215 protein-coding genes, 1 tRNA gene, 1 other RNA gene and 4 pseudogenes (2 of these 221 only partly in view) are annotated in these 228967 nt (G+C 60.6%); 107 read left to right on the top strand and 114 right to left on the bottom strand.

Annotated features, from left to right (window positions below):
• Together AB4Z52_RS01610 and AB4Z52_RS01605 are read left to right on the top strand one after the other, a co-directional pair.
• On the top strand, nt 1–3330 hold the 3' portion of the coding sequence (locus AB4Z52_RS01610; RefSeq protein ID WP_442216147.1) for a hybrid sensor histidine kinase/response regulator. The gene continues 63 nt to the left of window position 1, outside the view; 3330 of the gene's 3393 nt are visible here — the last part of the coding sequence; the start codon falls outside the window, past its left edge; the stop codon is at nt 3328–3330.
• The gene (locus AB4Z52_RS01605) at nt 3323–4246 is read left to right on the top strand and encodes a response regulator (RefSeq protein WP_442216146.1); all 924 of its coding nucleotides are present in this window, start codon (nt 3323–3325) and stop codon (nt 4244–4246) included. The genes AB4Z52_RS01610 and AB4Z52_RS01605 overlap by 8 nt, the downstream gene beginning before the upstream one ends.
• Before the next feature lie 27 nt (nt 4247–4273).
• On the opposite strand, the gene AB4Z52_RS01600 is transcribed toward AB4Z52_RS01605, so the two are convergent.
• From AB4Z52_RS01600 to AB4Z52_RS01545, 12 genes are all read right to left on the bottom strand, one after another.
• Nucleotides 4274–5245, bottom strand: a complete 972-nt coding sequence (locus tag AB4Z52_RS01600; RefSeq protein ID WP_442216145.1) for a 2-hydroxyacid dehydrogenase — start codon at nt 5243–5245, stop codon at nt 4274–4276.
• A gap of 136 nt (nt 5246–5381) precedes the next feature.
• A complete protein-coding gene (locus AB4Z52_RS01595; RefSeq protein WP_442216144.1) occupies nt 5382–6509 on the bottom strand; it encodes a branched-chain amino acid ABC transporter substrate-binding protein in 1128 nt (375 codons plus the stop codon).
• A 120-nt stretch (nt 6510–6629) separates the two neighbouring features.
• A complete protein-coding gene (locus tag AB4Z52_RS01590; RefSeq protein ID WP_442216143.1) occupies nt 6630–6983 on the bottom strand; it encodes a DUF6867 family protein in 354 nt (117 codons plus the stop codon).
• A gap of 24 nt (nt 6984–7007) precedes the next feature.
• Entirely contained in the window at nt 7008–7736 is a 729-nt protein-coding gene (locus AB4Z52_RS01585; RefSeq protein WP_442216142.1) for an ABC transporter ATP-binding protein, read from the bottom strand.
• Between the two features lies 1 nt (nt 7737).
• Complete coding sequence (locus AB4Z52_RS01580; protein WP_442216141.1) at nt 7738–8622, bottom strand: ABC transporter ATP-binding protein; 885 nt, start codon at nt 8620–8622, stop codon at nt 7738–7740.
• Nucleotides 8622–10019 carry a high-affinity branched-chain amino acid ABC transporter permease LivM gene (livM, locus tag AB4Z52_RS01575; RefSeq protein ID WP_442216140.1) on the bottom strand — a complete coding sequence of 466 codons (1398 nt, stop codon included), beginning with the start codon at nt 10017–10019 and terminating at the stop codon, nt 8622–8624. Before livM ends, AB4Z52_RS01580 begins: the two co-directional genes overlap by 1 nt.
• A gap of 4 nt (nt 10020–10023) precedes the next feature.
• A complete protein-coding gene (locus tag AB4Z52_RS01570; RefSeq protein WP_442216139.1) occupies nt 10024–10926 on the bottom strand; it encodes a branched-chain amino acid ABC transporter permease in 903 nt (300 codons plus the stop codon).
• 308 nt (nt 10927–11234) lie between these two features.
• Nucleotides 11235–13661, bottom strand: coding sequence for a GcvT family protein (locus tag AB4Z52_RS01565; protein WP_442216138.1), 2427 nt, complete (start codon nt 13659–13661; stop codon nt 11235–11237).
• A 232-nt stretch (nt 13662–13893) separates the two neighbouring features.
• On the bottom strand, nt 13894–14448 hold the full coding sequence (locus tag AB4Z52_RS01560) for a sarcosine oxidase subunit gamma (RefSeq protein ID WP_442216137.1): 555 nt from the start codon (nt 14446–14448) through the stop codon (nt 13894–13896).
• A 10-nt stretch (nt 14449–14458) separates the two neighbouring features.
• Nucleotides 14459–17416, bottom strand: coding sequence for a sarcosine oxidase subunit alpha family protein (locus AB4Z52_RS01555; protein ID WP_442216136.1), 2958 nt, complete (start codon nt 17414–17416; stop codon nt 14459–14461).
• Nucleotides 17413–17691 carry a sarcosine oxidase subunit delta gene (locus AB4Z52_RS01550; RefSeq protein ID WP_442216135.1) on the bottom strand — a complete coding sequence of 93 codons (279 nt, stop codon included), beginning with the start codon at nt 17689–17691 and terminating at the stop codon, nt 17413–17415. Before AB4Z52_RS01550 ends, AB4Z52_RS01555 begins: the two co-directional genes overlap by 4 nt.
• 29 nt (nt 17692–17720) lie before the next feature.
• Nucleotides 17721–18971, bottom strand: coding sequence for a sarcosine oxidase subunit beta family protein (locus tag AB4Z52_RS01545; protein ID WP_442216134.1), 1251 nt, complete (start codon nt 18969–18971; stop codon nt 17721–17723).
• A 342-nt stretch (nt 18972–19313) separates the two neighbouring features.
• On the opposite strand from AB4Z52_RS01545, the gene cysQ reads away from it, so the two are divergent.
• From cysQ to AB4Z52_RS01530, 3 genes are all read left to right on the top strand, one after another.
• Nucleotides 19314–20108, top strand: coding sequence for a 3'(2'),5'-bisphosphate nucleotidase CysQ (cysQ, locus tag AB4Z52_RS01540; RefSeq protein ID WP_442216133.1), 795 nt, complete (start codon nt 19314–19316; stop codon nt 20106–20108).
• 143 nt (nt 20109–20251) lie between these two features.
• On the top strand, nt 20252–20614 hold the full coding sequence (locus AB4Z52_RS01535) for a DUF2793 domain-containing protein (protein ID WP_442216132.1): 363 nt from the start codon (nt 20252–20254) through the stop codon (nt 20612–20614).
• A 118-nt stretch (nt 20615–20732) separates the two neighbouring features.
• The gene (locus tag AB4Z52_RS01530; RefSeq protein WP_442216131.1) at nt 20733–21242 is read left to right on the top strand and encodes a hypothetical protein; all 510 of its coding nucleotides are present in this window, start codon (nt 20733–20735) and stop codon (nt 21240–21242) included.
• On the opposite strand, the gene AB4Z52_RS01525 is transcribed toward AB4Z52_RS01530, so the two are convergent.
• Nucleotides 21237–21968 (bottom strand): helix-turn-helix transcriptional regulator, encoded by a 732-nt coding sequence (locus AB4Z52_RS01525; RefSeq protein WP_442216130.1) that lies wholly within the window; start codon nt 21966–21968, stop codon nt 21237–21239. The genes AB4Z52_RS01530 and AB4Z52_RS01525 overlap by 6 nt on opposite strands.
• Before the next feature lie 392 nt (nt 21969–22360).
• Here AB4Z52_RS01525 and sciP point away from each other — a divergent pair, with 392 nt between their 5' ends.
• The gene (gene sciP, locus AB4Z52_RS01520) at nt 22361–22636 is read left to right on the top strand and encodes a CtrA inhibitor SciP (RefSeq protein WP_111222512.1); all 276 of its coding nucleotides are present in this window, start codon (nt 22361–22363) and stop codon (nt 22634–22636) included.
• Between the two features lie 496 nt (nt 22637–23132).
• Nucleotides 23133–23414, top strand: a complete 282-nt coding sequence (locus tag AB4Z52_RS01515; RefSeq protein ID WP_442216129.1) for a GNAT family N-acetyltransferase — start codon at nt 23133–23135, stop codon at nt 23412–23414.
• Between the two features lie 106 nt (nt 23415–23520).
• Here the strand turns inward: AB4Z52_RS01515 and AB4Z52_RS01510 are convergent, their stop codons facing one another.
• Nucleotides 23521–23871, bottom strand: a complete 351-nt coding sequence (locus AB4Z52_RS01510; protein ID WP_442216128.1) for a flagellar export protein FliJ — start codon at nt 23869–23871, stop codon at nt 23521–23523.
• Between the two features lie 442 nt (nt 23872–24313).
• Between AB4Z52_RS01510 and ctrA the strand changes: the two genes are divergently transcribed.
• Nucleotides 24314–25012 (top strand): response regulator transcription factor CtrA, encoded by a 699-nt coding sequence (ctrA, locus tag AB4Z52_RS01505; protein WP_442216127.1) that lies wholly within the window; start codon nt 24314–24316, stop codon nt 25010–25012.
• A 151-nt stretch (nt 25013–25163) separates the two neighbouring features.
• Here the strand turns inward: ctrA and AB4Z52_RS01500 are convergent, their stop codons facing one another.
• Entirely contained in the window at nt 25164–25526 is a 363-nt protein-coding gene (locus tag AB4Z52_RS01500; protein ID WP_442216126.1) for a response regulator, read from the bottom strand.
• Nucleotides 25527–25648: 122 nt separating this feature from the next.
• Complete coding sequence (chpT, locus tag AB4Z52_RS01495) at nt 25649–26296, bottom strand: histidine phosphotransferase ChpT (protein ID WP_442216125.1); 648 nt, start codon at nt 26294–26296, stop codon at nt 25649–25651.
• A gap of 202 nt (nt 26297–26498) precedes the next feature.
• On the opposite strand from chpT, the gene AB4Z52_RS01490 reads away from it, so the two are divergent.
• Nucleotides 26499–27089 (top strand): DUF1134 domain-containing protein, encoded by a 591-nt coding sequence (locus AB4Z52_RS01490; protein WP_442216124.1) that lies wholly within the window; start codon nt 26499–26501, stop codon nt 27087–27089.
• 131 nt (nt 27090–27220) lie between these two features.
• Nucleotides 27221–28423 (top strand): hypothetical protein, encoded by a 1203-nt coding sequence (locus AB4Z52_RS01485; protein ID WP_442216123.1) that lies wholly within the window; start codon nt 27221–27223, stop codon nt 28421–28423.
• A gap of 17 nt (nt 28424–28440) precedes the next feature.
• Here the strand turns inward: AB4Z52_RS01485 and AB4Z52_RS01480 are convergent, their stop codons facing one another.
• Both AB4Z52_RS01480 and AB4Z52_RS01475 read right to left on the bottom strand, forming a co-directional pair.
• Complete coding sequence (locus AB4Z52_RS01480; RefSeq protein WP_442216122.1) at nt 28441–29271, bottom strand: TrmH family RNA methyltransferase; 831 nt, start codon at nt 29269–29271, stop codon at nt 28441–28443.
• A gap of 13 nt (nt 29272–29284) precedes the next feature.
• The gene (locus AB4Z52_RS01475; protein ID WP_442216121.1) at nt 29285–29665 is read right to left on the bottom strand and encodes a hypothetical protein; all 381 of its coding nucleotides are present in this window, start codon (nt 29663–29665) and stop codon (nt 29285–29287) included.
• Between the two features lie 40 nt (nt 29666–29705).
• Between AB4Z52_RS01475 and AB4Z52_RS01470 the strand changes: the two genes are divergently transcribed.
• Entirely contained in the window at nt 29706–30731 is a 1026-nt protein-coding gene (locus tag AB4Z52_RS01470; protein ID WP_442216120.1) for an RluA family pseudouridine synthase, read from the top strand.
• A 316-nt stretch (nt 30732–31047) separates the two neighbouring features.
• Nucleotides 31048–31956: an RNA polymerase sigma factor RpoH gene (gene rpoH, locus AB4Z52_RS01465; protein WP_442216119.1), complete on the top strand. Its 909-nt coding sequence runs from the start codon at nt 31048–31050 to the stop codon at nt 31954–31956.
• 65 nt (nt 31957–32021) lie between these two features.
• Here the strand turns inward: rpoH and AB4Z52_RS01460 are convergent, their stop codons facing one another.
• The gene (locus tag AB4Z52_RS01460; protein ID WP_442216118.1) at nt 32022–32915 is read right to left on the bottom strand and encodes a LysR substrate-binding domain-containing protein; all 894 of its coding nucleotides are present in this window, start codon (nt 32913–32915) and stop codon (nt 32022–32024) included.
• A 119-nt stretch (nt 32916–33034) separates the two neighbouring features.
• On the opposite strand from AB4Z52_RS01460, the gene AB4Z52_RS01455 reads away from it, so the two are divergent.
• From AB4Z52_RS01455 to AB4Z52_RS01445, 3 genes and pseudogenes are all read left to right on the top strand, one after another.
• On the top strand, nt 33035–33430 hold the full coding sequence (locus AB4Z52_RS01455) for a (R)-mandelonitrile lyase (protein WP_442216117.1): 396 nt from the start codon (nt 33035–33037) through the stop codon (nt 33428–33430).
• Between the two features lie 16 nt (nt 33431–33446).
• A complete protein-coding gene (locus AB4Z52_RS01450; protein WP_442216116.1) occupies nt 33447–34436 on the top strand; it encodes an aldo/keto reductase in 990 nt (329 codons plus the stop codon).
• A 22-nt stretch (nt 34437–34458) separates the two neighbouring features.
• Nucleotides 34459–34692 (top strand): annotated as a pseudogene (locus AB4Z52_RS01445) (SDR family oxidoreductase); the annotation flags it as partial.
• Nucleotides 34693–34930: 238 nt separating this feature from the next.
• Here AB4Z52_RS01445 and AB4Z52_RS01440 read toward each other — a convergent pair.
• The 8 genes from AB4Z52_RS01440 to AB4Z52_RS01405 all read right to left on the bottom strand — a co-directional run bounded on the left by AB4Z52_RS01440 (nt 34931) and on the right by AB4Z52_RS01405 (nt 44969).
• On the bottom strand, nt 34931–37339 hold the full coding sequence (locus AB4Z52_RS01440; protein ID WP_442216115.1) for a hypothetical protein: 2409 nt from the start codon (nt 37337–37339) through the stop codon (nt 34931–34933).
• Between the two features lie 61 nt (nt 37340–37400).
• Nucleotides 37401–38696: an adenylosuccinate synthase gene (locus AB4Z52_RS01435; RefSeq protein WP_442216114.1), complete on the bottom strand. Its 1296-nt coding sequence runs from the start codon at nt 38694–38696 to the stop codon at nt 37401–37403.
• Between the two features lie 210 nt (nt 38697–38906).
• Nucleotides 38907–39773, bottom strand: coding sequence for a GNAT family N-acetyltransferase (locus tag AB4Z52_RS01430; RefSeq protein WP_442216113.1), 867 nt, complete (start codon nt 39771–39773; stop codon nt 38907–38909).
• Complete coding sequence (locus AB4Z52_RS01425; RefSeq protein WP_442216112.1) at nt 39770–40462, bottom strand: aspartate/glutamate racemase family protein; 693 nt, start codon at nt 40460–40462, stop codon at nt 39770–39772. Before AB4Z52_RS01425 ends, AB4Z52_RS01430 begins: the two co-directional genes overlap by 4 nt.
• 21 nt (nt 40463–40483) lie before the next feature.
• Nucleotides 40484–41326: an ABC transporter permease gene (locus AB4Z52_RS01420; protein ID WP_442216111.1), complete on the bottom strand. Its 843-nt coding sequence runs from the start codon at nt 41324–41326 to the stop codon at nt 40484–40486.
• A 1-nt stretch (nt 41327) separates the two neighbouring features.
• Entirely contained in the window at nt 41328–42245 is a 918-nt protein-coding gene (locus AB4Z52_RS01415; RefSeq protein WP_442216110.1) for an ABC transporter permease, read from the bottom strand.
• 310 nt (nt 42246–42555) lie between these two features.
• Nucleotides 42556–43854 (bottom strand): ABC transporter substrate-binding protein, encoded by a 1299-nt coding sequence (locus AB4Z52_RS01410; RefSeq protein WP_442216109.1) that lies wholly within the window; start codon nt 43852–43854, stop codon nt 42556–42558.
• Between the two features lie 29 nt (nt 43855–43883).
• Complete coding sequence (locus AB4Z52_RS01405; RefSeq protein WP_442216629.1) at nt 43884–44969, bottom strand: ABC transporter ATP-binding protein; 1086 nt, start codon at nt 44967–44969, stop codon at nt 43884–43886.
• 273 nt (nt 44970–45242) lie between these two features.
• On the opposite strand from AB4Z52_RS01405, the gene AB4Z52_RS01400 reads away from it, so the two are divergent.
• The 3 genes from AB4Z52_RS01400 to AB4Z52_RS01390 all read left to right on the top strand — a co-directional run bounded on the left by AB4Z52_RS01400 (nt 45243) and on the right by AB4Z52_RS01390 (nt 48506).
• On the top strand, nt 45243–45950 hold the full coding sequence (locus AB4Z52_RS01400; protein WP_442216108.1) for a GntR family transcriptional regulator: 708 nt from the start codon (nt 45243–45245) through the stop codon (nt 45948–45950).
• A 211-nt stretch (nt 45951–46161) separates the two neighbouring features.
• Nucleotides 46162–47499, top strand: coding sequence for a UDP-glucose dehydrogenase family protein (locus tag AB4Z52_RS01395; protein ID WP_442216107.1), 1338 nt, complete (start codon nt 46162–46164; stop codon nt 47497–47499).
• A gap of 2 nt (nt 47500–47501) precedes the next feature.
• Nucleotides 47502–48506, top strand: coding sequence for an NAD-dependent epimerase (locus tag AB4Z52_RS01390; RefSeq protein WP_442216106.1), 1005 nt, complete (start codon nt 47502–47504; stop codon nt 48504–48506).
• Between the two features lie 13 nt (nt 48507–48519).
• Here the strand turns inward: AB4Z52_RS01390 and rutF are convergent, their stop codons facing one another.
• The 6 genes from rutF to AB4Z52_RS01360 all read right to left on the bottom strand — a co-directional run bounded on the left by rutF (nt 48520) and on the right by AB4Z52_RS01360 (nt 55241).
• The gene (gene rutF, locus AB4Z52_RS01385; RefSeq protein WP_442216105.1) at nt 48520–49050 is read right to left on the bottom strand and encodes an NADH-dependent FMN reductase RutF; all 531 of its coding nucleotides are present in this window, start codon (nt 49048–49050) and stop codon (nt 48520–48522) included.
• 151 nt (nt 49051–49201) lie between these two features.
• Nucleotides 49202–50098, bottom strand: coding sequence for a DMT family transporter (locus AB4Z52_RS01380; RefSeq protein ID WP_442216104.1), 897 nt, complete (start codon nt 50096–50098; stop codon nt 49202–49204).
• A gap of 144 nt (nt 50099–50242) precedes the next feature.
• The gene (locus AB4Z52_RS01375; RefSeq protein ID WP_442216103.1) at nt 50243–50854 is read right to left on the bottom strand and encodes an alpha/beta hydrolase; all 612 of its coding nucleotides are present in this window, start codon (nt 50852–50854) and stop codon (nt 50243–50245) included.
• 14 nt (nt 50855–50868) lie between these two features.
• Nucleotides 50869–51801: a VOC family protein gene (locus AB4Z52_RS01370; RefSeq protein ID WP_442216102.1), complete on the bottom strand. Its 933-nt coding sequence runs from the start codon at nt 51799–51801 to the stop codon at nt 50869–50871.
• Nucleotides 51802–51992: 191 nt separating this feature from the next.
• Nucleotides 51993–52694 (bottom strand): uracil-DNA glycosylase, encoded by a 702-nt coding sequence (gene ung / locus AB4Z52_RS01365; protein ID WP_442216101.1) that lies wholly within the window; start codon nt 52692–52694, stop codon nt 51993–51995.
• Nucleotides 52695–52790: 96 nt separating this feature from the next.
• Nucleotides 52791–55241, bottom strand: coding sequence for a GcvT family protein (locus AB4Z52_RS01360; RefSeq protein ID WP_442216100.1), 2451 nt, complete (start codon nt 55239–55241; stop codon nt 52791–52793).
• A 411-nt stretch (nt 55242–55652) separates the two neighbouring features.
• Here AB4Z52_RS01360 and AB4Z52_RS01355 point away from each other — a divergent pair, with 411 nt between their 5' ends.
• On the top strand, nt 55653–56450 hold the full coding sequence (locus tag AB4Z52_RS01355; RefSeq protein WP_442216099.1) for a DeoR/GlpR family DNA-binding transcription regulator: 798 nt from the start codon (nt 55653–55655) through the stop codon (nt 56448–56450).
• On the opposite strand, the gene AB4Z52_RS01350 is transcribed toward AB4Z52_RS01355, so the two are convergent.
• Nucleotides 56447–57349: a LysR substrate-binding domain-containing protein gene (locus AB4Z52_RS01350; RefSeq protein ID WP_442216098.1), complete on the bottom strand. Its 903-nt coding sequence runs from the start codon at nt 57347–57349 to the stop codon at nt 56447–56449. The two genes, AB4Z52_RS01355 and AB4Z52_RS01350, sit on opposite strands and share 4 nt — an antisense overlap.
• A gap of 116 nt (nt 57350–57465) precedes the next feature.
• Between AB4Z52_RS01350 and AB4Z52_RS01345 the strand changes: the two genes are divergently transcribed.
• Nucleotides 57466–58482 (top strand): YeiH family protein, encoded by a 1017-nt coding sequence (locus AB4Z52_RS01345; protein ID WP_442216097.1) that lies wholly within the window; start codon nt 57466–57468, stop codon nt 58480–58482.
• Between the two features lie 13 nt (nt 58483–58495).
• Here AB4Z52_RS01345 and AB4Z52_RS01340 read toward each other — a convergent pair whose 3' ends face one another.
• The 7 genes from AB4Z52_RS01340 to AB4Z52_RS01310 all read right to left on the bottom strand — a co-directional run bounded on the left by AB4Z52_RS01340 (nt 58496) and on the right by AB4Z52_RS01310 (nt 69678).
• A complete protein-coding gene (locus AB4Z52_RS01340; RefSeq protein WP_442216096.1) occupies nt 58496–60211 on the bottom strand; it encodes a putative bifunctional diguanylate cyclase/phosphodiesterase in 1716 nt (571 codons plus the stop codon).
• Between the two features lie 209 nt (nt 60212–60420).
• Complete coding sequence (locus AB4Z52_RS01335; protein ID WP_442216095.1) at nt 60421–62205, bottom strand: IlvD/Edd family dehydratase; 1785 nt, start codon at nt 62203–62205, stop codon at nt 60421–60423.
• A 4-nt stretch (nt 62206–62209) separates the two neighbouring features.
• Nucleotides 62210–63103 (bottom strand): NAD(P)-dependent oxidoreductase, encoded by an 894-nt coding sequence (locus tag AB4Z52_RS01330; RefSeq protein ID WP_442216094.1) that lies wholly within the window; start codon nt 63101–63103, stop codon nt 62210–62212.
• Complete coding sequence (gene denD / locus AB4Z52_RS01325; protein WP_442216628.1) at nt 63103–64083, bottom strand: D-erythronate dehydrogenase; 981 nt, start codon at nt 64081–64083, stop codon at nt 63103–63105. Before denD ends, AB4Z52_RS01330 begins: the two co-directional genes overlap by 1 nt.
• A gap of 217 nt (nt 64084–64300) precedes the next feature.
• Entirely contained in the window at nt 64301–67486 is a 3186-nt protein-coding gene (locus AB4Z52_RS01320) for an efflux RND transporter permease subunit (protein WP_442216093.1), read from the bottom strand.
• Between the two features lie 128 nt (nt 67487–67614).
• Nucleotides 67615–68802 (bottom strand): efflux RND transporter periplasmic adaptor subunit, encoded by a 1188-nt coding sequence (locus AB4Z52_RS01315; protein ID WP_442216092.1) that lies wholly within the window; start codon nt 68800–68802, stop codon nt 67615–67617.
• A gap of 48 nt (nt 68803–68850) precedes the next feature.
• Nucleotides 68851–69678, bottom strand: coding sequence for an alpha/beta hydrolase fold domain-containing protein (locus AB4Z52_RS01310; RefSeq protein WP_442216091.1), 828 nt, complete (start codon nt 69676–69678; stop codon nt 68851–68853).
• A 166-nt stretch (nt 69679–69844) separates the two neighbouring features.
• Between AB4Z52_RS01310 and AB4Z52_RS01305 the strand changes: the two genes are divergently transcribed.
• The gene (locus tag AB4Z52_RS01305; RefSeq protein ID WP_442216090.1) at nt 69845–70756 is read left to right on the top strand and encodes a LysR substrate-binding domain-containing protein; all 912 of its coding nucleotides are present in this window, start codon (nt 69845–69847) and stop codon (nt 70754–70756) included.
• 61 nt (nt 70757–70817) lie between these two features.
• On the opposite strand, the gene AB4Z52_RS01300 is transcribed toward AB4Z52_RS01305, so the two are convergent.
• Nucleotides 70818–71585, bottom strand: coding sequence for an AraC family transcriptional regulator (locus tag AB4Z52_RS01300; RefSeq protein WP_442216089.1), 768 nt, complete (start codon nt 71583–71585; stop codon nt 70818–70820).
• Between the two features lie 112 nt (nt 71586–71697).
• Here AB4Z52_RS01300 and AB4Z52_RS01295 point away from each other — a divergent pair, with 112 nt between their 5' ends.
• The 3 genes from AB4Z52_RS01295 (at nt 71698) to AB4Z52_RS01285 (ending at nt 75151) form a co-directional block, all read left to right on the top strand.
• Nucleotides 71698–72666, top strand: a complete 969-nt coding sequence (locus AB4Z52_RS01295) for a DMT family transporter (protein ID WP_442216088.1) — start codon at nt 71698–71700, stop codon at nt 72664–72666.
• Nucleotides 72667–72740: 74 nt separating this feature from the next.
• Nucleotides 72741–73457: a GntR family transcriptional regulator gene (locus AB4Z52_RS01290; RefSeq protein ID WP_442216087.1), complete on the top strand. Its 717-nt coding sequence runs from the start codon at nt 72741–72743 to the stop codon at nt 73455–73457.
• Nucleotides 73458–73870: 413 nt separating this feature from the next.
• Nucleotides 73871–75151, top strand: coding sequence for a cysteine desulfurase-like protein (locus AB4Z52_RS01285; protein ID WP_442216086.1), 1281 nt, complete (start codon nt 73871–73873; stop codon nt 75149–75151).
• Between the two features lie 314 nt (nt 75152–75465).
• Here the strand turns inward: AB4Z52_RS01285 and AB4Z52_RS01280 are convergent, their stop codons facing one another.
• Nucleotides 75466–76557 carry an LLM class flavin-dependent oxidoreductase gene (locus AB4Z52_RS01280; RefSeq protein ID WP_442216085.1) on the bottom strand — a complete coding sequence of 364 codons (1092 nt, stop codon included), beginning with the start codon at nt 76555–76557 and terminating at the stop codon, nt 75466–75468.
• Between the two features lie 134 nt (nt 76558–76691).
• Here AB4Z52_RS01280 and AB4Z52_RS01275 point away from each other — a divergent pair, with 134 nt between their 5' ends.
• The 5 genes from AB4Z52_RS01275 (at nt 76692) to AB4Z52_RS01255 (ending at nt 81628) form a co-directional block, all read left to right on the top strand.
• Complete coding sequence (locus tag AB4Z52_RS01275) at nt 76692–77456, top strand: HpcH/HpaI aldolase family protein (protein WP_442216084.1); 765 nt, start codon at nt 76692–76694, stop codon at nt 77454–77456.
• 206 nt (nt 77457–77662) lie between these two features.
• Nucleotides 77663–78868 (top strand): pyridoxal phosphate-dependent aminotransferase, encoded by a 1206-nt coding sequence (locus tag AB4Z52_RS01270; protein ID WP_442216083.1) that lies wholly within the window; start codon nt 77663–77665, stop codon nt 78866–78868.
• A gap of 96 nt (nt 78869–78964) precedes the next feature.
• Complete coding sequence (locus AB4Z52_RS01265) at nt 78965–79762, top strand: ABC transporter substrate-binding protein (RefSeq protein WP_442216082.1); 798 nt, start codon at nt 78965–78967, stop codon at nt 79760–79762.
• A 185-nt stretch (nt 79763–79947) separates the two neighbouring features.
• Nucleotides 79948–80622, top strand: coding sequence for an amino acid ABC transporter permease (locus AB4Z52_RS01260; protein WP_442216081.1), 675 nt, complete (start codon nt 79948–79950; stop codon nt 80620–80622).
• 241 nt (nt 80623–80863) lie between these two features.
• Nucleotides 80864–81628 (top strand): adenylate/guanylate cyclase domain-containing protein, encoded by a 765-nt coding sequence (locus AB4Z52_RS01255; RefSeq protein ID WP_442216080.1) that lies wholly within the window; start codon nt 80864–80866, stop codon nt 81626–81628.
• Here the strand turns inward: AB4Z52_RS01255 and AB4Z52_RS01250 are convergent.
• Nucleotides 81607–82116, bottom strand: a complete 510-nt coding sequence (locus tag AB4Z52_RS01250) for a MarR family winged helix-turn-helix transcriptional regulator (RefSeq protein ID WP_442216079.1) — start codon at nt 82114–82116, stop codon at nt 81607–81609. The genes AB4Z52_RS01255 and AB4Z52_RS01250 overlap by 22 nt on opposite strands.
• A 108-nt stretch (nt 82117–82224) precedes the next feature.
• On the bottom strand, nt 82225–83793 hold the full coding sequence (locus AB4Z52_RS01245) for a phytoene desaturase family protein (protein WP_442216078.1): 1569 nt from the start codon (nt 83791–83793) through the stop codon (nt 82225–82227).
• 340 nt (nt 83794–84133) lie between these two features.
• Here AB4Z52_RS01245 and AB4Z52_RS01240 point away from each other — a divergent pair, with 340 nt between their 5' ends.
• From AB4Z52_RS01240 to AB4Z52_RS01230, 3 genes are all read left to right on the top strand, one after another.
• Entirely contained in the window at nt 84134–84919 is a 786-nt protein-coding gene (locus AB4Z52_RS01240) for a cyclase family protein (RefSeq protein WP_442216077.1), read from the top strand.
• Nucleotides 84920–85220: 301 nt separating this feature from the next.
• Nucleotides 85221–86810, top strand: coding sequence for a phytoene desaturase family protein (locus tag AB4Z52_RS01235; protein ID WP_442216076.1), 1590 nt, complete (start codon nt 85221–85223; stop codon nt 86808–86810).
• A 28-nt stretch (nt 86811–86838) separates the two neighbouring features.
• Nucleotides 86839–87345 carry a MarR family winged helix-turn-helix transcriptional regulator gene (locus tag AB4Z52_RS01230; RefSeq protein ID WP_442216075.1) on the top strand — a complete coding sequence of 169 codons (507 nt, stop codon included), beginning with the start codon at nt 86839–86841 and terminating at the stop codon, nt 87343–87345.
• A 132-nt stretch (nt 87346–87477) separates the two neighbouring features.
• Here the strand turns inward: AB4Z52_RS01230 and AB4Z52_RS01225 are convergent, their stop codons facing one another.
• On the bottom strand, nt 87478–89037 hold the full coding sequence (locus AB4Z52_RS01225) for an indolepyruvate oxidoreductase subunit beta family protein (RefSeq protein ID WP_442216074.1): 1560 nt from the start codon (nt 89035–89037) through the stop codon (nt 87478–87480).
• A 10-nt stretch (nt 89038–89047) separates the two neighbouring features.
• Entirely contained in the window at nt 89048–91201 is a 2154-nt protein-coding gene (locus AB4Z52_RS01220) for a thiamine pyrophosphate-dependent enzyme (RefSeq protein ID WP_442216073.1), read from the bottom strand.
• 337 nt (nt 91202–91538) lie between these two features.
• On the opposite strand from AB4Z52_RS01220, the gene AB4Z52_RS01215 reads away from it, so the two are divergent.
• The 13 genes from AB4Z52_RS01215 to AB4Z52_RS01155 all read left to right on the top strand — a co-directional run bounded on the left by AB4Z52_RS01215 (nt 91539) and on the right by AB4Z52_RS01155 (nt 106242).
• Entirely contained in the window at nt 91539–93074 is a 1536-nt protein-coding gene (locus AB4Z52_RS01215; RefSeq protein ID WP_442216072.1) for an ABC transporter substrate-binding protein, read from the top strand.
• Nucleotides 93075–93297: 223 nt separating this feature from the next.
• Nucleotides 93298–94305: an ABC transporter permease gene (locus AB4Z52_RS01210; protein ID WP_442216071.1), complete on the top strand. Its 1008-nt coding sequence runs from the start codon at nt 93298–93300 to the stop codon at nt 94303–94305.
• Nucleotides 94298–95191 carry an ABC transporter permease gene (locus tag AB4Z52_RS01205; protein WP_442216070.1) on the top strand — a complete coding sequence of 298 codons (894 nt, stop codon included), beginning with the start codon at nt 94298–94300 and terminating at the stop codon, nt 95189–95191. The genes AB4Z52_RS01210 and AB4Z52_RS01205 overlap by 8 nt, the downstream gene beginning before the upstream one ends.
• Nucleotides 95188–96075 (top strand): ABC transporter ATP-binding protein, encoded by an 888-nt coding sequence (locus tag AB4Z52_RS01200; RefSeq protein ID WP_442216069.1) that lies wholly within the window; start codon nt 95188–95190, stop codon nt 96073–96075. Before AB4Z52_RS01205 ends, AB4Z52_RS01200 begins: the two co-directional genes overlap by 4 nt.
• Nucleotides 96065–96916: an ATP-binding cassette domain-containing protein gene (locus tag AB4Z52_RS01195; protein ID WP_442216068.1), complete on the top strand. Its 852-nt coding sequence runs from the start codon at nt 96065–96067 to the stop codon at nt 96914–96916. The genes AB4Z52_RS01200 and AB4Z52_RS01195 overlap by 11 nt, the downstream gene beginning before the upstream one ends.
• A 171-nt stretch (nt 96917–97087) precedes the next feature.
• Entirely contained in the window at nt 97088–99406 is a 2319-nt protein-coding gene (locus AB4Z52_RS01190; RefSeq protein ID WP_442216067.1) for a bifunctional salicylyl-CoA 5-hydroxylase/oxidoreductase, read from the top strand.
• Nucleotides 99407–99420: 14 nt separating this feature from the next.
• Nucleotides 99421–100209 (top strand): SDR family NAD(P)-dependent oxidoreductase, encoded by a 789-nt coding sequence (locus AB4Z52_RS01185; protein WP_442216066.1) that lies wholly within the window; start codon nt 99421–99423, stop codon nt 100207–100209.
• Nucleotides 100206–101057: an enoyl-CoA hydratase family protein gene (locus AB4Z52_RS01180; protein ID WP_442216065.1), complete on the top strand. Its 852-nt coding sequence runs from the start codon at nt 100206–100208 to the stop codon at nt 101055–101057. Before AB4Z52_RS01185 ends, AB4Z52_RS01180 begins: the two co-directional genes overlap by 4 nt.
• Before the next feature lie 4 nt (nt 101058–101061).
• Nucleotides 101062–102246, top strand: a complete 1185-nt coding sequence (locus tag AB4Z52_RS01175; RefSeq protein ID WP_442216064.1) for an acyl-CoA dehydrogenase family protein — start codon at nt 101062–101064, stop codon at nt 102244–102246.
• Nucleotides 102247–102260: 14 nt separating this feature from the next.
• A complete protein-coding gene (locus AB4Z52_RS01170; protein WP_442216063.1) occupies nt 102261–103448 on the top strand; it encodes an acyl-CoA dehydrogenase in 1188 nt (395 codons plus the stop codon).
• Between the two features lie 9 nt (nt 103449–103457).
• The gene (locus tag AB4Z52_RS01165) at nt 103458–103889 is read left to right on the top strand and encodes an acyl-CoA thioesterase (RefSeq protein ID WP_442216062.1); all 432 of its coding nucleotides are present in this window, start codon (nt 103458–103460) and stop codon (nt 103887–103889) included.
• On the top strand, nt 103867–104262 hold the full coding sequence (locus AB4Z52_RS01160) for a RidA family protein (RefSeq protein ID WP_442216061.1): 396 nt from the start codon (nt 103867–103869) through the stop codon (nt 104260–104262). Before AB4Z52_RS01165 ends, AB4Z52_RS01160 begins: the two co-directional genes overlap by 23 nt.
• 15 nt (nt 104263–104277) lie before the next feature.
• The gene (locus tag AB4Z52_RS01155) at nt 104278–106242 is read left to right on the top strand and encodes a 3-hydroxyacyl-CoA dehydrogenase NAD-binding domain-containing protein (RefSeq protein WP_442216060.1); all 1965 of its coding nucleotides are present in this window, start codon (nt 104278–104280) and stop codon (nt 106240–106242) included.
• A 40-nt stretch (nt 106243–106282) separates the two neighbouring features.
• On the opposite strand, the gene AB4Z52_RS01150 is transcribed toward AB4Z52_RS01155, so the two are convergent.
• Complete coding sequence (locus AB4Z52_RS01150) at nt 106283–108085, bottom strand: adenine deaminase C-terminal domain-containing protein (protein ID WP_442216059.1); 1803 nt, start codon at nt 108083–108085, stop codon at nt 106283–106285.
• 256 nt (nt 108086–108341) lie between these two features.
• On the opposite strand from AB4Z52_RS01150, the gene AB4Z52_RS01145 reads away from it, so the two are divergent.
• Nucleotides 108342–108650, top strand: a complete 309-nt coding sequence (locus AB4Z52_RS01145; protein WP_442216058.1) for a hypothetical protein — start codon at nt 108342–108344, stop codon at nt 108648–108650.
• Between the two features lie 13 nt (nt 108651–108663).
• Here AB4Z52_RS01145 and AB4Z52_RS01140 read toward each other — a convergent pair whose 3' ends face one another.
• The 3 genes from AB4Z52_RS01140 to AB4Z52_RS01130 form a co-directional block, all read right to left on the bottom strand.
• Nucleotides 108664–109872, bottom strand: a complete 1209-nt coding sequence (locus tag AB4Z52_RS01140; protein WP_442216057.1) for an adenylate/guanylate cyclase domain-containing protein — start codon at nt 109870–109872, stop codon at nt 108664–108666.
• A 169-nt stretch (nt 109873–110041) separates the two neighbouring features.
• Nucleotides 110042–110944 (bottom strand): SDR family NAD(P)-dependent oxidoreductase, encoded by a 903-nt coding sequence (locus AB4Z52_RS01135; protein ID WP_442216056.1) that lies wholly within the window; start codon nt 110942–110944, stop codon nt 110042–110044.
• A 77-nt stretch (nt 110945–111021) separates the two neighbouring features.
• Nucleotides 111022–111762: an SDR family oxidoreductase gene (locus AB4Z52_RS01130; RefSeq protein ID WP_442216055.1), complete on the bottom strand. Its 741-nt coding sequence runs from the start codon at nt 111760–111762 to the stop codon at nt 111022–111024.
• Between the two features lie 121 nt (nt 111763–111883).
• On the opposite strand from AB4Z52_RS01130, the gene AB4Z52_RS01125 reads away from it, so the two are divergent.
• The 3 genes from AB4Z52_RS01125 to AB4Z52_RS01115 all read left to right on the top strand — a co-directional run bounded on the left by AB4Z52_RS01125 (nt 111884) and on the right by AB4Z52_RS01115 (nt 114868).
• Nucleotides 111884–112786, top strand: coding sequence for a LysR family transcriptional regulator (locus AB4Z52_RS01125; protein ID WP_442216054.1), 903 nt, complete (start codon nt 111884–111886; stop codon nt 112784–112786).
• 134 nt (nt 112787–112920) lie between these two features.
• Nucleotides 112921–114267 carry an LLM class flavin-dependent oxidoreductase gene (locus AB4Z52_RS01120; RefSeq protein ID WP_442216053.1) on the top strand — a complete coding sequence of 449 codons (1347 nt, stop codon included), beginning with the start codon at nt 112921–112923 and terminating at the stop codon, nt 114265–114267.
• A 52-nt stretch (nt 114268–114319) separates the two neighbouring features.
• Nucleotides 114320–114868: a hypothetical protein gene (locus AB4Z52_RS01115; protein WP_442216051.1), complete on the top strand. Its 549-nt coding sequence runs from the start codon at nt 114320–114322 to the stop codon at nt 114866–114868.
• A gap of 354 nt (nt 114869–115222) precedes the next feature.
• On the opposite strand, the gene AB4Z52_RS01110 is transcribed toward AB4Z52_RS01115, so the two are convergent.
• Complete coding sequence (locus AB4Z52_RS01110) at nt 115223–115651, bottom strand: OsmC family protein (protein WP_442216049.1); 429 nt, start codon at nt 115649–115651, stop codon at nt 115223–115225.
• 71 nt (nt 115652–115722) lie between these two features.
• Nucleotides 115723–116081, bottom strand: a pseudogene (locus AB4Z52_RS01105) (winged helix-turn-helix domain-containing protein).
• A gap of 374 nt (nt 116082–116455) precedes the next feature.
• On the opposite strand from AB4Z52_RS01105, the gene AB4Z52_RS01100 reads away from it, so the two are divergent.
• Nucleotides 116456–117721 (top strand): glycerate kinase type-2 family protein, encoded by a 1266-nt coding sequence (locus AB4Z52_RS01100; RefSeq protein ID WP_442216047.1) that lies wholly within the window; start codon nt 116456–116458, stop codon nt 117719–117721.
• A gap of 19 nt (nt 117722–117740) precedes the next feature.
• Here the strand turns inward: AB4Z52_RS01100 and AB4Z52_RS01095 are convergent, their stop codons facing one another.
• Complete coding sequence (locus AB4Z52_RS01095; protein ID WP_442216045.1) at nt 117741–117923, bottom strand: hypothetical protein; 183 nt, start codon at nt 117921–117923, stop codon at nt 117741–117743.
• Nucleotides 117924–118356: 433 nt separating this feature from the next.
• On the opposite strand from AB4Z52_RS01095, the gene ggt reads away from it, so the two are divergent.
• The 3 genes from ggt to AB4Z52_RS01080 all read left to right on the top strand — a co-directional run bounded on the left by ggt (nt 118357) and on the right by AB4Z52_RS01080 (nt 123572).
• A complete protein-coding gene (ggt, locus tag AB4Z52_RS01090; protein ID WP_442216627.1) occupies nt 118357–120081 on the top strand; it encodes a gamma-glutamyltransferase in 1725 nt (574 codons plus the stop codon).
• Nucleotides 120082–120437: 356 nt separating this feature from the next.
• Complete coding sequence (locus AB4Z52_RS01085; protein ID WP_442216043.1) at nt 120438–121889, top strand: MFS transporter; 1452 nt, start codon at nt 120438–120440, stop codon at nt 121887–121889.
• A gap of 123 nt (nt 121890–122012) precedes the next feature.
• Nucleotides 122013–123572, top strand: coding sequence for a VOC family protein (locus AB4Z52_RS01080; RefSeq protein ID WP_442216041.1), 1560 nt, complete (start codon nt 122013–122015; stop codon nt 123570–123572).
• Here AB4Z52_RS01080 and AB4Z52_RS01075 read toward each other — a convergent pair.
• Both AB4Z52_RS01075 and AB4Z52_RS01070 read right to left on the bottom strand, forming a co-directional pair.
• A complete protein-coding gene (locus AB4Z52_RS01075) occupies nt 123559–124590 on the bottom strand; it encodes a hydroxyacid dehydrogenase (protein ID WP_442216039.1) in 1032 nt (343 codons plus the stop codon). The genes AB4Z52_RS01080 and AB4Z52_RS01075 overlap by 14 nt on opposite strands.
• Before the next feature lie 98 nt (nt 124591–124688).
• Nucleotides 124689–125966 (bottom strand): L-fuconate dehydratase, encoded by a 1278-nt coding sequence (locus tag AB4Z52_RS01070; protein WP_442216038.1) that lies wholly within the window; start codon nt 125964–125966, stop codon nt 124689–124691.
• 220 nt (nt 125967–126186) lie between these two features.
• On the opposite strand from AB4Z52_RS01070, the gene AB4Z52_RS01065 reads away from it, so the two are divergent.
• Complete coding sequence (locus AB4Z52_RS01065) at nt 126187–126972, top strand: IclR family transcriptional regulator (RefSeq protein WP_442216036.1); 786 nt, start codon at nt 126187–126189, stop codon at nt 126970–126972.
• A gap of 81 nt (nt 126973–127053) precedes the next feature.
• On the opposite strand, the gene AB4Z52_RS01060 is transcribed toward AB4Z52_RS01065, so the two are convergent.
• Together AB4Z52_RS01060 and AB4Z52_RS01055 are read right to left on the bottom strand one after the other, a co-directional pair.
• Nucleotides 127054–127440 carry a hypothetical protein gene (locus tag AB4Z52_RS01060; RefSeq protein WP_442216034.1) on the bottom strand — a complete coding sequence of 129 codons (387 nt, stop codon included), beginning with the start codon at nt 127438–127440 and terminating at the stop codon, nt 127054–127056.
• A 247-nt stretch (nt 127441–127687) separates the two neighbouring features.
• Nucleotides 127688–129052, bottom strand: coding sequence for an LLM class flavin-dependent oxidoreductase (locus AB4Z52_RS01055; protein ID WP_442216032.1), 1365 nt, complete (start codon nt 129050–129052; stop codon nt 127688–127690).
• A gap of 268 nt (nt 129053–129320) precedes the next feature.
• On the opposite strand from AB4Z52_RS01055, the gene AB4Z52_RS01050 reads away from it, so the two are divergent.
• Together AB4Z52_RS01050 and AB4Z52_RS01045 are read left to right on the top strand one after the other, a co-directional pair.
• Nucleotides 129321–129680 carry a DUF4189 domain-containing protein gene (locus AB4Z52_RS01050; protein WP_442216031.1) on the top strand — a complete coding sequence of 120 codons (360 nt, stop codon included), beginning with the start codon at nt 129321–129323 and terminating at the stop codon, nt 129678–129680.
• 45 nt (nt 129681–129725) lie between these two features.
• Nucleotides 129726–130247, top strand: coding sequence for a hypothetical protein (locus AB4Z52_RS01045; RefSeq protein ID WP_442216029.1), 522 nt, complete (start codon nt 129726–129728; stop codon nt 130245–130247).
• A gap of 58 nt (nt 130248–130305) precedes the next feature.
• On the opposite strand, the gene AB4Z52_RS01040 is transcribed toward AB4Z52_RS01045, so the two are convergent.
• Nucleotides 130306–130617 carry a GCG_CRPN prefix-to-repeats domain-containing protein gene (locus tag AB4Z52_RS01040; RefSeq protein ID WP_442216027.1) on the bottom strand — a complete coding sequence of 104 codons (312 nt, stop codon included), beginning with the start codon at nt 130615–130617 and terminating at the stop codon, nt 130306–130308.
• Between the two features lie 300 nt (nt 130618–130917).
• On the opposite strand from AB4Z52_RS01040, the gene AB4Z52_RS01035 reads away from it, so the two are divergent.
• From AB4Z52_RS01035 to AB4Z52_RS01020, 4 genes are all read left to right on the top strand, one after another.
• On the top strand, nt 130918–132138 hold the full coding sequence (locus AB4Z52_RS01035) for a vWA domain-containing protein (RefSeq protein WP_442216025.1): 1221 nt from the start codon (nt 130918–130920) through the stop codon (nt 132136–132138).
• Nucleotides 132139–132298: 160 nt separating this feature from the next.
• The gene (locus tag AB4Z52_RS01030) at nt 132299–132613 is read left to right on the top strand and encodes a hypothetical protein (RefSeq protein WP_442216023.1); all 315 of its coding nucleotides are present in this window, start codon (nt 132299–132301) and stop codon (nt 132611–132613) included.
• A 235-nt stretch (nt 132614–132848) separates the two neighbouring features.
• Nucleotides 132849–133052 carry a hypothetical protein gene (locus tag AB4Z52_RS01025; protein WP_442216021.1) on the top strand — a complete coding sequence of 68 codons (204 nt, stop codon included), beginning with the start codon at nt 132849–132851 and terminating at the stop codon, nt 133050–133052.
• A 348-nt stretch (nt 133053–133400) separates the two neighbouring features.
• Entirely contained in the window at nt 133401–133556 is a 156-nt protein-coding gene (locus AB4Z52_RS01020) for a hypothetical protein (RefSeq protein WP_442216019.1), read from the top strand.
• Between the two features lie 38 nt (nt 133557–133594).
• Here the strand turns inward: AB4Z52_RS01020 and AB4Z52_RS01015 are convergent.
• The 7 genes from AB4Z52_RS01015 to AB4Z52_RS00985 form a co-directional block, all read right to left on the bottom strand.
• A tRNA-Met gene (locus tag AB4Z52_RS01015) sits at nt 133595–133671 on the bottom strand.
• A gap of 152 nt (nt 133672–133823) precedes the next feature.
• A complete protein-coding gene (gene mnmA / locus AB4Z52_RS01010) occupies nt 133824–135023 on the bottom strand; it encodes a tRNA 2-thiouridine(34) synthase MnmA (RefSeq protein ID WP_442216017.1) in 1200 nt (399 codons plus the stop codon).
• A 188-nt stretch (nt 135024–135211) separates the two neighbouring features.
• Nucleotides 135212–135865 (bottom strand): CDP-alcohol phosphatidyltransferase family protein, encoded by a 654-nt coding sequence (locus AB4Z52_RS01005; RefSeq protein ID WP_442216015.1) that lies wholly within the window; start codon nt 135863–135865, stop codon nt 135212–135214.
• Between the two features lie 3 nt (nt 135866–135868).
• The gene (locus tag AB4Z52_RS01000; protein WP_442216013.1) at nt 135869–136258 is read right to left on the bottom strand and encodes a hypothetical protein; all 390 of its coding nucleotides are present in this window, start codon (nt 136256–136258) and stop codon (nt 135869–135871) included.
• Nucleotides 136255–137205 carry a phosphatidate cytidylyltransferase gene (locus AB4Z52_RS00995; protein WP_442216011.1) on the bottom strand — a complete coding sequence of 317 codons (951 nt, stop codon included), beginning with the start codon at nt 137203–137205 and terminating at the stop codon, nt 136255–136257. Before AB4Z52_RS00995 ends, AB4Z52_RS01000 begins: the two co-directional genes overlap by 4 nt.
• A 6-nt stretch (nt 137206–137211) precedes the next feature.
• On the bottom strand, nt 137212–137847 hold the full coding sequence (locus AB4Z52_RS00990; protein WP_442216010.1) for a lysophospholipid acyltransferase family protein: 636 nt from the start codon (nt 137845–137847) through the stop codon (nt 137212–137214).
• A gap of 220 nt (nt 137848–138067) precedes the next feature.
• Nucleotides 138068–138412: a hypothetical protein gene (locus tag AB4Z52_RS00985; RefSeq protein WP_442216008.1), complete on the bottom strand. Its 345-nt coding sequence runs from the start codon at nt 138410–138412 to the stop codon at nt 138068–138070.
• Nucleotides 138413–138506: 94 nt separating this feature from the next.
• Here AB4Z52_RS00985 and AB4Z52_RS00980 point away from each other — a divergent pair, with 94 nt between their 5' ends.
• The gene (locus tag AB4Z52_RS00980; RefSeq protein ID WP_442216006.1) at nt 138507–139529 is read left to right on the top strand and encodes a helix-turn-helix domain-containing protein; all 1023 of its coding nucleotides are present in this window, start codon (nt 138507–138509) and stop codon (nt 139527–139529) included.
• 24 nt (nt 139530–139553) lie between these two features.
• Here the strand turns inward: AB4Z52_RS00980 and AB4Z52_RS00975 are convergent, their stop codons facing one another.
• The 15 genes from AB4Z52_RS00975 to ybgC form a co-directional block, all read right to left on the bottom strand.
• Nucleotides 139554–140021, bottom strand: a complete 468-nt coding sequence (locus AB4Z52_RS00975; protein ID WP_442216004.1) for an MEKHLA domain-containing protein — start codon at nt 140019–140021, stop codon at nt 139554–139556.
• 158 nt (nt 140022–140179) lie between these two features.
• Complete coding sequence (gene serA, locus AB4Z52_RS00970; protein ID WP_442216002.1) at nt 140180–141775, bottom strand: phosphoglycerate dehydrogenase; 1596 nt, start codon at nt 141773–141775, stop codon at nt 140180–140182.
• A 94-nt stretch (nt 141776–141869) separates the two neighbouring features.
• Nucleotides 141870–143048 carry a phosphoserine transaminase gene (locus AB4Z52_RS00965; protein ID WP_442216000.1) on the bottom strand — a complete coding sequence of 393 codons (1179 nt, stop codon included), beginning with the start codon at nt 143046–143048 and terminating at the stop codon, nt 141870–141872.
• A 153-nt stretch (nt 143049–143201) separates the two neighbouring features.
• Entirely contained in the window at nt 143202–144035 is an 834-nt protein-coding gene (locus AB4Z52_RS00960) for an outer membrane protein (RefSeq protein WP_442215998.1), read from the bottom strand.
• A gap of 223 nt (nt 144036–144258) precedes the next feature.
• A complete protein-coding gene (locus AB4Z52_RS00955) occupies nt 144259–145107 on the bottom strand; it encodes an outer membrane protein (protein WP_442215996.1) in 849 nt (282 codons plus the stop codon).
• A gap of 225 nt (nt 145108–145332) precedes the next feature.
• Nucleotides 145333–146685 (bottom strand): phosphoglucosamine mutase, encoded by a 1353-nt coding sequence (gene glmM, locus AB4Z52_RS00950; protein WP_442215994.1) that lies wholly within the window; start codon nt 146683–146685, stop codon nt 145333–145335.
• A 224-nt stretch (nt 146686–146909) separates the two neighbouring features.
• Complete coding sequence (gene ftsH / locus AB4Z52_RS00945) at nt 146910–148853, bottom strand: ATP-dependent zinc metalloprotease FtsH (protein WP_442215992.1); 1944 nt, start codon at nt 148851–148853, stop codon at nt 146910–146912.
• A gap of 67 nt (nt 148854–148920) precedes the next feature.
• Nucleotides 148921–150222, bottom strand: a complete 1302-nt coding sequence (gene tilS / locus AB4Z52_RS00940) for a tRNA lysidine(34) synthetase TilS (RefSeq protein ID WP_442216626.1) — start codon at nt 150220–150222, stop codon at nt 148921–148923.
• An 86-nt stretch (nt 150223–150308) separates the two neighbouring features.
• The gene (gene ybgF / locus AB4Z52_RS00935; RefSeq protein WP_442215990.1) at nt 150309–151340 is read right to left on the bottom strand and encodes a tol-pal system protein YbgF; all 1032 of its coding nucleotides are present in this window, start codon (nt 151338–151340) and stop codon (nt 150309–150311) included.
• 182 nt (nt 151341–151522) lie between these two features.
• The gene (gene pal, locus AB4Z52_RS00930; RefSeq protein ID WP_442215988.1) at nt 151523–152056 is read right to left on the bottom strand and encodes a peptidoglycan-associated lipoprotein Pal; all 534 of its coding nucleotides are present in this window, start codon (nt 152054–152056) and stop codon (nt 151523–151525) included.
• 152 nt (nt 152057–152208) lie between these two features.
• A complete protein-coding gene (gene tolB / locus AB4Z52_RS00925; RefSeq protein ID WP_442215986.1) occupies nt 152209–153516 on the bottom strand; it encodes a Tol-Pal system beta propeller repeat protein TolB in 1308 nt (435 codons plus the stop codon).
• A 112-nt stretch (nt 153517–153628) separates the two neighbouring features.
• Complete coding sequence (locus AB4Z52_RS00920; RefSeq protein ID WP_442215984.1) at nt 153629–154891, bottom strand: hypothetical protein; 1263 nt, start codon at nt 154889–154891, stop codon at nt 153629–153631.
• Between the two features lie 9 nt (nt 154892–154900).
• Nucleotides 154901–155362, bottom strand: a complete 462-nt coding sequence (gene tolR, locus AB4Z52_RS00915) for a protein TolR (RefSeq protein ID WP_442215982.1) — start codon at nt 155360–155362, stop codon at nt 154901–154903.
• A gap of 28 nt (nt 155363–155390) precedes the next feature.
• Nucleotides 155391–156110 carry a protein TolQ gene (tolQ, locus tag AB4Z52_RS00910; RefSeq protein WP_442215980.1) on the bottom strand — a complete coding sequence of 240 codons (720 nt, stop codon included), beginning with the start codon at nt 156108–156110 and terminating at the stop codon, nt 155391–155393.
• Between the two features lie 370 nt (nt 156111–156480).
• The gene (gene ybgC, locus AB4Z52_RS00905) at nt 156481–156942 is read right to left on the bottom strand and encodes a tol-pal system-associated acyl-CoA thioesterase (RefSeq protein WP_442215978.1); all 462 of its coding nucleotides are present in this window, start codon (nt 156940–156942) and stop codon (nt 156481–156483) included.
• Nucleotides 156943–157077: 135 nt separating this feature from the next.
• Between ybgC and AB4Z52_RS00900 the strand changes: the two genes are divergently transcribed.
• Genes AB4Z52_RS00900 through AB4Z52_RS00890 form a run of 3 tightly spaced genes read left to right on the top strand, consistent with a single transcriptional unit; the run spans nt 157078 to nt 160111 of the window.
• Entirely contained in the window at nt 157078–158298 is a 1221-nt protein-coding gene (locus AB4Z52_RS00900) for an NAD-dependent epimerase/dehydratase family protein (protein ID WP_442215977.1), read from the top strand.
• A complete protein-coding gene (locus tag AB4Z52_RS00895; protein ID WP_442215975.1) occupies nt 158295–159161 on the top strand; it encodes a glycosyltransferase in 867 nt (288 codons plus the stop codon). Before AB4Z52_RS00900 ends, AB4Z52_RS00895 begins: the two co-directional genes overlap by 4 nt.
• Nucleotides 159158–160111: an NAD-dependent epimerase/dehydratase family protein gene (locus tag AB4Z52_RS00890; RefSeq protein ID WP_442215973.1), complete on the top strand. Its 954-nt coding sequence runs from the start codon at nt 159158–159160 to the stop codon at nt 160109–160111. Before AB4Z52_RS00895 ends, AB4Z52_RS00890 begins: the two co-directional genes overlap by 4 nt.
• A gap of 573 nt (nt 160112–160684) precedes the next feature.
• Here the strand turns inward: AB4Z52_RS00890 and AB4Z52_RS00885 are convergent.
• From AB4Z52_RS00885 to ruvC, 6 genes are all read right to left on the bottom strand, one after another.
• Complete coding sequence (locus tag AB4Z52_RS00885; RefSeq protein WP_442215971.1) at nt 160685–161248, bottom strand: DinB family protein; 564 nt, start codon at nt 161246–161248, stop codon at nt 160685–160687.
• A gap of 68 nt (nt 161249–161316) precedes the next feature.
• A complete protein-coding gene (ruvB, locus tag AB4Z52_RS00880; RefSeq protein ID WP_442215969.1) occupies nt 161317–162357 on the bottom strand; it encodes a Holliday junction branch migration DNA helicase RuvB in 1041 nt (346 codons plus the stop codon).
• Between the two features lie 151 nt (nt 162358–162508).
• Nucleotides 162509–163126: a Holliday junction branch migration protein RuvA gene (gene ruvA / locus AB4Z52_RS00875; protein WP_442215967.1), complete on the bottom strand. Its 618-nt coding sequence runs from the start codon at nt 163124–163126 to the stop codon at nt 162509–162511.
• A 12-nt stretch (nt 163127–163138) separates the two neighbouring features.
• Nucleotides 163139–163552, bottom strand: coding sequence for a type II toxin-antitoxin system VapC family toxin (locus tag AB4Z52_RS00870; protein WP_442215965.1), 414 nt, complete (start codon nt 163550–163552; stop codon nt 163139–163141).
• Between the two features lie 4 nt (nt 163553–163556).
• Complete coding sequence (locus AB4Z52_RS00865) at nt 163557–163808, bottom strand: AbrB/MazE/SpoVT family DNA-binding domain-containing protein (RefSeq protein ID WP_442215963.1); 252 nt, start codon at nt 163806–163808, stop codon at nt 163557–163559.
• Nucleotides 163809–163868: 60 nt separating this feature from the next.
• Nucleotides 163869–164381: a crossover junction endodeoxyribonuclease RuvC gene (gene ruvC, locus AB4Z52_RS00860; protein WP_442215961.1), complete on the bottom strand. Its 513-nt coding sequence runs from the start codon at nt 164379–164381 to the stop codon at nt 163869–163871.
• Between the two features lie 169 nt (nt 164382–164550).
• Between ruvC and AB4Z52_RS00855 the strand changes: the two genes are divergently transcribed.
• Entirely contained in the window at nt 164551–165552 is a 1002-nt protein-coding gene (locus AB4Z52_RS00855) for an LLM class flavin-dependent oxidoreductase (protein ID WP_442215959.1), read from the top strand.
• A 23-nt stretch (nt 165553–165575) separates the two neighbouring features.
• Here the strand turns inward: AB4Z52_RS00855 and AB4Z52_RS00850 are convergent, their stop codons facing one another.
• The gene (locus tag AB4Z52_RS00850) at nt 165576–166721 is read right to left on the bottom strand and encodes an ISAs1 family transposase (RefSeq protein ID WP_442215957.1); all 1146 of its coding nucleotides are present in this window, start codon (nt 166719–166721) and stop codon (nt 165576–165578) included.
• A gap of 190 nt (nt 166722–166911) precedes the next feature.
• Here AB4Z52_RS00850 and AB4Z52_RS00845 point away from each other — a divergent pair, with 190 nt between their 5' ends.
• Both AB4Z52_RS00845 and AB4Z52_RS00840 read left to right on the top strand, forming a co-directional pair.
• Nucleotides 166912–167217 carry a hypothetical protein gene (locus AB4Z52_RS00845; RefSeq protein ID WP_442215955.1) on the top strand — a complete coding sequence of 102 codons (306 nt, stop codon included), beginning with the start codon at nt 166912–166914 and terminating at the stop codon, nt 167215–167217.
• A 670-nt stretch (nt 167218–167887) separates the two neighbouring features.
• A complete protein-coding gene (locus tag AB4Z52_RS00840) occupies nt 167888–168949 on the top strand; it encodes a porin (protein ID WP_442215953.1) in 1062 nt (353 codons plus the stop codon).
• 332 nt (nt 168950–169281) lie between these two features.
• On the opposite strand, the gene AB4Z52_RS00835 is transcribed toward AB4Z52_RS00840, so the two are convergent.
• Entirely contained in the window at nt 169282–170031 is a 750-nt protein-coding gene (locus AB4Z52_RS00835; protein ID WP_442215952.1) for a YebC/PmpR family DNA-binding transcriptional regulator, read from the bottom strand.
• 211 nt (nt 170032–170242) lie between these two features.
• Here AB4Z52_RS00835 and AB4Z52_RS00830 point away from each other — a divergent pair, with 211 nt between their 5' ends.
• On the top strand, nt 170243–170746 hold the full coding sequence (locus tag AB4Z52_RS00830) for a pyridoxamine 5'-phosphate oxidase family protein (RefSeq protein WP_442215950.1): 504 nt from the start codon (nt 170243–170245) through the stop codon (nt 170744–170746).
• 166 nt (nt 170747–170912) lie between these two features.
• On the opposite strand, the gene AB4Z52_RS00825 is transcribed toward AB4Z52_RS00830, so the two are convergent.
• The 9 genes from AB4Z52_RS00825 to AB4Z52_RS00785 all read right to left on the bottom strand — a co-directional run bounded on the left by AB4Z52_RS00825 (nt 170913) and on the right by AB4Z52_RS00785 (nt 179156).
• Nucleotides 170913–171737: a TIGR00282 family metallophosphoesterase gene (locus AB4Z52_RS00825; protein WP_442215948.1), complete on the bottom strand. Its 825-nt coding sequence runs from the start codon at nt 171735–171737 to the stop codon at nt 170913–170915.
• 2 nt (nt 171738–171739) lie between these two features.
• The gene (locus AB4Z52_RS00820) at nt 171740–172327 is read right to left on the bottom strand and encodes a 5-formyltetrahydrofolate cyclo-ligase (RefSeq protein WP_442215946.1); all 588 of its coding nucleotides are present in this window, start codon (nt 172325–172327) and stop codon (nt 171740–171742) included.
• Nucleotides 172328–172580: 253 nt separating this feature from the next.
• Nucleotides 172581–173249, bottom strand: a complete 669-nt coding sequence (locus tag AB4Z52_RS00815; protein ID WP_442215944.1) for an HAD-IA family hydrolase — start codon at nt 173247–173249, stop codon at nt 172581–172583.
• 120 nt (nt 173250–173369) lie between these two features.
• Nucleotides 173370–173750: a VOC family protein gene (locus tag AB4Z52_RS00810; protein ID WP_442215942.1), complete on the bottom strand. Its 381-nt coding sequence runs from the start codon at nt 173748–173750 to the stop codon at nt 173370–173372.
• An 84-nt stretch (nt 173751–173834) separates the two neighbouring features.
• The gene (locus tag AB4Z52_RS00805) at nt 173835–175214 is read right to left on the bottom strand and encodes a virulence factor (protein WP_442215940.1); all 1380 of its coding nucleotides are present in this window, start codon (nt 175212–175214) and stop codon (nt 173835–173837) included.
• Nucleotides 175211–177781 (bottom strand): bifunctional lysylphosphatidylglycerol flippase/synthetase MprF, encoded by a 2571-nt coding sequence (gene mprF / locus AB4Z52_RS00800; RefSeq protein WP_442216625.1) that lies wholly within the window; start codon nt 177779–177781, stop codon nt 175211–175213. The genes AB4Z52_RS00805 and mprF overlap by 4 nt, the downstream gene beginning before the upstream one ends.
• A gap of 432 nt (nt 177782–178213) precedes the next feature.
• A non-coding RNA gene (gene ssrS, locus AB4Z52_RS00795) (6S RNA) lies at nt 178214–178372 on the bottom strand.
• Nucleotides 178373–178449: 77 nt separating this feature from the next.
• Entirely contained in the window at nt 178450–178827 is a 378-nt protein-coding gene (locus AB4Z52_RS00790; protein WP_442215938.1) for a cell division protein ZapA, read from the bottom strand.
• Nucleotides 178828–178880: 53 nt separating this feature from the next.
• Nucleotides 178881–179156: a DUF4164 domain-containing protein gene (locus AB4Z52_RS00785; protein ID WP_442215937.1), complete on the bottom strand. Its 276-nt coding sequence runs from the start codon at nt 179154–179156 to the stop codon at nt 178881–178883.
• Between the two features lie 407 nt (nt 179157–179563).
• Between AB4Z52_RS00785 and tkt the strand changes: the two genes are divergently transcribed.
• The 6 genes from tkt (at nt 179564) to AB4Z52_RS00755 (ending at nt 188508) form a co-directional block, all read left to right on the top strand.
• Complete coding sequence (gene tkt, locus AB4Z52_RS00780) at nt 179564–181540, top strand: transketolase (RefSeq protein WP_442215935.1); 1977 nt, start codon at nt 179564–179566, stop codon at nt 181538–181540.
• A 99-nt stretch (nt 181541–181639) separates the two neighbouring features.
• Complete coding sequence (gap, locus tag AB4Z52_RS00775; RefSeq protein ID WP_442215933.1) at nt 181640–182650, top strand: type I glyceraldehyde-3-phosphate dehydrogenase; 1011 nt, start codon at nt 181640–181642, stop codon at nt 182648–182650.
• Between the two features lie 363 nt (nt 182651–183013).
• A complete protein-coding gene (locus AB4Z52_RS00770) occupies nt 183014–184888 on the top strand; it encodes a potassium/proton antiporter (RefSeq protein ID WP_442215931.1) in 1875 nt (624 codons plus the stop codon).
• Between the two features lie 75 nt (nt 184889–184963).
• A complete protein-coding gene (locus AB4Z52_RS00765; protein ID WP_442215929.1) occupies nt 184964–186166 on the top strand; it encodes a phosphoglycerate kinase in 1203 nt (400 codons plus the stop codon).
• 194 nt (nt 186167–186360) lie between these two features.
• A complete protein-coding gene (locus AB4Z52_RS00760) occupies nt 186361–187386 on the top strand; it encodes a class I fructose-bisphosphate aldolase (protein WP_442215927.1) in 1026 nt (341 codons plus the stop codon).
• Between the two features lie 204 nt (nt 187387–187590).
• Complete coding sequence (locus tag AB4Z52_RS00755; protein WP_442215926.1) at nt 187591–188508, top strand: PhzF family phenazine biosynthesis protein; 918 nt, start codon at nt 187591–187593, stop codon at nt 188506–188508.
• Here AB4Z52_RS00755 and AB4Z52_RS00750 read toward each other — a convergent pair.
• Entirely contained in the window at nt 188505–188666 is a 162-nt protein-coding gene (locus tag AB4Z52_RS00750) for a hypothetical protein (protein ID WP_442215924.1), read from the bottom strand. The genes AB4Z52_RS00755 and AB4Z52_RS00750 overlap by 4 nt on opposite strands.
• A gap of 161 nt (nt 188667–188827) precedes the next feature.
• On the opposite strand from AB4Z52_RS00750, the gene AB4Z52_RS00745 reads away from it, so the two are divergent.
• The 5 genes from AB4Z52_RS00745 (at nt 188828) to AB4Z52_RS00725 (ending at nt 191862) form a co-directional block, all read left to right on the top strand.
• A complete protein-coding gene (locus AB4Z52_RS00745) occupies nt 188828–190105 on the top strand; it encodes an MFS transporter (protein WP_442215922.1) in 1278 nt (425 codons plus the stop codon).
• A gap of 12 nt (nt 190106–190117) precedes the next feature.
• Nucleotides 190118–190309, top strand: coding sequence for a DUF1192 domain-containing protein (locus AB4Z52_RS00740; RefSeq protein ID WP_442215920.1), 192 nt, complete (start codon nt 190118–190120; stop codon nt 190307–190309).
• A gap of 355 nt (nt 190310–190664) precedes the next feature.
• Nucleotides 190665–191180 carry a protease adaptor protein RcdA gene (gene rcdA, locus AB4Z52_RS00735; RefSeq protein ID WP_442215918.1) on the top strand — a complete coding sequence of 172 codons (516 nt, stop codon included), beginning with the start codon at nt 190665–190667 and terminating at the stop codon, nt 191178–191180.
• A 152-nt stretch (nt 191181–191332) separates the two neighbouring features.
• Nucleotides 191333–191593, top strand: a complete 261-nt coding sequence (locus tag AB4Z52_RS00730) for a type II toxin-antitoxin system RelB/DinJ family antitoxin (protein ID WP_442215916.1) — start codon at nt 191333–191335, stop codon at nt 191591–191593.
• A 5-nt stretch (nt 191594–191598) separates the two neighbouring features.
• Nucleotides 191599–191862 carry a type II toxin-antitoxin system YafQ family toxin gene (locus tag AB4Z52_RS00725; RefSeq protein ID WP_442216624.1) on the top strand — a complete coding sequence of 88 codons (264 nt, stop codon included), beginning with the start codon at nt 191599–191601 and terminating at the stop codon, nt 191860–191862.
• Nucleotides 191863–191957: 95 nt separating this feature from the next.
• On the opposite strand, the gene rpmE is transcribed toward AB4Z52_RS00725, so the two are convergent.
• Nucleotides 191958–192179, bottom strand: a complete 222-nt coding sequence (gene rpmE, locus AB4Z52_RS00720) for a 50S ribosomal protein L31 (protein ID WP_442215914.1) — start codon at nt 192177–192179, stop codon at nt 191958–191960.
• Nucleotides 192180–192374: 195 nt separating this feature from the next.
• Here rpmE and AB4Z52_RS00715 point away from each other — a divergent pair, with 195 nt between their 5' ends.
• The 5 genes from AB4Z52_RS00715 to AB4Z52_RS00695 all read left to right on the top strand — a co-directional run bounded on the left by AB4Z52_RS00715 (nt 192375) and on the right by AB4Z52_RS00695 (nt 196732).
• Nucleotides 192375–194177 (top strand): ABC transporter transmembrane domain-containing protein, encoded by a 1803-nt coding sequence (locus AB4Z52_RS00715; RefSeq protein WP_442215912.1) that lies wholly within the window; start codon nt 192375–192377, stop codon nt 194175–194177.
• Between the two features lie 173 nt (nt 194178–194350).
• The gene (locus AB4Z52_RS00710; RefSeq protein ID WP_442215910.1) at nt 194351–194539 is read left to right on the top strand and encodes a YegP family protein; all 189 of its coding nucleotides are present in this window, start codon (nt 194351–194353) and stop codon (nt 194537–194539) included.
• 284 nt (nt 194540–194823) lie between these two features.
• Entirely contained in the window at nt 194824–195174 is a 351-nt protein-coding gene (locus AB4Z52_RS00705; RefSeq protein WP_442215908.1) for a YciI family protein, read from the top strand.
• A 9-nt stretch (nt 195175–195183) separates the two neighbouring features.
• On the top strand, nt 195184–196434 hold the full coding sequence (locus AB4Z52_RS00700; RefSeq protein WP_442215906.1) for an RNA polymerase sigma factor: 1251 nt from the start codon (nt 195184–195186) through the stop codon (nt 196432–196434).
• Nucleotides 196355–196732, top strand: a complete 378-nt coding sequence (locus AB4Z52_RS00695; protein WP_442216623.1) for a substrate-binding domain-containing protein — start codon at nt 196355–196357, stop codon at nt 196730–196732. The genes AB4Z52_RS00700 and AB4Z52_RS00695 overlap by 80 nt, the downstream gene beginning before the upstream one ends.
• A gap of 40 nt (nt 196733–196772) precedes the next feature.
• Here the strand turns inward: AB4Z52_RS00695 and AB4Z52_RS00690 are convergent, their stop codons facing one another.
• The 5 genes from AB4Z52_RS00690 to AB4Z52_RS00670 form a co-directional block, all read right to left on the bottom strand.
• The gene (locus tag AB4Z52_RS00690) at nt 196773–197804 is read right to left on the bottom strand and encodes a peptidoglycan -binding protein (RefSeq protein ID WP_442215904.1); all 1032 of its coding nucleotides are present in this window, start codon (nt 197802–197804) and stop codon (nt 196773–196775) included.
• A gap of 3 nt (nt 197805–197807) precedes the next feature.
• Entirely contained in the window at nt 197808–198848 is a 1041-nt protein-coding gene (locus tag AB4Z52_RS00685) for a MotA/TolQ/ExbB proton channel family protein (protein ID WP_442215902.1), read from the bottom strand.
• Between the two features lie 137 nt (nt 198849–198985).
• Nucleotides 198986–199786, bottom strand: a complete 801-nt coding sequence (locus tag AB4Z52_RS00680; RefSeq protein WP_442215900.1) for an inositol monophosphatase family protein — start codon at nt 199784–199786, stop codon at nt 198986–198988.
• 238 nt (nt 199787–200024) lie between these two features.
• Nucleotides 200025–201173 carry a tetratricopeptide repeat protein gene (locus AB4Z52_RS00675; RefSeq protein WP_442215898.1) on the bottom strand — a complete coding sequence of 383 codons (1149 nt, stop codon included), beginning with the start codon at nt 201171–201173 and terminating at the stop codon, nt 200025–200027.
• Nucleotides 201174–201182: 9 nt separating this feature from the next.
• A complete protein-coding gene (locus AB4Z52_RS00670) occupies nt 201183–201836 on the bottom strand; it encodes a thiamine phosphate synthase (protein WP_442215896.1) in 654 nt (217 codons plus the stop codon).
• A 236-nt stretch (nt 201837–202072) separates the two neighbouring features.
• On the opposite strand from AB4Z52_RS00670, the gene AB4Z52_RS00665 reads away from it, so the two are divergent.
• Complete coding sequence (locus AB4Z52_RS00665; RefSeq protein ID WP_442215894.1) at nt 202073–202333, top strand: ArsR/SmtB family transcription factor; 261 nt, start codon at nt 202073–202075, stop codon at nt 202331–202333.
• Between the two features lie 185 nt (nt 202334–202518).
• Here the strand turns inward: AB4Z52_RS00665 and AB4Z52_RS00660 are convergent, their stop codons facing one another.
• Nucleotides 202519–202692 carry a YdcH family protein gene (locus AB4Z52_RS00660; protein WP_442215893.1) on the bottom strand — a complete coding sequence of 58 codons (174 nt, stop codon included), beginning with the start codon at nt 202690–202692 and terminating at the stop codon, nt 202519–202521.
• A gap of 230 nt (nt 202693–202922) precedes the next feature.
• Between AB4Z52_RS00660 and AB4Z52_RS00655 the strand changes: the two genes are divergently transcribed.
• From AB4Z52_RS00655 to AB4Z52_RS00630, 6 genes are all read left to right on the top strand, one after another.
• Nucleotides 202923–203126 (top strand): YdcH family protein, encoded by a 204-nt coding sequence (locus AB4Z52_RS00655; RefSeq protein ID WP_111162635.1) that lies wholly within the window; start codon nt 202923–202925, stop codon nt 203124–203126.
• 39 nt (nt 203127–203165) lie between these two features.
• The gene (gene purE / locus AB4Z52_RS00650) at nt 203166–203660 is read left to right on the top strand and encodes a 5-(carboxyamino)imidazole ribonucleotide mutase (RefSeq protein ID WP_442215891.1); all 495 of its coding nucleotides are present in this window, start codon (nt 203166–203168) and stop codon (nt 203658–203660) included.
• The gene (locus AB4Z52_RS00645; RefSeq protein ID WP_442215889.1) at nt 203657–204751 is read left to right on the top strand and encodes a 5-(carboxyamino)imidazole ribonucleotide synthase; all 1095 of its coding nucleotides are present in this window, start codon (nt 203657–203659) and stop codon (nt 204749–204751) included. The genes purE and AB4Z52_RS00645 overlap by 4 nt, the downstream gene beginning before the upstream one ends.
• 129 nt (nt 204752–204880) lie before the next feature.
• Complete coding sequence (gene ykgO / locus AB4Z52_RS00640) at nt 204881–205006, top strand: type B 50S ribosomal protein L36 (RefSeq protein ID WP_111162638.1); 126 nt, start codon at nt 204881–204883, stop codon at nt 205004–205006.
• A 123-nt stretch (nt 205007–205129) separates the two neighbouring features.
• Nucleotides 205130–205744: a hypothetical protein gene (locus AB4Z52_RS00635; protein ID WP_442215887.1), complete on the top strand. Its 615-nt coding sequence runs from the start codon at nt 205130–205132 to the stop codon at nt 205742–205744.
• Between the two features lie 86 nt (nt 205745–205830).
• Nucleotides 205831–206838: an alpha/beta fold hydrolase gene (locus AB4Z52_RS00630; protein ID WP_442215885.1), complete on the top strand. Its 1008-nt coding sequence runs from the start codon at nt 205831–205833 to the stop codon at nt 206836–206838.
• A gap of 21 nt (nt 206839–206859) precedes the next feature.
• On the opposite strand, the gene AB4Z52_RS00625 is transcribed toward AB4Z52_RS00630, so the two are convergent.
• On the bottom strand, nt 206860–207576 hold the full coding sequence (locus AB4Z52_RS00625; protein ID WP_442215883.1) for an SDR family oxidoreductase: 717 nt from the start codon (nt 207574–207576) through the stop codon (nt 206860–206862).
• 154 nt (nt 207577–207730) lie between these two features.
• On the opposite strand from AB4Z52_RS00625, the gene AB4Z52_RS00620 reads away from it, so the two are divergent.
• Nucleotides 207731–208597: a helix-turn-helix transcriptional regulator gene (locus AB4Z52_RS00620; protein ID WP_442215881.1), complete on the top strand. Its 867-nt coding sequence runs from the start codon at nt 207731–207733 to the stop codon at nt 208595–208597.
• On the opposite strand, the gene AB4Z52_RS00615 is transcribed toward AB4Z52_RS00620, so the two are convergent.
• Nucleotides 208587–209129: an RBBP9/YdeN family alpha/beta hydrolase gene (locus AB4Z52_RS00615; protein ID WP_442215879.1), complete on the bottom strand. Its 543-nt coding sequence runs from the start codon at nt 209127–209129 to the stop codon at nt 208587–208589. The genes AB4Z52_RS00620 and AB4Z52_RS00615 overlap by 11 nt on opposite strands.
• Nucleotides 209130–209237: 108 nt before the next feature.
• On the opposite strand from AB4Z52_RS00615, the gene AB4Z52_RS00610 reads away from it, so the two are divergent.
• Nucleotides 209238–209714, top strand: a complete 477-nt coding sequence (locus AB4Z52_RS00610; protein WP_442215877.1) for an Lrp/AsnC family transcriptional regulator — start codon at nt 209238–209240, stop codon at nt 209712–209714.
• Here the strand turns inward: AB4Z52_RS00610 and AB4Z52_RS00605 are convergent.
• Complete coding sequence (locus tag AB4Z52_RS00605; protein WP_442215875.1) at nt 209711–210634, bottom strand: LysR substrate-binding domain-containing protein; 924 nt, start codon at nt 210632–210634, stop codon at nt 209711–209713. The genes AB4Z52_RS00610 and AB4Z52_RS00605 overlap by 4 nt on opposite strands.
• 104 nt (nt 210635–210738) lie before the next feature.
• On the opposite strand from AB4Z52_RS00605, the gene AB4Z52_RS00600 reads away from it, so the two are divergent.
• The 3 genes from AB4Z52_RS00600 to AB4Z52_RS00590 all read left to right on the top strand — a co-directional run bounded on the left by AB4Z52_RS00600 (nt 210739) and on the right by AB4Z52_RS00590 (nt 212838).
• Nucleotides 210739–211164: a tautomerase family protein gene (locus AB4Z52_RS00600; RefSeq protein WP_442215873.1), complete on the top strand. Its 426-nt coding sequence runs from the start codon at nt 210739–210741 to the stop codon at nt 211162–211164.
• Entirely contained in the window at nt 211161–211733 is a 573-nt protein-coding gene (locus tag AB4Z52_RS00595) for a DUF4865 family protein (RefSeq protein WP_442215871.1), read from the top strand. Before AB4Z52_RS00600 ends, AB4Z52_RS00595 begins: the two co-directional genes overlap by 4 nt.
• Before the next feature lie 112 nt (nt 211734–211845).
• Complete coding sequence (locus AB4Z52_RS00590) at nt 211846–212838, top strand: threonine ammonia-lyase (RefSeq protein WP_442215870.1); 993 nt, start codon at nt 211846–211848, stop codon at nt 212836–212838.
• A 333-nt stretch (nt 212839–213171) separates the two neighbouring features.
• Here the strand turns inward: AB4Z52_RS00590 and pyk are convergent, their stop codons facing one another.
• Nucleotides 213172–214611, bottom strand: a complete 1440-nt coding sequence (gene pyk / locus AB4Z52_RS00585) for a pyruvate kinase (protein ID WP_442215868.1) — start codon at nt 214609–214611, stop codon at nt 213172–213174.
• The gene (locus AB4Z52_RS00580) at nt 214611–215096 is read right to left on the bottom strand and encodes a DUF1036 domain-containing protein (RefSeq protein WP_442215866.1); all 486 of its coding nucleotides are present in this window, start codon (nt 215094–215096) and stop codon (nt 214611–214613) included. Before AB4Z52_RS00580 ends, pyk begins: the two co-directional genes overlap by 1 nt.
• Before the next feature lie 200 nt (nt 215097–215296).
• Here AB4Z52_RS00580 and AB4Z52_RS00575 point away from each other — a divergent pair, with 200 nt between their 5' ends.
• From AB4Z52_RS00575 to AB4Z52_RS00565, 3 genes are all read left to right on the top strand, one after another.
• Nucleotides 215297–216088: an N-formylglutamate amidohydrolase gene (locus AB4Z52_RS00575; protein ID WP_442215864.1), complete on the top strand. Its 792-nt coding sequence runs from the start codon at nt 215297–215299 to the stop codon at nt 216086–216088.
• A gap of 17 nt (nt 216089–216105) precedes the next feature.
• The gene (locus AB4Z52_RS00570) at nt 216106–216411 is read left to right on the top strand and encodes a DUF1244 domain-containing protein (protein WP_442215862.1); all 306 of its coding nucleotides are present in this window, start codon (nt 216106–216108) and stop codon (nt 216409–216411) included.
• A 96-nt stretch (nt 216412–216507) separates the two neighbouring features.
• A complete protein-coding gene (locus AB4Z52_RS00565) occupies nt 216508–216771 on the top strand; it encodes a DUF2312 domain-containing protein (protein ID WP_111162652.1) in 264 nt (87 codons plus the stop codon).
• An 89-nt stretch (nt 216772–216860) separates the two neighbouring features.
• Here the strand turns inward: AB4Z52_RS00565 and AB4Z52_RS00560 are convergent, their stop codons facing one another.
• From AB4Z52_RS00560 to AB4Z52_RS00550, 3 genes and pseudogenes are all read right to left on the bottom strand, one after another.
• Nucleotides 216861–218759, bottom strand: a complete 1899-nt coding sequence (locus tag AB4Z52_RS00560; RefSeq protein WP_442215860.1) for a DUF882 domain-containing protein — start codon at nt 218757–218759, stop codon at nt 216861–216863.
• Nucleotides 218760–218935: 176 nt separating this feature from the next.
• Nucleotides 218936–219142, bottom strand: a pseudogene (locus AB4Z52_RS00555) (helix-turn-helix domain-containing protein); the annotation flags it as partial.
• Nucleotides 219143–219279: 137 nt separating this feature from the next.
• Nucleotides 219280–220525, bottom strand: a pseudogene (locus AB4Z52_RS00550) (sigma-54-dependent transcriptional regulator); the annotation flags it as partial.
• A gap of 216 nt (nt 220526–220741) precedes the next feature.
• Between AB4Z52_RS00550 and AB4Z52_RS00545 the strand changes: the two are divergent.
• The 8 genes from AB4Z52_RS00545 to AB4Z52_RS00510 all read left to right on the top strand — a co-directional run.
• Nucleotides 220742–222595 (top strand): M3 family oligoendopeptidase, encoded by a 1854-nt coding sequence (locus AB4Z52_RS00545; protein WP_442215858.1) that lies wholly within the window; start codon nt 220742–220744, stop codon nt 222593–222595.
• Nucleotides 222596–222635: 40 nt separating this feature from the next.
• The gene (locus AB4Z52_RS00540; protein WP_442215856.1) at nt 222636–223796 is read left to right on the top strand and encodes an aminodeoxychorismate synthase component I; all 1161 of its coding nucleotides are present in this window, start codon (nt 222636–222638) and stop codon (nt 223794–223796) included.
• Nucleotides 223781–224422 carry an aminotransferase class IV family protein gene (locus tag AB4Z52_RS00535; protein ID WP_442215854.1) on the top strand — a complete coding sequence of 214 codons (642 nt, stop codon included), beginning with the start codon at nt 223781–223783 and terminating at the stop codon, nt 224420–224422. Before AB4Z52_RS00540 ends, AB4Z52_RS00535 begins: the two co-directional genes overlap by 16 nt.
• A gap of 5 nt (nt 224423–224427) precedes the next feature.
• The gene (locus AB4Z52_RS00530) at nt 224428–224712 is read left to right on the top strand and encodes a YciI family protein (RefSeq protein ID WP_442215852.1); all 285 of its coding nucleotides are present in this window, start codon (nt 224428–224430) and stop codon (nt 224710–224712) included.
• Nucleotides 224709–225083, top strand: a complete 375-nt coding sequence (locus tag AB4Z52_RS00525) for a nuclear transport factor 2 family protein (RefSeq protein ID WP_442215850.1) — start codon at nt 224709–224711, stop codon at nt 225081–225083. Before AB4Z52_RS00530 ends, AB4Z52_RS00525 begins: the two co-directional genes overlap by 4 nt.
• Nucleotides 225084–225223: 140 nt before the next feature.
• A complete protein-coding gene (locus AB4Z52_RS00520) occupies nt 225224–226675 on the top strand; it encodes a homospermidine synthase (RefSeq protein ID WP_442215848.1) in 1452 nt (483 codons plus the stop codon).
• A 170-nt stretch (nt 226676–226845) separates the two neighbouring features.
• A complete protein-coding gene (omp10, locus tag AB4Z52_RS00515; RefSeq protein WP_442215846.1) occupies nt 226846–227223 on the top strand; it encodes an outer membrane lipoprotein Omp10 in 378 nt (125 codons plus the stop codon).
• A 176-nt stretch (nt 227224–227399) separates the two neighbouring features.
• Nucleotides 227400–228967, top strand: the 5' portion of a protein-coding gene (locus tag AB4Z52_RS00510; RefSeq protein ID WP_442215844.1) for a 5'-nucleotidase C-terminal domain-containing protein. The gene runs 367 nt beyond the window's last position; 1568 of the gene's 1935 nt are visible here — the first part of the coding sequence; it begins with the start codon at nt 227400–227402; the stop codon falls past the right edge of the window.

Here is a 228967-nt window from a genome sequence, read left to right as displayed (position 1 = left end):
ACGCTGGAGGATTATGCGCTCCGCTTCACGGCCAAGAGCGCCCGGCAGTTCTCCTCGCAACGCATCTCGCAGACGGCAATCGGCGCGATCTCCTTCCTGGCGCTGGAGGCAATCGGCGGCGCGATCACGCTGTCCTACGGCACGACCAACGCCTTCTTCGCCATCATCGTCGCAAGCATCGCCATGCTCGGCATCGGCCTGCCGATCAGCCGCTATGCCATCCGCCACGGCGTCGACATCGACCTGCTGACGCGTGGGGCGAGCTTCGGCTATATCGGCTCGACGATCACCTCGCTGATCTACGCCAGCTTCACCTTCATGCTGTTTGCGATCGAGGCTTCGATCATGTCCGGCGCGCTGGAGTTGACGCTCGGCATACCACTCTGGGTCGGCTATATCCTCAGCGCCGTCATGGTCATACCGCTCGTGACCCACGGCGTTCGGCTGATCAGCCGTTTCCAGCTCTTGACCCAGCCCTTCTGGATCGTCCTCAACGTTCTCCCTTTTGTCTTCATCGCCTTTTCGGACTGGGAAAAATTCGACTTGTGGCGGGCCTTTGCCGGGCTCCATGCCGCATCCGGCGCTCCGGGCACGATCGCTCCCTTCGACCTGATCGATTTCGGCGCCGCATCCGCGGTCATCCTCGCCTTGATGTCGCAGATCGGCGAACAGGCCGACTTCCTGCGCTTCCTGCCGCCCGAGGGTGGCCATCGCAAGCTTCGCCATCGGTTGGCGATCTTCCTGGCCGGTCCCGGCTGGGTCGTCATCGGCGCGCCGAAGCTGCTTGCCGGCTCGTTCCTCGTGGTGCTGACGCTGAGTGCCGGCGTGCCTGCCGATCGCGCCGCCGACCCGGCGCAGATGTACTTGACCGCCTTCGGCTACATGATCCCCTGGCACAATGCGGCGCTGCTGTTGATGGCAGCCTTCGTCATGATCTCGCAGCTGAAGATTAACGTCATGAACGCCTATGCCGGGTCGCTCGCCTGGTCGAATTTCTTCTCACGACTGACCCATAGCCATCCTGGCCGCGTCATCTGGCTTGTCTTCAACGTCGCCATCGCACTGCTCTTGATGGAACTGGGTATCTACAAGCTGCTCGAGGAGACGCTCGGCATCTTCTCCATCATCTCGATGGCTTGGCTCTGCACCATCTCGGCCGACCTGTTCATCAACAAGCCCCTCGGCCTTGCGCCTCCCGGCATCGAATTCAAGCGCGCCCATCTTTACGATATCAATCCGGTCGGCCTCGGCGCCATGACCTTGTCGGCGACCATTGCCCTCACCGCGCATTTCGGCGTTTTTGGCGCGGTTGCCGCCTCGCTTGCGCCCTACATCACACTGATTGTCGCGCTGATGGCCTCGCCGACGATCGCTTGGGCCACCGGGGGCAAATACTATCTCGCCCGCAAGCCGCGGCGGGCCTGGGAAAACCTGACCGATATCACCTGTTCGATCTGCGAACACCCGTTCGAGCCGGAGGACATGGCCTGGTGTCCAGCCTATGCCGCGCCGATCTGCTCGCTGTGCTGCTCGCTCGACAGCCGCTGCCACGACATGTGCAAGCCGAACGCCAATCTCAACGCCCAGATCGGCACCGTCGCCAAGGCGATCCTGCCCGAAATGGTCATCGCCAAGCTGGCGACCCGGCTTGGCCGCTATGGCATTGCTGTCGTGCTGGCGCTGGGTGCCGTTGGGTTCATCCTGGCGATGATCGCCCATCAGGTCGCCTCCGCCTCGCCGACCACCGCCGAAGTCGTCAACCGCACCATTCTCATCGTCTTCTTCGTCTTTGCCGTCATCGCCGGCGTCGTCTGCTGGTTCTATGTTCTTGCCCATGACAGCCGCGTGGTTGCCGAAGAGGAATCCTCCCGCCAGAATACGCTGCTCCTAAAGGAAATCGCCGCCCACAAGAAGACGGACGCAGCGCTGCAGACCGCCAAGGAAACCGCCGAGGCCGCCAACCGTGCCAAGAGCCGCTACGTCGTCGGCCTCAGCCACGAACTGCGCACGCCACTCAATGCCGTGCTCGGCTATGCCCAGATCCTCGAGCGCGACGACACCATCCCGGCGCCGCGCCAGACGTCGATCAAGGTCATCCGCCGCAGCGCCGAACATCTATCCGGCCTGATCGACGGTTTGCTGGACATTTCCAAGATCGAGGCCGGACGCCTGCAGGTCTATTCCAACGAGATCAACATCCGCGATTTCCTCGACCAGATCGTCGACATGTTTCGCCCCCAGGCGCAGGCCAAGGGCCTGAGCTTCATCCACGAGCGCAGCCCCTCGCTGCCCGATTATGTCCGGACCGACGAGAAACGCCTGCGCCAGATCCTCGTCAACCTGTTGTCCAACGCAATCAAGTTCACCGACGCCGGCACCGTCCGCTTCGATGTCGCCTACCGCAGCCAGGTCGCGACCTTCACCCTGTCGGACACCGGGCGCGGTATCGCCGAAAAGGACCTCTCCCGGATCTATGAGCCGTTCCAGCGTGGCGAGGCGGAAAGTGTGCGGCCCATGCCCGGCCTCGGGCTGGGGCTGACGATCACCCAACTGCTGACCAATACGCTCGGCGGTGAAATCTCGGTAGCGAGCGAGAAGGATATCGGCTCCACCTTCAAGGTGCGCCTGATGCTGTCTGCCGTTCAGCACCAGATGAAGCCGCCGCCGCAGGAGCGCAAGATCGTCGGCTATGACGGCCGGCGGCGGACGATCGTCGTCGTCGACGACAACGAGGATCATCGCGAGCTGATGCGCGAGGTGCTGGCGCCGCTCGATTTCGTCGTGCTTACCGCTGTCAGCGGCCCGGATTGCCTGACGCTGATCGAAGGCATCAAGCCCGATCTCTTCCTGGTCGACATTTCCATGCCGGGCATGAATGGCTGGCAACTCGTCTCGCGCCTCAGGGAAAGCGGCCAGCTATCGCCGATCCTGATGCTGTCGGCCAATATTGGCGACGGCGCGGCAACGCAGGAGAGCAAGGACAGCCACAACGACGCTATCGCCAAGCCGGTGGACATCCGCCAACTCCGCGACAAGCTCGCCCTGCATCTGGGCCTGAAGTGGATCTACGCCGACAATGTGCAGCAACCGGCGCTGAAGGCGCCCGCTCCGATGAAAAGTCCAGGATTGGAGCATGTCGAGGAGTTGATGCGGCTTGCGGAAATCGGCTATATCAGGGGCATAGATGCAAAACTCGCCGATCTCGCAAAACTCGATGATTTCAAACCCTTCACCGAGGCGTTGCGCGTCTATATCAGGGCGTTCGATCTGACCGGCTTCCTGAATTTCCTGCGTGAGTTCGACAATGAAAAGGTAGAACCGATTGGCTGAACCCGCCCTGCCCCGCGACATCGTTTTGCTCGTGGACGACTCGCCGGAGGCCCTCGGATTTCTGACCGACGCGCTGGAACAGTCCGGTTTTTCGGTTTTGATCGCAACCTCGGGACCGGCGGCGTTGAACATCGTCGAGCGCATCACGCCTGATCTTATACTGCTGGACGCAGTCATGCCCTCTATCGACGGTTTCGAGACCTGCCGGCGGTTGAAGGCCAACCCCGCCGTCAGCCAGGTGCCGGTGATCTTCATGACCGGGCTGACTGAGACGGAGCACGTGGTCCATGCTCTGGAATCAGGCGGGGTCGATTACCTCTCCAAGCCGATCAACATCGACGAGCTGCGCGCCCGCATCCGCGTTCACCTGAGAAATGCGCGTTCCGCACAGAGCGCTCGGGTGGCACTTGATGCCGCCGGACGTCATCTGCTTGCAGTCAAGGGCGACGGGACGATCCACTGGTCGACACCCCAAGCGACACGCCTCGTCAATGCGGCGACCGGCAGCGACGACGGCCTCGATATCGTCGTTAGGCACATTGCCAGCTTCATGGGCGCGCGCGGCAAGGCGCACCCGGTGCGGGACAACCTTCTGTCGATCAGCCATGGCGGGCAGCCTGCGCTGCAACTCGCCTTCCTTGGCACGATCGGTCCCGACGAGCATCTCTTCCGGCTGACGGCGGCCAGCCAGCGCGCCGACGATGGCGTGCTCAGGCAGCATTTCGGCCTGACGCAGCGTGAATCCGAAGTGCTTTTGTGGATCGCCAAGGGCAAGGCCAACCGCGATATCGGCGAAATCCTCGGCCTCTCAGCCCGCACCGTCAACAAGCATCTGGAGCAGATCTACGTAAAGCTCGGCGTCGAAAACCGCGCCTCGGCCGCCGTCAAGGCAGCGCATGTCCTCCACGAGATATGACGTCCTGCCCTCCCAGGTGAGAAGAGTTTACGCCACGCGATCTGGCGGTTCGCGGCCGTCGAAGAATGCCGTGATATTGTCGACGACCTTCATGCCCATTGCGGTGCGGGTTTCCTCCGTGGCGCTGCCAAGATGTGGAAGAACCACGACATTCTCCATCCCTCGCAATTTCTCCGGAACATTCGGCTCGGCCTCGTAGACATCGAGGCCGGCGCCGCGGATCGTGCCGCTCTCAAGCGCTGCAATCAGCGCCTGCTCGTCGACGACGTCGCCGCGAGCCGTGTTGATCAGGAAGGCGCCGGGCTTCATGGCGGTAAGCCGCGACGCATTTATCAGATGGTGGTTCTCGGTTCCACCAGGGCAGTGCAGCGAGACGAAGTCTGAAATCGCCAGCACGTCCTCGACGGTGTGCAACTGCTCCGCACCATAGCGAGCCGCCTCGTGTGGATCGATGGCCGAGCGATTGTAGAAGACCACGTCCATGCCGAAGCCGAAGTGGCAGCGTTGCGCGAATGCACGGCCAATACGGCCGAACCCGATGATGCCGACCATCTTTCCCGTAACCTTGGTGCCGACCAGATGCGTCGGGCTCCAGCCCACCCAATTGCCGGACCGCGCCTGCCGCTCCCCCTCGCCACCGCGGCGGGCAACCGATAGGAGCAGCAACATGGCGATATCGGCCGTGCAGTCGGTAAGGACACCCGGCGTGTTGGTGACGGCAATGCCGTGCGCCTTGGCGGCAGCTATATCGATATGATTGAAGCCGACGCCGAAGTTGCCAAGGATACGCGTGCGCAACGGGGCGGCTTCGAAAAGCGCCGCAGGTAGCTTGTCCGACACCGTCGGCAGCACCGCATCGTAGTCCCGAAGCGCCTTTCCAAGCTCGGCCGCACCCAGCGCGACATCCCTCGGATTGAGGGTGACGTCGAAGCGCTCGGAAAGCATTGCTTCGACGGCATGGGGCCAGCGGCGGGTAACGAGAATACGGGGTCTTGGCATCGGAATCTGTCCTGGTTGCGCCTGCCACCAGGGTTAGACCAAGCTCCGGATAAATTGAACTGGCGTTCAAGGAAAAAGAAAGCCCGGCTCAAGGCCGGGCTTCCATTTAAGTTGCATGTCGCGCTAAGCGCAAACCTTACTTGGCTGCTTCCTGCGGGAAGTAGCTGTACTTGCCATCAGCACCCTTCTTCCATTCGTACATGATGTAGCCAGGAATCTTCGGGTCACCCTTGCTGTCGAAGGACATGTCGCCGAGAACCGTCGGGAACGGACCCTTTTCCTTCATTGCCTTGGCAACGGTTTGAGGATCCGTCGAGCCGGCAGCCTTGGCTGCTGCTGCGATCGTCTGCATGGCAGCGTAGGAATAGAGCGTGTAGGCTTCAGGGTTGAAGCCGGCAGCCTTGAACTTCGCAACGAGGTCCTTGTTGGCCGGGTTCAGTGTCGGATCAGGGCCGAAGGTGTTCAGCGTACCGGCAACTGCGTCGCCGGCGATCGATGCCAGTTCGTTCGAAACGATGCCATCGCCCGAAACCAGCGTAGCCTTCAGACCCTGGTCCGCGCTCTGGCGGATGATGAGGCCGGCTTCCGTGTGCAGGCCGCCCCAATAGATGATCGAGACGCCGGCTTCCTTCATCTTGGCGACGAGGGCAGAGAAGTCCTTGTCGCCGACATTGACGCCTTCGTAGACGACTTCCTTGATACCAGCGGCATTCATTGCCTTCTTGGTTTCGTCAGCCAGGCCCTGGCCATAAGGCGTCTTGTCGTGAACGACGGCGATCTTCGCATCCTTGAAATGGGCAGCGAGATAAGCGCCGGCGACAGCGCCCTGTTGGTCGTCACGACCGCAGGTACGGAAGGTGTTCCACAGGCCACGCTCGGTGAACTTCGGGTTGGTCGCAGCCGGGGTGATTTCAAGAATGCCGTTTTCGGCATAGACTTCGGACGCCGGGATCGAAACACCGGAGTTGAAGTGACCGACAACGAACTTCACGCCATCGGCGACGAACTTGTTGGCGACCGAGATGCCCTGCTTCGGATCGGAAACGTCATCGCCGAGTTCGATCTTGATCTTTTCGCCGTTGATACCGCCGGCGGCATTGATATCGGCGGCAGCCTGTTCGGCACCCTTTTGAAGCTGAGCGCCGAACGCAGCGTTAGCACCGGTCAAGGGACCTGCCACTGCGACGATGATGTCGGCGCGAGCAGCACCGCTGAACGCAACCATGGCGGACAGCGCCACTGCCGACAAAAGATATTTCTTCATATTGCGACTCCCAATTTTTGGGCGGGTTTGTTCCACTCGAGCCGGCGCGATACCCACCATTATCGCACCGGAAAACGGTTTCTACTCTGGAGATAATCAGTCCCTAGATTCAACGCACTGTCAATTCTTCTTCTTCCACGAAAAAGCTGAGGTCCTATCATAAAGCCAGTAGTAGTTATTGACCATCTGGTTGGTCCGGCGATAGCGATAGCCGGCGGTCGCCACGATGAGAAGAAGCACCACGTCGATAACGTAGTAGAATGCGCTCAGCATCGGTCCGTCGAACAGCGCGTGATGCAGAAAACGCATCACCAGCGCCAGAAGCAGCGTGTAGACGATGACGCGCGAATAATCGCTCCAGCCGTCAGCTGCCGCCTTGCCGGCCCGCCAGGCGGTCCAGAAGCCGATCAGCACGACCAGAAGGCGGATGAAATAGCGCACGCCCGTGTCCTGTTCGAAGAAAAGTCCCTGCATGTCAAATGCTCCCCTTCGCGCGCATCAGTGACGCCCGCCTTCGAGATAGGCGGCGCGCACCTCAGGATTGGCCAGCAGCTCCTTGCCCGATCCGCTCATCGTCACCTTGCCGTTGACCATGACATAGGCGCGGTCGGAAAGCTTGAGTGCTGCGAACGCGTTCTGCTCGACCAGGAAGACCGTCAGCCCCTGCGTCTTGTTCAGCACCTTGATCGCCTCGAAGATCTGCTTGACGATCAGCGGGGCCAGGCCGAGCGACGGCTCGTCGAGCAACAGCAGCTTCGGGCGGGCCATCAGCGCGCGGCCGATCGACAGCATCTGCTGTTCGCCGCCCGACAGCGTTCCGCCGCGCTGCGCCTGGCGCTCCTTGAGGCGCGGGAAGAGCGTGAAGATCTTCTCGACGTCTTCCTTGAAAAATTTGAGCTTGTCGAGACCGGCGCCCATCTGCAGGTTTTCGAGAACGGTCATGCGCGGAAAGATGCGACGGCCTTCCGGCGACTGAGCGATGCGCAGCCGGGCGATCTCGTGGGTCGGCAGCTTGGTAATGTCGCGGCCTTCGAAGATAACGGCGCCGTTGCGGGCCTGCGGGCTGCCGCAGATCGTCATCATCAAGGTGGATTTACCAGCGCCGTTGGCGCCGATGAGACTGACGATCTCGCCGCTGTCGACATGGACATCGACGCCGGCCAGCGCCCGGATGTTGCCGTAGAATGTCTCGACATTCTGCACTTGAAGGAGTGGTTGGATTGTCATGTTAGTTTGCGCCCCCTTCGAGGTGCCCGACTTCGGCAATGACCTCGTGCACCTCGTCGTCCTCGACGCCGAGATAGGCAGCGATCACCCGCGGATCGTTCTTGACGTGGTCCGGGGTTCCGTCGGAAATCTTCTGGCCATATTCGAGAACGATAACGTGATCGGAAATCTGCATCACCACCGACATGTCGTGTTCGATCAAAAGGATCGACGTGCCCGTGTCAGCGCGGATGCTGCGCAGCAGTGCGTTGAGTGCGGCCGATTCACGCGGATTGAGACCGGCGGCCGGCTCGTCCAGGCAGAGAAGCTCTGGCCCCGTGCACATGGCGCGGGCAATCTCCAGCCGGCGCTGGGCGCCATAGGGCAGATCGCCGGCCGGATCGTCGGCGCGATCGATGAGATCGGCCTTGTTCAGCCAATAGCGCGCAAGCTCGACGGCAGCAGCGGCTTCCTTCTTATAGGGGCCGATGTTGAGAAGGCCGAGGATGGTATAGCCGGACGCCTTCATCAGCTTGTTGTGCTGGGCGACAAGCAGATTTTCGAGCACCGTCAGCCCGGAAAACAACCGGATGTTCTGGAAGGTGCGGGCGACCTTGGCATCCTTGGTGATGAGGAAGTCGGGCAGTCGCTCGAGAAGATGTTGCTTGCCGCTCTTCTGGTGCATGGTGATCATGCCCATCGTCGGCTTGTAGAAGCCGGTGATGCAGTTGAACACCGTGGTCTTGCCGGCACCGTTCGGGCCGATCAGCGCCGTGATGTCGCCGCGCTTGGCCTCGAACGAGAAATCGTTGATGGCCATCAGGCCGCCGAAGCGCATTGATAGGTGCTCGACCCTGAGCAGGACGTCGTCCGGCATTGCTTGTGAAGTTGAGGTGACGAAGGCCATCAGCCGTGACCCTCCTTGGTGAAGCTTCCTGAAATCGTCTTGCGCTCCTTGAGGAAGGCTGTTGGTTGTCGGGTGCCGACGAAGCCGCGCGGTTTAAACAGCATGACGACGATCATGGCGAGGCCGAACAGCAGCATGCGGTAGAGTTCCGGCGTGAAGTCAGGCCCGAACACGACTTTGAGGAAATCCATCTCGCGCAGCACCTCGGTGCCGCCGATCATGACGACGGCGGCAATGGCGATACCGGTCAGCGAGCCCATGCCGCCGAGAACGACGATGGCAAGGATGACGGCCGATTCCATGAAGACGAAGGATTCCGGCGAGACGAAGCCCTGGCGCGCAGCAAAGAAGGAGCCGGCGAAACCGCCAAACATCGCGCCTGTTGCGAAAGCCGTGAGCTTGGTCGTCACCGTGTTGATGCCGAGCGAACGGCAGGCGATCTCGTCTTCACGCAGCGCCTCCCAGGCGCGGCCCAGCGGCATGCGGCGCAGGCGGATCGTCACATAGGCGGTCAGCATGCACAGCAGAAGTGCCAGGTAGAACAGGAAGATCTTGTAATAGGCAGATGAACTCGGCAGCCCGAAGGCCTTGGTGAAATTATTGGCCGCGCTGACATCGAAGGAATAGATGCCGAACATCGAGGCCTTGGCGATGCCCGAAACGCCGAACGTGCCCTTGGTGACATCAGTCCAGTTGACCAGCACCAGACGGATGATCTCGCCGAAGGCAAGCGTGACGATGGCCAGATAGTCGCCGCGCAGCCTCAGCACCGGGAAGCCCAGAATGACGCCCCAGAGACCAGCGAAGATGCCAGAAAGCGGCAGCAGGATCCAGAACGACAGGCCGAAATAGGTCGACAGCAGCGCGTAACTATATGCCCCGACCGCATAGAAGGCGACATAGCCGAGGTCGAGCAGGCCGGCGAGGCCGACGACGATGTTGAGCCCCCAGGCAAGCATCACATAGATGAGGATCTGGATGCCGAAGTTGTCGACGAACTTCAGCGAGCCCTGCGGGCCATAGAGCCAGACGACCACAGGCGGATAGAGCACCATGGCAATCAGCGCGATCTTCAGGAAATGCGTGCGGAAGAAGCCCTTCTTGTCCGAGATGTCGAGTTCGCCACGCTTGGCCTTGTTGAGCTTGCGGGCATCGAGATGTGGACGAAGAAACACGATCGTCAGGAAGCGCCCGACGGCGGCGACAACAACGAAGATCGCAAGCAGCCCCCAGCGCTGGACGATGATCAATTCGTTGTTGATGTTCTGGTCGGTCTTCAGACCGATGTAGAGAACGAACATCCCAAACGAGATCAGGGCGGCAAAAAAAGCTTCGATTAACCCCTTGCGGACAAGTCCTGTCTCGGGCTTGCCAACAGCAGTGCTTGAATTTTCCATGGCGTTATACCTTCTCGACTTCCGGCCGCCCGAGAATACCGGTCGGCTTGAAGATCAGGACGAAAGCGAGGATGGCGAAGGTCGCTACATCCTTGTACGCAATGGTGAAATAGGCCGACCATAGCGACTCGATCAGCCCGATCATCAGCCCGCCGAGGACGGCGCCGGGCAGCGAGCCGATACCGCCGAGAACGGCTGCCGTAAAGGCCTTGACGCCTGGAACGAAACCATCCGTGAACGAGGCAACGCCATAATACATCAGGTACATCGTGCCGGCCACGGCGGCCAGTGCCGCACCCATGACGAAGGTGATCGAGATCGTCTTGTCGACATCGATGCCGAGCAGCGCCGCCATCTTGCGGTCCTGCTCGGTGGCGCGCTGGGCGCGGCCAAGGGCCGTGAAGTTGACGAGATACCAGAAGATCGTCAGCAGCACCGCGGTAATGGCGATGATGATGATCTGCTTTAAGGAAACCGATATGCCGGCGACGTTATAGACGTCGCGCACCAGCGCCGGGATCGGCTTGTTGCGCGGGCCCTGGGAAACCTGGATGAAGTTCGACAGCGTGATCGACATGCCGATCGCAGTGATCAGCGGCGCCAGCCGGAACGAGCCGCGCAGCGGCCTATAGGCAACCCGTTCGATCGTCCAGTTCCACAGGCTCGTCATCAGCATGGCGACCACGAGCATGACCAGAAGGATCACGGCAACCGGCAGGCCGATGAAGATGGAAGTGAGGACGAGATAGACGATGAGGGCGGCAAATCCGCCGAGCATGAAAACGTCGCCATGGGCAAAATTGATCATGCCGACAATGCCATAAACCATCGTATAGCCAATAGCGATCAAGCCATAGATGGATCCGAGAGTCAGCCCGTTAAGGAGCTGCTGGACGAAGTACTCCATATGTCATTTCCCCTGGACACGAATTTTTTCCGCATCTCTTATTAATTAACGTCTGCCCGTAATACAGGCATCCATTTTCACGATTCCATACCGGTTTCGAAGGAAATGTGAAGACAAAAAGGCTGCCAATTGAAAAATTCTTTTCAAAACGTGGAAAATGGCGAATTTCGAGCCATAAATTACAGAAAATCGGCAGCCTCTGACACAAAACTAGCCAGAATCGTCCTAAAAAAGAGTCAGCTCCTCAAGTGGGGCTAACAGAAACGGGCCCTGCAGGGCCCGTCGTCTCAACTTTTGCGGGTGCCCGCTCAGGAGCGCATGCGCGACCCATCGGCGTCGAACAGTGCCTGCGGTTGCAATGACGCCGGCAGCATCTCGCCGAGAAGTTCGATCGACCAGCCGTCAACCTCATCGGCGATCTCTTTCGGGATATAGCCGATCGCGACCGAAACGCCTGACGCATGCGCATAGCCGCCAGAGGTGACCCAGCCTTTGACCGCGCCCTTGTGATAGATCGGCTCGTCGCCGATGACGTCGGCATCTCTTGCCGACAGGATGAAGGTCTTCAGTCGCATTGTGCCGCCTTCGACCTGTTCCTTTTTGGCCGCTTCCTTGCCGATGAAATCCGCGTCCTTCGACAGTGCGACGAATCGGCCAAGTCCGGCCTCCAGCGGCCCATAGAGCGGGCGGAACTCGCGCGACCAACTGCCATAGGATTTGTCGAGGCGAAGCGCATTGAGCGCGCGCAGGCCAAACGGCTTGATGTCGAATTCGCTGCCCGCCTCCATCAATAGATCGAACAGGTAGCTCTGGTACTCCGGCTTCATCCAGAGCTCGAAGCCGAGATCGCCGGTGTAGGACACGCGACCGACAATCGCCGGCGCCATGCCGATATCCATCCGGCGGATCTGCATGAACGGAAACGCCTGATCGGACAGATCCTGATGTGTCAGTTTTTCCAGAAGCTTACGGGCATTCGGGCCGGCAATCGACAGCCCCAACAGCGATAGCCCGAGCGCCGTCAGCACCACAGAGCCATCCTTCGGCAGCAGATCCTCGAACCAGCGCATGTGGTAGGATTCGGCAATCCCCGAACCGATCAGCAGGAAATCGCCCTGCCCGAGTTTTGCAAGCGTGAAGTCGCCGATGAGTTTGCCGTCGTGCTTCAGCATCGGCGCCAGCGTCATTCGGCCCACCGCCGGGATGCGGCAGGTGACCAGCCGGTCGAGCCAGGCTTCCGCACCTGGACCTTTGACCGTGTACTTCGCAAAGCCCGAGGTTTCCATTAGGCCAACGCTTTCACGAACCGCCTTGGCCTCAGCGCCGACGACATCGAAGTCGTTGGAACGTCGCCAGGAGAACTTGTCCTCCTCGCCCTTGGGCGCAAACCACAGGGCCTGCTCAAGACCGTAGGATGCGCCGAAGATGCCGCCTGCCGCCTTGAGCTTGTCGTAGATCGGCGTGGTCAGCAGCGGCCGGCCTGCCGGCAATTCCTCGTTGGGATAGCGGATCGAGAAGCGGCGCTGATAGTTCTCGCGCACCTTGGCATTGGTGTAGCCGAGTGTCGCAAAATCGCCGTAGCGCGAAACGTCCATGGCAAACACGTCGAAGCCCGGATCGCCGTAGATCATCCAGTTGGCAAGCGCCAGACCGACGCCGCCGCCCTGGCTGAAGCCGGCCATGACGGCGCAGGCCGACCAATAGTTCGTCATGCCGCGAACCGGGCCGACCAGCGGATTTCCGTCGGGCGAGAAGGTGAAGGGACCGTTGATGATCTTCTTAATACCGGCATTGTTGAAGGCCGGGAAGTGGCGAAAGCCGACTTCGAGTTCAGGCGTGATGCGCTCGATATCTTCGGCAAGCAGCTCATGGCCGAAGTCCCAGGGCGTGTTCAGCGGCGACCAGGGGCGGCAGGCCTTCTCATAGGTGCCCATCAACATGCCTTGGCGTTCCTGGCGCAGATAGATTTCGCCGTCGAAATCGACGCAGTGCATCAGCTCCTTGCCGCTGGACCTGTTGAAGTCCATGACCTCCTGCATGTCCTCGGTGATGAGGTACATATGCTCCATGGCGAGCACCGGCAGCTCTAGCCCGACCATGCGACCGACCTCGCGTGCCCAGAGGCCGCCGCAGTTGACCACATGCTCGGCGATGATCTCGCCCTGATTGGTGATAACGCGCCAGGACCCGTCCTCGCGCTGCACCAGATCCTCGACCTTGGTATGCAGGTAGATGTCGGCGCCGTTCTTCTTTGCGGACTTGGCATAGGCGTGCGTCGTGCCATAGGGGTCGAGATGACCTTCGACCGGGTCGTAGAGAGCGCCGACGAACTGGTCGGGGTCGAGAAATGGCATCATTTCATGCGCTTCTTTTGGCGTCAGCAACGTCGCTTCCAGACCGTTGTAGCGGCCCTTGGCGAGAATCGATTTCAGCCAGTCGAAACGCTGAGGGGTCGCTGCCAGCATCAGGCCCGAGGTCATATGCAGGCCGACGTCCTGGCCGGAATATTCCTGGATCTCCTTGTAGAGCTCGACGGTATATTTCTGCAGCTTTGCGACGTTAGGATCGCCGTTGATAGTGTGCATGCCACCGGCTGCATGCCATGTCGAGCCCGACGTCAGTTCGGAGCGCTCAAGGAGAACCACGTCGGTCCAGCCGAACTTGGTCAGGTGGTAGAGCACCGAGCATCCGACGACACCGCCGCCAATGACGACGACCTTCGTATGGCTTTTCATGTAAAATCTCCGGTTGCATGCGTCTCTGCCGAGCGCAATCGAAATAGAGTGGAATCTGTCGCTTTTCGTTGGCTACGATGGATTTGCTGTGCCTATCAGTCAGGCAGAAAATCCGGGTCGACCCGTCGAATTGAGGATGAGCCTAGTGGCATTCCCGCCCATCAAATAGCCCGAACTGCGAAGCCAATCTGCTCATTTGCGCCATCGCGATTGTCCGGATCGCGCCATCCGCTTAAGCCGTGAAACCGGCCGTCAACGCGAATTCGCGCCCCATCTCCATCATCTCCTCGAAGACGGTGCCGGCGAAGGATCGCATGACCGCAATCTCGAATGTATCGGCGCCGGTGCGGGCGACATTGGCGCTGACATGGCAGCAAAGCATGGTGCCAGATTGGCCCTCGGCAAAGACTGAGGGATGCAGGTCGACCGGAACGCATTTGGCGAGAATCCGGCGCACGCTCGGGCCGGAAATGCGCAGCAGCGTGCGCCCGTCGCTCTGTTCGAAAAATGAAACGCGCTCCGTATCCAGCATCGCGAAATCGCGGGCAAGGCTTTCGACGCCGATTGTCTCCGCGACTGCCAGCCATTCGCCCGGACCGACGCTGCGCACCGAGACTTCGTCCATCGCCGTCAGCGCGGCGTGAACCCAGGCTTCGTGCCCCGCATGGGCAAGGACGCAGAAGATGACGGGCTGGCGGACGACGGCCACATGGTTCGGGTTCGGACGAGCCTCGAAGCCGGCGATATGATCTTCGAGCACATGCCGGTTCGTGAAAGCGACACTCATGACAGGCTCCTCAAACATTCAGCTTCTTGTTTTCGGCATCGACGAAGACCGGACTGCAAACCTCGGCAAGGATTTCCTCGCCGCGCAAACCGTCCCAGACGACAATCTTCTCGCCAATCCGTTCGCGCCCCGATTTCAGGAAGGCAAGCGCGATTGAATGGCCAAGTACCGGCGAAAAACAGACCGAGGAAACATGGCCCTGATCGTTCGCGGTCGAAGGCTTTGCGCCCTCTTTCAGGAGGTGTGCCCCGGCCTTGATTTCCTTGGCCGTATCGACCGGCTTCAGCCCGACAAGCTGGATCCGGTCGGCAGCCGTGAGGCCGAAGCGGGTGGACAGCCGCTTGCCGATGAAATCCACCTTCAGCGTCGACATCATCCGGCCGAGACCGACATCGTCGGGCGTCGTGCGGCCATCGAGTTCATTGTGGGTGACGTGGCCCTTCTCGATGCGCAGCACGTTCAGCGCCTCAACGCCATAGGGCGAGATGCCATGCGCCTTGCCCGCTTCCATGACAGCGTCCGCGACCGCTTCGCCGTAGCCTGCAGGAACCGCCAGCTCGAAGGCGAGCTCGCCCGAAAACGAAATGCGGAAAAGCCGGGCCTTGGGACCGCCCTTCAACGTCACCGTCGCAGCAGCAAGGAAGGGGAACGCCTCGTTGGAGATATCGTCCTCGATCAATTGCTGCAGCACCACGCGGGCTTTCGGTCCAGCCACCGACATCTGCGCCCATTGATCCGACGATGAAACGAAACGGACGTCGAGATCGGGCCACAAGGTCTGCGAGCAGAATTCCATATGGGTCATCACTTCGCCGGCATAGGCCGTGGTCGTTGTGACAAAGAAGTGGTTTTCGGAAAGCCGAGTGGTGGTGCCGTCGTCGTAGACATAGCCGTCCTCGCGCAGCATCAGCCCGTAGCGGGCCTTGCCGACCGGCAGCTTCAGGAAAGCATTGCTGTAGAGCCGGTTCAGAAATTCCGCCGCGTCCCGGCCGAAAACCTCGATCTTTCCGAGTGTCGAGACATCGCAGATGCCGACATTGGCGCGAACGTTCAGTACCTCGCGGTCGACGCTCTCGCGCCAGCCTTTCTCGCCATCGCGCGGGAACCAGGACGAACGGTACCAGGCGCCCGCCTCGACGAAGATCGCGCCGTTCTTCTTTGCCCAGCCGTGCAGCGGCGATTGCCGAACGGGGCGCGCATGCCTGCCGCGCGCCGCGCCGGCCATGACCCCGAAGGAGACAGGAGTGTAAAAGGGGCGGAAGGTCGTGGTGCCGACGGCAGCAGGGCTGACGCCGCGCATACCGGCGATGATGCCCGCAGCGTTGACGTTGCCAAGCTTGCCCTGGTCGGTTGCCATGCCGTTGGTCGTGTAGCGCTTTGCGTGTTCGATATGGCCGAAGCCTTCGCGCAGCGCCAGGCCGAGATCCTTGGCATGGACGTCGTTCTGGAAATCGATGAAGGCCTTGTCCTTGGCACCGGGCACATGCCAGACCGCTGCAAAAGACGGATCATATTCGCCTTCAACCTCGGGAAGATCGGCTTCTGCAGCCGAAAGGCCGAGGCTCGTCAAAACGGTCGAGGCCCTGCGTGCGCCGTCCGCCAGGCAGCCGGCAATGGTCTCGACGCCGGCAACTGAACCGGCAAGCTCCAGCTCGCCACCGACGGTCGGCGCCATAAAGGCCTGCTTCTCATCCGACCATACGGGCTTGGCACCGCGCTGGCAGGCCAGATGGATGATCGGCGACCAGCCGCCCGATACGGCAAGCGCGTCGCAGGCGACCAGCTCATCCAGGCCGCCCCGATCGACAATCAGCCCCTCGATCCGGTATTTGCCCTTGGTGGATATGACGCTGCCGCCGTGAATGACGCGAACGCCCCCGGGCGCAACCTCGTTGGTGCCCGCGCGCGTATCGACGATCGCCGCGATCTCGACGCCCTGCGCCGCGAGGTCCTGTGCCGTGCGGTAGCCGGAGCCGCCATTGGTGAAAACCGCGACCTTTTGCCCGACGGCGACACCGTATCGGTTGAGATAGCTGCGCATGGCGCCGGCCATCATCACGCCGGGACGATCATTGCCGCCGAAGACGAGCGGCCGCTCTTCGGCGCCCGTTGCAAGGATCGCCCGCTTGGCAGCAATGCGCCACATCCTCTCGACCGGCAGTTCCGGCGATGGCATCGCGACGTGCTTCTGGACCTTTTCGACCGCGCCGAATACGTTGTCGTCGTACCAGCCGAAAATCGTCGTGCGCGGCATCAGTGTCACGTTTTCGAAGCTGGCAAGCTCCTCGAGGATAGACTGAGCGAAGGCGTCGGCGCTAAGCCCGCCGATCGACAATTTCTCGCTCAGCAGCGATCCGCCGAGGCGAAAGCCTTCGTCGGCCAGAATGACGCGAAGACCGCCGCGGGCCGCCGTTAGCGCAGCCATCAGGCCGGCCGGGCCAGAGCCGACCACCAACAGATCGCAATGCGCCCAAGCCTTCTCATAGCGGTCGGGATCGGCCTGCATGACGACCTTGCCGAGACCCGCCGCGTGCCGGATGAAGGGCTCATAGACCTTCTCCCAGAAGGCCGCCGGCCACATGAAGGTCTTGTAGTAGAAGCCGGCCCCGAGAAATGGCGACAACAGGCTGTTGAGCGAGCCGATGTCATATTTCAGCGACGGCCAGCGGTTCTGGCTGACCGCGGCAAGACCTTGGTAGAGCTCGGCGACTGTCGCACGCGTATTCGGCTCGGTGCGGCCTCCTGAGCCGATCGAGACAAGCGCATTCGGCTCGGCTGAACCCGCCGTGACGACGCCGCGCGGCCGGTGATACTTGAAGCTGCGTCCGACGAGCAGCTGGTCGTTGGCAAGCAGCGCCGAGGCAAGCGTATCGCCGTCAAACCCCTTCATTGCCTTGCCGTCAAAGGTGAAGTTGAGCGGCTGGCTGCGATTGACAAGGCCGCCGGAGGCGAGACGATAGGCGCTCATCGGGCAACCTCCCTTGCCTTGTCGGCGGCATCGGTGACGGAAAACACTTCGTGCGTGACGTTGCTGCGGTCGACGACCAGCCAGCGGCGGCAACCGGAGGCGTGATGCCAATATTCGAGATAGCGGCCGCGCGGATTGTCGCGAATATGGACGTAGCGATGCCAGGCTTCGTCGGAGGCCGATGGAGACGGCCGCGTCACCGAGGCATCGCCACGGATCGTGAATTCTTCCTTCGGGCGGATGCCGCAATGCGGGCAGGTAATCAAGCTTGCCATGATATCTCAACGCTCGTGAAGGTTCGGGCTCAATGGAGGTTCGGCTGCGGGCCCTTGCCGCTTTCGTCGATCTCGAAACCGCGCTCGAAACGATCGAGGCGCAGCAGGCGGCTGACATCGTGGCTCTCGTTCTTGGCGATCAGATGCGCAAAGCAGAAACCCGAGGCAGGCGTCGCCTTGAAGCCGCCGTAACACCAGCCGCAATTCAGGTAGAGATTGTCGATCGGGGTGCGATCGATAATCGGAGAACCGTCCATGCTCATGTCCATCACGCCGCCCCAGGTCCTTAGGACGCGCACGCGTGACAGCCCCGGAATGAGCGCCACACCCTCTTCGATCGTATGTTCGACAGTCGCAAGGTTGCCGCGCTGCGCATAGGAAGCGTAGGAATCGAGGTCGGCACCGAAGACGAGACCGCCCTTGTCCGACTGCGAGATGTAGAAATGGCCGGCACCATAGGTGATGACGTTGTCGAGCACGGGCTTCAGCCCCTCGGAGACGAAGGCCTGCAGCACATGGCTTTCGATCGGCAAATCGAGTTCGGCCATGCGCCCGAGCGTCGATGTATTGCCGGCGCCGGCAAGGCCGAGCTTGCTGCAGCCGATGAAGCCGCGTGACGTCTCTACGCCGGTCACACGACCGTTTTCGCGGCGGATGCCGGTGACTTCGCATTGCTGGATCAGATCGACGCCGCGCATGTCGGCACCGCGCGCATAGCCCCAGGCGACTGCGTCGTGACGCGCCGTGCCGCCGCGCCGCTGCAGCAGACCGCCGAGGATCGGGAAGCGCGCATGGTCGAAATTGAGATAGGGCATCATCTTTCGGACCTGCTCGCGGTCGAGCAGCTCGGCGTCCACGCCGTGCATGCGCATCGCGTTGCCGCGCCGGGCATAGGCATCGCGCTGTCCGTCGGAATGGATCAGATTGACGATCCCGCGCTGCGACACCATCGCATTGTAGTTGAAATCCTGCTCCAGCCCTTCCCAGAGCTTCATCGAAAGCTCGTAAAGCGGTTCATTGCCCGGCAGCATGTAGTTGGAACGGATGATGGTCGTATTGCGCCCGACATTGCCGGAGCCGATGTAGTTTTTTTCAAGCACCGCAATATTGGTGATGCCGAATTCCTTGGCGAGATAGTAGGCCGTGGCCAGCCCATGCCCGCCGCCGCCGACAATGATCACGTCGTAATGCGGCTTCGGTTCAGGCGTGCGCCAGACCGGCTGCCAGTTGCGGTTTCCCGAAAATGCGTTCTTCAGGATCGAAAATGCTGAATAGCCCATGCGATGACCCAGGTCTCAAATCGAGCTGCACCTTCGCATATGCGATGGAAACGACAAGCCCGGATAGGACACAAAAATCGCCAAATGAGACATCGTCCGCTTTTCACCGGGGGATGGTGAGATCGACGGAAAGTGTATCCGAAAGAGCACGCCGCGACGAAGCCGAATGTGCACAAACCCGCCGCTTCGAAGCAGATCGATTGCGAGATCAAGTTGCAGCAGCTACAGCCAAAAAACGTGATGCAACCCGACCCTGAACATAGCTGTTAAGACTTCTTACCTATTGTATCATCAGCATCGAAACGTACCGGACGCGGAAATCCGGCGGAAAGACGATAGTAAATGCTCGCGACGTTCGAACAAGCGGCACTGGAAGCAGGAAAAGCAATCCTCGAAATCTACCGCGGCGGCTACGCAGTCGCGCTGAAGCAGGATCTTTCACCCGTGACGATCGCCGACGAGCGCGCCGAGGAAATCATTCTCGGTCATCTTCTGCGAGACTTTCCCGACATCCCTGTCATCGCCGAAGAATCCGTCGCAGCGGGGAGAATTCCTGATATTCGCGGCAAATCATTCTTTCTTGTCGACCCGCTCGATGGCACGCGTGAATTCGTCGAGCACCGCGACGAGTTCACCGTCAACATCGCCTATATTTACGAAGGCGTACCCGTCGCAGGCATCGTCTATGCGCCCGCCATTGGTCTCGCCTTTACAGGCGAAGCCGGCAACGCGGAGAAGCTGGTCATCGACGAGAACTTCCGCATTACCGATCGCGCGGTCATCCACGTACGCCTGCAGCAGGAAAATCTGCTCGCGCTTGCGAGCCGCTGCCATGGAAGCATCAGCACCGACGACTTCATGGCTGAAAATGCGGTGACTGCCTGCACGACGATCGGGTCGTCGCTAAAATTTTGCCTGCTGGCGGAGGGAAAGGCCGACGTCTATCCCCGCTTCACCCGCACCATGGAGTGGGATACCGCGGCCGGAGACGCCGTGCTGCGCGCTGCCGGCGGCACCACTGTGATGCTGGACGGTATGCCGCTCAACTACGGCAAGACGGATCAATCCCATGACAGCGATTTCGCCAACCCCAATTTCGTCAGCTGGGGCGGACGGCAAAGGCTCGCCGTCGCATAGCGACGCCTGAAACTGCAGTAAATCCAACAAAAGCGGTTGCTGACCGTCCCCGCTTGCCAGGCCCGGCATAGAGTCTCCCACAACCACATCGAGGGAGATGAGCCTTGTGCGACCAAACCACCAATCTTGCCCTGCCCTAGATCATGCCGCCGCAGGCGCAGAAGCATGTCACCCACAACGAGATCCTGCAGCTGCTTGACGCAGTCGCTCAGCTGACGATCGCTGGACTTGCCGCCGCACCGCCACAAAGCCAAGCCGAAGGCGCCTGCTACCTGATCGACGCGGCAGCCTCCGGCGCCTGGGCCGGAAAATCCGGCCCGATTGCGCTGCGCGTCGACTGGGCGTGGGTCTTCATACAGCTGCGCGACGGCTGGCGGGCCTGGTTTCAGTCCGACACCCACCCACGTAGCTATCAAGGAGGACAATGGCAGGAGCAGGCGTCCGCCGGCACCGTACTGATCTCGGCATCAACACGACCGCCGATGCGACCAACAGACTTGCGGTGAGCGCAGCAGTCACGCTCTTCAACAATGCCGGCACGGACACCAGATCAAGGTCAACAAGCAGGCCTTAGTCTACACCGCTTCATTGCTGTTCCAGACAGATTGGTCAGGCGGGGCCGAAATGGGAATTGCCGGCAGCGATGATTTCGTCGTCAAGGCCAGCCCGGATGGAAATAGCCGGCTGACGGGCCTTCAGGTTTCGTCCAAGGGCGTCGTCACGACGCCCAGTCTCCCGCAGGTTTGTCCCTCTCTCGTCGGAACAGCTTCGACGCCGGCAAATGGTACCAAGACAGGCTTCTGCCAGTTGACGATGACCCAGGGCGGCTTCGCGCTTGGCGATACGCTCGGTGGCACACTTGGAAACCGTCTCTCGGTGCCGGTCAGCGGAGACTATCTCCTGACGCTGAACGCCAGCCTCCCGTCATCAGCAGGTCATACCGTCAGTCTTGTCGCCAACGGCACGACCGTCTCGGCAACCACCGGCGCTCCGGCGACCACGGTTGCCCTCCGCCAGAGCGCCACAGGGATGGCAAGCCTTGCAGCCGGAGATCGCCTGAGCTTGCTTCATGGCGGTACGGCACAATTCGAATTCGGCAGCGGAAAGACGGAGATCGTCGCCCTTCTGCTATAACAGCCTGTAGCGATAGGCGCGCGCCACTGCCTGCATGCGATTGACCGAATTGAGCTTGCGCATCGCGCTCTTCAGATAGCTCGCCACGGTATGGGTCGAAAGCGCGAGGATGATGGCAATCTCCTCGCTGCTCTTGCCTGCTGCCGACCATCGAAGGCATTCGACTTCGCGATTGCTCAACCGCTCGACCGGCTGCTCGACGGCTTTGCCATATCGCACGAAGGATTCGAGAATCTGCATCGAGCTATAGACCAGTTCCATGCTCTCCTGGCGCGAAAGCGCCGGCCGATTGCCGGAAAAGGCGAAAATATAATGCCGAAGTGCGACGTCATGAAGGCTGAATGCGAAGGTGCGGCGCAGGCCATGTCCGGCAAACTGCGTATCGAAATGCTTGCCTTCTCCATTCGCGGCCTCGACATCGAATCCCGCGCAATCGCAGAATACCGGCATGTTGGTCCGCTTCATTGCCTGAATCATCTGACTGCGATGAAAAAGATCGGCGTTGGAATAGTCGTCGACGAGCGCCTGCGGCCAGTTGCAGGCAATCTGGTTGTCGGCAAAACCGGCGCTGTCGCCGCGCGGAAAATGGGCCATCAGGAAATAGCCGAAACCCGCCTTTTTGGCCGCCTCGTCAAGCAGCCGACCGTGCGGCGCAGACAAGGCCGAAACCGCCAGCGGCAAGGTGTCCTGTGCGCTGCGGCGAACTATATTTGCACTTTCTCTCATCGTCGACGCTCCGGAATGTCGGGCAGCCTCCGGTCATATTTCGTCGAAAAACAAAGACTTCGCCCCACCTTGAGAAAAGGCTGGGACGTTTGGCCAAGTATTCGAGCTGAAATTCTGAGATATGGGGAAACGGCTTCGGCATTCATTCTTGAATTGCTGCCCTTATATTATAGAACACTCATATTCTATAATGGTTATTACGCATGGCTCCCATGCGCTGAGCTCAAATTCCCGCCGGGTAAGGCCGATGGTTATTCTGGCCTACCGCAGCAAATCAACTGCCCGGCAAACTCCTTAAAATTGTTATCAAAGTGTTACTACGCGCTTAGGCAATTTTTAAATGTGGCAAGCTACAGTGCCCAATGTGGTCTTGAGTATGTGTAGAGAGTCCAATGACCGAAATGATACGACCCCGAGTGAAGTATGTCATCGGCCCCGATGGCAGCCCACTGACGATTGCAGATCTGCCTCCGCCCAATACCCGGCGTTGGGTGATCCGTCGTAAGGCTGAGGTTGTCGCGGCCGTGCGCGGTGGTTTGCTGAGCTTGGAAGAAGCCTGTGACCGTTATACGCTCACAGTTGAGGAATTCCTGTCCTGGCAGTCCTCCATCAGCAGCCACGGCCTGGCTGGCCTGCGCACGACGCGCATCCAGCAATATCGCCACTGATGGGTCTCGCCCTCCTTTCCCATTGATCCCGTTTGGTTTTCCGGCCCTGCAGCTTCCTTGAGAAGATCAGCAGAGAGCCGGAGATTGATTGCTGAGCGGGTAAGAGACCGAAGGCCATACCGCGCAAATGCGGAAGCCTTCCACCGGTCCAGGCGGCCGTTCTTGTTCGATCGCGACGAGCAGCGCATCCATCACAGACCACCTGGATAGTTGCTGCACGACGTGATCGAAGATGAGTGAGCCGCTCCCCCGCCTCCCCTCCTGCAACGTCGCAATCGCCAGCCTGACGATCTCGCGCATCGACAGGAAAACTCAACTGTCGGTGACGGTCACCGCGGTTCGACCGTCGCCGTTTACGCGAAAAACACGATGATCGCGAGAAGTGACAACGTCTCGCTGAAAATATTATGTATCGAAACGATCCATCGGCGGCCCGTTGGCAGCCGCAACATTGCGTGTAAATCTAATGCCACGCAGCCGTTTCGAAGGAAGATCCATGGATATCCGCAATGAAGAGACCGGGTCGGGCGGTCGATATATTGCCACGCTCGAGGGCCACGAGGCCGAGATGACCTATTCGCGGACATCGCCGAAGCTGATCATCATTGACCATACCGGCGTTCCCGATGCACTTCGTGGCAAGGGCGTCGGCCAGGCGCTCGCTCTCCATGCGGTCGAGGAGGCAAGAAGGAACGGCTGGAAGATCTTTCCTCTATGCCCGTTCTTCCGAGCGCAGGCGCAACGCCATGGAGAATGGCGCGACGTGGTCAATCTCTAGCGATCCATTTCGGAAAACACCAAAAGCCGTGCATGGCCGGCCACCTGGCCAGTCATGCACGGCTCTTCGTGAAGGATCCCGTCGCTACCGCGACGAAACGATTGGATCAGGCGCGGGCTCGCATGCCGCCATCGCGCTCTTCGAGCGCTGCAGCCTTGGCATATTCCGCCTGCATCTCCTCCAGCGATGTTTCCAGCGCCTCTTCCTGCGTCCGTAAATCGCGTATCGAAACCTGCAGATTGTCCGCGCGCTGGCGCGCAGCCTTTGCAAAGGTCGGATAGGCGAAGTGGTTCGGGTCGGAAATTCCGGACCTCTTCTCTTCGATGACGATCTGGCTCTCCAGATCCTTCGTCATTCGATCGAATTCGCCCATCATCATCTGCAATTGATGCAGCTGACGACGCTTTTCATTCACCTGAAATTCCTTCAGGCGGACTAGGCTCTCACGTGACTTCATACGCATTACTCCCGTGATGCGAGACCCCGGCTCACTACAAAACACCCCTCCGCACCGCATTGTCGCGGCTTGGATCAAAAAAATTCCGACGGTATTAACAAAAACCTACCGCTGGTAACCTTTCGTTTACGGGCATCGTTAATGATAGTCCCGATCATTTAAGGGTCAGTAAATGCCACGGAATGATTTCGAAACAGCTGCATAGACGAGTCAGATGAATCGCTTGGCGTATTTTCTTAACGTGATGGTTAAGAATTCGGATTTCCTGATTAACGTTGGAAAACAGTGAAATGGAAAAATTATTTAATAAACTCGATACACCTTGCCAGAGGGAATCAGAATTTGTTAACCATTACATGGCAGCTTTCAAATCAGGCAGTGGTTGGGTCGGTATCGCGTAAAGGAGGCTGAAAGCCTTTCGGCAGCGGTAAAGGGGATAAATATGCGGGTTCTACTCATTGAAGACGACAGCGCGACAGCGCAGAGCATCGAACTGATGCTTAAATCGGAAAGCTTCAACGTCTACACGACCGACCTCGGTGAAGAGGGTGTGGATCTTGGCAAGCTCTATGACTACGACATCATTCTTCTCGATCTTAACCTTCCAGACATGTCCGGCTACGAAGTTCTTCGCACGCTGCGTCTGTCGAAGGTAAAGACGCCGATCCTGATCCTCTCCGGCATGGCCGGCATCGAAGACAAGGTTCGCGGTCTCGGCTTCGGTGCCGACGATTACATGACCAAGCCTTTCCACAAGGACGAACTCGTCGCTCGCATCCATGCGATCGTCCGTCGTTCCAAGGGTCACGCTCAATCGGTCATCATGACCGGCGAACTCATCGTCAATCTTGACGCAAAGACAGTCGAAGTCGGCGGCCAGCGCGTTCACCTGACGGGCAAGGAATACCAGATGCTGGAGCTCCTCTCGCTCCGCAAGGGTACGACCCTCACCAAGGAAATGTTCCTGAACCATCTCTATGGTGGCATGGACGAACCTGAACTGAAGATCATCGACGTCTTCATCTGCAAACTGCGCAAGAAGCTGGCAAATGCCGCGGGCGGTGCAAATTACATTGAAACTGTCTGGGGCCGCGGCTATGTGCTGCGCGAACCGGAAGGCAACTTCGCCGAAAGCGCCTAAACGGTCGCTAGCCGCCAAGCTGCCCCCGCCTACCCCTATCGAAATCCCGTCTCTTGCGAGGCGGGATTTTCGTTTTTTGGATTCGGGGTTGCCGCAGCGTAAGCCGTCGGCGGACAGGCGGCCGCAGAGCCCATGAATGATGATGGAAATATCAGGCGGCGATCGCCCGGTTGCCGAAAACCGCGGTCAGGATCTTGCGATCGAAGGGCTTCAAGAGAAAATCGGTGGCGCCTGCCCTTTTGCCGGCCATCAGTTTCTTGAGGTCAGCCTCGACGACGCAATAGTAGATCTTCACTGCCTTGCCGTTCTCCATCGCACGGATACCGGAAATGAGGTCGAGCGCGCCGTCCATCCCTGAATCGACAATGATATAGTCAGGCAGATCGACCTGGCAGCAGGCAAGCGCTTCATGGGCGCTGCCGGCTTCGCTGACGAGAAAATCGAGCTCAGACAGGATACGTTTGCCGACCTTGCGGACGACATCCGACGTATCCGTGATCATGAACTTCTGCATCCGCCACTCCTTCGCATCCGACCCAAAAATGGTCCGGACGCCGCCCTTAGAGTTCAAACTTTAGTGGCACGAGGCTAAAGAATCGTTACCGCCTCTTCTTCCGCCTCCCGCATAGCGCGAATTTATGCGCTGAAAAATTCTGCGGTGTAGACGATTTCCTCTGCTGTTGAGGTGTATTTCAGCTCCATTCCGCTCTCTTCGGCAAGGAGCACGGTGTAATAAGGCTGGATAGAATGAGCATCGATCGCCTCTTCTATCACGCTGGAGCAGATCTCGGCAAACTTCGGCGGCACGCGCATCAGCCGACCCTTGGCGACAATCGTGAACTTGGCGTCGAATTCCGGATTTTCGAGCGTCACCTCCAGGCTGCCTCCGCGCGGGATGGAGCCATAGGCGACGAGAAAAAGGTTCATCAGCAACTTGACGCGGTTCTTGGCGACGATGGCGCGTGGGCCGACCCAGGTCACCTCGGTCTTTTTCTCTGCCTCGGCAAAGTCTTTCACCGCCCTTTCGGCCTCGCCGGTATCGATCGACGCCCCGACGGAGCCGGATGCACCAAAGGCAAGGCGTGCGAATTTCAGGCGGACCGACGCATTGAGGGCGCTGGTGCGGATGAGGTCCATGGCGTCGGCGTCGGCGCCGCCTTCATCGAGCAATTCGAGACCATTGTTGATTGCTCCGACGGGAGAGATCACGTCATGGCACACGCGGCTGCATAACAGCGCGGCGAGATCCGGTCCGGCCAGAGTGAGATTTGGGTTCTTCGACATTCATTGTCTCCTGAGAGCCGGGACGTGGCGATCGTATTCCGGACATTGCCACACTGGGTTTGCGCGAGCATTACCACGCGCGGCCGTAATTCGTGTCATAATGACACCATATTTGGTAAACCGATTATTAAGAGGATCGCCGCAAAATGCATCTGTCGCCGAAAGCGACTCATCGCACCGACCATGATGAACGGGTGACACTATGCGCTACAGATTTCTGCAGAGATTTTCAGGCCTCAGCTGGGCGATCGCTCTCGTCGCACTCCTTGCTTTGCCGCTGGCGCCGCGTGATGCCTCTGCGACGAACAGCAGCCAATACAGCGTCGAGGAAATCGTCGACGCCGGGCACAATTTCTTCGGCTCGACCAGCGGCGGCCTTGCCAAGGTCGTGGAAACCGCTTTCGAGCGCTATGGCCTGCCGAACGGTTACATCCTTGGCCAGGAGGGTTCCGGCGCCTTCATCGCAGGTCTGACCTACGGCGAGGGACAGCTCAACACCAAGAACGCCGGCGAACATCCGCTGTACTGGCAGGGTCCCTCCCTCGGCATCGACTATGGTGGCCAGGGCACCCGCGTCATGATGCTGGTCTACGACCTGCCGAGCGTCGATAGCGTCTATGCCCGCTACGGCGGCGTGAGCGGACAGGCCTTCGTCGTGGCAGGCGTCGGCATGACGGTGCTCAAGAACGACAATGTAGTGATCGTGCCGATCCGCACCGGCCTTGGGGCACGCCTCGGCGTCAATGTCGGCTATATCAAGGTAACGCCGGCGCCGACCTGGAACCCCTTCTGATACCGCCATCGGCGGCAAGCCAGCTGTAGACGGTGACAATACGCCGAATTGCCGGCTTGCCCCTTCCCCCTACCCCATGTTTAATCCCGGGACACCGAGACCACCATCAACGCAGAGACAATGGCTACGCCGTGATTGAATTCGCCCTGCTGTTCGGATTAGGCTTTCTGACCGCGGTTTTCCTGGTCTTCCTCGTTGCTCCGGCAGTCCACCGCCGCATCGTCTGGTTCACGGAGAAACGCCTGAAAGCAACCATGCCGCTGAGCCCGCAGGAGGTGCGAGCCCAGAAGGACATGGCGCGCGCACTTTATGCCGCAGAAAACGCGAAGACGGAGCAAAGCCTTGCCCGCGAGCGTGAAAAAGGCATCTCCCTCCAGCTACGCCAGGACGAACTCACCAAGGAAGCCGGACGACTGGCATCCGAAAGCGAAGAGCTTCGCTCCCAGATCGACGACATGAACGTCGAGGCCGGCGACCTCAGATCGCGACTACGCCGCGAAGAGAGCTATATCAGCCAGCTGAAGACAAGCCTTCGCATTTCAGAGCAGGCCCATTCCGAAAAGGAAAGCGACCTCGACACCCTGCGCAAGCGTCTGCATAAATCCGCCACCGACGCCGACAATCTGAGGATCGACCTTGCCGCCCGCGAGACCGAAGTCGAGAATCTGAGGCTTCGCTTTAATTCCCTGCGCGAAGAGCGGGACACGCTTCGCCACGATCTCAAGCTGATGACGACGCGTGCCAAGGATGCCGAACAGCATCTGGCCGAAGAAGAAGGCAAGGTCGTGCGGCTGGAAAACAAGCTCGAGCGCGAGGTCGCCGGCAATGCGGACAAGGACACCACGATCGAACGCCGGCTGCAGGATGTTGCACGGCTGAAGGAAAAGCTGAAATCGGCCAATGCTGAGGCGCGGGAAGCCGGCCGGGCGCTCCGAGCCGCAGGCATCGCCAAGCCAGTGACAAAGTCCACCAATGGCGCGAAACCCCTGCCCGGACCTCAGCTGGTGCGAAATGCTGGCTTGGACGTGACGTCAGCGGCTACAGCAGCCAGACCGGAGCAGACCGTGGAAACCGAGATCGCCAAGCTGACGGAAGAGGTCAGGAACCGCAGCAACGCTCTCTCCGATCGCCTGCTGAAATCCCGATCCGCCGCCCACGACCAGGCCATGCGCGAGGAGATCGCGACGATCGCGGCCAATATGGTGGCAATCACCGCTCTCAAGGAAGGCGACCGATCGCCCATCTTCAAGCTGTTGCCGGAGAATGGCGAACATGGCCAGGGCGGCCGGGTGAGCCTTGCCGAGCGAACCAACGATCTTTTGCCCGACCGGTGACCCTGGCGCGAGGAGCTTCAGATGCGCCGCATGGCCGATGAGAGCTCGAATAGCGCAATCCCCGTGGCAGTTGCGACATTGAGGCTGTCGAGCCCCGGCGCCTGCGGAATCCGGGCGCTTCCGAAGGCCGAAAGAATATGTTCCGGCAGGCCCTCGCCTTCCGTCCCGACGACAAGCGCCAGCCGCTTCTCTGGGACGATCGCCCGGATATCCGTTTGCCCGCGCGGCGACAGGCTCCAGATCGCAAAACCCTTGCCCGCCAGCGCGCCGAGAATATCCGTGACAGCGCCCTGACGACGATAGGGCATCATCAGCACCGAACCGACCGAGACCCGCAAGGCCTTCCGATAAAGCGGGTCGCAGGACGTCTCGTCGAGAATGAGCGCATCCGACCCAAACGCGGCCGCATTGCGGAACATCGAGCCGACATTGTCGTGGTTGGAGATGCCGCAACCGACAAGCACCAGCGATTGCTCCGGCAGCGCATCGAGCAGCAGGCAAATATCAGGCTGCGCAATCCGGCGGCCAAGAGCCAATACGCCGCGATGCAGATGGAAACCGACGATGCCATCGAGAACCTGGGCGTCGGCAACATAGACCGGCACATCAGGCGGAAGCGTCGAAATGATATCTGCAAGGCCGACAACACGATTGCGAAGCAGCAGGATCTTTTCCGCGACGAAATCCCGCCCCGAGGCGTGGGCTTCCGCAAGCAGGCGAAGCACCACAGTTCCCTCGGCAATGAACCGGCCTTGCCGGCCTGTCATGTCCCGCTCGCGAATATCCCGAAATTCGGCGATCCTTGGATCATCGACATCCTCGATCGCAATCATCCGACCGGCGGTCATTGGGAACGGCCCATCAGTTGCCGGAAAGCGATATGGTCGCGACGATGCGCCCGACGCCGTAGTCGAAGACGATCGCCTGCTGCTGGCCGGTCGACGTCGTACCGTAGAACAGGATCTGACTTCCCGAAAGTGCGACCGATTGAACCGAGAAACCGGCAGGCAGCTCAGCTCTGGCGATGATGGGGCCGTCGGAAGGGACATTGACGGCGGAGCCTACTGGTTTTTGCGACGGACGCGTCGTCTTGTAGACAACGGCGCCAAACACCGCCATAAGGCTCACCACCATGACCGCCGCCGAGACGATCATCAGGCGCACCATCTTGCGGCGAACGATTTCCATTGCCGGATCGAGAGGCTTTTCTTCCTGATCGTCGTCTGGCGCGAATTTCGTCATCGATGCATCCTTCTTATGAAAAGCGCCGGAGAGACAGCGTTTGAACGATCCCTTTAAAGAACCCGCCGACAATATAAAAGTCCTAACCGCCGATGAAGCCGCCGGCGGCCGGCTCGACGCCTGGCTTGCTGGGCAGTTTGGCGAGGAAATCTCGCGAAGCCGGCTGAAGGTGCTGATCAAGGAAGGGGCCGTCACGATGAACGGTACGCCCGCCACCGACCCGCAGCGCAAAGTGAAGCCAGGCGAGACCTATCGGATCGAACTGCCCGCCCCCGAAGACCCGACCCCGCAGGGAGAAGATCTCCCGCTCGACGTTCTCTACGAGGATGAGGACCTGATCGTCATCTCAAAGCCCGCCGGCCTCGTCGTCCATCCCGGTGCCGGCAACTGGACCGGCACGCTGGTCAACGCGCTGATCCACCATTGCGGCGACACGCTTTCCGGCATCGGCGGCGTCCGACGTCCGGGGATCGTCCATCGCCTCGACAAGGATACAACCGGCGTGATGGTCGTCGCCAAGAACGATATCGCCCATCGGCATCTCTCGCTGCAGTTTGCCGACCACGGCCGGACCATGTCACTGGAGCGCGCCTATCAGGCGATCGTCTGGGGCAGGCCCCGCCCGCTGGTCGGAACGATCGACGCGCCGCTTGGCCGCTCCACCAGCGACCGGACCAAGCGTGCCGTTCAGAAACCCGACAGGGAGGATTCCGACGAGGCGATCACCCACTACAAGGTTCTGGAGCGTTTCCGGGAATTACCGGATGCGACTGCACTCGCCTGCCTGGTCGATTGCCACCTCGAGACCGGCCGCACCCACCAGATCCGCGTCCACATGGCCCATATCGGCCATCCTCTGTTGGGCGATACGACCTATGGCGGCGGCTTCAAGACCAAGGCGAACCTGCTTGCCGACGACGCCAAGGACATCGTCAACCGCTTCCCCCGCCAGGCCCTCCACGCCTATCTCCTCCAGTTCGAACACCCCCGCACCGGCGAAGTCATGCACTTCGAAGCACCGCTGCCGGAGGATATGCTGGAACTGGCGGCAGCGCTGCGAGGATGAGAGGTTTGGCTGGACGGGACTGTTCCCGGGGCTTATAATCCAGCCACAAGATGCCATTCGTCGAGCGCCCGGCGGCCAATGAAAGCTGCAGCCACTTGTCGGAAACTGGCATCGGATGCCCCCGAGAATGACGGCGCACCTGTCTTTGCGCCGAGGTCACACTCGCGTGACTCAATCCTTGAATCACAGTTTCGCCGTACTTATCTACATATCGACTTAGTGCGGGGTCTTTTTGACCTGCACGTCTCGGCCTGCTTCTGAGGCACGCGCTGTGCTGGTCGAAAGGGGTCGGATATTCGAATAGGAGGGTGCTTTCATGGCCCGAAATAATCTGCCGTCCATAACCGCCGGCGAGGCCGGTCTCAATCGCTATCTCGACGAAATCCGCAAGTTCCCGATGCTGGAACCGCAGGAAGAATACATGCTTGCCAAGCGCTATGCCGAGCATGGCGACCGTCAGGCCGCCCATAAGATGGTGACCAGCCATTTGCGCCTCGTGGCGAAGATTGCCATGGGCTATCGCGGCTACGGCCTGCCGATCGGCGAAGTCGTCTCCGAAGGCAATGTCGGGCTGATGCAGGCTGTCAAGAAGTTCGATCCGGAACGCGGTTTCCGCCTGGCAACCTATGCCATGTGGTGGATCAAGGCCTCGATCCAGGAATATATTCTGCGGTCATGGTCGCTGGTGAAGATGGGGACGACTGCAAACCAGAAGCGGCTGTTCTTCAACCTGCGCCGCCTCAAGGGCAAGATCCAGGCGATCGACGAAGGCGACCTGAAGCCGGAGCACGTCACCGAGATCGCTACCAAGCTCAACGTGTCCGAGGAGGAGGTCATCTCGATGAACCGCCGCCTTTCGGGCGACGCTTCGCTGAATGCGCCAATCAAGGCCGCCGAAGGCGAATCCGGCCAGTGGCAGGATTGGCTCGTCGACGACCATGAAAGCCAGGAAGCCGTGCTGATCGAGCAAGACGAGCTCGACACCCGCCGCCGCATGCTCGCGCGCGCCATGAGCGTATTGAACGACCGCGAACGCCGCATCTTCGAGGCTCGCCGTCTGTCGGAAGACCCAGTCACGCTCGAGGACCTGTCTTCGGAGTTCGACATCAGCCGCGAACGCGTCCGCCAGATCGAGGTCCGCGCTTTCGAAAAGGTGCAAGAAGCCGTCCGCAAGGACGCGCTCGATCGCGCCAAGGCGCTGCGCGTGGTCGAGGCCACCGCGTAACAAATGGTCGATTGCAGTAACAAAAAGGCGGACCCCAGTGGTCCGCCTTTTTGTGCCCCACCCTTTCACCCACGATAGCGCAGCGCGTTCACAAGAACAGCGAATGCTGCCGACGCCTGCCTTCGGCTCGGGTAGTAGAGGTGATAGCCCGGAAATGGCGGGCACCAGTCTTCAAGCACGCGGACCAAACGTCCGCTGCGCAGATCATCCCCGACAACGTCCTCCGGAAGATAAGCCAGCCCGAGCCCCTCTAGCGCCGCGTTCAGCCTGAGCGCGATATTGTTGAACGCGAGCTGGCCTTCAACGCGCACCCGCAGTTCGTGGCCGTCCTTCTCGAACTCCCATGCATAGATGCCGCCATGGGTCGGCAAGCGCATGTTTATGCAGGAATGTACAGTGAGATCGTGCGGTGCAACCGGCTTCGGGTGGCGTGCGAAGTAGGCTGGAGACCCGACGGCCGCCATGCGCATATCGGGCCCTATGCGCACCGCGATCATATCCTTGGCTACCTGCTCGCCAAGCCGCACGCCGGCATCGTAGCGCTCCGCAACGATGTCGGTCAGACCGTAATCGACGATGATCTCGACATATATGTCGGGATAGTCGGGCAACAGCTTTGCGAGGGCCGGCCAGATGACGCCGTTCGCCGGATGTTCCGCGGCTGTGATGCGGATCGCTCCTGCCGGCTTGTCACGGAATTCGCTGAGCGCGACAAGCTCGCTTTCGATCTCGTCCATGTGGGGGCCGACGTTCTGAAGCAGCCGCTCGCCCGCCTGCGTGGTTGAGACGCTGCGGGTGTTGCGGGTCAAGAGCCGCACGCCAAGCCGCTTTTCGAGCCCCGTGATCGTATGGCTGAGCGCAGACTGGGAAACACCGAGCTTGGCCGCCGCCTTAGTGAAGCTCTGCTGGCGCGCGACGGCGATGAAGGCAGCGAGGTCATTGATCGGCTGACGCGGCATTCATGAAACTTTCTCATAAGGCTTTGCGCTTTCTACCATCTAATCAAGGGTAATCGCACGCGCTAAATGTCCCGCACCAGCGGTTCGTCGAACGCCGCCTGTACGGAAAGGACATTCTTATGAACATCAAACGCAACGGATCGACCCCTTCAGCCAGGGGACCAGCCGACTATTTCACCGGCACCGTCCGCATAGACTACCCTTTCCAGGGCAGCGCGCCGGCGCGACACGGCGGAGCAACGGTCACCTTCGAGCCGGGAGCACGCACTGCCTGGCATACGCATCCGCTGGGCCAGACACTCCTTGTCTTCTCCGGTCTAGGCCGGGTCCAACGTGAAGACGGCCCGATCGAGGAAATCCGCGCCGGCGATATCGTCTGGATCGAGCCGGGTGAGAGGCACTGGCATGGCGCATCCCCCACGACAGCGATGACCCATGTCGCCATTGCCGAGGGGCTCGCCGGCAAGGTCGTCGACTGGATGGAACACGTCACTGACGAACAGTACCAGCGGTAAACAAGGAGAAACAACAATGCAGACACGTAAACTTGGAAGCAGCGGCCTGGAAGTCTCGGCGCTCGGCCTTGGCTGCATGGGCCTTAGCTTTGGCTACGGCCCGGCCACGGAGATCAAGGAAGCGATCACACTGATCCGAACGGCCTTCGATCGTGGCGTCACCTTCTTCGACACCGCCGAAGCCTATGGCCCCTACAAGAACGAAGAGCTTCTGGGCGAGGCCTTAGCACCGATCCGTGACAAGGTGGTGATCGCCACGAAGTTCGGCTTCGATTTCAACGCCGAGGGTGGCCAGAGCGGCATGAACAGCCGTCCAGACCATATCCGAGAGGTTGCCGAAGCCGCGCTAAAGCGTCTGAGGACCGATGTCATCGACCTCTTCTATCAGCACCGCGTCGACCCGGACGTTCCCGTCGAGGACGTGGCTGGTGCGGTGCGGGATCTGATCAACGAGGGAAAGGTCAAGCATTTCGGTCTATCCGAAGCGGGGGCAAAGACGATCCGTCGCGCTCACGCGGTTCAGCCGGTGGCAGCGCTTCAAAGCGAATATTCGCTGTGGTGGCGCGAACCCGAACCGGAGATCATCCCAACGCTCGAAGAACTCGGCATCGGCTTCGTACCCTTCAGTCCGCTCGGCAAAGGCTTCCTGACCGGCGCAATCAGCGAGACGACGACCTTCGATAGCAAGGACTTCCGCAACGTCGTGCCGCGCTTTTCGCCCGAAGCACGCAAGGCCAACCAGGCACTCGTCGACGTGCTCGGCAAGATCGCAGCGCAGAAGGAGGCAACCTCCGCCCAGATCGCGCTGGCCTGGCTCATGGCACAGAAGCCCTGGATTGTTCCGATCCCCGGAACGACGAAGCTGCATCGCCTGGAGGAAAATATTGGTGCTGCGGGTGTCACCCTCACAGAAGACGATCTCGGCGCCATCGCCGACGCGGTCTCGAAGATCACCGTGCAAGGAGATCGCTACCCGGCGCATCTGCAGGCCCGCGTCGATCGCTAGCCGTCATTTAGAAAGGAAGCGCATCACGACACAGGGCATCGAGGGAAAGATCGTCGGCATCACCGGAGCAAGCAGCGGACTTGGAGAAGCGACCGCGCGCCTCCTTGCCGGAGGCAACAAAGAAGCTGCGTTCGAGATCGACGTTACCAAATTCGACCAGGTCAAGAACCTGGTCGACCATGCGGCGAAACATCATGGTCGTATCGACGTGATCATCAACAACGCCGGTCTCATGCCGCATAGGCCTGGTCGACGAGATCAGCCCTATGCGGCTGCCGATCGCGGACGGCTTCGTCAATACGCCGACAACGTTCGACCGACTTTCCGGAAGTTCAAAGTAGCTGTCCCTGAGGACGGTCGAGCGCTTGGAACAGGAATGCTCTTCACCTGCGTACAACGTCTTGTCGTAGACGAGCGGCCGCCCCAAGATAAGAATGGCCTTCGGCGGCATTTCCTAGATAATGCCGCCTTTTCAAATGCTTGGTATCAGCGGCCTATTGGCTGCTCGAGACATTGCCCAGTGCTGCCCATTCGTTGATCGCCTGGTTGAAGGCATCGGTGCCGGTTGCCCCCTTCGCCATCGTCAGCAGCGCCCGCCGGCCATTGCGGTAGGTCACGGGAATGTCGATCCAGCCGCGATTCTTCAACAGATCCAGATTGGTCTTGCGCGCATCGGGAAAGTCGTTGAGCGCGACCATGTGGAAATCGTCGGTGATCTTCGCCGGAACGGCGATCAGGGGGTCACCACGGTCCTGCTCGGTCGCTTTCATCGCGATGCGCTGGACGCTGTCGATACTGCCGCCCTCGAAATTCGGCGGCACCGAGAAGACGATCTCGACGACATGACTTGCCGGAAGCGACGGATCGGCATTCCGCTTGAAAGTGACCATCGCCGTCAATCCGCGCTCGGGAACGGTGATACTGCCCTGAACGGAAGGCGATGGACGACCGTCTTCGCCCTTTTCCTCAATCAGCGACCAGGTGACGGCGCCTTCGATCGCAGCCGGCGATGCCTGTCCAAGACGTTCTTCATAGAGGAACATCTTCTGCGGGGCGCCTATCTGCGCTGCTGGATCGGCGGCAGGAGCGGGTGTCGCAGCCGGAGCGGCGTTGGCGGTATCAACGGGCGCTGCCGCTGCCGGTGGTGTTTGCGCCGCGGCCACAGGGGCCGGCGCAACAGGCGCTGCTGCAGCCGCTCCGGGTGTGATCGCTGCAGGCGGTGTCGCCGCTGTGCCGGTCGGCACAGGCGTTGCGGCAGCTGGCGGCGTCGTTGCGGCTGCAACGTTCTGCTGGGCCACGGACTTGCCTTCGACGGTGGCCGGCTGTCCTGGAACCGGAGCCGCACCGGCATCGATTTCGTTGCCATTGGCCAGAAGTCGCTGGGTGAACTTGCCATTGACGGTATTGTCGTTGTTGTCGAGTGCTGCGACGTCGGTGCCCTTGGCAGCGTTGGCCGCGGGCTGCGCGGAAGCGCCCGGCGTCGTCGCCTGCGTTGCGGCCGGTCCAGCAGCTGCCGGAGATGCCTTGGCTGTCTGAGCCGCGGGCGTCGTCGGGTTTCCGGCAACCGTCGCAGACTTCGTTGCGGAACTTATGAGGCCGGTGACCATGTTGTTGAGAGCGGCGCGGTTCATCCAGAACGCGTAGCCACCACCGCCGAGGATCGCAAGACCGATGAGGGTGAGCAGAATACCCTTGATGCCAAAGCGACGCTTCTTCGGCTCCATGCGGAAGCTCTTGCCCTGCAGCTTCGAGGCGACGACCTGGTCGAGATCTGGCGGCACCGGCGAACCAACCGCTTCATCAGCGGCGAATTTGTCGTAGCCGGCAAGTTCTCTCAGTTCGCGCCAGCCATCGCCTGGGTCGTCGTTCTTCGGTTGTGCTGCAGGCTTTGAAGCGCCGCCATGCACATCGGAGAAGAGATCGACATCGTCAAAATCGTCACGGGCTGCGCGACGGGCAGGATTTGCCGGCGCGGGGACCGACGGAAGCTCGTCGAATGCATTGGCTTCCCACCCAAAGTCTTCGGCAACGGCCGGCATTTTTGTCGGTGCGGCCGGCGCATTGCCGAAACTGTGCGCGAGGATCGGGTCGTCGATCGTCGAACCGGGCGCGGAAGCTGGAGGTGCTGTAGGCGTTGCAACCGGTGCTGCTGGCTCCGCCCACACATCACCGAAACGACCACCGGCGTCGGCGCGCAGCGGCTCGCTCTGAACGTCCTCGACGAAGCGCTGGTTCGGCACCGCCGTCGCGGTCTCGACCGAAACCTCGGACAGCTGCTGACGCTGTTCATCGACGGAATAGCCGATATCGGAGGAGGCCTGCCCCGGCCATTCCTCGTGAACAGGATCGACCCGCCCGTCAAGCGACGCGGCAGGGCCGTATTCCTCGGTCTTCTGATAGGCGATAACCGGAGCATCGGCCACTGTCGGCGAATGCGACGCCTGCCAGTCTTCGGTCGGCTCGTTTTCTTCGCCGGCAGGGTGCCAGCCGGTGGGTTCTTCCCGATGTACAGCATGAACCGGCTCCGCGTGATCGACACTGGCGGATGGCGCCGGCTCGGGTGCGGGCGGCTCGTACATGTGTTCGGCAACCGGTTCGTCAGGCGCCTGCTGGGAGGGCTCTTCCGCGCGGGAATAGGCCGGCTCCTCGATTGGCGCGGCCTCGGTCACTGGCTCTTCGGAAGCGACGAAAGCCTCGGAATGCTCTGCTTCGACCTCTCGAATGGCGGCATCGAGCTTTTCGAGCTGGCGGGCGAGCATCGCTTCAGGCGGGCGCGGCTTCATGTTCTCGAGCTGCCGCTGCACGGCACTTCTCGCACGCTCGTAGACCTTCACCCGCATCTCGGGCGTATTATCGGACAGGCCATCTACGGCGCGTCGGATGACTGCTACAAAATCCGCCATCAGTACTTTCTCATGATGTCCAGCACTTGGCCGAACAGGGATTTGTCAATGATCCGAGACATTAATCCTCAAACGGATCGGTCACAAGTATGGTGTCGTCGCGCTCAGGGCTAGTGGACAGAAGCGCTACCGGCGCACCGATCAACTCTTCCACCTGCCGGACATATTTGATTGCCTGCGCCGGAAGGTCCGCCCAGCGACGCGCGCCGACGGTCGATTCTTTCCAGCCTTCGAGCGTGATGTAGATCGGCTCGACGCGGGCCTGCGCCGCCTGGCTTGCCGGTAGATAATCTATCTCGACGCCGTCGAGCATGTAGCCGGTGCAGATTTTCAGCTCGTCGAGGCCATCGAGAACGTCGAGCTTGGTGAGCGCAATGCCTGTGATCCCAGACGTGACAACCGTCTGCTTGACGAGGACCGCATCGAACCAGCCGCAGCGACGCGGACGACCGGTGTTGACGCCGACCTCGCGGCCGACCGTGGACAAATGCCGGCCGATCTCGTCGTTGAGCTCGCAAGGGAAAGGCCCCTCGCCGACACGCGTCGTATAGGCCTTGGTGATACCGAGCACATAGCCAATCGCCGTCGGGCCGAGGCCAGAGCCTGCCGCCGCCTGCCCGGCCACCGTGTTCGACGATGTCACGAAAGGATAGGTGCCGTGGTCGTTGTCCAGCAGCGCGCCTTGGGCGCCTTCGAAAAGGATACGTGCGCCGGCCTTGCGCTGGTCGTCGAGCAACCTCCACACCTGATCCACATAAGGCAGGATGTGATGGGCGACCGACGTCAGTTCTTCATGCAGCGAATCGAACGAAATTTCCGGCAGGTTCATGCCGCGCCGCAGCGCATTGTGATGCGTCAGCAAGCGGTCGATCTTGACAGGCAGGGTTTCCGGCTCGGCGAGGTCGATCACGCGAATGGCGCGACGGCCGACCTTGTCTTCATAAGCCGGGCCGATCCCGCGGCGCGTCGTTCCGATCTTGGTGCCACTGTTGGAGGCCGCATCCTCGCGCAACCCATCGAGATCGCGATGGAGCGACAGTATGAGCGGCGCGTTCTCGGCAATGCGTAGCACCTCTGGCGTAACCGCAACGCCCTGGCTGCGCAGCTTTTCCACTTCAGCAACGAAATGATGGGGGTCAACGACCACACCGTTGCCGATGACGCTGAGCTTGCCGCGCACGAGGCCCGATGGGAGAAGGGCGAGCTTGTAGCTGACCCCGTCGACGACGAGCGTATGGCCGGCATTGTGACCGCCCTGGAAGCGCACGATCACGTCCGCACGTTCGGAAAGCCAGTCGACAATTTTGCCCTTGCCTTCGTCACCCCATTGCGAACCGATCACGACTACGTTCGTCATTTATTTACTTCCTGCTTCCTGCGCGATTGCAGCGCCTTGCTCAAACCCGCGCATCTATAAAGCTTTGTTTTTCGGAAAGCGACCCTGTTGTCACACCAGATTGGGCTTTTTGCATGACTTATCAGCGCTGCTATGCCCTCGATGCGGGCATTCGCGATCGGTGATCGAACAATTGTGACGAGAAGGCCGGTTCCGGGTGCCCGCCGAAGCTTACCCAAGTTCCAGCGTGGTCACCCCGAAGATCCGTTTCATCGGCAGGATCGGCGCCGGGCCTCGGTACATCCGCGTCGTTTCGAACACCGGTTCGAGACCGAAAGCTTCCGCCAGCCGAACGCCCTCGACATTGTCGGCGGGCACGTCGATGTAGATCCGCTGTGGCTTGCTGCCAGCGCGGCTTGGGGTCACCGGGATCAGGGCTGAAAGAATGGCCGTGGCCGTTTCGGGGTCATTGGCAAACAGCGGGCCGATCTTGTAGCCCTCGAAACAGCGCCGGATCGTGCCGTAGCCACGGATCTTGCCGCTACTGCGCACCACGACGGACTTTCGCTTCGCCGGCGCGCCGCACCAGAGCGAAATAAAGGTATTGCGTACCTCGGGAAACATCCCGGCGTCGTATCGCTGCAATCCGCCGAGCCGGTCGGGCGCAACCGGCGCCGCGACTATCCCGTTTGAGGGAAGACCCCTTGGAACGCCGCCGTAGCGCACCGTCTTATAGGCGACCTCGAAGCCGGCTCGCTGATAGTTCGCCTGCTGGTCGGCCACTCCGTCGAGACCAATGGTGCGCCCCTCCGCCGAGGCCATGCCGCGATCCCAGAGCTGCTTGCCAAAGCCCCTGCCCCGAAAATCTGGGTGGACCATGAAAAAGCCGAGAAAGGCGAAGGTTCCGCCATATTTTACGACGGATATGCAGCCAACAGGTACTTCACTGATCGCCCCAACAAGAAAACCCGAGGAATCGGTATCGTAGAAATCCAAAGCATCGTCGACACCGGGGTTCCATCCCTCCTGTCGGGCCCATTCGAGGGCAAGCTCTATTTCTCCTGGTCGCATCGTCCGAACGGCGAATGCTGAACTCATGCAACTTTCCTGAATACCCCCGCCTGAGACGTCTTCAAACCGAGAGCAAACAGCATCTCGGCAAGCTTGACGGCCGCAGCAACCCCATCGATGATCGGCACGCCATGTTCCAGACTGAGTTCATTGGCTAAATCCGCCATGCCGGCGCAGCCCAGAACGATTGCGTCGACGCCATCATTAGCCAATGCTGTTGTAATCTCAAGCGATATGGTGCGGCAAGCGTCCGATCCGGGACGTTCCAATTCGAGGACGGGCACTTCCGATGCGCGGACGCGGGCGCAGCGGCTCCTGAACCCGTAGGTGACGATATTGTCCTCGATGACGGGGATCGAGACCGAGAGGGTGGTGACGACGCTAAAGCGCCCGGCAATCAGCGTTGCCGCATGATACCCGGCCTCGCCGATGCCGATCACCGGACGCGATGTCCGCTGACGCGCCCGATAGAGCCCGGTGTCATCGAAGCAGGCGATGATGACGGCATCGAAATCCTCGTCGTTCGCCTTGTCGATTTCAGCAAACAGGCCAGGAAGCGCCGCCTCTCCATCCGCCCGTCCCTGGATGCTGGCCGGGCCCGTCGGCGGATTGCGGGCGACGATCTCGGTATCGGCGCCGGCAACTTTTCGGGCCGCCATGCCGATCTTTTCCGTCATCGAAGCCGTGGTGTTGGGGTTGATGACCAAAATGCGCATTCTTTTGAATTCCTTGGGCGTTCAAATTCCCTTGCCGGCGTCCGACCCCTGGGCGACGCGGCGAGCGCGCATGAACATGCCGATGGCGATGAAGACAAGAATAATACTGAAGGAGAAGCCCGTGGTGACGGTGCCGAGCGCATAGAGCACCGGCGTCGTAACATTGGTGGTCATGCCATAGATCTCGAGCGGCAGGGTGTTGAACGAGCCCGAGGTCATCAGCGTGCGGGCAAATTCGTCATAGGAAAGCGTGAAGCCGAACAGCGCCACGCCGATCAGGCTCGGCGCGATCATCGGCAGGACGACATGACGGAATGCCTGCCAGGAACTGGCTCCGAGATCGCGCGCTGCCTCTTCGTAGGATGGCGAGAAGCGGTTGAAGACGGCGAACATGATCAATACGCCGAAGGGCAGCGTCCAGGTCAGATGCGCGCCGAAGGCCGAGGAATACCAGGCGGGCGACAGGCCAAGCTGCTGGAACAGCACCCCGATGCCCAGCGAAATGATGATCGAGGGGACGACGAGGCTCGCAACCGTCGCATAGAAGATGATCGAGGCACCACGGAACTGGCGGCGGAAGGCAAGGCCGGCCAGAAGCGCTACGACGACGGTCACCACCATCACCATCAGCCCGAGAATGAAGGACCGCTGGAAAGCCGCGCCGAAATCGCCGACCGACTGGCGCTGGAACAGATTGACGAACCAGTGCAGCGACACGCCGTTGAGCGGAAAGGTCAGGCCGCCGTCCGGGCCCTGGAAAGAGAGGATGAAGATGGCCGAGAACGGGCCGTAGAGAAACAGCACGAACAGCCCGAAGAATATGGCGAGCACATAGAATTCCAGGGGCCGCTTTTCAGAGTTCATCTCAAAGCTCCTTGCGAATGTCGACGACACGAAGGATGGCCGCGACCATCAAAAGCACCAAGATCAGCAGCACGACCGCATTGGCGGCAGCGGCCGGATATTGCAGCAGCGACATCTGGTTCTTCATCATCAGCGCAACCGAAGCGCTCTGTCCGCCGGACATGACCTGCACCGTCGAGAAGTCGGCCATGACCAGCGTGACAACGAAAATCGTGCCTATTGCAATGCCCGGCTTGGCGAGCGGTATGACCACGTTCCAGAGGATCTGCCAGCCGGTGGCGCCGGCATCGCGCGCCGCCTCGAACAGCGAGCGGTCTATGCGCATCAGCGTGTTGAAGATCGGCGTCACCATGAAGAGTGTATAAAGATGCACCATGGCAAGGATGACCGCGAAATCCGAATAGAGCAGCCATTCGATCGGCTGCGGGATGACGCCCATCTTGATCAGCGATGAGTTGATCAGGCCATTTCGCCCGAGCACCGGGATCCAGGAGATCATCCGAATGATGTTCGACGTCAGGAACGGCACGGTGCAGATCAAAAACAGCATCATCTGCGTCGTCGTCTTGCGGATATGGAACGCCAGGAAATAGGCGACCCAGAAGCCGATGAACAATGTCAGGCCCCAGACGATGACGGTGAATTTGAGCGTATTGAGATAGGTCTTCCAGGTGACCCAGGAGCCGAGCGTATCGGTGTAGTTCGTGCTGAGGAAAGCGGGATAGATACCTGCGAAATCGTAATCCCAGAAGCTGACGACCGCGATCAACAGGATCGGCAGCAGGAAGAAGAAGCCGAGGATGACCAGCAGCGGCAGCGCCTGCAGATAGGACAGCAGCCCGAGCGGCAGCGTCAAATTGCGCCAGCCGGATTTCTGGGCCGCCCCCTTTTCCATTTGCGCCGTCGCGATTGTTGCCATTTCCAGTCTCCGTTGGTGCCGTGAGGCTGCCTTCACGCTGGCCCTCTCCGCGCAAGCAATTGCTTGTTACGGGCATCAGAAGCCGGGGTTGAGGCATGGCGCCCTTCCTGCGGTAAGATTCGCAGAATTGCTTCGAAGGGCGAGGGCGCTTGCGCCGATGTCTGCGGTTATCTGCAAGCCACGGACCTCGGGCCAGCCCTCGTGGTTCGAGACGACCCTTCGGGCCTCCTTACCATGAGAACTGGAGCAAGTTGCCCCCTCGCCTTCCGTTTCCTTCTCCCCGTGGGCAAGGGAGAAGGGGCTTTCGATATCAAGCAGCGATGAATTCGTTCCAGCGCTTGACCATGTAACGGTCCTCGTCCATGACCGAATTCCAGCAGGCGACGTGACCCATGCGTTCCTCGAACGAGCCGCCGTCGCGAACCGCTCCGGCCTTTTCCATGATCTTGCCTTCAGGAGACATGATGTCGCCCTGTGCAGGCTTGCCTTCGATCCAGTAGCCCCATTCATCGGCCGTCATGAAGTTCTTGGCAGTGTCCATGCAGGCCGAGTAATAGCCCTGGCGATTGAGGTAGCCGCCGACCCAGCCGGACGTGTACCAGTTGATATATTCGTAAGCCGCATCGAGCTGCGCGCCCGACAGGTGCTTGGCAAGGCCGAGACCGCCGCCCCATGAACGGTAACCTTCCTTGAGCGGCTGGAACTTGCAGGCGATGCCCTTGGAGCGGACGGCGGCAACGGCCGGCGACCACATAGACTGGATGACCACTTCGCCCGAAGCCATCAGGTTGACCGACTCGTCGAAAGACTTCCAAAAGGCACGGAACTGACCGTCGCCCTTGGTCTTGATGAGGAAGTCGATCGTCTTGTCGATCTCGGCCTTCGTCATGTTGCCCTTGTCGGCGTATTTGATGTGGCCGGAAGCTTCCATAATCATCGCAGCGTCCATGATGCCAATCGACGGGATGTTGAGGATCGCCGTCTTGCCCTTGAAGGCAGGATCGAGGATGTCAGCCCAGCTGGTAATGTCGCGGCCGACGAGGTCGGGGCGGATACCGAGCGTGTCGGCGTTGTAGATGGTCGGAACCATCGTCATCCATTCGGTCGGCTTCTTGGAGAATTTCTTGGAGGTCTGGCCTTCGACAAAGCCAACGGTGTGCGGAGCAGTACCCTGGGCGATGACGCTATCCGGCTTCAGCTTGCCGGTGATGAAAAGCGGTACGATCTTGTCGTAGTACTTCAGCTTCTTAGTGTCCATCGGCTGCAGGACGCCTGTCGGGAACACCTTCTTGGCGATCCAGTATTCGATGTCGGCGATGTCGTAACTGTCCGGTTGGGTCACGGCGCGCTGGGCCGCGGCATCGGAATCCGTTGCCGTCATTTCAAGGGTGATGCCGAGATCGGCCTTGCACTTGTCGGCAATGGCGTTGAGGTTCGACACGCCGGTGCCGAACTGGCGAAGCGTGATCGGGTTCTGCGCCCAGATCGTCGGGAAGCCGGTGATGAGGCCTGAGCCGGCCACTGCGCCGACGGCGGCAGCACCGGTCTTCAGCAGAGTACGGCGGGAAATTCCCGCTCCCGTCTTGGTTGATTTGGTTTCCTTGGTCATGCGCAGTCCCCTTTTTTGATGTTGAATATTCAGGCTGAAAGCCGGCCGAGGAGGACCGCATCCTCCAGGGCCCAACTCAATGACAGTGCATCGCCGACCGACACCGGCTTGGCAAAATATTCCGTGTCGCGAACGATGGCCGTGAAGTCCTCGCTGCCCGCGCCGATGACGGTGATCTTCACAGTGGCGCCGCGATATTCGACATTCGAAACGATGCCGTTGAACCCGAGGCTCTTTTCCGACGGTGGAGCCAGGCGGACGCGATCGGTGCGGATGCCGATATCGATCGGCGCGCCGGCATTGGAAGCATTGCCGCGGACGGAAAATGTCTGACCTTCCGGCGCTTCGAGCTTGACGACGCCGTCCTGGCTTTCCATGACGCGCCCGGAGAGCACGTTGTGATCGCCCATGAAGCGCGCAACGAAGGCTGTCGCCGGCCGTTCGAACACTTCCCGGGCTTCGGCTGCCTGCTCTATGCGACCGTTGTTCATCACGACGATCAGGTCGGAGAGCGCCATCGCCTCCTCCTGGCTGTGCGTCACATGGACGAAGGTGATGGCGAGCGTCTTCTGCAGCTTTTTCAATTCCGCCCGCATGCGGATCTTCAGGAACGGATCGAGCGCCGACAACGGCTCGTCGAGAAGCAGCGCTTCCGGGTCCGTGATCAGCGCGCGCGCAAGGGCCACACGCTGCTGCTGGCCGCCCGACAGCTGCGCCGGTCGCCGGTTGGCGTATGGCTCCATCTGCATGAGCTTCAGCATCTCAAGGGCCTTGGCCCGACGCGTCTCCTTGTCGACGCCCTTCATCTTCAGGCTGAAGGCGACGTTGTCGACGAGGTCGAGATGCGGAAAGAGCGCGTAGTTCTGAAACATCATCGCCGTACCGCGATCGGCGGGACGTGCATGGGTGATCTGGCTCTCCGAAAGCACGATGTCGCCTTCCGACACAGTCTCATGTCCGGCAGCCATGCGCAGCGTCGAAGACTTGCCGCAACCGGACGGACCGAGCAGGCAGCAATAGGTGCCGGCCGGCACCTTGAGATCAATGGCGTCGACGGCGAGCGCATTGCCGTAGCGCTTCGTCAGTCTGATAAGTTCAAGATCGCCCTTTGCCATCTGCACCTCTAGCAACATGCTTTTGCTCAAGGGAATTTGCAAAGGCCGTGCCAGTTGCGAAAAGTCAGATTAAACTATTGATAATATGCATATTTTAATTGCGAGATATTTAGGCGCCATACGCGTTGCCCATTTTATGGGAGCGGGAAAACGAGCAAATGCACACAACGTAAGCAGTGATTGTATACAAAACTTACGTGGCATTGCGCGCAATGATAGGTTATATTGAATGCAAGACAGCGATTTCTCTCAATCCCAAGCCGATAATAAACCATGCTCGAAACACCAGGAAAAAACAGGACGGCTGGGCAGCCGCCTGTGCAGCAGTCGCCCGTCTATCTCGGGATCAGGAGTGCTATTCTCGGCCACAGCGTAACGCCGGGCACGAAATTGCCCGAGGACGAACTCGGCGACATCTACTCCGTCAGCCGCACCGTCGTTCGCGCTGCCCTTCAGGCCCTTGCGCTAGACCACTTGGTGACGCTGGAGCAGAACCGCGGCGCCTTCGTTGCCAAGCCGACGCGGCTGGAGGCCCGGGAAGTCTTCGAGGCCCGCTCCCTGCTCGAGCCGAAGGTCGCCGCAATGGCAGCCGAGATCGCCAAGCCCGCCGATATCGCCCTTCTCGAGAGACATATGGAAGAAGAGCATGCCGCGGTCGCCGCCGGCAAGGACGGCGAAGCAGTCCATCTCTCCGGCCAGTTCCATGTCGCGATCGCCGAGATCGCCAACCACTCGATCTACACGGATTTCGTGCGCAGGCTCTGCTCGCGCTCCTCGCTGATAGTAGCGCTATACTGGCGCCGCCGCGACACGATCTGCGAACACCACGCCCATCACGAGCTGGTCAAAGCCATTGCGCAGCACAAGCCAAAGGACGCCGCCGAACTGATGGTCAGCCACATCGTCGACCTCTTCTCCGGCCTCGACCTCTCCGAGCGCGAACCCGTCGGCAAACGGCTGTCCGATATTTTGAAGGGCTGATCGCGGCAGGCGTCGCAATATTGCTTTGCGTCCCCAGTGAGGCAGCGCCTTGCGGATTTATCCCCTTTTTATAAAACATTCGTGCAGCGGCTGCACAAACGTCGGTCGGATATGGCCGACTGGGGGAACGCTGTGTATAAGCGCAGGCGATCGACAATGCTTGGGATCCGATCGAAGGTCCGATCCCGACGCAGCCTGAGGAATAGATTTCATGCGCATCACGATGATCGGCTCTGGTTATGTGGGTCTGGTATCCGGCGTCTGCTTTGCGGATTTCGGCCATGACGTCATATGCGTCGATAACGACGTTACCAAGATCGACGCACTGAGGGCTGGCGCAATCCCGATCTTCGAGCCGGGACTGGAGCAACTGGTGGCCGACAATGTCCGCTCCGGCCGCCTGTCGTTCTCGACAGAAGTGGAGGAGTGCGTCTCTGCAAGCGACGTCATCTTCATCGCTGTCGGCACCCCGTCGCGCCGTGGCGATGGCCATGCGGATTTGTCCTATGTCTATGCCGTCGCCCGCGAAATCGCGATGCATATCAAGGGCTTCACCGTCGTCGTCACCAAGTCGACCGTGCCGGTCGGCACCGGCGACGAGGTCGAGCGCATCATCCGCGAAACCAATCCCGATGCCGATGTTGCTGTCGTCTCCAATCCGGAGTTCCTGCGCGAAGGCGCAGCCATCGAGGACTTCAAGCGCCCGGACCGCATCGTCATCGGCCTTGACGACGATCGCGCCCGCGAGGTGATGACCGAGGTCTACCGACCGCTTTACCTTAACCAGGCGCCGCTGCTTTTCACCTCGCGACGCACGTCGGAACTGATCAAATATGCCGCCAACGCCTTCCTCGCGATGAAGATCACCTTCATCAACGAGATGGCCGATCTTTGCGAGAAAGTTGGCGCCAATGTCCAGGAGGTTTCCCGCGGGATCGGCCTCGACGGCCGCATCGGCTCGAAGTTCTTGCATGCAGGCCCTGGCTACGGCGGCTCGTGCTTCCCGAAGGACACGCTTGCGCTGGCCAAAACCGCCCAGGACTATGACAGCCCCGTGCGGCTGATCGAAACGACGATCTCGATCAACGACAACCGCAAGCGTGCCATGGGCCGCAAAGTCATCGCAGCAGTCGGCGGCGACGTGCGCGGCAAGACGATCGCAGTCCTTGGCCTCACATTCAAGCCCAATACCGACGACATGCGTGACAGCCCTGCAATCTCGATCATCCAGACACTGCAGGACGGCGGCGCCACTGTCATCGGCTATGATCCGGAAGGCATGGAGAACGCTGCGAATGTCATCGACGGCATTGCCTATGCCGAGGACGCCTATGGCGCAGCGCAAGGCGCCGACGCTGTGGTCATCGTCACCGAATGGAACCAGTTCCGCGCGCTCGATTTTCTCAGATTGAAGTCGGTCATGAAAGCACCGCTGCTGATCGACCTGCGCAACATCTATCGTCGCGATGAGGTCGTCCGCCATGGGTTCGAATATACCAGCGTCGGACGACCGACGCCGCAGACCGGCGAAACCGCAAGGAAGGCCTGAACATGCGTTATTTGATTACAGGCACCGCTGGTTTCATCGGCTTCCATCTTGCCAAGCGCCTGCTTGACGACGGCAATTTCGTTGTCGGCTTTGACGGCATGACGCCGTACTACGACGTGGCGCTGAAGGAAAAGCGCCACGCAATCCTTTCCCGCTCGAACGGCTTCAAGGCAGTCGTCGGCATGCTCGAAGACAAGATTGCCCTCGACAGGGCGGCAGAGCTTGCAGAGCCTGACGTCATCGTCCATCTCGCGGCCCAGGCAGGCGTCCGCTATAGCCTCGAGAACCCGAAATCCTACGTCGATTCCAATGTTACCGGCTCGTTCAACGTCATCGAGCTCGCCCGCGCGCTGAAGCCGAAGCATCTGCTACTGGCCTCGACCTCGTCTGTCTACGGCGCCAATGAGAAGATGCCGTTTGCCGAAAGCGACAAGGCCGACGAGCAGATGACGATCTATGCGGCGACGAAGAAGAGCATGGAGTTGATGGCGCACAGCTACGCCCATCTCTTCGGCACCCCGACGACCGCCTTCCGCTTCTTCACGGTCTACGGTCCCTGGGGCCGCCCCGACATGGCGCTCTTCAAGTTCGTCGATGCCGTGCGTCACGACAGGCCGATTGAGATCTACGGCGAAGGCAAGATGAGCCGCGACTTCACCTATATCGACGATCTCGTCGAGGGCATCGTCCGCCTCATTGCCGTCGTGCCGTCCGAGGAAAACCGGGTGGTCAGCGATGCGTGTGTCGACTCGCTATCTCGCCATGCACCGTTCCGGATCGTCAATATCGGCGGCGGAACATCGGTCGAGCTGATGCATTTCGTCGAGACCATCGAGGCGGCGCTCGGCAAGCCAGCCATCCGCAAGATGCTGCCGATGCAACCCGGCGACGTCCACCGGACCTTCGCCGACCCCAGCCTCCTGGTTGCGCTAACCGACTTCAAGCCGCAGATACCGGTCGAAGAAGGCGTGCGTCGCTTCGTGGAGTGGTATCAGGAAAACTATTGATCGAAACGGCTCGTCAGCCGGCGCGGTGGTAAGTCCGATCGAAATAGACCAGGCCCTGCCCGTCATCGCGGCGGCGAATGGCATCGACTTCGCACATCAAGATGTCATGCGTTCCACCGTCGGCACGGTGGATGATGCGGCAATCGAAGGAGACCAGCGCGTCGTCGAGCACCGGCGACCCGGTCGCAAGCTCAGACCATGAGGCCGCGGAAAAGCGCTCCTCGACCGGCGTCTTGCCGCCGAAAAGCCGCGACAGGTCCTGATGGCCGTCGGAAAGAACGTTGACGCAGAGAACGCCGTTGGCAGTGACTGCCGGATGCACGGAAGCGCCACGATTGAGGCAGACAAGCAAGGTCGGCGGGCTGTCGGTGACGCTGCAGACAGCGGTCGCGGCAAAACCGGCCAGGCCGCCGGGGCCGTTGGTCGTGACGATGTTGACAGCAGCAGCCATGCGCGACATGGCATCACGGAATTCGAACCTGTTGGCCTCGGGCTCGGCTACCGGGACCGCATCCCTGATCGCCACTGACGTCTTCATGTTCATTTCACGTCCTCGCTTGACCGCCCGCGGGTTCATCGCAAGTTACTCATCTTGTATAGCACTCTCAAGCAACGGCTTTCTCTCCTACGGGCTACGGACGAGACAATATTCCCTATTAAATCTATGGGCAAAGAGAATATTTTCGGACACAACGTCAATTGACGGCGACGCCTGCCGGCACCCGGTTTCGCCGAACCTCAAGAAGGATATGGCCGAAGAGGGCGAAGAGAACGATCGGCCCGCCGATCATCGTTGCGGCAGACGGCGTCTCCTTAAGAAAGATCCAGACCCAGAGCGGGGTGAGCGGCACTTCGAGTGCTGTCAGGAGACTGGCGTCCGCAGCCGGTATCAGACGCGAACCGAAGGTGTAGAGACTGAGGCCCATGGCATTCTGGACCAGCCCGAAGGCGATGATCAGGCCGGTATCGCCAGCCGAGACCGAGCCCGGGGAGGCGAACCAGAAGGTGACAAACGAGCAGAGCCAGGCCGAGGCTGCCATCGCCGGCAACATCGGCACGTTGCGGTGCTGGCGCATGACAACGGCAAGGCCCGCAACCATCAAGGTCATGATCGCCGCTAGCACCTTACCGAGCCAGCTCCCGCCGCCGCCAGACTCGCCGGTGAGCATGACGATGACGCCGAGGAGTGCAACGCTGCTGGCGACCATCGTGGTCACGCTTGGCCGCTCCTTGATGAAGACATAGGCAACGCCCGCGGTGACGAAAGGCACGGTCGCATAGATCACCATCGCATCGGCGACCGACGTATAATAGATCGACCCGATGCCGCTGATCATTGCCGCGGTCGAAAATAGGGTCGCTGCCAGCGACGGCCCACGCATCGAACCGATAGTCCGAAAGGCGCGACCGCGCTCGATATAGAGAAAAAGGGCAAAGACCCCGCAGCCAGAAACGATGCCGCGGCAAAATAGGATCGTCATCAGATCCGCGTGGATCAGGCGGACGAAAATGCCGGAGGAAGACCACGCCAACGCCGAAAGCGCCACATAGGCGACGCCGACGCGGTGTTGCTTCTGCTCGGCGAGCGTCAAGGCGAATCCTCCCGGTATTTTAGGGTTCGACTATTAGCGAGCGCAGCGATTGCCGGCAAGCAAAGGCAGCGCCCTTTGGCGTCGCCAATGAAATAAGGCGCGCCGGTTGCATAACCGCCACGTCTTTACTCGTTCCGGCTTCGATTACGCGTGAATTGCGAAGAAGTTGCCAACCGCCTCTATTTCGCTCTGACGGAGATCGTGGCCGCCGGCATGCCATTCCACCTTCACATCTGCCCCCTGGCGGGCGAAATAATCCGCCAGGCCCTTCGTCATCGGCATGGGCGCGATCGGGTCGCGTTCGCCGGCGGTAATCAACACCCGGCGTCCGGCAAGCTCGGCATTGTCGACCGGCTGGAACGGAATGAGCGGATGCATCAGCACCGAGGCATCGAACAGATCGCCGTGCTCGATCAACATGTTAGCAAGAATATTCGCGCCATTCGAAAAGCCGAGACCGAGAATGTCGGTGGACTTGTGCTCCTCCGCCAGACGCTTGACATAGCCGGCCATCTTGTCAGTCGCGCGGGCAAGATCCGTCATGTCGTAGACGCCCTCCCCCGTGCGTTTGAAGAAGCGCGCGGCGCCGTATTCCGAAACGTCTCCACGCGGCGAGATGATCGTTGCTTCGGGCAGCAATCGGCTGGCGAAATCGAAGAACTGGTTCTCGTCGCCGCCGGTGCCGTGGAAGACGAAGAAAATAGGCTTTCCCGGTGCACCGGCGCGCAGCCGGTCCACATAAGTTGTGTCTGTCATGTCGACCCCCTCCCCTAGGCTTCCAGCGGCTCGAGATGCTGCTCGAGCAACTCGCGCAAATGCGCATGCTGTTGTGGCAGCTTTAGCGCCTCGCCAAGATGGGCAGTGTCCTCGTCGCGATTGAAGCCAGGTTCGTTGGTCGCGACTTCGAACAGGACGCCGCCTGGCGTGCGGAAATAGATCGCCCAGAAGTAATCGCGATCGATGACCGGGGTTACCTGATGTCCCGTATCCATCAGCGCCTTGCGGACTTCCAGCTGCTTTGCACGATTTTCAACGGCGAAGGCAACATGATGCACGGAGCCGGCACCCGGCATGGACCGGGCAATGTTCGGCATCGTTTCAAGATCGACGAAATCAGCGCCGTTGCCGCCAGGGATCGCCAGCCGCTTGACGCCGTCATGCGTATCGACGACCTGATAACCCATATATTTCAACAGCTCGTCGGTGGCGCCATCATCGCGAAGCCGCATGGATACCGAATGGAATCCGCGGATCGCATGATCGGCATCGACGCCGCCATGGGTCCAGGGCTCGCGCAAGTCGTCCTTGACTTCGACGAACGCAAGTCCGTCGCCGTCTGGGCCGGCAAAATGCAGCCGCTTCTGGCCAAACGCTTCATCGGCCTTGATCCCTTCGATGCCCTTGGCGCCAAGGCGATCGGCCCAGTAGCCGATGGCACCTTCAGGGACGGAAAATACCGTCGTGCCAACCTCGCCGGTGCCGGGACGCCCCCGCGGCATCTTACCAAACGGAAAATAGGTCATGACGGAACCCGGCGTGCCGATCTCGTCTCCGTAGTAGAGATGATAGACGTCGGGACTATCGAAGTTCACGGTCTTCTTGACGCGGCGCAGGCCGAGCGTGTCGGTGAAGAACTGGTTGTTGGTCCGTGCGTTTCCAGCCATCGAAGTAACGTGGTGAAGACCCTTGATCTGGTCGAGCATTTCAAACCCCTTTCCAGGCCCACACTATCGGGGCCTTTCTCATGGGCAGAAAATGGTCTCGGCGACCCTTTTCGGATAGCCCCCGATCACCAAACGGATTGTCCTCATTTATTGAACGATGGAATCGTGTCGTTCAACGAGACTTGCCGTTGACGCCAGATGACAAATGGCTACTGCCGGATTTGACTGCGCTACTTTCCGGTCGCATCGACAGGCAGCGCCCAGTCGATCGGCTCGCGGCCGTTTGCCTTGAGATAGGCATCCGCCTTGGAGAAATGCTTGGAACCGAGGAAACCGTTATGGGCCGAAAGCGGCGATGGATGCGCGGCCTTCAGCACCAGATGCCGCGAAGCATCGACGAATGCGGCCTTCTTCTGCGCATAGCTTCCCCAAAGCATGAAGACCACGGCGTTGCATTCGTCGTTGACGGTGCGGATGACCGCGTCGGTGAAGCGTTCCCAGCCTTTTCCCTGATGCGAAGCGGCACGGGACTCCTCGACGGTCAGCACGCTGTTCAGCAGCAGGACTCCCTGCTTCGCCCAGCTTTCGAGGAAGCCGTGAGGCGCCGGCGGAATGCCGAGATCGCTTTGCAGCTCCTTGTAGATATTGACCAGAGACGGCGGAATGGGCACGCCGGGCTGCACGCTGAAGCAGAGGCCATGTGCCTGACCCTGGCCGTGATAGGGATCCTGGCCGAGGATGACGACCTTCACGTCGGAGAGCGGCGTCAGGTCGAGGGCTCGAAAATATTCAGGCCCGCGGGGAAAGATGCTTTTCCCGCGCTGTTTTTCCTCGAGAAGAAATGCCTTGAGCTGATCCATATAGCCACTGCCGAACTCATGCGACAGCGCTTCTCTCCAGCTCTCCTCCAGCTTGACACTTGCTTCCGGCATGGACCAGCTCCGCTCCGTTTCGCCAGATTGGATTGAGGACGAAAGCCAGCGCCTGTCAAGAAAGCACGGGCCATCGAAGAAAGAAGGGCACAGATTTCAATCCTTCACCCGCAGCATCTCCGGGTCGTAGAGCGGCTTCATGACGACCGAACATGGTACACGCCGCATGGCGACATCGAGTTCATAGCTGCCGGATAGGACGAACGCCTCGGTGACGCCGTCAGCATCGCCGACATAGCCATAGCCGATCGGCCTGTCGATCGTGTAGCCGAAGCCGCCGCTGGAAAGCCAGCCGACGTGCTTGCCGTCGCGATAGATCGTCTCGCGTCCGAGCAATACGACGTCTCGGTCGTCGGGAACAAAACAGGCAAGCATCTGCGTCACGCCGGAGGTCAGCTGGCGATTGACCGCATCACGGCCGCGGAAGGCAATGTTCTTTTTCATCTTCACCGCGAAGCCAAGGCCCGCCTCGATGGGCGTATGATCCGGGCCGATATCAGAGCCCCAGGCGCGATATCCTTTTTCCAGCCTGCAGCTCTCGATAGCGCGATAGCCCGCGTTGACCAGGCCGTGGGTTCCTCCTGCCGCCATCACCGCGTCATAGACCGTCACCGCATATTCGACAGGCACATGCAGTTCATAGCCAAGCTCGCCGACATAGGTGATACGCAGCGCCCGAACGGGACAGCCGGCAATGCCGATCGTTCGCACACTGGCGAAGGGGAAAGCGGCGTTGGAGACATCGCAGTTGGTGACGGCTTCGAGGATGGCGCGCGACTTCGGTCCCATCAACGAGAGGACTGAATAGGCCGATGTGATATCGATCAGCTCTGCGTGCATATCGGCCGGGATGCCCTTGGCTATCCAGTCGAAATCACGGGTGGCAAAGCCCGTGCCAGTGGTAATGTAGTATTCGTCCTCGGCAATGCGCGCGACCGTAAGATCGCATTCGATGCCGCCCCGGTTGTTCAGCATTTGGGTGTAGACGAGGGAGCCGACGGGCTTTGCGACGTCGTTGGAGGCGATCCAGCTAAGTGCAGCCTCGGCATCGGCACCCTTCAGCACGAATTTGGCAAAGGAGGTCTGGTCAAACAACACGGCGGCCTCGCGCACCGCCTTATGCTCGCGACCAACCGCCGAAAACCAGTTCTGCCTGTCATAGCTGTATATGTCCTTCGGCTCCTCGCCGGCAAAGAAATCGGCGAACCAGTTCGGTCGCTCCCAGCCGAGCTTTTCGCCGAAGCAGGCACCTTGCGCCTTCAATCGGTCGTAGAGCGGCGATTTGCGGCAGGGGCGAGCGCTGGCATGTTCTTCATGGGGCCAGGCCATCGCATAGTGCTTGCCATAGGCTTCGAGCGTGCGCGTGCGGATCCAGTCCGTGTCGAAATGCGGACGGCCGAAGCGGCGAATATCGACGGGCCAAAGATCATAGGGCGGCTCGCCCGTTGCCACCCATTCGGCAAGGGCCATGCCGGCACCCCCGGCAGAGGCGATGCCGAAGGCATTGAAGCCGGCGCCAATGAAAAAGTTCTTGAGTTCCGGCGCTTCGCCAAGAATAAAATTGCCATCCGGCGTGAAGCTCTCGGGGCCGTTCAACAACTGCTTGGCCCCCGCCGTGCGCAGTGCGGGCACTCGCGCCAGCGCGTGGCTCATGATCTGGCCAAAGTGGTCGTAGTTGGAATCGAGCAGCGAGAACTGGAAGTCATCTGGGACGCCCTTGGTCGCCCACGGAATGGGATTGGGCTCGTAGCCCCCCATGACGAGGCCGCCGAGCTCTTCCTTGTAGTAGGTCAACCGGTCCGGGTCGCGCAGCGTCGGCAGGTTGGAGGGAACGCCGAAGGAATCGGTCAGGACATATTGGTGCTCGATGGATACGAGCGGCACGTTGACGCCGAAACGCCCCGCGAGTTGCCGTGTCCATTGGCCGGCGCATACGACGACGCGCTCGCATTCGATCCTACCGCGATCCGTGACGACCGCGCAAATCCTGCCCCTGTCGATCTCGATGTCGACAACGCTGGTATCCTCGAAAATCGAGGCACCTGCCTTGCGCGCGCCCCTTGCAAGCGCCTGCGTGATGTCGGAAGGGTTCGCCTGACCGTCTGTCGGCAGGAAGACCGCACCGATCACGTCGTCGACCTGCATCAGCGGCCAGAGATCCAGCGCCTCCGCAGGCGTCAGAAGCTGCACGTCGAGACCGAACGACCGCGCGGTCGTCGCCTGCCGCTTGACTTCGGTCCATCGCTCCGCGTTACAGGCGAGCCGCAATCCGCCGTTCATCTTCCAGCCGGTGGCAAGACCCGTCTCGACCTCCAGGCGATCGTAGAGATCGACGGAATAGCTGAGCAGACGGGTGATACTGGCGCTCGAGCGAAGCTGGCCGACAAGACCGGCAGCATGGAAAGTCGTTCCCGAGGTGAGCTTGTGGCGCTCCAGCAAGACGGTATCGGTCCAGCCGATCTTGGCCAGATGGTAGGCAGTGGAACATCCGATGATGCCGCCCCCGATGACGACCGCTTTTGCTGTGGCAGGCAGTTGCTTCATCAAACGACCTCAAACTCGCAGAAGGCGCCACCACGAGCAACCGCGCGAAGGCTGCAATGAACCATCGTCGTATCGTGCGCGTGATCGGCGGGCGGCGGGCGAATTGCACGATCGACCACTTGGCAAATCCCGGCGGATCCGTGCAGAGCCCGGAGAGCCTGTGTAATATCGTCAGACGAAGCAGTCATCGCCTATCCCGGTCTTCCTGCAGATTGTGTGAAAGGTTCTTCACAAAAAATCGACAGTCAAGAATTATCCACAGAATATAACAAAATTTTGACTTTTTGTTGAATTTTTGGAAGGGAAAATGTAGCAAATGACGGATTTTTTACCTAAATCGCATCAGGATGCTTTCCGCGCCCCGAAATTTAACTTAAAAAATCTCAATTGGCCCAGCTCCACCGAGGTAGTTCAATGTCAGTCTCCGATCAGGCTCCGATACACGCGAACCACCGTGAGCGCGAGATCCTGGAGGAACTACGCCTTGCGGGCGGCGCCAGTCGCATCCAGTTTCTTGCCGAACGGCTGGCAGTCTCCGAAGAGACGATCCGGCGGAATATTCGCGCGCTCGAAGCCAATGGGCTGGTGACGAAAGTGCATGGCGGCGTCCACATCAAGGACTCGGCGGTCGAGCAGCCGCTGCACTACCGCATGAACGAAAACCCCGAAGCCAAGCGGCTGATCGCAGCCCGCGTCGCCGGCATGATCGAAAACGGCGACACCATCTTTCTCGACATCGGATCAACGACCGCCTTCATCGCTGTGGCGCTTCAGAAGCATCAGAACCTGTTCATTGTGACCAATGCTGTGTCTGTCGCCCATGCGCTTGCGACCCGCAATGGCAATCGCGTCTTCTTTGCGGGCGGCGAATTGCGCAGCCATGACGGCGGCGCCTTCGGCGTGGAATCGATCAATTTTCTGCGCCGCTTCAGCGTCCGGCATGCGGTTCTTTCTGTCGGCGCTGTCAACGCCACGTCGGGTTTCATGCTGCATGATTTCGATGAAGCCGAATACTCACGCGAAGCGGCGAGACGGGCCGAAAACCGTGTGATCGTCGCCGACAGCCATAAGTTCGGCCGCAGCGCACCCATCATCGTCGACGACCCATCGACCTATGACATGCTCGTTACCGACGAGCGTCCTCCGGCCGATATCGAGGATATGCTGATCCGCAATCAGATCGAGCTCGTAGTCGCAAGCAGAGACGGCTAGATACGGACTGCAAGTAACGCAGCGGTGCTCATCGCCTCCAAGGTCGCAGCAGCCTTGCTGGCATGCCTCTCTTTATGCCGCAATAGGCGAAAATTTCTGATCGGCAGATCGAAGGCAGCCTTTGCAAGGTGACCCTCATGGAGATAGATGCCGGCGGCCGCGCGGGAAATAGCTGCGGCGCAACGTCCTGATCGGACTGCCGACAATACCGCCTCGTTCGACGGCAGGACCAATGCCACCTTGAGTTCTCCAGGCGACCGGCCGAGCTTCGCCACCGAGTTTTCAAATTCGGAGCGCGTCCCCGAGCCTTTCTCGCGCATCACCCAGGATGTATCAGCGACAAGATCGTTGACGGAAAGCGGCCGTCCGCCGGCCCACTCATGATCGGGCGCCACGACGATCACCAACGCGTCCGTGTCGACGACACGCGATGACAAGGTCGGCGCGTCGAACTCGCCCTCGACGAAACCAAGCTCCGCCTCGCCCTTGATCACCGCCTCCGCGGCGGTTCGGGTATTACCGATTGTAAGGTCGAGATCGACGCCCGGATAATCGAGATGAAACCGCATGAGAATGGGCGGCAGCCAATAGCTGGCAATGGTTTGGCTGGCATAGATGCTGAGTTTGCCGCGCTGCAGGCCGCCGAGTTCGGACAGCATGAGTTCCGCCGAGCGCACGCGCGCAAGCGTCGCCTTCGCCTCGGTGAGGAACGTGCGGCCGATTTCGGTCAGTTCGATCCCCCTCCCCACACGGTGAAAGAGCTCGACACCGTAGAATGCCTCGAGATTCTTGATCGAAGCGCTGACTGCCGACGGCGTCAACCGGATAGCCTCGGCCGCCTGGGTCAAATGTTCGCGTTCGGCAACGGCGACAAAAATGGCAAGTTGTTCGAATGTCATGACAGATCGTTCTATTTTAACGAACGAAACGTAGCATTTTATTCGATAGAAGTCGACGATTATAGGTGAGATATTCCGGCCGTTGCTAAATCTCTGAAACCGATCGGCAGACTGTCATGCCCACCCTGCCCACTATCCATCGCGTGCTCCCGGGCCTTGCGCTCTGTGCCGGCGTGGCACTACTGGCCTGCCTCGGCGAAAGGCTGGAGATCGGCGTCCTCGGTGGGAAATGGATAGAGAGCCTTGTGCTGGCGATCGCTCTCGGGATTGCCGTTAGCAGCGTGCGGCCTTTGAATGCGCCGCTGCGTCCCGGCATCGACTTTAGCGCCAAGATCCTGCTTGAAATTGCCATCGTGCTCCTTGGCGGCTCGATCAGCCTGTCGGCCATCGCAGGTGCAGGTCTTGGCCTCGTCGCCGGGATCGCGATCCTCGTGCTTTTATCGATTGCAATAAGCTACGGCGTCGGCCGTTTGCTCGGCCTGCCGTCGAAACTCGCAGCACTGATTGCCTGCGGTAATTCGATCTGCGGCAATTCGGCCATCGTTGCCGTCGCGCCCGTCATCGAGGCCGGATCGGAAGAGATCGCGGCAGCCCTTGCCTTCACCGCGGTCCTCGGCGTCGCTGCCGTCTTCCTTCTGCCGAGCCTCTATTTCCACGCCGGCATGAGCGCGTCTCGATATGGCGTCTTTGCTGGGCTGACGGTCTATGCAGTGCCGCAGGTGCTGGCGGCGACCGCGCCGGTCGGGCTACTCAGCGTTCAGACCGGAACGCTCGTCAAGCTCATCCGCGTGCTGATGCTGGGGCCGGTCATCTTTGTATTGGGCCTTGCCATGAAAAACCAGACCGAACACCTGCCATCGGACCATCGCCACGCCTTGGTGCCATGGTTCATCGGCGGCTTCCTGGCCATGACAATGCTTCGCTCGCTTGGGTTCATTCCGGAAATGATCGTCGCCCCGATGGCTCTGATGTCGAGCGCCTTGACCGTCGTCGCCATGGCGGCACTCGGTCTGTCGGTCAACATCCGCTCGGTCGCCCATGCCGGCGGCAGGGTGATAGCGGCCGCGATCATTTCGCTGCTCGCTTTGAGCGCCCTCAGCTACGCACTGATCCTGATGCTACGGATCGGCTGAAGGATACCGCTTGCTACTGTCGCGTGAGCCGCACGGCATCGGGCGTCTGTCGATCGCGCAGAAGTGCGGATATCTCCTCGGCCGGACTTGGATAGCCAAGCGCATAGCCCTGGAGACCGTCGCAGCCGATACGGGCCAAAAGGCGCGCATGCTCCTCGGTCTCGACCCCCTCGGCGATCACCTCGACATTCAACGCCTTGGCGATCTCGACGATCGAGGCAACGAGCCGCCGCTGCTCGTCGGACACGGTGATGTCGAAGACCAACTGACGGTCGATCTTCAGCCGCTTCGGCCGAAGCTTGACCAGACCTATCAACGAGGCATGGCCCGAGCCGAAATCATCGATCTCGACGTCGATGCCCATCCGTTTTATCTGCTCGATGTTGGAAAGAACGACATCGTCACTGTCGTCGAGAAAAATGGTCTCGATCAATTCGAAGACGATGGCGTGACGCGGAATGTTCAGTTTCAGCAGGCCGCTGATCAACTGGGGATCACCGAGGCGATTGGCGGAGATATTGACCGCGATGCGTGGCGAAACGACGCCCCTTCCTTGCCACTCCGCCCTGTCCAGCAAGGCGCGATCGAGGATGGCAGCGTCGATATCCGCCGTCAGTCCGTATTCGCCGGCAACCTTGAGAAAGGCGCCGGGCGCCAACAACCCATGCACCGGATGCTGCCATCGCGCCAGCGCCTCGAGCCCGAAGATGCGCCGCGTCCGCGCATCCACCTGGATCTGGTAGAAGGGGACGATCTCGCCCCGCGCCAGCGCCACCTTCAATTCTTCGGCGAGTTGCCGTTCCCCCTGCAGGTCCGATTGAAGCTTCAAGGTGAAGAACTCGGCACGATTCCTGCCGAGCTTCTTTGCCTGATAGAGGGCCAGGTCGGATTCCGCCAGCAGATTGCCCGCGTCGCCCGACAGGTTCCATGCCACCCCCATCGACACCCCCGTCTGTAAGACATCGCCGCTAAATGGGATACCGTCGCGCAGTCGCGACAGGATGGTTTCGGCAATTGCCCTTAGAGCATCCAAATCGCCAAAGTTGACAAGCACGACGACAAATTCGTCGCCACCAATGCGCGCCACGAAATCCCGTTTTGAGATGAGTTCGCGCAGGCGCCCCGCAGCGCATTGCAACATCGCGTCGCCGGCGGCGTGCCCCGCCTTGTCGTTGATCTGCTTGAAGCGATCGAGATCGATGTGGAGCAGCGCCAGTGTTTCGGCATCCGGCTCGTCACGCAACTCGGCCATCTTCCGGTCGAAATGGCGACGGTTCGGCAGGCCGGTCAGATAATCGTGGTCGGCCGCCTGTTCGACGCGCGCCTTGCTGCGCTCCAGCGCCACGGCCCTGGCTTCGGCAACCGTCCTCTGGTCTGCGAGCTCGCGGTTGAGCCGGACGTCGGCCGTGACATCCCATTCGGCTCCGATAAACGAGGGGACGCCGCCGGGGCCCTCAAAGAAATGTGCCTTGGAATGGATATGACGAACATCGCCATTCGGGTGGACGATGCGAAACTGCGAGTCGTAAGGTCCCTTGGCGGCGATCGCCGCATCGAACTCTGCCATCGCACGCTCGCGATCGTCGGGGTGGATCGTTGCCATCCAGACCGAAGACGCCACCTTCCGCTCCTTGCGACCGGTGCCGTAGAGGCGATGCATCTGCTGGTCCCAAAGGATCTCATTGGTGTCCAGGTTGTGCTCCCAGACCCCGATTTGCGACGCATCCATCGCCAACTCCAGTCTCCTTAAAAGATCCTGGAATTCCTGCTCAGACCGACGATTTTTCCTCTTCAGCCCCGAGATTTTTGCTTCCTCACGACGTGTCCTGAGAGACGGTAGGTTTCAGACAATATCGTACCACTTCAACCATTAATGATCTTCAATAATTACCTAATTAAGGATATGGCTTTTTGCCTGCAACTTTTGATAGATCCTCTTTAATGATTGTGTCTCGGCGGCTTGATCGAAAGCCGGCGAAAATCTGAGGCTCCGTCGATCACTGCGCCGTCGGACAGTTGCGTGACCGAGGCGCGGTACATGCGCTGCCACGGCGTGGCATCGGCGGGAACCGGCGGAATACCGTCACCCTTGCGCCTTTCTATCTCAACGTCGTCGACCAGCATGTCGCACAGCCCCTGGTTGAAATCGATCCGGATGATATCGCCGGTCCGAAGCCAGGCAAGCCCGCCGCCCGCGGCGCTTTCCGGTGAGGCGTTGAGAATGGAAGGACTGTCGGCGGTGCCCGACTGCCGGCCGTCGCCGATCGTCGGCAGGCTGTTGATGCCGCGCTTCAACAGATGATCCGGCGGCTGCATGTTGACCACTTCAGCCGACCCCGGCCAGCCGATCGGACCAGCGCCGCGAATGACGAGGATGCTGTTTTCGTCGATGCCGAGCGCGGGATCGTTGATGCCTTTGTGATAATCCTCCGAGCCGTCGAAGACAAAGGCCTTGCCCTCGAATATGCCTTCCCGGCCCGGCTCCTGGAGGTAGCGATTGCGGAAATCCTCTGACACGACGCTCATCTTCATGATAGCGAAATCGAAGAGATTGCCCTTCAGCACCAGGAAGCCTGCACGCTCCTTGAGCGGCTCTGCGAACGGACGGATGACCTCGCGGTCGCTTGCCTCTCGGCCCCTCAGATTTTCCCCAATCGACTTGCCGGTAACGGTCGGACAGTTGCCGTCGAGGTGGCCCGCCTGCAAGAGTTCCCACATGACGGCCGGCACGCCGCCTGCCCTGTGGAAACGCTCGCCAAGATAGGCGCCTGCCGGCTGGACATTTGCCAAAAGCGGTATGTCGAAGCCATGCACCTGCCAATCTTCAGGATAAAGTTCGACGCCGGCATGCTTGGCCATCGCCGCCAGATGCGGCTGCGCATTGGTCGAGCCGCCGATCGCCGAATTCACCCGGATTGCGTTGAGGAAGGCCTGGCGCGTCAGGATGTCGGAGGGCTTGATGTCCTCGAGCACCAGTTCGACGGCGCGCCTGCCGGTGCGATAGGCCATCTGGCTGCGTTCGCGATAGGCGGCCGGAATGGCGGCAGAGCCCGTCAGCGACATGCCCAACGCCTCCGCCAGCGCATTCATCGTCGAGGCGGTGCCCATGGTGTTGCAATGGCCGATGGAGGGCGCCGAGCCAAGCGCCGCCTGCAGGAATTCCTCCTCGTCGATTTCGCCCGCTGCCAGCTTGCGTCGCATTCGCCAGATGACGGTTCCCGAGCCCGCGAGCTCGCCATCATGCCAGCCGTCGAGCATCGGCCCGCCGGATAGGACGATCGCGGGAATATCGACGGTCGAAGCCGCCATCAGCGCCGAGGGCGTGGTCTTGTCGCAGCCGGTGGTCAGCACCACCCCGTCGAGCGGGTAGCCGTAGAGGATCTCGACGAGCCCGAGATAGGCAAGGTTGCGGTCGAGCGCCGCAGTCGGCCGCTTGCAGTTTTCGAACATCGGATGCGTCGGAAACTCGATCGGGATGCCGCCGGCGTCGCGAATGCCGTCGCGGACGCGCTTGGCAAGATCGAGGTGATGGCGGTTGCAGGGTGTTAGGTCGCTGCCGCTTTGCGCAATGCCGATGATCGGCTTGCCCGAGCGCAGTTCCTCCGGCGTAATGCCGTAATTCATAAAGCGCTCGAGATAGAGAGCCGTCAGGTCGATATGATCGGGATTGTCGAACCAGTCCTGCGAACGGAGGCGGCGCTTTGCCCTGCCGGTATCAGTCATGTCGTCATTTCCCTTTTTCCCGGGCATTCAGTTTTTCAAGATGCAGCAACAGTCCGCTGTGATCCACCTCGCCACCGCCATCGGCAATGAACTCGGCGAATTCCTCGCGGACTGCCTCCGTCAACGGCAATGTCAGGCCGAGGTTTTCTGCGGTGGCAAGGACGGCATTGAGGTCCTTGAGCTGGTTGTTCGACGATCCGCCGGGCTTGAAGTCGCGAGAGACCATCCGCTGGCCATGTAGTTCGAGTATCCGGCTTTCGGCAAAGCCGCCGCGAATGGCGTTGCGGAATGCCTCGGGCGAACCGCCGCCCGCCTCGATCATCAGCATGGCCTCGGCGATCGCCGCGATCGTGATCGCGACGATCTGCTGGTTGCCGAGCTTTGCTAGCTGCCCGCTGCCGCTCGGCCCCACATGCGTCAATCGTCCCATCGGGGCGAAAACCGCAGCCAGTTCATCGATATCGGCCGCCTCGCCGCCTGCCATGATCGCCAGCGTTCCCGCCTGCGCGCCGACAACGCCGCCGGACACCGGCGCGTCGATATGGGCAAGCCCATGCTGGCCAAGCCTCTTAGAATGTTCCCTTGCAACCGGAGGCGGGATCGAGCTCATATCGACGACCACAGCACCCGGTTCCAGTGCCTCGGCGACACCTGATGCAAACAGCACCTGTGCGACGGCGTCGCCGTTCGTCAGCATGGTGATGACGACGGAGGCGTCCCTTGCTGCATCGCCGGCCGATTGGGCGACCTCGGCGCCGTCAGCCGCCAATGGCTGCGCCTTGGCAACGTCGCGGTTCCAGACGGTGACAGGAAAACCAGCACCGAGTAGCCGGCGAGCCATCGGCGCACCCATCAGGCCTGTTCCGAGAAAGGCGATCCGGGGTCTTGCGTCCGCCATCACAGGCTTCCTCCAAGTTCGTCCTCGATATGTGCGCGGATGATTTCTTCGAAGGAGCTCTCCGCCTTAAAGCCCAGCTTCGCCGCGCGCTTGGCGGCAAAGCCCTGCGGCCAGCCGGAAACGATCCGCATGATGAGTTCGTCCGGCTCCCGGCGGATGAGCTTGACGGCCTTGTCGCCTGCGACCTTGCGCAAGGCCTCGATCTGCTCGCCGACGCTTGCACTGACGCCGGGCATGGCGAGATTTCGTTGCGCGCCGAGTGGCGTCAGATCGATGGACGCCGCATGCAGCAGGAACCCGACCGCCGAGCGCGGCGACGCGTGCCAGTGGCGAACGTCATCCGGTACCGGCAGCACAGCTTCCATCCCGACCAGTGGTTCACGCAGGATGCCTGAAAAGAACCCTGATGCCGCCTTGTTCGGCTTGCCGGGCCGAATGCAGATGGTCGGCAAACGGATGCCGATGCCATCGAAAAAGCCGCGCCTGACGTAATCGGCGAGAAGCAGTTCGCTCATTGCCTTCTGCGTACCGTAACTGGTGAGAGGCGTCAGGTTGAAATTGTCGGGGATGAGATTGGGCAACGGCGCACCAAAAACGGCGCAGGACGAGGTAAACACCAGCCTCGGTCTATAGCCTTCCTCGGCATTGGCGGCGCGAATGGCCTCGAACAATAGCCGTGTGCCATCAAGATTGATGGAGTAGCCCTTCTCGAAATCGAGCTCCGCTTCGCCCGATACGATAGCCGCGAGATGGAAGATCAAGTCGGGACGCTGCGCGATGATCTTTTCGGCCACGCCAGGCTCCAAGAGGTCGCGGGCCCGCGCTTTGACCTTGCCGGGGAAACCTTCAGGTGCTGTCGGCTTGACCACATCGACGAGCGTCAAGCGCGTGACATCCCTGCCCGCGACCCCAGCCGCGACCAGCCGCGCCGTCAGTTTCCGGCCAATCATGCCGGCCGCTCCGATGATGGCAATATGCAAGGCTTTCTCCTCCGAAACGACCGCCGGCAGCGGCTCCTCGCGCCCGACGTACGTCAATCATTTCCTTCATTGTTTGATAGACCTAAGACAGCCTCTTGCAAACCGCTTTGACTGGTCCAGACAATTCGCCGCGAAGGTGCCGTAAATCAAAATGGGCGGGCTCTTGTGAGCCCGCCCATCAAACACCTGGAAGGAGGTCGGCGCCGTGCCTGCAGCGTTATTCGGCCGCCAGTCGGATGACCTCTGCGGTATGCTCCTCATGCTGCTTCAGCGGACGGTTGCCAGAGAGCCTGCGGATGACCACGTAGAACACTGGGGTCATGAAGATGCCGAAGAAGGTCACGCCGATCATGCCCGAGAACACTGCGATGCCCATTGCCGCGCGCATTTCCGCTCCGGCACCGGTCGAGGTAATGAGCGGCACGACGCCCATGATGAACGCCATGGAGGTCATCAGGATCGGCCGCAGGCGCAGGCGGCTCGATTCGATTGCCGCCTGGACCGGGGTCCTGCCATCGAATTCCAGCTCGCGCGCGAACTCGACGATCAGGATGGCGTTCTTTGCCGACAGCCCGACCAGCACCATCAACCCGATCTGGGTGAAGATGTTGTTGTCACCTCCCATCAGCCAGACACCGAACAAGGCAGCAAGCACTCCCATCGGCACAATCATCACGATCGCGAGCGGCAAGGCGAGGCTCTCATATTGCGCGGCGAGCACCAGATAGACCAGGAGCAGCGCGAGCGGGAAGATGATCACGCCCGAGCTACCGGCAAGGATCTGCTGGTAGGTCAAGTCCGTCCACTCGTAGGAAACGCCCTTTGGCAGCGTCTCGTTGGCGATGCGTTCGATTGCAGCCTGCGCCTGACCGGACGAATATCCCGGTGCCGGACCGCCGTTGATGTCGGCGGCAAGGAAGCCGTTATATCGGGTCGTCCGTTCCGGACCCGTACTTGCCTCGACTTTCAGCAATGCCGAAAGCGGGATCATCTGCCCGGACGCGGAGCGAACCTTGAGCTGGCCGATATCGCCAGGATGGGCCCGGAACTTCGCATCGGCCTGCACACGGACGCTGTAGGTGCGGCCGAAAGCGTTGAAGTCGTTGACGTAGAGCGAGCCGAGATAGATCTGCAGCGTGTCGAAAACGTCGGTCACCGAGACGCCGAGCTGCTCTGCCTTGGCGCGATCGAGATCGGCAAAAAGCTGCGGCACGTTGATCTGGAAGCTCGAGAACAACCCAGCCAGTTCAGGCGTCTGATATGCCTTGGCAAGGAATGCCTTGTTGGCGGCATCGAGTGCCTGATAGCCGAGCCCCGCTCGATCCTCGATCTGCAGCTTGAAGCCGCCGGTCGTGCCGAGACCCTGGACGGGCGGCGGCGGGAACATGGCGATGAAGGCGTCCTGGATGCCGGCGAACTTCTGGTTCAGCTGCATGGCGATTGCCCCGCCCGAAAGATTGGGCGTGGTGCGCTCCTCGAACGGCTTCAGCGACACGAAGACGATGCCGGCGTTCGACGAATTGGTAAAGCCGTTGATCGACAGGCCCGGGAAGGCGATCGCGTGCTCGACCCCCGGCTGTTTCAGGGCAATCTCGTTCATGCGCTGGATGACGCTTTCAGTCCGGTCGAGCGTCGCACCGTCAGGCAGCTGTGCAAAGCCGATCAGATACTGCTTGTCCTGCGCCGGTACGAAGCCGCCAGGCACCGCCTGGAACAGGAAGTAGGTGGCACCAATCAACCCGATATAGACCAGCATGACCAGGCTCTTCAGCGACAGGATACCGCCGACGCCCTTGCCGTAGCCGTTCGATCCCGCCTGGAAGACGCGGTTGAAGCCTCGGAAGAACCAGCCGAGCGTGAGGTCCATCGCCCGGGTTAGCCAATCCTTCGGAGCGTGATGGTCGCGCAGCAGAAGGGCAGCCAATGCTGGCGACAGCGTCAGCGAATTGAAGGCCGAGATGACGGTCGAAATCGCGATCGTCAGCGCGAACTGCCGGTAGAATTCGCCAGACAGGCCGGAGATGAAGGCCAGCGGCACGAACACAGCCACCAGCACCAACGCGATGGCGACGATCGGTCCGGAGACTTCCTTCATCGCCTTGTATGTCGCCTCGCGAGGATTGAGCCCGTTCTCGATATTGCGCTCGACGTTTTCCACGACCACGATGGCATCGTCGACGACGATACCGATCGCCAGCACCAGCCCGAACAGGCTGAGCGCATTGATCGAGAAGCCGAAGAGATACATCACGGCGAATGTACCGATGATCGACACCGGAACGGCGATCAGCGGAATGATCGACGCGCGCCAGGTCTGCAGGAACAGGATGACGACGAGCACGACCAGCGCGATCGCTTCGAGCAGCGTGTGGACGACCTTGTCGATCGATGCGCGCACGAACTGCGTCGTGTCATAGACGATCTCGTATTTGACGCCGTCGGGCATTGCCGTCTGCAGCTCGTTCATGGTCTTCATGACCTCGTCCGAGATAGTGATGGCGTTGGAGCCGGGCGCCTGGAAGACGGGAACCGCAACCGCCGCCTTGCCGTCGAGAAGCGACCGCAGCGAATAGTCCGCCGCACCCATTTCGACATGCGCAACATCGCGCAGGCGGGTGATCTGGCCGTTCGCGCCTGACTTGACGATGATGTTGCCGAATTGCTCAGGAGTTTCCAGGCGTCCCTGCGCATTGACTGACAGTTGCACGTCCAGTCCCGGAACGCTCGGCGACGCGCCGATGATGCCGGCGGCCGCCTGCACGTTCTGCTGGCGGATGGCGTTGGCGATGTCGCTGGCGGCAAGTCCGCGCTCGGCGGCCTTCTGTGGATCGACCCAAACGCGCATCGAATAGTCGCCGGAACCGAACACTTCGACCTGGCCGACGCCCTCAATGCGGGCAAGACGGTCCTTGATGTTCAGCGTCGCGTAGTTGCGCAGATAGGTGATGTCATAGCGATTGTCGGGCGAAATCAGGTTCACGACCATCATCAGGTCCGGCGAGCTCTTGACAGTAGTGATGCCGAGATCGCGCACGTTCTGCGGTAGGCGCGGCTCGGCCTGCGACACGCGGTTCTGCACCAGCTGCTGCGCCTTGTCGGGGTCGGTGCCGAGCTTGAAGGTGACCGTCAGCGTCAGGAGGCCGTCCGAGGTCGCCTGGCTCGACATATAGAGCATGCCGTCGACGCCGTTGATCTGCTCTTCGAGCGGTGTCGCCACTGTCTCGGCGATGACCTTCGGATTGGCACCCGGATATTGCGCCGTGACGACGATCGAAGGCGGCACGACCTCGGGATATTCGGAAATCGGCAAAAGCCGCATTCCGATCAGACCGGCGACGAGAATGAGGACCGATAGAACGCCGGCAAACACCGGCCGGTCGACGAAAAATCTGGAAATGTTCATGGCAAATCCCTCTCCAGGGGCGAACAGTGGACCCAAGCGGTCCAAGGCCACGCGGCGCCGGGCGCCACGGGCATTTTGAATTCTGTTGTTTGAGCGGCCGGGAAGCGATCTCCCCGGCTCGAGGTCGCCTACTGTGCGGCCACTTTCTGTTCCGGCTGCGGATCGACCAATGCGCCGGGGCGCACGCGCTGCAGGCCGTTGGTGACGATGCGGTCGCCGCTCGCAAGTCCGGATTCGACGATCCGCTGCCCGTCGTTGAGATCGCCAAGCTTGATCTCGCGATAGGCGACCTTGTTGTCCGCCCCGACGACGAAGACGAACTTCTTGTCCTGATCGGTACCGATCGCCCGCTCGCTGATCATCACCTTGGTTTCCGCCTTCGGCTGGCCCATGCGAACCCGCACGAACTGGCCAGGTATCAGCCGTCCGCCGGTATTGCCGAAGACCGCGCGAACGGTGATCGTGCCGCTTGCAGCATCGACCTCGTTATCGATCAGCTGCAGGCGGCCGACGATCGGTGTGCCGCTATCGTTCGCGGTGCCGATCTGGACTGGAATCTGCTCCACCGGCGGAACGACGCCATCGCCTTGGGAAAGCTGAGAAAGTGCCTGGGTCACGACTTGCTCGCTTGCGCTGAAGCTTGCATAGACCGGATCGACCGAGACCAGCGTCGTCAGCTCAGGCGAAGCGGAGCCGGCGGCGACCAGATTGCCGGCGGTCACCTCGGCCTTGCCGACGCGACCCGATATCGGAGCGCGAACCTGGGTATAATCGAGGTTCAGCTGAGCCGTCTGCAAGGCGGCCTGCGCTGCACGAAGATTGGCCTGGGCTTCGTTATAGGCCCCGGCGCGGGTATCCAGATCGCTCTGCGAGATCGTCTTGCCGTCGGAAAGGCGCCGGCCGCGATCGAGTTCGAGCTTGGTCAGATCGACGCGCGATTCCGCCGCCGCCACCTGGGCCTGCGACTGGGCAACCGCCGCCTCATAGGTGGCCGGATCGATGGTGACCAGCAGGTCGCCCTGCTTTACCAGCGCCCCTTCACGAAAATGTACCGCTTGGATGGCGCCGGCAACGCGCGGACGAACCTGGACGCGATCCACCGCTTCGAGACGGCCGGAAAACTCCTGCCAGCTGGTGACATCCTTCGGCTGAACCGTTGCAACCGTGACCGGGGTCGCCGGAGCAGCGGCGGCCTTCGCCGGCTCGCTCGCCGATGCGCCGCGCGGAAGATCGAAATAGAGTGCGGCGCCGGATACGGACGCGGCAAGGCCTATGCCGGCGCCCCACAGGGCCCAGCGCTTATCGTTGGACTTCATCGTATTTCTCCTTTTCAGCACCGGCTTGGGACCCGGAACCTCAAATGCCTACAGTCTGAATTTACAAACGGGCGGAACCCGCATTTCCTGAACGAACCCCTTGAAACTTTGACAGATTTGCTCTTGCCAAATGGGTTTATCGTTCGATTGCCCACCGTAGATGGTCGGCCAGCCGGTCCCCGCGGGGAGGACCTGCTGGTGAACCGAGACGCCCGCCTTCTTCAGCAGGCTTCCATACTCCATGCTCTCGTCGCGGAGCGGGTCGTCCTCGGCCGTCAGCAACAATGCCGGCGCGAGGCCCGAAAGCCGCGAACAGTATCGAGGCGCCGCATAGGGATGGCAGACACCACCCAGAAATCCCAGGTAGCGGTTCCAGCCTTCCGTCCAGCGCTCGCGCATGCCACTCTCCTCTGCCCGTCCAAAGGACTTGGTCCCCATGAAAGGATCGAGCAGCGGCGAGATCAGGATTTGCCCGTCGAGCGCGCCCGGCATTTGGTCACGCGCCTTTAGGGCAACACCGGCGGCAAGATTTCCGCCGGCTTCTTCACCGGCGACAAACAGCAGAGACTTTTTTCCGCCTATCTGCGCGCGCCGGCTTTGGAGACAGGAGAGCAGGCCGAACGCGCATTCCAGCACTTGCGGGAAAACGTTCTGGCTGGGGCTGCTGTAGTCGGCGGCGATCACGATCGCGCCGGCTGCAGCCAGGCTCGCCGCGACAGGGCGATTGATCGCCGCTGCCGTGTCGAGAAACGCACCGCCATGTAGATACAAAACCAGCGGCGGCGCCTTGTCATCACCCTCGCCATGGTAGATGCGGGCAGCGAGTGGTCCTTGAACCACGTCTTCCAGCATCACATCTTTCCACGGCGCACTCATCAACCAACTCCAGTTCGATGGAAACTGTCCAGCCGTCGCCTTCTGCATCCATCACTTGACCCGAATATATTGTTATTCCGTTTTCAGCATAAGTGGCCTATATTCGAGCGGACTATTCGAGATCACGAACAATCATTTGATTCTGAAGTGCCGGGGATTATTGAGGATGGACCAGCTTTCAGCCATGCGGGCCTTTGCCAGGGTCGTGGAAACGGGCAATTTCACGCGCGCCGCCACGACGCTGTCAATGCCCAAGGCGACCGTGACGACGCTGATCCAATCGCTGGAGCTGCATCTCCACACCAAGCTGTTGAACCGGACGACCCGGCGCGTGATGGTGACCACCGACGGCGCACTCTACTATGAACGTGCTGTCCAGATCCTCTCGGAGATCGAGGAACTCGACGGCAGTGTTAGCAATTCGCAAAGCCTGCCGAGCGGCAGGCTGCGCGTCGAGATGGCCGGCGCCTTTGCCGACGCGATCGTCATTCCGGCCCTTTGCGATTTCCACGAGCGCTACCCGGACATCCATATCGACCTCGGCGTCGGCGATCGGCTGGTCGACTATCTCGCTGAAAATGTCGACTGCGCCCTGCGCGCCGGAATGCCGAGCGACCAGTCGCTGATCGCAAGACGCGTCGCTGAAGTCCAGCTCGTCACCTGCGCCGCGCCGCTCTACATCGAGAAGTTCGGCATTCCGCAACGGCCGGAAGACCTGGAAAACGGCCACGTCGCCGTCAGCTATTTCAGGGCGCAGACGGGCAAGACCATTCCGTTCGAGTTCAGGCGCGGCAACGAGTCCTTCGACATCAGCCCTCGCTACATCCTGTCCGTCAACGACAGCCGGAGCTACGTCTCCGCCGCGATAACAGGGCTTGGCATTGTCCAGGCCCCGTCATTCATGATCCGCGACGCACTCGCCGAGGGCAGGCTGGTGCACATCCTGCCGGACTGGCAGCGCGGCCCCCTTCCCCTCCACATCGTCTACCCCCCGAACCGCCACCTCAGCAACAAGGTCCGCGTCTTCGTCGACTGGCTCGCCAAATTGCTGGTGATGTCGAAGGTTGGAGCCATGTGAGGCGGAGCCCGGGGTCACCCACCAAGCTAACGGACGACCCGACGCAAACATCCTAAACCGACTACCCACCCCGCATCTGTGTTGGACTGGTGCCCGTCAGCCGCCGAAACATCGCGATAAATGCCGAAGCGCTACCGTAGCCGAGCTGCTGGCTGACGTCCTTGACCGGCACCCCGGCTTCGAGCAGCGCAAGCGCCGCAACGAGCTTCAGCCTTTGCCGCCATTCGTTGAAGGACATGCAGAGGTGGTCCTGGCAGCGCCGCGAAAGCGTCCGCTCGGTCGTTTTCATTCCCCTCGCCCATTCCGCGAGGGATCGCCGGTCGCCCGGCGCCGCCCGCAAGGCGTTCAGGACGGGTTCGAGCAATGGATCACCTGATAAAGGCAGATAGCTCTCGCAACGCCGCGCCAGCCGGATCTGGTCGACCAGCACATCGGCAAGTCGCAGATCCTCGGCACTTGCTGGCAGATGGATGTCCCGCGCCGCGAAATCGGCCAGAATCGCCTTCAGCAACGGACTGATGCTCAGCGTCTGCGGACTTCCTGGCAGGTCCGCGCAGAGGGCGCGCTCGACATAGACGGTGACGTAGCGGACATCGTGTTGGTTCCAAGCCTCGTGCAGCGTATCCGGCGGCATCCAGATCGCATAATGCGGTGGCGAAAGGTAGCAAACGCCCTCGATGTCGAATTCGACGACGCCGGATAGCGAATAGTTGAGCTCGCCCCAGCTTTGGCGTGTCGGCGGAAAAAACGTGCCACCCTTATAGCTTTCCGTTCTGAACGAAACGGGCCGCGGCGGCTCTCCCTCAAGGCGCGGGCGTTGAAGCGACATGGCAGCATTCCACGATTGGCCTTCCGAAGTTCGCTATATACCATAATTCGGACAAGGATTAAAAGCTGAACCGATAGACGCCTTCACGCGTGCCATTCCGGAGACGCCAATAGTGAGCACCGCGAAAACCGTTCCCATCGCAGCAGCGCCAGCGACACCGGGCGCTGCATTCACGCCGCTTTGGACCGTGCTGATCTGGTCCGGCAATGTCATCGTTACCGAAGCTGCCTTCGGCGTCATCTCGCCAAGCTCGATTTCCTTATACCGATGGCTGATCGCCTTCGTCTTGCTGATCCCCTTCGTCGGCAAGGGCGCATGGCAAAACCGCGCCATCTTCAGCAGTCATTGGCTGAAGCTGGCAGCCCTTGGCGCGCTCGGCATGGTGATTTACCAAAGCCTTGCCTATGAGGCGGCAAAGACCACCACGGCGGTGAACATGGGCGTGATGCTGGCGCTGATGCCGCTAATGTCGGCGTTTCTGGCGAGCCTCCTTGTCGGAGAACGACTATCCGTCGCGCGGCTTTGCGGTGGAGCGGTGTCGCTCGTCGGCCTCGTCTATCTGACCTCCCACGGGCAGCCGGCGACTTTGCTTAGCGGCGGATTTCACGTCGGCGATGGCCTGATGCTGGTGGCGATCGCGGCGAATTCCCTTTATGGCGTGCTTCTCAAGCGCTGGGCCATTCCGCTTTCCATGTGGCAGCAGCTTTTCTGGCAAATCGGCTTTGCGACGCTGCTGCTCCTGCCTATCTGGTTGATGGGGCCGATCTCGCCGATCACTGCAGCCAACCTGCCGCTTGTCCTCTATGCCGCAATTCCGACATCGCTGATCGCGCCGCTTTACTGGATGATGGGCATCCACCGCCTAGGTGCTGCGCGAACTGCACTGTTCATCAATCTGGTGCCGATGATTGTCGCGGTTCTGGCGTGGGCGATCCTTGGCGAGCAATTGCACGCCTATCACGCGATCGGCGGTGGGCTGGCCCTTCTAGGCGTAGGCATCGGTTTGCGCCGGCCGAAGAACGCGACCGACGTCCAACTTCGATCCGCAGATCAAAGGGCGTGGGAAATCGAGGAACCGTGAGCAAGACAGTTCCCCCGGCGGCGGCTTCGCTTTAGGATAGTCACTAATTTCAAATCGACGAGAAGGAACCGCGCGTGCGCATTGCCCTGGAACCCGTGTCTAGCAGAACGACGATCCAGGAGGGTGTCTACCAGCAGCTGCGCAACGCGCTGATGGCTGGAAGCTTCGATCCCGGGCAGACGCTGACCATCGCCTCGCTTGCCGAGACCTTCGGCACCAGCAACATGCCGGTGCGCGAAGCCCTGCGGCGACTGGCAGCGGAAAACGCGCTCGAAGTCGCCTCGAACGGTTCGGCCCGCATTCCAACGGTGACGGTCGCGCGGCTGGACGATCTCTGCCGCGCCCGGATCGCGGTCGAGGGACTGGCTGCCGAACTCGGCGCCCCACGCCTGACCGCAACGGATATTGCCACGCTCGAAACCATTGCCGCTGAGCAGCACGCGATCGGCCGCAACAGCAATATCTACGGGCTGATGGCCAGGAACCAGCAGTTCCATTTCACCATATACAAAGCTTCCGGCTCGGAAGTGCTGCTGCAGTTAATCGAGACCCTTTGGCTGCGCTTCGGCCCCTATATGCGCATGCTGTCTGCCTCCGTCGAGCCTTTGATGCGAAGCGGCGAGATCGACCCGGCCGATCCGCATCTCGCAATCATCGACGCGCTGAAGGCAGGTGACTTCAAGCGAGCCCGGGACGGCGTGATCGACGACATCCGCCACACCCACGCGATATTGCGCGACTATTGTCCGACGGAGGAGGAACCGCGTTCAAGGGGTGGCGTGAAGTCTTAGCGTGGTCTTCTTCTTGCCTCAGGACAGGGCAATTGCGCACGGGAAGCGGATTGGCGGTAGCTTGTGCTCCAGCCCTCATGGTGAGGAGGCCAGAGGGCCGTCTCGAGCCACGAGGACTGGCCCCGAGGCCGCTTGCCTGTGCAAAACCGCGCACATCGGCGCAAGCGTCCTCGCCTTCGAGGCAATTCTTCGAATTGCACCTCAGAGTGAGGGCTGAACGTCTCAGCCCGGTTCCAGTCGCTCTTTTGCGAAGACCCTGCTTGTGGGGAGAAGGGGACGATGCCGACACCCTTGCCCGTCTAACACCATCGGAAAAACGCCTATACAGTGACCACTCGATAAATTTAGTTGAACTTTCAAATATCTTGTGATCAAATGATCACGAGCCTCTATTCAGTCAAGCGAGATCCTTCATGACCGTTTCCGTTTCCACACAGAAATTTACCGGCGAAAACGGTTTTCCGGTCGATGAGATCCGCAGCATGTTTCCAGCCATTCAGAAGGCGGGCGACTTCGTCTTCCTCGACAATGCCGGCGGCGCGCAGGTCCCCCAGGCGGTTGTCGATGCGGTCGCAACACATCTGATCGACTACAATGTCCAGCGCATGGCCAAATATCAGCATAGCCAGGGCGTCGACCGCAATCTTGACGAAGCCCGCGAAACCGTCGGGCTGCTGGTCAATGCCTATCGTCCTGAAGAGATCTCCTTCGGGTTGAACGCCACCTCGTTCATCCGCCTCGTCAGCCTCGGCATCGCCAAGATGCTGGGCGAGCGCAACGAGATCATCGTCACCGACATGGATCACGACGCCAATATCGCCACATGGATGGCGCTGGAGGCCGATGGCGCCAAGATCGTCTGGTGGCGCATGCGTGAGGACGGCACGCTTAACACCGAAGACCTGAAGCCCTTGCTCAACCAACGCACCCGCCTCGTCGCCTGCACCGTGACTGCCCACTCGATCGGCACCATTGTCGACGTCAAGACAGTCGGCGAACTGGCCCATGCCGCCGGCGGCGAAGTGTTCCTCGACTGCGTGCACTACGGGCCGCACGGCTTGATCGATGTTCGGGACTGGAACTGCGACTATCTCGTCTGCTCCGGCTACAAGAACTTTTCGCCGCATATGGGCTTCCTATGGGGCCGCTACGACGCGCTGGTCAAGCTGCCGACCTTCAAGGAAGACTTCATTCCCGACGTCCCACCCTACAAGATCGAGGTCGGCACCTTCACCTATGAAAACGTCGCGGGCATGAACGCCGCCGTCAAATATCTCGAAGCCCTCGGCCGCCGCTTCTTAGCCGCTGGCGAACATTCCCGCCGCGAGGCGCTGGTTGCCGCCATGGGTGCCATCCGCGAATATGAGACAACGCTCTCCCGCGAACTGCTGTCGATCCTCAAGCGCCACGGCGCCGTCATCTACGGCATTTCCGACGAGGCAAAGGTCGCCGGCCGCGTCCCCACCATCTGCTTCAACATTCCCGGCATTACGCCGCAGCAGATCGCGGAGGAAATGGGCAAGGCCCGTATCGGCCTGCGCGACGGCCACATGTTCGCCCCCCGCCTGATGAAGCGCCTTGGCCTGACGATGGAACAAGGCGCATTGCGCATCTCGATGGTCCATTACAACAAGATCGAGGAAGCTGCGCGTTTTGATAAGGTTTTGGGCGAGATTATTGCGCGGCACAGGTAGGCCCGGCATAGATAGGATTGAGTGGGGCGGCGGCACCTCACGACGTTCACGTCAAGCCGCCTCCCTCTGTCAACCTTCGGTGACATCTCCCCCACAGGTGGGGAGATTTGGAGGATGCCGCACTCGCAGCGTCAAACAGAGCCCATCGAATCTTAGCAAGGGCAAGGATAGAGCGGCATCTTATTCTCCCCACCTGCGGGGGAGATGTCGGCCCCGCCGACAGAGAGGGCCGGCTGGCACCGTACGTCCCGAAGTCCTCAAACGCTATTCACCGCAAATTCTGCGGAAAATAACCCCTTAATCTGCGCATCCCTTCACGCCCGATAACCCGCTCGCTTCAAGATCGGCAGCACGCGGTCGCAAAAGAACGGTAGCTCCTGCGTATAATTGACGAAGGACAGCGCAATACCCGCACAGCCCTGCCCCGAGATGGCGATCATTTCCTCGGCGATGCTCTCGGGCGTCCCGATCAGCGGATAGCTGCCCGCCCCACCGGCGAAACGTTGACGGTAGCGGTCATAGGCATCGCCATCATGGGACTGCGAGAACTCCTTCTTGCCGGCCATGTGGGCGTCGACCGCCTCGTGATCAGCCATGTCGACTGCGTATCGCCGGTAATAATCCTCGGCTTCGGTGCGGCTTTCCCGGCAAACGACGTGACAGACGGTGTAGACGCCGACATCGCGGCCGTTCTTTTCGGCACGTTCGCGGATATCCGCGACATGCTTTCCAGCATCGGCGATTTGCGAGAATGTCGTGAAAAGATAATCACAGCTCGCCGCCGCGAAATCCCGTCCTGGTCCGCCAAAGGCCGCGTTCATCGTAACGGGTCGTGGCGATTGCAGGCTGGCCGGCCGGCTGACCGCGTCTTTCAGCGTGTAGTAGCTGCCGTTGAAATCGAATGGCTGTTCCGGTCCATAGGCCCGTTCGACAATCTCCAGCCACTCGGCGGCCTGGTCGTATCCCTTTTCGACCAGCGGCGTGCCGAACATGCCGAATTCCTTGGGATTCCAGCCGCAGACAATGTTGAGACCGGCTCGCCCGCCGCTGACGTGATCGACGGTCGCCAGCGATTTCGCCGCATAAAGCGGATGGACGAGCGGCACATGCACCGTCATGAACAGGCCGATCTGCTCGGTCGATGCGGCAAGCGCCGCCGCCCAGGTGAACGTCTCGAACGACCACTCGCGCACCCGGTTTCGCCCGCCAAAGCCACGCCAGCGTGCGATCGGCAGGAGGAATTCGAGCCCGGCATGGTCGGCGATCTGAGCCGCGGTGAGGTTATCCTCCCAGCTCGCCGTCCAGCGCTCTGGCACGTCGGTGATTGCCAGTCCGCCATCGGCATTGGTCGAAAAAACACCGAGCTTCAGCCTGTTCGGACCCTTGAGCGGATGCGCCTTGATCATGTCGTTCTCCTCACCTGTCGCAATCACGCTAAGGCGACGGCATAATATTTCAAGTCTAAAATAGATTGCACCTTCGCAGCAATTGCGTTTCGATCTATCAATCACCAACGAAACGCTGCGATCCGAGGATTTCAATGGCCACCTTCCGCAAAAGCTGCATCGAACGCCAGCCGCTGATCGGCACATTTGCGGCCATCCCCCATCCGGTGGCGATAGAGGTCGTGGCCCAGGCTGGCCCCGATTTTCTATGCATCGACTGGGAACATTCGCAGATCGGCCGCGAACGGATCGAAGACCTTATCCGCGCTGCAGACATCCATCGCGTACCGGCCATCGTCCGGGTTCCCGGCCATGCGCCGGAGCAGATCGCCGCCGTGCTGGATGCCGGTGCCTCAGGGGTGCTGGTGCCGCGCGTTTCAACGGCAGAACAGGCGAAAGCCGTCGTCATGGCGACGCGATACCCGCCCATCGGCGAGCGCGGCGTCGGCCCGGGCCGGGCTGCCGGCTACGGTTATCGCATCCCGGACTATCTTTCGAAGGCCAACGACGAACTGGTTCTCGCCATCCAGGTCGAGACCGCGGAAGGTCTTGCCAACATCGCCGAGATCGCAGCCGTCGATGGCGTCGACGTCATTTTCGTCGGCCCCGGCGACCTCTCCGTCTCGATCGGCGCGCTTGGACCGCAGGGCAAAAGCAGGCTCGACGACGCCATCCGCACCATCACGACAACAGCCCTCGTCGCGGGACGCAGCGTCGGAATTTTCCGGCCATCGACGGATGACATCGCCCAGTGGTCGGCAACGGGCATCAGCTTCTTCCTGCTTGCCAGCGACACTATGTTTTTAGGGGCTGCGGTTGCGGAAAAAACAGCCGATGCACGCGCAAAGGCGACAAAATAAACAATCGTATATTATATAACACTTTCAATATTTTACGGCGAAAATAAAGACGTGGGAAACATGCAAAAAACAGAGACTATTTAAGCTTCAAATTTTTTCCTTGAAATGCCCGCCGTTTTGGATAACGATCCCAGCATAAGGAGCGATCCCGACGCTGCGACCGCAACGGATCGGCGCTTTCGGATAAAGCCTTCAAGGAAAGTTCATTGTCTTTTAGACCACAGCAAACCCCGCCTGTAGCATCAGATCGCCATGCCTTCGATGGCATCCGCGCGCAGATACGCGACCTTTACACGGAGAATATTGCCGAGCTGGCGATGCGGGCGAAAGAACTCGGCGACGTCATTCCGCTCTGGTATGGCGAAGGCGATATGGTGACGCCCCCCTTCATCCGCGATGCCGCCAAGCGGGCGCTCGACGAAGGCTCGACATTCTATATCCCCAATATGCGCGGGCTCGGTGCGCTGAACGAAGCGCTGTCGGATTATCAGTCCAGGCTCCACGAGCGCCACATACCGATCGCGCGTACGACCGTGGCGCCCGGCGGCATGCAGGCGCTTTATATCGCGCTCGAGCTGCTGGTCGATCTCGGTAGCAACATCGTCTATGTCGCGCCGCAATGGCCCAACATTCACAACGCTATCCACCTGATCGGCGGCGAGCCGCGACCGGTTTCGCTCGATTTCGACACCGACTGGCGGCTCGACCTCGACAAGATTTTCGCCCGCTGCGACGCCCGCACCCGCGCCATCTTCCTGTCGACGCCATCGAATCCGACCGGTTGGACGGCTTCGCGTGAGGAAATGCAGGCGCTGCTCGATTTCAGCCGCCGCACGGGCATCTGGATCATTTCCGACGAGGTCTATGGCAGGCTCTATTTCGACGGGCGCGTCGCGCCGTCGATCCTGCAGATCGCCGAGGATGGCGACCGGGTGATTTCAATCAACAGTTTCTCCAAGGCCTGGGCGATGACCGGCTGGCGCATCGGCTGGCTGACGCATCCGTCAGGCGTTGCCGATCAGCTGGCGGCGATGACCCAATATATCAACAGCGGAACGGCAGGCATCATCCAGGCCGGCGCCCTGGCGGCGATCCGCGATGGCGAACCGCTGGTCGAGGAGATCCGCGGCAAGATCAAGGTAGGTCTCGATCTTGCCTATGAAAGGCTGCCCGAGATCCCCGGCATCATCCTACCGGACAAGCCTCGCGGCGGCATGTATGCGTTCTTTGCGCTCGAAGGCGAGCCAGATGCCCGCGCCGCCTGCGCCCGCATTCTCGAGAGCGCCCGCGTTGGCCTGGCACCCGGCTATCTCTTCGGCGACAGTTCGCGCGCTTTTCTGCGCATGTGTATCTTCCGCGATATCGAACAGATACGCACGGCGCTCGACCGCATGGTCGACGCAATGAAATGACGGCCGGCCTTGACGGGCAGACCGACGATACTCCGTGGGCCAAGGGCGCCCCGGGTCATAGCCAAAATGAATCATAACCAGAGGGAGATAAAGAAAATGAGCCTAACGCGTCGTAACCTGTTGGTCCTTGCGGCCGCTGTCGGCATTGCCGGCGGAACTTCCTTCGCATATGCCGCCGACACGCTGAATGTCGGCTCCTACCCCAACAACCCGCCGTTCGAATACAAGACCGACAGCGGTTCTTTCGAAGGCTTCGAAGTTGACGTCGTCAATGAAGCTGCCAAGCGCGCCGGCATGACCACGGCAATCGCCGATTACGGCTTCCAGGCGCTCTTCGCCGGCACCAGCTCCAAGCGCATCGACGTGGCGATCTCCTCGATCACCATCACACCTGAACGCCTGAAGTCGCAATCCTTCACCCAGCCCTATTACGACAGCGACATGGGCGTCGCCACCAAGGACGGCAGCACCGTCAAGGGCGTGGCCGACCTCAAGGGCAAGATCATCGGCGTGCTCTCCGGCTCGACCGGCGAAAAGTGGGTCAAGGACAACAAGGCCGCCGACGGCTTTGCCGACATCAAGGGCTACAACTCGCAGCAGGATATGTTCCTCGACCTGGGTGCCGGCCGCGTCGACGCCGTCGTCAGCGACGTACCCGGAATGCAGTATCTCTTCATCAAGATGAAGGGTTTTGCCATCGCGGACCGCATCAAGACCGGCGAACAATACGGCCTGATGATGACCAAGGATTCGCCGCTGCTTGGAAAGATCAACGATGCGATCACGGCCATGAAGAAGGACGGCACCATGCAGACGATCCACAAGAAGTGGTTCGGCAGCGACGCACCCGCCGCATCCTCCACCGCCACCGAGATGCCTATCCCCAAAGCGTGATCAAAAGATCACTTTCCCAAAGCCAGCATGCCGACCGATAGTCGGCATGCTGGACCGCCGCTCATAGCACCCGCCAGGCCATTCATCGTTTCCTGGAAACGCTTCATGGCTCTAACTGTTTGCTTTGACGCAATTCCCCAGGAACCCCGCTTCGCGCTTTTCCTGGAAACGCTTTAGGAATGCCCATGTCGCTCGTCGAAACCTTCTTCAACTACGACGTTTTGATGTCGTCCATTCCAGCGCTTCTGCGCGGCCTATGGAACACGCTGCTGCTTGGCCTGATGAGCATCGCCATCGGCGTTCCCCTTGGCCTCGTCATCAGCCTCGTCAGGCTCTACGCGCCACGGCCCTTCCAGCTGATTTCCATCGCCTATATCGACATCCTGCGCGCAACGCCGGTGCTGGTGGTCCTCATCTTGATCTATTACGCCCTGCCTTTCGTCGGCATCAGGCTGACCTCCTGGACATCGGCCGTCATGGCCTTCTCGATCGTCATGGCCGCCTATTCCGCCGAGGTCTTCCGCTCGGGCATCGAGAGCGTCGCCAAGGGCCAGTTCGAGGCGGCTGCCGCCCTCGGCCTGCCCTTCCTGATCACGCTTTACAAGGTCGTCCTGCCGCAAGCCGTCCGCATCGTCATTCCACCGATGACCAGCAACTGCGTCTCGATGTTCAAGGACACCTCGCTCGCCTCGACCGTAGCGCTTCCCGAACTGCTAAAAGAAGCTCAGGACGCCCAGGCCCTCTACGCCAACCCCTCCCCGCTGATTGGCGCGGCCCTGGTATATATCATCCTGCTCTGGCCGATGGTCCGGCTGGTCAGCATGCTGGAGAAGCGGTTCAAGAACGAGAAGGCCCATTGAGCGTGAGTGGTGAGCAGAGTTTCCAGGAGCGGTCCTTCGCCTCAGTGCAGTTAATCAGCCGGCTGGCGCTAACACTGCCACCAAACACCGCGCAGCTGAACTCGTAGGCTGCCGGATGGTGTGCCGGCTGGACACATTCCGGTTTCCGGAATGTCCGTCGGATGCGCCTTTTGGCAAACTTGCCTGAGCCAGCGTCGAACGCGCGAGGCACATAAACGGAGCGACGGCTCTTACCGCGATCTTGGCCGCCGACGTAGTCGGCTACAGCAGCCTCATGAGGAAGGAGGAGGTCGGCACGCCGGAGCGGCTAAAGATCTGTCGTCACGAGCTGTTCGACCCCGCGGTGGCGGAGTTTCGGGGCCGCCTCATCAAACTCATGGGAGACGGCGCTCTGGTCGAGTTTGCCAGCGTGGTCGATGCAGTCCAGTGCGCCGCAGCGATCCAACGGAGGATGGCAGAGCACGATCCTGCCGCCCCGGAAGCGCGGAAAATTCGCTTCCGCATTGGTTTAAATCTAGGCGACGTTCTCGTCGAGGACGACGATCTTTACGGTGACGGCGTCAACGTCGCCGCGCGGCTGGAGGGTTTGGCTGAGCCTGGCGGCATTTGCATATCGGGATCCGCCTTCGATCACGTCGTTCACAAGGCTGATGTGGGGTTCATAAGCCTTGGCAAGAAGCGGCTTAAGAACATTGCCGATTCCGTTCGCGTTTACCGCATTCTGCTCGATTCCAGCATAGCGGGAGAGGTGACTGGATCGTCGCATCGGCCGAGCGCCTGCACCGTGATCCTGCCGGCGATCGGAATTGCAGCGCTGCTGATTGCCCTGCTCGCAACCGTTGCATTGCAGTTCGATTGGCGCAAGCCCTTAGCGCCGCTGCGGACGTCGGTCGCGATCCTGCCATTCACCAACCTGAGCGGCGATCCGAAGGAGGACTACGTCTCCGACGGCACCACTGAAGATCTGATCATTCAGCCAGCCTCTCAATCAACCCCGGACAAATGATTGCTGACCGAGGCCTTGACCTCGCCGATGTCGTTCCAGAGTTCGGCGATGATGGCCGGCTTGACGTCCGCCATCATGTCGCGCAGCCAGCCTTCGTGGGCGGCGGCCATGGCGCCGAAGAGTTTTTCGCCCTTGGGCGTCAGCTTGGCGACCGTGACGCGGCGGTCGCCATCCGGAGTTTCCCGGCGCACCATGCCGTCGACTTCAAGCCGCTCGACCAGGCCGGTAATATTGCCGTTGGTCACCATCGTGCGCTTGGAGAGTTCGCCGAGCCTCAGGCCATCGCGCTCGCGATAGAGCTGCGCCATCAGGTCGAATTGCGGCAGCGTGGCGCCAAACTCGGCGCGCAGCCGCCGGCGGACTTCCTGCGATACCAGCTTCGTGGTCGAAAGCATCCGCAGCCAGAGCCTGAGCTCCTGCTTCTTGCCTTCCTGCGCGCCCTGGACGATGATTTCCAGATCGACAGTTTCGCTATCCGCCTCGGCCATGTTCCCTGCTCAAATCCTGCATCGCTAACCCATCTCCATGGTCTACGAAGCAATATTTGAAATGTCAAAGGTTTCGCGCTGGCGGGCTCGCGACGGTAGTGGATTGGCTCAGCTAGCAAGCATCTTGGCGAGCATAAATCCGGACCCGGCGCCGGTTCCGGCTCCCGGCCAGGTCGAGGCGCCGCAGATGTAGAGCGACCCCACGGGCGTTTTGTAGCGCGAATATCCGGCGACGGGGCGAAACAGGAAATTCTGGTCCAGGTGATGGCTGCCGGAAAGATTGTCGCCGCCGATGAGGTTCGGGTTTTCCTTCTCCAGATCGACCGGCGAGAACACGGAGCGGCCAAGTATCCTGCCGCGCAAACCAGGCGCATATCGCTCGATGATGTCGAGGACGCGATCGGCATAGGCCTCCTTGGCGTCGTTCCAGTTGCCGGCCGTAATCTCGCCTGCGGCGTCGCCGCGAAATTCGGCAGGAAGCACCCGCACCTGCACCCAGAGCACATGCTTTCCCTCAGGCGCGCGCGACGGATCGATCGCGGTCGGCTGGCCGATCACCAATGCCGGCTCCACCGGCAGGAGGCCGCCCGCCGCCTCGGCATAGACCTTTGACATCATTTCGAAATCGGGCGCGATATGGACATAGGCGAACGTCTTCAGCGCCTCGCCCGCCGTCCAATCCGGCAAACCACTCAGCGCCAGATGGATCATCATCGTGCCCGGACCCGCGCGGAAGCCACTGATCTTGCGGTCGAAATCCCGGCGCCCCGGATCGGGCGCAAGCATCTTGCCGAACAGGTTCTTCGGATTGACGTTGGCGATCACCGCGCGCGACGCCTCGATATAGCGGCCATCGGCAAGGACAATGCCGGTCGCCTTGCCGCCCGATGTCACGATCTTGTCGACCGCTGTCCCGAGCAGAAGCTCGCCGCCCTTGTCCTTCAGCACGCCGGTCATTGCCTTGACGATCGTATCGGCGCCCCCTTGGCCGATGACCATGCCGAAGGCCTGGTTAGCCATGGATTCGAGATAGGGAAACAGCGCGCCGCCGGCAATATCGGGCGCGAAATCGAGATGGAGCCCCCAGGCGCCCATCATCGCCTTGAGCTTGGCATTGCCAAACCGCGCGTCGAGAAAGTCGCGCGGCGAGGCAAACAGCAGCCGGGCGGTATCATAAAGCCAGGAGGTCCCTTTCTGCCGCCAGGCCTTCCAAAGCACTTTCGCTGCAGCAAAGGACGGCATCGGCGCGCCGAGCAGGCCGAAGATATGCGGCGCATCGGAGCCGAATTGGGTAAGCATTGCCCGCCAAGCGGCGGCGTCCTCAGGCGAAAGAGCTTCGATCCCTGCCACGGTCTTTTCAAGGTCGGTGCTGACGCCAAGGTAGGTGCCGTCGCGAAACACGCTGGCAAAGCAATCGCTCGCAGGCGCAAAGCCAAGTCCGTTGGCAATCAGCTCCTGTCGGTAGGCTGCGAAGAAGGCGGAGCCTGCAAACATCGAGAGGTTCATGGCGCAAAGGTCGTGGCGGAAGCCGGGCAGCGTGACCTCGCGGGTCCTGACCGCCCCGCCGGGCTCGGAATTGCCCTCGATCACGGCGATTTTCCAGCCCTTGGCAGCCAGATGAACCGCCGCGGCAAGGCCATTATGACCCGCACCCACCACCACAGCATCGTAGCTCATCGTCCGACCCCTTCTCTTTCATTATTTTTATTCGCACATGCATACATCTTGAACGGAAGCCTTCAAGGGTGCAGACACAAAAATCCCTGCGACAATGCTCGACGGGCTTCACGTTTCGAAGGCAGTGCACCGCGAAAAGCCTTCTTCTGCGGGAAAATTTGCGCGCTGGAATGTGTGGAGCCGAGGGCCGGAGAAGGCAGCGCACAGCGCGTCGCAAATGCTTGCAATATCATATGTTGTGACATAGGCTTTGCGTCATCCAGCCGCGGCGCACGGATCAATAACAGGCAGCAGATGCCTCATCCGGGGGCGCTGGCTTTTCGTCAAGGGGAACATCGTCATGACTTCCAACACTCTCGCCAGCCTTGCCACGGCCCTCATTTCGGGCTCGATCAAAGTCGTCGATCTGACGGCGCCGCTCGGCCCCGATACGCCGGTGCTGTATCTGCCGCCGCAGTTCGGCAAGAACACGCCGAAGGTCAAGGTTCACCCCATTTCGCATTATAACGAAGACGGTCCGTTCTGGGCCTGGAACTGGCTGGAACTTGGCGAGCATACAGGCACGCATTTCGACGCGCCTTGCCACTGGATCACCGGCAAGGACAACCCCAACAATACGACCGACAAGATCCCGCCGCAGAACTTCGTGGCCCCGGTCAACGTCATCGACCGCTCGAAGGAGGCCGCCGCCAATCCGGACTATCTCCTGACCGTCGACAGCATCAAGGAATGGGAAGCCGAATACGGCGAGATCGAAGCTGGAAGCTGGGTCGTCCTGCGCACCGACTGGTACAAGCGCAACGGCTCGACCGAAGCCTTCCTCAATGCCGACGAGAACGGCCCGCACTCCCCGGGGCCAACAGCCGAGGCGATCGAATATCTGCTGACCAAGAACATCATCGGCTGGGGCTCGGAGACCATCGGCACCGACGCAGGCTCCGCCGGCGGCATGAACCCGCCCTTCCCGGCACACAACCTGATGCACAAGAACAACCGCTACGGTCTCGCCAGCCTCTGCCAGCTCGACCAGCTTCCTGCCAAGGGTGCAGTCCTGATCGCCGCCCCGCTGAAATTCGTCGACGGCACCGGCTCGCCGGTCCGCGCATTGGCACTGGTTGCGAAGTAAGATGGGTTTCCGCTTCTCCCGGCGGGAGCAGTGTAGTTGCATTTCGTAGGCGGATCGGCAGTGGCACGCTCCAGCCCTCATGGTGAGGAGGCCGGAAGGACCGTCTCGAACCACGAGGGCTGGCTTCGAGGCCGGTTGCCTTCGCAAGACCGCAGACATCGGCGCAAGCGCCCTCGCCCTTCGAGGCAATTCTTCGAATTGCACCTCAGGATGATGGCTCAAGCGTCCCGGCCACAGTTTCAGGCGAAGCTCGGTGGCTTTGCCACAATAGCTACCTCATCGATCGATTTCGGAGCCCCGCATGAGCGACCACGACTACATCATCGTCGGCAGCGGCATCAACGCGCTGGTCGCAGCCGCAATGCTCGGCAAGAAGGGTCGGAAGGTGCTTATTCTCGAGCGCAACGACCGCATCGGCGGCTGCCTGCGCACCGAGGAGATCACAGAGCCGGGTTTTCTCCATGACGTCATGGCGACGACGATGGTCCTGTTCCTGACCTCGCCGGCCTATGCCGCGCTCGGCAAGGATCTCGAAGCCCGCGGCCTCGAATTTGCCCATGCCGACCTGCCGACAGGCGTGCTTCGCCCCGACGGCTCTAACGTCATCTTCTCCAAGGATCGTCAGCGCAATATTGCGACGTTCGACGCGCTATCATCTGGCGACGGCCAGGCATTTTCGCGCGAAATGGACAAGCTCGGCGCCGACGCGCCATTTCTATTTTCGCTGCTCGGCGGCGCGCTCTGGTCCGGCAGCACGCTAAAGACGGTCGCGCGGCAAGGCTGGGGCCGCGGCCTGCGCGGGCTTGCAGGCTGGTTCGGCGAGGCGCTGGTTCCTGCGCGCGGCTACCTCGAGACCACCTACAGGTCCGAGGATCTGCACGCCCTCTGGGCACCCTGGGTGCTGCATTGCGGGCTTGGCCCGGAGGCCGCCTATTCCGCTGAAATGCTGAAGGTCATCGGCTTTGCCATCGAGCTTGCCGGCTGCCCGGTCGCCAAGGGCGGCGCATCGTCATTGCTCGCCGCCTTCGAACGGCTGATCAACCACCAGGGCGGCGAAATCCGCACCGGCGCCGATGTCGAAAAGGTTGTCAGCGGGTCCGGCAATCGCGCAAGCGGCGTTAGGCTCGCCGACGGCGAGACGCTGAACGCCACCGCTGGTGTCATCTGCTCGACGACGCCCAACCAGCTTTACGAACGGCTGCTGAGCCATTGGCAACAGCCGTTGCCCGCCCCGATCAAGGAGAGCGTCGCCCAATATCGCTACGGCAAGGGCAACATGCAGATCCACTATGCTCTCTCGGAACCGCCGCGATGGAAGGCCAATCCCGAGCTTTCAAAGGTGGCTTTGCTGCACCTGAGCCCGGGCCTCGACGGCGTCTCCCGCGCCAGCAACGAATGCGAGCGCGGCCTCCTGCCGGCCGAGCCTACCGTCTGCGTCGGCCAGCCGGTCTCCTTCGATCCGAGCCGCGCGCCGGAGGGGAAATCGATCCTCTGGCTGCAACTCCCCGAAGCCCCTCGCCACCTCAAGAGCGATGCGGCCGGCGAGATCGAAACCCCAGCCGACGGGCACTGGAGCGAAGCCGTGCGCGAGCGCTATGCCGATCGTGTCGAAGCGATGCTCGCCCGCCACATCGAGAATTTTGGCGGGATAAAGCTTGCCCGCAAAGCCTATTCGCCCGCCGATCTCGAGGCAATGAACATGAACCTCGTCGGCGGCGATCCCTATGGCGGACACTGTGGATTGGACCAGTTTTTCCTCTGGCGGCCCTTCAAGTCTTCTGTTAACCACCGCACCCACATCGAGGGCCTCTATCACATTGGCGCATCCACGCATCCCGGCCCCGGACTTGGCGGCGGCTCGGGCTTTCTTCTCGCATCCTCGCTGAAATAACAGATAAACCCTAGGAGACGCATCTTTCATGGAGGAACGGTTTTCAGGCAGAGTGCTGAGGCGAAAGGACGACGGCTACGACGCGCGCCCGACCATGGGCGAAATCGGCCTCAACCATTTCGCCCCCTACCTCATGAACCGGCTGATGGCGCGCTGGAATGCCAATATGGCAGAAGAGCTCCGGGAGCTCGACATCTCGACCGCCAAGATGCGGGCGCTGGCCGTGCTCAGCGTCTCATCGTCGGTCACCATCAACGAGCTGTCGATCTTCGCCGTCACCGAACAGTCGACAATGAGCCGCACGCTGGATGGGCTGGAATCTCAGGGTTATATCCGCCGCCAGCCGCGGCCCGAAGACATGCGCATCCGCGACGTCTCGATTACCGAGGAAGGCCGCACCGCATTCGAAAAAGTGTGGCCAACCATGTACGACCTGCTGCTCCAGATGTTCGACGGCGTCGAAGAAGCCGAATATCGCGCCTTCATCTCGACCCTGCACAAGGTGCTGAATAACATCAGGAAGCATGAGATTTGAGGGGACCACCTCCCCCTTAATGAGGGGGGGTCGCAGCGTAGCTGCAGGTGGGGGTAACTATAGCATTTCACAAGAAATCACCCGCCCCGGCACTGCGAGCCGACCCGCCCCCCTCAAAGGGTGGGTGACAAATCAAAGTGTCGCCACCGTCTTAAGTGCGCCATCCAGCGCAATGCCGTCTTCATCCAGCAATCCCGCCTGGCGCAGGCGTTTCATCCAGGCGGCGCCGTCGTCGCGAGCTTTGAGAGCCGGCAGGGCCGACATCACGCGGTCGAATTTGGACAGGCCGCGGGCATGGGTGTCGGAATAGCCCTTGACCAGGCGGCGATTGTTAAGCACCTCGACGGCAAGATCGTAGTTTGAGGCTAGCAGGCCTGATGCGGCCGAAAGCCAGGCCTCGCGATGGTCCGCCTCGCGTGAATGACGCAACGTTTCACGGCGTGTGCGGCGAAGGGCCGATACGGCGTAGAGGCTGAGGAACCAGAGGAGCGTGCCGGTCTTGACGCGCCGCCCCTTGTTGACCATGCGGTCGAGGCGGGCAAACAGCGACGGACGACTTTCAATCCACAGGCCGAGACGCTTTGGCAGCGTTCCGCAGACCTCCTCCATGCGTGGATGCATATATTCCGTCATGTAGACGATCTGATCGGCCTTGGCGCCGACTTCCTTGCGGACACGTTCGAAGCGCGAGGCGCGCACTTTCAGGTCGGCAACCCGGATGACATCGTCATAGGCCATCGCGACGGCCACATATTTGGCCGCTTGGACCGTGAATGCGAAGCCCTTCTCCGCCCCGCCATTCCTCCGGTCGAGCGCATGGAGGGCGGCAATTCGTGTCAGATATTCATCGCCATAGGCCGGGTCCTGAAAATCGGTGAGCTTCTTCGCGCCGGCATAGAGCAGCGGCTGCGCTTCCGCGGGAAATTCAGCCCGGATGCGGTGGACTATCCTGTCGAGCGCAGGATGGCCGGCGGTTTCGGGCAGAGTGTCGTAGTGCTTGTGCGGCGTCGCCGAAACTTTGTCGTTGAGCTTGCCGGTCGCCCGCTCAAAGGCGGCGTTGAATGCGCGCAGACTGGGCTCGATGCCCTTGCCGCCGGCGTGGATCATCGCCTCGAAGGCCTGCTTTGAAAACGGCAGGGCGCCGGAGGCGGCAAGCGCGCCGAACATCGACGCCGAGATGACGCTGCCGTTCTTCAGCGCCAGCGTTTCCATATCGAAGGCAATGGTGCGCTTGGCCGCGAAATCGGTGGCATCGACGACGACGGTTGGGTTGCCGATACCATCGCCCGGCTTCTCCTTCTCGCCGACCGCGAAGGAGCGGTGCGTCGAGGCGATCAGCGTCGTGCGATCGGGCGTGACGAGCCCGCGCAGCACCGAGCGGCCTGCCTCCATGAGTTCGGCGGCAAGGACGATATCGACATCGCCCGGCGTCGGCATCAGCGCGAAGATCGGCTTCAAGCCGTCGCGGGCCGGCAGGAGCTCGAGATAATAAATGGTCGCGCCGGTGCGCTGGGCGACGCCGGGAACAGAGGTCGTCTGCGCCATCCAGCCCTCGGCTTCGGCGAGCCCCACGATCCAGTCCGCTAGAACGCCGCCGCCTTGCCCACCCATGGCAAGAATGGCGATGCCGATCGGCTTGTCGGTTGAAAGGCGGATGGGGCCGGTGTTTGCCACGGGTACGTTCTCGTTCATGGCGTTCTCCTCAATCGGCAAAGACGACGCGGCTGGCCTGGCGGCGTGCCTGCAACCAGCCGATGACAGCGCTGCGCATGCGGGCCACGAAGCGATCCCAGCCGGTCGGATTATGGATGATGTCGGCGCGGTAGAACGACGGACAGAGCACGGCGGCCTCCGATACTTCGCCGCAATTGCCGCAGCCGACGCAGCTATTGTCGATCGAGGCGACCGGGTCGTCCCGCAGCGGGTCGTCGGTGTGCTTGACCGACAAGGATGGACAGCCGGAGAGACGAATGCAGGCATGGTCGCCGGTGCAGACATCCTCGTCGACGCCGAAGCGCTCCTTGACCATGCGCTTGCCATCCTTGACCGCCTGGTTGAACAGCGGCTTCACCCGGCGCTGCTTGTTGAGCATGCACTCGGAGGACGCAACGATGATCTTTGGGCCTGGCTCCTTGGTGGTCAATGCCTCGCGCAGCGTGTCGCGCATCTTGGCGACATCGTAGGTTCGGTCGATCTGGCGAACCCAGCCGGCGCCGATGCCCTTGACAGCATTGACGATGGAATTGTTGGTCTTGCGTCGCGGATTTTCGGCGCGCGACGACAAGATGTCCTGCCCGCCTGTGGCTGCCGAATAGAAATTGTCGACGACGAGGATAACGCCATCCTGCTTGTTGAACACGGCATTTCCGACGGAGGTTGCAAGGCCGTTATGCCAGAAGCCGCCGTCGCCCATGACCGAGATCGAGCGCTTGTCGGCCTCGACATTGAAGGCCGAGGCGGAGGCCGGCCCCAACCCGTAGCCCATCGTGGTGCCGCCGATATTGAAGGGAGGGAGGATCGAGAACAGGTGGCAGCCGATATCGGCCGAGACGTGATGCTCGCCAAGCTCCTTCTCCACCAGCTTCATCGCCGCAAAGATCGGCCGCTCCGGACAGCCGATGCAAAAACCGGCCGGACGAGGCGGCACGACTTCCGCCAGTGCCTTGACCCTAGGATCGTTAAGCACGGGCGAAGGATCGGGAAGTGGTGGCTGGTTGCCGAGTAGGACGCGAGCGTGGGTTTCGAGGAAGGTTTTGATCCCGCGCATCAGTACCTGCGTGGTATATTCGCCGCCCATCGGCAGCGTATCCTTGCCGGCGACTTTCGTCTGGATATCGCGGCGGCGCAGGATGGTGTTCAGCGACTGCTCGATATATTCCGGCGCGCCCTCCTCGACCATCAGCACGGCCTTCTTGTCGGCGCAGAATGCCGCCATCTGGTCGTCGATCAGCGGATAGGCGACATTCAGGACATAAAGCGGGATCGAACAGTTGCCGTAGACATCCGCAAGCCCAAGCTGCTGCAGCGAGCGCATGACGCTGTTGTACATGCCGCCAAGCAAGATGATCCCAACATCGCCTTGCGACGGACCAAAATATTCATTGAGCTGACGCTTCTTGATGAATTCGACGGCGGCAGGCCAGCGCTGCTCAAGTTTCTGCTTCTCGTGAACGAAGGTCGCAGGCGGCAACACGATACGGTTGACATCACGCTTCGGATTTTCCAGCGCCTGGCGAAGGGTGTATTCCGGCCGCTTGTTGTTCTTCGCCTCGAACTGACCGTGGACGTGGCAGCTCCTGATGCCGACCTGCAGCATGACAGGTGTGTTGGAGGCTTCCGAAAGCTCGAAACCGGCCTCGACCGCCTCGACGATCGACGGGAGGTTGGGACGCGGATTGAGCAGCCACAGCTGCGACTTCATCGCATAGGCATGGCTGCGCTCCTGCATGATCGAGGAACCTTCGCCATAGTCCTCGCCGATGATGATCAGCGCGCCGCCGGTCACGCCGCCCGAGGAAAGATTGGAAAGCGCGTCCGAGGCAACATTGGTGCCGGCCGTCGACTTCCAGGTGACGGCACCGCGCACCGGATACATCACCGAGGCCGACAGCATGGCTGCCGCTGCCGCCTCCGAGGCGGACGTCTCGAAATGAACGCCGAGATCCTCCATCACGTCCTTGGCGTCGGCAAGCACGTCCATCAGATGGGAAATCGGCGAGCCCTGATAACCGCCGACATAGGCGACGCCGGATTGCAGCAGCGCCTTGGTAATGGCCAGGATTCCCTCGCCGCGGAAGATATCGCCTTCCCCGAGCTTGAGGTCCTCGACTTCCCGCGCAAATGAACGTTCGGCCATCGCAATTCCCCTTCGCCTTTTTCAGGCGCTTTGTTCAATCATTTGCAAAAGCATATTTCGGCCGTCATCCCACTGTCAATTGACAAATGAGGCTCCATTAAAGCTGTGACGCCTCTGCCGATAGAGTGCATGGCGACATTATATGCCTAAGCATACATTATCGCAACAACGGTGACCTGGTCGCCGCCTTCGCGCCGTCTCTAAATTTGCAAAGCGTCAGAGAAACTGCTTGCCGGTTCGAGATGCTTATTTTAAGATTAAAACATTCCGAAAATAAATCGCCAGCAGCGGGTCGGCTTGGTGTCTTCTCGTCGCTGAATAGGGGAACGGAGTGCACATGACGACGCTTACTCGGCGCCAGGCCTTGAGCCTTGGTGCGGCCACTTTCATTACGGGAATTCTCGCCGGTCGGACCATCGTCGAAGCTGCCGACAGCAACACGCTGACGATCGCGTTCAACGTCAATCTGCCGGCCTTTGATCCAACAACCGGGCCATCGGCGGTCAATCCGACGATCCAGGCGATCTATCGCTCGATCTTCGACCAGTTCATCGCCCAGGGGCCGGACCTGAAATTCCAGCCGGGGCTTTTGACCAAATGGGGCTGGAACGACGACAAGACCAAGGTCTGGATGGACGTGCGCGAGGGCGTCACCTGGCACGACGGCTCGAAGTTCACGCCCGAGGACGTCGTCTGGTCGCTCAACCGCGCCGCCGACCAGAAGGGTGGCAATCCGATCTCCTTCATCTGGTCGACTGCCAACAACTACAAGGTCGAAGGCAACCGCATCACCGCAGACGTCGTCCGCTTCGAGCCGACCTATTTCAAGTGGATGGCCTTCCTCACCGGCTATGTCCTGCCGAAGGACTATTACACCAAGGTCGGCGCTGAAGGCTTCGAGAAGAAACCAGTCGGCACCGGCCCCTACATGGTCGATGCCTATGAGGGCAATTCCTTCCTGCGCCTCAAGGCCAACCCCGACTATTTCGGCGGCAAGCCGGCCTTCGAGACGGTGATCTTCAAGTTCGTGCCCGATACGACCAGCCGCGTCGCCGAGATCGAATCCGGCTCTTCCGACGTGACGCTGGAAATCCCCTACGAGGATTTCGACCGTCTCAAGAAGAAGAAGGGCTACGATGGGGTGGCAACGCCAATCTCCGACATCGGGATGATCTTTATCAGCAACGTCGATCCAATGCTCGACAAGAACGTCCGCCTTGCCGCCAACATGTCGATCGACAGGGAGGCGATCATCAAACGTCTGCTGCACGGCTACGGCAAGCCGTTGTCGACACTGGAAGCGCCGGAATACGACGCCTACGATCCGTCGATCAAGATTGCCTACGATCCCGAGCAGGCAAAGAAGCTGCTGGCCGCCAGCGGCTATTCGCCGGCAAAGCCGGTCAAGTTCACCATCAAGACCACCCGCGGCTTCAAGCCGAAGGATTACGAGATGATCCAGGCGATCGTCGGCATGTGGCGCAAGGTCGGCATCGAGGCGGAGATCGAGGTCTACGAGATCGCCAAGCACTACGAACTGCGCGCCGCCCACCAGCTCGGACCGGCGGCCTTCTACAACTGGGGCAACGCCATCGGCGATCCGACGACCTCGACCGGCTTTGCCATGTTCGGTCCGTCGCCGCATTCGGCCTGGAAGACCAAGGATGTCGACGACATGTTAGGCCCGCTCTGGGGCGAAAAGGACGAGGCCAAGCGCATCGCCGGCTGGAAGGCTGCCGACAAATACATTGCCGAACAGGCCTACGTCATCCCGCTGCTGCAATACGCCCAGCCGATCGTCTACAAGACCAGCGTCAAGGTGACCCCGAACGTTTCGGGCGCGCTGCAGGCGACGCTGGTGTCGAAGGCTTGATTGTTGGCTTGCTGAGACGTTCGCTGGTCGTGACAGGCCAAACCTCCCCGTTGAGGGGGTGGTCGCGGCGAAGCCGCGGGTGGGGGTGACCGCCGCATCGGTAAACGCAGTAAACGCCCACCCCGTCGCTTCGCGCCGACCCTCCCCCGCAAGGGGAGGGTATCAGCGGCCCCATTCACTTCGATAGGCTCGTCGCCGTCCATGCGGCTGGAATTGAACTTCGATGATAGCCCTCTCCATCCTCAACCGCCTGATCATGGCAGCAGCAACCCTATTCGGCGTCGCACTGATCGTGTTCGTGCTGTTGCGCGTCGTGCCGGGCGACCCGATCGCCATGATGATCTCGCCGGGAGCCACCCCCGCCGACATCGCAGCGCTTCGTGCCCATTACGGCCTCGACGCCAGCCTGCCAGTGCAGTTCGGCATCTGGCTGAAGGCGGTCGTGGCGGGAGACTTCGGCACCTCGATCTCGCTGAAGCGCGAGGTGCTCGGCCTGCTCGGCGACCGCTTGCCGGCGACGCTCGAACTGGCCGTTGCCGCCCTCGTCCTTGCCGTCCTGCTTGGCGGCGCCGTGGCGGTCGCCGGCACGCTTGCCCGCCGCACACCGCTCGAACCCATCCTCGACGGCCTCAACGGGTTGTTCCTCGCCGTGCCCGATTTTGTCTGGGCGCTGGCCCTGGTTCTCGTCTTCGGCGTCTTCTTCCCGATCTTTCCGCTTTCCGGCCGGATCGACCCGGGCACCGAAACGCATTTCGCCACGCCGTTCTATCTCATCGAAAGCCTCGTCACCGTCCGCCTCGCGATCTTTGCGGATATCGCCGCCCATATGGTCATGCCGGTATTGGCGCTAGGCCTGCCGCTTGCCGCGATCATTGCCCGCGTGCTGAAGGCGACACTGTCGGAGGCGATGGTGCAGGACTACATCCTGCTTGCCCGGCTGAAGGGCATGTCGAACCTGCGCCTTGTGCTGCAGGAGGCGCTGCGCAACGCCGTCGGCCCGACGATTGCGCTCACCGGCGTGCAGTTCACCTTCCTGATCGGCGGCACCGTCATCGTCGAGCGCATCTTTGCCTATCCCGGCATCGGCAACATGGCGATTGACGCGGTCATCAATCGCGACCTGCCGCTGATCCAGGGGCTGGTGCTGGTCTTCGGCGCCCTGTTCATCGTCATCAACCTGCTGGTCGATCTCTTGGTCGCCGCCTTCAATCCGAGGCTTGCCCATGGTTGAGGTCATAGTGGCGAGCGCCCCCAAGCAGCCGTCTCGACATTCGAAGGGGCTTCGCGCCTTGCTATGCGAACCGAAGGTCGTCCTTGGCGGCGGCTTCATTCTGTTTTTGATCGTCCTTGCAATCTTGGCCCCCTTCATCGCCCCGAAGGACCCACTCGAACAGGACCTCCTCTCCGGTACCCTGCCGCCTTTCTGGGAAAACGGCGCCGATCCGAACTTTCTCCTCGGCACCGACGATCTCGGCCGCGATGTGCTGTCGCGGCTGATCTTCGGCAGCCGCATCGCCCTCATCGTCGCCTTCGTTGCCGCAAGTCTCGCCGCCGTCATCGGCACGCTGCTTGGGCTCGTTGCCGGTTGGTATGGCGGCTGGGCGGACAGGATCATCTCCCGCCTCGTCGATATCTGGATGGCGTTTCCGCCGGTGCTGTTGTCGATCCTGCTGGTCGCCGTCTTCGGCTCGGGCGTCCATTCGGTGATCGCCGCCATCGTCATCATCGACTGGACGCGCTTTTGCCGGGTGATTCGCTCAGAAACCCAGGCCCAGGCCCAGATGGACTACGTAACCGCCGCCCGCACCATCGGCTTTTCCCGCATCCGCATCCTCTTCAGCGAGATCCTGCCGAATGTCGCGCCGGTGCTGATTGCACTCGTCAGCCTCGAAATGGGCATCGCCGTCATCGTCGAGGCGATCTTATCCTTCGTCGGTCTCTCCGTCTCGTCCGACACCCCGACCTGGGGCGGCATGATCGCCGAAGGCCGGCAGATTATCTACGACGGCTGGTGGGTGCTGGCAGCGCCGCTGGCGGCCCTCTTTGCCACTGTGCTAGCCTTTAATCAGCTCGGCGATGGCCTTCGCCGCGCCCTCGACCCGGTAATGCGCCGATGAGCCAGTCTCTGCTTTCCATATCAGGCCTTAGCGCCGTCTCTGACCGCGATGCCGGCGCACCGATCCTGCGCGACGTGTCGCTGACGCTCGAGCGCGGCGAGGTTCGCGGCCTTGTCGGCGAAAGCGGCGCCGGCAAGTCGACCATCGCCAAGGCGCTGCTCGGTATTCTCCCGCACACCGTGCGTGTCACCGCCGGCACTATCCTGTTCGAAGGCCGAGACCTGCGCAAGATGCCGCCAAGGCAATTGCGCGACGTCATCGGCAGCGAAATCTCGCTGATCCCGCAGGACCCCCAGACCGCCCTCAATCCCGGCCGCCGCATCGAAGGCCAGTTGACCGACGGGCTTCGCTTGAAGCGTGGCCTGTCGTCCAGGGATGCCAGGCAGCGGGCGCTGCAGCTGCTGGAGGAAGTCCACATCCGCGACCCGGAGCGGGTCCTACGCTGCTATCCGCACGAACTGTCGGGCGGCATGCGGCAGCGTATCCTGATCGCCGCCGCCTTCGCGCTGGAACCGAAGCTGGTGGTTGCCGACGAGCCGACGACGGCGCTCGACGTGACGGTGCAAAAGCAGATCCTGCGGCTGATCCGCGGGCTGCAGGAGGCCCACGGCACCGCCGTCATCTTCGTCACCCACGACCTCGGCGTCGTCGCCCAGATATGCGACAGCGTCACTTTGCTCTACGCCGGTAAGGTCATCGAGGAAGGCCGCACCGCCAATGTGCTGTCGAACCCGCAGCACATCTATACGCGGTCGCTGATTGCTGCCGGACCGCGCTACGACCGGCCGAATGCCGGGCTGACGCCGGTGCCAGAGGCGGTGTTCGCCGCGCTGCGCTACGAGATCGGCATCGACGACGAAAGGCGCACCCCGCATGGCCGATGACCTCCTGACCGCCACCGGCATCGACGTCACCTATGGCGGGCAGCGCACGCTGTCCGGCCACCTCGTCAATGGCATCAAGGTGTTGCACGGCGTCGACATAACGATCCGTCGCGGTGAGACCGTAGGCATTGTCGGCGAGAGTGGCTCCGGCAAGACCACGCTCGGCCGCGCGCTGCTGCGCCTCGTCAATGTCTCGGCCGGCACCATCCGCTTCGATGGCAGCGATATCACCCATATGCCCGACGCCCGGATGCGGCCGCTGCGCCGGCGTATGCAGATGATCTTCCAGGACCCGATGGCCTCGCTCAACCCCAGGCACACGATCCGCCGCATCCTCGTCGAGCCGCTGCTATTGCATGGCGTCGCTTCGGATGCGAAGGCGGCCGGGCGAAAGGTCTCGGCAATCCTCGAGCGGGTGACGCTGCCGCAATCCTGCCTCGAGCGAAACCCGCACGAGCTTTCCGGCGGCCAGCGCCAGCGCATCGGCATCGCCCGCGCCGCATTGCTCGAACCGGACTTCGTGCTCGCCGACGAGATTGTCTCCGGCCTCGACGTTTCAACTCAGGCGCAGGTGCTAAACCTTCTGAAGGACCTCTCCACCGATCTCGGCCTGTCGATGGCCTTCATCAGCCACGACCTTTCGGTCATCCGCGCCATCTGCGACCGGGTCTACGTCATGCGCAACGGGCAGGTCGTGGAGGAAGGTCCATGCGACCAGGTCTTCGCCGCGCCATCGTCCCCCTACACCCGCATGCTTCTGGACGCCATTCCTCTGCCTGAGGTCGATCCGCAATGGCTGGGTCGAGGGATGCAGAGCGAGGAGAGGAAGACCCCTCAATAGTTGTTTTGCGCCGAAGGATGCCACGGATAGCCCCTCCCCTTTCGGGAAGGGTTGGGGAGGGGCTTTTCTTCCACTTAATGCTTGACGCGGGACATCTGGTCATTATATTTTAAACTTAAAATAAATGGACTGAAGCGGCCCTTGCCGCGGAGCGACTGGGAAGGAATTGCGATGAAAATCGTCTGCATCGGTGGCGGCCCGGCCGGTCTCTATTTCGGCCTCCTGATGAAGAAGCTCCACCTTGAACACTCCGTACAGGTCGTCGAGCGCAACAAGCCCTATGACACGTTCGGCTGGGGCGTCGTCTTTTCCGACGCCACCATGGATTCGATGAAGGTCTGGGATCCGGAAAGTGCTGCCGAAATCCAGGACGCTTTCAACCATTGGGACGACATCGAAGTCTGGTTCAAGGGTACCAGACAGCGCACCTCCGGCCACGGCTTCGTCGGCATCGGCCGCAAGAAGCTCTTGAACATCCTGCAGAAGCGCTGCGAGGCCCTCGGCGTCGAACTCGTCTTCGAAACGGACGCGAATTCCGATCTCGACTACCCCGACGCCGACCTCGTCATCGGCTCGGACGGTCTGAACTCAAGGATCCGCAACCATTATCCGGAGATCTTCCAGCCTGACATGATCACTCGGCCGAACCGCTACATCTGGCTCGGCACCAACAAGCTCTATGACGCCTTCACCTTCGATTTCCGCAAGACGGATCACGGCTGGTTCCAGGCGCACATCTACAAGTTCGACGACAAGACCTCGACCTTCATCATCGAGACGACGGAAGAAGCCTATCTGGCGCACGGTCTCGATAGGATCGATCAGGACGGCTCGATCGCCTTCTGCGAGGACCTGTTCTGCGAAGTGCTCGACGGCGCCTCGCTGATGACCAATGCGCGCCACATCCGCGGCTCGGCCTGGCTTAATTTCAATCGGCTGATCTGCGGCAAGTGGAGCCATTTCAACGGCAATTCACACGTCGTCCTGATGGGCGATGCCGCACACACCGCGCATTTCGCCATCGGTTCCGGCACCAAGCTTGCAATCGACGATGCGATCGAGCTGACGCGCCAGTTCCAGATCCACGGCCATACCCGCGACAAGATCCCCGCCGTGCTTGAGACCTACGAAGAGATCCGCCGCGTCGACGTTGCCCGCATCCAGAATGCGGCGCGCAACGCCATGGAATGGTTCGAGGTTGTCGGTCGCCGCTATGCCGACACGCTGGAACCGGAACAGTTCATGTATTCGATGCTGACCCGCTCGCAGCGCATCAGCCACGAAAACCTCAGGCTCCGCGACAAGGATTGGCTCGAAGGCTATGAGCGCTGGTTTGCCAGGAAATCCGGCCTTGCCGTCGCCAACGACCGCTGCCTGCCGCCGATGTTCACCCCCTATTCCCTGCGCGGCGTGACGCTGCAAAACCGCATCGTCATGTCGCCTATGGCGATGTATTCGGCCAAGGACGGCCTGATCAACGATTTCCATATGGTGCATCTCGGCTCACGGGCGCTGGGTGGTGCCGCGCTGATCTTTGGCGAAATGACTTGCGTCTCGCCTGATGCGCGCATCACGCCCGGCTGCCTCGGCCTCTGGAACGAGGAACAGGCTCAGGGTTGGCGCCGGGTCGTCGATTTCGTCCATGGCAACAGCGGCGCCAAGGTCGGCATCCAGCTTGGCCATGCCGGTCGCAAGGGTGCCACCAAGATCGCCTGGGAAGGCATCGACCAGCCCGTGACCGAGGGCGAATGGCCGCTGATCTCGGCCTCCGCGATCCCCTATTTGAAGCACAGCCAGGTTCCGAGGGCGATGGACCGCGCCGACATGGATCGGGTCAAGGCCGATCATGTCCGCGCTGCTGAGCTGGCAGCTGCCACGGGGGCGGATTGGCTGGAGCTCCACTGCGCCCACGGCTATCTGCTGTCCAGCTTCCTGTCGCCGCTCACCAACATCCGCCACGACGAATATGGCGGCAGCCACGAGAACCGCGCTCGCTACCCGCTTGAGGTCTTCCGCGCCATTCGCGCCGTTTGGCCCTCGGACAAGCCGATTTCGGTTCGCCTGTCCTGCAACGACTGGACCGAGGGCGGCAACACGCCGGAGGATGCTGCGATCTTCGCGCAGATGTTCAAGGAGGTCGGCGCCGACCTGATCGACTGCTCGTCCGGCCAGGTGTCGAAGGAAGAGCAGCCGGTCTATGGACGCCTGTTCCAGACGCCCTTCTCCGACAAGATCCGCAATGAGATCGGCATTCCCACCATCGCTGTCGGGGCGATCTCGGAGGCCGACCATGCCAATTCGATCATCGCCGCCGGCCGCGCCGACCTTTGTGCAGTCGCTCGCCCGCATCTGGCAGACCCGGCATGGGCGCTGCACGAAGCCGCAAAGATCGGCATCAGCACGATCCCCTGGCCAAAGCAGTATCACGCAGGCAAGTATCAGTATGAAGCCAACCTTGCCCGCGCGGCCACAACGGCACCGGGAAAATGAATGGGTAATCGTTGATGACGACCTCAGGCAAACTCGACGGCCGACACGCTCTCGTCACCGGAGCCGGTAGCGGCATCGGAGCTGCGATCGCGCGTGCGCTGGTTAGCGAAGGTGCGCGGGTGACGCTCGCCGGTCGCCGTCGCGAGCCGCTGGAAACACTCGCTTGCGAGCTTGGCGAGGCAACTTTCGTCGCCGATGGCTTCGATGTCACTGATATCGATGCAATCGCCGTCGGTCTTGCCGCTGCAAGGGCACGGTTCGGCCCTGTCGACATCCTCGTCAACAATGCCGGCCAGGCCCCGACCGCGCCCTTCGAAAAGACCAGCCTCGACATGTGGTCCCGCGTAATCTCGGTGGATCTCACCGGCGTGTTCCTTGTCACGCAGGCAGCCCTTACCGACCTCAGGTCCCACGGCCCGGGCGCCCGTATCATCAACATCGCCTCTACGGCCGGTCTTCAAGGCTACGGCTATGTCTGCGCCTATGTGGCGGCCAAGCACGGCGTCGTCGGCCTCACCCGGTCGCTCGCCGTCGAGCTTGCCAGGACCGGCATCACCGTCAATGCCGTCTGCCCGGGTTTCACCGACACGCCGATCATCGAACGCTCGATCGCCATGATTGTCGAAAAGACCGGTCGCACTGGCGAGCAGGCACTCGCCGAATTCACCAAATCCAATCCGCAGGGACGGCTCGTCAAACCGGAGGAGGTTGCCGATACCGTTCTATGGCTTGCATCGCCAGGCGCAGCATCGATCAACGGACAGGCAATCGCGGTTGCCGGTGGGGAGGTTCAAGCGGGATGAGCGATCGTGACATGACGATGCAGGGCCATCTGAAGCCCTTCAAGGATTATCAGGCAGGGCATTTCCTCTTTGAGGTCAGCGACGACGGCCGCGTGGCGACGCTCCGGCTTAATCGCCCAGAGCGTAAGAATCCACTTACCTTCGAAAGCTATGCCGAACTGCGCGATCTCTTCCGCGATCTCGTCTACGCCTCCGACGTCAGGGCCATCGTCCTGACTGGCGCCGGCGGCAACTTCTCATCCGGAGGCGATGTTTTCGAGATCATCGAACCGCTGACCCGCATGGCGATGCCGGAGCTTCTCACCTTCACGCGCATGACCGGCGACCTGGTCAAGGCCATGCGCAAATGCCCGCAACCGATCGTTGCCGCGGTCGACGGCATCTGCGCGGGAGCCGGGGCTATCCTTGCGATGGCCTCGGATCTGAGGCTCGCAACGCCTGAGGCAAAGACCGCCTTCCTCTTCACCCGCGTCGGCCTTGCCGGCGCCGATATGGGCGCCTGTGGCATCCTTCCCCGCATCATCGGCCAGGGCCGCGCCGCCGAACTCCTTTACACCGGCCGCTCCATGTCAGCCGCCGAGGGCAGTGCGTGGGGCTTCTACAATGGGCTGCACGCTCAGGCCGATCTGGAGGCAGAAGCGGTGAAGCTCGCCCGGTCGCTTGCCGACGGACCGTGGTTTGCCCATGGCATGACCAAGACGATGCTGAACCAGGAATGGGCCATGGGCATCGACGAAATGATCGAGTCCGAGGCGCAGGCCCAGGCGCTTTGCATGGCAACACAGGATTTCCGCCGCGCCTTCGAAGCCTTTGCAGCCAAGCGCAAGCCAGAATTCCAAGGGAACTGAGGCGATGTCGGCGCAAACCACCCTCCCCGGCCCGACGCGCGATCATCTCGAATGGCCGTTCTTCGACATAGAGCATCGGGAGTTTGCTCGGAACGTCGACGATTTCGCAAAATCCGCGGCGCTCCGCGACATCGACCACGCCGATGTCGATGGCGCCTGCCGAAAGCTTGTGCGGACGCTCGGCGATGCCGGACTCCTGCGGGCTGCCGTCGCCACCGGCACACCCGACGCCATGCCGGTCGATTCCCGGCTCGTCTGCATTGCCCGCGAAACGCTGGCCTGGCATGACGGGCTTGCCGATTTCGCCTTCGCCATGCAAGGGCTCGGCTCCGGCGCGATCGGACTTGCCGGCGACGCTTCCATTAAAGCGATGGTGTTGCCAAAGATCCGGGCCGGCAAATGGCTGGCGGCTTTCGCGCTGTCTGAAAAGGACGCAGGCTCCGACGTCGCCGCGATGGCCTGTGCTGCCCGCATCGACGGCGACCACTACCTCCTCGATGGCGAGAAGACCTGGATTTCCAACGGTGGCATCGCCGACGTATACACCGTATTTGCCCGAACCGGCGAAGCGCCGGGAACGCGCGGCATCTCGGCTTTCGTCGTCTTTGCCGACGATCCCGGCTTTTCGGTCGCCGAGCGCATCGAGGTGATCGCGCCGCATCCGCTGGCGACCATTCGCTTCGAAAGCTGCCGCATCCCGGCGTCGCGCCGGCTGGGCAGCCCTGGCGAAGGCTTCAAGATCGCCATGCGCACGCTCGATGTCTTTCGCGCCTCGGTGGCGGCGGCCGCCGTCGGCTTTGCCCGCCGCGCGCTTGACGAATCCGTTGTCCATGCAAAGGCTCGTCCGATGTTCGGGGGAGCCCTTGCCGACCTGCAGTTGACGCAGGCAACACTCGGGGATATGGCCACCGGCATCGATGCGGCGGCGCTGCTCACCTACCGCGCGGCCTGGCGCCGCGATGTGCAGAAACTGCCGACCACCCGCGAAGCGGCGATGGCCAAGATGACGGCCACCGAAACCGCCCAACAGGTGATCGACCGCGCAGTTCAGCTTTTCGGCGGCCGCGGCGTCAGACGTGGCGAGATAACGGAGAAGCTCTATCGCGAGATTCGTGCGCTTCGCATCTATGAGGGTGCGACCGAAGTTCAAAAGCTGATCGTCGCGCGCGAACTCTTGAAAGCCAATTGATGGGAGACAACACCATGCAGCACAGCCGCGAAGTCTTTGATTGGGCAGATCCCTTCCGCCTGCAGGAGCAGTTGACTGACGAAGAGCGCATGGTGCTCGACACCGCGCATTCCTACGCGCAGGAGAAACTGGCGCCCCGCGTTCTTGATGCCTTCCGTCATGAAAAGACCGACCCCGCGATCTTTCGCGAGATGGGCGAACTCGGCCTGCTCGGCCCGACGATTGCCCCGGAATACGGCGGCTCGGGGCTCGGCTACGTCGCCTACGGCCTGATTGCGCGCGAGGTCGAGCGCGTCGACAGCGGCTACCGCTCGATGATGAGCGTGCAGTCGTCGCTGGTCATGGTCCCAATCGATGCTTTCGGCTCGGACGCCCAGAAGCAGAAATATCTGCCAAGGCTTGCGACCGGCGAATGGATCGGCTGCTTTGGCCTGACCGAGCCGAACCACGGCTCCGATCCCGGCTCGATGGCCACGCGCGCCAAGAAGGTCGATGGCGGATATAGCCTCACCGGTTCCAAGACCTGGATTTCCAATGCGCCGATTGCCGATGTCTTCGTTGTCTGGGGCAAGACCGAAGACGGCGTCATCCGCGGCTTCATCCTCGAAAAGGGATGGAAGGGGCTTTCAGCACCGGCCATCCACGGCAAGGTCGGCCTGCGCGCCTCGATAACGGGCGAAGTGGTGATGGATAATGTCTTCGTGCCCGAAGAAAATATGCTGCCCAACGTCACCGGCCTCAAGGGCCCCTTCACCTGCCTGAACTCCGCCCGCTTCGGCATCGCCTGGGGCGCGCTCGGTGCTGCCGAGGATTGCTATGCCAAGGCGCGGCAATATGTGCTCGACCGCCAGCAATTCGGCCGCCCGCTTGCCGCCAACCAGCTTATCCAGAAGAAGCTGGCCGACATGGTGACGGAAATTACGCTGGGCCTTCAGGGCTGCTTGAGGCTCGGACGGATGAAGGAAGAAGGCCACCCGCCGGTGGAACTGACCTCCATCCTCAAGCGCAACTCCTGCGGCAAGTCGCTCGATATCGCCCGGGCTGCCCGCGACATGCTTGGCGGCAACGGCATTTCCGACGAATTCGGCATCGCCCGCCACCTCGTCAACCTCGAGGTCGTCAACACCTACGAAGGCACCCACGACATCCATGCCTTGATCGTCGGCCGTGCCGTCACCGGCATCGCGGCATTTGCGAACTGAGGCACTTACTTGGCGTTCAAGACAACCAGGCCCCTGCGTTTCGGCGATTGCGATCCCTCCGGGATCGCATATTTCCCGTCCTACCTGAACATCCTCGTCGGGGTGCTGGAAGACTATTTCGCCTCGCTTGGATTTCCCTGGAAGACATTGATCGAGGAGCGCCGCATCGGCATGCCGACGGTGCGCCTCGACGTGACCTTCACACGTCCCGGCTTTCAGGGTGACGAACTGGAATTTTCAATCGCAGTGCGTGGCATCGGCCGCTCCTCTCTCGATCTGGAGCATGAAGTTTCCGCCGCAGGAAAGGTCCTGTGGACCGCACGCCAACGCGTCGTCGCCACCGATCTCGACATCCATCAATCGCTTGCCTGGCCGGACGACATCCGTGCCGCGCTGAACCATCATCTGGAGAAGACCGATGCACACGATCCTGCAGCCTGAAGGCTGGGCCAAGCCGATCGGATATGCCAACGGCATGTCAGCCACGGGCCGGATGGTGTTCGTCGGCGGCCAGATCGGCTGGAACGAGAACTGCGAATTCGAAAGCGACGACTTCGTCGCGCAGGTCCGCCAGACGCTGAAGAATGTCGTCGCCATCCTTGCATCGGGCGGCGCCGAACCGCAGCATATCACCGCGATGACCTGGTATTTCACCGACAAGGCGGAATATCGCGACAACCTCAAGGGCATCGGCCAGGCCTACCGCGAGATCATCGGCCGGCATTTCCCCGCCATGGCCGCCATGCAGGTCGTCGCCCTTGTCGAGGACCGCGCCAAGATCGAAATCCAGGCCACCGCCGTCATCCCGGAATAACTGGAGGGGTCGGCCATGTCGGCATCGGGCTTTTCGCAAAGCGTATCGGCAACCCTTGTCGACGGCGTCCTTGTCGTCACGATCGACAATCCGCCGGTCAACGCGACATCCACCCATGTGCGCGTCGGCCTAATGGCTGCACTCGATCATGCCGAGGCAGATGCGACCATCGTCGGCATCGCGCTTATAGGCGCCGGCCGCACTTTCGTTGGCGGTGCTGATATCAAGGAACTCGGCAAGCCGCCGGTCGAGCCGCTTTTGCCCGATGTCATCAATCGCATCGAAGGGTTCAAGAAGCCGGTGGTCGCCGCTGTCAATGGTGCAGCACTCGGCGGCGGCTGCGAGATCATCCTTGCCTGCCACGGACGCATCGCGAGCGTAGAGGCCAGCTTCGGCCTGCCGGAGGTAAAGCTCGGCATTGTGCCTGGAGCCGGCGGTACGCAGCGCCTGCCGCGCCTGATCGGCACCTTCGCCGCCATCGATCTGATCGGCACCGGCCGGGTCGTCAAGGCAAAAGAGGCTCTGTCGCTTGGCCTCGTCGACGGCACCGATTCCGACCCATTGGCAGGCGCGAAAACGCTTGTTGTGGAACTTGCTGGAAAGCCACCTCGCCGCACCGGCGAACTGCCTGTCCCACCCGAGGACAGTGTCGCAATCGATGCGGCAGCCCGCATGGTGCTTGGCAAGTCCCGCGGCCAGACGGCTCCAGGAGAGGCCGTCCGGTTAGTCGTCGACGCGGCTAGGACATCGCTCGTTGACGGCCTTGCGGACGAACGCGCGACCTATCTTCGTCTGCGCGACAGCGAGGAAGCGGCAGCACTGCGGCATGTCTTCTTCGCCGAACGTTCGGCCGGCAAGGTCGATGGGCTGGAAAAGGTCACGCCGCGCCGGATAGAGACTGTCGGCGTCGTCGGAACCGGCCTGATGGGATCAGGCATCGCCGTTGCAGCGCTCAACGCCGGCTACAACGTCCTCGGCCTCGAACAGACCGAGGAAGCCGCGCAAAAAGGTCGCGAGCGCATCGAGGGCCTGCTTGGCAAAGCCGTGCAGATCGGCCGCCTCGATACAAGCGGCCTGAAAGACAGGCTGGACCGCTTGTCGGTCACCGCCAAGGCCGAGGCGCTCGCCGTTGCCGACCTCGTTATCGAGGCGGTGTTTGACGACCTCGCCGTCAAGACCGAGCTTTTCCAGCGCCTCGACGCTGTCGTCCGCGACGACGCCATTCTTGCGACCAACACCAGCTATCTCAATCCCGATGATATCGCCGCAACAACGCGCCATCCCGAGCGGATCGTCGGCCTGCACTTCTTTTCGCCGGCCAATATCATGCGCCTGGTGGAGGTCGTGAACTGCGCGAAGACGGCGCCGGATGTGCTGGCAAGCGCGCTCGCCTTTGCCAAGAGCTTGGGCAAACTGCCGGTCGTCAGCGGCGTCACCGAAGGCTTCATCGGCAATAGCATCTTCTCGGCCTATCGGCGCGAGGCGGAATTCATGGTTGAGGACGGCGCCCTGCCGCACGAGATAGACGCAGCACTCGAAGCCTACGGATTTCCGATGGGCCTGTTTGCCGTCTACGATATGGCCGGGCTTGAGATCGCCTGGGCCCGCCGCAAGCGCCAGGCAGCAAGCCGCGACCCGAAGGCGCGCTACGTGGAAATCGCCGACTGGCTCTGCGAGGCCGGGCGCTTTGGCCAGAAGGCGGGACGCGGCTGGTATGCCTATCCCGACGGCAAACGTGCCGTCGACCCTGAAGTCACGGCGCTCATTGAACAGGTACGCTCGAAAAAGGGCATCGCCCCCCGCTCCTTCACCGCTGACGAGGTCGTCACGCGACTGCTGAAAGCCATGGCCGACGAGGGCAACCGGCTCCTGCGCGAAGGCATAGCCGCACGACCTAATGACATCGATCTGGTGATGATCAATGGCTACGGCTTCCCGGCCCACAAGGGCGGCCCGATGTTTGCAGCCGGCCAGCGCTGACTGTCTGCGGGCCTGAGGCAGCTCCCCCGAGGCATCCGGCTCAGGCTGGCTCGAACAGCGGTTTTATGGTCATTTCGGGCACCAGTACCAGTCCCTTGTCGGTGATGCGGATTTCCGGGATCACTGAAAGCGGGATGAGATTGAAGCCCATATAGGCGATCGTGCATTCCGCCTTTTCCCATTCCACCTTCAAAAGCTTCACCTCTTCGGCAACTTCGTGCACGCGCTTGTCCGACAAAAGACCGGCAATCGGCAGCGGCACCATGGCCGTGACCTTGCCGTCCATCACCACACAGACACCGCCCTGCCTGGCCTCGATCGCATCGAGCGCCACCTGCATATCGGCCTCATTGGTGCCGGCGACGATGATGTTGTGGCTGTCATGGCCGACCGACGAGGCGACGGCACCTTTCCTGAGGCCAAAGCTGTTCAGCAGCCCATGGGCAACATTGCCCGGCGATTTTCCATGGCGTTCGACGACGGTCACGAAGCAGAGCCCGTGGCGCTCGAAATGCGTCTCCCAATCGCTTGCAGGCTCGAGCCTGAGCGTCACGTGGCCAAGCGTAATCCCCGGCAGCTCGGTCTTGATCGTATGGGCGATGACCGGCTCGGTCGGCAGGTCGGGTGAAAGCTTCAGGTTCTTTGGAAGCTTGACCGTGTGATAGGCGGCCTCGGGATAACGATAGGCATTGGAGAGTGCCGCATCGAGGATCGGCGTGATCTTGCGGTCCTCGACCACGAGCTCGCCGCCATACCAAGTGCTGACCGGCTTCAATTCGTCGGTCAAAAGCACCAGGTCGGCGCGGCGCCCGCCGCCGAGCCCGCCGATTTCACCGTCCATGCCGAAGCGTGTCGCACCGTGCAGGGAGCCCATGGCCCAAGCCTGCTCCCGCGACATCCCCGCCTTCATCGCTTCGCGCGTCACCCAGTCGAGACCGAACAGCAAGAGGTCGTCCGCATCCCGGTCGTCGGTGCATACCGCGATCCGCTTGTGCGACGCGCCAAGCTCGGTGATCGTCTTGATAGCATGGGGCAGGCTGTGCCACGGCGTCGTCGGCGGCCCGCCGCGCAGAAACAGCCAGATGCCGGCCTCGAGCATGTCGTCGGCGATCTCGCGGTCGATTGCCTCATGCGTGTCGGTAACGCCCGACGCGGCGTAGGCGGAAACGAATTCGCGGCCGTAGACATGGCCGGATACGGGGCGACCGCGTTGCAGGGCCGCTGCAAGGATCGCGTGGCTGCGCTCATCGCCCATCGCCACCTGCACGAAATCCATCTTCTCGCCGAGCGCCACCGCTTCCGGCCACTTATCGAACAGCCCAGCAATTTTTTCAGGCGTCAGGTCACCGCCGGCCGTCTCCAATGCCGAAGAGGTCGCAGGAACCGTGCTTGGCACCGTCAGGAAGATCGACAGCGGCGCATGCCGCGCATCTTCGAGCATCGCCTCGACACCGGCCACGTCCATCACATTGCCGATCTCGTGGCTGTCGCAGAAGATCGTCGTCGTGCCATTGAGCAGCGCCGCCTCGGCATAGGCGCAGGCCGTCACCATGCTGGATTCGATGTGGATGTGCGGATCGACCAGTCCCGGCGCAATGATGCCGCCCTTGGCGTCGAAGCGCCGGGCAGCGCTTCCCCTGTAGCTGCCGGCAGGCTTGACGGCAGCAATACGGCCACCGGAAATCCAGATCTCCCTGTCGGCGAGAATGCGCTCGGAATAGGTCGAAAGCACCCGGGCGCCCTGGATCACCAGGTCGGGTTCGCGCCGGCCAAAAGCAACGTCGGCAAGCGTCCGTGTCATGATCGATAGCGGCTTGACGGAGAAACGGGTGAGCGTGGTCATGGAGATCCAGTCCTCAAATCGGTGATACCTGGGAATGCCGGCTACGGCAGGAAGGACGCCTGCAATCGTATTGCATAGAATTTGAACATGCTTTTCATTTGAGCATGTTAGGCTGCTTTGAAGAGGGACTTCAAGTGAGGAAAGGCCTGGGCGGAGCACTTCCTGAACATTCGCGTTTCTAGCAAGAAACGGGCTTCTTTCGGCCGCCGTCTGTGAGACTGTCGGTGCTTGAGAACGTGGAAATGGAGAAATCGACATGAGAACGACCATACTTGGCCTCGGCCTCGGACTTTTCGCCGTCTCATCCCCAGCCTTGGCGATATCGACACAGATCTCGACGCGGATTTCGTGCTCGGCAATTCACGCGCTCGTGCAGAAGGAAAGGGCTGTTATCCTGCGTTATGCGTCGAAGACGACGCCCGGCCTGGCGATCTACGATCGAGCGGTCGCCGATCCCGACGTCTGCTTTGGCAGCGGTACCGGGCTCAAGACCAGCTTCCCCGCCTCCGACACCGCCACTTGCGTCGTCTGGACCTGCCAGCCCGGCAGCGACCTACGCCCTTGATCGCAAGCGGCCGTCAATCCGCGGAAATCAACGTGAACAGCTCCTGCGCGCGCTTGACGCCCCTGAGCGCATAGCGGCCGACGGAAACCAGGTCGTTTCGCTGAGAAACCCGCGCCGCGTCAACAAAGCTGGCCGACATCAGGATATCCCGATCAACCGAATGGCACATCGAAGCAATACGGCTGACCTCGTTGACCGCAGGGCCGATGACCGTGAAGTCCAGCCGGTCCTGGCTGCCGATATTGCCGTAGAACACATCGCCGATATGGAGGCCGAGATAGACGTCCGTCACCGGCCGGCCCTCGATCTGGCGCTGGGAGTTCAGATCCCGCAGCCGCTGGCGCAGCAGGGATTCCGCCTTCAGCGCCGCCGCGCAGGCATCGCCCATCTCCTCCGCCTTGAATATCGCCAGCGTCCCGTCGCCCATCAGCTTCAGCACATTGCCGCCAGCCTCGTGGATCGACGAAATCACCGCATCGGCGTAGTCGTTCAGCATCGGAATGATCTCGTCCGGCTCAGCGGTGTCGGAGATGCGGGTATAGTTCGCAAGGTCGGAAAACCAGAGTGCTGCCGAAATGCGCTCCGTCTTCCCCCGCATGATCTTGCCTTCGAGAACATGCCGGGCGGCATCCTCGCCGAGATAGACCTCGGCGATCGTCCGGGCGATCCGGCCAAGTGCCGTGCATTTGACCGCCAGCCCCAGCGCAGGGATAAGCCGACGCAGGGCCGAGAGGTCGTCATCGCTGAAGCCGGCGGCGGTCATCGTCGAGAAATGCGAGAAAAAGCAATCCATCTCGCCGATCGTGCCGGTATCTTCAAAGCGATGCACGAAGGCGATGAAGTCGGTATATCCGGCGTCCTTCAGCTTATCGAGCAGGTAGAAATCGGCGGGGTCACCGAGGTTGAAACGGCGGCGGACCTCGTCCAGCTTATTTTCCAAAAGATGGTAGAAAGCGGAGTTCTGCCAGGTCTCAGCAGCCGTCCCCTCGCCCGTAGGGCCGTATTCGAGGACCGGTTCTATGATTTCGGTGCTGTCCCAACGGAAAACCCGTCCTTCGAAGACCGGATGAAGCGTGTCCATCAACGCCATACCGCGGTCGATGTCGAGGCCACGCGCGCGGCAGGCATCGCAGAACCCGGCAAGCAGGTCGGCCTCCGACGTACCTTTCAGACCTTGCTGCATGAGCCATGCAGCAATCTCGCCGATGTCTTTGTCTTGCATGGATGTCGTCCCATCTGCTGTGAAGCCGATTTAATACCAAACACGCCGACAAGAAAGCGTCAGTTGGATAAATTAGCGGCAAGGACAGCCAAAGGCCGCCTCGAGGGGTCCCGAAGCGGCGATTTGACGTGATGCTGGCCTGACGAGCTGGCCTGGCGAGCCACAGGCTCTACGCGTTGATCCGCGGCGTCAGCAGGTCTTCCAGGCCAATGCGGCGAAACATCTCGGCGCGCACGCGATCGGCAACGCCATTGACGATTTCCGCGCCGTCTTCGGACGGATCGATGTGGACGCGCAACGGCCTCGCGCCAAACGGCATGCCGATCACATCGACGATGGCGACCGCCACGCTTCCAGCGTCCGCGTCCGCAGGTTCCAGCGCGGCAAGGCCCTTCAGCGCCTGATCCGGAACGCCGGCGTAAGGTCCCTGGTCATATTCGGCGGCACGGTCCTTGTCGGCGGGCGAGCCGGAATGGACGAAATGGTTCGTGCCCTTGGTAAAGGCACCGGGGACGATGATCGACGTCTCGATGCCCCAGCGGCTGAGCTCGGAGGCGTAGGAGACGGCAAGCGAAACCATCGCCGCCTTTGCCGCAAAATAGGGTGACAGATAGGGCGGCGTGCCGCCGCGTGTGCTTGATGACGACACCCAGACGACAAGGCCCTTGCCCTGCTTGGGCAAATGGGGAAGTACGGCCCGGTTGACGCGCTGGGTGCTGAGCACGTTGATATCGAAGAGTTCGGCGAACTGCTCCGGCGTGAAGGCTTCCGCCGGGCCGAAGGATATGTGACCGGCATTGTGGATGATCACGTCGAGATGTCCGACATCGGCGATGATACTGGCGATGCCAGCTTCGACGGACGCGTCATCGGCGACATCGAACTCGACGGAGCGCAGGTCGACGCTGTTTTCCTTAGCGAAGACGGCCGCATCGGCGACGGCCTTGGCATTGCGGGTCTGCGTGGCGCGGATGCCGGCATAGACGGTGTGGCCGGCCTTGGCGAGAGCACGGGCGGCAAGCGCGCCGAAACCGCCCGATGCACCGGTGTTGACGATGACTTGCTTGCTCATGATGCAGTTCCTTCTTTTGAGATTGAGGAAGTTCAGTCCAGCGGCGACCTTCCTGACCGCTGCCGGAGAGCTCGGGCTCAGACGATGCCGCCGTTTGCGCGCAGCACCTGGCCGTTGATCCAGCCGCCGTCGGGGCCGACCAGGAAGGCGACGGAAGCGGCGATGTCTTCCGGCGTGCCGAGGCGCTCCAGCGGGTTCATCGTCGCCATGCGTTCGATCAGTTCGTCGCTCTTGCCGTTGAGGAAGAGGTCGGTGGCGGTCGGGCCGGGAGCAACCGCGTTGACGGTGATCCCTCGTCCACGCATTTCCTTCGACATGATCGCCGTCAGCGTCTCGACGGCAGCCTTGGTCGCGGCGTAGACGCCGTAGCTTTCAAGCTTCAGCCCGACGACGCTTGTCGAAAAATTGACGATGCGGCCGCCGTCGCGCAGGCGCTTGCCGGCTTCGCGAAGGGTATTGAACGAGCCCTTCAGGTTGACGCTGATCTGGCGATCGAAATTGGCGTCGTCGGCGTCGGCAAGCCTTGCCAATGTCATGATGCCGGCATTGTTGACGAGGACATCAACGCCGCCGAATGCAGCCTCCGTGGCCTCGAACATGCGCCGAACGGCTTCCGCATCGCTGACGTCGGCCTTGGACGTCAGTGACTTGCCGCCTCTTGCCTCGATCTTTTTGGCAAGCTCGTCGGCGGGCCCTGCGTTGCCGGAATAGTTGATGACGACAGTGAAGCCTTCGGATGCGAGACGCTCGGCGATGGCAGCGCCAATGCCGCGGGATGCGCCTGTGACGATCGCGACTTTGCCTGTGTTCTTCGACATTTCTCGTCTCCTTCATGGATGTGCGCCGCAGCGCGTTTCGATGAGGAGAAGATGCAACCTTTCATTTCGCGCATAATCAGGCATTGTTCGGCATCACTATCCGGAGGTTACGAACAAAAAGATGGACAGGTTCGATGCCATGCGGGTCTTCACCCGCGTCGTGGAAAGGCGCAGCTTCACCCTGGCGGCGCAAGACACCGGCCTGCCGCGCTCGACGGTGACCGACGCGGTCAAGAAGGTGGAGGCGCGGCTCGGCGTCCGCCTGCTGCAGAGAACCACCCGACAAGTCGCACCGACACTTGACGGCGAGGCCTATTATCAGCGCTGCCTTCGTATCCTCTCGGAGATCGAGGACGCCGAAAGCGCCTTTGCCGGGGCGAAACCGAAGGGGCAGCTACGGGTCGATGTCCACGGCACGCTTGCCCGCCATTTCGTCCTGCCGAGCCTGCCGGGCTTTCTGGAAGCCTACCCTGATATCGATATCTACATCAGCGAAGGCGACCGGCTGGTCGACCTTGTCCGCGAGGGCATCGATTGCGTCCTGCGCGTCGGCGACCTGCAGGACAGCGACATGATCGCCCGCCGCGTCGCCATGCTTGAGGAGATCACCCTGGCGTCGCCTGCCTATATCGCGCGCCACGGCATGCCGATCCATCCCGATGCGCTCGAGGGCCACCGCATCGTCGGCTTTCGATCGAGCGCGACCGGCGGTCTGCTGCCACTGGAACTGACCGTCGACGGAGCGGTGCGCAATTACCCCTTGCCCGCAGTCGTGTCGGTCAATGCCGCGGAAAGCTATGTCGCCGCGGCAAAGCTCGGCCTCGGGATCATCCAGGTGCCGCGCTATCACGTCGAACAGGCCTTGCAATCCGGCGAGCTGATTGCGGTCCTCGCGGACTTTCCGCTGACCCGGACGCCGGTCTCCATGCTCTACCCTCGCAATCGCCAGCTTTCGCCGCGCGTGCGCGTCTTCATCGACTGGGTCGCCAAGGTCTTCAATCGGCAGGCCGAAGCCGAAACCTGAATTGCGCCGTCCAAATAAATCGGACGGGCCCTTTGAACGGAGCAACGGCGTCCCTACCTCCAATAGGAAATTCCAGAACGGCTCGGCTCTGTCTGCCGGCATCATCTAACGACTTTCCAAGAGGGATTGCGCGCATGACCGAACAGAAGCAGTTGAAGCTTGGCGCCTTCATGCGCCCCGTCAGCCTTCACACCGGCGCCTGGCGCTACCCCGGCGCCTATCCGGACGCGAACTTCAATTTCAAGCACATCAAAAGCTTTGCGCAGAAGCTCGAAGCGGCAAAATTCGACGCCTTCTTCATGGCCGATCACCTGGCCGTACTCAATATGCCGGTCGAGGCGCTGAAGCGCAGCCACACGGTCACCTCGTTCGAGCCGTTCACGCTGCTTTCGGCGTTGGCAGCGGTAACCGAACGGATCGGCCTCGTCGCCACGGCCTCCACCACCTTCGACCAGCCCTACCACATTGCCCGCCGCTTCGCCTCGCTCGACCATATCAGCGAAGGGCGCGCCGGCTGGAATATCGTCACCACGTCCAACCCGGACGCGGCTCTCAATTTCGGCCTCGATGAACATGTCGAACACGACGAGCGCTACCTCCGCGCACGCGAATTCTACGATGTCGTCACCGGGCTTTGGGACAGCTTTGCCGACGACGCCTTCATCCGCGATGTCGACAGTGGCATCTTCTTCGATCCGGAAAAGATGCATGTCCTTGCCCACAAGGGTGAGAACCTCTCCGTTCGCGGCCCGCTGAACATCGCGCGTGCGCCGCAGGGCTGGCCGGTCATCGTCCAGGCCGGACAGTCCGAACCCGGCCGGCAGCTCGCTGCCGAGACCGCGGAGGTGGTCTTTGCAGCGCCGCGCGATCTTGAAGGCGCAAAGTCGCTCTATGCCGACATCAAGGGCCGGATGCAGCGGATCGGACGCAATCGCAACCATCTGAAGATCCTGCCCGCCGCCTTCGTCGTCATCGGCGACAGCGTCGAGGATGCCCGCGCCAAGCGCGCCAGGCTCGATAGTCTCGTCCACTACGACAGCGCGCTTGCGTCGCTGTCGATCGCGCTCGGCCACGATGCATCCGGCTTCGACCCGGACGGCCCGCTGCCCGAAATACCCGAAACCAATGCGAGCAAGAGCAGCCGCGAGCAGGTGATCCGGCTGGCGCAAATGGAAAATCTCACCGTGCGCCAGCTCGCGCAGCGGCTCGGCGGTTATGGCGGGCTCGCCTTTGTCGGAACGCCACAGACGATCGCCGACGAGATGGAGCAATGGCTGTTCGAAGAGGGCTCCGACGGCTTCAACGTCGTCTTCCCCCATCTCCCCCAGGGCCTCGACGACGTGGCCGACCGGCTCATTCCGGAGCTGCAGCGGCGTCGACTGTTCCGCCTGAACTATGAGGGCACGACGTTGCGCGACCATCTCGGCCTGCCGCGACCGGAGAACCGGTTTTTCACCCATGCGGCCGAGGCGGCTCAGTGACATCAGCCGACAAATCGGTCAGAAGATGTCGACCCTTTGAAAGCAGCGATCGATGAGCCACCTGTCCCATTTCGACTACGATGCAGCGTCTGACGCTGCGCGCGCCGAACACGACCGCGAAGTGGCGCTCCGCGGTCGCATGACCAACATGAAGCGAACCCTGCTGCACTCCCCAGCAGCGCACCGCATCTATGCGGAATGGTTCACGCTGCGAGAAGAACTGCGCCCGGCGCTTGACGACCGCGCCGTCTGGCTCTTCTGCCAGGCGATCTCGATCGAAAGCCGGGCAATCATTCCGGTCGGCTTTTTCCGACGGGCACTGATCAATGCCGGATTTTCGCCCGAAACCATCGAGCCGACCAGCGATGAAGCCCTGCTGATCGAATTCGGCAAGGCGATCGTCATCGATTCCAGCGCCGTTCCGGATATTCTCTGGGATCGCCTGAAAGCACGCTATGACGAGCCGAGCCTGGTCAACCTCGTCGCCTTCGCCGGCATCATGATCGCCACCGCCATCTTCAACAACGTCGTCGACGTCGATCTCGACCCCGAGCTCCTGCCCTATCTCGAAGGCTTCGAATTTTCGCAGCGCCAGACGTGATCCTGCGTTTGCGGCGACAGCCCCCTGACCCTCTCTGCGCAGGCGACAGGGCAATTGCAATGGAGACGGATTGGCGGTTGCTTGTTCCAGCCCTCATGGTGGGGAGGCCTGCAGGGCCGTCTCGAACCACGAGGGCTGGCCAAGAGGCCTCTTGCCTGCTTAGACCGCCCACATCGGCGCAAGCGCCCTCGCCCATCGAAGCAATTCTTCGAATTGCACCTCAGGATGAGGCCTGAACCTCTCAGCGCCGGTTCCAGTCGCTCTCATAGGCAATTGCCCTGCAGCAAGCCGGGCGAAGGTGCCCGCCCTTCGACATGCGCAGGAGGGCGGATGAGGGGCCCGCGAGCTCGCCTATTACCCCGAAATCACCGTCGAAAACGCCGGATTGCCGCGGATCGTGTTGCTGACCGTGCAGATCTCGTTTTCGGCGGCATGGGCGATCGCATTGCGTGTCGCGTCGTCGAAATCGCCCTTGATCGTGAAGGCGATGTTGAATTTCTCGATACGGGAAAGCCCTTCCCCGGCCTTTTCTCCGGTAATGGCGGCGCTGACTTCGGTCAACTTGTCGAGCACGCCCATCTGGCTTGCCGCCATTCGGGCGCTCAAAACGAGGCAGGCCGAGAGCGACGCATAGAGAAGATCGAGCGGACCAAAGCCGACCTGCGAAGGCGCGGTGACGACGTTGATCTCGCCGCCCGTGACTGACGTTACATGAGGAAATCCGGTGCGGCCGAGCACTGCGGTCGCGCCCGTATGCCTTGCCTTTGCCTTCAGCTCAACCATGTCGAAACATCCCTTGAATGTTGAAATATCGTTGAGACAAATAAGGATTGTCACTGAGCGAAACAATCGTCTCAGTCGATGGAATGATGGGCGCGGTCTCCCAGCTCGGCGAACCGCGCGGCGCTCTTGCTGAGATGATTCCGGAGGTTGCGCCTTGCGCCGGCCTCGTCGCCGTCGCGGATTGCCACGAAGATCGAGTAATGCTCGCGGCGCATGCGAGCCGAATGTCGAGTACGCTCGGCAGGCGGACGAAGGCGCCGTGTCCCTGCTGCGACCAGATCCGCCCTTCCGAGCGTAGCCGGGCGATCGCCTCGCGCACCACGTTGCGGCTGACCCCGAAGGTCTGGGCCAGCGCCTGCTCTGTCGGCAGCTGGTCGCCGACTTTCAGTCGTCCCTGGGCGATCTCGCGCGAGATGGAGCTTGCAACCAGGGTCGATAGATGCGGCCCGCGATTGACCTTGTTTCAGCGTCATCGATCCCCCTTGCCGGCGGCAGGGCGATGCCCGCCGATATCCATTCGTCAAGTCCGCGCAGCGATCGAAACGGCTGGCCTCGAACATCAAGCACGGCGAATATTCGGACGGTTGCCCTGTTCCGAAAACCGAATTGAAAACCGCGACTTGCCTAGGCTGATGAGAGATGCGCAGAAGAGGCATGGATATAGCGAAGGCTTGCCGCCGCGGTCTTTGTTGCCGCTCGACCTTGCGCATTGGCAATCGAGTGGTCATGTCCTAAGTTTGCGATCCCAATGCCGCACTTTGTCCCAACCTTAAGCATTTCTACCGCTGCGAGACAGACGATATCATGACCGTTTCCGATCCCCGCGCCTTCCTCACATCCCTTTTCGACGCCGCGGTGAAGGCGGCCGACCCCTTGACCGGCATCCAGGCCCATCTGCCGCCGCGACCAAAGGGCCGGACGATCGTGGTTGGCGCCGGCAAGGGATCGGCGCAGATGGCCGCAGCCTTGGAGAGGTGCTGGGACGGTCCGATCGAGGGGCTGGTGGTGACCCGCTATGGCTTTTCAGCACCCTGCAAGCGGATCGAGATCATTGAAGCCGCCCATCCGGTTCCCGATGAGGCCGGCCTCATCGCGTCAAAGCGGCTGCTGAAGCTTATCGAGGGGCTAACGGCAGACGATCTGGTGATCGCGCTGATCTCCGGCGGTGGGTCGGCGCTGCTGCCCTTGCCCGCGGGCGCCCTCGGCCTTGCAGACGAGATCGCGGTCAACAAGGCGCTTCTCGCCTCCGGCGCGCCGATCTCCGCGATGAATGTCATCCGCAAGCATCTGTCGAATATCAAGGGCGGACGCCTTGCCGCCGCTGCCTATCCCGCTAAGGTGGTGTCGCTCGTTGTTTCCGACATTCCCGGCGACGATCCCGCGCTCGTCGCGTCAGGCCCGACCGTGCCGGGCGCTGGCACCCGCGCCGAGGCGCTGGACCTGATCCGCCTTTACAAGCTCGATCTGCCACCGGAAGTCATGACGCATATCGCCACGGCCGACGTCGATGCGCCTTTTCCCGATGACGCAAGGTTTGCCCGCAATGAAGTGCATGTCATCGCCTCGGCAGGTGTTTCGCTGGAGGCCGCCGCCGCCTCTGCGTGCATGGCCGGCATCGAAGCCGCCATCTTATCGGATGCCATCGAAGGCGAGGCGCGCGAGGCAGCCCACGTCCACGCGGCCATCGCCCGCGAAATCCTCAACCGCAATCGGCCGTTCCCAAAACCGATCGTTCTGCTTTCCGGCGGCGAGACGACGGTGACGCTGACCGGCAAGGGCAAGGGCGGGCGCAATTCGGAATTCCTGCTGTCTTTGGCGATCGACATCGACGGCGCGAACGGCATCCATGCCATGGCAGCCGACACTGATGGCATCGACGGCAGCGAGGACAATGCCGGCGCTTTTGCCGATGGCGGCACGGTCGCCCGGTTGCGCAAGGCCGGACTGGTCCCCGCCGAAATGCTCCGCAACAACGACGCCTGGTCGGCATTCAATGCCATCGGCGATCTCTTCGTGCCCGGTCCGACCGGGACGAATGTCAACGATCTGCGGGCCATACTCATCCAGTGACGGCGCTCATATATTAGGGCTAATGATCCGTCGAGCACCTTTCGCATCGGCCATAGGCTGAGGCGGTCGCCGTCCAGCGGAAGAAGTGGCCGTGACAATGCACGCACTCGATTTCCACCACATGCTGCTGTTTGGTGGTCGAGGGAGCGGCCGGGCGGATGGTCCGCTCGCTTCTCCACTGTTCAAGTTTGGTCACGATCATCAGAGCTCTCCCGACGGTCTCTGCGCCTTTCAGCAGGGACACTGGCCTCAGCTTGCGCGTCATGCGGTGCAATGACGATTGCCAGGAGGAGTTATCCCCGTTATTCTTTGATTATACATTAGGTGTTCGCAATATTTAGGCGATTTTTATAGTATTAATTGCTGATATAGTTATAATCCGAAGTCTGAATGATGTAATCCGAAAGAGTTACTTCATACTCGCCCAAACCCGGCGGCGCCGCGCGATACTTGCCTCAAAGATGACTTCGAGCGACGCGGAAGTGATTCGCGCTGCAAGTCGTGAGATCCCCAATCGCAATCAATCTCACACAAGATAAATCCGCGATCGGGGGTGGACATCCGCTTTCCGAAGGGCTCCTTTTGCAGCGGCTATGATGTCTGGAGGAAACCATATGCACCTGCGCCGCAACCGCATGACGACTTCGGTCCTCGTCTTCGCCATAGGTCTATTTGCCACAACGTCCATCTTTGCCGCCTCGCCGCCACCGGTGGAGGCCGAACATGGCATGGTCGTCACCGCCCAGCATCTGGCAACCGATGTCGGTGTCGATGTCCTCAAGAAGGGCGGCAATGCGGTCGATGCGGCGGTCGCCGTCGGCTACGCGCTTGCCGTCGTTTATCCCACGGCCGGAAATATCGGCGGCGGCGGCTTCATGACCATACGCCTCAAGGACGGCAAGACTACCTTCCTTGATTTCCGCGAGCGCGCACCATTGGCCGCGACCAAGACAATGTATCTCGACGACAAGGGCAATGTCGTCAAAGGTGCAAGCACCGAGGGCTATCTGGCGGTCGGCGTTCCCGGCTCGGTGATGGGCTTCGAAACCGCGCGTCAAAAATACGGCACGAAATCCCGCGACGAGCTGATGGGGCCGGCGATCCGCTACGCCCAGGAAGGCTTCACGCTCGACCAGGGCGACGCGAGGGAGTTGAACGGCGGCCAGAACCGCCTGTCGCAGGATCCGGCCGCCGCCGCTGTCTACACGAAGCCGAATGGGGCGGCTTTCGCGGCTGGCGACAGGCTGATCCAGCCCGACCTGGCCGCAACGCTATCGCGGATCGCCGAAGGCGGCCCGGATGCCTTCTACAAAGGCCCAACAGCCGATGCGATTGTCAAGGCAAGCCATGACAAAGGCGGCATCCTCGCAAACGAGGATTTCGGGCAATACAAGGTCCGCGAACTCGCGCCGGTGACCTGCAACTACCGCGGCTACGAGATCATCTCCTCGCCGCCGCCCTCCTCCGGCGGCGTCATCATCTGCGAAATCCTCAACGTGCTCGAGGGCTATCCACTCTCCTATCTCGGCTACGGCTCGGCGGAGACGGTCCACCTCATGGTCGAGGCGATGCGCCATGCCTATGTCGACCGCAACGCAGCACTCGGCGACCCGGATTTCGTCGACAACCCCGTGAGCAAGCTTCTCGACAAGAACTACGCCCGACAGATCCGCGACAGCATCGACCCTTACCGGGCCGGCGTTTCCAAGGAGCTGATGCCGAAGGGCTTTGGCGAGAGCCACGAGACCACGCATTATTCCATCATCGACAACGACGGCAATGCCGTCGCGGTGACCTATACGCTCAACGGCTCCTTCGGCGCCGGCGTCGTTGCCCCGGGCACCGGCATCCTGCTCAACAACGAGATGGACGACTTCACCTCGAAACCAGGCGTGCCCAACCTCTATGGCCTGGTACAGGGCGAAGCCAACGCCATCCAGCCGAAGAAGACGCCGCTCTCCTCGATGAGCCCGACAATCATCGCCAAGGACGGCAAGCCCTTCATGGTGATCGGCAGCCCCGGCGGCGCCCGGATCATCACCATCACGCTGGAGGCGATAATCAACGCGATCGACTTCGGCATGGATATACGCCAGGCGATCGACGCACCGCGCATCCACCATCAATGGCTGCCTGACAGGGTCTATACCGAACCCTACGCGCTTTCTCCCGATACGATGCGGCTGCTCGAAGGCATGGGCTACAATGTTGGCATCGACAAGAATTGGACGATCTGGGGCCAGGCAGCAGGCATCATGGTCGGCGGCAAGAGCCTTGCCGAAATCGCTACCGGCGGCGGCACCCGCTACAACGGCGCAATGGACAGCCGCGCCGGCTCCGGAACCGCGGCGGGCTATTGACCGGCTGGCGAAAGCGATGGGGCCTCCGAGCGGCTTGAACGCCGTTCGGGCTGCCTGAGGCGCTTCACATTGAAAAAAGGCTGTGTGACGCGCTTTAGCTCTTTGTTTTTAAGCACATCGCCATCCAAGAGCCGCTCAGCACATCGGGACGACACGCACTGAACACGCATTGCTTCAGGCTGTAGGGAAACGTGCTTGATTGAACGTTTCAGCAGAGAAGAATTGCATCATTGTATATGGTCATACCAGCAAACGAGGCGTATACCGGCTCCGTTCAATCGCGGCTCTTGCGCCGTTACCAGATTTGCGGGTCTGCCTTGAGGCTCCCACCGCACCACCGAGAGCGATAACCGACGATGTCGGATCAGACTTACCCGCCAGCTGCGGTCAGGCAGGCCGTGCCGAACTTCCGGACAATAGCGCTTATAGTCGCCAGTTCCATGTTCATGGAGCAGCTCGACGCAACCGTGCTCGCGACAGCGCTTCCGACCATGGCGCGCGACTTCGCCGTGACGCCGCCGGCGATGAGCATCGCGCTGACGTCCTACCTTTTGAGCCTTGCGATCTTCATCCCCGCCAGTGGCAAGATCGCCGACCGCTTCGGCTCGCGCACCGTCTTTCGGAGCGCCATCGCTGTCTTTGTCCTCGGCTCGATCCTCTGCGCGCAGGCGCCAACCCTCTCCTTCCTCGTTTTTGCCCGGCTGCTTCAGGGCGTCGGCGGCGCGATGATGATGCCCGTCGGACGCCTGGTGCTGATGCGCAGTGTCGCTCGCAAGGATCTGGTATCGGCGATGTCGTGGCTGCTGGTGCCGGCGCTGGTCGGACCCATTCTCGGCCCGCCGATCGGCGGCATGTTCGTGACCTACCTCGACTGGCGCTGGATCTTCTATATCAACGTCCCGATTGGCATCCTCGGCTTCGTCCTTGTCAGCATCTTCATCGAGGAAGTAAAAGGGCCGTCGGATGGGCCATTTGATACGGTAGGCTTCATCCTGTCCGGCATTTCGCTCGGCTCGCTGTTGTTCGGCTTTGAAATGTCGAGCAGGACGGGAGAAGGCTCGCTCGCCATCTTCCTGATCGCTGTGGGCCTGCTCTTCGGCATCGGCTACCTTCGCCACGCCAGAAACCATCCCTCGCCGATCATGGACTTTTCGCTGATGCGGGTGCCGACCTTCCGGGCATCTGTCATCGCAGGCTCGCTGACGCGGATTACCCAGGGCGCACAGCCCTTCCTTATTCCGCTGATGCTGCAGCTCGGCTTCGGCATGTCCGCGGCATCCGCCGGACGCATCGTCATCGCCACCGCCATCGGCTCGATGACCATGAAGGCCGTCCAGTCGAAGGTGCTGCGTCGCTTCGGCTTTCGCACCAGCCTGATCGTCTTCGGCCTAGTCGGGACGCTCGGCTACGGCTTATGCGCCGCCTTCCGGCCGGATTGGCCGATGCCCGTGATCTTCGTGATCCTGCTCTTCTGCGGATTCTTCATGTCGTTCCAGTTCACGGCCTACAACACCATTGCCTATGACGAGATCGACCGCGACCGCATGAGCTCGGCAACCAGCTTCTACACCACCTTCCAGCAACTGATGCTGTCGCTCGGCATTTGCGTTGCAGCCCTGGCGCTTCACAGCTCGATGCTCGTCCGTGTGCATACCCATGCCGAACTGAACGACTTCTCTGCCGCCTTCATCGTCGTCACGATGATCTCCCTGACCGCAACGATCTGGAATGCCCGCTTCTCGCGCACGGCCGGCGCGGAGATGAGCGGATATAAGGGTAAAAAGGGCGCCATCCCCGCGGATCAATAAGGCCGCAGCGACGATGCCTGCCATTCGGTGAACACACCGGTCGCAGCGCACGCGTTGAATTTGCGGTCGCTTCTGTTTAGATGCCGAGACGCTGTAAAGGCGCGCATCGAACGGAGCAGGATCATGGTCGCCGGTATCCATCACATCACCCTGATCACGCGCAAGGTTCAGGCCAATGTCGATTTCTACGTCGGCTTCCTGGGCCTACGGCTCGTCAAGCGAACGGGCGGTTTCGAGGATGCGACCCAGCTCCACTTGCTCTACGGCGACGCCATCGGCTCTCCAGGTTCACTGGTAACTTTTCTCGTCTGGGAAGACGGCTCGCCGGGCCGAGCCGGCTATGGCCAGGTCGGCGAGATATCACTTGCCATCGACCCGATGAGCATCGGCTTCTGGCTAACACGCGCCCTCACCTTCGGCCTGAGGCCCGAAGGGCCGAGTGATGAATTCGGCGAGCCCGTGCTGCGCCTAAAGGACCCAGACGGTGTTATCGTCAAGCTCGTCGGTACGCCCGACCTCTCATCCGCAGCACCCTGGGCCGCCGAAAAGATCCCGATGGAGCACGCGATCCGGCGCATCCGCGGCGCGACGTTGTTTGCAGAGACACCTGATGTCACGCAGTCTTTCCTTGCCGAGTTGTTCGGCTACCGCCACCAGGCGACGCGTGGCTCCATCGGGCGGATGATCTCCGAGGTGGGCGACATCATCGATGTCAGGGACGCTGCCGGCTTCTGGTCGAGCGCGCCGGGCACCGGCACTGTCGACCATGTGGCCTTTCGCGCCAGCGACGACGCGCAGCTGCAGGCAGTTCGCAGCGCATTGCAGGCAAAAGCTTTATGGCCGACGACCACGCATGATCGGAAGTATTTCCGCTCGCTCTATGTCCGCGAACCGGGGCAGATTCTGTTCGAATTGGCGACCGATGCGCCAGGCATGCTGGTCGACGAGGACGAGGCGACGCTCGGTACCCGGCTGTTCGTGCCGGACAGGGATTTGCCTCGCATCGACGAATTGACAGTGCAACTACCGCAATTCTCTATGCCAGGGGAGCCGCGCGTTATCTATCGCGACCTACCCTTCGTCCACCGCTTCCATACGCCAGATGATGCGGACGGCAGCGTATTCGTGCTGCTGCACGGGTCCGGCGCCAACGAGACGTCGCTCATGCCGCTTGCTCACAAGATCGATCCGCGGGCGACGCTGCTCGGGGTGCGCGGGCGCGCCGTCGAGGAGGGAATGCCGCGATGGTTCCGCCGCATCACGCCCTTCTCTTTCGACCAGGCTGACATCATCGCCGAAGCGGAAGCCTTTGCTGCCTTCATCGAGGGTGCCACCAGAGCCTACGACCTCGACCCGGCGCGGATCGACTATATCGGTTATTCCAACGGCGCCAATCTCATCAACGCCATGCTCTCGCTGCATCCGCATTTGATGCGGCGGGCCGTGCTTTTGCGCTCCATGCCGGTCCTGACCGACCGGCCGGTGGCCGACATGTCGGATGCGGAGGTGCTGATCATTTCCGGCGAGACGGATGATTATGGCCGCTACGCCGAGGAGCTGCGACATCAGCTTGTCGAAGCCGGCGCCGATGTCGAGGCAAGGGTCGTGCCGCACGGCCACGAACTCACCGATGACGACGTACCGATCATCCGTAACTGGCTTTCCCGGATCAGTTCTTCGTAACCGGCTTCGAGCGCATCCGCGACACCGTCTCGCGCTCGGCGCGCTTGCAGCGCATCGGCGGCAGGCCACGATCCATCAGGTCCATGTCCTCGAGAACCATATCACCCATTTTCTTGAAGGCGCTGTCGAGCGCACCGGCGCGGTGGGCAGAGCGCAGGAACCCCTTGAGGCTGCGAACCGGATGGTCCTGCGCAAGCGGCTCCTCGGGGTAGACGTCGCTCGCCGCAACGATATGACCGGAGGCGACAGCCGCCATCAACGCGTCGAAGTCGACGACGTCGGCACGGCTGAGCAGAATGAATGCTGCCCCTTTCCTCATCGCGGCGAAGGCTTCCGCCCCGAGGAAACCCCTGTTTTCGCTGGTGACCGCGGCAACGACGAACACGAAATCGCTTGTCGTCAAGACCTCTTCCAGCGTGGCGGGCGTCACGCCGTTGTCTTCGAGAATGGACCGCGGCATCCAGGGATCGAATACCTTGATCTTGGCTCGAAAGCCGGAAAGGATCCGGTTCAGCGCCTTGCCGAGATCGCCGAAGCCGACAATGCCGATGTCCGAACCGGAAATCTGCCGTGCGCCGACATTGCCGTCGCCGCCCCAGAGTTCCCTGCCCTCGCGAAAGTCCACATCCGCATCGACAATGCCGCGCGCGATTGCGAGCGCGAAGCCAAGCCCGATCTCGGCCACCGGCTCGGCAAACACCTGGCCGGTCGTGACGACATGGATGCCACGCTGAAACACCACGTCATAGGGCATGTTGTTCATCAGGTTGCTCTCGACATTTAGGATGCAGCGCAGCTGCGCCATCCGATCGAGCGTTTCCCGCGACAGCGGCGGCTGGCCGATGATGTAGCGCGCCCGGCCGAGGACGGCGTCGCCGAGCCCGGCGATATTCTCCGGATCCGCCTCGACGATCTCATATTTCGATCTCAGGCGCTCAAGCGCATCCCTGGTGAAGATGAGGTCAAGCGTGCGGGGATCGGGCGCGCTGATCGCCAGCGGCCGCTCTGTCTCGGACATCCTGTTTTCTCCCATGGAATTGTCGCTCGGTCGTCGGACTATGCCTGGCGATACCGAAATCGGCAATGCTCGTTTACCGCGTCGTCAAGGCTGAATGCTTAGCCGTGGAAGGTGTAGGCCTTGATCGATTCAGGCTTCATTTCGATCGAAAAGCCCGGCAGGCTCGGAGCCATGTAGGCCGCGTTGCGGATGACACAAGGGTCGAGGAAATGCTCGTGCAGGTGATCGACATATTCGATGACCCGGCCGTCCTTGGTGCCGGAAACGGCGATGTAATCGATCATCGACAGGTGCTGCACATATTCGCAAAGCCCGACGCCGCCGGCATGCGGCCAGACGGGCAGCTCGTACTTGGCAGCAACCAGCAGCACGGCGAGCACCTCGTTCAGCCCACCCATGCGGCACGAATCGATTTGCACGATATCGATCGCGCCCTCGGCGACGAACTGCTTGAACATGATGCGGTTCTGGCACATTTCGCCGGTCGCTACCTTCACCGGGCTCACCGACTGGCGGATTTTTCGATGCCCGGCAATATCGTCCGGGCTGGTCGGCTCCTCGATGAAGAAGGGCTTGGCGAAGGAAAGCTGCTTCACCCAATCGATCGCTTGGCCAACTTCCCACACCTGGTTGGCATCGATCATCAGATAACGGTCGGGACCGATGACTTCGCGCGCGATCGTCAGGCGGCGGATGTCGTCCTCGAGATCGCGCCCGACCTTCATCTTGATGTGGTTGAACCCAGCGTCGACCGCTTCCTGGCAGAGGCGCCGAAGCTTTTCATCACCATAGCCGAGCCACCCGGCAGACGTCGTGTAGCAGGCATAACCCTCGTTTTCGAGCGTGGCGATGCGCGCGGCCTTGCCGGCCTCGGCTTTCTTCAGGATCGCCACCGCCTCATCGCGGGTAAGGACGTCAGTCAGATATCGGTAGTCGACGATATCGGCGATCTGCTCTGCTTCCATCTCGCTGACCAGGCGCCAGACCGGCTTGCCGGCCTCCTTGGCAAGCAGATCCCAGACGGCATTGACGACGGCGCCGGTCGCCAGATGCATTGCACCCTTTTCCGGGCCGATCCAGCGCAACTGGCTGTCGCTCGTCAGATGGCGCCAGTATTTGCCGGGATTTTCGAGAACGGTCGATAGCTCGGTTCCAACGACGAGATGCTGCATCGCCTTAATCGCCATGCAGCAGATCTCGTTGCCGCGGCCGATGGTGAATGTGAGCCCGTGGCCCGAAAGGCCAGGCTTGTCGGTATCGAGGATCACGTAGGCCGCGGAATAGTCCGGATCCGGATTCATCGCATCGGAACCGTCAAGGCTCTTCGAGGTCGGAAAGCGCAGGTCGAAAACCCGGAGATTGGTGATGCGCGTCATGAGAAACTCCCTGGTCACTTTGTAGCGGGCACGTCCTCGAGGACGCGCCGATCATGGTCTGTAAAAATATGCCCGGCAACGCAGAACTGCGCCGCGGGAATTCTTAAGTATGAGTAAAACATTCATATGCAAATCACAACGACTTTTGCACGGAAGGGTCTTTTCATGCAGGCCGAATCCTATGCATATATGTAAGCAACTATTCAAATAGGAGACAATAATGGAAGCTGACGACAGCGATCGCTATCGCGCGCCGGCGCTGGACAAGGGTCTCGACATCCTGGAATTGCTCGCTGGCGTCGACGGTGGTCTGTCTCAAGCGGAGATTTCCAAGAAGCTCGACCGCAGCCCGAACGAATTCTACCGCATGCTGGACCGGTTGGTAAGACGTGGCTATGTGATCCGCACCGATGGCGACCGGTATTCGTTGACGTTGAAGCTTTTCGGCCTGGCACAATTGCACGCCCCGGTGCGCCGCCTTGCCTCCTTCGCCACGCCGCTGATGCGCGAGCTTGCCGAAAAATCCAAGCAGGCTAACCACCTGGCCGTGTTCGACCGCGGCGCGGCCGTCGTCATCGCCCAGCAGGAGGCGCCCGATTATTGGGGCATCTCCATTCGCATCGGCTCGCATATCGGCCTGTTCGACACCGGCTCCGGCCATGTCCTTCTCGCCTTCCGTTCGCCGGAGGAGAGACAGATGATGATTTCGGAATATGCAAGGCTGCGAAACGATATCGATCCTGGCCCGGAATTTTACGCAAGGCTCGATCACGTTCGCGAACGCGGCTACGAAATGATGGCAAGCGTGCAGACGGCCGGTGTCTATAATCTCTCCGCACCGATCCTCGGGCCGGATGGTCGTGGCATCGCCGCGCTGACATGTCCCTATATTGCGCTGGTCAACTCGCCGCTCGCGCCTGACATCGACGAAACGGTCTCGATGCTTCAGGAGACCGCAGCACAGCTCTCCCTGCTCGCAGGCTCGGACGTTCAGCACAACCGTTGACGTCATTTCAGCCTGACGCCCAAACCACGACGACGCCGGCTCTTATGGGAACCGACGTCGTATTTTGCATTGCTAGAAAGCCTATCTGTCCGAGCGCTCTTCGGATTGGCGTGTTGCGGCAGCGGCAATGACCGTCGTGCTGTCATTGGCAAAAAGCCGCTTGCGTACCAGCACGCCCATGACCCGGGCGGCCGTCGAGAAGGTCATGGTGTCGAGCGGACCCTCGCCTTCCCAAGGCTTGGTCAACCGCTCGGTGACGGCGCCGAGCAAATTTGCCGGCATGATATCGGTGCAGCCGCGCAGAGCCTCGAATACGGCACTGATGGGCACTATCCGGCCGTCGAACATGACGATCGGCTCGGTGACTTCGGCATCCCATTCCTCGAAAGCGTCGATTGCCTCGCGAAATGCCTGTTGCAGCGTAATAGGAGCGTGTCCCTCGTGAAGGGGGGGCAGTACATTGGTCATGGCTGTCTCCTCTCGGTGGAAGTCTAAGTATCTCCCAGTGTCGGCCGGCATCAAACGCGGGTGAACAGAGACGGTTCCCGCCGGCCCGACTAACACGAGCGATTCTATAGATTAATCGCCATTTGGAAACCCCATAAAATCATTTCTTGAAAAATTGTATGTATTTCAACTAATTAGCTAGAGATATCACAACGTTAACAGCTGTAATCAACCGTGTATTCGTTAAGAATCCCACCACCGCGCATGGCTAGCGATGCCGGAAGGCGGCGGCCGGATGACTGCCCGGCAACCGGCCGTCCTCGCGTTGAAATATCTTCTGGCGAAGTGGGCCTTGCGCATATTCTGTCTTGAACAAACCGCGCTGTTGAAGCACGGGGATGACCAGGTCGACGAAATCCCTGAGGCTCTCCGGGGCGACGGTGCGCGCCAGACAGAAGCCGTCGATCCCGCCCGTCTCGATCCACATCTGCAGATGATCGGCGATCTGTTCCGCCGAGCCAACGATCGGCTTCTGTCGGCTGCCGAGCACCATCTGGTCGATGATCTGGCGCGGCGTCAGAGGCGCGCCGCCGCCCTTGCCGCTCACCACAGCAAGCGCCGATTGGTTGGCGTTGGTCGTGCGCTGTTCGATCGGCTCGTCCATGCCGAATTTCGACAGATCGACCCCGATCGAGCTGGAATAGTGGGCAAGCGAAGCCTCGACGCTGGCATGGCGTCGATAGTCCTCAAGCTTGTCTTCCGCCTCCCGCTCGGTCCGGCCAACGACGACCGTGATCAGGTTGAGCACCCTCAGATCATCAGCCCCTCGCCCGAAGTCGACGGCGCGACGATGCAGCGCCGAAACGATCGATCTTGCGCCTTGCGGCGTCGGGCTTGCGATGAAGACGCATTCGGCATGGCGGGCGGCGAAGTCCTGTCCCCTTGCAGAAGCGCCGGCCTGGAACAGCAGCGGGGTGCGCTGCAGCGACGGTTCGCTGAGGTGAATGCCCTCCATCCTGTAATATTTTCCGGTATGACGGACAGCGCGCACCTTTGACCGATCGGCGAAGACGCAGCCCGGCTTGTCGCGCAAAACTGCGTCATCGTCCCAGCTTCCCTCCCACAGCTTGTAGAGCACCTCCAGATATTCCTCTGCCGCGTCATAGCGTGCGTCGTGGTCCGGCTGGCGCTCAAGGCCCATGCTGCGGGCAGCACTGTCCAGATAACCGGTGACGATGTTCCAACCGATGCGGCCCTTGGTCAGATGATCGAGCGTCGACATCCGTCGCGCCAACAGGAAAGGCGGCTCATAGGTCGTATTGACGGTCACACTGAGGCCGAGATGCCGCGTCGCATAGGCCATGGCCGACAACGGAATGATCGGATCGTTGACCGGGATCTGTGCAGCGGTGCGGATCGAAGCGTCGGGGCTTGCCTGATAGACGTCGTAGACCCCGACGATATCGGCAAGGAAAATGCCGTCGAGCATGCCGCGCTCGGCCGTCCGCGCGAAATCCACCCAGTAATCCAGATCGGTATAGGACGAAGACGTATCGCGCCGATGGGTCCACATGCCGTGATTGATATGGCCGGCACAATTCATGTCGAAGGCATGGATCTGCATTGTCTTCACTTGGAAATCTCCGTCTGATAATATGCACGTCTGCGAGGTCGCGCCCTTGTCGGGTGCATCCAACGCGCTCATTGCAGTCGCTTCAAGCAAAGAATAGTCCGAGCCGATCGATCCCAAGGGAAACGGCAGAACTGCTCGCCTCAAGGTTGCCCCAAGAATGGGCGCACGAGACCTGCAAATCAGCCTTCTTGCGCATTTGCTTAAATGATATCACCTGCGCGCAACGCGGCCCGTTCGAGGTCGAATTCTTCAAAAACAGGAACAGCAAATGCATCGAAAGATAACGCTCGGAATAGCCACAGCAGTCCTTATGTCGCTGCAGATCAGCTCCGCCTTCGCCTTCGGCGCGATTGCCGTGCATGACTCACAAGGCACATCCGCCAGCGAAGCCGGCTACGGGGTCGGCTATGGATCTTCGCGGCACGAAGCCGAGCGCAACGCGATGCACAGCTGCGAACGCGCCGGCAATGACGGCTGTGAAATTGCCGTCTGGTATGAGAGCTGCGGCGCCTATGTCGGCGACCGTGTCAATTTCGGCATCGGCTACGGCCGGACGAAGCGCGAAGCCGAAGAGATGGCGCTCGACAACTGCCCGCACTGCAGGCTCGTCGTCTCCGACTGCCAGTAACAATTTCACCGACCGATCGACCAGAGGTCGCCGAGGAGAAAAATGATGCGATTTGTGCTTTGCCTAGCGGCCGCTCTCAGCCTGTCCCATGCAGCCTATGCCGGCCCTGCAGAAGACCTGAAGAAAGCCGAACAGAAGACCTATGACGCCTGGCAGAGCCTGCCGCTGACCGAGCGCACGATCACCTTCATCACCGAACCCTCGACCGGTTACGGCCTGTACAAGGTGAAGGGTTCGAACGTCTTCAAGCCCGGTGAGAAAATCATCACCTATGTCGAGCCCATCGGCTATGGATGGAAGGACATTGCCGGCGACCTTTATGAGCTGAACTTCGTAACTGACCTCACCTTGACCGCCGAAAACGGCGACGTGGTGACGGATCAAAAGGGATTTTCAAAGACCGTGTTCCAGAGCCACAACCAGAACATGGAATTCTCGATGGACTTCACCTTGACGCTCGACGGCGCTCCTGCCGGAAAATACACCCTGGAATACACGATCCACGATATGAGCGGCAAACAGGTCTCGACTTTCGATCAGGAAGTCGAGATCGCCAAGGGGGCATAACGTTCAAGGCCCGCACTGCCCTTGAACGGGCAGGCGGGCCTAAAACTATTGCCGGGAATTAGTTGTCGTAATAGTCCCGATGATGATCGCGGCGCCAATCGCGCTCGTCGCCGTGGCGCCAGCCGTGTCTTTCACGGCCCCAATCGCCACCGCCCCAGCTGCGGTGAAAATATGCCCGCTCCGGCGGAGGGCCCCAGCGATTTGGCCGGCAACCGCCCCAGGGCGTCTCATGGAAGCCTCTGCCGCAGGCCCAATCGACCTTGATCACATCTGACGCCGGCTTTTCGAATGACACCGCGGGCATCGCGCTCGCGGCCGTTGCAACCAATCCGCCGAACAGGATCACTGAGGCGAAAATCATCTTCTTCATGTGCAGTCCTCCGTATTTGATGACCCGATTTAGCGCCACACGGAGTGAACGGGCGATGAACCAATCTTGACCTTTTGTAGGCAGAATCAAGGCGTTATGCCTGAGGTCGGTGACGCGGAAAAGATATCTTGCTATGTAAATTGCCGTGGAAGCTGAGAGACCAGCGCGCGCGCCAAAACCCACGTATATCAACAAAGACACACATTCAGACGAGTTTACTTATTTTAGCAAATTACAATTAACGAGCCCCGTGTCATCTAGAAGTTGCCGAAGCGATGTTGGCTTCAATCAAGGGTGAAAATGTCAAATTCCCGCGCCTTTCGTGCCATCATTGGGCGCATCGTCTCAAATCAGGACGGGAATTTCGGTATCATGACGGCGCTGCTGCTTCCCGTCCTGCTGGGTGCGAGCGGACTTGCCATCGACGTCGCAAATCAGGTTCTTGCCAAGCGCCAGCTTGAAGAAACGACCGACGCTGCCGCTCTTGCGGCCGCAACCGCATTGGCAAACGGCACGATTACGATTGCCGACGCCCAGGCGCTGGCCGTGAATTTTGTCGCGGGCCAAATGTCGAATTATGCATCTGCCAGCGAACTCGCCGCCATTGAGGCCGGGACGACGGCCAAGGCTGTCCAGACATCAACTGGAAGCGGCAGCAAGACCTACACCGTCAGCGTGGTGTCCTCCTATAGCATTTCCGTCAATCCACTGACACAGCTCTTCGCATCAAAGACGGTCACAATTGGCGCCTCTAGTTCTGCCGCCAGCCAGTCCGCCAGCAAGAACGCGATGTCGATGTATGTCGTGCTCGACCGCTCCGGGTCCATGTCCTGGATCACCGACGTCGTTCAATCCACCACCACAAAATGTCAGAACTACACCTCGTCCAACTGGAGCAATTACCCGAACCTAAAGGCGACCGCCCCCTGCGACGTCAACAAGAGCGCGGCGCTGAAACAGGCGGCCGCCACTCTCTTTGATCAACTGGACGCCGCCGAAACGGCGGATACGACGGATACCCTGGTGCGCACCGGCGCGGTCTCCTTCACCGACACGATGCAGGCAACCCAGGACCTTGCCTGGGGAACGACGGGCGTACGGTCCTACGTCAGCAATATTCCGGCCTACCCGACCGGCGGCACTGACATGACAACGCCGATGAGCACGGCCTACAAGGCGTTGACCGATATGAAAGAGACCACCAGTCAGGCGAGCAAAGGCAACACGTCATTTTCGAAATACATCGTGCTGATGACGGACGGTGAAAACACCGGCAATAGCGGCTCCTGGAACCAAGCGCTCGACACTGCAACCCTTGCGACATGCACGTCGGCGCGCGCCGCAGGCATCACAATCTACACCGTTGCCTTCATGGCGCCGGTAAACGGGAAAGCGATGCTGCAATCATGCGCCGGCTCGACCACAAACTATTATGCCGCAGACGACATGGCGTCTCTCGTCGCCGCATTTAAGGACATCGGCAAGAAGGTCGCGGATCAGACTACCCGCCTCACGAATTGATGATCGAGGAACCGGGCGCATTCGATGACGGCGCGCCGAAACCAAGCCCGAACGCCGGTGAGAAATAGTAAGTAAGCCTTCCTGTCACAAAAGCGATAGGATAAGTGGCCTAAGGGGTTCCCGCCGATAGGAATGTCGGTGCATGATTATAGGAATCCCCATGAAAAAGATCATTCTGCTTGCCGCAATTGGAATGCTTGCCTCGAACGCGATGGCGATGTCCCGGCACGACTCCCAGTCCCTTACCTGTTCGTCTGTCCATGAAAAGGTCGCTCAGGATGGGTCCCTCGTGCTGCGTTACCCATCGCATCACGTCAACAACATGATGATGTACAGCCGCGTCGTCTCGAATTCGATGACGTGCATCGGCCAGGGCGCCATGGTCAGCGCTTCCGTGCCGACCAGCGACGATCCGAGCTGCAAGATCAAGACCTGCAGCCCCAATACGGGAAAAGGACCGAACAAGAACCATTAGCAAGGCACGTTGATGCTGCTCTCGCGTTTGGCGTCTCCCAAGCCAGCGCGACGGCTGCAGAAACTCCGCCCTCACAACGGTAGGGGCTCTGCCCCTGCCGTTCACCGCACGACAGATCCAGCACCGTGATGCCACGCTTTGGCCCCGAATTTATCATCGTACCGTCAACTGGACGAAGCAACATTGTTATACAGATGCGCTAATACTTCTCTATGAACCCAAGGAGGATATGCTCATGCAAGATGCTGAAATGACGATGTCCGAAGTTCTCAGGGACCCGATGATCCGCCTGATACTCCGCGCCGACCGAGTGCCGCTCGGCGAGTTTGCGAAACTATTGCAAAATGCCGCCCGCAGAAGGGACGCCGGTTACGCCGCCACAAGCAAAACCCAGCCGCGTATATCCCGCTACCTCGATTGCAGTGACATAATGCTTTGATCGGATGGACCGGTGCATGGCGGGCTGGTTGGCCGTGGTGACCGGGCAGTCCCAATTTCGATGAAAAAACCCTTCCGGAAAATGCACGGAAGGGTTTAACTATTCTCAAGACAATTCGCCTTACCAACTCCGATGACATTTGAATTGGAGCGCGGAGGAAATACCTTCACACCCTGGCCATTGTTCTTGCCTTCGCATCGCTTGCGGCCTGCACCCCGGAAACAGAGAGCTTAAGAAGCTGAAGCCGTTAAGACCGCTTTCAAGGGCAGCCCCGCGCTCAGGGAGGGCCTCTACGCAGACCGTCACTCTGCAACCACTTTTGCCAAACAGAAGGATGCAATCGCGGCGATGGCGAATGTCCAGAGCGGCGACACGCTAGACGTCATATGTCGCAGGGTCGTCAACGGATTGACGACTGGTCGTGTCACGATCGAAGAAGTGAAGTCTTTCGAAAGAACCCGCATTCCGACGCCGAACCTCTTCAAGGTCCTGCAAGGCCATTGAGCGGTTACCTATGTCTTCAGTATGGACAACAGGAAAATTGGTAGCGGGAGAGGGACTCGAACCCCCGACACGCGGATTATGATTCCGCTGCTCTAACCACCTGAGCTACCCCGCCACGAAAACCTTGCGAATGCTTGAGAAATCTGAAGCGGAAGGTCCGTTTGGATGAGCGGCTTATAAAACTGCGCTCCCTTCAGTGTCAAGCGCATGATCGACAAAAATCACCGCTTTCCCCGAGGCTTGTCGCAAGCCTATGGCAACCGCGGTTCAGGCAGCGACAGGCTGCTGCAACAGCGCCTTCAGCGAGGCTTCGGCATTGGGCTCCCGCTCGGAACGCTTGATGAAGCCGCCGCCATAGACGCGGGCGTCGTCGCCGGGTGCCGAATAGAGCGCGCATGCCTGGCCGGGCGCCACGCCCGCTTCGCCAATTGTCAGATCGACAAAGGTGCCGGTCGCGTCGATATGCAGGACGGCCGGTGCCGGCTGGCGCGTCGAGCGGACCTTGGCGTAGCAGGCAAAGCCCTCGCCCGACGCCGAGACTGCCAGCGGCTCGTCGCCGAGCCAGTTGACGTCGCGCAGATAGACGCGGTGCGTTTCCAAGGCTTCCTTCGGGCCGACGATGACCCGGCGCGAACGTGCGTCGAGGAAGACGACGTAGAGGGGCTCGCCGGTCGCAACGCCGATGCCGCGGCGCTGGCCGATCGTATAGTGCAGGATGCCTTCATGGCTGCCGAGCACGCGGCCGTCGAGATGGACGATATCGCCTGCGAGCGCAGCGTTCGGCTTCAGCTTGTTGATGATATCGGAATATTTTCCCTGCGGCACGAAACAGATATCCTGGCTGTCGGCCTTCTTGGCAACGACGAGGCCCATGTCTTCGGCCAGCGCCCGCGTTTCCGACTTCGGCAGGCCGCCGAGCGGAAAGCGCAGATAGTCGATCTGTTCCTGCGTCGTGGCGAACAGGAAATAACTCTGGTCGCGATCGGCGTCAGCCGGGCGGTATAGTGCGCGACGTCCGTGATTGACGGCAGTCGGGTTCGGCCGCGAGCGGATATAGTGGCCGGTCGCCAGCGCGTCGGCACCGAGTTCCTTGGCGGTCGCCAGAAGATCGGCGAACTTGACGGTCTGGTTGCAGGAAACGCAGGGGATCGGCGTCTCGCCGGCGACATAGCTGTCCATGAACGGATTGATCACGGTGTCGCGGAAGCGCTTTTCATAGTCCAGCACGTAATGCGGAATGCCGAGCGTCTCGCAGACCCTTCGTGCGTCGTCGATATCCTGCCCGGCGCAGCAGGAGCCGGCGCGATGGACGGCCGCGCCATGGTCATAGAGCTGCAGCGTGATGCCGAGCACGTCATAGCCTTGACGCTTCAGGATGCCGGCCACGACCGAACTGTCGACGCCGCCGGACATGGCAACGACGACGCGCGTATCTTCAGGCCTCTTGTCAAAATCCAGTGTGTTCACGGTCTGCCTGCCGCCAATCTTTCGGAGCGTTCTTTGATAAGTCTGCCGCCGGTTGCCACGCAACCAAGGCGCATATCCATGCATTCCGGCCTTTTGGCGGCATCCAAGGCGCGCAGCCGTTATTCCCGATCGATATAGAAAGGATTGCCGCGACGCGCAAGGGCTTGGCGTTTCGCGCTTTGAGGCAGCTATCGAGCCCGCAAACTAAGAACGACGTTCCGTCCCCGGCGTAGAGCCGTCAGCGCAGCACCGACGGCGACGATAAAAAGCGCAATCGTCAAGACCTGGTCACGACCGCTCCAGAGGCCTTCAAGGCACGAGAGCAGCGCTCCGAGCGTGATCGTCGCCATACGGTGCTGCTTTGCCATGGGGCCTGAGAAATCGCTCGGCAGGCCGGTAACGCGCCCAAGCTCGCGGACATAGGCGGTGAGGATCGCGAAGGAGCCGGCAGCCCAGCCGAGCGCCGGTAAACCGACCCCGTAGCCCGCGCCGACGAAGATCAGCAGATCGGCGATGCGATCGGGGAACTCGTTCCAGAACGGCCCGTCCTTCTCGCCCTTGCCGCCTTCGACAGCCACCATGCCGTCGAAGAGGTTGCACATCAGCCGAAGCTGGCAAAAGGCTGCGGCGCATAGGAGCAGCAGGATGCGAACCGCGCCGTCACTGTGGCCGGCCAGCACGAAGGCGCCACCGGCAAGTGCTGCGGCACCCATGCTCGCCTGTGAAATCTGGTTCGGCGTCACCGATAGCGCAGCCATGCGCTTTGCCAGCGCCTGCGCCCATCGCGTGTTGCGGCTGGCCAGCGGCCGGCGATCACCCGCATTTTCCCCCTTGTTTTCCATGCCTCAAGCTCCCTTCTTGGCCGCAATCGAATAATTGTAGATCGCCGCGTAGCTGGTGGACACGACAAGCGGCAGTGCGATCGTCTTCAGGATTTCCGGCGTACCGCTTGCCGCGTGAATGACGATGAGCACGCCCGTCGACGCAACGCAGGCAATCACCGGCGGCGCCCAATAGGTTGCAAGGCCGGAGAACCGCCGCGAGAGGAACTCGATACCCGACTTCAGGAACAATGTCAGGCAGGCCGAAATGCTGCCCTGGACGACCGCCGATATCAACGGTCGGGGCATGGGATAATCGCGATTGGCAAAAAACGCCCACCCGCCCATCGCCAGGAACGCGAACAGCACATGGGCGATGCCGCTGGACGCGAGCGCGCGGAATGGTGCCCTCATGCGAGTGACCACCAGTAGCGGACAAGATGAAAGAAGATCGGCGCCGAAAAGACCACGGAATCCAGCCTGTCGATCAGTCCGCCATGCCCCTCGATCAGGTTGCCCCAGTCCTTGGCGCCACGATCCCTCTTGATCGCGGACATGACCAGCCCGCCGAAGAAACCCATCAAGGCGATGACGAAGGCAAGAAGGCCTGCCTGGGCAGGCGTAAAGGGCGTGATCCACCAGAGCGCTGCCCCGATCAACGTGGCGCTGGCGATCCCTCCAACAAAACCTTCGACCGTTTTCGACGGCGACAGCCTGGGAGCGATCTTCGTTCGGCCAAACAGCTTGCCCCAGACATATTGCAGGACGTCACTCAGCTGGACGACAATGACAAGGAAGGCGATCAGAAGCACGTTGCGGCCCTGATAACCAGGGATGTCGAGGCTCAAAAGCGCTGGCACATGCGAGGCACAAAATATGCAGATCATCATTGCCCATTGCACTTCGGCAATCCTGACGAGAAAGCGCTCGGTATCACCACGCAGGACGGCAATGATCGGCATCAACAGAAAGGCATAGACCGGAATGAAGATCGAATAGATGCCGTATCGCTCGATTGCGATCAGATAGTACTGGATCGGCAGGACCACGAAGAATGCCGCCGCCAGCGCCCAGTGATCGGCGCGGCGCGTGTTGGTCAGCGTTATGAATTCGCGAAGTGCGGCAAACGAGCAGAATGCGAAGAGGATGACGACGCCGCTTCGGCCTGCAAGAAAGGCGATGCCGATGAGGATGACCATCACCCACCAAGCCTTGATCCGGGCATTGAGGTTCTCGACGACGGCGTTCGCGCCATCCGGCGACAGCCGCTGCTGCAGCACATAGCCGATGACAGACGCAAGGGTCAGCACGCCGCCGATGCCGAGGACGAGGGAGATCAGATCGGATTGCGCCGGGTTCATTCGCGCTCAGCCCTCGTGTTTTGGCGCCAAGGCCAGAAGAGCTAATTCCGACCGCGCGATGAACATGTCCTTGCTCTCTTCCGGTGCGATGTGGATGGCGCTGCCGAACGTCACCGTGCAGATCAAAGGGATGGGAATGAACTCGCCCTTCGGCATGACGCGGTTGAGATTGTCGATCCAGACAGGGATCATCGGTACGTCTGGCCTTGCCTTGGCCAGATGATAAAGACCGCTCTTGAAGGGTTGCAGCGGCTTGTCTGTCTGGTTTCGCGTGCCCTCGGGAAAGAGGATCAGCGACGATCCGGCATCGATCGCACCCGCCATCTGCGTAACCGGATCGCTCGTGCGCTGATCGCGATCTCGTTCGATGAGGACGGCATCGAACACATCACGGCCGATGAACCTGTTCAGCCGCGATTTGAGCCAGTATTCAGCGCCCGCGACCGGTCGGGTCCGATGTCTCAGCCACGGCGGCAGCACCGCCCAGACGAGGATGAAATCGCCATGGCTGGAGTGATTGGCAAAATAGATGCACTGAGCCTGTGGCGGCCCGCCATCATGCCAAATCGCCCGCACGGCGGTGACCGCGCGTGCGAACAGCACAATCAGCACAGAGGCCGGTCTCGCGAAATAGGACGTCATTGTCTTTGTCCGATGAGAAGCGAGATAAACGAAATTTTATGGAACATCGCCTAACTATCCCCCATGAAAGACAGTCTAGATAGCGATGCTCGAACATATATGAGCTTTATCAACAACCAATCTTGACTGATGTTTTTACTTTAAACTCCTTCCACAACTTCTCGCTTTTCGATCACCATTTTTCGGCCGGATCTTATTTCTCCTCGGCCCTCGTCATTTTTTAAGTACGCGGATTGAAATCAATAAAGATTGCCGTTGGCATCGCCTCTCCCGGCAGGAGAGGCATCCTTTCCGAAACACTGCTCCATCTGGAAGGCAGATCCGCGCTCCGGATAGCATCTGCGTGTGCCCCGCCCTTGACGAGGATGTTGATCCGGGCCTCTGCGCCAGCCTCAAGGTCCCCGAGAAGATCGTCCGTGGTGCGAAAGGTCTGTGCGTCCAGAGAAACGCTATCTTCGATGCCGCCGCCGACTGCGGCCTCATTTCCTTCTTCGATGACGACTTCCTGGCTCAGCGTTGCTTCATCGCCCATGCAGAACGACTTTTGGTGCCGAAGGGCTGACATCAAGACCTCGATCGCGATCCGGGTCGACCGCCATTGCGATTCAGGGCATTGTGCCCGCAGCGCCCACAGGTTCTTGTACCCAATTCATTTCACCATGATCTTTGTTCCCCTCCCCTTCGTCGAAACGCTGTTTTTTCTGACGCTCTTGGTCCAGATGTCGCGACGTAGCGAAAACGGATTGAGCGAAAACAGGGCCTTCGCACTCCTTGTTGCCGCCTATGCGCTGCAATCGGTTGTGATCGGATTGCGCTGGGGCTATGACCTGAAGGCGGTGATGCCGTGCCAGGTTGTACTTGCCGCGCTGCTCGCATCCTTAACCTGGATCAGTTTTGCCGGCCTGACGAGCGAACGGCCGCAAGGAAATTCGAGCTGGCTGCATCTTTTGCCGGCGATGATTATTTGCCTGCTTCTGTTTGTCGGGCGCGGTGCCGTGACTGCAGCGATCACTGCCATATTTCTCGGTTATGGCGCAGCCCTTCTTTGGCTCACACGTCTCGGCCCCGACGGCCTGGTCGCTTCGCGCCTTGACGGGGCGCTTCGCTCCTATCGCTCGCTTCAGATTACCGGCTTTGCCCTCATCGGATCGGCGGTGACCGATATCATCATCAGCCTCGATTTCGCCTGGGGCAGCGGCGCGCATGCGGGAGAGGTCGTGGCTGCCGCAAATGTGCTGGCGTTGTTTGTTCTTGGAGCGGCAGCCTCCGTGGCAGGCTCCGGCTCGACCCCTGACGATGAGGCCGATGCATTGCCCGACTGTCCGCAGACCGTCGCGGCAACTGAACTGGATTCCGAGGTCGCCGCATCCTTGGGCGTGCTGATGCAGGCAAAGAAGCTCTACAAGGACACCGAGCTCAATCTTGGCCGCATCGCGAGACGGCTCAATTGCCCGGCGCGTACCGTCTCCAAAGCCGTCAATCGCATCCATGGCATGAGCGTTTCGCAGTATGTCAACAACTACCGGATCGACGAGGCGCGCCGTCTTCTCTCAACAACAGACGAGCCGGTCACCCAGATCATCTTCGAATCGGGCTTCCTCACCAAATCCAACTTCAACCGTGAATTCCTGCGCGTGACCGGAATGAGCCCGACGGCCTGGCGGCAACGCGAAAGGTGCTGAGGCGTACCCGCAGCCATCCGCCTGTCAGACGTCCCGCCACAACGAGAACGTCGCCGCCTGTCCGTATCGGTTTCCGTCGCGGCCGATGAGCTGCCACACGACGCCATCCTCCATCCAGAAGCGCCGCCCTGATCTTGCGACACGAATGCCGCGATAGCCAGTTATGAAGCCATGGCGCGTCACCTCGTCGAGCAACTGCTGACGTTCGGCCCGGTTTGGCAGCTCCGCCGACAGCCGCGAGGGCAACGTCGTGAAATCCTGCCAGGGATACTCGAAACAGCCCTGGGCCGCCCTGTTGGCATAGACAAAGCGTGGATCGGCGTCGGTATTGTGCGCGACGACGACGAAAGGCGCGTCATTGTATAGCCAGCTCGCGTCTCGCCCATTCTCGACCAATTGTCTTCCAACGATGCGGGAGAAGCTCCCCGTCAGCAGATCGAAGAAATGATCATCAAACCTTAGATCGGCGTCAGGAGCGGGAGCGGTCGTCATGTCTTATCCTTGAAGGGACTATTGGAAGCGCCTCAAGAGCTGAAGCACGGACGCTTTATTTCAACCGGGATCATGAGCATATCAAGATAAGCGTTGCCTAAAACAATTAGCCCGGCGCAGTTTCCCACGCCGGGCCTTGTCATTCCTTGGGAGGCGACTTAATCGACGTTGAATGCGAGCGGCTTTGCCTGGCGGATCGCCGCGTGGGCGGTCAGCTTGGCAAGAACATCATCGCTGATCGGGCCATCGACATAGAGCAGAGCGATCGCGTCCCCACCCTGCTTGTCGCGGCCGAGCTGGAAGTTGGCGATGTTGACGTTGGCAGCCCCGAGCGTCGTGCCGATGAAGCCGATCATGCCGGGAACGTCGGTATTGGTGACGTAGATCATGTGGCTGCCGACATCGGCGTCGAGGTTGATCCCCTTGATCTGGATGAAGCGCGGCTTGCCATCGGAAAACACGGTGCCAGCAACCGAACGGGTCATGTTGTCGGTCGTCACCGTCAGCTTGATGTAGCCGTCAAAGACACCCGACTTGTCGCGCTTGACCTCGGCAAGGATAATGCCCTTTTCCTTGATCATGATCGGCGCCGAAACCATGTTGACGTCGGACACCTGGCTGCGGATCAAGCCAGCGAGCAGTGCCGATGTCAGGGCCTTGGTGTTCATGCTGGCGGTGATGCCGTCATAAAGGATTTCGATTTCCTTGATCGGCTCGTCCGTCACCTGGCCAACAAAGGCGCCGAGGACGTCGGCAAGCCGGATGAACGGCTTCAAGATCGGCGCTTCTTCGGCCGTGATCGACGGCATGTTGATGGCGTTCGACACGGCTCCCTTGACGAGATAGTCGGCCATCTGTTCGGCCACCTGCAGGGCGACATTCTCCTGCGCCTCCGTTGTCGAAGCGCCGAGATGCGGGGTGCAGACGACATTCGGCAGGCCGAACAACGGGCTTTCCTTGGCAGGCTCGACCTCGAACACGTCGAAGGCGGCGCCGGCGACGTGGCCAGATTTTATGGCAGCTGCAAGAGCTGCCTCATCGACAAGACCGCCGCGGGCGCAATTGATGATCCGCACACCCGGCTTTGCTTTTGCCAAGGCTTCGGCGTTGAGGATGCCGCGGGTCTTGTCGGTCATCGGCACATGTAGGGTGATGAAATCGGCACGGGCGAGCAACTCGTCCAGTTCGACCTTGGTGACGCCCATTTCCTCGGCGCGCTCCTTGGACAGGAACGGATCGTAGGCAACGACATGCATCTTGAGCCCGATGGCGCGCGAGCAGACGATGGAGCCGATGTTGCCGGCGCCGATGACGCCGAGCGTCTTGCCGGTGATCTCGACGCCCATGAACTTCGACTTCTCCCATTTGCCGGCCTGCGTCGAGGCATCGGCGGCAGGAAGCTGGCGGGCGACGGCAAACATCAGCGCGATGGCGTGTTCAGCCGTCGTGATCGAATTGCCGAACGGCGTATTCATGACGATGATGCCGCGGCGCGAGGCGGCCGGGATATCGACATTGTCGACGCCGATGCCGGCGCGTCCGACGACCTTAAGATTGGTTGCCGCCTCGATGATCTTTTCCGTCACCTTGGTGGCGGAGCGAATGGCAAGGCCGTCATAGTTGCCGATGATTTCGAGCAATCTGTCCTTGTCCTTGCCAAGCTGCGGCTGGAAATCGACTTCGACGCCGCGATCACGGAAGATCTGGACGGCGGTTTCCGACAATTCGTCGGATACGAGAACGCGAGGTGCCATTGAGGCCTCCTGAAAAAAGGTTCAGCGATGAATAGGATGCAATGCGTACGGAGCTTCGCCTTTTCGGCGAAGCCAAAGCTGCAAAATCAGATCGTCAGGCCGCGGCCTGTGACAGCGTTGCCTTCTGCGTCGCGAATGCCCAGTTGAGCCACGGCATCAGCTTTTGCATGTCGGCGGTTTCGATCGTGGCACCTGCCCAGATTCTAAGGCCGGACGGCGCATCCCGGTAGTGGCCGACGTCATAGGCGACGCCTTCCTTTTCGAGAAGCGCAACAAGACCCTTGGCGAAATTCGCCTGGTCGTCCTCGCTGAGAGCTGCGATCTGGCTGTCGACAATCTTCAGGCAGACCGACGTATTGGAGCGCGTTTCCGCCACGGAGGCGAGATTGGCGATCCAGGCATTGGCAGCGACGAAATCGTGGATGACCTTAGCATTGGCGTCGGCGCGGCCGATCAGCGCATCAAGCCCGCCGAGGCTCTTTGCCCAAAGCAGCGCATCGATATAGTCCTCGACGCAGAGCATCGATGGCGTGTTGATCGTCTCGCCCTGGAAGATCCCTTCCGAGAGCTTGCCGCCCGACGTCAGGCGGAAGATCTTCGGCAGCGGCCAGGCCGGCGTATAGGTGAGCAGCCGCTCGACGGCGCGCGGCGAAAGAATGATGACCCCATGCGCACCCTCGCCGCCCAGAACCTTCTGCCAGGAGAAGGTAACGACATCGAGTTTGGCGAAATCGAGGTCCTGCGCGAAAGCGGCCGAGGTGGCGTCGCAGATCGTCAGGCCCTTGCGATCGGCCGGGATGAAATCGGCATTGGCGACGCGCACGCCCGATGTCGTGCCGTTCCAGGTGAAGACCACGTCATGGTCGAAATCGACCTTGGAAAGATCGGGAAGCTCGCCATAGGGCGCTTCGAGCTTGCGGACGTCCTTCAGCTTCAGCTGCTTGACGACATCGGTGACCCAGCCGGCGCCAAAACTCTCCCACGAGAGCATGTCGACGCCGCGTTCGCCAAGCAGCGACCAGAGCGCCATCTCGACGGCGCCGGTGTCGGACGCAGGCACGATGCCGATGCGGTAATCAGCAGGCACTTTCAGAATGTCTCGGGTGAGATCGATGGCCTGCTTGAGCTTGGCTTTGCCGACCTTCGCGCGATGCGAACGGCCAAGGGCCGCGTCGGAGAGAGCGTCAAGCGACCAACCGGGGCGCTTCGAGCAGGGGCCAGAAGAAAAATGGGTATTTTGTGGACGGAGGTCCGGCTTGGCGAGTGTCGTCATAGTGCTATCCTCTCAGATAGAAAGCCCTTCGTTGGGGAAGGGTGTCCCGGCGCCGTGGGTATAGAGCGTCACGGGCGAAGTCAAGATGGGAATGTCGCACTCAGAGAAATTACTGACGTATCTGCGACCGCGGGCCGCAGGTCTCTTTGGCCACTACCAGGTGGTGACGCGCAGCCCCAGGCGGATTTCATGGCGGGCAATCCCACCATCGCGCCCCATCGTGCCATTGGCACCCGCAGCCGCGTCGGCAGAGGAATAGCCGAACATATCGCCACCGGCGACATGGCTGTAGCGATAGCCGAGGTCGACTTTCATATTTGCCGAGATGTCGTATGAGACGCCTGCCATCAGAGCATAGGTCATCCGCCAGTCGCTTTGGCCGGGATAGCGAACGCCGGAGCTTCCCGCACCGCTGCAGCCGATAGTGCCATCGGCGCAGGCGGACGTCGCATCGACGCTGTTCCAGTTGACCCGCGTCGCGCCGACGCCGGCGCCGAGATAGGGCGTGAAACTGGCAACAGTGCCAAGATCGACATAGCCGTTCAGCATCAGGCTACCTGCCCTGAAGGACGACGAGCCTTTCGTGGAGCAACCCGTGCCCGCCGCACCGCCGACGCACGGTAGGGCACTGGCAAACCTGCCGTCAAAATCCCCACCGAAGAGGTCGCCGGTAATATCTGCGCGAATGAGGTCGTTGAACTGGTAGCCGACGCCGAGATCGCCGGAGAAATCATTGCTGTCGAAGCGACTGCTGTCGAAGTCCGATGAGCTATAGTGGCCGCTTGTCGGATCGTAGGCGCGGATATCGGGCGTGTGATGGTTTGATTTGACCGCATATCCGACGTCGCCGCGCACATACCAACCCCGTGCCTCCTTGACGCTAACCTCAGGTGTCTTGATCTCCGGTGCTGCATCGGCGGCATATGCTGCGCCGGAAATCATGGTTGCCATGACAATGGCTACCGCCGGCGCATTCAAACGGATCATCGCAAGCACCCTTCCCCACGCCGGGCTTACCCCGCACTGCATCCGGCAGGCGGCATTCGCGCGAATCCGAAGGCAATTTTCATTTCATTAACCATAAGGAATTCATGGTTAATGAAGGTTTAAGGAAACGGGAAACCGCTCGCGGGCGAGCCACAATGCGCAACGAAAAAGCCGCCCGGCGGGACCGGACGGCTTCTTGAAGATATGGCTAGAAGTCGCAGCGTTACTTGTAAACCGCCGGCGGAATGTCGGCAGGCGGCATATAGGTTGCCGTCTGGCAGCCGCCGAAGTTGTAGCGGGCACCGACGCGGACCTCGTTGAGGTTGACGCCGTTGTCCGAACCCGGACCGCCGTTGTCGGCATAGCCGAACATGTCGCCGCCTTCGATATGGCGGAAGCGGTAGCCGACGTCGGCCTTGAGGTTGCAGGTCAGGTCGACCGCGGTACCGGCCATCAGCGCGTAGGTGAAGCGCCAGCTGCCGCGGCCATTGTGATAATCGGCGCCGTCGCATGACGTCGAGTCGGAGTCGGCGCAATTGACGTCCTTCAGCTGCTTCCACTTGACGTAGGTGCCACCGATACCGGCGCCGACGTAAGGGGTAAAGGCGCCGTAGGTGCCAAGATCGACATAGGCGTTGGCAAGCAGGCTGAGCGCTGACATCGACGTCGAGTCGCTTGAGGTTGCATCGACGGCCGTGAAGCCGGGTCCGCAAGCGCCGCATTGGCCGTGCGTGGATCCCTTGAAATCGGTGTTGAAGAGGTAGTCCAGCGTCACGTCCGTGCGCAGGTAGTTATTGATCTGGTAACCGACACCGCCGCCGAGGGTGACATTGTTGTCGAGCGATGCGCTGCTGAAATCGACGTCGCTGGCATTGGAGCCCTGGAAGTAATGTGCTCCGCGCAAATCGGTGAAGGCGTAGCCGACATCGCCGCGCAGATACCAGCCGCTTGCCTGGCTGACGGCAACTTCGGGTGCGGGTTGCGCGGGCTCCGGCTGATAGAGATCGGCCGAAAAGGCGGAGGAGCTTATAAGCGCGACTGCAGCGGCAGCGCCGACCAAGCGTTTCAACATGACTTCACTCCAGATCAATTGGCCCAGATTGCGAGCCACAAGACGACATGTCATGGATAATGAATTGGAAAAGTTAAAAGCCGCTTAACTACAAAAATTTACCTTCAGTGAATGCAAGGACGACTTGTTCCGAACGCGATCGAAACAGGAGATGCAACGCGCAATAAGAAAAGGCCGGCAAATGTGTTGCCGGCCCTTCGGTAATACTGAAACTCACTTGATCGATCAGGCGGCGGTTCGGACGTTCGAGATCAGGCCGATCAGATCGTTGACGATACGCTCGATCTGGCTGCGATCGTCGCCTTCAGCCATGACCCGGATCAAAGGCTCGGTCCCGGACGGGCGGATCACCAGGCGGCCGTTTTTGGCAAGCTCGCTCTCTGCCTCGGCGATCGCCTTCTTGACGATCCCATCTTCGAGCGGCCGTCCGCCCGTGATGCGCACATTGCGCAAAAGCTGCGGCACCGGCTGGAAGCGGTTGCAGACCTCACTCACCGGCTTACCGGTTCGCTTGACGGCGGCAAGCACCTGTAGTGCTGCGACAAGGCCGTCGCCCGTCGTGCCGTAGTCTGAAAGCACGATATGGCCGGACTGCTCTCCCCCGACGTTGAAATTGTGCTGGCGCATATGCTCGACGACATACCGGTCGCCGACCTTGGTGCGAGCAAGCGTCAAGCCCTTGTCGCCGAGGAAACGCTCCAGCCCGAGATTGGACATCACGGTCGCCACGATGCCGTTGCCGCGCAGAAGCTGATTGTCGGCCCAGCTCTCGGCGATGACCGCCATCAACTGGTCGCCGTCGATGATGTTGCCGGTCTCATCGACGATCACGACCCGATCGGCGTCGCCGTCAAGGGCAATGCCGATATCGGCCCTGACCTCGTCGACCTTCTTCTGCAACGCGACCGGGCTGGTCGATCCGCAGTTCAGGTTGATGTTCATGCCGTTCGGATCGTTGCCGATGGTCACCACTTCGGCGCCGAGTTCCCAGAGCACGGCGGGCGCGACCTTGTAGGCGGCACCGTTGGCACAGTCGATGGCGATCCTTAGCCCCTGCAGCGTGACGTCTCGCGGCAGCGTCCGTTTCGCGTGTTCGATATAGCGGTCATGGACGCCATCGACGCGCTTGGCGCGGCCGATATCATCGGACTTTGCCAGCTGCAGGTTAAGGTCCTTTTCGAGAAGTTCCTCGATCTCGCCTTCGAGTTCGTCTGAAAGCTTGTAGCCATCCGGGCCGAAGAGCTTGATACCATTGTCTTCATAAGGATTGTGAGACGCCGATATCATCACGCCGATATCGGCACGCAACGACCGCGTCAGCATGGCGACAGCGGGTGTCGGAATAGGACCGAGAACGAACGCATCGAGGCCCGCCGCGGTAAAGCCTGCCACCATGGCGTTTTCCAGCATATAGCCTGAAAGCCGGGTATCCTTGCCGATGACCACCCGGTGGCGATGGTTGCCGCGCCGAAAGATCGTGCCGACGGCGATACCGACGCGCATGGCAAGATCCGGTGTCATCGGGAAAACATTGGATTGGCCGCGGATGCCATCGGTTCCGAAATAGCTTCGCTTCATATGCACTCCTGCGATTGCAGCGCGCCATCAATGGCTGCGCGCCCGGCTCGGGCCAATCCGACTCAATAGAGACGGACACAACCTGAAAACATCAGGCTCATGACACAAATTGCGGTGCCCATCACGTCAATTACCGCAAATGAATATCATATCCCGTTACTGTAAAAAAAGGCCGGTACCCGAAAAGCGGGAACCGGCCTTGTTTTATCAACTGCTTATATTGCTCAGCGTGGTTGTGGCTCGAAGCCACCCTCCGGCTCCTCGCCCTTGGCACCGAGTGAACCATCTTTCTTGGCGCCCGTCTTCGGGACTGCCGAGCCGCGGCTTGGAGGCGTGTCGTCGCCGAGGTCACGTGCCGGCTTCTCGCCACGCAGCAGCGCCTTGATTTCTTCGCCGCTCAACGTTTCGTATTCGAGCAATCCTTCGGCAAGGATGACGAACTCGTCATGCTTGTCGGTCAGGATGGTACGAGCCTGCGTATAGGCTTCGTCGATCAGGCGGCGAACTTCGTTATCGATCTTCTGCGCCGTCGCCTCGGAGACGTTCTTCGACTGCGACACGGAATGACCGAGGAAGACCTCCTGCTGGTTTTCGCCATAGGCAACCTGTCCGAGCTGGTCGGAGAAGCCCCACTGGGTCACCATGGCGCGCGCAAGCTTGGTCGCCTGCTCGATATCGGAGGACGCGCCGGAGGTGATGTTCTCCTTACCGAAGGTCAGCTCCTCGGCGACGCGGCCGCCCATCATGATGCAGAGGCGCGAAACCATCCACTTGTAGCTCATCGAGTAGCGGTCGCCTTCGGGCAGCTGCATGACCATGCCAAGCGCACGACCGCGCGGGATGATCGTCGCCTTGTGCAACGGGTCGGCAACGGCAACATTTAGCGCCGTCATCGCGTGACCGGCTTCATGATAGGCCGTAAGCTTCTTTTCCGCCTCGGTCATTGCCGAAGAGCGGCGCTCGGCGCCCATCATGATCTTGTCCTTGGCGTCTTCGAATTCCGCCATGGTCACCATGCGCTTGTTGCGGCGCGCGGCCATCAAGGCTGCTTCGTTGACAAGGTTCATAAGGTCGGCACCGGAGAAACCGGGCGTTCCACGGGCAAGGACCTTCAGATCGACATTCGGCGCCAAAGGCACGTTGCGTGCATGCACCTTGAGGATGCGCTCGCGGCCGACGATATCGGGGTTGGGCACCACGACCTGGCGGTCAAAACGGCCCGGACGCAGCAGTGCCGGATCGAGAACGTCGGGCCGGTTGGTCGCAGCGATCAGGATGACGCCTTCATTGGCCTCGAACCCGTCCATCTCGACCAGCAGCTGGTTCAACGTCTGCTCGCGCTCGTCGTTGCCGCCGCCAAGACCGGCGCCACGGTGACGACCGACCGCATCGATTTCGTCGATGAAGATAATACAAGGCGCATTCTTCTTTGCCTGCTCGAACATGTCGCGCACGCGGCTAGCGCCGACGCCGACGAACATTTCGACGAAGTCGGAGCCCGAGATCGTGAAGAACGGCACATTGGCTTCGCCGGCAACCGAGCGCGCAAGCAGCGTCTTACCGGTGCCCGGAGGGCCGACAAGCAGCACACCGCGCGGAATCTTGCCGCCGAGACGCTGGAACTTCTGCGGGTCGCGCAGGAATTCGACGATTTCCTCGAGATCCTGCTTGGCTTCGTCGACACCGGCGACGTCGTCAAACGTGACGCGGCCGTGCGCCTCGGTCAAAAGCTTGGCCTTCGACTTGCCAAAGCCCATCGCCCCGCGCGAACCACCCTGCATCTGCCGCATGAAGAACAGCCAGACGCCAAGGATCAGAAGCATCGGCAGCAGTGTGCCGAGGTAGCTCAGGAAACTCGACGAGCCATCGGATTCCGGACGGGCCGAAACCGTGACGTTCTTGGCCTGAAGGCGATCGAGCAGACCGCTGTCGACAACTGGCAAATAGGTCTGGAAGGCCGTTCCGTTTTCAACATAGCTTCCGATGAGGCGGTTGCCCGTCACCGTCACGTCGCGCACGCGACCGGAGTCAACCTCTCGCAAGAACTGCGAATAGGGGATTTCCCGGGAGCTGGTCTGCGCCGGCGATGTCTGGAACATGCTGAAGAGAGCTATCAACAACAAGGCGATGATGGCCCACAGAGCGAAATTACGAAAATTAGGGTTCATTGAACTCCCCAGGAACTGAAACAGACCGCCTTTTTGGCGACCGGCATACTTGGCCCTTAACATAGGGTTACGCAGGGCCCTTGCCAAGGCAATCCGCGCCGACGGATGCACTTTCCGTCAATAACCCTTGAAGCGGCAGCTTCAAATACGGCTTTCTCTTGAAAGAGATTGCCAGCTGATTTGCGAAACGCAGGTCGAATCGCGTCAAAAAGCGGTCGAACGGTGCAAAATACGGAATGACGTCGACCACGGCACGCTCTTTTGAAGTCGATTGCCCATCGGCATCGGTCATCTTTGGCAACGCCGCACCGGCTCGCTGGACCGCAGCCTTCGGCAGCCCGGCGGCAAATACCGTCGCCCCATTGCCGCCGTATGCCTCCACTCTAACGGAGGTCGCGCCGCTGTTGACGATTTCGACGCGCCCATCCCAGATACCACGCGCGCCCGGCGCGATGGTCAAGGTCTCGATACCACGACTTTCCCGCATCAAATAGAGGCCGCTGCTGCGCAAATCGAAAACCACGCCACCCGCCGTTCGCCGTCCAGGCCGGCGCTCGGCCACGAAATCGAGGATGCGCTGAAGTCGTTCCCGACCCGGGCCAAACGGCTGGCCGCCCATCACGCCGGTGAGGTTGGAGATGGCATAGGCCAAGACAGTCCGATTAACCTCGAGGCCCTCACCGCGAATTTCCGCGAGCGAATTTTCATGGATTGTGACATGGGCGCCCAGCCAATCAGCAACCGCATTCGCGATCGTGGCTCGTCGGGCTCCTGCCTCGGCAAGTCCTGACATCCGCGTGCCGCCGGCGAGACGCTTGCGGGTGCGAACCCTCTCATAGTGCAGATCCTCATTGCTCGGATCGTCGATCCAGCCAATGCCTGCCTTTGTCAGGTAGGCGCGAATATCGGACCGTCGGCAGCAAAGAAAGGGGCGAAGGACCCATATCCTGCGCTCGAACAACACGGCATCGGCAATGCCAGTCCCGACACCAGGCTCATCTTCCGCAAGCCGTGCGCTTCGCATGGCAAGCGTCTCCTGCTGGTCGTTGAAGGTGTGGGCGGTGACGATCACATCGGCGCCAAGATCGGCCGCCGCATCCGCCAAAAGCGCGTAGCGCGCCTCGCGGGCCGCGGCCATGATGCCGCTCTTCGGCTTGTCGCCTCCCCAGATGCGAGTGACATGCGCAACACCGAGCCGGGCGCAAAGAGCCGCAACATCGAGCGCTTCCCCTGCCGCCTCGGCGCGCAGGCCGTGATTGATTGTCGCAGCAGATAGGGTGATGTCGGGAAGGGGATCAACTTTCAATTGGTCGGCAAGGGCAACCAATAGTCCGACAGAGTCGCTGCCGCCTGATACGGCGACCAGAATATGCGCCGGCTTGCAGATGGCGCTGAGGAACTTGGCGACGGCGGCTTCCGGGCTTTCTGCCGCATCCGCATTCCCTGTTTCAGGGGTCAGCAGGCGAGCCGCTTTTCTTCGCTGGCGACCTTGGTCACGACAGGCTTCGAGGCCTTCGGATAGCGCTTGGTCACTTCATGAAGCGTCGCGCAGGCGGTATCTTTGTTGTCGAGTGCCGCCAGCGACATCCCGAGTTTCAATAGCATCTCCGGCGCCTTTTCGGATGAGCCGTACTTCTTGTAGGCGTTGACGAAAGTCGTCGCGGCGTCGTTGTACTTGCCTTGCGAATAGAGCGCCTCGCCAAGCCAGAAATTGGCATCCGGCGAGCGCGCGGTCTCGGGATAGGCCCCGATATACTGCCTGAACTCTTTTTCGGCGATGCTATAGTCGCCCGACAGCACATGGCCGTAGGCGGCCTTGTACATGTCGCCTTCATTGCCGAGCGACGCCGTCTGGTCTCCGGCACCACTGGTCGCCGGAGCCGGGCCGGCGCTGTTGTTGACCTGGTTCGCCTTGCCGCCTACGGGGTTGCCCTTCTGGTCGAACTGGATCGAGCCGAGCTGGGCAGGCGGCTGGCCGAGACCGTTGTTCTTGGGTGCAACGTCCGGCATGTCGCTGCCGCCAGGCGTTTCGATGACCCGGGCAATGTCATCCGATTTGCCGCCGGCTGGCGCTGGCGGTGCATCCGCCTCGCTCTTCTTGATGGTGCCGCCGGTCGCGGTTGCGCCAGTTGCGCCGCCCTTCTTTTCCAGCTGCTGAAAGCGGAATTCGTTGTCTTCCTGCGTCTTGCGCATCTGTTCCTGCATCTGCAGCAACTGATAGCTCATTTCCTCGACGCGGCCGTTGAGCTGGCGCATCTGGTCTTCCAGCTGCTGCAGCCGCACTTCCGCGTCACTGCTCTGGACAAGCACCGGAGACTGGTTGCGGCTGACCGGTTCCTTCAGCGGCGCTGGCGGCGGCGTTGCCGGCTCCTGCTCAGCGCTGCGAGACCCCAGGTGAAGCCCGAAAAGCGACATGGAGAATGCTTCCCGTTCGGAGCCTGCGACCGCTGCGAGACAAAGCATGCCTGCCACGACAAGTTTTCTCATCTGTATCGTCCTGTCTTTCATGATTCTTCGCACCGACGGCGCGTGCAGGAGATTTTTACAATTGCTCTCAAAAAGCAACGGAGTTCGGCCAAAGTGTGGTCGAAAACGCAAACGCCACCCCGATAAAAGATAAAGGCGGCCGTCGGGGCCGCCTCTACCAATTCAAGAGCGTTGCGTCGCTATCAAGAACCGGCGCCGTTCAGCACCGTGACGGCGCGGCGGTTCTGCGACCAGCACGAGATGTCGTCGCAAACCGCGACCGGACGTTCCTTGCCGTAGGAGATCGTCTTCATGCGGTTGGCAGGCACACCCTTCGAAGCAAGGAAGTCCTTGGCGGCAGCGGCACGACGGGCACCGAGCGCAAGATTGTATTCGCGGGTGCCGCGTTCGTCGGCATGGCCTTCGACCGTGATGGCATATTTCGGATAGCGGGCAAGCCACTGTGCCTGGCGAGCCAGCGTCTGGGAAGCGTCTGCACGGATCGAGGAAGAGTCTGTATCGAAGAAGATGCGGTCGCCGACATTGACCGTGAAGTCCTGAGCCGAGCCCGGGGTCGCAGCACCTGCCCCATTCAGGCCGAGGCCATTGGCGTCGTTCGGCAGGTTCTTCTTGGAAGCGCAGCCGGCAAGAGCCAGACCAACGACCAGCGCGATCATGATCGGGTTGCGGGCGAAATTCTGCATGCGGCTCGCGGCCGGGATGTCAATACGGCTCATAGCCGGTCTCTCCTTGCGACTGTATTAAGGTTGCCAGACTGTAACCGCACGCGGTTAATCCGTTTTCAACAAACGTGGTTAATGAAGTCTAAATTGTCCCGGAAAAGCAACTCACAGGACTTTGCGGCGACAAAGTGACGAGTTGTGGACAACTACTCCAGCAGAGGCGACCAGGCAGGGTCAGATGCAAAGCCCGGCGTCTTGATCTGTTGTTCGTTATAGCCTGTCAGGTCGATCGAATAGAGTGCCGGACCGCTCGCACCAGCAGCCTCGCGGAAGAACATGATCACGCGACCGTTCGGCGCCCAGGTTGGGCCTTCATTGTGAAAGCCCGTCGTCAGCAGGCGCTCGCCCGATCCATCCGTCTTCATGACGCCGATCGAGAACGTGCCGCCGGACTGCTTGGTGAACGCGATCAGATCACCGCGCGGCGACCATACCGGCGTCGAGTAGGAGCCGTCACCAAAGGAAATGCGGTGCTGGTTCGAGCCGTCGGCGTTCATCACGTAAATCTGCTGCTTGCCGCCGCGGTCGCTTTCAAAGGTGATCTGCGTCCCGTCAGGCGAATAGGACGGCGACGTGTCGATCGCGGCCGTCGAGGTGAGGCGCGTCGTCGTGCGCGAGCGCAGGTCCATCGTATAAATGTTGGCATTGCCCTCCTGCTGGAGGCTCATGATCACCCGCTGACCATCAGGCGAAAAGCGCGGCGAGAACGTCATACCGGGGAAATTGCCGACGACCTCACGCTGGCCGTTGTCGAGCTGCAGCAGATAGACCCGCGGCTGCTGGTTTGCAAAGGACATGTAGGTGACTTCCTGCCGGCTCGGCGAGAACCGCGGCGTCAAGACAAGATCATTGCCGTCGGTCAGCATCCGGACGTTGAAGCCGTCCTGATCCATGATGGCGAGCTGGTTCTTGCGGGCAGTCTTCGGGCCGCTTTCGGCGACGAAGACCACGCGGCTGTCGAAGTAGCCCTTTTCGCCGGTGACCTGCTGATAGATCGCGTCGGCGATGATATGGGCAAGCCGGCGCCAGTTTTCAGGCTGCGTATAGAATTGCTGGCCCGTCATCTGCTTGGCAGCGAAAGTGTCCCAAAGCCGGAATTCCGCACGAAGCCTGCCGTCGGCCTCCTTGGTGACCCGGCCGGTGACGAGCGCCTGAGCGTTGATCGACGTCCAGTCCGGGAAGCGAGGTGCCGCATCCGAATTGGTGATCTTCTCGATGAAGGCAGACTTGTTGATCGGCGCAAACAGGCCGGAACGCTGCAGGTCTGCTGCGACCACGGCCGAGATTTGAGCGCCGACATCACCATTCGAAAGGAAATCGGTAATCGCAATCGGCAATGGAGCGACATTGGCTTTGCTGATGTTGAGCTGCACCACCGCGTAGGCCGGAGAGGCGAAAGCTGCCATCAAGCCCGCAAGGACCAGCAGGAGACGGACGAAGGAATTCTTGATCATATGTGACAAGCCTTTCAGCATTGATAGCGCAAGGGCGCCGGCATCGGAGCGAAGTTCAATCCGCTTCGGTCATGGTATTTATGGCGCGACAAGTTCTTGAAGACGCTCCGCATCAAAGCCCCAGGTCGCTTGCGTCAAAGGTAATGTCCACCGTGTTCCAACCCACAGCGCCATCGTATTTTTCAACGGGCAGCTTGTCGAAGGGCGCCGACATCAGCACGGCGCGACGAGCGCTTTCCGCGATGGTACGTCGCGTACCCTCCGGACCACCCGTTGCAGTGACATCAGGATCGCCCTGGATGTTGCCCGATTTATCGAGCTGCATGACGACCCTGACGCGCACCTCCGACGCGCCTTCCTGACCGGCACTCTGGATATTCCAGTGGCTGTGGATTAGGTCCTTGAGGCCATCCAGCTCGCTCGCACTGAGCTTGCCGCCACCAGCCGACTTCTTGCCGCCGAGAGCGGGATTCTGTGCATCCGCACCGGCCGAAGCGACCTGGGTGGAGCGCTTGGCACCGCCGGCAGACGAGGCCTTGTTCAGCATCTTCGAAATCGCATCAGGGTCGAAATCGCTGTTTTGCGCGTTCGAGCCCTTCGCCGTCTCACGCTTCTTGTCGTCCTTCTTCTTGCCGTCGTCGGGAGACTTGTTGGTGCTCTGCGTCACGGTCTTGTCCGTCGCCTTGGTGTCGGGCTTGACGGGCTCGGGTTTGACGTCAGGCTTGACGGGCTCGGGCTTGACGTCGGGCGTCTTGTCCGCGGTCTTCTGCGGCTGAAGCTCGGGCTTGACCACAGGCACGGGGATATTGGCCGGCACCGTCAGTTCGGCCGGCTGCGGCTGCGGCGGCGGTGTCGGCTGCGAGTCCGCTTGCGGCGTTGGCGGAGGCGTCGGTGCGGGGTCCGGCTTGGGTGGCGGGGTCGGGGTTGGCGTCGGTGGAGTTACTTCGGGCTTCGGCAGAGGTATCGCTGCGACTTCCTTGGGTGCCGCCTCGGTATCCTGCTGCTCGATCGTCTTGACTTCGTTCGGCTGCGGATCGTTCTTCTGAACCGGCGTCTCAACCTTCTTTTGCCCGGAAGCGGCATTGTCGTCAGTCGGGCGCGCCGTTGGTGTTGCCGGGTTCTTCAGGTCGATGGAATTGTTGCCGTTATTCTGGGCGTTGGCGACCTCGGTCTGCTTGGTCGTCTGCTTCTTCGACGCATGGTCCTTCACAGGTGCTGTCTTTTCACCCTGCTGGAGCTGATCCGCCGAGACGAGATCGACCGGCATGGCTTCGCTCTCCGGGGTCTCCAAAGCCTGCGGCGCGCCAATCGTCAGCAAGGCGCAGATGAGCACCAGGGTGTGAAGAATCGCAGATGTGACGACGCTGCCCCTCATGTCGGTCCGCTAATGATCCTGTTTCTGCTGGGTAACCAGGCCGATATTCTTGTAGCCGGCCTCCTGGATGCGCGACATGACGTCGGCGATCACGCCGTAGGGTGCCGTCGCGTCGCCGCGCACGAAAATGCGCTCGTTATAGCCTGTGGTGGCGATTGCCTGCAGTTTGGCCGCGATCTCGGTAGCAGGGATTTGCGTCTCCTGGATGAAGACATCGCCCGAACCCTTGACCGAAATCGTGATCGGCTGGGTCTGCGCATTGAGCGCCCCTGCCTGCGTCTGCGGCAGGTCGATCGGCACGCCCGACGTCATCATCGGCGCAGCCACCATGAAGATGATGAGCAGCACTAGCATGACGTCGACCATCGGCGTCACGTTGATTTCGGAAATAGGGCCGCCTCTGCCGTGCCCCCTGCGACGTCCGCCGCGACGACCGCCGCCCCCGCCACTGCCTCCAACAGACATTGCCATCTGATGTTACTCCGATTCTGTCCGTCGTTTACTGTGCTGCCGCACGCGGCTGCAGCTTCTCATCGATCTGGCGCGAAAGAATGGCGGAGAATTCATCCGCAAAACCTTCCATGCGCGCCGAAAGCTTGCCCGCATCCGCGGAGAACTTGTTGTAGGCAATAACGGCCGGGATAGCGGCAACGAGGCCGATGGCTGTCGCCAGCAGCGCTTCGGCGATACCGGGCGCGACGACTGCAAGATTGGTGGTCTTCGAACCGGCAATCGCCTGGAACGAGGTCATGATGCCGACGACAGTGCCGAAGAGGCCGATGAATGGCGCTGCCGACCCGATGGTCGCAAGAGAGCCGAGGCGCGCGCCGAGATATTCGGACTCGCGCGCCAATGTGACGTCCATGGCGCGGTCGATGCGCATTTGCAGACCGATCGGCGACCGGGCGCCGCGCTCGAAGGACTTTTTCCACTCGCGCATCGCCGCGACGAAGATGGCGCTAAGGCCTGTGTTGGTGCGCTCCGACAGCGTCCGGAACAGCTCCTCGAGCGACTGGCCCGACCAGAAAACCTGCTCGAACTGATCGAACTGGCGCCGTGCACGGCCGTAGCTCAGATATTTGTCGATGACGATTGCCCAGGTCCACACGGACGCGGCAAGCAACCCGAGCATCACCAGCTTGACGACGATGCCCGCCTGCATGAATAGCGACAGGAGGCTCACATCCGTCGTCGCAGCAGCCAATCCAACTTGTTCCATTGATCCAAAATCCCCGAATCCAAACGCCCGGCGCGTGACCGGGCGGCACAAAGTGATCTCGCAAGAAGTAACTGGCAGCCGCCAACTGAAGGCTTTGGCCTAGCCTCCAAGCTTTCACTTGCCTTCTTGCCGTCAAATTTGGTCAAAGGAAGGCGTGCACCGCACAATCTCCGACTTCTGTATTAAGACACTATTATGGTTAAAAGATTGTTAGCGCCTCGAAAGAGGGAAATGGCATCGAACAGATCCATTTTATCTTGTTGTGCCAAGACTTTGCCGGCCGCCCAAAGGAGCTGCCTACCTGAGTGGGGCAATTTCGTCACAGAAGTTGAAGCATTTGCGAGCTGTATTCTTTGAAATCCAGGCCGCCTTAGCCAACCTGCTCTGACGCCACCAGCATCTGCCGGGCAAGCGCTTCTGGCAGCCGTCGCGGCCTGCCCTTGGCGTTGATGACAGCGATGATCACCTTGGCTGCGATGAGAAGCAAATCGCCGCGGCGGATTTCCTGGGCAAGGACCATCTTTGCGCCACCGGCCTTTTCGGTCAGCGTGCGGATCGTCAGCACGTCGTCCATCCGCGCAGGGCCCTTGAAATCGATTTCCATGCGATGGACGACGAAAACAAGACCCTCCTCATCGGCACTCAGGAGCTCACGCTGCTCCACGCCGAGACAGCGCAGGTAGTCGGTGCGCCCGCGCTCGAGGAAATGCAGGTAGCGCGCATGATAGACCAGGCCTGAGAAGTCCGTATCCTCGTAGTAGACCCGCTGTGCCAGCAGATGTCCGTCCGAGGTCAGCTCCCCGGCAATCAGAAACGGGCCGCCATTGTTCATCACCAACTCCAAAAAAACCTGGGGACCCTCTTTGTCTGAAGACTGGTCAACGCGCAAGCATTGAACAATTGTCACATTTCCTAACTATCCGGAAAGATACCGGATGGCGACCAACGCGCAGAAGGAGACGATGGTATGAAAATTGCGGTTATGGGCGGTGACGGTTTCATCGGGTGGCCAACGTCCCTGCATCTCTGCGAAGCCGGACACGACGTCCATATCCTCGACAATCTATCGCGACGCTGGATCGACACCGAGCTCGGTGTGCAGTCGCTGACCCCGATGGACTCCATACAGGAGCGCACGCGCATCTGGCACGCCGAGACCGGCCGGCGCATCCATTTCAATCTCATCGATCTGGCCAAGGACTATGAGCTATTGAAGAAGTGGCTTGCCGAGAACAGGCCCGACGCGATCATTCATTTTGCCGAACAGCGCGCTGCGCCCTATTCGATGAAGAGCGACCGTCACAAGAACTACACCGTCAACAACAACGTCAACGCCTCGCACAATCTCTTGAACGCGCTGGTCGAGCTCAATCTCGATTCTCATCTCATTCATCTCGGCACCATGGGCGTCTACGGCTATTCGACGGTCGGCGCGGCGATCCCTGAGGGTTATCTTCCAGTCGGCATTGAGACGGCGGATGGCCGCACGGTCAGCCAGGAAATTCTCTATCCGGCCAATCCCGGCTCGATCTATCACATGACCAAGTGCCTCGATCAGCTGCTCTTCCAGTTCTACGCGAGGAATGACGGACTGCGGATCACCGACCTGCACCAGGGCATCGTCTGGGGAACACATACCGAGCAGACCCGCCGCCACCCGCAACTGATCAACCGCTTCGACTATGACGGCGATTATGGCACGGTGCTCAACCGTTTCCTCATTCAGGCCGCGATCGGCTATCCCCTGACCGTCCACGGCACCGGCGGTCAAACGCGCGCCTTCATCCACATTCAAGATTCCGTGCGCTGCATCGAACTGGCGCTGAAGAACCCGCCGGCGCGCAATTCGCGTGTCGAGATTTTCAACCAGATGACGGAAACCCATCGCATCCGCGATCTAGCGGAGATGGTCGCGAAGATCAGCGGCTCACAGATCCTGTGGCTGCCCAATCCACGCAAAGAAGCGGCGGAGAACGACCTCATCGTCGAGAACGAGAAATTCAGGAACCTCGGCCTCGAGCCGATCACCCTGAAGGCCGGACTTCTGAGCGAGATCGTCGACGTCGCCAAGAAATTTGCCTATCGCGTCGACCGCGCCCGCGTGCCTGCCGTGTCCGCCTGGACGAAAGACATTGCCACGACCGTCAACCACGATCCGGAAGGCAAGCGATTGAAGTCCGTGTCATGATGTTTGGAAGCGAAATGCTAAAGGGCCTGAGGCCGAGCAGAGGCCCACGCTCTCGCCAGGCCTATGTAACGCTGGTCACCAACGCCGACTATGCGATGGGCGCGCTCGCTCTTGCCCACTCCCTGTCCTACACCGCAACATCGGCCGATATCGTCGTTCTCCATACGGCCAGCGTCGACGAGCGCGACCTCACGCCACTCGAGCGCCTGGGCTGCCGGCTGATTGAAACAGCCCATCTGCCGCTTTCACAGGGTTTCAACGAACGGCATGCGCGTGGCAATCTGCACGCTGCAGCACCCTTCACCAAGGGCCGCAAGCCTTGCTTCCATTCGCCACTCGACAATTTCTGCAAGCTCCGGCTCTGGCAGCTTATCGACTACGACACCTGTGTCTTCATTGATGCCGATGCCGTTGTCCTGAAGAATGTCGACAAATTGTTCGAATACCCTGAATTTTCGGCGGCTCCCAATGTCTACGACAGTCTCGCCGATTTCCAGCGACTGAATTCAGGGGTCTTCGTCGCTCGGCCCTCGCTTGCGACCTTCGACGACATGCAGGCCGCGCTCGACCGACCGGGGGCATTCTGGCGTCGAACGGATCAGACCTTCCTCGAGACATTTTTCCCGGATTGGCACGGGCTGCCTATCTTTATGAATATGTTGCAATATGTATGGTTTACCATGCCCGCTCTTTGGGACTGGAACAGCATTTCGATCCTGCATTACCAATATGAAAAGCCATGGGAGCAGAATCACCCAAAGGCTGATAGATTGAAACCGCTGATTGATTTGTGGCATCACTTTCACACAGGGCACGGCGCCCCGGATGTTGCTGCTCTCGTCAATCCGAAAGAGGCAGCATGAAGGTTCTGGTATCTGGTGGAACGGGTCTTGTCGGTCGCTATGTCGTCGAAGATCTGTTGTCTGCCGGATACGCCGTTGCCGTCGGTGGCCGCAACGCGCCTGCACCCGGCCTGTTTTCAAAGCCGGTCGATTTCATTCCCCTGACGCTCGACCCCAACGTCGATCAGACAAGCGCTTTCGACGAAGCCTATTTCTTCGTCCACGCAGCTTTCAGCCACCTGCCCGGCAAATACCGTGGCGGGGAAGGCAACGACCCGGATGGCTTTCGCCATCTCAATCTCGGCGGCAGCGTGAAGCTCTTCGAGATGGCACAGCAGGCGGGCATCCGCCGCTGCGTATTCCTGTCCTCCCGCGCGGTCTACGGCGACAGGCTCGCGGGCGAAATCCTCTATGAAAACATGGCTGCGGAGCCCAACACGCTTTACGGCGAGGTGAAACTCGATGTCGAACGGGCATTGCTGTCAATGACCATTCCGGGCTTCGTCGGTGTGAGCCTGCGGTCAACTGGCGTCTACGGCGACCTCCACCCGAACAAATGGGAGACATTGTTCAGCGACTACCTTCGCGGTCGACCGGTGCAATCGCGCGCCGCGACCGAGGTTCATGGCCGCGATCTGGCACGCGCCGTCCGGCTGATGCTTGAAACCGAGAGCGCGCGCATCGATGGAGAAGTCTTCAATGTCTCGGATATCCTGACCGATACGCATGAAATCCTGGGGCTTGTCCAGGAAGCGACAGGCTGCGCGCATCCCCTTCCCCCATCGCCACCGAATTCCATCGTCAGCGAGATGGATACGACAAAGATCCAGGCGCTCGGCTGGACGGGCGGCGGCAAGGCCTTGTTGAGAGAGACGATCCGAAATATGGCCAGAGCTTTTGCCTCGCTGAATTCTCCCGAAGTGTCACCGCCGTCTTGCTCCAGGCAAGAACCTCAAGCTCGCTCCCTCTGAAGCGGCCGATCATCGGCGACGAAAGCGGCAGCTGGGTGAGTACGTTCCCATTGTTTGGAGGCAGCCTTGAGGTCGGATGCATATCCAGTGAATCGCAAATTAGCCATAAGCTAGACAACCTGTAAGTTGCATTCGAATATGAACGCATCTTATTAGAGAATTTACTCGTTATCGTGGTATCTTTGAGTGGAGAACGCCATGATCGATCAGCTTCTTGCAACTTACGAACAATCGAGCGTATGGCGATTTCGCCGGACGCCGACCTTATCGACAAAGGTCTGAACGGCAACCGCGCCCTGAAGATCATCAAAGCCTTCTCAATCACACCGCCATCGAGCTCGACGTCAATAAGCGGAATGAATTTCCAACACCGGCAATCACATGAGCATGGTCATGGGATGCCATGCCCGCGCGATTGCGGCCTTCATTGACGAGCGGTTGGGCATGCCGCCTGCAATGGCAGTCAACCCGAAACCGAGTATTCGGCCGTCCCCATTGTCGACCAGCGACAATCCGAACCACCGACCGAGCTGTAAGTGAGCGATCGGCGACCGCCGCCGTCGCTCGGTCTCATTAAGACATCAGCACGGTCTCGCTCCAGCCGAGTGCCGCAAGTTCGCTACCTCTGAAGCGGCAATCGTCCGCGACGATGAATTCATCAAGCTGCGGCGGCTTGACGCTGCTGCCGGCGAGCATCGCATGCACCTGGCCTCGGTGATGGGTTTGATGCTGAAACAGATGGCTCAGCAAATCCTCCATAAGTTCCGACTGAATGCGCTCGTCGCGATGGAGATTGACGACACTTGCGAGGGTCTCAGGGGTCGACCTCTCGCAGACGGCCACCAGCCGGCTGTCCACCCTGGCCTGCTCGGCGGCAAGCGCGCCGATCGTCTGGCAGGGCTCCTCGACTTTCCAGGCTTCGCTGCCAAGGCTTCCGCCTTCCAAACCGTCGACATAGAACCAGTCGACAACCAGAATGTGATTGAGCGTTGCCTTGATGGACGGAAAGAAGCTGGTTCGCAGCGCTTCGAACTCCCCCAAAGCAAGTTGCGCGCAGGCCTGATGCAGCCTGTAATTGGCGAGCGCATTATTATAGGCGAGCTTGCGAAATACGCGGCAAGGATTGAAATCAGCCATTCAACTTCCTCTGGAGCTTATGAGGACCTTGGCGTCTATAGCTCGCCCTCCGGCGCGCAAGCAGAAACCTAGTCATCTTCCTGGAACAGGCGAAACTGAGCCGCTTCGAGATCCTGAGGCGGCTGCATGCCGAGATGCTTCCAGGCAATCGCCGTCAGTACGCGCCCGCGCGGGGTTCGCTGGATAAAGCCCTGCTGGATCATGTAAGGCTCGATGATATCCTCGATCGCGTCGCGCGGCTCGGAAAGCCCGGCAGCGATGGTTTCGATGCCGACCGGCCCGCCACCGAAATTGACGGCGATCATGTTCAGATAGCGCTTGTCCAATTGGTCGAGGCCGAGATTGTCGACAAGCAGCCGCGTCAGTGCCTCGTCGGCGATCTGCTTCGTCACCGCCTCGGCCTTGGCGACCTCGGCAAAATCCCGGACCCGCCGCAGCAGGCGGCCGGCGATACGCGGTGTGCCCCGCGCGCGGCGGGCGATTTCTCTCGCTCCCTCCTCGGTAACGCCAAGTCCCATCAGCCGGGCGCCGCGCCGCACGATTAGCTCCAGCTCCTCGACCGTATAGAAGTTGAGCCGCACCGGAATGCCGAAGCGATCGCGCAGGGGGGTCGTCAGCAGGCCCAGACGGGTGGTCGCTGCCACCAGTGTGAATTTGGCCAGATCGATCTTCACCGAACGCGCCGCCGGTCCCTCGCCGATGATGAGATCAAGCTGAAAATCCTCCATCGCCGGATAGAGGATTTCCTCGACTGCCGGGCTGAGGCGATGGATTTCGTCGATGAAGAGCACGTCGCGGTCTTCGAGATTGGTCAGCAGGGCTGCCAGATCACCGGCCTTGGCAATGACAGGCCCCGAAGTCGAGCGGAAATTGACGCCGAGTTCCTTCGCCATGATCTGCGCCAATGTCGTCTTGCCAAGGCCAGGCGGACCAACGAAGAGGACGTGATCCAAAGCCTCGCCGCGACCCTTGGCAGCTTCGATGAACACCTTCAGATTGGCGCGGGCCTCTGCCTGCCCGGTAAATTCGTCCAGCGACTGCGGCCGCAGCGTCACGTCGAAGTCTTCCCCGCGCTTGTCGGGCGATATCAGACGGGCGGGTTCGCTCATATCAGACGTTCCATTTGGCAACTGGCCATTGCGCAACTGGCCATCCGGGAGATGGCCTTCGCTGCAAGTCGATCAACAGTTCTGATTGTCGCACATCCGCTTGCCGGGGACTTCAGCGTTTTACCCAACGCCAGAGTTTTCACAAGCTTTCTCACCGCGACAGTTCCTTCAGCCCCAGCCGGATGAGCTTGGCACTATCAGGGCTTTCGCCGGCCGATTTCATCGCTGCGGCAATGGCATTGGCAGCCTGATCGCGCGAATAGCCAAGGTTGGTCAGCGCCGAAACGGCATCCGCCACAGGCGCTGCGGCAACACCTTCCCCAAGCGCCTGTTTCAGCCCGATGTTGGTCGCCCCCTCGCCGGCGAAGGCCGGCGCCTTGTTCTTCAACTCGGTGACCAGCCGCATCGCGACCTTCGGCCCGACGCCGGGCGCCCGCGAGACTGCCGTCTTGTCCTGCAGCGCGATCGCGTTGGCAAGCTCGGATGGCGTCAGCGTCGACAATATGGCAAGGGCGACCTTGGCGCCGACCCCCTGCACGCTCTGCAAGAGGTTGAACCATTCCCGCTCGAGCACGGTCATGAAACCGAACAGTTTCAACTGGTCCTCGCGCACATAGGTCTCGATGAACAGCACGCAGGCCTCACCGACCGATCCCAGCCGCGACAGGGTACGTGCCGAGCAGAAGGCGGCATAGCAAACGCCATGCACGTCGACCAGCGCATAGTCCTCGCCGATCTCTTCGATAGTGCCTTTCAGCTTGCCGATCATGGGAAATATCCGTCAGGGGTGGGTTTCGGGGGTGATGAGACTGATGGACGGGAAGTAGGAACGATAGCCTTTCGAATCGCGCGTCAGCAATTCGTAGCCTCTAATTGCAGCATGCGCGCCTATCAGGAAATCCGGAAGAATGCATTCTCGTGCTCCCCCCGCTCGCCGATAAGATCTGAAAGCCACCGCCGCAGCAAATGCCGCGGGCCAAGGCAGATTTTCGCGACGAAACTCACTCTGCGGCAGCAATCGATCCACTTCGTCCATCGACCGGTACCGCACGCAGAATTCCGCATAGATAATGGAATTGATGACGACCGGGCCGCGTTTGAAGGCAGAGAAAACCTGTCCGCTGGACCAATCGTGCCATGCCGAGCCGGGGATCGCCAAGTCTACAAGGACATTGGTGTCGATGATCGTGACCATCTCCCTAGCGATCACGCGTCAACGACATCAGCGCCTCGGCGTCCAGATCCTGATCTCCACTCCCCTCGAGTTGCTTGAGAGTGGCGACGAAGCGATCGAGACGTTCCCGATCTTCGATTTCCTGCTTGCCGTTCTTCGGAGCGAGTAAAAGTTTCCCGCCTTCAACGGAAAAAATAACTTCGCTGTTTAATTCGATGCCGGCCAGCTCTCGCAGATCGCGCGGAATGGTGACTTGACCCTTCGACGTAACTCGCATCGGCTCGCTCCTGTTTGGCGGTAAGAATTATCATTACCACAAGAACAAGTCAAGAACAGATCACCCGGCAAGCGCCGCCATTCGCATGCGCGCGCCGCCGCGATTGTGAGCGTGGCAGATCGCGATGGCCAGTGCATCGGCCGCGTCGTTCCCCTTGAACTCCGCCTTCGGCATCAGGATTTTAAGCATCATGTGGATTTGCTGCTTTTCTCCATGCCCGACGCCGATCACAGCCTTCTTGACGGCGTTCGGCGCATATTCCGCCACCTTCAGCCCGGCGCGGGCGGGCACGAGCATGGCAATGCCACGCGCCTGGCCAAGCTTCAAAGTTGCCACGGCATCCTTGTTGACGAAGGTCTGCTCGACCGCAGCTTCGTCAGGTGTGTAGCTGTGAACGACCTCCGCAAGTCCGTCATGCAGCTGGCAGAGCCGCGAAGCCAGATCCATGTCTCCGTCCGAAAGGATCGTGCCGGAACCGACAAAACGCAACGAGTTCCCAAGCGTATCGATTATACCCCAGCCGGTGCGCCTGAGGCCCGGGTCGATGCCTATGATGCGAATCGTATTCTGCATGCCTCACCCTAGCTTCCGCAAAAACCATGTGCCAGCAAAATGTGAACAAAACAAAAACACCGCTATAGATGATCTCTTCTGCTTACAGAAATAGCGCGCTCACGGTTTGGCAAAGGCCGTGCCCGCACCTACATGAAGCCGGACCTCCTTCCTTCACCACAGGTTTGCTATGGCCCTCTTTTCTATCCTCGATCTTTCGCCCGTTGCCGAAGGCACTGATATTCGCCAATCCCTTGAAAGTTCGAAGCGAATGGCTGGGAAGGCTGAGGAATATGGCTACAATCGCTTCTGGCTCGCCGAACACCACGGCATGCCAGGTATAGCCAGCGCCGCGACAGCCATCGTGATCGGCCATGTCGGTGCGGCGACCTCGCGAATTCGCATCGGCTCGGGAGGCATCATGCTGCCCAACCACTCACCCCTCGTGATTGCCGAACAGTTCGGAACGCTGGAGGCCCTGTTTCCGGGCCGCGTCGACCTTGGCCTTGGCCGCGCGCCGGGGACCGATATGCGAACCGCCCAGGCTCTGCGCCGCAATCTGGATGCGGGCGCCCAAAGCTTTCCAAATGACATTATCGAACTGCAGCGGCTGCTCGGGCCCGTCGGGGAGGACCAACCGATCATTGCCGTACCCGGCATGAACTCGAACGTTCCGATCTGGCTGTTGGGCTCCAGCCTTTATAGCGCGCATCTTGCCGCAGCTTTGGGCCTGCCCTATGCCTTCGCTTCGCACTTTGCGCCGGATCAGCTGCTCGAAGCCATCGATATATATAGAGAGCGCTTTCAGCCTTCGGCGACGCTCGACAAGCCCTATGTCATGGTTGGCGTCATGGGAGCGCTGGCAGCAACCGACGTCGAAGCGCAGTATCATTTCACCTCGGCCCAACAGCAATTCGTCAATCTGCGCCGTAACATCAGGGTACCGTTCCCAAAGCCGCTCGAGACCATGGAAGGCTTCTGGTCGCCGATGGAACAAATGAATGTCGAGCATACCCTACGCTACGCCGTGGTCGGGTCGCAGAAGACGGCCGAGGCTAAGCTCGGTGCCTTCCTCAAGGAAACCGCCGCCGACGAAGTCATCATCTCGATGCCCATCCACGATATCGAAGCACGGCTGAAATCCGTCGAGCTTTTCGCTGGCCTCCAGCCGCTGATGAAGGCAGCGGCCTAGGTCAGGGGAATCGGGTGAGTTAATTATCGAGAGATTGTACTTGCCAGGAAGTCGTCGTCCCATGCTGCGACCTTTCGTTTCAAACGCAGGGAATCCTTGCCCGGCGCTCTTCGGATGAGATTGAGAGCCATGTGCTTTATGGTGGTGAAGTTTGCGGGAGCGTGATTGGTCCGTAGGCGGCACTCGTCATCGCGGAAGATCATATCGAGCACCCAATGAAGGCTGTTCTCGACGGCCCAGTGGTCGCGGATGAGAGGCCCGATCGCGCTGGCGATGAGAACCAGCGAAGTGATGTAGAAACGTGTCTCCCGCTCGACCTTGCCGCCGACTTCACGGGTGCTCTGGACCATGACCACGCTCTTGAGGCCCGGCCATTGATGGCTGTCCTGCAGCCAGTCGATGTCATGGATAACGGTGATGTCCCGGGTTTCGATACGTCCGTGATCACCATCGACCGTGCTGGAACGGCTGACGGTAGTCTCTTTGAAATCATTTTCTTTTTGCTCGGCAGCAAAGAGTTCGACATCGCTGCGGAGCGTACCCTGATTGCCTTTGAGGGCAAAGATGTAGTCGGCCTTCTTGTCCAGAACCTTCCGGGCTATGGCACGCTGGCAGCCCATGGCATCGATGGTCACGATGGCGCCCTCAATGGCCAGCATGTCCAGCAGCTTGGGAATGGCGAGGATCTCATTGGCCTTGTCCGCCACCTTGACCTGCCCCAGCACCAGGCGCTGGCGGGCGGCGAAGGCGGAAACCATGTGGATCGGCTCCTCGCTGGCTCGGGACCCCTTGGAGCGGCGGACCGTCTTGCCGTCTATGGCAACGACGCCTTCCGGCACCCCCGCCAGCGATGCCACCCAGGCCGCAAAGCAGCGCTGGAACTGTTCGGCATCGAGGCTGGCAAGGATATCGCCCAGATGATCATGCGCCGGCACGCCTTCACGAAAGGGCCGAAACCGGCGCAACAGATCGAGCTTCTTCTCGCCGAAGCGGGCAATGTCGGTGACGGCCTCCGCCCCGGCAATCACCGCCATAAGACACAGCAGCAGCACCTCATCCAGCGGATATCTTACCTTCGCACTCTGCCGACCGTCTGGCAGAGCCTTGAAATGACTCAGAAATACAACCGTCTCGGCCAAAGCCCCGGCATCGCACCCTAAATCGTTCATCAAAATCGCCCTCTAAAGAATCAGACGATCTCGACAGATTCAGCTCGCAAGCCTCTTGTCACGCGTTAACTCACCCGATTGCCCTGCGGCCTAGGTACCTTGCCGTTGACGAATGCGCCGGCGATGGAACACAATGTCGCTCAACGCGATTTCCTGCGCGGGGCGATCTGAACGGTCATTGGGGGGCAAAATGAGAATTCTGCTTACAGTTGGAATGACATTGGCTCTGTCTGGCTGCGTTGCCGCCGGTGACCCCTCGATATATCAGGCCTATTCCGGCGTCCCGGTCACCTCCAGTCCTGAGCTCCAAAGGCGTTTCGAACACGCTCGACGCTATTGCGAAAGCGAGGCGTTTCGCAAGGGAGCGATCGATTCGAAGAGCGTTGCCTATCTGATTACGATGAGAAAATGCCTCGCGCGCTATAATTTCATCGATCGCGGCGCCGATGCCTATCCGCTAACGGGCATCGGATTTCGGTTCTACGACGAGCCGTGACCGCTACGCGCCACGATGGGCTATACTCTGCGGTTTACTGGGAAAGACCCGTACGCCTAAGAAACATGGCCGAGTAACTTCCAACTAGACCGATGTCGCCTCGAATATGCCGCCGCATTTTCCGAGACTGGGCGCTTTATCGCCATTCTAAGCCATAAATCGACATGAATGGCACGTGACGCACGCTCAGTGGCAGCATGAATGCGTCACGCAACACCCCCATTGCTTGCAATTGAACACAACATAAAGTTGCCGCCATCACTCCTATGCTTTTGCGTAACGCAGATGTTATTAGCCATTTTTTTGCAGTATCTTGAATAATTACGTATAAAATAAATCGCTACATAGTATTTATGAGTCTTCCATCGTTTTTTCTTTGTACTTTACCGCATAAACCGTCGAATACTGTTTGATAAGGCTACCTTAGTATCATATATTTTGAAAGTAGACCTTACTATTTCTCATTTCGTAAGCATGCCTTACTGTGCGTTATTTCAGCAACATTGATCACAGATATGTGACGATGGCATTTCAGGCGCTTGCAAATTAACAACGTGAAATGCAGTTTGACCTCATGAAGCTTGAGGCTTCGGTTTTGGGAAACGGACTGGATGTGGAACGGGCCTTATCGGCGCGATCGTCGCAGGAGTTCAAATCAGATGGAGATACAATGAATATCAAGAGCCTACTTCTCGGCTCCGCTGCTGCCCTGGCAACAGTATCTGGCGCTCATGCCGCTGACGCAATCGTCGCTGCTGAACCCGAACCGCTTGAATACGTCCGTATCTGCGATGCGTACGGCAAGGGCTACTTCTACATCCCGGGCTCGGAAACCTGCCTGAAGATCGGTGGCAAGGTTCGTACCGAAGGCGAATGGTATGACGCCTACAACCCGAACAACGTTCGTGGCACCCTGTGGCACACCCGTGCTGAACTCCAGCTTCAGACCGCGACCGACACTGAATACGGCGCCCTGAAGACCAACACTGAAATCCGTTGGGATTGGCAGGAAGGTGGTTCCACCGGCACCAACTTCCTTCATGGCAGCATCAGCCTCGGCGGTTTCACCGTTGGTAAGGAAGACTCTGAATTCAACGTCTTCACCGGTTATGCCGGCGACGTCATCAACGACGACGTGGTCTATGACGGCCCGTACGAACTCAACCAGCTGACCTACAACTATGACGCCGGCAACGGCTTCACGGCTGTGATCTCGCTCGAAGACACCAATTCGGGCAAGGGCGCAACTGGCTCGAACGGCGAGAACAGCTCCGACCATTACGCACCTGACGTCGTTGCCGGTCTCGGCTTCAAGTCTGGCGCATGGGGCTTCAAGGTCGTCGGCGGTTACGACTCGATCGTTGAAGAAGGCGCTATCAAGGCTCGCGTCGATGCCGACTTCGGTGGCTTCAGCGCGTTCTTGATGGGCGGCTGGAACACGGACAGCGACAAGCTGAACAAGTATGCCGGCGCAAACGGTGCTGGCGATGCGGCCAACATCGGCTGGGGTGAGTGGGCAGTTTGGGGCGGCCTGAGCGTTCCGATCAACGAAAAGTGGAAGGCTTCCGGTCAGGTTGCTTACACCGACTCGAAGATCTTCGCAGCGACTGCAAACGTTCAGTTCCATCCGGTCAAGGACCTGCTCATCGAGCCGGAAGTTTCCTACACCAACTGGGATTCGATCAACGAAGATCAGTGGGCTGGTATCCTTCGCTTCCAGCGCAGCTTCTAAGACTATCTGATTTGGCTTGACCTCCGATCAGAGAGTGGAGGGCCCGGTATTCCCACCGGGTCCTCTTCTGTTTTGTGTGGTCGGTGACAGCCAGATCAGACTATTTCCGTGCCAAATAAATTCAGCCGGCAGCTGCCTGCACTGCCAGCATCACTCCAGCATCACCTTGATAAGATTGATGAGGACAGCGAGAGAACGCTCAGGCTCGATCGCACAGATGCGCTAGCGACTTTTCGTCGAAGGCGATTGGCAGTCGGCGCTCAGGCACAGGCCGCGCTCCCACCGCCCAGCCTTAAGATCGGGCGCGGGATGCCGAACGGAGCCGTCCCCCGTTAGGCCGACAGCTTTGCCATGATTTCGTCTGAGACTTCGAAGTTTGAATAGACGTTCTGAACGTCGTCATCATCTTCGAGAGTGTCAATCAGCTTCATCAGCGATTGCGCCTTTTCCTCGTCGACGGGAATGGAGTTCTGGGCCCTCCAGATGATCTTCACCGTCTCGGCTGGCCCGAGCGCTGCTTCAAGGGTCTTTGCCACTTCGCCGAGAACCTCGAAACCACAAATGATGATGTGACCTTCTTCTTCGTCGCTCTCGACATCATCGGCGCCTGCCTCGATTGCGGCTTCCATGACCTTGTCGGCATCGCCGACGCTGGCCTTGTAGGTGATCTCGCCGACGTGATCGAATGAGAATGACACCGAGCCGGTTTCGCCGAGCGCGCCGCCGGCCTTGGTGAAGGTAGAGCGGACATTCGAGGCGGTGCGGTTACGATTGTCGGTCAAGGCCTCAACGATGATAGCAGTTCCGCCCGGGCCGTAGCCCTCATAGCGGACTTCGTCATAATTCTCGCCATCGGTGCCGGCCGCCTTCTTGATGGCGCGGTCGATATTGTCCTTCGGCATGGACTGGGCCTTGGCATTCTGGATCGCAAGTCGCAGGCGCGCATTCATATCCGGGTCGGGAAGTCCGGCCTTGGCGGCGACGGTGATTTCACGCGCCAGCTTGGAGAACATTTTCGACCGCACGGAATCCTGGCGACCCTTGCGATGCATGATGTTTTTAAACTGCGAATGGCCTGCCATGGCACCCCTGCTCACGTCTTTTGTTGGGAATGCGGCCTTATATGTGCGAAGCGAACCGCATTCAAGAGTAAAGCCGGGGATTTTCGGGGCGAGCCTCGACTGAGATGCAGGCGGCATATGCCGGAGGGTGGACGAGGCATCAAGCCGGGGGGGAACAAAGCCCCTGATGCTCACGTTAAGGCCGCATCACTCGAAATGGAAAGGACAGGCCATGGCAAGCTTCACCGAAGCCCGCGAGCATCCCGCTCAGCAACTATGGGACCAGATCAACGCCGTTCACGCGGGAATGCTGGGCGTCGATGGTGCCGACATGCATATGCAGCCCATGGCGCCGCACGCGGACCCGACCACCAATAGCATCTGGTTCTTTACCAAGACCGACGCCGATATCGTCCGCGCGATCAAGCCGGGTACGCGCGCCCACTTTTGCGTCATCGGCAAGGACCACGATTATCATGCCTGCCTTGCCGGACGCATCGAGATACGCCCCGACCCTTCCCGCATCGACCAATTCTGGAACTCGGTCGTGACAGCCTGGTATGAGAACGGCAAGAAGGACCCACACCTGACCATGCTCGCCATGCATGTCGACGACGCGGAAATCTGGGTCTCAACCGGCAGCAAGCTGAAGTTCGGATGGGAAATCGCCAAGGCAAATCTCGAAGACGAGAAGATGCCGGACGTCGGGATCAAAAGGCACCTGCAATTTGCCTGAGGCGATTCGAGCTTAATTCTCGTGCCTGGACTGAGGAGACCCGCCCAGGCATATCGCGTTTAAAGGCCCTTCAGCAGGTAGAGCGTCACAGGGCGATACGCGTCCAGACACAACTTCGCGGCGATGCTTATAATCTCGTCATTGCGGGCTCGTCAGCGCGGAGCGCCTAGATCCAGAACTCCGGAATGGTCTCGGCCAGTCGCGGACCGATCCTGAGCGGCGCGATCTTTTCGGCAAGACCGGTCGCGTCGGAAATCTCGACGCCGACGCCGCAGATCGTCGCCGGCCCGGAAGCTGCCTCGAAGCGGCTCTTTGGCATCTTCGAGATGAAGCGGTTGAGCGGCTCCTCCTTGTCCATACCGAGCGAACTGTCGTAGTCGCCGCACATGCCGGCATCGGACATATAGGCCGTGCCGCCGTTAAGGATCTGCGCGTCGGCCGTCGGCACATGCGTGTGGGTGCCGATCACGAAGCTGGCGCGGCCGTCGACGAAGTGGCCGAAGCACTGCTTCTCGCTGGTGGCCTCGGCGTGGAAATCGAAGATGATGGCGTCCGCCTGTTCCTTCAGCGGCGCCGCCGCAAGGATCGCCTCGGCAGACTTGAACGGATCATCAAGTTCGGGATGCATGAAGACACGGCCCATGATGTTGGCGACAAGAACGCGCGCGCCGTTGCGGGCATAATAAAGGCCTGACCCGCGGCCCGGCGTTCCCGCCGGATAGTTTGCCGGGCGCAGAAACTGGTCATGCCGTTCGCAGAACGACACCGCTTCCTTCTGATCCCAGACGTGGTTTCCGGTCGTGACGACATCGGCCCCGGCATTGATGGTTTCGAGAAAGATGTCCTCGGTGATCCCGAAGCCGCCGGCGGCATTTTCGCCGTTGACGATGACGAAATCGAGCTTCAGGTCGGAAACCAGTCCCGGCAGGTGATCCCAGACCGCCACACGTCCGGTCTTGCCAACCATGTCACCCAGAAAAAGCAGTCTCATTCCTATTCAATCTCCGGCGAAAATATGCTGTAGCCGCTTTCCGTCAGGATTGCGTCCAGGCGGACGTCATGCGGTTCGGCCGGTACTGATGGCACTTCTTGGCAATCGAATGCAATGCCGATCAGTTGCGGGTCCAGCCCTTTCTGCCACAAACGCTCGATTGCGCGGTCATAATATCCCGCTCCATAGCCGATCCGGTGGCCCGTGCGGTCGAAGGCCGAGAGCGGCACCAGCATGATATCGGGATCCAGCACCGCCGCTTCCGGCCCCGGGCCAACGGTTCCGAACCCGCTCGAAACCAGCGGCGTCTCTGCCGAAAATTCGCGAAACGCGATGGTCTCCTTGTCGAGGATGACAGGCACGCAGAGCCGCGCGCCACGCCGCCGCAACCGATCCATCAACGGCCGGATATCGGCCTCCGAACGTATCGGCAGAAAGCCGGAAATGACGCTGCCCGGCGCAAAGGTGATCCGCTCACCGCCGGTCTCGGCCATCGCGAGCCCTTTAGTAATCCGGTCTTCCAACGCAATATCATCGCGAAGCGCCAGACGCTCATTGCGAAGTTCCGCTTTCAACTCTCTTGATGTCATGAGGACTTTCGCGCGTTCGGGTCGTGGTGTGGAACCATAAGGGTACGCTTCCGGTTTGCAATATGGTTGGGAGTGCGCTGTGATCCTTCGAGGCAATTCTCCGCTACGCTGCGAATTGCACCTCAGGATGAGGTCCGAGACTGCAGCTCTATAAAATCAGCTTATTGTAGGGCGCGCGTCGCAGCCCACCGGCCCTCACCCTGAGGTGCGCAGGCCATAGGCGGGGGCGGGTGATCGAGAACACCCGTAAACCTCAGCGCACTATCGAAAGCTTCCCGTCAACGGCAATATGCACTCGCAGCCCATCATAATTAGCAATTGTCGAATGCGCGGTCTCGACCGGATGCGCGTGTGTGGCCGTGATCACCACGACGTCGGCACCGGCGGCCTCGCCCGCCTTGATGCCCGCCGCCACATCCTCGAAGACCAAGCAATCGGAAGGGCGCAGGCCCAGACGCTCTGCGCCGAGGATGTAGCACTGCGGATTGGGCTTGCCGACCTTGACATCCTCGGCGGTAACGATGAAGCGGGGAAACGGGATGCCGGCGGCGGCCAACCGAGCTTTCGCAAGCGCTATCGGCGACGATGTGACGATTGCCCAGCGCTCCGGCGGCAGGGACGCCAGAAAGTCGATGGCGCCCGGGATCGCGACGACGCCGTCGACATCGGCAATCTCTGCCTTCTCGATCAGTGCGGATTCCGTCGCAGGATCGACGCCCGGCAGATTGAGATTGCGGATGGTATCGATGCCACGCGCGCCATGCATGGTCGGCATGAATTTCTCGACGTCCAGACCCTGGCGCCGCGCCCAGTCGCCCCAGATGCGCTCTGCCGACGCGATCGAATTGATGATCGTTCCATCCATGTCGAACAGGAAGGCGGAATAGCTTTTATCGAAGGCTGAGGCTGATGCGGCTGACAAGATCTTCCCTCTTAGTTTCGCCACGATCGATCCCGGTGGAGCGACTCGCAGCAATCCTACCCCGAGTAACGTCAGGCAAGCCAAGAAGCAAATGATTGCTGCCGTCGAAAGAACCCGATCTCACGGTCCCGCCGCGACCTTGCCTTCCCGAAACACCAGCTCCAGGAGGATGCCGGTCGGCGTTCGGATGAACAGCCGCCGTTCGCCAAGCTCCGGAAGCTCCATTGTCGAATAATTTATGTTGAGCTCATCGAACCTGCTGCATTGCCCGTCGTAGTCGTCAAGGCGAAAGCCGACATGGTCGATCATTTCGCCATGCCGGTCGACCGGACCCGCGCGGCCTGGAAGCAGATGGACGATCGGCTCGGCGCCGGCATAAAGCCAGTATCCTGGAAAGGAAAATGCCGGCCGGTAGCCGACCTTGAGATCGAGAGCCGCCTCCATGAAGGCGCGCGTACCCTCGAGATCGGCCGTCCGCAAAGTCACGTGATCGAGTATCATCGCTTCATCCTCCGTTCATTCTCGCCGGATTTGCGACAATAGGCCCAATCGTCCGGGGTCGGGAGAGGCTCTTTCTGTTCTCGACTACTCGTTGAGGCGGCTCTTCACCCCGGCGATGATCTTCTTTGCCAGCGTCTCGTAGTCGTCGTCGAAGTGATGGCCGCCTTCCATGGCGATCACTTCCGCGCCGGTGCCGTTGAGCAGCGGACAAGCAACGTCCTCGTCGTCATCCTTGCCGTACACGCATTGCACGATCTTCGGATTAATCGACTTGAGGTCCTTGATGGGATCGCCGCCCTTACCGGCGCTGGAGGCGCCGAGCCAACCCATGACCGAGATGACATAATCAACCTTGCGGGATAGCGACAGCAGCGACATCTGCACGACCTTGTCCCGCTCGTTCGGCTTCAGCATGTTATAGCTTGCCGGCAGAACGTCAGCGCCGAAGGAATATCCGACCAGCACCACATGCTGCACCTTGAAGCGCTTGGTATAGAAGTCGATGATGCGGCCGAGATCGTCGGCGGTTTCCTGCGGCTTGCGCTCCGACCAGAAGTAATGGAGCGTGTCGACCCCGACCACCGGAATGCCTTCGTCCTGCAGGTAGCTACCGACCTCCTTGTCGATATCGCGCCAGCCTCCATCGCCGGAATAGACGATTGCCAGCGTGTCTTCCGTCGGTTTCGCGCTCATGATGTCGAGCGGCAGCCCGAGCGGTGATTTCTCGCTGTCGAGGGTTTTGAGCAGGTCCGTCATGCCGTCGCTCAGCGCCGTGTAAGGCTCGTCGGAGGAATCGTTGATCTCGACGTCCGAATGATCCTTCTGGATCGCCTCGACATGGGCGCGTCCGTCCGCCGGTGCATTGGCGGTGAAGACCGTAACGATCGGGTTGGGCAAGCTACCGTCCTGGAGGCCGAGGACGACGCGGTCGCCGACCTTCTGCTTCTCGGCCGGCGTGCATAATTCCTGGTTCAACGCCAGACCGGCGAGCGGATCGACTGCCAACGTGCCGGCAACAGTCGCATCCGGCGTCTGCGCCGCAATCGCCAGCGCCATCGCACCGCCCTCTCCGACGCCTGCGATAATCGGCAGCTCGTAGGTGCTGTCGGCCAGCGAACGCTGGATCTGCTGGCTGAGCGACTCGATATCCGAGATCATGTAGATGCAGCCGTCGTTCTGGCTGACGTCATATTTGTTCAACGACGCCAGGAAGGACGGAAAATCGATGCCGATGACCAGCGAACCGCCCGCCACGAGCTTCTGCGCGACAGTATTTTCCTTGTCGCCCCAGCCTGCGCCGTCGGAAAAAAGCACAACCTCGCTGGTGATCTTGCCCTGGGGCCGCATGATGTGCGGCGCGGGGATTATGCCGAGCTCATACTTGCTGTTGTCTTCATCCGCCCTGGCGATACCAGTTGCCGTGACAACCGCGAGGATAAGAGACATTGCGTATTTCAAGATCATTTCCTGACGACTCCTCTAAGTCCGCCGCCGATCAGGAATGTTGCATCCATCAGCGCTATCATCGGACTGATCCCGCCCGACACCGCGAGATAACGCGGCTGCCATTCGGGATGAAATTTTGCTTTGAAGGCCCTTAGCCCCTTGAAGTTGTAAAACCGTTCACCGTGCTCGAAAACCGTACCGCCCACCCGGTCCCAGACAGGGGCCGATTCGCGCTTCGACATGCCCGAAAGCGGTGCCATGCCGAGGTTAAAGCGGTGAAATCCGGCATTCCTAAGGTATTCGAGAATCTGCACGAACAGGAAGTCCATCGATCCCTTGGGCGCGTCTGGCGAAAAGCGCATCAAATCGACCGAGCCCTCCTCCTGCGTCTCGGTGACGAGAATATTGGCAAACGCGACGATCCTGCCGTCTTTCTTCAAGACGCCGACCGGCTGGGAGGAGACGTAGTCGGGGTCGAAGGCGCCGAGGGAAAATCCCTTTTCCTTTGCGTTGTGATCGTCGAGCCAGCTTTCTGACACAGCCGAAAGCTCGTCGACGACAGAGGGGACGTCGTTCGGCTCGATGACCTCGAATTCCAACCCGTCGCGCACGGCTCGGCTGGCCGTCTGCCGCAGATTGGCCCATTTGCCGCCCTTGAGCTCGAAGTTCGACAGATTGACCACCGCAAGCTCGCCGAGTTTGAAGGCGCGAAGCCCGGCATCGGCGCAGGCCGGCAGCATCGCCGGCGATATCTGGTAGAACACCGCGCGGCAACCGGCAGCGCGTGCCGTTTCAACGAAACGCCAGACGAGATCCGGCAAGGCCTGGCGCGGCCCGATCGGATCGAACAGCGCGATCCACGAGCGACCCTGCTTGCCATACATGATGAAAGCGTCGCCCTTGTCTGAGAACATGATGCTCTTGTCGCCCATCCTGACCAGATTGGCGTCGGCAACCCCATATTTCTGGACAATCTCGACGGCGCGTTCGATCGCATCGTCCGAGGCCGGCGCCGGACGGCCGGTTGCGGGCCTGAGAAGGCTGAAAGTCGCAATCGCCGCCGACAGAATGGAAATGCCAAGAACGGCGCGCAGCCCGCGCGGCGCCTCGTCGGCAAACTCGAATTGCCACCACAGCTGGTTGCTGTAATCGACATCCCTATAGACGAAGAAAAGAATGACAACGGCGCAAATGCAGATCACCGCGATCGCCGTCAGCCAGCCCGTGGTCAGCGCCTGATTGAAAAGCGAAGCCGGACGGTTGAACAGCCGGCGGCTGACGACAAGGCCGAAAATGAGGAACAACAGGAAGGCCGCCTCTACCAGCGCGATTGCCTTCAGCAACGACAGCGTCAGCGCCAGCAGCGCCGAGCAGACCAGCACCCACCATGCGCCGTCGAGACGCTGGCCAAGACCGCGGGCGGCAACGACCATGACAAGGCCGAGAAGGCTGGACATGAAATGCGCGCTTTCGATGATCGACAGCGGCACGTAGTCGGAGAGGAATTCGAGATTGGAATCGGGCGTCGGCGTAACGCTCGAAAAAATCAGCATGACGCCGAGCAGAAGCGCGAATGTCGACAACAGCTGCGGCATCAGCCGGCCGCCGATGCGCCGGACGCTGGAGGCGGCGGGATGATCGACGAAGCGGCGCAATTCGGCAGCGGCCACGGCAAGGATGGCGATTGCCAGCGGTATGACGTGATAGATGACGCGGTAGAGCACCAGCGAGCCAAGCACGGCATCGACATTCACGGCGTTGCCAAGCCAGGCGATGATCACCGTTTCAAAGACGCCAAGGCCAGCTGGAACGTGGCTGAGAACGCCGAGCCCGACCGCAATGGCATAGACGGCCAGGAAGGCCGGCCAAGCGATGGAACTGTCCGGCAAAAGGACAAAGAGAACCGAGGCCGAAGCGGCAATGTCGAAAGCCGTCACCAGGAACTGCCGCGACCACGTCCGAGAATCCGGCAAGCGCAACGAGAACGAACCGATAGAGACTTCCCGTCCGCCGCGGCCCATGAACATCAGGAGCGCCAAGAGCGCCAGGACCACCCCGGCAATCAGCCGCAGCCACAGCCCGTTGATGCCGATCAGTGGTCCCATTTCGTCGGCAATGACCAGCAGCGCGATCGACCCGACGGCAGCAAGGCCAAGGCCGAAGGAGAGCGTCACGAAGGCAATGACGCGGGCGATATCTTCAGGGGTGAGCCCCAGGCGGGAATAGGCGCGATAGCGGATCGCGCCTGCGCTAAGCGCACCGAAGCCTGCAGTATTGCCAACCGCATATGCGCTGAACGCGGTCAGGGCCACATGCGGAAACGGCACCTTCTTATTGATGAACTCCAGCGCGTTGACGTCGTAAAACACCAGCGCGAAAAAGCTCAAACCCGTGAACAGAAGTGCCAACAGGATAGAGCTGTACTTCGTCTCGCTAAGCGCAAGGACGACGTCGTCGTAGCGCACCTCGGTGGTCAGGTGAAAGATCGCCAGCGCAACGAGCCCGAAGACGATGACGCTGCCGAGCGCCATGAGCTGCGTCTTGTAGCTGCGCAAAATTCCGCCCAGCCAGCCGTGCTCGACCATCTCCTCATCGGTGTTTTCCAGATCGATTTGGCTCGACATAAACTACCTGTGTTGAATTGGCTTTCGGCCAGCTCCGTTCATCGGATGTGCAGTACAGCCAAGGTCTATGTTTTTTGTGACTGCCGACATGTCTTTTGCGAGGCTCTAGTGTTGAGCGCTCCAATCCTTCTCAATTCAGGCAATTTTGGCGCAGATCCCGCCCCGGCAGCAATGAATCCGTTATTTGCAAAAGGAAATTGTGATTTATGGTCGATCCAAGCTTATCCACATACAAATTTGGCCCCGAATGCCAACATCTAATGGCTCCGAACGCCCCTTAGCAGCAATTTCGTTACAGTCCAAGGATGTATGATTCCCGCAGCGCGCCGACGGGCGGGCGATCGAGAGGCTTTGCTCCAGAAAAACCTACTCTGTCCGGAATAAGTGGGGAAGGTGCGATCCACGGCGACCGATGGAGTTTTACGATCCTGGGTGCCTACAAACGTAGGTGGGCGCCGTGTGACCAAGCCCACGAGCCTAGTCAGGGACAGCTCCCTTTGGATCGAGTATGGCCCCAGGGATTGTGGTTCCTGTCGGGAAGCGTAGACCGCGTTCGATATATAAGGCGGTTTGACGCAATGCACCAGAGGTGTACGCCGCATCCTGCAAAGAAATAACGGCCGCCGCGATCAATGCGTTTCCACGCCTTGCCGGGCCACCAGCTTTTCGGCGATGCCTCTGATATTGGCCGTCACCTCGTTGAGCACGGAGGCCAGGCTCTCTTCCGTGCGGGCATTGGCCGCAAGGACCGTGTCGCGGTTGCTGCGCAGGTTTTCAAGCTCGGATTCCAGCCCGCTGACGCGCCGCGTGAGCTCCGTTACCTCGTCGGTGATCATGATGCCGGCCATGACCGTGACCCTGAGATCGCCGATCTCGCCGAACTGGTCCTTGAGATGGCTGACATATTGGTCGAAGCGAGTTGCAAGATCGGTCAGGTGATCCTCCTGCCCCTCCTCGCAGGCCATGCGATAGGCCTTGCCGTCGATCGTTACCGTTACCTGTGCCATCCGACTTTCCGCTTCCTACCCTGCAGTATCCCTTCCCGCCCGAAAGCAGGGTGTCAGCGATCCAGCACGGCTCTGATCGTTTCCATCGCAGTCACCAGCCGGCGCGATACCTCGCGATTGACTTCCTCGAGCCGGTTCGCCCGAAACTCGGCCTGATCCAGCTCCTGGGCAAGACGCGAGCGGTCCGTATGGATCCTGCGAACCTCCCCGTCCATCTCGCCATGTTCACGCTCGCGCTCGAAACGCATGTCGACCGCGTTGTCCAGTGCGGCTATCGCCTGGCGAAGTCCGTCGAGTGCCGCATCCACCGTCTTGCCTGTAGGCATCATCTCTTCCGGTTCCCTGCGCCAAATGACCGAATCACCACAATCGGCCACTTGTCTTATTTGTAACAATATTGAACTCGGGAAGTGTGCGTCAATAAAGGCAGCTGCGTCGCTCGACCGCTATTCTGTGGATGAACCCCCAGCTTTCTGTCGATCGGCCGAAGATTTTCCTCAAAGTCGTCTTTTGTACAACGTCGCGGTCAAATGTCGAAAAATCGTCGCACCCTGTCGGAACTGCCCTCGGATTTATTGACTTGCTCGTATCAAATGCTATGTCTCAGCCACCTGGGGCCAACCTGGAGCTGGCGGCTTATTTTAGCCCGCCAATTCAGGGGCAGCCTTCAAACCGATGGTCCTTTTCTCCCACGCTTGCGACCATCCCCTGAACCCGGAACCCTGCGGAAAACCCCATGACCTCTCGCGAACAAAACGACCGGATGGCGAATGCGATCCGTTTTCTTGCCATGGATGCAGTCGAAAAGGCTAACTCCGGTCATCCGGGCATGCCGATGGGCATGGCCGATGTAGCGACGGTTCTGTTCACCCAATATCTGAGGTTCGATCCGAAGAAGCCACATTGGCCAAACCGCGACCGCTTCGTGTTGTCGGCCGGCCACGGCTCCATGCTGCTCTATTCGCTGCTCTATCTAACCGGCTATCCGGATATGACGATCGAGGACCTGAAGCAGTTCCGCCAGCTCGGCTCGAAGACCGCCGGCCACCCGGAATACGGTCACGCGACGGGCATTGAAACGACGACCGGCCCGCTCGGCCAGGGTATTGCCAACTCCGTCGGCATGGCGATTGCCGAGCGCAAGCTGCGCGAGGAGTTCGGCGCCGATCTGCAGGACCATTATACCTACGCCGTCTGCGGCGACGGCTGCCTGATGGAAGGCATCAGCCATGAGGCGATCGCCCTTGCCGGGCACCTGAAGCTCAACAAGCTGATCCTCTTCTGGGACAACAACTCGATCACCATCGACGGCGCCGTCTCGCTGTCGGACTCGACTGACCAGGTTGCCCGCTTCAAGGCAGTTCACTGGAATACGATCGAGGTCGACGGCCACGACCAGGCTGCCATCGCCGACGCCATTGAAGCCGCCCACAAGTCTGACCGCCCGACCTTCATCGCCTGCAAGACGATCATCGGCTTTGGTGCGCCGCACAAGCAGGGCACGCACAAGGTCCACGGCTCGCCGCTCGGCGCCGAGGAGATCGCCGAGACGCGCAAGGCGCTGAACTGGGAATACGAACCCTTTGTCATCCCCTCCGACGTACTCGACGCCTGGCGTGCGGCCGGCACGCGTTCGGTTGCCACCGTCAACGCTTGGGAAGACCGCCTCGCCACGGCTCCTGCAAAGGCCGAGTTCACCCGTCGCTTTGCCGGTGAGCTTCCGGTAGGTTTCGACGCAGCTATCAGCGACTACAAAAAGAAGCTCGCCGAGACCAAGCCGACGGTCGCAACCCGCAAGGCTTCCGAAGATGCGCTTGAGGTCATCAACGGCTTCCTACCCGAGACGCTCGGCGGGTCCGCCGACCTGACGCCGTCAAACAACACCAAGACCAGCCAGATGCACTCGATCACGCCGACGGATTTCGCCGGCCGCTACATGCATTGGGGCATTCGCGAACACGGCATGGCCTCCGCCATGAACGGCATCTCGCTGCACGGCGGCCTGATCCCTTACGGCGGCGGCTTCATGATCTTCTCGGATTATTGCCGTCCGCCGATCCGCCTTGCTTCGCTGATGGGCATTCGCGTCATCCACGTCCTGACGCATGACTCGATCGGCGTCGGCGAAGACGGCCCGACGCACCAGCCTGTCGAGCAGCTGGCCGGCCTGCGCGCGGTGCCAAACCTGATGGTGTTCCGCCCGGCCGATGCCACCGAGACAGCGGAATGCTGGCAGATCGCCATCAAGACCCACAACCGTCCGTCGGCTCTCGCCCTGACCCGGCAGAACCTTGCTCCAGCCCGCACCGAGTACAGCGAAAAGAACCTTTGCCAACTCGGCGCCTACACGCTGGCCGGCAATGGCGATGCCAAGGTGACGATCTTTGCATCGGGTTCTGAAGTCGAGCTTGCCCTTGCGGCACGCGCGACGCTGGAAGGCAAGGGCATTTCCGTTCGCGTCGTCTCCGTTCCTTGCACCGAACTCTTCTTCGAGCAGCCGGATGGCTACCGCCGGGAAATCCTTGGCAACTCGCCGGTCAAGATCGCCGCCGAAGCCGCCGTTCGCGAAGGCTGGGATGCCTTCATCGGACCGGAAGGCACCTTCATCGGGATGAAGGGCTTCGGCGCTTCCGGCCAGGCCAAGGATGTCTTTAAGCATTTCGGCATCACGGCGGATGCCATTGTTGCCGCTGCCGAAGCCAAGCTGGGCTGATTACGAACAACCTGGCCTGATTTACGAAATTGGGAGGACGCCTGATGCGTCCTCCGTTTCACTGAAACGCAATGCCCTGCCTGATCGGGAGAGAACTCAATGACTGTAAAAGTTGCCATCAACGGTTTCGGCCGCATCGGCCGTAACGTCCTTCGTGCCATCGTCGAATCCGGCCGCACCGACATCGAGGTCGTTGCGATCAACGATCTCGGCCCGGTCGAGACCAACGCCCATCTTCTGCGCTACGACAGCGTCCACGGCCGTTTCCCCGCGCAGGTGAAGGTCGAGGGTGACACGATCATCGTCGGCAACGGCAAGCCGATCAAGGTTACCGCGATCAAGGATCCGGCAGCCCTGCCGCACAAGGAATACGGCGTCGACATCGCGCTCGAATGCACCGGCTTCTTCACCTCGCGCGACAAGGCGGCTCTGCACCTGGCGGCAGGCGCAAAGCGCGTCATCGTCTCGGCTCCCGCTGACGGCGCCGACCTTACCGTCGTCTTCGGCGTCAACCATCATCAGCTGACCAGGGAACATCTGGTCATCTCCAATGCCTCCTGCACGACGAACTGCCTGGTTCCGGTCGTCAAGGTGCTGAACGACGCCGTCGGCATCGACCATGGCTTCATGACGACGATCCACTCCTACACCAACGACCAGCCGTCGCTCGACCAGATGCACAAGGATCTGTATCGCGCCCGCGCTGCAGCACTTTCGATGATCCCGACGTCGACCGGCGCTGCAAAGGCTGTCGGCCTGGTTCTGCCGGAACTGAAGGGCAAGCTCGACGGCACGTCGATCCGCGTCCCCACCCCGAACGTCTCCGTCGTCGACCTCAACTTCGTCGCCAAGCGCAGCACGACCGTTGCCGAGATCAACGAAGCGATCAAGTCTGCCGCCGACGGCAAGCTGAAGGGCGTTCTCGGCTACACCGACGAGCCGCTGGTTTCGCGCGACTTCAACCACGATCCGCATTCCTCGATCTTCGCATTCGACCAGACCAAGGTTCTCGAAGGCACCTTCGTGCGCATCCTGACCTGGTACGACAATGAATGGGGCTTCTCGAACCGCATGGCCGACACGGCCGTCGCCTTCGCCAAGCTCATCTGACAGGACGAACTTTCAATCTATAGACAAAGCGGCCCGGGAAACCGGGCCGCTTTTTTAATTAGGCACTTGATTTGCCCCACATTTCGCCCTTCTCTCGTCCAGATTGATCTATAAATTTTTAAGGACCGGAGCTCTTCCGGGCATTCCCATTCTTGTTGCCGTTCCAGCAAACGCTGCGTCGCATAAGTTGAAAATTGACAGACGGGCGCTTGACCATGCACGCTCTGGTCAAGCGAGGCCTAGCTTTTTCCGCTCGGCGCTCGGCACAGTTCGATGGGCCGGTGACGGAGGGCAGCCAGACGCCGGCGCTAAAATGCGGCGGCGGGCCTCGGGGAAACGGTTGCACTGAAAGGGGAACGGTCGGTGGAAGCATTCTACATCGTGGTCTTGGTCTCGACGGTCCTGGTCCTGATCGCTGCGTTTTCGAGCCTCCTCGCCTTCCGCTTCGGCGCGCCCTTGTTGCTGCTCTTCCTGCTCATCGGCCTCATCGCCGGCACGGACGGGCTCGGCATCGAGTTTAGCAACAACTACCTCGCCTATATCCTCGGCTCGATCGCCCTTGCCGTCATCCTCTTCGACAGCGGTTACGGAACATCGCTCCAATCGTTCAAGATCGCCGCCATCCCATCCCTCACGCTCGCCTCGGTCGGTGTCTTGCTGACGGCTTCGCTCTTCGGCCTTGCCGCATCCTGGCTGCTCGGCTTTACCTGGCTCGAGGGCCTGCTGCTCGGCTCGATCGTCGCCTCGACGGATGCGGCCGCCGTCTTCTTCCTGTTGCGCATTGGCGGGATCAATATCCGCGACAAGGTGCGCTCGACGCTGGAAGTCGAGTCCGGCACCAACGACCCGATGGCGATCTTCCTGACCATCGCCCTTGTCGAGACGATCGGCAGCCGCGAGGGCTATAGCGGCATCAATCTCGCCATGCTGGCGATGTTCGTGCAGCAGATGGGGCTTGGCGTCATCCTGGGCCTGCTCGGCGGCATGATGATCGTGCTCGTCGCCGGACGGCTGGAGACGGATCGTGGCCTGACCCCGATCTTCGTGCTGGCACTGGCGCTGCTGGTCTTTTCATTCACTGGCGCTGTCGGCGGCAGCGGCTTCCTCGCGGTCTATGTTGCGGGCATCTATGCCGGCAACAAGAAGATGCCGGCATCGGGCACCATCAAGCGCTTCCAGGACGGCATGACCTGGCTTGCCCAGATCATCATGTTCCTGGTCCTCGGCCTGCTTGCCACGCCGTCGCAATTTCCGGCGATCGCAATCCCGGCCATACTTTTGGCAATGTTCCTGATCTTCATAGCCCGCCCGGCCGCGGTCTGGCTCTGTCTGCTGCCGTTCGACTACATCCAGCGCGAGACCGGCTTCGTCGCCTGGGTCGGCCTGCGCGGCGCCGTCTCCATACTGCTTGCCATCATGCCGATCCTCGGCAAGCTCGATCACGCCCAGACCTATTTCAACGTCGCCTTCATCGTCGTGCTGGTCTCGCTCCTGATCCAGGGCTGGACCATCAAGCCGGTCGCGCGGAAACTCGGCCTGATCACGCCGCCACGAATGGGAGCCGTCCAGAAAGTCGAGATCGACCTACCGGGTGCGGCTCATCACGAATTGCTCTCCTACAAGGTCGTCAGGGATAGCCCGGTCCTGCGCGGCGAGCGCATTCCGCGCTGGGCCATGCCTTCGCTGGTCGTGCGCGACGGCAAGTCGATGCGCTATCAATATGCCGGGAGGCTGCGCGAAAACGACCTCGTCTATCTCTTCATCGCGCCCAGCTATTCGCGCCTGCTCGACAGGCTGTTCGCCAGCCGCGCGCCGGTCGATCCGGAAGACACGGATTTCTTCGGCGCATTCGCGATCTCGCCGTTGCGCCCCGCAGCCGATCTCGATGCCGCTTATGGTCCAGGCCTTCTGAACGAGCAGGAAAAGACGCTGACCATCGCCGATCTGATGAAGCAGCGCCTCGGCGGCAAGGCGGATTATGCCGACCGCGTTCGCCTCGGCTCGCTGATACTGATCGTGCGGGACCTCGACGAAACCGACCACATCCGCTCGGTGGGCATGTCGCTCGAGGCAGTCGAACCCTCGATGACCTTCCCGATCTTCATCAACCTTCACGAAATCGCCGATCGATTGCGAAACCGTCTGCGCAACCGTCGCAACCGGCTTTCCAAGCCAATCGCCGACCCCGCGACCGAGCCGGTTTCAAACGGTTCGAATACCGGCGAAAACGGCGCCTGAGCGCCTTGCGTATCATCGCATCCGTAGTATGGTCGGCCGAAACTCGTAAGCCATGACAAACTCCGGATATCACAAATGCCAGCCTTCAAGACCATCGACGATCTTTCCGATATCGCAGGCAAGCGCGTCCTCGTGCGCGTCGATCTCAACGTTCCGGTGAAGGACGGAAAGGTCACCGACGCGACCCGTATCGAGCGCGTCGCGCCGACCATTCTCGAATTGTCGAAGAAGGGCGCCAAGGTCATCCTGCTTGCCCATTTCGGCCGCCCGAAGGATGGCCCCTCGCCCGACATGTCGCTGTCGCTGATTGTGCCGACGGTCGAGGAAGTGCTTGATCACGCCGTACTCTTTGCCTCCGATTGCGTCGGCCCCGAGGCAAGCGGCACCGTTGCCAGGATGGGCAATGGCGATATCCTGCTCCTGGAAAACACCCGCTTCCACAAGGGCGAGGAAAAGAACGATCCGGACTTCACCAAGGCGCTTGCCGCCAACGGCGACATCTACGTCAACGACGCCTTTTCGGCCGCCCATCGCGCCCACGCATCGACTGAAGGCCTTGCGCACCACCTCCCCGCCTATGCCGGCCGGACCATGCAGGCCGAACTCGAGGCGCTGGAAAAAGGCCTCGGCAATCCGGTTCGCCCTGTGGTTGCCATCGTCGGCGGCGCCAAGGTTTCCAGCAAGATCGACCTGTTGATGAACCTGGTCAAGAAAGTCGACGCCCTGGTCATCGGCGGCGGCATGGCAAACACATTTATCGCCGCGCGCGGCGACGATGTCGGCAAGTCGCTCTGCGAACACGATCTCGCCGACACGGCTCGCCAGATCATGATCGAGGCCGCCACATCGGGCTGTGCCATCGTGCTGCCGGAAGACGGTGTCGTCGCCCGCGAATTCAAGGCCGGAGCCGCCAATGAAGTCGTCGCGATTGACGCAATCCCCGCGGACGCCATGGTACTTGACGTCGGCCCTAGATCTGTCGAGGCGGTGAAAGCCTGGATTTCCCGTGCATCGACGCTGGTCTGGAACGGCCCGCTCGGCGCCTTCGAGATCGCCCCCTTCGATGCTGCAACGGTGGCCGCGGCAAAGCACGCCGCCGAATGCACCAGGGCCGGCAAGCTTACCTCCGTTGCCGGCGGCGGCGACACGGTATCGGCGCTCAACCACGCCGGCGTCGTCGATGACTTTACCTATGTCTCGACCGCGGGCGGCGCTTTCCTCGAGTGGATGGAAGGCAAGGTCCTGCCCGGCGTCGCCGTTCTGACCGAGCACAGATAGCGCTTTCGCAATCCCGCGTGGGACAAGCTTTCGCGGCCTCCCACGCGGTGTTAAAATAAGATCTCATCTTTCAATCGGTTTAAACCAATTCAATCGTTTCAATAATTTAGCTTAGCATTTTCCTCTCTACAAACTTCTGTTATCGCCGATCTATATGATCATGACGCGGACCGAAACGAGACTTGGAGAACAAAATGAGCGAACGAATTGAAGACATTGCCGTAAAGATGGTTTCAGGCGGCAGAGGCCTCCTTGCAGCCGACGAATCCACCGCCACGATCAAGAAGCGTTTCGACGCGATCAATCTCGTCTCGTCAGAAGAAAGCCGCCGCGACTATCGCGAAATGCTCTTCCGGTCGGACGACGCCATGAAGAAATACATCTCCGGCGTGATCCTTTATGAAGAGACGCTGTTCCAAAAGGCAGCTGACGGAACGCCCTTCGTCGACGTCATCCGCGCTGCCGGCGCCGTCCCCGGCATCAAGGTCGACATCGGCGCCAAGCCCATGGCCCTGTTCCCCGGCGAAACCGTAACCGAAGGCCTCGACGGCCTTGCCGACCGCCTGGCCAAATATTACGACGCTGGCGCTCGCTTTGCCAAATGGCGCGGCGTGATCGCCATCTCCGACACGCTGCCGAGCTACGGCTCGATCAAGGCCAATGCGCATGCGCTGGCGCGCTATGCAGCCCTTTGCCAAGAAGCAAAGATCGTCCCGATCGTCGAGCCGGAAGTGCTGATGGACGGCGTACCCGGCACGCAGGATCTCGCCCGCAGCGAGGAAGTGACGCGCTGGACGCTGCAGATCGTCTTCGAGGCGCTCAACGAAGAACGCATCAATCTCGAAGGTATGATCCTGAAGCCGAGCATGGTCATCGACGGCAAGAAGCTTCGAAAGGCCTCGGTCGAACAGGTTGCCGAGCGCACCGTCAAGGTTCTGAAAGAGACCGTTCCATCAGCCGTGCCGGGCATCGCGTTCCTCTCCGGCGGCCAGTCGACCGAAGAGGCGACGGCGCATCTCTCCGCAATCAATTCCGGCTATGACCTGCCCTGGCATGTCACCTTTTCCTATGGTCGCGCCCTGCAAGACAGCGCCCTCAAGGCCTGGAACGGCAAGAAGGAAAACGTCGCGGCAGGCCAGCGCGAATTTTCTCATCGCGCCGAGATGAACAGCCTTGCCGCCAAGGGAAGCTGGAAAAAGGAACTGGAAAAGGCAGCCTGATCAAGGGCGCTCTTTAGCAGCATACCAAGCCTGATTGCCTCGAAACGGCCCCCAAAGAGTTATCCAACTTTCGGGGGCCGTTTCAGTTTGGGGTGGGGTTTTCCCATTCGGCAGAGCCGACAATTGTCACCGACACAAGATTGGGACTTCATCGGACCGATCTGGGCGCTGAGAATGGCGCATCAATTTTTCTATGGAGATGTCATGAGAGCCGTTGCCTATGTCACTCTCGATGTCTTCACCGCAATGCGCTTTGCCGGCAACCCGCTCGCCGTCATTCCCGATGCGCGCGGCTTGAGCGGTGAGGCGATGCAGAAGATCGCCGCCGAGTTCAACTATTCGGAATCCACCTTCGTGCTTCCGCCTGAGGACCCTCGCAATACGGCCCGCGTTCGCATCTTCACGCCGACGACAGAAGTTCCATTCGCCGGTCACCCGAATGTCGGCACCGCATTCGTGCTCGGGCGGCAGAAAGAACTGTTCGGTCGCGCTGTTGGCGATGTTATTGGCCTCGAAGAGCAGGCAGGGCTGGTCGAAGTCCAGCTTCTCCGCGAAGATGGGGAGATCACCGGCGCTGCAATCAAGGCCCCGCAGCCCCTGATAACAGGCCCAGGCGTTGCAGCTGAACTAGTCGCCCACTGCTGCGCCTCGCTCGACGTCACGGCAATCCGTCTCTCTACGCACGCACCGCTATTTGCGTCCGTTGGTCTGCCCTTTGTCTTTGCTGAGGTCGATGGCCTGGAAAGCCTTGCCGCAGCCAGGCCCAATCTTGCGATTTTCGCACAAGCGCTGAGCAACCATCCGCAGCAGCCGGACTTCTCGCTCTTCCTCTACGCCCGCGAAGCCAATGATCCCTGGCATATCCGCGCCCGCATGTTCGCGCCGCTCGACGATGTGATGGAAGACCCGGCAACAGGAAGTGCTTCGGCAGCGCTCGGCGCCTATCTCGTATCCCTGATGCCAGAGGCGAATGTCGATGCAAAAATCACGATCGAGCAAGGCGTCGAGATGGGACGATCCAGCCTGATAGGGGTTCAGGTCAGCAAATCTGCAGAAATCCTCGGCACGGTGACGATCTCCGGGCGCTGTGTTCCGATGATGCGGGGAACGATCGAGCTCTAGAAAGCCTCGCGGAACACCAGCGCGATCGACCAGATCGCAAATGCGCCGACTGCGATCCTCCAGAAGTCACCCCGCCGCTTCAGACCGGGCAGCCCGAGCGGCCTGATGATGTGCACCGCCATTGCCAAAATCAGCAACAGACCTATCAATTTGGACATGACATTCTCTATATTGCGGCGGCGTCACAGAGGCGACATTTTTGCCCGGCAACAGACATCCTATTCAAGCGGTTAAAGCGTTCCCGATAGACAATCAATGCTTGGCGGATGGCGATGCCGACTTATCTGATTTTTAAGCTCACACATCCGAGATTGTTGAAATGAGAAGAAATCTTTTACCGGTCCTTGCCCTGCTTTTCGGCACGCTCTTCCTGTTCATGGGCAATGGGTTGCACAGCCTGCTCCTGCCGGTTCGCGGCACGGCGGAAGGCTATGAAACGACGACGCTCGGCCTTTTGGGAACGACCTGGGCCACCGGCTTCGTCCTTGGCTGCATCACGGCGCCGAAGCTTGTGCGACGCATCGGCCATGTGCGTGCCTTCTCAGGCTTCATCTCGGTCATCGCCATCATCGCTCTTTTGACCGGCCTCATCGTCGACAGCACCTGGTGGGTGGTCCTGCGTGCCGTCACCGGCTTTTGCACCGCCGGCACCTCGATGATCATCGAAAGCTGGTTGAACGAACGTGCCACCAACGAGAGCCGCGGCGCGATCTTTTCGCTCTATATCGGCATCACGCTCCTCGGCGCCGTCGGCGGCCAGATGATGATCCCGTTCGGCGATATCCATACCCCGATGCTCTTCATGGTCTGTGGCATCTGCTATTGCGTCGCCATGCTGCCGACAACATTGTCGAATGCCGCCTCGCCGCAGCCGCTGAAAGCCGTCAGCCTCGACCTGCGCGCGCTTTATCGCAATTCACCGGTCTCCTGCCTCGGCATTCTCCTTGTCGGCATCGCCAATGGCGCCTACGGCACGCTTGGCGCCGTCTTCGGCGCCCGGGCCGGCCTGTCGGACAGCAACATCGCCATCATGATGAGCGCGACGATCTTTGCCGGCGCCGTCATGCAGCTTCCAGCCGGCCGCCTGTCCGACCGTATCGACCGCCGCTACGTGCTGGCGATGATGGCGTGCGTCGCCGCGATCGACGGCCTGCTGCTGTTCGTCTGGCAACCCGCCAGTCCCGTTTTCCTCATCACCCTGGTAATCATCTATGGTGCAGCGGCAAACACGCTCTATCCGATTGCCGTCGCCCACGCGAACGACTTCGCCTCGTCGGAGGATTTCGTCAAGGTCTCTGGCGGCCTGCTGCTTCTCTACGGCATCGGCACGATCATCGGCCCGACGCTAAGCGGCCCGGTCATGACCGCGGTCGGCCCCTACTCCCTGTTCTTTGTCACTGCGTTGGCCCACGTGTTGATCACCGCCTATGCGATATTCCGCAGCAGGAGGCGCGCGCCAATTCCGGCCGGCGCTCGAGATGCTTATACCAACATGCCTTCGGCCAATGCCCAGATGATAACGCCGGAGAGCATGTCGCTCGCCAACCGCACGGATGTCGTTGCAGAAGCTGTTGATCCTGAGGTAAAATTCGGCTGAGGAGGACAGATCATGAGCATCTTCGACGACGATCGACCGAAAAAGCCGATTGCGCACGAAATCGGCAGCGACCTTTCCATGCTTTCGTTCGACGAACTGAAGGCACGCATCGGCCTGCTCCAGGCTGAAATCGCCAGGCTGGAAACAGAATGCGCGAGCAAGCAATCCGGCCGCAAGGCAGCGGAGAATCTCTTCCGTTCCTAAAGGCGATCCGCCCTTCAAAGTACAGTTTCGGGGCAGCCTTAACCCGATATTAGCCTTTATAAGATATTACTGGAGCTATCCAGATTTTGTCTGGACTCAGACAGTTTCACCACTTGGCGAATTGCTCTGATTTTTCTCCCTGTTTTACCTTGAGAGCCGCCTTTGCGGCTCTTCTTTTTTCGTTGGTTCCCCTAAGGGCCGACGAAACTGTGGAGATTAACCCTTTCTTAAGAATCGCCTTGCGGATTTCGGTTAGAAATACCATCTTGAAGGCATAAGAACGAGGGCGACGAAACAATCTGCGCAACGCCTGCGTTACTTCAAGGTAAGTGTGCGTGAAACGGGGATTACCTGCATGTCCGAACTTGGATTGAACACGATCAGCTTCGCGGGACGTGCTGCATCGTCCTCGCAGTTCAAGGGGCTATATTCCGAAGGTATGACGCTGGTCGAAGAGACCGCGGGTTATCTCGATGGCAATGGCCGGGCCGCCGCCAAAGTGCTGCCGCGGATGGCCTCGGTCCTTTACGCCGCCGAATCCATGCGCCTGACAACACGCCTGATGCAGATGGCCTCCTGGCTTCTTCTGCAGCGCGCCGTCAACAACGGTGAAATGTCTCGCGACCAGGTCCTGAGCGAAAAGAACAAGGTGCGCCTCGACGGCTTCAACGTCGATCGCAGCGCGCCGGGCTGGAACGACCTGCCGGAAGCTTTCCGCGATCTCGTCGAACGCTCGCTCCGCCTGCAGAACCGCATCGCCCTGCTCGACCGCGAGATCTATCGCCCGTCGGAGGTCCAGAAGGTTCCGGACAACCAGAACAGCGTCCAGGCCCAGCTAAACCTGCTGCAGACCGCCTTTGGCCTGAACTAAGCAAGAGCTACAATATTTGATCAAACCGGTGACGCTCGGCGTGACCGGTTTTTGTTGTTTGGACGATATGCGCCGTCTCTCCAGCATGCCTTTGGGAGAGCGGCGAATTTGTAGCTACAATAGAACCCCAGATTGATAACGAGGAAACCGCGATGGCCGCCGCCGATCAAATAGTCCGCGCGCGGATTGACCTCGACACCAAGGAGCGAGCGACGGCGGCGCTGGAGGCTATAGGGCTTTCAGTGTCCGACGCAATCCGGTTGCTGATGTTGCGGATCGCAGACGAGCAACGATTGCCATTTGATGTAAAGGTGCCGAAGGCAGCGACCGCGAAAGCAATACGGGAACTGGATGAAGGCAAGGGAAAACGCCTTGAGAATGCAAATGCTTTGTTCAAAGACCTGCGCATCTAGCTGTACTGGTCGCGGTTCGATCTGGCAGATTCAAACGCGACATCCGGCGAAGGGAAAAACGCAATAGGGACATGACGAAGCTCCGGCAGGTTCTGCTGCTCGAGCAGCAGAACCTGCCGGCCGACTATCGTGACCATCCGCTTCGCGGCGACTGGCGAGGATTTCGCGATCTGCGCATTGAACCGGATTGGTTGCTGATCTACCGCGTAGAGAACGACGAGCTGCAGCTTGCGCGGACCGGCGGCCACGCTGACCTCTTCACCGAATAGAAGCTCCAATAATATGTAACCGCTTCCCGTCGAATGCAGGCAACAAAAAAGCCCGGCGAAACCGGGCTCTCTCAACACATGACGCGACGAAGCGATTAGAGGCCGAGGCCGCCGAAGCGCTTGTTGAACTTCGAAAGGCGACCGCCGCGGTCCATCAGCTGCTGGTTGCCGCCGGTCCAGGCCGGATGGGACTTGCTGTCGATTTCGAGGTTCATGACGGCGCCTTCAGTCCCCCAGGTCGAGCGGGTCTGGTATTCGGTGCCGTCGGTCATGACCACCTTGATCATGTGGTATTCCGGGTGAATGTTCGCCTTCATAACAATCTTCCTGCCATGCCGGGGTCCATTTGTCGCAACCCATTGCGGCAAGGGAACCGATTGAATAAATGAAGCCGCAGTCCGATCAAGGCTACGGCTTCCCATTAAGATGCGGTGCCTATACAGGAAGGTGGCAAAGATAACAAGAGCCATCAGGCCCGCTACGTCAGGGCTTTTTGAAGGATGGAACGGGATTTGGCAGAGACGCTACAAACTGAGGCGAAAAAGCGCAGCTCGATCCGCCCGCTCGGCCGATTGACACCCTATCTCCTGCGTTATCGCGGCATGGTGACCGGCGCGATCGTCGCGCTGACGCTGGCAGCGATTACATCGCTGACCCTGCCGCTTGCGGTACGACGGATGATCGACCACGGTTTCTCACAGTCCGACAGCACCTTCATCAACAGCTATTTCGCAATGATCATGGCAATGGCGGTGGTGCTGGCCGCCGCGAGCGCGCTTCGCTATTATTTCGTCATAACGCTCGGCGAGCGGATCGTCTCCGATCTGCGCCGCGAGGTCTTCGACCACGTGACCCGGCTGTCGCCTTCCTTCTTCGACGTCAACCAGTCAGGCGAGATCGTCTCGCGGCTGACGGCCGACACGACGCAGATCAAATCGGCCGTTGGCGCAACCGCCTCGGTCGCGTTGCGCAACCTCATCCTCTGTTTCGGCGCCATGGTGATGATGATCGCCACCAGCCCGAAGCTGTCGAGCATCGTGCTCGTCGCCATTCCCCTCATCGTCCTGCCGCTCGTGGCCTTCGGTCGATCGGTGCGTAAGCGCTCGCGGGCGGCACAGGACATGCTCGCCAACGCCTCTGCCTTCGCCAACGAGACCATCGGTGCCACCCGCACGGTCCAGGCCTTCAACGGCGAGAACGCCGCGGCCGCCCGCTATGGCGGCGCCGTGGAAAATGCCTACGAGGCCGCCCGCTCGGCCGTCAAGTCGCGCGCCCTGCTGACGGGATTTGCAATCGCGCTGATCTTCGGCAGCGTCGTCGCCGTGCTCTGGGTCGGTGCACATAACGTTCTCGACGGAACACTGTCTGCCGGCACGCTCGGTCAGTTCCTGCTCTATTCCGTCATTGCCGCGGGCTCGCTTGGCGCGCTGTCGGAAGTCTGGGGCGAACTGTCTCAGGCGGCGGGCGCCGCCGATCGCCTCAACGAACTTCTGGGCGAAGTCTCGCCGATTGCAAGCCCGGCAGATCCCGTTCCGCTGCCCGAGCCCTCCGAAGGCCGGGTCGAATTCTCCGGCGTTCATTTCTCTTACCCGTCGCGACCTGGGAAATCCGCGCTCCACGGCCTATCGCTCGCCGTCAAGCCCGGAGAGACGGTGGCAATCGTCGGCCCCTCAGGTGCTGGAAAGAGCACCGTCTTCTCTCTCGTGCTGCGCTTTTACGATCCGCAGCAGGGCTCGGTCATGATCGATGGTATCGATGCCCGGAAAGTGTCGCCCGACGCCTTGCGCGAACGCATCGCGATCGTGCCGCAGGATGTGACCATCTTCGTTGCAAGCATCCATGAGAACATCGCCTTCGGCCGCCCTGGCGCCACGCGCTCCGAGGTCGAAGCAGCGGCGCGGGCAGCGCAGGCTGACGAGTTCATTGCTCGACTGGAACAGGGCTACGATACGCCGGTCGGCGAGCGCGGTATTACCCTTTCTGGCGGCCAGCGCCAGCGCATCGCCGTCGCCCGGGCCATCCTCAAGAACGCGCCGATCCTTCTACTTGACGAAGCCACTTCCGCGCTCGATGCCGAAAGCGAGACGCTCGTGCAGAAAGCGCTCGACGGGTTGATGGAAGGCCGCACCACCGTCGTCATCGCCCACCGTCTCGCGACAGTGCTCAAGGCCGACCGCATTCTCGTCATGGATCATGGCCGCATCGTCGAGGAAGGCACCCACCAAAGCCTCGTCCGCCACGGCGGCATCTACGCAAAACTTGCCCGGCTGCAATTCGACGCCGGTGTCGAGGAACACATGTTGGCGGTGAAGTAAGTGCGCCTTTGAACGGTGACAGACCGAAATCTCTGCCGGAATTCGCTTCTGGTGAGGTTGCAGAGCGTTTTGTCGACGAAGCCGACTTGACAGGAATTGATCTTTCAGGCGGCAATACGATACGCTTTCAACGTGGAAGCGAGTCAAAGCGATCTGTCAGGGAGACGGGCGAGATGTATAAATTCGAAGTTTACAAGGACAAGGCCGGCGAGTTCCGCTTCCGGTTCAAGGCATCGAACGGCGAAACGATGTTCGGCTCCGAAGGATACAAGGCGAAGGCGTCGGCCCTGCACGCCATCGAATCGATCAAGAAGCATGTACCGGACGCCAACATCGACGATCAGACGACGGCGCTCGCCTGAGGCCTGGATCTTCATAGATCGCGTTGTTCAATTGCGGCCGGCTGCCTGAGGGCATGCCGGCCGCAATTCCATGGGCCGTCGTCATTTAATAGTCGGTCGTCAAGGCCAATCCCGTCTGCCGAGCACAAAAGATTTTTGCCGTCCCTGTCGAAACTGTTGCGGCCCAAGGCTCATTGTATCGGACCGCATGAGTGAAGCGCTCCACCGATGAAAGACGGGCAAATATGGCATTGCCGGGTTTGGCCTCGTCTTTCGCAAATCACACGAGCATCAGGAGAACAGCTATGAAATATGCCATCCTTATTCGCGAATCGGCCCAGGATTTCGCACTGCGAGACAATCCCACCGCCGGTGAAAAATACCGGGCCGGCTGGGTTGCCTATACGCAAGCGATCCAGCAGGCGGGCATAGTGACAGGCGGAGCAGGCCTTCAGGCGCCTGAGACCGGAACAGTGCTGCGGATCCGCGGCGACAAGCGCGAGGTGCAGGACGGACCGTTCCCCGACGGCAAGGAGCAGCTTGGTGGCTTTTATCTGATCGACGTGCCGGATATCGATGTCGCGATGGAATGGGCGGCCCGGGTTCCGATATCGGAACAGGGGTCGGTCGAAGTGCGACCTGTGTTGACAATGTGAGCCAGGGCCATGGGTAACGACGCGCGCCGCGCAGCTGAACGTTCGGCGCGCCAGTCCTATGGCAAATTGGTTGCCTATCTCGCGTCGCGCAGCCGGGATGTGCCGGCAGCGGAAGATGCTTTGTCCGACGCACTTGCCAGTGCCTTGCGCGTCTGGCCCGAGAGAGGCGTTCCGGACAATCCGGATGCCTGGCTGCTGGTTGCAGCCAGGCGCAATCTTTTTCGGGAAGCGCGACATCGCAATGTCCAGACGGCTGCGCGAGGGGTGATCCAGATCGCGATGGAAGAAGCGGAAGAGCGGATGAACAGGGCCTCCTCCACGGAAGACATCTTTCCCGACGAGCGGCTGAAGCTTCTATTCGCCTGCACCCATCCGGCGATCGAGCCGGCGATGCACGCGCCGCTCATGCTGCAGACGGTGCTCGGCATCGACGCGCGGAATATCGCCTCAAGCTTCCTCGTCTCGCCGGAGGCAATGGGCCAGCGGCTGGTCCGTGCCAAGACCAAGATCCGCGATGCCGGCATCCCCTTTACGATTCCAGATAGGTCGATCCTTTCGGATCGCCTGTCGGGCGTGCTTGCGGCAATTTACGCCGCATACGGCTTGGGATGGGACGGGCTCGACGGCAGCGACAACGTCCGAAACGATCTGACCGAGGAAGCGATCTGGCTCGTCCGTGCCCTGCTGTCAATTCTCCCGGGAGATCCCGAGGTCATGGGCCTGCTGGCATTGACGCTCTACTGCGAGGCCCGACGCGGCGCCCGCCGGGACGCCGATGGAAACTACGTTCCGCTGGAAGAGCAGGACGTCTCGCGATGGAACGAGGCAATGAACGTCGAAGCCGACAGGCTGTTGACGCAGGCCGGCGCGTTCGATCGTTTCGGCCCGTTCCAATGCCAGGCGGCCATTCAGGCCGTTCATGCCGCACGCCGCCTGACCGGTGAGACCGATTGGCCGGCGCTTGAGATGCTCTATGCAGCTCTCATCGAGATGCGGCCGACCATTGGTGCGTTCGTCAGCCACGCGGCCGTGCTTGGCAGGACGCGCGGCCCGCAAATAGGCCTTGCCTGCCTTGATCGGCTCGATCCGGCCGACGTGGGGTCCTACCAGCCCTACTGGGCCGTTCGCGCCCATCTTCTTTGCCGAGCCGGGCGGCTGGAAGACGCGATCGCAGCCTACGATATCGCCATCGGCCTTAGCGAAAGCCCCGTCCTTCGCCGCTTTCTCGAGCAACGACAAGGCGACGTCAGGCGGCAGTGATGCGTTCACGATACTTGTCGATGATGACGGCAACGACAATGACGACCCCGGTGATCATCTGCGACGCGTCTGGCGGGATCTGCGCATCCGCGTATCTGAAGATCTGTCGATTGGCGGCTTCGACGATATCCCGTTGGTGTCTCTGGTCGTGCCGTGCTTGACGACGATCCGCCAGCCGATCCAGGAGATTGCAGAAATTGCCGTACGCATCGTCCTGGAGCGCCAGCAGATCGATCGCTCCGTCACGCCCAAACCCGCCCTTGTGGAGCGGGGGTCAGCGGCACCGCCCTTAAGTTGAGCCGACACGCCGAACGTCCTCAGGCTCTCGAGAAGGCCCGTTACTTCTCCGTTAGCTTCAGCTCGATACGGCGGTTGGTAGCATGGGCTTCCGGTGTGTCTCCAGGTGCAATCGGTTGGAATTCACCGAAGCCGGCAGCCACCAGCCTGTCGGCCGGCACGCCTTGCCCGATCAGATACTTGACGACCGCGATGGCACGCGCCGAGGACAGCGCCCAATTGTCTGCGTATCGGCCGGTGCCGGAAAGCGGCACGTTGTCCGTATGGCCGTCGACGCGCAGAACCCAGTTGATTTCGGGCGGAATTTCCTTGGCGACGTCGATCAGGGCGGCCGCAAGCTTCGCCATTTCGGTCTGGCCGTCGGCATTGAGGTCCGCGCCACCTGACGGGAACAGCACTTCCGACTGGAAGACGAAGCGGTCGCCGACGATGCGGATATTGTCCCGATCGGAGAGGATTTCGCGCAGCCGCCCGAAGAAATCAGAGCGGTAGCGATTGAGCTCCTGGACGCGCTGGGCCAGCGCGACGTTCAAGCGCCGTCCGAGATCGGCGATCTTTACCTGCGAGCTGTCGTCCTTCGCCTCCGACGCTTGTAGCGCAGCCTCGACGGCGGCGATTTGATTGCGCAGCGCAGCAATTTGCTGGTTGAGTAGGTCGACCTGGCTGAGCGCGCGGGTGCTAGTCTGCTTCTGCTCGTCAAGCTGCTGGGTAAGCGTCCCGATGCGCTGCTGCGCGGCTTGCGAATTTCCGGAGCCGGCATCGAGCAAGGCCTGCAGCCTGGAGCGTTCGCTCTCAGCGGTCGCCAGCGACGACTGCAGATTGGCAACGGAATCCTCCAGATCCTGCTTGCCGCCCTTTTCGAGCGCCAGCAGCTGGGTCAATTCATTGACCTGGCTGTTCAGGCGATTGAGGACTTCGTCACGGCCGGTAATTTCGCGGCTGAGGATGAACTGTCCGATGACGAACACCGTCAGCAGGAACATGATCGACATCAAAAGGGTGGACAGCGCGTCGACGAAGCCTGGCCAGTAGTCGACCGTCCGTTCGCGGCGCTTGTTTCGCGCGAGCCCCATGGCCTACTTGCTCCCGGTCTTCTCGATGCTGCCGATCCGGTCCGATAGCCGGTCGAGCGTTCGGCGCATCGATTTCGCCTCCTCCTGCTGCGCCTCTATCCAATCTCTGAGCATCTGCTGCTCGTTGCGCATGTTCTTGACCAGACCCTGGATGCCTTCGGCCAGATTGGCCATGGCGGCGACGGAGCGCTGGCCATCTCCATTCTCTTCCGCAATCTTTCGCATGTGCTCTGACAGCGCCCTGACGTCGTCGGAGGAAGCACCCGCAACCCTGTCAAAGCCTGGCGACAGCTCGGAGCCGACATCGGTGACGGATGACAGCCAGTTTTCAAGCTCCGTATAGAAACGGTTCTGTGCACGGCCCGCCTGTAGATCGAGGAAGCCAAGGATCAGCGAGCCGGAAAGACCGAGCAGCGATGAGGAAAAGGCCGTGCCCATGCCGACCAGTGGTGCTGCCAGGCTCTCCTTGAGAGCACCGAGAATATCACCGTTTGCGCCGACATCCAGCGACTGGATGACCTGATTGATGGAGCCGATCGTGCCGATCAGGCCCCAGAAGGTGCCGAGCAGCCCGAGAAAGACCAGAAGCCCGATCATGTAGCGCGACGTATCTCGCGATTCATCAAGGCGCGTCGCAATGGAATCGAGGATCGATCGAAGCGTCGTGGTCGACAGCGACATCGACTTCCGGCTGCCAAGCAATGCACTCATCGGCGCAAGAAGCTTAGGTTTGCGGCCGGCCTTGTCGATATTGCCGACGGCACGGAAGGAATTGAACCATCTGACCTCGGGCCTCAACGACAGGACATGGTTGAAGACGAGAAGAATGCCGATGCCAAGAACGCCGAGGATGAAGCCGTTGAGGCCGGGATTATGCAGGAAAGCTTCCTTCGCTTGGCGAAACAGGATCGCGGCGATGAAGCCGACGATGATCAGAAAAAGGATCATCGTCCAGAAGAAAGCCATAGGGCTGGAGAGCTTGTAGCCGTAGCCCTCGCCCGAATTATCGGTCGAGCCCAAGTCCGCCAGTTTCACATTTTCCATAGGTACCTCAGTCACCGCAGTTTTGCGTCTGCGGAGACTAGTGCAACATCGAGCCGAAATGAAGGGTGCAGTCACACAAAACGTCTGCTTGGCAACAGACAGCTTGGGCTTAAGGTAAATACAGGAAAATGTTAGGCTTACTTGCCGGGAACAGGCCGCTTGACCACTTCGGCGAGCGCTTTTTGAATGTGTTCGTTGCCACAAATCACCGAGCCGCTGCCGACCATGTCAGTGCCGCCTTCCCAATCGGAAACAAAGCCGCCGGCCTCGCGAATGAGCAGGAGACCAGCTGCCATATCCCATGGCTGCAGGCCAGTTTCCCAGAAGCCGTCGAAGCGGCCGGCTGCGACATAGGCAAGATCGAGGGCGGCCGAGCCGACGCAGCGGGTGCTCGCAACTTCACCCATGACATGACGCAGCTCGACGAGGAACTTGCCGTGATTGTTGCGACCGAGATGCGGAATGCCGCAGGCAATGACGGCGTCGGACAGCACGCGGCGGCCGGCCACACGTAGGCGCCGGTCGTTGAGGAACGCCCCGCCGCCACGCTCTGAGGTGTAGAGTTCGTCGGTTGCCGGGTTGAAAATGACGCCGGCGACGATCTCGCCGTTGCGCTCCAGCGCGACCGAGACCGAGAACATCGGAATGCCATGAAGAAAGTTGGTGGTGCCGTCGAGCGGATCGACGATCCAACGATGCGCGCCGTCGGTGCCCTTGATCTCTTCGCTTTCCTCGCCGAGGAAGCCATAGGTGGGTCGCGCCTTCAGAAGTTCGTCGCGAATGATTTTTTCGGCCTTGCGGTCGGCCTGGCTGACGAAATCGCCCGGACCCTTCACCGAAACCTGCAGGTTCTGTACTTCGCCAAAGTCGCGGCTGAGCGACTTGCCTGCCTTGAGAGCGGCCTGGACCATGACATTGAGAAGGGCAGAACGGGCCATTGGGGCTTTTCCTTGAAACACGTAAAGACGCCATCCGGACCCGGAAGCACGGGTCCCGGCGCTGCGGGATCGGTGGCGCGATAAAGATTGGCGGCCTCAAGACCACAAAATCGCGCGAATTTCAAGTGGAGCGATGCATGGCGGCGATATCGCCGGCGTTAATGGCCGAAAAGCTGTGTCGCTGGCAAATTCCGTCAAGCTGAATTACCGCGCCATCGTCCTCCACTGTCTTTGCGATCTACTTGGCCGGACGATATTTGTTGGCAGCGTCGATGGCGCTCTTTTGCTGATCGTCCTCGATGCCGAGATAGAAGTCCTCCAGCTCGGGATCCTTCAGACCCGCCCGCCGCGAGATCACATACCAGGTCGCCGCCTCGATGGGTTGCTGGGTCGTGCCGATGGCGTTGATGTAGAGATGTGCAAGCTTGTTCTGCGCAACGACGTTGCCGCGATAGGCAGCAACCTTCATCCAGGTAAAGCCGCCCTCCAGATCGACCGGGCCGCCGGTGCCGCTGATAAGCCAGAGCCCCATGTCGAGCTGCGCCGTGTCAAACCCCGAATTGGCAGCCCTTGCCAGCCATGTGCGAGCCTGCGATTTCTTCTCCGGCGTGATGCTCGGCAGGCTGATATAGAGCTGCGACACCGCATATTGCGCGTCGGCGATCCCCTGCTCGGCTGATTTCTCGTAATAGGGAAGCGCCAGCTCCAAACCCTTGGCGCCGGGATTGTCCGCCGTCAGGCTTTGCGCCCAGTTGAATTCTGCCGAGGGCTGGCCGGCGTCCGCCGCCTTCTTCATCCAGGCATCCGCGGCCTTGCGATCACGCGCCACGTCGCGACCCTCGATAAGGAGCAGCGCATACTTGAACATCGAGGTGGCGTCGCCCCCCTCCGCTGCCTTGCTGTACCAGAAGGCCGCATTCTTCCGATCACGCCTGACGCCGAGACCCTGGGCCAGCAATTCGGCGATCATGGTCTGGGCTGCCGGATCGCCAAGCTGAGCACGCGGCAGCGCCTTCTGGAAGGCGGTAAGGTACAGCCCGCGCTGAAAAGCGCCGTAGGCTTCGTCGACCGGTCCGGTATAGGGCTTTTCCGGTGGAAGCGGCGGAAGATCAGCACCCATGCGATCGAAGACGCCGACACCTGAGGAAGGTTTGACATCCGCGGTCGCGGCAGGAGGCGTGTCGGCAGCCTTTGTGTCGCCCTTATGGAAGATTTCGGGCGTCGGCTCGCCGGACGGCTCGATACGCTCCGTGCGGAAGGCGCCGACATCGGGAGATGCGGTTATCCCGTCTGCCGATTGCGCCATTGCAGTCAAGGGCAAGGCCGTCAGCCCGGCAAAGAGCGCGACAAGAACGGAACGGGACGAGTGGCGAATGAAAAGCGACATGGCCTGCTATCAATCTTCAAACCGTGGCGCTTTTTCGTCAAGAAGTGCATTGACCTCAGCGACCCTTGCAGTCGCCGCTGCCGGATCGGCGAAAATCGCTTCGCGCAATGCCACGAACTCGACGCCAGCAAGAGCGACATCCACGACCGAACTCGGGTCGGTTCCACCCATGACGACGCAGGGAATTTCGATCATCGAGGCCCACCATTCGCCAAGTGCCACATTCTTCGGATGCGCTTCCGGCTTGATATCGCCTGCAAGCTTGCCGAAGAAGATGTAGTCGGGCCTCAGCTCGCCGATTTCGAGAGCCCCATGCCTGTCGGTCGCGCTGCCGCCGCCAACGATCATTTTGGGGACATGGCTCTCCATGGCCTCGGCAAGGTCGAGAAGCTTGCCGGCGATATGCAAACCGTCCGCCTTGACGCGACCGGCCACGCGACTGTCGCCAGAGATCAGCGCGGCAGCGCCGGCCTCCTGCACGATCGGCACGATTTTTTCCGCATGCTTCTGGAAGGTTGCGTCGTCGAGACCGTATTGCGGAATGATAACGGAGGCGACGTCGCCGCCCTTAAGCGCGTCCGCAACGACTGCCGCCTGGCTGCCGGCATCGGCAATGTCAGGCACGATCAGGACAAGGCGGCAACGGTTCTCGGCGATGGTCATGGCAAGCTTCCGGTTTCAGCGATGTCCAGCCGCAAATGGCGACATCCGCTATGTTGCCCTCGTGAGTAATTCCGTTGCCACCGGCTGACAAGAGCGGACACTAAGGAAAACGGGGTCAAAGCCGCGTGGTGGGCTTCCATTGATGACTTTTGCCGGGGTTTTCGCTGGTGAGCGCCAGGCTCGCTGCGCCGCACAAATGACTTGCCGCAAATATGTGTTTGACGTAACTTTCGCCCATGTCGAACACGGACCCATTCGCCGCCATAGCTGACCGGAACCGGCGATATCTGCTGGAGGAACTGCGGCGCGCACCGAAGACCGTGAATGAATTGGCCCAGGGCCTGCCGATCAGCCGGCCGGCGGTGTCCCAGCACCTGAAAGCGCTTCTCGACAGCAACCTTGTTTCGGTGACCTCAGAAGGCACGAAGAGAATCTACACCGTCAACAGTCGCGGCTTTGACAAACTCAATTTGTGGCTGGATCAGTTTTGGGCCTGAAGAGACCGAGTGGCTCTATTTCCGCTTGGGTGAGTTTGCGCCAACCCCCACTGGTCACACTTGAAGTTGGCGCTACAAACTCAAATTCTGTTGGATCACCGCATTCCCGGTAAATTTTGGCTCTCTGGCCGCTTTTGATAATTTTGCCGCGAATATGTGCGCGGTGACCGTTTCAACATCTCAAATCAATGCACTGATATCGTCAGTCGCTGGATCTGGTCTTTGATCCTGAGCTTCATGCGTTTGATATCCGCGATCTCACGGTCATCGATAGAAGGCGACGCCATCGCGAAATGCAATTTCTCCTCTAGGGCGATGTGCTTTTTTTGGAGCGATTCAAGATGAGCTTGAACAGTCATTTGATCCTTCCTTCCTCTTACCTTCCCCAGCCATCCATCGCTGGAGTTCTAGGCACTAACGTCATCAGTGTGTCATAATATCCCGCCGTTGTCGAAGGCGAAAACATGACTTGTAAGAGGCAAATTCGTGATCAGGGATAACTTCCCGTTACCACTATTTGGTGATAGGAGCTTGCGGAATTCATCGGCCGGGCGGACACGATACCGTGGGCGATATTGGGGATAATGACATGCCGGATCAGGAACAGGCGGAAGTCAGGCTCATTGTGGCGCGGCTGCGCCAGGAGCATGAGGACTTCGACGTCGCCATCAATGCCATGATCCAGACAGGCTGTGACCAGCTGCGCGTTCAGCGCATGAAGAAGAAGAAGCTGGTGATCAAGGACAGGCTCAGCAAACTGGAAGATCAGATCATTCCTGATATCATCGCCTGAGGGGACCTGACATTATTGCGTGAGAGGAATGACGCCGCCATGACAGAAAGACCGCCTGTAGCCATCATCATGGGCAGCCAGTCCGACTGGGAGACGATGAAAAACGCCGCCGATACGCTGGAAGCCCTCGAGATCAGCTATGACGCGCGCATCATCTCGGCGCATCGCACGCCCGACAGGCTCGTGGCCTTTGCAAAGAGTGCTCGCGACGAAGGTTTCAAGGTGATTATCGCCGGCGCCGGAGGCGCTGCTCACCTACCCGGCATGGCCGCAGCAATGACGCCGCTGCCCGTCTTCGGCGTTCCCGTGCAGTCGCGCGCGTTGTCCGGACAGGACAGCCTTCTGTCCATCGTGCAGATGCCGGCGGGCATTCCCGTCGGCACGCTGGCGATCGGCAAGGCCGGTGCGGTCAATGCCGCCCTGCTCGCCGCAGCCGTTCTCGCCCTTAGCGACGAGGATATCGCCGAACGACTGGACGAATGGCGCGCCAGCCAGAGCGCAGCCGTTGCCGAATACCCGATGGACAACCTATGACCACGAAAACGATCGGCATCATCGGCGGCGGCCAGCTTGGCCGAATGCTCGCCATGGCCGCGGCACGGTTGAATTTCGAGACCGTCATCCTGGAGCCGCAAGCCGGCTGCCCGGCAGCGCAGGTCGCCAATCGGCAGATCATCGCCGCCTACGACGATCCCGAGGGGCTTGCCGAATTGGCTGCCGTCTGCGATGTGGTGACCTATGAATTTGAGAACGTGCCGGTCGAGGCCGCCGAAAACCTTGCAAGGGTCGTCGCCGTCTATCCGCCCCCCCGCGCGCTGGAAATGGCGCAGGATCGGCTGACGGAAAAGCGCTTCCTCAACGACTGCGGTATTCCGACTGCCCGCTTTCACGCCATCGACAGTCAGGTCGATCTCGAAGCGGCGCTTGTCGACTTCGGCGGCCAGGGCGTCTTGAAAACACGGCGGCTCGGCTATGACGGCAAGGGCCAGCGCGTTTTTCGCTCGAATGGCGACAGCGCCGTCGGCGGATATGCCGCACTTGGCAGCGTTCCCCTGATTCTTGAAAGCTTCATCCCCTTCGAGCGCGAGATTTCGATCATTGCCGCCCGTGGTCTGGACGGCACTGTTGCCTGCTACGACGCCGCCGAGAACGTCCACCGCGCCGGCATCCTCCACACCTCAACATTGCCGGCGAGGCTCTCGCCGGTGGCAGATCTGGCAGCCAGCCGCGCTGCCAAGAAGCTCCTCACGGCGCTCGACTATGTCGGCGTCATCGGAATAGAGTTCTTCGCCCTTTCCGATGGCAGCCTGATTGTCAATGAAATGGCGCCCCGCGTGCACAATTCTGGCCACTGGACCGAAGCCGCCTGCATCATCTCCCAGTTCGAGCAGCACATCCGCGCCGTTGCCGGCCTGCCGCTCGGAAATCCCGCCCGTCACTCGGATTGCGTCATGCAGAATCTGATCGGCGATGACATATTGTCCGTGCCCCAATGGCTCAAACGTGACAATGTGCTCGTGCATCTCTATGGAAAGACCGAGGCTAGGGCCGGCCGCAAGATGGGCCATGTGACGGAGCTTCTCCAGCCTTCGGGCGAGGGTTATGCCGGGAAAAAGCCCGGCTAGCCGGTTGACATGGCCAGAGCGACACGGTATTTGCTCCCCACCCTAAAAGAGCGCGCCCTGAGCGCGCTTTTGATTGTTAAAAGATACGGGCGAATGTGACATTCCCCCTAAACACCGCGGATCAAAAAAATGAAGATCAAGAATTCGCTGAAGTCGCTCAAGGCTCGCCACCGTGACAACCGTCTGGTGCGCCGCAAGGGCCGCGTCTACATCATCAACAAGCTGAACCCGCGCTACAAGGCTCGTCAGGGCTGATCAGCCGCTGATGGCTTTCCCGCGCGCGGGGCCCCTTGTGGAGCCTGCGCACGGGGTGACCGGCCTCCGGTCGCCTGGGTATCACGTCAAATTTGCTTGGATCTTCAGTGCTGGCGGGCTATCATGCCCGCCATGCGCTTTTTTGCTTTGTCCCGCTCGGCACTGCCGATAATCATCCTGCTGATGTCCGCATCTCCGCACCTGGCAACGGCTGCCGATCAGCCGGCTGTCGAGCAGAAGGATCCCGACGCCTCCCCAAAACAGAGGCTCGATGATCTCTTTACCGCTCTGCGGCGCCAACGCGATCCCGACCAGGCAAAGATGATTGCCGAGCAGATCAGGGTGGAGCTTGCCGATTCGGGCAGCGCCACGGTCAATCTCCTGATGCAGTGGGCAACCAAGGCCGTCGCCGAAAAGCGCAATGCCGCAGCCCTCGATTTCTTCGACCAGGTCATCGCGCTAAAGCCGGATTATGTCGAAGGCTGGAATCAGCGGGCGACGCTCAACTATGCGATGGGCGACTATGCAAGATCGATGGAGGATATCAACCAGGTGCTGAGGATCGAGCCCCGGCACTTTGGAGCGCTTGCCGGCATGGCGGCGATACTCACCGAGACCGGCAAAGACCAGCTGGCGCTGAAGGCCTGGGAGCGCTTCCTTGAAGTCTACCCCGCGGATCGTGCCGCCCAGGATCAGGTCAATACGCTCTCTGAAAAGCTGGCCGGCAGCCCGACCTGAGCTCTCACCCGAGACGGCGGCAATCCCTGACGAAATTAATTGTTGTTGCCGACACGTCGTTTGCCTTCGACCCGCGTTATCAGCTTATGATCGATGTCCTCTTCATCATTCTCTTCGTCGTCAGCGTCGCCATCGCCTATTCCTCGTATCAGGCGCGCGCCATCGAGCAGGCGTTTCCGAATGTTGGCGAATTGACCGACGTCGGTGGCTTCAGGATGAATGCCGTTTATCTGCCGCGTCCGCCTGCCGCCGATCTGCCTCCCCTCGTCTTCATTCACGGCGCCAGCGGAAACCTGCGGGACCAGCTGGAAGCCTTTGAAGCGCCGCTGCATGAGCGGGCCGAAATGTTGTTCGTCGATAGACCCGGCCATGGCTATTCCGAACGCGGCGGGCCGGAAAACGCCCTCCCCTCGGGCCAGGCCGACGCAATCGCAAGGCTCATGGACAAGCGAGGCATTGAAAGTGCCATCATCGTCGGCCATTCCTTTGGCGGGGCGATCGCTGCCGCCTTCGCGCTTCGCCATCCCGAGCGAACGATCGGGTTGCTCTTCCTGGCGCCGGCGACCCACCCCTGGCCAGGCGGCGTCGATTGGTACTACACGCTGGCAGCTATGCCCGTCATCGGCTGGCTGTTCTCCCATGCCTTCGTAATCCCGGCGGGGCTTCGCCGCCTGGAACAAGGAACGATCGGCGTTTTCCGACCGAACGCCCGCCCGGCAGGCTATGTTGAGAAGACTGCTCCTGCCCTGGTACTGCGGCCGCACGCCTTCCGCAACAATGCGGCCGACGTCGCCAACCTGCTGGACTATGTAAAGACGCAAGCACCACGATACCGCGAGATCGCGGCGCCGACCGTCATCATCACTGGCGACAGCGACGACATCGTGCTGGAGGAATTGCATTCCCGCGGCCTTGCCCGCGACATTGCCGGCGCCGAGCTCATCACCATTCGCAATCTCGGCCACAAGCCGGATTATATCGCGACCGACGTCGCCATCGCCGCGCTTGAGCGCCTGGCCGGCCGGCCACGCGATCTCCAGCATGTCGCCCGGCGCGCCGAGCAGCGTATCGCCGGCATCCTGCCGGCAACCTGAGCGGAAGTGAGCGAACCTGCCCTACGCCGCGAGCCGCAGCCCGCCGTCGCAGACAATCGTATGGCCGCTCATGAAGCTGTTCGAAACCAGGAAAGTGATCGCCTTTGCAATGTCTTCTGCCTGGCCCACGCGCCCGACGGGCGTTTTCATGGCATATTCGGCAAAGGCAGCCTTTCTCTGCTCTTCGGGGAGAAAGTCCCACCAGGGCGTGTCTATGACGCCAGGCGAAACGCAGTTTACCCGCATCGGCTTCAATTCGACCGCAAGGACGGGCACCAGAGCCTCGATTGCCGCATTCGCGCTGGCAAGGCCTGCGGTGCCTGGGAAAGCGGCCTGCGCCGAGACCGCAGAGACGAAGGTGATGCTTCCGTCGCTAGGCAGAAACGGCAGCGCCGCCTGTGCCGTCGCGAAATGCGGAAAGACCTTCTGTTCGAAGCCGCCGCGAACCTCCGAAATCTCGACACTTGCAAAAGGCCCGCCACCTCTGGCTCCGCTGAGCGCAACAACGAGGTGATCGAAATTGCCGATATCGGCAAATCCGCTGCGAACGCTCTCCGCATCGGCTCCGTCCATGACGATGGCCCGGGCTGCGCCCCTCAGCGTGTCCCGTGCCTGTACTAGCCTCTTCATATCCCGACCCGTAATGGTGACGTTGAAGCCGAGGCCGAGAAGCTGGCTTGCGGTTGCAAGACCCACGCCCGACGACCCTCCGACGATGACAACATGTTGCGATGGCATGATTTGAATGTCCTTTACTGGCCGCAATGGCGATGTGAGCTGGACCGGATAGGCTTCCTCGCCCTTGGTCCAACCGCAGCTCTCATTTTGCATGCGCCGAAAACGTCAAACAGTTCCGCTTTTATCCTAGCACCAATGCTGATAGGATACTGGTATGAGCGAGAGTTTGACCACGATCGAAGCCCGCCGCCGTGAATCAGGAGATTTCCTGCGGTCTCGGCGCGAAAGGCTTGCGCCGGCAAGCGTTGGGTTGCCGAACGGGTTTCGCCGCCGCACACCTGGCCTCCGGCGCGAAGAGGTTGCGATGCTCGCGGGCGTCGGCACCACCTGGTATACCTGGCTGGAGCAGGGCCGCGACGTCAGGCCTTCGGCCGAGGTCCTGACGGCACTGGCCGACACTTTGAAGCTGGACGTCACTGAACGACGCCATCTCTTCATCCTCAACGACCGCCCTCCCCCCGAGATTGATACCGGCGATCCCGACCAAGTATGCGAACCCTTGCGTCGAATGCTGGCAAGCCTGACGCAGCAGCCGGCCTATGTCGTCGGCAAGCGCTGGGATGTCCTGGCTTGGAACCGCGCAGCCGCGATGCTTTTCGGGGATTACGGCAAGCTGCAAGGCGACGAGCGCAACATCATGCATCTCGTCTTCCCCAACAAGGCGCATCGCAATTTGCTGGTCGACTGGGAGACCGTCGCCAGAATGTCTCTGGCGATGTTTCGCTCCGACAATGCCCGGTACGCCGGCGACCCGGATCTCGAGCGGCTGGTATCGGCGCTTAAAAAATCCAGTCCCGAATTTCGCCAATGGTGGCAGCGCCATGAAGTCCTGCGTCCGCTGACCGGACACAAGCGCATTCGCCACCCCGAGCAGGGACTGATGTCGTTCGAGCACACGAGCCTCTCGGTCAGCGACGACCCGAATATGAAGCTCGTGGTCTACACGCCGGTCGAAACGGATGGCACAATTGACAAGCTCGCCGCACTGCTTGAGCGGGCACAGGCCGATCTCACGGTCTGAGGCAGCCAGCCGCAAAGGCGTCGAACAACTCCCTGCCGTGGCGCCAGTCGCCAAGCTCGCTTTGTCCGTTGATATGTCCGAACGGTCCGATCTCCACGATGCCACTTCCCCATTGATCGGCTCGCTGCATGGAATAACCAATCGAACCATAGGGATCATCGGCGCTCGCAATGATCAGCGAAGGAAACCGCAGCCGCTCTCGTGGCACATCGGCGAAGCCGGCCGCCTCCCGGGGGAAAGCCGCCGATCGGGGATCGGGCACCGCAACCAGAAAGGCGCCCGCCACGGAGAGCCTGGAGCGGAGCTGCCAATGAACGACTAGGAGGCAGGCAAGACTATGGACGACCAGCAGCGGCGGCTCGTTCGACGCGGCGACGGCCCGTTCGAGTGCCGAGAGCCAATCCGTCAGGTCCGGCCTGTCCCAATCCGCCGGCTCAAAGCGGCGCATTTGCGGGTCCAGCCGTTCCCAGCGGCTCTGCCAATGGGCCTCCCCCGATCCTCCGATGCCCGGCACGGTGATGATATCTGTCATGTCTTTTCCTCATATCTGTGACGAGGGGAAATTGAAGCCTTTTCATACGGCACGGAATAGATAATCATCGGAATACACTTCCAATTTCCGATGGATCAAAGGTGACGCATGGGAACAGCCCGGAACAACCGACCACCTCTCGACCCAACGGATATCGCGATCATCGAAGCGATGCAGGAGAATGGGCGGATTGGGATTTCGGAACTTGGCCGCCTTGTCGGGCTGTCGCAGCCGGCGACATCGGAACGGGTCAAGCGGCTCGAAGAACGCGGCATTATCACGGGCTATTCCGCGCGCATCGACCCTGCGGCACTCGGCTTCGGCATGATGGCGGTCATCCGCCTGCGCACCACGCACGAGCATATCAAGAGTTGCCTCAAGCAATTTTCCGAGATGCCACATGTCATGGAGGTTTTGCGCCTGACGGGCGAGGACTGCTTCATTCTCAAGGTCCTCGTGCCCACGCCGCAAGACCTTGAGACGATCGTCGATACGATCGCAAGGTTCGGACCAGTGACGACCTCGCTTGTTTTGAGTAGCGAAAAGCCGAAGGCGATCGGACGCGCGATCATTCAGCGGCTCTAGGCTTCGACTCCGGCCTCGGCCGGTGCGCGGTTGTATTCGCCGAGCGACCGGCGCACTGCCCGCAATACGATCGCCGCGAGCCTCTTTGTCGCCGGGCTCTGTTCGGCCTCGGCGCGGTGCAGGACCAGATCGAGCTTCGGCAGTAGCGGCAAGCCCGCTTCGTCAGATGACATCGGTCTGACTTTGTCTGGAAGGTCGAGCGGCGTGCGAATGGTGATCCCGAGGCCTGCTGCTGTCGCTGCCCACAATCCGCCGAGGCTGGGGCTGATGAAGGCGACGCGCCAGGCGATACCAGCATGATCCAGCGCCGCTGTCGCAGCGCTCCTGAGCAGGCATGGCATATCAAGCGTCACGAGCGGCATCGGCTCGCGGCTAGCGGCATCCCACTCGACACGTTCCGATGCCGGGCCGACCCAGCACATCGGTACCTCGCCGATACGATCGCAATGGGCAGTGCGCATGCCATCACTCCACGCAAGCGCCAGATCGAGGCGGCCCGATGTCACCCGCTCGACAAGCTCTGCATTGCGCACCACGCGCGCTTCGATCCGCACCTTGGGATGGGCGCGGGCAAAGCGCCCGAGCACCTCGGGAAGCAATCTCTCGCCGAAATCCTCCTGGAGACCAAGGCGGACCCACCCTTCCAACTCGACGCCCTGGACCGCGGCTGCGGCCTCGTCGTTAAGGTCGAGTAGTCGGCGGGCATAGGCGAGCATGGTCTCCCCGGCCTCGGTCAACGCCAGCCCGCGACCTGCTTTCCGCAGGATCGGCGTGCCAGCCTGCTCTTCAAGCTTCTTGATCTGCGCACTGACGGCGGAGGTGGAGCGGCCGACGCGCTCAGCCGCCTTGGCGAAACTGCCAAGCTCTATTCCGGCCACAAAACTTCGCAGGACATCAAGATCGAAAACGACGCGGCTCATCGCGATAATCCATATTTTCAGGACGAAATGTCCAATACTATCTGATTTTCAGGATGATCCTGGCGTGAGATACTGAAATCGTCAAGTTTTCATTGGAGGCTTTCATGCCAATCACACGTATCTCACTCCTCCGCGGCAAATCGCCGGACTATCTGGAGGCGCTTTCGGACAGTTTTCATCGCGCCATGGTCGAGGCCCTCGACGTGCCTGAGACGGATCGGTTTCAAGCGATCCACCAACTCGAGCCGGCCGAACTCATCTTCGACCGCAATTATCTAGGCGGCCCGCGTTCCGATGACTTTATCTTCTTCGACGTCACGATCGGCAGGCCTCGCAGCGCCGAGATGAAGAAGGAATTCTACCGCCGTATCGTAGAACGTCTGGCCGAGGCGCCCGGGGTCCGACCGGAGGATGTCATGGTGGTGGTTACGACAACACATCCTGAGGATTTCTCGTTCAGCAACGGCCGCGCCCAGATGACGGAGGCGGTGGCCGGGCTTGAGCCGGTCAACTGCAAGGAACAACCATGATCGCGATGCAATACAGCTTCACCCTGCCGGCGGACTACGACATGTCGATCATCGACCGCCGCATCCGCGACAAGGGTCCGTTGCTCGATAATTTCCCGAACCTCAGGCTCAAGGCCTATCTGACCGCAAGAACAGGTGACGAGGAAACGGCGAGCCGGGAAAATCTCTACGCCCCCTTCTACGTCTGGGACCAAGAGGAGGGGCTCAACGACTTCGTTTGCGGCCCCGGCTTTGCCGCAGTTTCCGCTTCCTTCGGCCGTCCTCAGGTCAAGACATGGATTGTCTGGCAGGCGGCAATCTCTCCTGACGTCCGCGCAGCCAGGTTTGCAACGCGAGAAATAACGGATATCGGACGGCACGAACCGCTCGCCGATATCCGCACCCATGAAAGCGAGGCGGTCGCTAGGGACATCGATACGGATGGAGCCCTCGCATCAGTGGCGGCATTCGAGCCGACCAGTTGGACCTATGTCCGCTTCAAACTTCGGAAGACCCTGCCAGAGACCGGACTTGGTGGGCGCGTGGAAGCCTATCGCGTCGGACATCTGTCCTTGCCGGGCGGACCCTGAGCGTTAGCGGAACCGAAATTGCTGTCACCGGGACAAAGTGTTTCTTCCCTCGCCGGTCTTGCGACCCTATGGATAAGAAATATCCAATCCAACAGGGCAGGACGAGTTCCCCATGGTCGATATTGCAATGATCGAAGCCGCCAATGCCCGCCTTGGCGGTCGTGCAAGGCGGACACCGCTTCTCTCCTCGCCGTTTCTCGACGAAATCGCCGGTCGCCGTCTTTTCGTCAAGGCAGAGTGCCTCCAACACTCCGGCTCGTTCAAGTTTCGGGGCGGCTGGTCGGCGGTATCGGGGCTTGATCCGGTCGTCCGCAACAAGGGAGTCATTGCATTTTCGTCGGGCAATCATGCCCAGGGCGTAGCACTCGCAGCAAGGATGCATGGCGTTGCCGCCGTGATCGTCATGCCCTCCGATGCGCCAAAGCTCAAGATCGACAACACGCGCGCTTTCGGCGCCGAGGTCGTGCTTTACCATCGCGAACGCGAAGACCGCGACGAGATCGGCAGCAGGCTTTCGAAAGAGCGCGGCCTGACGCTGGTGCGGCCCTTCGACGAGCCGCTGGTGATCGCCGGCCAGGGAACGACCGGACTGGAGATCGCCGTGCAGGCGGCCGAAGAAGACATCGGTTCGGCAGAAGTATTGGTGCCCTGCGGCGGCGGCGGCTTGACCTCAGGCATTGCGCTTGCCCTTGAGGCGCGCTCGCCATCACTCAAGGTGCGCCCCTGCGAGCCCAAGGGTTTCGACGACACGACGCGGTCGCTTGCATCAGGACGGATCGAGCGTAACGCCACTCTGCTTGGCTCGATCTGCGATGCCATCATCACGCCGCAGCCGGGAAACATCACCTTCCCGATCATGCAGCGCCTCTGCGGCCCCGGCATCGCCGTCACCGACAAGGAAGCAATGGACGCTGTGGCGCTCGCCTTCACCCGCCTCAAAATCGTCATCGAGCCCGGCGGAGCCGTGGCCCTAGCAGCGGCGCTTTTTCACGGCAGTCAGATTGCCGGCAACGCAGTCATCGTCGTCGCCTCCGGCGGCAACGTCGACGGCCACGTCTTCATGCAGGCGCTCGATGGTTACGCCGGCCGACTGGTGACGAACTGAATAGATCGGCTTGACGGCAACAGGGAAATGCCCTCCGTCTGTTCGCAAGCAGGCCAATTGCATATGAAGAGTGACTGGAAGCGGGGCTGAGACGTTCAGCCCTCATCCAGAGGTGCAATTCGAAGAATTGCCTCGAAGGACGAGGGCGCTTGCGCCAGTGTATGAGGTTTTTCGCAGGCAAGCGGCCTCTAGGCGATCTCTCGTAGTCCGAGACGGCCCTGCGGGCCTCCTCACCACGAGGGCTGGAGCGTGCAACCGCCAATCCACCCCCCATATGCAATTGCCTTCTTTTCAAAAGGCAATTGCAGTTGTTCTTGACGGCGCTACAGCAGCTTAGATGCCGCTCTGGCCATCCGAGCCGATATAGGCGATGCGCAGCATGTTGGTGGCACCAGGCGTGCCGAGCGGAACGCCGGCGGAGATGATCACGCGATCGCCGGGCTTGCCGAAATCTTCATCAGCAACGATGCGGCAGGCGCGGTTGACCATGTCGTCGAGGTCGGTCGCGTCATGGGTCACCACGCAGTGCATGCCCCAGACGACCGACAACCGCCGCGCCGTCTGGACGCTCGGCGAAAGCGCCAGGATCGGCACCTGCGGACGCTCGCGGGAGGCGCGCAGACCCGTTGTTCCGGAAGAGGTGTAACAGACGATGGCCGCAAGCTTCAATGTCTCGGCGATCTGTCGCGCAGCAAGCGAGATCGCGTCGGCGCTCGTCGCTTCCGGCTGCGGACGCTGCGCGTAGATGACGCCGGGATAGTGTGGCTCGCGCTCGATGGTGCGGGCGATCGAGGCCATCATCGATACTGCTTCGACAGGATAATCGCCGGAAGCCGATTCGGCCGACAGCATGACGGCATCGGCACCTTCAAAGACGGCGGTGGCGACGTCGGAAACTTCGGCGCGAGTGGGAACCGGCGCGGAGATCATCGATTCCAGCATCTGCGTGGCAACGACGACCGGCTTGCCCGAACGGCGGCAGGCGCGGATCAATTGCTTCTGGATACCCGGAACGGCTTCGAGCGGCATTTCGACGCCGAGGTCGCCGCGAGCGACCATCAAGGCGTCCGAAAGCTCGATAATTTCCTCGATATGTTCGATGGCCTGCGGCTTTTCTATCTTTGCCATGAGGCCGACGCGGCCGCGGGCGATCTTGCGAACCTCGACCAGATCTTCAGGACGCTGAACGAAGGAGAGCGCGACCCAATCGACATCGTCGGTGGCAAGCACTGCATCGAGATCGGCCCGGTCCTTGTCCGTCAGCACGCCGGCGACGAGCAATGTGTCGGGCAGGCTGACACCCTTGCGGTCGGAAATCTTCGTTCCCGAGATCACGGTCGTGACGATGCTCTTGCCGTCGCACTTGTCAGCGCGAAGGGCGAGCTTGCCGTCGTCGATCAGCAGGCGATCGCCAGGCTTTACCGATTCCAGGATTTCCGGATGCGGCAGGAACACGCGGGTGCTATCGCCGGGCGTGTCGTTGTTGTCGAGCGTGAAAGTCTGGCCGGGCTTCAGGTCGACTTTGGTCTCGGCAAACTTGCCAACGCGGAGCTTCGGGCCCTGCAGGTCGGCGAGAATGCCGATCGGCCGGCCACAGCGGGCTTCGACGGAGCGGATACGCTGGATCAGCGTGCGCATCATGTCGTGGCTGGCGTGGCTCATGTTGATGCGGAAAAGATCGGCGCCGGCTTCGTGCAGCTTCTGGATCATCTCTTCTTCGGAAGAAGCCGGGCCAAGCGTGGCGAGGATTTTGACTTTTCTATTGCGTTTCATCAATTCTGGCTTTCTTGGCTTCCCGGAGTATCGGAAAGCTGAACCATCCAGCTAGCCTGACGCCCCGTGTCGTATTCCTTGAATCCCATTTTCTGATGACCGCGGGCATAGCAATCCTTGACGCCCGTGATCTTGAATTCATTCTCGGCTACGCACATCTCGACATCGCCCGTCCAGCGCCCTCCCCGGGCAGCGTCTTCAGCGTATAGATAGTAGTATCGTGACTGCAGCGGTCCCTCGATCAGGGTCGCGCATGTCGTCGCTGGCACCTGCCACCAGCCCTCCGTCACCCAGCCTTCCTTGGCCCGATAACCGATCGCCACACCGACCAGGTTCTGCGTCCCATTGCACACGCGAAAATCGGCAAGAGCGACATTCGGCAGAAAGAATGGCGAGGCAGCAGCAAGGGCGAAAAGGGCGAGCCGGGCAAGCGGCCGGGACCGCGAAACGAAACTTGGCGCGACTGGGCTGAACACGGCTTCCAATGGGCTCCATGGTTGATCGTCGTATCGTCTTCTTGCGCTGCCATCCCCAGAATGTCAACGCAATGCTAATCGATTATATTGGTTTGGCGGCCAGCGAAATATTGCTGCTCGACCGATGCTTGCGCCAATGCGAGCCTTGCGCGCTCCGCCGCCGCATGCAATCAAGCAGCGGCTGAAATGCGGCAAAACGGCAATCCCACATGGACGATTTCAACTCCTTCGAAATGATATCCGGAGATCGTGACAAAGGCATGGTCATTCTCGGCGACCATGCGATGAATCTGCTTCCGGAAAAATACAATCGGCTCGGCCTGCCGGAGACTGCCTTTGGCCGCCATATCGCCTATGACATCGGCGTCGAGGGCCTTTGCCGCGCGCTGGCGCAACAGCTCGGCGTTCCCGCCGTTCTCGGCGGTTTTTCACGCCTTCTGATCGATCCGAACCGTGGCGAGGACGATCCGACGCTGATCATGAAGATATCCGACGGGGCGATCATCCCGGGAAATCATCCGATCGGCGACGAAGAATGGAACCACAGGATAAAAGCCTATCACCGGCCCTACCACCATGCGGTCGCTGAAACGATCGCCGACATTGCAGCCGCCAGCGGCAAGGCGCCCCTAGTTCTGTCGCTGCATTCCTTCACGCCGTCATGGAAGGGCGTTCCGCGGCCATGGCACGCAGCAGTGCTTTGGGACAGCGACCATCGCGCCGTTGCGCCGCTGCTTGCCGGACTTCGTGAGGATAACGATTTGTTGATTGGCGACAACGAGCCCTATGACGGCGCCTTGAAGGGTGACACGCTCTATCGCCACTGCATGGTATCGGGCATACCGCATGCGCTTCTCGAAGTGCGCCAGGACCTCATCGGCGATGAGAGCGGCGTTGCCGACTGGGCAAAGCGGCTGGCCACGATCTTCGAAGCCATGAACGCCGATCCCGCCCTGCATGAATATCAGGTGTATGCTTCGCGCACCGGGCCTTACGAATAATCTTCAGGAGAAGCCAAATGACCGCGCCAAGCAAGGAACAGCAGACTGAACTGGAGGCGGCCGCCTTCCGGCGTCTCGTCCAGCATTTGCGTGAACGCGGCGACGTCCAGAATATCGACCTGATGAACCTCGCCGGCTTCTGCCGCAACTGCCTGTCCAACTGGTACCGCGAGGCCGCAGAGGAGGTAGGCCTCGACGTGTCGAAGGAGGAATCGCGCGAGATGGTCTACGGCATGCCCTACGAAGATTGGAAGGCAGCCCATCAGAGCGAGGCGAGCCCTGTGCAAAAAGCTGTATTTGAACTGAACAAGCCTAAAGAATAGACCGAACGGAGCGGAAGAGGCTTGACCTCCGGCCCGGTTCGCGGCACGTCAACGGCCCATCGAATTTTTTGAAATCTACGCAATCAGGAGACAATGATGTCTGATGCACATGGCGTCGCCCGCGACCAGCTTCGCGCTTTTGTCGAGCGCATTGAGCGGCTGGAAGAAGAGAAGAAGACCATTGCCGACGACATCAAGGATGTCTACGGCGAAGCCAAGGGCACCGGCTTCGACACCAAGATCCTGAAAAAGGTTATCGCACTTCGCAAGAAGGACGAGCAGGAACGGATGGAAGAAGACGCAATTCTCGACACCTACCTGCACGCGCTCGGAATGATCGAAGCGCCGCCCGAGGAATAAGTTCGGTATCATCTGCCGATAGGCAGCGCCAAAACGAAAAAACCGCCGGAGCGATCCGGCGGTTTTCTCTTTGTATCAGGTCGGCGCTTCTACTGGACCGTATTGAATTTCTTCACGGCCTGGAAGTTCACGGCCGAACCGTTGAAGCGGGCCGGATCGATCGATGCGGTCTGCTGCTTGAAGCCTTCGGTGTAGACGGCAGTCGGTTGCGACCGCAGCGTTGGGCTCACAAAGCGCGGCGCCTTGACGGACCGGCCACCGCTGGTCTCAAGGCGAGCCTTGCTCAGTGCCCACTGCGCGACCATCTTGTCCGTCAGCTTTGGCTCGGTTCGAAGTGTGGCGCGTCCAGCAGTGGCGGCATCGGCATCCTTCCTGCTGGGACGGCCACCCTTTGTCGGAACTCCGGCTGCGACATTGCTGTCGTTGATCTCAGGCCGATCGAAGGCATCGTTGAAGCGCACGCCCGAGGTGCTGGGCGTCGGCAGGAGTGCTGCCATCTGCACCGGCCTTGCCGGCGGCTGCGGAACCTTTTGCGGCATGACCGCGTTGATCGCCTGGGCTGCATCGTTGGAGATCGTTGGCACGCTCGATTGGACATTCTGATCGGCGCGATGCTGTTCAAGCGCCGCTACGATCGCGGGCGAAAGAGTAGCGCCATCGGCGACGTCATCTTGCGCATCCGGATCGGCATCCGCGGACGCGAGCAGCTTTTCGGCAACTTCCGGCCGCTCGACCGGCACAGGCACCGAGGCATCAGCAAGCGCGTCACCCTGGTTAGGCGTCGGATCGGCCGCTGCGGTCTCAGTTTCCGCATCACCGGCGGCACGACGCTGGCCGAGAAGCGACGGAACCGGAACACTATAGGAGCTCAGATCGGCAAATTGCTGCTGAGGAGCATTGTCTCCATTGGTCGGCAATGCCGCGGCAAGGGCAGCCTGTGCAGGATTTGTTCCCGTCGACATCAGCGCATTGGCCACCTCGCTTCCAGCAGGCGGATTGCCGAAGGCCGGACGAACCAGCGGGATCGGCGCATTCACGCTTGCAACAAGGGTCGGCTGCGCAGCTGGTTCAGGCGCTGTCTCCTCGATTGGCGGGGCGGCCTGCTTGGCAGTTGCCGGAGCCGGGGCTGCCGTTGCCGGGGCTTCGGCATCGGAATTATCCTCCGCCTCGTCTGCACCACCACCACCAAACAGCATGGCAAAGAAGCCACGATGCTTCGAAGGCGAAACGCTTGCGACCTGAATGTCTTCCGAAGCCATGCGGCGCTTGTAGTCGGCGACAGCTTCCTGATAACCGGGCAACGGCTTGCCGTCTGCCGGAATATGCATGGTTTTGCCGTTCGGGAACAGGCGGACCAGATCCTGGCGATCCATGCGCGGCCAGGCGCGCACGCCGCCGACGTCCATGTGAACGAAAGGTGAGCCAGAGGTCGGATAGAAGCCAACGCCGCCGACCTGGAGCTTCATGCCGATTTCGCGCAGCTTTGCGAGCTTCACGTCAGGCAGATAGAAATCCATCGCCCGGCCGAGCATGTGCTGGCTCTTCTTGGCGACACCGGTATGGGACGAGCGGGTGCGCAGCATCTCGTTGGTGTCGGGCGAGCGAAAACCGCAGACGACATTGATGAATTCATGCGAGCCGCTTTCGCGGTAGACTTCCCAGATGAGATCGAACAGGCGCGGATCCATCTTCGTCGGCTGGTTTTTGCGCCAGTCGCGCAGGATGCGGTTAAGCTGCTCAAGACCGCGCGGGTCGAACTGGCCGTTGCGCTTATAGGTGATGACGGCCTTTTCGCCGGTATGAACGTAGTAAATTTTCAGGCTGCGGGTATCGCCCGCAGCGCTGAGAGGCGTGCCAATAAGGACCGGAGTTGAAACAGCAGCCGCAAGCAGGCCGACAATTACTGCCTTGGCCACCTTCCGGCATATCGCGGAGCACACAGAACTCCATATCAAGCCGTGAGGCTTGGTAGTTTCATTCAAATCCACAACTCGATTCCCCGTCCGACAGCAAATGTCGCATCATGTTCCCAATGGCTGTCAATTGCGGTGACACGATGGCAAAAATACCACACATGTTCAACCACTTCTTACATAGTGAACGATGCACTAACAAGTACTTTACGAGGAGTAACAAAATATGCTTGCTCAATCCTTAAAATTCGTCACGCCGCGTGCTTCTGAGGATCGTCCGGGTCGATGCCGTAATCCTTCAGCTTACGGTAGAGTGTCGATCTGCCAATTCCCAACTTACGCGCGACCTGGCTCATCTGTCCCCGATAGAACTTGAGGGCGAAGCGAATCAGTTCCTCTTCGACATCCGCCAGCTTGCGCACATCCCCTGAAGGGCCAGTGCTGGAGATGATATTGTCGGGCCCGTAGAGTTCGGCATTTTCCGCCGGCCCATAGGACGGCGCCGCCATGGGCTGTGGCGCATGTTCTCCGACCGCCGGCTCATAGGAACCAACGACGGACAGACCTGCCTCGCCCAGTGCCGGGCGACGGTTTTCGCCAGCGAGTGCTAAATGATCCGGCGTGAGATAGCCTGGCAATTGCGCGGCGATCTGCGGGAAATCCGCTTCCAGCAGCTCGGGCCCCTGCGACAGCACGACGGCACGGAAGATCGCATTTTCCAGCTGGCGGATGTTGCCCGGCCAATCGTAGGCCGTCAGAAGTGCCATCGCACCGGCGCTGATCCCGACCGAATGGCCGATCTTCTGCTCTGCCGCGAAGCGCTCGACGAAGACCCGAACCAGATGCGGAATGTCTTCCTTGCGCCGGCGCAGCGCCGGCATGGTGATTGGAAAGACGTTGAGGCGATAATAAAGATCCTCGCGAAAACGCCCGGCTTTCACTTCCTCGATCAGGTCCTTGTTGGTGGCCGAGATCAGCCGGACATTGACCTTGTGCGGCATGCGCGCGCCGACGGTCTCGATTTCGCCCTGCTGGACAGCGCGCAAAAGCTTGACCTGGACTTCAAGCGGCAGGTCGCCGATCTCGTCCAGAAACAGCGTGCCGCCGTCAGCTTCCATGAATTTACCGACATGGCGCTCGTTGGCGCCGGTAAAGGCACCCTTCTCGTGGCCGAACAGAATGCTCTCGACGAGATTATGCGGGATGGCGCCGCAGTTGACGATGACGAAAGGCTTGCCGGAGCGATCGCTGCCGGCTTGGATGGCGCGTGCCACCAGTTCCTTGCCGACACCCGATTCGCCTTCCAGAACGACTGGAATATTCGATTGTGCCGCGCGCTGGGCGAGATCGATGACCCGCAGCATTGCAGGGCTTGCCGAGACGATATCGTCGAAGCCGATGGCCCCGGAGCGCGATTTGCGCCCGGCACGGGCCTTGGCCTCGCGCTGATCGAGCTTCAAGGCGTTCGAGATCGCACTGGCGATCCGCTCGGGCGAAACCGGCTTGACCACAAAATCGAAAGCACCGGCGCGCATTGCCTGCACCACCGTTTCGATACCGCCCTGGCCCGTCTGCACGATCACGGGAATATCCGTTCCCATGACGTGAAGTGCTTCGAGAAATTCGAGGCCGTTCATCTCCGGCATCATGAGATCGAGAACGATCACATTGATCTGGCCGCTATTGCGTTTCAGGACTTCCAGCCCTACGCGGCCGTTTTCTGCCAAATGCGGGGTATAGCCCGCTCGCTCGACAGCGTTCTTGAGCAGACGTCGTTGAACGGGATCATCCTCAACGACAAGAATCTGCGCGCCCCCCTTGGCGTCATTATATATGGTCATCTTGCCTCACCTCATGCGAAACCTGAGATGGGACTTTGGCAGACAGGACTGAACATCCTGTTTTGAGAAATAATCGCATTTTAATCATTGTGACGAAGGCGGAATCCGTACCAGACCGGCGCTTTTCGCTGAAAAAACAGCCTTGCGGCCGTCATTCCAGCCGAATAGACACAGACATGACCGTGTCAGATGAAGAAAATAGAGGAACACAAGCCCATGAGCCCGCATTCGTTCCACGCTCGTCTTAACCTTTCCGCTGGCCCTTCGGCGGCAAACAACGATGCGGCACTCGGCGATCTGCCGACCTGGAAGCTGCAGGACCTCTATCCCTCGGCAACCTCGACGGCCTTCGTCGCGGACATGGAAAAGGCCGGCAAGGCATCGATCGCCTTCGAGGATAAATGGAAGGGCAAGCTCGCCGAGGCTGCGACGAAGAGCGGCGACGAGGGCATCGGCGCAGCACTCAAGGAATATGAAGCGCTCGACGACATGATGGGCCGGATCGGCTCGTTTGCCGGCCTCACCTATTTTTCCGACACGAGCAATCCGTCCAATGGCAAGCTCTACGGCGACGTGCAGGCGCGACTGACCGACTATTCGGCGCACCTGTTGTTCTTCGCGCTCGAACTCAACCGGATCGACGATGCGACGGTCGACGCCAGCATGGCGAAGGACCTGATTGCCGCCCACTATCGTCCCTGGCTCGTCGATCTGCGGCAAGACAAGCCCTATCAGCTGGAAGACAAGCTCGAGCAGTTGTTCCTCGAAAAGTCGATGACCAGCAGCGCCGCGTTCAACAGGCTCTTCGATGAGACAATCGCCGAGCTGCGCTTTGACATCGACGGCGAAAAGCAGCCGCTGGAGCTGACGCTGAACCTCTTCCAGGACGCCGATCCGGAGACCCGTAAGAAGGCGGCGATGGCGTTGGCCAAAACCTTTAAGGAAAACATCCGCACCTTCACGCTGATCACCAACACGCTGGCCAAGGACAAGGATATTTCCGATCGCTGGCGCGGTTTCGAGGACATCGCCGACAGCCGGCATCTGGCAAACCGGGTCGAGCGGGACGTGGTCGATGCGCTTGCGGCCGCCGTTCGCGCGGCCTATCCGAGGCTTTCCCACCGCTATTACCGGATGAAGGCCAAGTGGCTCGGCATGGACCAGATGAACTTCTGGGACCGCAACGCGCCGCTGCCGGAGACGCCGACGGCGCTGATCCCCTGGAACGAGGCAAGGGACACCGTCCTTTCAGCCTATGGCGACTTTGCCCCCGACATGGCGGCAATTGCCAAGCGCTTCTTCGATGAACGGTGGATCGACGCACCGGCACGCCCCGGCAAGGCGCCCGGTGCGTTCGCCCACCCCACTGTTCCGTCGGTTCACCCCTATGTCCTCGTCAATTACATGGGCAAGCCACGCGACGTGATGACGCTTGCCCACGAACTCGGCCACGGCGTCCATCAGGTGCTCGCCGGCGCGCAAGGGGCGCTGATGTGCCAGACCCCCCTCACCCTTGCCGAGACCGCCTCCGTTTTTGGCGAAATGCTGACCTTCCGTACGCTTCTCGAGCGCACGACCGACAAGCGTGAGCGTAAGGCAATGCTGGCCCAGAAGGTCGAGGACATGATCAATACGGTCGTGCGCCAGATCGCCTTTTACGAATTCGAGCGGAAACTGCATACCGCGCGCAAGGCCGGTGAGCTGACATCGGAGGATATCGGCGATCTCTGGCTGTCGGTCCAATCGGAAAGCCTCGGGCCGGCGATCAAGATTTCGGAAGGCTATGAGACGTATTGGGCCTATATCCCTCATTTCATCCACTCGCCCTTCTACGTCTATGCCTATGCCTTTGGCGATTGCCTGGTGAACTCGCTCTATGCCGTCTACACCAAGGCGGAGAAGGGCTTCCAGGAAAAGTACTTCGAAATGCTAAAGGCCGGCGGCACCAAGCATCACTCCGAACTTCTGAAGCCCTTCGGCCTCGACGCGACCGATCCGTCGTTCTGGAGCAAGGGCCTGTCGATGATCGAGGGCCTCATCGACGAGCTTGAGGCGCTTGATAACGAATAGAAATGTGAATGCCAGAAGGCAGAGGACAATCAGAGCCAGAATGGCCGCAAGAACGCCCTACGCTCTCTTCCGGGACGACACCACCGGCAAGGTGATGGTCTTTGCCGATCCGGCTGAGATCATCGTTGCGCACAGCCTCGCCGAGGTTTTCAAGGGCCTCGACCGGATGCAGGAGGCAAGGACCCAAGGCAAGTGGCTTGCTGGCTACATGGCCTACGAAGCCGGCCATGTCTTCGAGGACAAGCTTCGGGACTTTGTGGAAGAACATCGGCCGACGCCGCTGATGATGTTTGGCGTCTTCGATGCGCCTGGAGACACCGACCATCCCCTCGCCCAGCCATCCCGGCGCGTCGAGAACGACGAGTTCCTGACCGCGCCAAAGGCGGCCTGGGACCTTGCGTCCTATGCCAGGCGCTTCGACAAACTGCACCAGCATATTCGCCAGGGTGACTGCTATCAGGCCAACCTCACCATGCCGATCACGGCGCGCTGGAGCGGTGACCCGCGCGCAGCCTTCTGGTCGCTGATCGAACGTCAGCCCGTCAAATACGGAGCGCTCGTCGATCTCGGCGGCCCGATCATATTGTCACGTTCGCCTGAACTGTTCTTCCGCACCGACGATAATGGCTGGATCGAGACGCACCCGATGAAGGGGACTGCACCCCGCGGCTCCGACGCTGCGGAGGACGCGGCAATCGTCGAGGCGATGCGCAACGACGAAAAGACCCAGGCCGAAAACCGGATGATCGTCGATCTCTTGCGCAACGATATTTCCCGCATCACGCAGGTCGGCACGCTCGACGTGCCAAAACTCTTCGACATCGAAACCTATCCGACCGTCCACCAGATGGTGAGCCATGTTCAGGCAAAGCTCCGCCCCAGCCTTACGATCCGCGATATCTTCGCAGCACTCTTTCCCTGCGGCTCGGTGACAGGTGCGCCGAAAATGCGCGCCATGGAAATCCTGCACGATCTGGAGACAGGCCCACGCGACGCCTATTGCGGCGCCATCGGCATGATCTCTCCTTCCGGCGCCATGCGTTTTTCCGTCGCAATCCGCACCATCACGCTATTTGAAGACGGAAGGGCGGTCTTCAATGTCGGTGGCGGCATCGTCTTCGATTCGACTGCCGAAGCCGAATATGAAGAATGCCTCTGGAAAGCGCGCTTCGCCGTGGGGGATCGATGGATCGAACGATAGACGATTTTTCCCTGATCGAAACGCTGCGCTTTGATCCCGCCTTAGGCTTTGTCCGCCTGCGTCTCCATCTTGCCCGCCTTACCCGATCTGCCCGAAGGCTCGGATTTCCAGCGCCGCGGGATGCTGCAGCCAGACTTGGCGAGGCGGTTGCCGGCGCAGCCGGCCCCTTGCGTATCCGCCTAATCTTCGACCGACAGGGCCGGATCGATATCACCACCACCGCTTTTGCAAGCCTGCCGCCCGACACCGTCTGGCAGCTGAGGATCGCCGCCACCCGCCTTCACTCCACTGACAAACTTCTGCGCGTGAAAACGACGCGCCGGGCAATCTATGATGCCGCACGCGCCGAATATTCCGCAGCGGATGCACAGGAGGTCCTGCTGCTGAACGAGAGGGACGAGGTCTGCGAAGGCACAATCACCTCAGTTTTTCTCGATGACGGCACCGGGCTGCTGAAAACCCCGCCAATCTCCTCGGGGCTGCTTGCAGGCGTACTGCGCACGGAGCTGATCTGTCAGCGCAAGGCGCGGGTCGCAAAAATGACCCCGGCCGATCTTGCAAGCGGCCAACTTTATGTCGGAAACTCTCTGCGCGGATTGATCCGCGCCGAACTCATACGGAATTGACAGGCATGTTCATCCTCTCGCTGACCTATGTCAAAAGCAACGAAGAAGCCGACAAGCACATGGAAACCCACATGGCCTGGGTTGGCCAAGGCTATGCCAGAGGCTGGTTCCTCGCCTCCGGCCGCAAGGTGCCGCGCACCGGCGGCGTGATCCTGGCTCTTGGCGAGCGCGCCGAGATCGAAGCCTATGTCGCCGCCGATCCCTTCACGGTCCACGGCATTGCGGAGTATGAAATAACCGAGATCGTGCTGACAAAGGTGGTCGAGGGGCTGGAAGCGTTGAAGGGGTGACCGACCTGGAGGACCTACTAAGCGATCTGCGAAACCTTGAGCTGAAGCTGTTCGACCCCGCTGTCCGTTCCTCCAAAGATGCCTTGGAAAAACTGTTGTCACCGGAGTTCCAGGAGATCGGCAGCTCCGGCCGGCTTTACGATTTTGCGGAAATCGTTGATGCGCTGTTGGTTGAAGAATTGAGCACGTCACGAACGTTGCGCGATTTCCATTTAACGATGTTGGGCGAAACGATCGCGCTTGGCACATATAGCGCGACGCGAAAAAACGCGGACAATAGTGAAACCCGCTCGCTCCGCAGCTCGATATGGCGCGAAGAAGGTAACAAAAATTGGCGCATGGTATTTCACCAAGGCACTTTATTGCGCTAGATGACAGCGGTTTCACCCGGAAACGGGAACGACCCTTTATTGTGACAGGCTTTTATGATTAGAGCCCTTCAGCGCATTTTCCGCGAAGATTCATCGAGATAAATAGGCCGAAGGGCAATCGCTCTTCGAAGGAGAAAAGAATGACGGACGAAAACCATCCGGTATATGCCGAAATTACAGGCCCGATCGTGATGATCGGCTTCGGCTCAATCGGCCGCGGTACCCTGCCGCTGATCGAGCGCCACTTCAAATTCGACAAGAGCCGTATGGTCGTCATCGACCCGCGCGAAGAATCCCATGATATGGCGATCCTGAAGAAGCACGGCGTCAGGCATATCAAGGAATATGTCACCAAGGACAACTACAAGGATCTGCTGAAGCCGCTCCTGACCGAGGGCGAAGGCCAGGGCTTCTGCGTCAACCTCTCCGTCGACACCGGCTCGCTCGATCTGATGAAGCTCTGCCGCAAGCTTGATGTTCCCTATATCGATACCGTCGTCGAACCTTGGCTCGGCTTTTATTTCGACAAGAACATGAAGAACGCCGACCGCACAAATTATGCGCTGCGCGAGACGGTGCGTCATGAAAAGAAGAAGAACCCGGGCGGCGCGACCGCCGTTTCCACCTGCGGCGCGAACCCGGGCATGGTTTCCTGGTTCGTCAAGCAGGCGCTCGTCAACCTTGCCAATGACATCGGCCTGAAGTTCGAGGAGCCTGATCAGCACGACCGCGAAGGCTGGGCCAAGCTGATGAAGAAGGTCGGTGTCAAGGGCGTTCACATCGCCGAGCGCGACACCCAGCTCACCAAGAGCCCGAAGCCGCTCAACGTCTTCTGGAACACCTGGTCGGTCGAGGGCTTCATTTCCGAAGGCATGCAGCCGGCCGAGCTCGGCTGGGGCACGCACGAAGAGTGGATGCCGAAGAACGCCAAGAAGCACAAGAAGGGCAACAAGGCTGCAATCTATCTCGAACAGCCCGGCGCCAACACCCGCGTTCGCACCTGGTGCCCGACCCCGGGCCCGCAATACGGCTTTCTCGTCACCCACAACGAGTCCATCTCGATCGCCGATTATTTCACGGTGCGCGACAAGGACGGCGAAGTCACCTTCCGCCCAACCTGCCATTATGCCTACCATCCGGCCAATGACGCCGTCCTTTCGCTGCACGAAATGTTCGGCAACGGCGGCAATCCGCAGCCGGTCCACCACGTTCTCGACGAGGAAGAACTGGTAGAGGGCATCGACGAGCTCGGCGTGCTGCTCTACGGCCACGAGAAGAATGCCTATTGGTTCGGATCCCGCCTGTCGCTCGAAGAAACCCGCCGCATCGCGCCCTATCAGAACGCAACCGGCTTGCAGGTGACGTCGGCCGTGCTTGCCGGCATGGTCTGGGCTCTCGAAAATCCGAACGCCGGCATCGTCGAGGCCGACGAGATCGACTACAAGCGCTGCCTCGAAGTGCAAATGCCCTATCTCGGCCCGGTTGAAGGCCATTACACCGACTGGACGCCGCTTGAGGGTCGCCCAGGCCTCTTCCCGGAAGACATCGACACTAAGGACCCCTGGCAGTTCAAGAACGTGCTCGTTCGTTGATTGTCTTAAATATTTGAAGTTGAAAATACCCGCACGCGCTTTGCGGGTATTTTTGTTACGCCTTTTGGATAAATTTCGCAGCCTTGTCGCCAAGCCTTGCTTTCAAGGGTTTGCCGCGCCATGTTTTCTGCAAATTGCGCGGCAAACCATCTAGAATTGCGGGAGACCTCATGAAGACCACAACCAGCAGCCTTGCCCTCGTCGCGGTGGCGCTCTCGCTCTCTTCCTGCATAAGCTTTGGACCGCAGCCGGTGCGCCAGCAGACTTCCATGGGCTCGGCACCGAGAACCGTCGAGGGGACCTGGGCCGACCCCAACGGCATCATCTCGACCTTCCAGGGCGGCGCGTTCAATACACGCACGACCGACACCAACCAGGTTCTCGCCTCGGGCACCTACACCAACACCTCCCCCGGCCTCGTCGAGATCAACATGACCTCCATGGTCCGCAAGACCCAGTCCAAGGTGAATTGCGCGCTGGTCAACTCATCCCAGCTGAACTGCACATCGGACAGCGGCGCTCAGTTCTCGCTCACGCGCCGTAGCTGAGGTATGTCTCCAAACGCGACGAAAAGCTCCCCGACGGGAGCTTTTTTGTTTTCCGACCCATGGAAAGGCGTAGCTTGACGACAGCTTTCGCTTGCGGCAGCACGATTACGATGAAAACATTCAAGTTGGAATTTCACTCAGGCCGTTGAATGCACTTTCGATAACAGGAGAAACAGATGAGCAAATCCGTCGGGCTCGGACTTTTGACCCTATCGCTTCTGACGCTTAGCGCCGGCGCGTCATTCGCCGATTACCAGCTCAACATTCTGCACATCAACGATTTCCACTCGCGCGACGAATCGATCAACAAGTTCGACGCCACCTGCACGGCCGAGGAAGAGGCAAAGAAGGAATGCTTCGGCGGCGCTGCCCGTCTGAAGACCGAGATCGATGAGCGGCGCAAGGCGTTGGCCGGCCAGAACGTCATTGTTCTGGACGCCGGCGATAATTTCCAGGGCTCGCTCTTCTACACGACCTACAGGGGCCAAGCCGAGGTCGAGTTCCTCAACGACATGAAGTTCGATGCCATGACGGTCGGCAATCACGAATTCGATGACGGCGAAAGCGCGCTTGCACCGTTTCTCGACAAGGTCCAGTTCCCGGTCGTCACCGCAAATCTCGCGACGGATGCTGAATCAAAACTCGGCAACCGCATCAAGCCATCGGTCGTGCTCGACATCGGCGGCCAGAAGATCGGCATTGTCGGCGCAGTCACCACCGAGACCCCTGAACTTGCCTCGCCCGGCCCGCATGTGAAAATCACCGACGACGTTGCCGCCATCAACGCGGAGGTCGACAAGCTGAAGTCGCAAGGGGTCAACAAGATCATCGCACTGACCCATGTCGGCTACACCAGGGACATCGCCGAGATCGCCAAGATCCCCGGTGTCGACGTGGTGGTCGGCGGGCATTCGCACACGCTGCTATCGAATACCGATCCTAAGGCGGCCGGTCCCTATCCGACCATGGTCGACAACCCCGGCGGCTACAAGGTGCCGGTCGTTACCGCCGCTTCCTACAGCCGCTATCTCGGCGACATCGTCGTGACCTTCGACGACGATGGCGTGGTCAAGGAGGCCAAGGGCGATCCGATCCTGCTCGACGCCTCTGTCACCCCGGACCCAACGATGCTTGCGCGCGTACAGGAACTCGCCAAGCCGATCGAGGAGCTACGCAAGAAGGTGATCGGCGCGGCGCAAGCCCCGATCGAAGGCGCGCGCGAGGTTTGCCGCGTTCAGGAATGCTCGATGGGCAACCTTGTTGCCGATGCCATGCTGGACCGTACCAAGGGCCAGGGTATCACCATCGCCATCCAGAACGGTGGCGGCCTGCGTGCCTCGATCGGCGCCGGCAATGTCTCCATGGGCGATGTGCTCACAGTTCTGCCTTTTCAGAACACCGTCGCGACCTTCCAGCTGACGGGAGCCGACGTGCTTGCCGCGATCGAGAACGGCCTTAGCCAGATCGACGCCGGCGCCGGCCGCTTTGCGCAGGTCTCCGGCATGAAATTTTCCTTTGACAAGACCAAACCTCCCGGCAGCCGGGTGGTTTCCGCCGAGGTCAAGGAAGGCAACGGTTTTGTGCTGCTCGATCCGAAAAAGGTCTACGGCATTGTCAGCAACAACTATATGCGGGCCGGCGGCGACGGCTACACAGTGTTCGCAAACAACGGCAAGAATGCCTATGATTTCGGCCCAAATCTCGAACAGGTCGTGGCCGATTATCTGACGGCGCATAGTCCCTA

Source organism: Rhizobium sp. 2YAF20, from assembly GCF_052114685.1.
Classification (GTDB): Bacteria; Pseudomonadota; Alphaproteobacteria; order Rhizobiales; family Rhizobiaceae; genus Rhizobium.
The sequence above is the reverse complement of the archived record's forward strand: the minus strand, read 5'-3'. Positions and strand labels throughout refer to the sequence as shown.

Coding starts and splice junctions, on each gene's coding strand:
- AB4Z52_RS01600 (WP_442216145.1), bottom strand. CDS start 5,245: ATGCCAAGACCCCGTATTCTCGTTACCCGCCGCTGGCCCCATGCCGTC.
- AB4Z52_RS01595 (WP_442216144.1), bottom strand. CDS start 6,509: ATGAAGAAATATCTTTTGTCGGCAGTGGCGCTGTCCGCCATGGTTGCG.
- AB4Z52_RS01590 (WP_442216143.1), bottom strand. CDS start 6,983: ATGCAGGGACTTTTCTTCGAACAGGACACGGGCGTGCGCTATTTCATC.
- AB4Z52_RS01585 (WP_442216142.1), bottom strand. CDS start 7,736: ATGACAATCCAACCACTCCTTCAAGTGCAGAATGTCGAGACATTCTAC.
- AB4Z52_RS01580 (WP_442216141.1), bottom strand. CDS start 8,622: ATGGCCTTCGTCACCTCAACTTCACAAGCAATGCCGGACGACGTCCTG.
- livM (WP_442216140.1), bottom strand. CDS start 10,019: ATGGAAAATTCAAGCACTGCTGTTGGCAAGCCCGAGACAGGACTTGTC.
- AB4Z52_RS01570 (WP_442216139.1), bottom strand. CDS start 10,926: ATGGAGTACTTCGTCCAGCAGCTCCTTAACGGGCTGACTCTCGGATCC.
- AB4Z52_RS01565 (WP_442216138.1), bottom strand. CDS start 13,661: ATGAAAAGCCATACGAAGGTCGTCGTCATTGGCGGCGGTGTCGTCGGA.
- AB4Z52_RS01560 (WP_442216137.1), bottom strand. CDS start 14,448: ATGAGTGTCGCTTTCACGAACCGGCATGTGCTCGAAGATCATATCGCC.
- AB4Z52_RS01555 (WP_442216136.1), bottom strand. CDS start 17,416: ATGAGCGCCTATCGTCTCGCCTCCGGCGGCCTTGTCAATCGCAGCCAG.
- AB4Z52_RS01550 (WP_442216135.1), bottom strand. CDS start 17,691: ATGGCAAGCTTGATTACCTGCCCGCATTGCGGCATCCGCCCGAAGGAA.
- AB4Z52_RS01545 (WP_442216134.1), bottom strand. CDS start 18,971: ATGGGCTATTCAGCATTTTCGATCCTGAAGAACGCATTTTCGGGAAAC.
- cysQ (WP_442216133.1), top strand. CDS start 19,314: ATGCTCGCGACGTTCGAACAAGCGGCACTGGAAGCAGGAAAAGCAATC.
- AB4Z52_RS01535 (WP_442216132.1), top strand. CDS start 20,252: ATGCCGCCGCAGGCGCAGAAGCATGTCACCCACAACGAGATCCTGCAG.
- AB4Z52_RS01530 (WP_442216131.1), top strand. CDS start 20,733: ATGGGAATTGCCGGCAGCGATGATTTCGTCGTCAAGGCCAGCCCGGAT.
- AB4Z52_RS01525 (WP_442216130.1), bottom strand. CDS start 21,968: ATGAGAGAAAGTGCAAATATAGTTCGCCGCAGCGCACAGGACACCTTG.
- sciP (WP_111222512.1), top strand. CDS start 22,361: ATGACCGAAATGATACGACCCCGAGTGAAGTATGTCATCGGCCCCGAT.
- AB4Z52_RS01515 (WP_442216129.1), top strand. CDS start 23,133: ATGGATATCCGCAATGAAGAGACCGGGTCGGGCGGTCGATATATTGCC.
- AB4Z52_RS01510 (WP_442216128.1), bottom strand. CDS start 23,871: ATGAAGTCACGTGAGAGCCTAGTCCGCCTGAAGGAATTTCAGGTGAAT.
- ctrA (WP_442216127.1), top strand. CDS start 24,314: ATGCGGGTTCTACTCATTGAAGACGACAGCGCGACAGCGCAGAGCATC.
- AB4Z52_RS01500 (WP_442216126.1), bottom strand. CDS start 25,526: ATGCAGAAGTTCATGATCACGGATACGTCGGATGTCGTCCGCAAGGTC.
- chpT (WP_442216125.1), bottom strand. CDS start 26,296: ATGTCGAAGAACCCAAATCTCACTCTGGCCGGACCGGATCTCGCCGCG.
- AB4Z52_RS01490 (WP_442216124.1), top strand. CDS start 26,499: ATGCGCTACAGATTTCTGCAGAGATTTTCAGGCCTCAGCTGGGCGATC.
- AB4Z52_RS01480 (WP_442216122.1), bottom strand. CDS start 29,271: ATGACCGCCGGTCGGATGATTGCGATCGAGGATGTCGATGATCCAAGG.
- AB4Z52_RS01475 (WP_442216121.1), bottom strand. CDS start 29,665: ATGACGAAATTCGCGCCAGACGACGATCAGGAAGAAAAGCCTCTCGAT.
- rpoH (WP_442216119.1), top strand. CDS start 31,048: ATGGCCCGAAATAATCTGCCGTCCATAACCGCCGGCGAGGCCGGTCTC.
- AB4Z52_RS01460 (WP_442216118.1), bottom strand. CDS start 32,915: ATGCCGCGTCAGCCGATCAATGACCTCGCTGCCTTCATCGCCGTCGCG.
- AB4Z52_RS01455 (WP_442216117.1), top strand. CDS start 33,035: ATGAACATCAAACGCAACGGATCGACCCCTTCAGCCAGGGGACCAGCC.
- AB4Z52_RS01450 (WP_442216116.1), top strand. CDS start 33,447: ATGCAGACACGTAAACTTGGAAGCAGCGGCCTGGAAGTCTCGGCGCTC.
- AB4Z52_RS01440 (WP_442216115.1), bottom strand. CDS start 37,339: ATGGCGGATTTTGTAGCAGTCATCCGACGCGCCGTAGATGGCCTGTCC.
- AB4Z52_RS01435 (WP_442216114.1), bottom strand. CDS start 38,696: ATGACGAACGTAGTCGTGATCGGTTCGCAATGGGGTGACGAAGGCAAG.
- AB4Z52_RS01430 (WP_442216113.1), bottom strand. CDS start 39,773: ATGAGTTCAGCATTCGCCGTTCGGACGATGCGACCAGGAGAAATAGAG.
- AB4Z52_RS01425 (WP_442216112.1), bottom strand. CDS start 40,462: ATGCGCATTTTGGTCATCAACCCCAACACCACGGCTTCGATGACGGAA.
- AB4Z52_RS01420 (WP_442216111.1), bottom strand. CDS start 41,326: ATGAACTCTGAAAAGCGGCCCCTGGAATTCTATGTGCTCGCCATATTC.
- AB4Z52_RS01415 (WP_442216110.1), bottom strand. CDS start 42,245: ATGGCAACAATCGCGACGGCGCAAATGGAAAAGGGGGCGGCCCAGAAA.
- AB4Z52_RS01410 (WP_442216109.1), bottom strand. CDS start 43,854: ATGACCAAGGAAACCAAATCAACCAAGACGGGAGCGGGAATTTCCCGC.
- AB4Z52_RS01405 (WP_442216629.1), bottom strand. CDS start 44,969: ATGGCAAAGGGCGATCTTGAACTTATCAGACTGACGAAGCGCTACGGC.
- AB4Z52_RS01400 (WP_442216108.1), top strand. CDS start 45,243: ATGCTCGAAACACCAGGAAAAAACAGGACGGCTGGGCAGCCGCCTGTG.
- AB4Z52_RS01395 (WP_442216107.1), top strand. CDS start 46,162: ATGCGCATCACGATGATCGGCTCTGGTTATGTGGGTCTGGTATCCGGC.
- AB4Z52_RS01390 (WP_442216106.1), top strand. CDS start 47,502: ATGCGTTATTTGATTACAGGCACCGCTGGTTTCATCGGCTTCCATCTT.
- rutF (WP_442216105.1), bottom strand. CDS start 49,050: ATGAACATGAAGACGTCAGTGGCGATCAGGGATGCGGTCCCGGTAGCC.
- AB4Z52_RS01375 (WP_442216103.1), bottom strand. CDS start 50,854: ATGACAGACACAACTTATGTGGACCGGCTGCGCGCCGGTGCACCGGGA.
- AB4Z52_RS01370 (WP_442216102.1), bottom strand. CDS start 51,801: ATGCTCGACCAGATCAAGGGTCTTCACCACGTTACTTCGATGGCTGGA.
- ung (WP_442216101.1), bottom strand. CDS start 52,694: ATGCCGGAAGCAAGTGTCAAGCTGGAGGAGAGCTGGAGAGAAGCGCTG.
- AB4Z52_RS01355 (WP_442216099.1), top strand. CDS start 55,653: ATGTCAGTCTCCGATCAGGCTCCGATACACGCGAACCACCGTGAGCGC.
- AB4Z52_RS01350 (WP_442216098.1), bottom strand. CDS start 57,349: ATGACATTCGAACAACTTGCCATTTTTGTCGCCGTTGCCGAACGCGAA.
- AB4Z52_RS01345 (WP_442216097.1), top strand. CDS start 57,466: ATGCCCACCCTGCCCACTATCCATCGCGTGCTCCCGGGCCTTGCGCTC.
- AB4Z52_RS01340 (WP_442216096.1), bottom strand. CDS start 60,211: ATGGATGCGTCGCAAATCGGGGTCTGGGAGCACAACCTGGACACCAAT.
- AB4Z52_RS01335 (WP_442216095.1), bottom strand. CDS start 62,205: ATGACTGATACCGGCAGGGCAAAGCGCCGCCTCCGTTCGCAGGACTGG.
- AB4Z52_RS01330 (WP_442216094.1), bottom strand. CDS start 63,103: ATGGCGGACGCAAGACCCCGGATCGCCTTTCTCGGAACAGGCCTGATG.
- AB4Z52_RS01320 (WP_442216093.1), bottom strand. CDS start 67,486: ATGAACATTTCCAGATTTTTCGTCGACCGGCCGGTGTTTGCCGGCGTT.
- AB4Z52_RS01315 (WP_442216092.1), bottom strand. CDS start 68,802: ATGAAGTCCAACGATAAGCGCTGGGCCCTGTGGGGCGCCGGCATAGGC.
- AB4Z52_RS01310 (WP_442216091.1), bottom strand. CDS start 69,678: ATGAGTGCGCCGTGGAAAGATGTGATGCTGGAAGACGTGGTTCAAGGA.
- AB4Z52_RS01305 (WP_442216090.1), top strand. CDS start 69,845: ATGGACCAGCTTTCAGCCATGCGGGCCTTTGCCAGGGTCGTGGAAACG.
- AB4Z52_RS01300 (WP_442216089.1), bottom strand. CDS start 71,585: ATGTCGCTTCAACGCCCGCGCCTTGAGGGAGAGCCGCCGCGGCCCGTT.
- AB4Z52_RS01285 (WP_442216086.1), top strand. CDS start 73,871: ATGACCGTTTCCGTTTCCACACAGAAATTTACCGGCGAAAACGGTTTT.
- AB4Z52_RS01280 (WP_442216085.1), bottom strand. CDS start 76,557: ATGATCAAGGCGCATCCGCTCAAGGGTCCGAACAGGCTGAAGCTCGGT.
- AB4Z52_RS01275 (WP_442216084.1), top strand. CDS start 76,692: ATGGCCACCTTCCGCAAAAGCTGCATCGAACGCCAGCCGCTGATCGGC.
- AB4Z52_RS01265 (WP_442216082.1), top strand. CDS start 78,965: ATGAGCCTAACGCGTCGTAACCTGTTGGTCCTTGCGGCCGCTGTCGGC.
- AB4Z52_RS01260 (WP_442216081.1), top strand. CDS start 79,948: ATGTCGCTCGTCGAAACCTTCTTCAACTACGACGTTTTGATGTCGTCC.
- AB4Z52_RS01250 (WP_442216079.1), bottom strand. CDS start 82,116: ATGGCCGAGGCGGATAGCGAAACTGTCGATCTGGAAATCATCGTCCAG.
- AB4Z52_RS01245 (WP_442216078.1), bottom strand. CDS start 83,793: ATGAGCTACGATGCTGTGGTGGTGGGTGCGGGTCATAATGGCCTTGCC.
- AB4Z52_RS01240 (WP_442216077.1), top strand. CDS start 84,134: ATGACTTCCAACACTCTCGCCAGCCTTGCCACGGCCCTCATTTCGGGC.
- AB4Z52_RS01235 (WP_442216076.1), top strand. CDS start 85,221: ATGAGCGACCACGACTACATCATCGTCGGCAGCGGCATCAACGCGCTG.
- AB4Z52_RS01230 (WP_442216075.1), top strand. CDS start 86,839: ATGGAGGAACGGTTTTCAGGCAGAGTGCTGAGGCGAAAGGACGACGGC.
- AB4Z52_RS01225 (WP_442216074.1), bottom strand. CDS start 89,037: ATGAACGAGAACGTACCCGTGGCAAACACCGGCCCCATCCGCCTTTCA.
- AB4Z52_RS01220 (WP_442216073.1), bottom strand. CDS start 91,201: ATGGCCGAACGTTCATTTGCGCGGGAAGTCGAGGACCTCAAGCTCGGG.
- AB4Z52_RS01215 (WP_442216072.1), top strand. CDS start 91,539: ATGACGACGCTTACTCGGCGCCAGGCCTTGAGCCTTGGTGCGGCCACT.
- AB4Z52_RS01210 (WP_442216071.1), top strand. CDS start 93,298: ATGATAGCCCTCTCCATCCTCAACCGCCTGATCATGGCAGCAGCAACC.
- AB4Z52_RS01205 (WP_442216070.1), top strand. CDS start 94,298: ATGGTTGAGGTCATAGTGGCGAGCGCCCCCAAGCAGCCGTCTCGACAT.
- AB4Z52_RS01200 (WP_442216069.1), top strand. CDS start 95,188: ATGAGCCAGTCTCTGCTTTCCATATCAGGCCTTAGCGCCGTCTCTGAC.
- AB4Z52_RS01195 (WP_442216068.1), top strand. CDS start 96,065: ATGGCCGATGACCTCCTGACCGCCACCGGCATCGACGTCACCTATGGC.
- AB4Z52_RS01190 (WP_442216067.1), top strand. CDS start 97,088: ATGAAAATCGTCTGCATCGGTGGCGGCCCGGCCGGTCTCTATTTCGGC.
- AB4Z52_RS01185 (WP_442216066.1), top strand. CDS start 99,421: ATGACGACCTCAGGCAAACTCGACGGCCGACACGCTCTCGTCACCGGA.
- AB4Z52_RS01180 (WP_442216065.1), top strand. CDS start 100,206: ATGAGCGATCGTGACATGACGATGCAGGGCCATCTGAAGCCCTTCAAG.
- AB4Z52_RS01175 (WP_442216064.1), top strand. CDS start 101,062: ATGTCGGCGCAAACCACCCTCCCCGGCCCGACGCGCGATCATCTCGAA.
- AB4Z52_RS01170 (WP_442216063.1), top strand. CDS start 102,261: ATGCAGCACAGCCGCGAAGTCTTTGATTGGGCAGATCCCTTCCGCCTG.
- AB4Z52_RS01160 (WP_442216061.1), top strand. CDS start 103,867: ATGCACACGATCCTGCAGCCTGAAGGCTGGGCCAAGCCGATCGGATAT.
- AB4Z52_RS01155 (WP_442216060.1), top strand. CDS start 104,278: ATGTCGGCATCGGGCTTTTCGCAAAGCGTATCGGCAACCCTTGTCGAC.
- AB4Z52_RS01150 (WP_442216059.1), bottom strand. CDS start 108,085: ATGACCACGCTCACCCGTTTCTCCGTCAAGCCGCTATCGATCATGACA.
- AB4Z52_RS01145 (WP_442216058.1), top strand. CDS start 108,342: ATGAGAACGACCATACTTGGCCTCGGCCTCGGACTTTTCGCCGTCTCA.
- AB4Z52_RS01140 (WP_442216057.1), bottom strand. CDS start 109,872: ATGCAAGACAAAGACATCGGCGAGATTGCTGCATGGCTCATGCAGCAA.
- AB4Z52_RS01135 (WP_442216056.1), bottom strand. CDS start 110,944: ATGAGCAAGCAAGTCATCGTCAACACCGGTGCATCGGGCGGTTTCGGC.
- AB4Z52_RS01130 (WP_442216055.1), bottom strand. CDS start 111,762: ATGTCGAAGAACACAGGCAAAGTCGCGATCGTCACAGGCGCATCCCGC.
- AB4Z52_RS01125 (WP_442216054.1), top strand. CDS start 111,884: ATGGACAGGTTCGATGCCATGCGGGTCTTCACCCGCGTCGTGGAAAGG.
- AB4Z52_RS01120 (WP_442216053.1), top strand. CDS start 112,921: ATGACCGAACAGAAGCAGTTGAAGCTTGGCGCCTTCATGCGCCCCGTC.
- AB4Z52_RS01115 (WP_442216051.1), top strand. CDS start 114,320: ATGAGCCACCTGTCCCATTTCGACTACGATGCAGCGTCTGACGCTGCG.
- AB4Z52_RS01110 (WP_442216049.1), bottom strand. CDS start 115,651: ATGGTTGAGCTGAAGGCAAAGGCAAGGCATACGGGCGCGACCGCAGTG.
- AB4Z52_RS01100 (WP_442216047.1), top strand. CDS start 116,456: ATGACCGTTTCCGATCCCCGCGCCTTCCTCACATCCCTTTTCGACGCC.
- AB4Z52_RS01095 (WP_442216045.1), bottom strand. CDS start 117,923: ATGATCGTGACCAAACTTGAACAGTGGAGAAGCGAGCGGACCATCCGC.
- ggt (WP_442216627.1), top strand. CDS start 118,357: ATGACGACTTCGGTCCTCGTCTTCGCCATAGGTCTATTTGCCACAACG.
- AB4Z52_RS01085 (WP_442216043.1), top strand. CDS start 120,438: ATGTCGGATCAGACTTACCCGCCAGCTGCGGTCAGGCAGGCCGTGCCG.
- AB4Z52_RS01080 (WP_442216041.1), top strand. CDS start 122,013: ATGGTCGCCGGTATCCATCACATCACCCTGATCACGCGCAAGGTTCAG.
- AB4Z52_RS01075 (WP_442216039.1), bottom strand. CDS start 124,590: ATGTCCGAGACAGAGCGGCCGCTGGCGATCAGCGCGCCCGATCCCCGC.
- AB4Z52_RS01070 (WP_442216038.1), bottom strand. CDS start 125,966: ATGACGCGCATCACCAATCTCCGGGTTTTCGACCTGCGCTTTCCGACC.
- AB4Z52_RS01065 (WP_442216036.1), top strand. CDS start 126,187: ATGGAAGCTGACGACAGCGATCGCTATCGCGCGCCGGCGCTGGACAAG.
- AB4Z52_RS01060 (WP_442216034.1), bottom strand. CDS start 127,440: ATGACCAATGTACTGCCCCCCCTTCACGAGGGACACGCTCCTATTACG.
- AB4Z52_RS01050 (WP_442216031.1), top strand. CDS start 129,321: ATGCATCGAAAGATAACGCTCGGAATAGCCACAGCAGTCCTTATGTCG.
- AB4Z52_RS01045 (WP_442216029.1), top strand. CDS start 129,726: ATGCGATTTGTGCTTTGCCTAGCGGCCGCTCTCAGCCTGTCCCATGCA.
- AB4Z52_RS01040 (WP_442216027.1), bottom strand. CDS start 130,617: ATGAAGAAGATGATTTTCGCCTCAGTGATCCTGTTCGGCGGATTGGTT.
- AB4Z52_RS01035 (WP_442216025.1), top strand. CDS start 130,918: ATGTCAAATTCCCGCGCCTTTCGTGCCATCATTGGGCGCATCGTCTCA.
- AB4Z52_RS01030 (WP_442216023.1), top strand. CDS start 132,299: ATGAAAAAGATCATTCTGCTTGCCGCAATTGGAATGCTTGCCTCGAAC.
- AB4Z52_RS01025 (WP_442216021.1), top strand. CDS start 132,849: ATGCAAGATGCTGAAATGACGATGTCCGAAGTTCTCAGGGACCCGATG.
- AB4Z52_RS01020 (WP_442216019.1), top strand. CDS start 133,401: ATGGCGAATGTCCAGAGCGGCGACACGCTAGACGTCATATGTCGCAGG.
- AB4Z52_RS01005 (WP_442216015.1), bottom strand. CDS start 135,865: ATGGAAAACAAGGGGGAAAATGCGGGTGATCGCCGGCCGCTGGCCAGC.
- AB4Z52_RS01000 (WP_442216013.1), bottom strand. CDS start 136,258: ATGAGGGCACCATTCCGCGCGCTCGCGTCCAGCGGCATCGCCCATGTG.
- AB4Z52_RS00995 (WP_442216011.1), bottom strand. CDS start 137,205: ATGAACCCGGCGCAATCCGATCTGATCTCCCTCGTCCTCGGCATCGGC.
- AB4Z52_RS00990 (WP_442216010.1), bottom strand. CDS start 137,847: ATGACGTCCTATTTCGCGAGACCGGCCTCTGTGCTGATTGTGCTGTTC.
- AB4Z52_RS00985 (WP_442216008.1), bottom strand. CDS start 138,412: ATGTCAGCCCTTCGGCACCAAAAGTCGTTCTGCATGGGCGATGAAGCA.
- AB4Z52_RS00980 (WP_442216006.1), top strand. CDS start 138,507: ATGATCTTTGTTCCCCTCCCCTTCGTCGAAACGCTGTTTTTTCTGACG.
- AB4Z52_RS00975 (WP_442216004.1), bottom strand. CDS start 140,021: ATGACGACCGCTCCCGCTCCTGACGCCGATCTAAGGTTTGATGATCAT.
- serA (WP_442216002.1), bottom strand. CDS start 141,775: ATGGCACCTCGCGTTCTCGTATCCGACGAATTGTCGGAAACCGCCGTC.
- AB4Z52_RS00965 (WP_442216000.1), bottom strand. CDS start 143,048: ATGACGACACTCGCCAAGCCGGACCTCCGTCCACAAAATACCCATTTT.
- AB4Z52_RS00960 (WP_442215998.1), bottom strand. CDS start 144,035: ATGATCCGTTTGAATGCGCCGGCGGTAGCCATTGTCATGGCAACCATG.
- AB4Z52_RS00955 (WP_442215996.1), bottom strand. CDS start 145,107: ATGTTGAAACGCTTGGTCGGCGCTGCCGCTGCAGTCGCGCTTATAAGC.
- glmM (WP_442215994.1), bottom strand. CDS start 146,685: ATGAAGCGAAGCTATTTCGGAACCGATGGCATCCGCGGCCAATCCAAT.
- ftsH (WP_442215992.1), bottom strand. CDS start 148,853: ATGAACCCTAATTTTCGTAATTTCGCTCTGTGGGCCATCATCGCCTTG.
- ybgF (WP_442215990.1), bottom strand. CDS start 151,340: ATGAGAAAACTTGTCGTGGCAGGCATGCTTTGTCTCGCAGCGGTCGCA.
- pal (WP_442215988.1), bottom strand. CDS start 152,056: ATGAGCCGTATTGACATCCCGGCCGCGAGCCGCATGCAGAATTTCGCC.
- tolB (WP_442215986.1), bottom strand. CDS start 153,516: ATGATCAAGAATTCCTTCGTCCGTCTCCTGCTGGTCCTTGCGGGCTTG.
- AB4Z52_RS00920 (WP_442215984.1), bottom strand. CDS start 154,891: ATGAGGGGCAGCGTCGTCACATCTGCGATTCTTCACACCCTGGTGCTC.
- tolR (WP_442215982.1), bottom strand. CDS start 155,362: ATGGCAATGTCTGTTGGAGGCAGTGGCGGGGGCGGCGGTCGTCGCGGC.
- tolQ (WP_442215980.1), bottom strand. CDS start 156,110: ATGGAACAAGTTGGATTGGCTGCTGCGACGACGGATGTGAGCCTCCTG.
- ybgC (WP_442215978.1), bottom strand. CDS start 156,942: ATGAACAATGGCGGCCCGTTTCTGATTGCCGGGGAGCTGACCTCGGAC.
- AB4Z52_RS00900 (WP_442215977.1), top strand. CDS start 157,078: ATGAAAATTGCGGTTATGGGCGGTGACGGTTTCATCGGGTGGCCAACG.
- AB4Z52_RS00895 (WP_442215975.1), top strand. CDS start 158,295: ATGATGTTTGGAAGCGAAATGCTAAAGGGCCTGAGGCCGAGCAGAGGC.
- AB4Z52_RS00890 (WP_442215973.1), top strand. CDS start 159,158: ATGAAGGTTCTGGTATCTGGTGGAACGGGTCTTGTCGGTCGCTATGTC.
- AB4Z52_RS00885 (WP_442215971.1), bottom strand. CDS start 161,248: ATGGCTGATTTCAATCCTTGCCGCGTATTTCGCAAGCTCGCCTATAAT.
- ruvB (WP_442215969.1), bottom strand. CDS start 162,357: ATGAGCGAACCCGCCCGTCTGATATCGCCCGACAAGCGCGGGGAAGAC.
- ruvA (WP_442215967.1), bottom strand. CDS start 163,126: ATGATCGGCAAGCTGAAAGGCACTATCGAAGAGATCGGCGAGGACTAT.
- AB4Z52_RS00870 (WP_442215965.1), bottom strand. CDS start 163,552: ATGGTCACGATCATCGACACCAATGTCCTTGTAGACTTGGCGATCCCC.
- AB4Z52_RS00865 (WP_442215963.1), bottom strand. CDS start 163,808: ATGCGAGTTACGTCGAAGGGTCAAGTCACCATTCCGCGCGATCTGCGA.
- ruvC (WP_442215961.1), bottom strand. CDS start 164,381: ATGCAGAATACGATTCGCATCATAGGCATCGACCCGGGCCTCAGGCGC.
- AB4Z52_RS00855 (WP_442215959.1), top strand. CDS start 164,551: ATGGCCCTCTTTTCTATCCTCGATCTTTCGCCCGTTGCCGAAGGCACT.
- AB4Z52_RS00850 (WP_442215957.1), bottom strand. CDS start 166,721: ATGAACGATTTAGGGTGCGATGCCGGGGCTTTGGCCGAGACGGTTGTA.
- AB4Z52_RS00845 (WP_442215955.1), top strand. CDS start 166,912: ATGAGAATTCTGCTTACAGTTGGAATGACATTGGCTCTGTCTGGCTGC.
- AB4Z52_RS00840 (WP_442215953.1), top strand. CDS start 167,888: ATGAATATCAAGAGCCTACTTCTCGGCTCCGCTGCTGCCCTGGCAACA.
- AB4Z52_RS00835 (WP_442215952.1), bottom strand. CDS start 170,031: ATGGCAGGCCATTCGCAGTTTAAAAACATCATGCATCGCAAGGGTCGC.
- AB4Z52_RS00830 (WP_442215950.1), top strand. CDS start 170,243: ATGGCAAGCTTCACCGAAGCCCGCGAGCATCCCGCTCAGCAACTATGG.
- AB4Z52_RS00825 (WP_442215948.1), bottom strand. CDS start 171,737: ATGAGACTGCTTTTTCTGGGTGACATGGTTGGCAAGACCGGACGTGTG.
- AB4Z52_RS00820 (WP_442215946.1), bottom strand. CDS start 172,327: ATGACATCAAGAGAGTTGAAAGCGGAACTTCGCAATGAGCGTCTGGCG.
- AB4Z52_RS00810 (WP_442215942.1), bottom strand. CDS start 173,750: ATGATACTCGATCACGTGACTTTGCGGACGGCCGATCTCGAGGGTACG.
- AB4Z52_RS00805 (WP_442215940.1), bottom strand. CDS start 175,214: ATGATCTTGAAATACGCAATGTCTCTTATCCTCGCGGTTGTCACGGCA.
- mprF (WP_442216625.1), bottom strand. CDS start 177,781: ATGGTCGAGCACGGCTGGCTGGGCGGAATTTTGCGCAGCTACAAGACG.
- AB4Z52_RS00790 (WP_442215938.1), bottom strand. CDS start 178,827: ATGGCACAGGTAACGGTAACGATCGACGGCAAGGCCTATCGCATGGCC.
- AB4Z52_RS00785 (WP_442215937.1), bottom strand. CDS start 179,156: ATGATGCCTACAGGCAAGACGGTGGATGCGGCACTCGACGGACTTCGC.
- tkt (WP_442215935.1), top strand. CDS start 179,564: ATGACCTCTCGCGAACAAAACGACCGGATGGCGAATGCGATCCGTTTT.
- gap (WP_442215933.1), top strand. CDS start 181,640: ATGACTGTAAAAGTTGCCATCAACGGTTTCGGCCGCATCGGCCGTAAC.
- AB4Z52_RS00765 (WP_442215929.1), top strand. CDS start 184,964: ATGCCAGCCTTCAAGACCATCGACGATCTTTCCGATATCGCAGGCAAG.
- AB4Z52_RS00760 (WP_442215927.1), top strand. CDS start 186,361: ATGAGCGAACGAATTGAAGACATTGCCGTAAAGATGGTTTCAGGCGGC.
- AB4Z52_RS00755 (WP_442215926.1), top strand. CDS start 187,591: ATGAGAGCCGTTGCCTATGTCACTCTCGATGTCTTCACCGCAATGCGC.
- AB4Z52_RS00750 (WP_442215924.1), bottom strand. CDS start 188,666: ATGTCCAAATTGATAGGTCTGTTGCTGATTTTGGCAATGGCGGTGCAC.
- AB4Z52_RS00745 (WP_442215922.1), top strand. CDS start 188,828: ATGAGAAGAAATCTTTTACCGGTCCTTGCCCTGCTTTTCGGCACGCTC.
- AB4Z52_RS00740 (WP_442215920.1), top strand. CDS start 190,118: ATGAGCATCTTCGACGACGATCGACCGAAAAAGCCGATTGCGCACGAA.
- rcdA (WP_442215918.1), top strand. CDS start 190,665: ATGTCCGAACTTGGATTGAACACGATCAGCTTCGCGGGACGTGCTGCA.
- AB4Z52_RS00730 (WP_442215916.1), top strand. CDS start 191,333: ATGGCCGCCGCCGATCAAATAGTCCGCGCGCGGATTGACCTCGACACC.
- rpmE (WP_442215914.1), bottom strand. CDS start 192,179: ATGAAGGCGAACATTCACCCGGAATACCACATGATCAAGGTGGTCATG.
- AB4Z52_RS00710 (WP_442215910.1), top strand. CDS start 194,351: ATGTATAAATTCGAAGTTTACAAGGACAAGGCCGGCGAGTTCCGCTTC.
- AB4Z52_RS00705 (WP_442215908.1), top strand. CDS start 194,824: ATGAAATATGCCATCCTTATTCGCGAATCGGCCCAGGATTTCGCACTG.
- AB4Z52_RS00700 (WP_442215906.1), top strand. CDS start 195,184: ATGGGTAACGACGCGCGCCGCGCAGCTGAACGTTCGGCGCGCCAGTCC.
- AB4Z52_RS00690 (WP_442215904.1), bottom strand. CDS start 197,804: ATGGGGCTCGCGCGAAACAAGCGCCGCGAACGGACGGTCGACTACTGG.
- AB4Z52_RS00685 (WP_442215902.1), bottom strand. CDS start 198,848: ATGGAAAATGTGAAACTGGCGGACTTGGGCTCGACCGATAATTCGGGC.
- AB4Z52_RS00680 (WP_442215900.1), bottom strand. CDS start 199,786: ATGGCCCGTTCTGCCCTTCTCAATGTCATGGTCCAGGCCGCTCTCAAG.
- AB4Z52_RS00675 (WP_442215898.1), bottom strand. CDS start 201,173: ATGTCGCTTTTCATTCGCCACTCGTCCCGTTCCGTTCTTGTCGCGCTC.
- AB4Z52_RS00670 (WP_442215896.1), bottom strand. CDS start 201,836: ATGACCATCGCCGAGAACCGTTGCCGCCTTGTCCTGATCGTGCCTGAC.
- AB4Z52_RS00665 (WP_442215894.1), top strand. CDS start 202,073: ATGTCGAACACGGACCCATTCGCCGCCATAGCTGACCGGAACCGGCGA.
- AB4Z52_RS00660 (WP_442215893.1), bottom strand. CDS start 202,692: ATGACTGTTCAAGCTCATCTTGAATCGCTCCAAAAAAAGCACATCGCC.
- AB4Z52_RS00655 (WP_111162635.1), top strand. CDS start 202,923: ATGCCGGATCAGGAACAGGCGGAAGTCAGGCTCATTGTGGCGCGGCTG.
- purE (WP_442215891.1), top strand. CDS start 203,166: ATGACAGAAAGACCGCCTGTAGCCATCATCATGGGCAGCCAGTCCGAC.
- AB4Z52_RS00645 (WP_442215889.1), top strand. CDS start 203,657: ATGACCACGAAAACGATCGGCATCATCGGCGGCGGCCAGCTTGGCCGA.
- ykgO (WP_111162638.1), top strand. CDS start 204,881: ATGAAGATCAAGAATTCGCTGAAGTCGCTCAAGGCTCGCCACCGTGAC.
- AB4Z52_RS00635 (WP_442215887.1), top strand. CDS start 205,130: ATGCCCGCCATGCGCTTTTTTGCTTTGTCCCGCTCGGCACTGCCGATA.
- AB4Z52_RS00630 (WP_442215885.1), top strand. CDS start 205,831: ATGATCGATGTCCTCTTCATCATTCTCTTCGTCGTCAGCGTCGCCATC.
- AB4Z52_RS00625 (WP_442215883.1), bottom strand. CDS start 207,576: ATGCCATCGCAACATGTTGTCATCGTCGGAGGGTCGTCGGGCGTGGGT.
- AB4Z52_RS00620 (WP_442215881.1), top strand. CDS start 207,731: ATGAGCGAGAGTTTGACCACGATCGAAGCCCGCCGCCGTGAATCAGGA.
- AB4Z52_RS00615 (WP_442215879.1), bottom strand. CDS start 209,129: ATGACAGATATCATCACCGTGCCGGGCATCGGAGGATCGGGGGAGGCC.
- AB4Z52_RS00610 (WP_442215877.1), top strand. CDS start 209,238: ATGGGAACAGCCCGGAACAACCGACCACCTCTCGACCCAACGGATATC.
- AB4Z52_RS00605 (WP_442215875.1), bottom strand. CDS start 210,634: ATGAGCCGCGTCGTTTTCGATCTTGATGTCCTGCGAAGTTTTGTGGCC.
- AB4Z52_RS00600 (WP_442215873.1), top strand. CDS start 210,739: ATGCCAATCACACGTATCTCACTCCTCCGCGGCAAATCGCCGGACTAT.
- AB4Z52_RS00595 (WP_442215871.1), top strand. CDS start 211,161: ATGATCGCGATGCAATACAGCTTCACCCTGCCGGCGGACTACGACATG.
- AB4Z52_RS00590 (WP_442215870.1), top strand. CDS start 211,846: ATGGTCGATATTGCAATGATCGAAGCCGCCAATGCCCGCCTTGGCGGT.
- pyk (WP_442215868.1), bottom strand. CDS start 214,611: ATGAAACGCAATAGAAAAGTCAAAATCCTCGCCACGCTTGGCCCGGCT.
- AB4Z52_RS00575 (WP_442215864.1), top strand. CDS start 215,297: ATGGACGATTTCAACTCCTTCGAAATGATATCCGGAGATCGTGACAAA.
- AB4Z52_RS00570 (WP_442215862.1), top strand. CDS start 216,106: ATGACCGCGCCAAGCAAGGAACAGCAGACTGAACTGGAGGCGGCCGCC.
- AB4Z52_RS00565 (WP_111162652.1), top strand. CDS start 216,508: ATGTCTGATGCACATGGCGTCGCCCGCGACCAGCTTCGCGCTTTTGTC.
- AB4Z52_RS00545 (WP_442215858.1), top strand. CDS start 220,742: ATGAGCCCGCATTCGTTCCACGCTCGTCTTAACCTTTCCGCTGGCCCT.
- AB4Z52_RS00540 (WP_442215856.1), top strand. CDS start 222,636: ATGGCCGCAAGAACGCCCTACGCTCTCTTCCGGGACGACACCACCGGC.
- AB4Z52_RS00535 (WP_442215854.1), top strand. CDS start 223,781: ATGGATCGAACGATAGACGATTTTTCCCTGATCGAAACGCTGCGCTTT.
- AB4Z52_RS00530 (WP_442215852.1), top strand. CDS start 224,428: ATGTTCATCCTCTCGCTGACCTATGTCAAAAGCAACGAAGAAGCCGAC.
- AB4Z52_RS00520 (WP_442215848.1), top strand. CDS start 225,224: ATGACGGACGAAAACCATCCGGTATATGCCGAAATTACAGGCCCGATC.
- omp10 (WP_442215846.1), top strand. CDS start 226,846: ATGAAGACCACAACCAGCAGCCTTGCCCTCGTCGCGGTGGCGCTCTCG.